The sequence below is a fragment of the Labrenzia sp. VG12 genome (assembly GCF_002237595.1).
In the GTDB taxonomy this organism is placed as follows: domain Bacteria; phylum Pseudomonadota; class Alphaproteobacteria; order Rhizobiales; family Stappiaceae; genus Roseibium.
This window is the reverse complement of sequence record NZ_CP022529.1, coordinates 4,370,001-4,600,686: the sequence shown is the minus strand read 5'-3', so window position 1 is coordinate 4,600,686 and position 230,686 is coordinate 4,370,001. Positions and strand designations below refer to the sequence as shown.

Here is a 230,686-nt window from a genome sequence, read left to right as displayed (position 1 = left end):
GAAATTGGTTTCCACGCTGTTTATCACGAGGAAAATGGAGAACTCCGGGAAAGCGGGATGGGGAATGCTGAAGTTGGCGCATTTCTAACGCATCTCGGCCTGCGAATTGAAGCTATTAGATATTTCACCCTAGCAGGACCCAAGGACTTGCTACTGTTGAGTCCTGATAAAGCTCGATCACTAGGAATAGACGTGTTCGAGCAAAGCGGTTCAGATTTCATTACACCTCAGCAGGCACCGACTGTTGATGAATATGCCAGTCGCTTCTCACTCTATCTTATTCTCGGTCAAAGATGCTCACGCTACTTTGGGACCAACTTAGAATTCGCAAAACGTCACGCAATCAGAGCAGCGGAAACTGCCGCAGGAATGGTCTCGAATGAAAGCTGGATTGAACTCTGGATGCGCGAGGGTGAAGTCAACAAAAGGCGACTGCAGGAAATGGGTTCGTTGGCCTTTTGCTTGGACCTGGAATCCCGTTTTAGATTGGCCGGCCTTGACACCGGAATTTATGGCCCCAGCTTTGACTGCCGAAAAGCGGCAACACAAACCGAAATTGCGATTTGTCGCACCCCTTCGCTTTGGGCGCCAGACAACGCTAATGCGGCAATTTATTTTTGGATGATGAACAACGTAGATGTTGCGACAAAAAAGAGAATTCGTGGGGTCCAACGTGACTGGCTGCAATATCGAAATACGTGTGGCGGCAATGATGCCTGCCTTATTGAGGTTTACGGCACCAGACTTAGAGAACTCGGAGAGATAGAGCTGCCTGGCTGAATTGCCAAATTGTGCTCCCCCACAAAAGCTTGCCCCCTCTCTGAGGGGAATTGTGGTTCGGTACTTCTAGGCCTAAGGAATCTCACTCGCTTACAACTACCCGAAATTTTGCCGTCGTTGTCTTGAAAAGATACAATTCGGTAGTTGCCAAAAGCTTCAACGCGTCTTCTGTGATTGTTTGAGCAGATGCTCCCGGCTGCACCAAGATCATCTCGAATTCGATTTTTGCTCGCCTGGCTTTTTCCTTAAAATAGGCTAGCTGCTTCATGTCTCCTTTGAGGAAGCGTGTGTAACCTTCGCGAGCCCAAGTCTCCTGTCTGCGCTTTAGGTCGTGGTACAGCGTTGGCAGACCGGCATGTTTAGCGGTAATGCTTTTTTGTGCCTGTCCGCAAACGGTATAAAAGTTGCGAATATCCTGCGAAACACGCCCTTTGTATGCTCCTTTGCAATGCACAAGACAAAGCTGGATAGTGCTCTCATCAACGTCTTTGAGGCAAACAAGGTCAGCAACCTCACCACTCCCGTCGTCATTGAAAATCACATCAAAGTCAGTCTCTAGGTTTTTGAAAGTCCGGAATTGGATTGTTGCCTTATCGCCGACTTTGTGCATGGATTCCTTATTGAGCGGAATGCCATTCCAATCCCATGTTTCAAGTTTCTCCCTTTCAAACAACCCAGCGTCTAATTTCAATGGGATATGATAACAATTGTACGAGAACGTACCGTCTGCATATCTGATGATGAAGGGATCTTTTTGTAGGTACTCCTCCATCAAAATCGCCTCATCCCGCCCCTTTCGAAACCTACAAACTGGCCCAGACAAGTGGTCATGCCGATAGCCACCAGGCAGATTTTCATCGATATTAAGAGCGTACTCTGACACCCCAAAATCGCTCGCGATGCGCACAATAATTGGGCCGCCTTCTTCATATTCGCCTAACTCAAGATCGATATTGAATAACGGCACTTCTTTTCCGTCGAAACGCACAAACTGATGATCGTTAAAGCGGATCTGAGCCTGCTCGCCCCACTGCACCGAGATTGGCCAGGAAGTGTGTGGCTTTGACATCTTGATAGGACTTAGGAAGTCGTCGACTATGTTAGTTCCTGTGCCAATTTCGGCAGTGACCTTACTCCATGTGGATGAGGTCCAAGCAATCCAATCCGAAACGGTTCCTGATTTCTGTTGCCAAATCTTTCCGCGCCGTTGAGTGCCTCCCCACAAAACGCGATCACCATTTTCGTAGCCCAAACAGGCAATGTTGTTTAATTCTGACTCTGCTTTTTCGATACTAGCCAGCCCCTCTGTTACGTTGGGGCCGAAGTAGGAAGTGAAGCTAATAGCGCCCATCCTTGACGAGCCCAAGCTCTTCACAAGCGGCAATTCAACATTGTTCAGGATCTTGAAGATAGGCGTACCAGACACGAGTTGAGCTTTGTCGCCCGTAATTGCTTGGGCCATCCGCTCAGAACGAAGTGCATTGTAATCGCTTGCATAAAGCGCAAGGTAATTCAGTTTCTTGTCCCAGCGAACAATCAAGAGGTCGTAGATCGTGTTCGCTACGTTCTGATAGTTACCCCAATTTACATCTGCAACCCTACATACAACGGCCACAAGGACATGCTCTTTGTCACTCAACGCGTGCCAAGTTTCTGCCCCATTCGGTAGGACCGATTGGTAAGCTAACGGAGTCCAACTGGAACAAGTTGTCCTGAAAAACTGACCTGACAAAGCTGGTCTCAGATTCCAAAGTGACAAGTTCTCATGAAGGTCGCCAGTCTCTTTTAGAGCAAAAACAATGTCCTGCAGGCGGAGCTCTTTTTCTATGCGGTCTTCACTTAAACGCTTTATCAGCCGGTCCCAATCGGCTCCTTCAGCGTAGAGGTCTGCAAGTTTCGTTTCGGCTTTTTGATCCGCAATATTTGTCACGACAGTTGCTTCGCCGATCTCTGACTCATTGCCCTTACGCGTGAATCGACCGACGAACTGGAGTGTAACTGCAAGCGATTTATGGGTGTCGTGCAATGCAGCGATTTTTAAATTTGGCAGATCGAAACCCTCACCGAGCATATCGACACAGACAACAATTCTGGTGCCACCATCAGTTCGATCGAGAAGTTTGCTTAGTGCTTCGGAATTTGCCTTAATCCTTCCGGGCCCCGAATAGACCAAGACTGGTTTTAGGTCGGCTGCCAACCGTTGATAGATTGAGAAAATTTCCTCCGCTCGTTCCTTGGTCCGGGTACGAGCCATTAAAAGATGGTCTAGCTTGCGTTCATCTCTATCGCGTCTCAAAGCTCGAATAGCTTCTTTAGCAATTGCCTCATCTCGGATTGATTGCTCACCATACTCTTCTATCGTCACGAGATTGATAGGGCGGTAATAGCCCGCGTCCTGCGCATCACCCAATCGATAGTTAAATATTATCTTGCCATCGATGCGTTTTGAATCGCGACGGAATGGCGTGGCAGTAAATTGCAATATTCGCTTTTTTTCAAAGTGCTTACGCACTTTTTGCCATGTGGAAGCCGTTATGTGGTGCGCCTCGTCAACCATCAAATCTGAGCAACTTGAAGCCAATTCGACCACAGCATTGGGATTGGAGCTCTCTAGCGAGTTAGGAAGTGCAACGATGACATTCGCCTGGCTTACAAGCTCCTTAGCTTCGTCAACGGACCTAATGCCTGTAGAAACTACCGCGACTTTTGGCCTTGCCAGTTCATGAGGAATGACCCCAGCTTGAGAAAGCACACCAAGTGAAATGAATTTCTTTGAAATCTGGCTTCGTAACGCGTCACTGGGCACAATTACCAAGGTGCGTTTGAGCTGCCTATAGACCTGTGTTGCAAGCATTGTTTCAGTTTTGCCGGTGCCTGTTGGCAAAACCACGGTGGCAGCCTCATGTTCATTGCCAACTGAAAAGTGTGCTGAAATCGCATGTAGCGCACCAATCTGCGGAGCTCTGAGCCCGGGCAATTTTTTCTCTTCGTTTTCCGTTCGAAAACTAAAATGGCCATCCCAACTGGCTATAACTTCATCAGGAGTATTTGCATACCGCTCAAGAATCCCGAAGCTGTCCCATTCTAACGACAGGGTGCGAGGTAAATTTTTAAGATCGATTTCTTCAGTCGAAATTAGAACCGGTAGGTCTGTATTGACCCGCCGTGCACCTTTCTTCCGCATTAGAAAATTGTTGAACGGAGCATTCAGTTCCGCCTCGATTAGTTCATGTCCCGGAAACTCTGCCGAGTACATTTTCGCCTTTGTGGTGGCGCCAAGAAAAACGCGTTGAAACACCGTGTTCCCGCCAACCTTGGCTCTCCTTTCAGGCAATTCTGGAACTGAAATTTCTCCAAACCAATGAGGAATCATGCCCGTGCAACATCCTGTGTTTATGGAAACTCTAAATACAAAAAGATCGACATTTGTCTCATCGAGTTTCAAACGCCAATGGAATCGATTCGTTAGAAGTTTAAAACATTACACCTATTAGATGTGAGAAGTAACCTCGATGGGTTTCTCAGACACTGGCCTTTTTGGTTTGGACAAGTTCTAGAAAAGCAAAAATACCTAGGGGTTATGTACAAAGCCCCCACCCCCAGGGGCATCAGCATCCTCCCCCCTTCGAGTTAACAGAGTAATCTTGTAAAAAGACGGGGGCGGAAGTCTGGGAAGCTGGTGTCTACACCGGCACACTCCTGGCACAACACGGGCACACCAAACGTCCATAACACCCGTTGCGAAGCGATTCAAAAGATCGTAGACTGCGTTCAAGCAGCTGTTTTCAAACAGTCTTTTGTGTCTAGGCCGCGAGGCCGGTTGGATAGAGCGCTGCCCTCCGAAGGCAGAGGCCAGAGGTTCGAATCCTCTCGGGTGCGCCATATTTTTCAAAGACTTAGCATCATTTGATCGAATGTGGTTTTTCGAAAAGTAACCACCGGTTACACTCCCAGCGCGTCCGCTCCAGAACGGCGTTCATTGTCGACTGGACACCGGCGACCAACACCTTATCCGATGCAGTCTTGCGCAGTGCTTCTGCGGTTTTGGCAATCGAAGCATGTAGTTCGGTGTCGCCTCTCTCACCAACCAGGTAGTCGCGAGTGTATTCCTCCAGCAAGCTGCTGAGCATCTGTACGCAGGCTTCGCGTTCCCGCTGGGTCAGTTCGGCCGGTCCGTCTTCCATCTCGACAGGTGACGCTTAAAATTTGCAGGAGCCAACCGGAACGTCCCGTCCTCGCCGGGCGGTGCGTTTCGGGCCTTGCGCCGCGCTTATGGCATGTGGCGGGGGCCCTTCGATCCGCCTCATCCGCGCTCTTCAGGACAAGATCGCGGCCGGCGGCGATAGCGACATGGCCGCCGGCCGCGACATCGGTGTTGGTTTGAAAGATCTCAGAAGGCTCTCAGGGCACTGCTGGCGGGCCGTGCGGTCCGCAGCACCAAACGGCAGCCGGACCACCTCTCCCGTTAGCGCTAGTTCGTGAACTGCACCGGCCGACCGATTTTCGCCAGCGCTTGCTGCGCCCTCGCCTTCGCCTCGGGGGTGGTCGCTTCACGGGTCACGATCACCCTGGCGTTTGAAAACAGCGTTTCCTTTTTGATCACGCTGATCCGCAACGTACCGATGTGGCGAACCTCTCCCTCCTTCACCGAGAAGGTCGGCGCCAGGGCCTTCTTCAGCTTGTCGGTTCCGACAAGGATGTCGGCCCAGTTGCCGCCAAGCTTCACCACCGACGTGCCGCACTTGACGGCGGTGATGCGATAGGTACCCGGCTTCACAACCGCCGTATCCTTCCACAGACCAAGACTGACAACTGCGCCGTTGGCAATCAGCTGATGCTCCTTGGTCGCAACATTCACCATCGAGATCGAGCTGCCACCACAATACCTGTCTTCGAAATAGACATCGCCAACGATAACGGTCTTGCCGCTTTGCAGCGTCTTTTCAAGCTTTTGCGCCGTGGTGTCGTCGACCGTTTTCAGCGTGTTTCCTGTGTCCGTCTGACAGGCGCCGACAATCAGACAAAGGGATGCAAATAGAAGCTTTTTCAAGGGATTTTCCTTTGGGAGTGGAGGATGAGGGCCGTCTCGGTGGAGGCCGGAAGGCGACTGGCAACGCGAGCATTTCCCTGCCGGCATGTAGCCAGGTGTCGACGTGAGCGTTCGTTTTCGAGACAGCGAAGAAAGGATTGCCGCCACCGGACAGGGCCGGAGGCGCATACCCGGTGCTCACTCCAATGCCGCTATGACGTTAGTCTGAGACGCGAATCAAAAGCAGATGGACCTCGGTCAAGGCAGTGTCATACCCTGCTTCCCAGAGCCGAAGAAAATGTTCGAAATCTACCGTTGTATCCATGAGTGGTGCGCCAAGGTACCACTGAAGGTCATAGGAATTTGCGGCGCCGTAAAAGGCTTCCAGCAAAGCATCCATGATCGGCCCATGGACTGACCATTTCTCATCAAAATAGTCGCCCAACACGACCTGTTTCTCGCGATTGGGCCAATCCGCCTGAGCTGCCTGTTCGAAGTCGGCGACCGAACCTGTAACAATCGGCGTAACCCGGTTGGTGAGTGCCATCAGATCTCGTTCGCCGAAAGCCTCGAAGGCAACGGACTTTTCGACAAGGTCTTTCATGGCGAGCGCACAGGCTTCGATTTCTGAAAGCAGTGTTTCCCGTTTACGCCTCCTATGCCAGGCTGCGCGGAAACGCGAAATTCGCTTTATCAGCTGATCTGAGCGATCGAAGAACCGGAGAAGCTGGGCCAGTGCCTCTTCATCATAGTCTTGATGAAAAAGAGCCAGAAAATGCGACTTATCGAATTCGGCAGTGCCTTCGCAGAAGTTCTTCCAGTTCGTCAGCAACGCAGGCATCGCCACCCCTTTTTCCAGACACCTGACTGTGCCTTGCTGGGTCGGGACCCCTTCCTTGAACTCATTCAAAATCGAATTTTTCAATTTCTATCGGACCAAGCAATTGAATCCCCTCGGCAGCTCTTTTCCGAACGCCAGAATTGACGACGTAAAACACCGATTTCACTTTGGAGAAGTCTATCATCGAGACCAGATTCTCTTCTGGATTGAAGGGCAGTAACTTGCGAAAAAACTTCGCATCAAAATCAAAAGTCTCGTATTCGCCAGGCGAATAAATCTCGAAGCTGCCCGGTTCCACATAGTCACAACCAAACACCTGTTCGAATTTCGAAAGCCGCTCCTCATGCTCCGGATCGATGTCAAAAAACGCCCTCATCTCCTCAGCTGACAGCACGTTTGAATAACCGAGATAGACTGTGTGCATACTTTGACTCAGCTTGACTTGACCGTGTTTGCAATGTCGGACCATCTACGAAAATCCGGGATTCGCGACAATTCTCCCAAGGAAATACCAAGTCGGTCTCGGCTCGGGCAAGCGATCTTCGTGGCCAAGGCCACAGGTTCAGTTGTTCATGCAACTGTGGCTTGATCACCGTTCACAGAGTCAAACACAGCACCCGTGACACCGGCATCTTCAAAACGCCTTTTAGCTTCCTCGCTCACGATAATGGAACCGAGGTGGTTCTTGAGGCGGAAAATGTGATGGTCGCCTGTTTTCGACGGGTCTATGACCAAATTGAAGAATCCGCGGTACTGTCCCGCCTTGTCCGGTCGAACAGGATCGTTTTCTTCATACTTCTGGAACTCGGATCGTTCTTCGTCCACGCAATCGATCTGCGTTTCGATGATCATCACAAAATGATCTTGATCCACCTGTTTGTTTTCGATCTTAACGGGTTCCAGAACCACGTGATAATAGGGCTCGTCAACTTCGGGCAATCCTATCAAAGAATTCTTCGCTTTGATGCTAAGCACTGGGACACCAAAAGCTGCACTCTCATTGCTATCTAATTCTTCACCGTCTTGAATGACATCTATTGTATATTCCCCCGGCTCCATAAAGTAAGGAGTGGGGTCGCAAAGAAGCCAGTTGTCCACATCATGCACATCACCCAGCGTCCGTTTACTGGCGCTGAACATATCTGAACGAAGTAAATATTATTTCATTCTCTATTTCGGGCGCTTCAATCAACCATACTTGCAATATGTCGCCAGTTTTCTGCTTGGCCGGAGGAGCCAATTTCTGAAGCCAATTCGAAAATCGTATTTGTGGGGTCACCGATTTCGTCGAGAACGATTTGATCCAGGGCGCTTGCCAAAACTACGAAACTTTCGAACGAATTCGCCAGAAACTTCACACTCGCATCAGGCGCTGTGGTGATATCAACAAAGTAAACTGAACCCCCTTCATGTTCGGAGGTTGCTTTTTCAACGCCAATAATATCGGCATCAAAGCCAGCCACATTGAGCAAATTGTTGGGAAGCAGCGGATTTTGAAATTCGCCGTTCAGCATTTTCAAGGAATTGCAAATGCTCTTGCTGTCACCCGGGCATAAATCAAAGAAACCCAGTGTAACACCCTCAACCGAATACCGATTCACAAAATCTACATAGCTTTTTGGAAGACTTAAATCGCTGGCGACTTGTTTCAGTCCCTCCACTGGTACCGCTCGCTTCTTCAGAACGGAAGCTCCAAAGGAACTGAACTTTTTCTCCTGCCCTGAATAGAAGTCTAATGCTTCATTTATTGTCTTGATCATAGCCGTTACCTTGGAGGGTGCCAATACGCGAACCCAGGCGAATTGTTGTGTGCCCCACGTGGAACAGGAATAGCGTATTTCCCGTAATCCATGTGATGGTGCACGAGTTGCTGGCCCCGAAAGTCCTTATGTTCAGGGAATACCTTTAACCAGTCATCGTCAACAATAGGCGCTCTCTTGCTGGCAACTGCGGCCTGGTTCGCAAGACTCAAGCCATTGTTCGGCATACTCAACCAAGCGGTCCAGAACTGGCGACTGTTTCGAATGCCACCGTTTGCTGTCGCTGACCCGCTAGTGAACGCCGACGTATCGACCGAAAACGACGGCGCCGGCCGGCCTGGGTGAGAAGGATCAAATCGAACTTGGTAAACTGATCCAGGATCGACCGTACCTTTGGGAGCGGAATAGGAGTTTGCAAACCTCTTTGCAACCGAAGGACCTACTCTGGAAGCAACATTTGAAATGGCCTTTGCAAGCGCTGTTCCTGCTACCGCCCCTGTCGCATTTCCGATCAGTTCCTCGGCCTGGACAACCGCAATGTACTGAGACCAGGACATGCCCGTGGTATCAAAGCCCAGCGAGCTTTCTGTCGGCGGTGTCAACTTCAGGAATGTTGCAACATGCAACTCTTCCTGGCCAATGGTGTTGTAGAGCTTGAGGACCGTCTGGTTTTTGGTGTCCTTGCAGCTTGCTGCCTCGCAGTGCAATGCGTCATTTGCAAGCTCGAGCATCAAGATCGTGTCATAGGACAGCCCTGAGACACTTTCGATGTCCCATTTTGATATCGATTTCAGTTGCGCGCGATCGGCAACCGGCAAGTCTGCAAAAATGCGCGCCGCCAATGCAGCCTTCGCGTAGGCTTCAACACCCGGATCAAGGTTTTCGCAGTACTCTACAAGTTCAGCCAGGGTCTCCCGCTTAACGCCGATCATGAGATCTTCAATCGCGGTCTGAGAGCAGTCAGCAGCGTATGCCGTAGAGACAAACCAGTTGAGCGGGTTGTATCGATTTTGGCCTTGCCTACCTCCACAGGCCGCCAAACGCCTCAGAATTTCACGTTGCTGTGGCGAAATATTCAGGTCTCCAATGGCATTGCCAACTTTTGAGAGAACCTTCCCAATTTCTCGCACCGACGTATCGCTGACGTAAAACTCAAAGCCCTCGTCCTTCTGCGACGTGACGACCACGACCGCGTCCGGATCGCGATTTATGTTGGCGAGCCGGGTTTCCGTTGTGGTGTTGTCTTCCGCGGCCTCCAGCTCTGCTTCTTCCCGCAGGGCTTCGGCGCGGGCGGTGTCGCCGTCGGCCTCGGCCTCGTCGGCCATGGCCTCCAGGTCGGCGGCCCTGACGCCGTCGCCGTCGCCGTCATGGACGATGACCGTGCCCTCGCCGATCGTGGCCCGGGCGACGCCCTCGGTCTCGGAGTTGGAATAGGCGCCTTCCACGGTGAGGCCCGGGGTGGTCTTGCCTTCCGGGTCCCGGCCGACATTGACGCCGACCGAGCCGGAGAGCTGGCGCCCCTTGCGGTGCAGGTCGAGATCTTCCGTCTCCAGGCGGTCGGTTTCGAGCGTCATGTCGCCGGAGCGCGAGGCCAGGACGCCGCCGGTGAGGGACGTGGTCTCGCCGACCCTGACGTCCAGCCCGTTCTCGGTGACAATGCCGGAAGGCGCGTCCACCCAGGCGGTGCTGCTGGAGCCTTGAGAGCCGTTGACACTGCCGGAGACACCAAAGGACGGGCCGGCGCCGTTCGGACCCAGTCCGATGCCCACGGAGACCCCCGCGCTGTAGCCGCTGCTCTGGTTGGAGCCCTCGGCGGTGTCGAGACGGCTCTCTATTTCCAGGTTGCGGCCGACATCCAGCGTGGCGCTGTCCGCCTCGACCCGCGCCCCCTTCAGGGCAAGATCGCGGCCGGTGGCAATGGCGACATGGCCGCCGGCGGTGACATTGGTGTTGGTGTGGAAGGTCTCGGCATGTTCATAGGAACTCTGCTGTCCGGACACGTCGAGCCCGACCCCGAGGGACGCCCCGCCGGCGCCCACCCCGAACGTCACCCCGAGACCGACCGAGGCGCTGGAGCTGTCGCCCTCGAAGGCCATCCGGTTTTCCGCCGATTCCAGGCGAATGTCCCGGCCGGCCGCCAGCGAGATGTCGTTGCCGGCATCGATCTGGGCGCCCTTCGCGGTGATGTCACGGCCGGCATCCAGGCTGAGATTGTTGCCGGCGGAGAGCGTCGCGGTGCGGGCGATGGCGCTTGACTCCGACGAACTGCTCCTCTCGCTGGACACGCCGATGCCGACACGCACGCCCGCCACCGTGCCGCCGCTGGCGATGGCATTCAGCTGGTTGAGCGCGTCGACGGCCTTCAGCCCCGCGGAAACCGCGGACAGCGCCTGGTAGCCGAGATTGCCCCGGCCCGAGGTGGCCATGCGCGGCACGTCGGCGAGGGTCTTGAGCGGACCGGAGACGTTCTCGAAGGCGCTGACGGAGAGTGCGAAGGTGTCGACCTTGTGGCTTTCCGAATGGGCGTAGAGATCGTGCACGGCCTCCAGCCGGATATCGCGGCCAGCATCCAGGCGCAGATCGCTGCCGGCAGCCACCGAGGCGGCCTCGGACACCACGTCGCGGCCGGCGGAGATGGTCACGTTCTCGCCGGAGACGGCCGACGTCACCTGGGTCACGCTGGCGGTGTCGTAGGTGTGGGCTTCCGAACGGTACCCCGCGGCAAAGCCCGCGCTTGTGGTTTCGGCAAAGAAGCCGCGCTTCTTCTCGACACGGTGATCCTCCGCCGTGTCCTCGGCCGCTTCCAGGCGCACGTCCCGGCCCGCGGACAGCGTCACGTCGGCCTGCGAGGTGACGGCCGATCCGCTGATGACGACGTCCTTGTTGTCCGCCGAGATCTCCAGGTCTCCCAGCGCGGTCACCATGGACCCGACATTGGTGGTGGAGGACGTTTCCCGCGTCTTGGAACTGGCCGACAGGAACCCGCTCTTCTTCCTGGAATCGAACGTCTGCGCCGTTTCCTCCAGGGTGCCGATGTCGACGCTCTCGCCGGCGTTCAGCCGGGCGGTGCCATCGCTGGCGATCAGCCCGCCCTTGACCTCAAGATCGCGCGCCGCCTCGAGATCGATCGCTTCGCCGGCCTGGATGGTCGCACCGGAGACACGGGTCTCGCTCTGGCTGGTTTCGTACCTGTTGCTGCCGGCCTGGCCCTTCGCCTCGAAATGCCGGTCCAGCTTCAGCCCCGAGACCACAAGGTCGCGGCCGGTCCTGATGGACAGGCTGCCGCCGCTGGACAGGTCGGCACCGGTCACGCGCGTGTCCTGACCGCTGAGGATGTCGAGGCTGTCCTCGGCAACCACCGCGCCGCGCTCAAAGGCCCAGGTGCCGGTGGCGGTGGTGCCGTTGCCGGTCTGCCGGGTCGCGGTCTCGATGGTCACCGTTTCCCCGGACAGGGTCACGTCGCGCCCGGCGATGGTGCCGGAGCGGTTCAGCAGCGCGCTGCCGGCCCCGGCGACCAGGGTCTCGTCCGCCATGAGCGTGCCGCGCACGTTCCTGATTTCGGCGGCATCGAGCGAGACGTTGCGCCCGGCGATGACCGCGCCGGTCCGGTTGCGCGCCGACGTGGAGGCCAGGTAAAGGCGGGGCGACAGGACCTCGACCCCGTTCACGACCTTGCGCTCGTACCAGACGATGTCGCTGGTCAGCAGAGCCACCTGGTCCGCGCTCAAGGAAACGCCGGCGGTCAGGTCGAGATCGGACGCCGCCACGGCGGCATTGTCGATCAGCTGTTTCATCTGGGCCGCGTCATTGGCCGTGTCCGAAGTCAGCCAGCGGCGCCCCGTTGCCATGCGCACCTGGTCGGCGATGTAGCGGCTTTCAAAGAAGGGATCGCCGAGCGAACGAATGTGGCTGCCGATGTCGGCAATGCCGACCGTGTCGAGGAAATACTGCGAGCCGTAGAAGGAGCCGTGATCGATGAACTCGAAGCGGGTTTCAAACAGGAACGGGCTCGTTTCCGGGGCGTCGCCGAACAGCTGCCTGTTGAAGCGGTAGGTGGTCGGGTCGAAGAACGGCACCGGGGCGCCGTCGGCATCGGAGGTCAGCGGAGAGGTGCCGTCCAGGCTGGTCGTGAAGGACGGTCCGTTGTCGCCAAAGGCCGCGGTGGCGCCGCCGTTGACCTGCACGATGGTGCTGTCCAGGTTCGACAGCTGCAGGGTTTCGGGCGTGGACGGCGAGCCGGCCTCGTTGGTGAGCGTTCCGGTCAGCGTGCCCGAGAGCGTGCCGCCGGCATGGATCGTGCCCGGCGCGGCGCCGATCGTCTCGGCGGAGAGGGTCCGGTGGCGGTTGCCGTTGTCGAGAAAGCGGTGATTGGGCGCGAAGCCGAGCGTGCGGCTCTCGTAGGAACTCCAGCTCTGCTCGACGGTGATGACACGGGTCAGCGTCTGGCCGGTGTTGACCAGATTGTCGCCGTCGATGGTCAGGTTGCCGGCGGCGACGATCTCGCTGGCCTCGTTCTGCAGCGTGCCGACCTCCAGGACCATGTTGCCACCGGAGGCCGCGATGCGGGCGACCGGGTCGAGATATTCCACCTGGTCTTCGGTCACGTGGATCGTCACGGTGCCGCCGGACGGCGCCGCCCCGTCCTCGTCGGGTGCCAGCATCAGCCAGTCGTCATAGGTGCCGTTGTCCGGGTCGAATTCGGCGATCCGGGTCGGCGCGTATTCCTTCCACCAGTTCTGGTCCCAGTCGTCGGCGGAGGCGTTCTTGTCTTCCAGGATCTCGGCGATCTTGTCCGGATGCGGGGCAAAGACATATCCGCCCGGGCCGCCGCCATAGTCCCAGAACTGGCCCCAGTCGCCGATCCCGCCGGCAGCCCAGTACTTGTCGAAGCCGCCTTTCAGCCAGTCGGGCGGGTAGGCGCCGGTGACCATTTCGTTGGCGAAAGAGGTGGTCGACGTGGTGAAGGTGACATCGGTGAGGTTCTGGAGTAGCTCCGCCCGGAGGACGACATCGCCGCCGAGCGCCTCGATCACGCCGCCCTTGTGGTTGACGATTTCCGTGGCCTTGGTCCCGGCCGTGCGGCCTTCCAGCGTCAGGCCGTTGGCGGCCAGCAGCAGGCCGCCGTCATTGTCGAGGGTTGACGTGCGCACGCTCAGGCTGTCGCCGGCATAGATGGCGCCCCGGTTGGTCAGGTCGTCCATGTCGTCGAAGAGCGCCGCCCCGTTGGCGATCACCCGGGCGCCGTCGGCGACGCTGGCCGTGCCGCCGCGCACGGTCAGCCCCCCGGCTGCCTCCAGGCCGCCGGTCACGCTCAGCGCCCCGGCGACGCTCAGCACACCGTTGCCGTTCACGAACAGGGTGCCGGCAATGTCGAGGTCATTGACGGAGAGATCGAGCGTGTTGGCGGCTTTCAACCCCTGCGAGGAGGCCGCGATGGTGGCCGTGCCCGAGATGTCGCCGGATATGTCGCCGGCCTCGACCAGGGCGTTGCCGCCGCTGATCGACAAGGTGTCGAGGTCGAGCGCCAGGGCGCCAACTTCCAGTTCGCCGTATTGGCGCCAGTCGCCCGCGCTGATCCGCGTCAGGTCGCCGGATTGAACCCGTGTGCCGCTGGAAATGTCGAGCCTGTCGGACGCGCTCAGGGTGATGGTGCCGAGACCGTCCAGGGCCGCGCCGTCGCCGGAGACACCGGCCAGAACTGCGTCCCCCGCCAGATCGATCACCGGTGCGCCAAGGCCAATGTGGCTGCCGGCATTGACCTCGGCCCCCGACGACACGGTGATTTGCGTGCCGCCCGACAGGTCAAGGTCGCCCCCGGAATAGAGCATGGCCCCGGAAGACACGGTGACCGCGCCGTCGCTGGAGGCCACATCGAGACTGTCGGCGACCGAGGCGTTGCCGAGGACGGCGTCCCCGGTGGTGCGGACGGTGTACTGCCCGGCAAAAATGTCGGCGGCCTGGTCCAGCGACCCGGCGGTCACCGAGAGAGCGTCGCCCGCGCGCACGCGGCTTGCCGCCGACAGGCTGGCCGCCGCGTCCACGGTGATGTCGATCGCGCCGGTGTCGGCGAGCAGCGTGCCGTCGGAGCGCATCCCGGCGAGGAGTTCGTCCGCCTGGTGGTCCAGCGACCCGGCGTTGAGGCTGATATCGCCGGCAGCGCCCAGCACGGCGCCGCTCTCGGTTTGCAGCGTTCCGGCCGCATCCAGCGCCATGTCGCCCGCCGCGTAGAGGACGGAGCTGCCGCCGACGGTGACATCACCGCCTTCGGAGGTCACGCTGAGACCGGTGTCCGAGGAGACGGTGCCGAGCGTGATGTCACTGTCAGCCGTCGCCGCGTAGGACCCGGCGACTGCCGCGCCGGACTGGTCGATAGCGCCGGCGGCGAGCGTCAGGGCGTCACCGGCGACGAGGCGGGTGTCTTCCGAAAAATCCGCAAGGCCCGTTGCCGTGACCTCAATCGCGCCGGTGCCTGCGGCAAGGCTGCCGTCGGACTGCAGGCCGGCGAGCAGGTCCGAACCGTCATAGTCGATGGAGCCAGCGGACAGCGCAAGGTCGCCGCCACTGCCGACCAGGGCCCCGGTGCCGGCGGTGAGAGCGCCCGCCGCCTCAAGCGTCAGGCCGCTGCCCGCGTAAAGGGTCGCATCGTCATTGATGGCGAGAGCCCCGCCGCTGGAGCGCACTTGTGCGCGCGTGCCGGCAGACACGTTCGAGATGACGATGTCACCGGTGGTCTCGACCTCGTAGACATCGGCAAAGGCCGTGCCGAGCTGCTGGAGAGACCCCGCCTGCAACGTCAGATCCGAGCCAGCCCGAAGGCTCGTTTCCTCCGAGAACTGCGCCAGGCCCGCGGTTTCGATCTCGAGCGCCCCGGCGCCGGCGATCAGGCTGTTGTCCGCCGACAGACCGGCCAGAAGTTTCGCCCCCTGGTAGTCGATCGTGCCGGCGGTCAGGGCAATGTCGCCACCGCTGGCGATCACGGCGTCCGTTTCGGTCTGAAGACTGCCGTCGACCTGAAGCGTCAGCCCGGAGGCGCCGTAAAGCGTCGCCCCGGTCGCGACGCCGAGGTCGCCGCCGGCGGCAAGCGTCAGGCTGGTGTCGGCACTGACATCGGCAAGGCGCATGTCGCCCGCGGCGTCGGCCGAATAGGTGTCCGCGTAGGCAGTGCCCAGCTGGGTCAGCGCGCCGACGGACAAGGCCATGGCGGCGCCGGCCCGCAGGCGGGTTGCGGCGGAGAAATCGGCAAGGCCCGTCGTGGAAACGGTCAGCGAGCCGACACCTGCAGCCAGCGTGCCGTCCGTGTTGAGGCCCGCGAGCAGTTCGGCGCCGTCAAAGTCAATGGTGCCGGCCTCGAGGGCCACATCACCGGCAGCACCCAGAACGGCATTTTCCGCCACCGCGATCCCGTCGCCGGCCCGGAAGATCAGGGTCTCCTCGCCATAGACGGACGCATCCTGCCCGACTTCGATGGAGCCATTGACCGATTGCGCCTGGAGGGTCTGGCGGGCGGAGAGCGTGCCGCCCAGAACCAGCCGGCCGTCCGCGGTGATCTGGAAATCGCCGGTGGCCGCGGTCGCCTGGTCGGGTGCGCGCACGCCGACGCCGTCTTCGGTGCCGATCAGCTTGATTCGCCCGGCATACATGCCACCGAGCGCACTGGAATCAATGGCGAACTCCGGCTTGTCGCTGGCGGACCCGGCGCTGGCCTCGACGGTGCGGTCGTCATAGTTGAAGCTGTTGCGCCCGGCGAATATTCCGAGTTCCTCGCCGCCATGGATCTGACCGTTGATCTCGACGGCGCGGGAGACGATGTCGAAATAGTCGGTGGTCTCGGCGGCGAGGCCGTCCGCGCCGATGGTGACCGTGCCGCGCTCGACGGTAAACCCCTGCAGCCTGCCGGCATCAACCACTGGCACACCGGTCGTCAGGGTGGCCCGCGGAATGTTGATGAAACCGCAGCCGTTGCAGGTGATGCCGTTCGGATTGGCGAGAATGTAGTCGGCCCGGCTGCCGTGAATTTCGGTCGCGCCCTCCAGCAGCGAGCGGTTGGAGGAGGTCACCTCGTTCAGGATCGTGGTCGCGGGACCAGAATTCTGAAGATTGGGGTTGCCGGCGATCAGGCCGCCCAGCCGGCTCTGGCCGACAGTTCTGGAATTGTTGATGACAAGGCCATCCGGCCCGACATTGAAATCGGTGAACTTGTTGTGGGAGAGGCCCTGCGCGTTGGGGGTGGCGATGTTCTCGATGGGCACGCCGTTCGGCGCGTCGATGATGGTTGGCCGGTTGCCGGCAGGTGCACTGACATCGGGTGTCAGCCCGCCGGCGACCGCGGGCAGGGAGGACTGGACCAGAAAAACCGCACAGAAAACACTGTTCAGAACCGACTTGATCATCGTGAAACGTGCCTAGAACCTATGGGAGATGCCGATGCGGAAACGCAGGAAACCGTCGTCCGCAGGCTTTAGAAAACTTGGATGGACGAGGGCTTTCTCATAGGCCACCTCGCCGCTCAGAATGCCGCCGCTCAGCCGCAGGCCGACCACGCCGCCCATCAGCTCGCCGCCTTCCAGGGGATCGTCCGCATCCTCGACGACCGCGCCGGCATCGAGCGCTGCGAAGACCTGCGGCGTGCCAATCACTCGTTGCAGACTTTCCGGTGTCTTCGCCGCAAAGGCTGGCACGAGGGAGAGCTCGAACTGGCCATAGCCGCCGGCGTCCCCGGACAGGCTGACATCCCGGAACCCGCGCACCGAATAGGGCCCGCCGATGTTGACGCGCTCGGAGGCAAACAGCGTATCCGGCGACCAGGACGCGTAACCGGTCGCCTGTACCGACAGGCGGCCGAGCCGGTTCTTCCAGACCCGCTGGTAGAACCCGGACAGGGTCGCCTGCGTGAATTGCGCCACCGGGGTTCCGCCGGACTGGTTGGTGTCGGACTGGGCGGCAAAGGCGTCGAGGCCGCGCTTGACGGCCACGCTGGCCTGGCCGAACCCGCCGGCAATGCGTCCGCTGATCCCTGTGGAGGCCTCCACCACCGCCAGCCTCTGGCTGGAGGCGTCGATGAAGATGTCTTCGATGTAGTTGGTGGCTTCCTTCAGGGTGAAGGCCGTGCCGGCACGCCAGGTGTAGCGTCCGGTGCGGTGCAGGATCCGGTCGAGTTCCACCCGGCCCTCCCAGCTCAGCCCGTCATAGCTGTAATCGCCCGAGGCGCTGTCGAGGCGGGAGTAGTATTCCAGGTAGGAGCCGCTCAGATTGAGCGTGAAATAGTGCCACGGGACGGACAGGTAGCCGTTGATCGAACGCGAATAGATCTGGTCGTCCAGACGGTCGAGCGAACTGCGGGCGGAAACGGTCAGCCGCTCGTGCAGGCCGAGCACGTCCTCGAAGCCGACAATGCCGTTCCATTGGTGCCGGCCCGTGCTGGTGGACCCGCCATTGTCCAGCGAGGCCGAGGCTTCGATCGCATAGCTGTCCTCGACCTCAATGGTGACGATGCTCTCGCCGACGCCCCTGCCGGGTTCGATGCGGATGGTCGCCTGTTTCGAGCCGAGCCGGTTGATCTGTTCCAGACCCTGCTCGAAATGGCGGATGTTCATGATCCGGCCGGTCCGCTCGCCAAAAAGCTGCCAGCCTCCCCGGCGCGCCTTGCCGTTCTCGAGCAGGCGAACGTCCGAAACCGCGCCTTCCACGATGAGGACACGCAGTTCGCCGGCGCCGATATCCTGCGGCTGCAGATAGGCGCGCGAGGTCACGTATCCCTTGTCGATGTAATAGTTTGTCGCCAGTCTGAGGACGTTCTGGATGTCGGCAAGGGTCAGACAACCGCCCTGCCGGCCCTCGACAAGCGTTTCCAGCCGGCGCGCAGGGATGCGTTTCGCGCCGTCAAAGACGATCCGGTTGACCTCGAGGCACGGCCCGTCACCGCCGGATGTTTCCGGCAACAGGTCGGGCTCGCGCAAGGACGGCTCCGACGAGCCGCCTAGGAATTCCCCGCGCTCGCGGCGGCGGCGCTGCTCCTCGCGCTCGATGATCTGACGCTGCTCGCGCACGATATCGTTGAGGCCAGCCGGTGCCTGGCCCTGGGCCGGCGCCACCGACACAATCGACGCGGCGCACAGAACCGGCAACACGCAAAGGCAAAGATGCCGGGCACCGCCGGCCAGAAAGGACATTACCCGCATGGTGTCACTCAGCCGGTTCGTCCACGGAGAGCGCCTGCAGGCGCGCCAGTGCCGCCGCCGAGCCCTTCAGCGAAAACTCGATCCGCACGGTCTTGCCATTCGCTGTGTTCACGCCTGTCGCCGAGAAGGTGTTGCCCGCCCGGATCTTTTCCAGCGCGGTGTCGTCCAGCGCCAGCGGCACCAGGCAGCCGGTGGGCAGGCAAGTCAGGAAGTTCGCCCTGGCAAGCTCGACGTCGTCGATGCCGATCCCGAGCCCTTCGGCAAACAACAGTCCGAAAGGTGTCATCACGGTCAGGCTCGCTGCACCGTCCTTTGCGGTTTCGACGACCAGCGCCGCCAGCCGCTGCCCGCTTTTCTGCTGGACCAGCTCCTGGTGCATCCGGCAGGTGCGCGTTGCCGCCTCCACGCAGCTCACCGTCCAGACCTTGAACCGTTCCGTCGTGGTTTTCCGGTCCGGGCTATCCTTGGAAAGGGCCGACACCGTGCCCGCACCTAGAACCAGAAACAGCATAGCTGCAATTTGCATTGCCCTCCGCAAGATGCAGGCGACAAAAGAACGTTGATTGGGAACATGTCGAAAAGTCATGGCTCAAATCTTTTCTGTTGCGGCAAGTAACCGCACACACGTGCCCGGTCGCTGCAGGGGTATTCCGCAACGGCACCGAGAATGTTACATATTCAAACAAAAGAGAGGCGGCCGGTTTCAGATCCCTGCCCGCGGCAATACACTGCCTTGTCTGTTTCACCCTTGTTATTTTTTTCAGCGCGTGACCATACGTAATTGAATCCTTGAATCAATATACTTTAACGTGCAATTTTCTGCTCTTGGGTTGTATTTTTGTGGCGAATTACCGAAATTCGGTTGTGGATATGACCTTACGACAGGTCCGTCGCGAGCCGAACTCTGCTGCAACATCGTTGGAAGGAGCGAGACCCCGCCTCCCCACAGCGTTTGTTCTCACATGAGGCTAAGCTTTCAATCGTCATTCGGACCGTCGCTGATGACCTAATACGCAATGAACAACTTCCAGCTCGAAAGAACCTCGCCTCTTCTCTGAAACTTAGTGAGCCCCAGTATCAATCGTTACACACAGCGCATTGATTTCATCTCAATTTCCAATCGCCCATCAAATGGCGCTGGCCCTGCCGCGGAGCAATCCAAGCGGGTTGGCGAGTGGCTATGCAGTTGACCTTTGGCGGGAGAAGCTGTTCGCAAGAAATTCCGCGAGATTGACGTTCTGCCGACCAAGGCGGCATGTGTATCTGCGGCCTTCCCAAAGCCTTTGTCTTGATCGAGCCGAATGTCGCCAATACGATCTGACCAGTGGCTTTTCAGGACCAGCACTGTCAGGCCACCAAGGCAAAGGGTCCAATCAACCCATCCACCTGTATGCCGGGCTCTCATGGGTTCGTCATTCGACCGGCAGGACTATTCGTGATGCGCTTTGGGGTCTGCGGGCGACAGTCGCAGGGAGGACGGGAGTACCAGGAGGATTCCTGGCTGGTATCGACACCGGACACCGGTGCGGTGCTGAACGACAACGCGGGGGCTCCGCGCAAGACAGGCGCACCGCTGCTGGTGGTACTGTCCGACGGGATCGGGTCAGGGGGACACGGCGACGTTGCCAGCCAGTTTATCGTGACCCGTTTCCGGAACCACCTGAAGGAGGCCGGCTGCGTTTCACCTGAGGCCCTTCGTGCTGCGATCACCAGAACGGACAAGGACCTCAGCCAGCTCAAAAAGGACAAGGGATATGGCCGCTCCATGGGCGGCACCCTTGTTGCCGGCTGTTTCGACGAAAGTTCCCTGACCTTTCTGTCTGTCGGCGATTCCCACCTGTTCCGGTTCAGGGACGATGAAATCCACTACATGAACGAAAAACACCGCTTTGGCAGCGAGCAGGACGAACTTGCCGGTCTCGGCCGGAAGGCCTGGCCGGAGGCCTTGCGGCAATACGGGCGCTCCAGCATCACCTCCGCCGTCATCGGGAGCGGTATCGAGGTCTGCCAGGTTGCAACGCGCGATGTGCGGCCCGGCGATCTCTATATCTTCGCCAGCGACGGTGTGGACACGATCGACGGAGAGTTGCTGCGGCGCCTGGTTTCGTGTTTTCAGGGCGCCAGGCAGCCGGAAGCGCTCGACACCATCCTCACGGCCGTCGACGAGACCGGCAAGGTCAACGAAGGTGGTGAACACGACAATACCACGCTGGTCATGGTTCGCTGTGAGGCCAGGCCGGCTGAAGCCCGCGACAGCAGCCGTCCCGGATCAGCCCCGAGCACGCGAGCGGACGCGTCACTATCCGGCAATCGCGCAGCCTGGACCTCTCGCCTGCCAGGTTTCGCGCTTCTTGCCGCGGTTCTGCTGTTTGCTCTGCTCAGTCTTTCTTTCTGGCCTTCAATTCCGATGTAACGCGACCTGAATAGGCAAGACACGCGCAGCCTGACATGCGGTCACTGGCAGTGCCAATCAGCCGGAATACATCCGCCTGGCCAGGCAACGAGTTGGGCAACCGGGTTGGGCAGTAAGTCAGAGCACCAGTAGCCTGAGCCTATTTGATGAGGGCTTCGCAATTCGCCTTGATCGTGGCGATGTCGCCGTTTTCATCCTGGACTTCGATCCGCAGGATCTTGCCTTCCGCGCTTGTCAGAATGGCGAGATTGCAGGTGTCGGTCTTTGGCCTGACGATCTTGGAATAGGTCTTCGTGTTGGTCGAGGACCAGTAGTAGACAAGCCGCTTGGGATCGGTCTGCTTGACGATCTTGCCGGTCGAATCCTTTTTCATCTTCTGCTCGAGGCCGATCACCTGTTCAGGAGGACCATAGGCTTCGAAAAAGGCCGCGGAGCTCTGGCCGATATACTGGCTGTTCAGCTTCGGATTCTGGCTGGATGACTGACAGGAAGCGGCAATGAGGGCCAGCGCAAACAACGGCATGTGCCGTCCGATGTTACGGCAAAATGAGGCAAGGCCACCTGTCCCGGACCCGTCCCACCTATCGCAAATGCCGCGCGTAGCCAGCCCTCCCAGACGTCAGGAAATGGTCAGTTCCAGCGCCGGATGCAGGCGCTGCAGGTTGCGGAGCGATTTCGACTGCCAGGGAATGGACTTGGAGCCCAGGACCCTGACGCCGACGTCCGGCTGCTTCCTGATTTCAATGGTGAATTTCGCAAGCAGGTTGATCCCCGAGCTGTTGAGAAATTCAAGACCGGTCAGATCCAGCGTGATGACTTCCGGCTTGGCTTCCAGAACCCCGTGCATGATTTCCAGGATCGGTGCATAGGCATCCGTCCCGGACAGCCGCATGGTTCCTTCGTAGTGGATGTTGGATCCTTCAGTCCAAACGCGGTAATCGTTCGTGCTGATTTCCATTTTGGTCTCTTCCTTCGGAATATGTCAGCGATCAGGACAGTCGCAAAGAAGCATAGGTCGTTAACTCAACGCCTTCACTTACACGCTCGGACGCGAAAGACCAGCCCAATTTGGCACCGTAGTCACTCATAAGTGTAAGCAGGCCTAGTCCGGAGCCTGAAGAATCCGGGTTAAGTGCGTTTTCCTCAATGCGTTCCAGCAACAGCTCTCCCGGCTCGCGGTCCAGCAAGTCTTTCAAGTGGGCCTGAAACCGTGTTGCCGTTTCCGGATCAACACGGTTCATGATCTGGATTTCGAACATGTCGGCATCCAGACTACTGTTGATCTCTATGTCGCCGCCGTAGCGGAACTTGATGGCGTTTTCCAGGATTTCATTGATCATGTAACTGATGCTGTGGCGCGCATCCACAGAGTCAATGTTCCGGCCGCAGGACCGGCTGAAATACTCTCCAATGAAATCGGACGTGACGCCGCAATGATGCCAGCTCAGCTCCAGTGGCTCCGCCATTAACGTGAGACAAAACCGCGTTGCATTGCCACCATTAGCGGCAGCCGTTTCCCCAAAATCCTCGACCATGCCCTACCTATGCTTCAAGACAACGAGCGTGATATCGTCAAATACTTTGTAGTCCCCGATATGGAACTTGACATCATTTATGACCGCTTCGGCAATCCCCTTGGCAGACTTCTCACGATTATCGTGCGCGCTCTGGCTCAACCGGTCGAGACCATACATCTCGCCCTTGTTGTTTTCCGCTTCCGTGATGCCGTCGGTGTGCAGGACGAGCACATCGTCCGGACCGAAGGCGAGATCCATCGTCGCGACGAAGGGAGAAATGTCGGCCTCCAGCCCGACCGGGAACCCAAGGTCCATCGTGTCGATCCGTTCGGTGTCGCCGTTTGCCCGGATGATCAGAACTTCCTCGTGCTGACCGGACAGGGTGACATTGCCGTCCTCGTAATCCACGAAGGCCAGAGTCAGGTGCTTGTCCGACTTGGTGCGGGTGATGTTCTTGTAGACCGCGCGGTTCAGAACATCGAGGAAGGCGATCGGGTCGCGGTCGCCTTTTTCCTGCAAGGCGCGGGCGACCGACTGCACCATCAGCATCAGGACGCCGCTCTCCAGGCCGTGGCCGGTCACGTCGCCGATCCCCACCTTGATGCGATCGCCGTCGAACAGGACGTCGTAATAGTCGCCGCCAACCTCGTCCGCCGGCTCCATGAAGGCAGCGATCTCGACCTGCGGAATGCCCTCCAGTTCGCTCCGCCGCGGCAGCACCATTTCCTGGATGCGCTTGGCGACGTCGAGCTCGGCGCCGAGGCGAAGGTTCTCCGACTTCAGACGCTTGTTGAGGGCAACGATTTCCCTGTTTGCCGTCTCCAGTTTGGAGGTCCGCTCCTCGACGAGGTTTTCCAGGTTTTCCGTATGGTAGCTGATTTCCTCGGCCATGTTGTTGAAGGCCAGCCCCACGGCTGCGACCTCGTCGCGGGTCGGGATGGCAACCCGGACCGAATAGTCCTTGCGCTGCAGCGCCCGGGCGGCACTTGCGAGTTCGGACAGGCCCTTGGTGATCCGTCCCGACACGGCATAGACCGCCAAGGTCACGATCACGAGACTGATAAGCAGGGCCGCGATCTGCCAGTAGACGATCCGTTCCGTTGCTTCAGACAGCTCCTGGCGAACCTCTTCGAGCGGAGCATAGATCTCGTCGGTCGCGACCATGAAGCCAAGCGTCAGGTTTTCCGCGACAATCGTCTCACCGTCCCAGAGATTGATCGGCGCCAGTTCCTTCAGGACGACAATATAGCCTTCGTTGGCCGCACCATCGCCGCCATGCTGTTCAGGCCCGAGTTCGATCGTGTCGACAACCGTTCCGGTGTCATGCGGCAGCTGCAGGTTGGCAACTGCGGGAAACCGGCTTTGGGCAAGGTACCTGTTGATCCCCGTCACGCCCTGGCCTTCGCCGCCAACGGACACGAGGCCGAGCGCCTGTGCACCTGCCTCACTGACCGCCAGCACGTTGCCGTTGGAGGAGGTCAGGAAGCCGAAACCCGTCTCGGCGATCTTGACGTTTTCAACGAGGCTGGACAGCTGATCGAGCGTGATGTCGACCGCAGTCATGCCGGCCACATCGGTCCGTTCCTCGTTCCAGAGCGGATAGAAGAAACTCACGATCTTCGCGCCGGTGATCGCGTCGATATAGGGCGCGGTCCCGACAATATCCCGGGGCACCGGACGATTGGCGGGATCAGCCAGCCAGCTCTGCCAGCCCTCGTAGACGCCCGGGAAAAAGAAATCCCAGAAATTGTCTTCGTTGTGGCCCGGATAGAGCTTGTCGAAGGTCTGCGCCTGATCCGTATAGGGTGTCGTGCGCATGATCGGCCGGTCTTTCGGGCCGACATAGTAGAGCTGCAGCTTCGGCGAGCCCGTCTTCATCATGCCGGGTGCGATCAGATTGAAGGCAGAGCTGTCCGCGATCTGGTCGGCCACTTCCGGCAGCGGATTGCCTTCATCATCCAGAAGATAGCCCCAGACACTGACAACAGACTCTCCGGGAGAGTTCTGCGACCATCCGGCTTCGGCATTGTAGACCAGCTTGTCGCCGAGCTTGGGATCGTCTTCCACCACCAGCCCAACCCGGTTGCCGGTGTCAGGGTTGTCAATCAGGGTCTGCATGGAGGAGCCGAGCGCCTCCACTTCCGAGAACACCTGGTCGAGCAACAACTCGGTCCGCAGGCCGGTGGTTTCGATATAGGTGCGCAGATATTCTTCCGTCGCATCCGTCAGACCGGTTTCCACCTTCTGTGTGGCATCCTTGGACAGGCGCTGCACGTTCCAGATGGCAACACCACCAGCCAGCATCAGGTCGAACAGCACGGCCGCACTGACGACCGCAATGAACTTGGCCCGGAAACTGTGCCTGGAAAACCGGCCGATCCGTTCGGGTGCCTGCTCCTGAGGCGGTTCTGAATTGACGTGCGTTACACTCATTTCGGTTTCCGTCCCGAGGCGACCCAAATCGGCCAGCCCGCATATCCCTTGGGATGCAGCGCTGCGAAAATGTGGTCCTGAAAGCCCTGGCGGAACTCACGGATCTGGTCTTCGCTGTCGCCGCGATCCACCGCCATTTTTCCTGCATAGACATCTTCCCAGGATTGGACGATGTCCGCGAAATCCTGGGGATTGCCGTCCAGGTTGGTCACCATGAAGGATTCCATCTGGATGTCTTCCAGGCCGGCCTCGATGAGATATCGGCGGCTTTTCGGCCCCAGTTCGATGTCCATGTTGAAATGCGCCCAGAGCCGGGCCACTTCCGTGTAGGTCTTCTGGATCGACTCAGACCTCGGCTCGCCCAGGCAATGCGAGTTCTTCTCGTTGGTGATGTAGATCCGGCCGCCCGGCTTACAGATCCGCATAAGCTCCTTCAGGATCAGCTCCGGCCGGTCGAATACCTGCAGCGAATGGCGGCAGGTGACAAAATCGAACTGATCGCTTTCCAGGAGCATGTCTGAAGCGTCGCCGAACACATAGTCGATGCCGCGCACACCGAAATCGGCCGCCACCTTGCGCGCGTAATCCAGGCTGGACCGGCTGTGATCAAGGGCGACAATGCGGTCGGGCTTGTATTCCTTTTGCATCAGAACCGCGAAATCGCCGATACCGCAGCAGATATCCGCAACCTGCATGCCTGGCTCCAGGCCGTGCCGCGCCAGGATCGTGCGCTCATGGCGCCAGGTCAGTTTTGTCTGCGTCCTGAGGATCGGAATGAACCCGCCTTCCTCCAGGAATGTCTGTCCGGGATAGAATTCACTGTCGTATTCACTGACCGTGACCTTGTCCGACATCGTCTCCAGAACGGCGAATTTCCGGGTGGCCCAGCCGACAACGCTCGACGTCGTCACATGGACCTTCAGATCGGGCCGGGTTCGCACGAGGTCGAGGATCTTGCAGCCGATCGCGTGGAAAGCAACGTTGTTCATGCGCACGAGACGGCGCACGTTGACATAGAACAGGCCACTGACGCTGGCGACGGATTGTTCAAGGGCCGCGATACAGTTGTGCAATTCATCGGCGCGCTGCGGCCTCAGGCTGCCATGCAACGAGAACTCCTGATCGTTCTCGTTGTAGGTCCACTGAAACGCCTGGGTCATGTTGTCCGCTATCATTCTTTTTCTTCCTCAAGCGCAAGATCCGCAACCAGACGCATCCGTCCGTCTTCGCATCTCTCGACAGCCAACCGTGCCCCATAATCAACGCACAGTTCCAGAAGGCCCAGGCTTGCATCCGGTTCTCCATCGGCAAACAAGGCTTCCAGATAGAGGGCTTCCGCGTTTTCGCCACCCGCCTTGTCAATTGCGTCGCGGTAAATGCCAAAGGTGGCATCATCCGCCGGAAACGTCAGCACGATCCGGTCGAGACGGCCCTTGCGCTGAACCGCGCATTCCAGCTTGCCGCTTTCACCGTGTGTCCGGTAGACGGCCTCCAGAAGCTCGTTCAGAGCCGAGGAATAAAGGTTGGAAAACAGCAGCGAATCCAGCCGGTTATGGCTCACCATGCGGGCAACGTACCCGGACATGAGATCGCAATGCGTCCAGTCGGAGCAGAAGTCCTTGATATCCAGGTCCAGGTGAATCATCTGAGGCAAATCGGAATTGGGTGACAAACCTTCAGCAGCTGCCTGCATTTCTATTCCCCCGTTGGCGTAATCCATCGCACCTTGGTTGCGGTGTCCCACAGTAATACAAAGAATACGGAGATTGCGGCCGATATCACTCGTGTCATCGATATTTCATGTATTTAACAATACGGTGTCGCTCATTAACAAGACTATATCAATAGCGATTGCCGCATTGTTTTGCGTTGCATTAAGTTGCACACCCATTCTTAATCTTGGGTTTCCTCCGCGCGCCCGTAAGGGCATCATGAGCACACCATGACCAATAACAACACAATAGACGTGGCAGCAGCCACGCAAAATCCCGACCAGGACCTTGCCACTGTGCGCAAGGAACTTGAGGACCTGCGCGCCGAACACGAGGATCTCAAGCTTCTCTACGAGGCCACGATCGAACACGGCGAAGCTGTGGAAGACCAGCTGGCGGAGTATAATATCCTGCTGCAGCGGACCCAGGAGCGGCTTGAATCAGAGCTGCGCGACGCCGGCAATTATGTGCATTCCATACTGCCCCGCAAGCGTCCGGCCGACCCGCAGGCCGACTGGCTTCTGGTGCCGTCGACCGAACTGGGCGGCGATTCCTTCGGCTACCACGACCTGGATGACGATCATTTCGTGATCTACCTGATCGATGTCTGCGGACACGGGGTCGGCGCTGCACTCCTGTCGGTTGCCATCATCAACGTGTTGCGCGCCAATGCCCTGGCCGGTGCGGATTTCCGCAATCCGTCGGATGTTCTGGCCAAGCTCAACAATGCCTTCCCGATGGAACGGCAGAACAACATGTTCTTCACGATCTGGTACGGCGTTTTCGAACGCTCCACCGGCATTCTGTCCTATGCCTCCGGCGGGCATCCCGCGGCCATTCACCTGCGCCCCGCGGGAGACCGTCTCGACGTGACCAGCCTTGGAACACCCGACGGCATGGTGATTGGCGCCATGGAGGAGGTGCCCTTCGACGGCGGCACGTACAAGATGCAACCCGGTGACAAGCTCCTCGTCATCAGTGACGGCACCTACGAAATCGAGGATGAGACCGGCGCCACCCTGACCTGGGCACAGCTTGCCGACAAGGCGCGCGCCTGCGAGGCCCCCATACCGCAGGCGGTCTATGACTGGCTTGCGGGTTTCCAGAAAGACGCACCGCTGCCCGACGACTTTTCAATGATGGAATTCACGTTCTAGGGGCCAGCCGAGCGAGAGGATGCGTCAGACTCAATCCGCTTCGCCATCACGGTCAAGCGCGATCAGGATGACCGTGCGATTGGTGTCGCCGTCGCGCTCATGACTGACCTTCTCGGCCAGCTGGTGTACCAGGAACAGGCCCAGACCGCCGATATCCCTTTCCTCCACCGTTCCCTCGACGTTCGGGTCTTCCGACAACGCTCCGCTGTCAAAGGGAATCGCCCTGTCGACCAGCATCAGCTCGACATGGCCCGGACCGAGCCTGACCGAAACCCCGATCTCGTCCTCGCTACCGTCCGGATATCCGTAGGACACAGTGTTGCTGAAGAGTTCCTCGACAATCAGCAAGAGCGTCCGGCGCACGGAATCCGGCAGGTCGGCCGCAGCAGCGAACGCTTCCAGCGTCGCATAGACCGCTGGAAGATCCGCCAGATCGTTCCGAACCGTTGCTGTTTCGACATGGGCCACGTTCAGATGCCTCGTGGGTCGAGTGTCGGCGGACAGGGCAAGGGACAGCTCAGCCCGCTTGTCCTGCGAATTCCTTTGCCGCATCAAGCGTGTCCTGCACGGTCAGGATTTTCAGGAAACCGGAGATCTTCAGCACATCCAGCACGGACGGGTTCACCTGAAACAGAACCAGCTTGTCCCCGGAAGGCGCCAGCAGCTTGGCGATGATGAGCAGGGACCTCAGTCCGAAGCTGGTGACGTAGTCGACTTTTTCCATATCGACCAGGAGCGTGCCGGCCTTCTGACCAACGAGGTCCTTCAGGTAGGCTTCAAAGGACTTTGCGCTCATCGTGTCGAGTTTTCCCACCGGTCGCACGATTGTAATGGTGCCGTCGGTTTCGTGGTCGATCGTGATGTCTGCAGCTTCTGCGGTCATGGCAAGGTCCCGTATAGGCACAGGTGCGTTGATGGCGGAAATACACCGTGCTCAGTATGAATTACGCGAATCGGCTTGTAGATGACTAAAATCGTTCTGAATCCTGTACATTTTATAAAGCTGTCACACCTGAAACGCTACGGGATTGCGAATCAGTTTAGATATCGGTTCACAGTGATCGGATACCGTCACACCCGTCCCCTCGATCCGGAGTGCCCTGATGGCCGACGAAGACCCATTGGCAACGCTCGACGACCCCAGAGCCGAGGTCGGCAAGGCCGCGCTGGAAAACCCTGACGCTCAGGAAGAGTTTCGCGATTCCCCTGAGTTTGAGGAACTGGAAGCCGAGTTCCGCAAACTGGAAACCGGCGGTCCGAACGCGGTCAACTGGAAACAGCTCAACGACGAGACGGTCAAGGTTCTGCAGACAACCTCCAAGGACCTCGTGCTGGCGACGCGCCTTGCATTCGGCCTGTTTGTCGAGGAAGGCTACGCTGGACTGGCGACCGGGCTGGTGATCTTGCGGGACCTGACCGAAACCCACTGGGAGACCATGGTTCCACCCTTGCGCCGCGAACGCGGCCGCGCAGGGGCCTATGACTGGCTTGCGGAAAAACTTGCCCCGATGGTCGAGGCGAAAAATCCAGAAGGCAGCTATAACGGCGAGATCTACATTGCCCACGACGCGCTTCTTGAGCTGGACAACGCTCTTGAACAGAAGATGACAAAGTCGCAGGTGGCCCTGGGCCCGCTGGTCAGGGCGCTGCGCCCCTATGCCAGGGATGCCAAGGCCGCCCTGGAAGAAGCCAGGAAAGCTGCCGAGGCTGCAGCTGCTGCCCCTGCCGAGGCAGAAGCGCCGGCCGCCGAGACCGCAGCGACCGAAGCTTCACCGGCCGCAGCCCCTGCCGAGCCGGCCACACCGGCCCCTGCACCACAAGCCGCCGCACCAGCTCCCAAGCCTGCGGCCGCTACCGCGGCACCGGTCGCGGAAATCGCGGTCGATACGACCAACACGACAGCCGCCATGCAGGCGGTCCTGAATGCAGCTTCCAAGGCGGCCACGGCCATCCGCCAGCAAGCCCCGACAGATGCACGGGGTTACTATGCCGCCCGGTTTGCCCTTTGGGGCCGGGTCCAGGAGCTGCCGCCGAGCAATGACGGCAAGACCGCACTGCCTCCCCCCCAGAAGGCCAAGGTCACGGAACTGGCCGCGCTCAAGGGGGCGGGCAACAATGAAGGCCTGATCAAGTCTGCCGAATCAGCCTTTGTGGCTTCGCCCTTCTGGCTGGATGCGCAATTTCATCTTGCTTCGGCCATGGAAGCTGCCGGAGAGAGCTATGATGCTGCCCGACGGCTCGTGATCGGCGAGTTGTCCTCCTTCACAAAACGGTTTCCGAATGTTTCTGACCTGTCTTTCAGCGACGGCACCCCTTTTGCCAGTGTCGAGACAAAAGACTGGATCAGCGCCGAGGTGAGCTCCGGCGGCTCCGGAGGCGGCGGCGGTGGCAGTTCGGAACTGGACCGGGCCTTTTCAGAGGCCGTGCAGCTGGCCCTAGCAGGCAAGACCATGGCCGGCCTCGCTTCTCTGAAAACCTTCCTTTCAGCGCGCGGGTCAGGGCGCGACTGGTTCCAGACACAGCTCAAAATCGGCGAGTTTTGCTTGCAATTTGAATTGATTCAGCCGCTTTTTGCACTGCTCAGTTCGCTGCGGACTATCGCAGCGGAACGTGATCTGGCACACTGGGACCCGGAGCTTGCGGTCGCGCTTGCGCGGCTCTCGTGGCAGAGCCTAGGGCATAAAAATGCGAAACAGTTCCTGCCGGACGCTGACGCTTTGCAGGTAAGGGCCAGCGTGATGGAGACGCTTTCGCTGCTGGACGTCGGTGCTGCAGCAGAGCTAACGGGTCGAAAGTAGTCTTAACGTATCCTTAAGTTGATGCACCAAAATTCTCAGCCATCTAAACAGAACTGACACAGAGTCAAAGTAGGAACTGAACGGGAATCAACTGATCTCGAGGCCATGAGCGCAAACAGGTTTCTACCCAGCGCTTTTTAGCCGGTCTGACCACGGGGGACATTATGTCAAAAGAAGCTACGGTCGCACCCAAGGAACGGGTGAACATCAAATACAAGCCGGCAACAGGTGATGCCAAAGAGGAAGTCGAACTGCCGCTGAAAATGGTCATGCTCGGCGACTACACCTTGCGCCCTGATGACACGCCGGTTGAAGACCGCACGCTCATCAACATCAACAAGGACAATTTCAACGAGGTCATGAAAAGCCATGATCTCAAGCTGGATCTGGCGACGGAAAACAAGCTGGTCGAGCCCGAGGAAGGCGAGGAGGCGAGCAACCTGTCGGTGTCGCTGAATTTCCAGAACCTGAGCGACTTCACTCCGGAATCGATCGTTCGTCAGACGCCGGAACTCAACAAGCTGCTGGAACTCCGCGAGGCGCTGGTCGCTCTCAAGGGCCCCTTGGGCAACGTTCCGGCGTTTCGGAAAGCCATTCAGGGCGTTCTGGGCGACGAAGCGGCGCGGGACAAGCTTCTGGCCGAGCTGACAAACGCGACCGGCGGCGAAGACAAGTCCGAGTGACGGTCCACAGGACCCTTGCCGCCTATTCCGATTTTCTAGCTGACGAGATTGAAACATGACAGACACAGACGCACAGCAAGGCGCGGCCCAGACCGAAGAGCTCGACGCGTCCCTTCTGGATCAGATCCTTCAGGAGACCAAGCTCACGCCCGCCGACGAAGGCTATGACGTTGCCCGCAAAGGCGTGGCGGCGTTCATTTCCGAGCTGCTCAAGCCGTCGGCCGATGGTCAGGTCAACGGTGCCGCCGTCGACATGATGATCGCCGAAATCGATCAGAAACTGTCCAAGCAGGTTGACCAGATCCTGCATCACGACGATTTCAAGAAACTGGAATCGGCGTGGCGCAGCCTGAAATTCGTGATCGACCGGACCGATTTCCGCCAGAACATCAAAGTCGAGATGATGAGCGTCTCGAAAGACGAGCTTCTGGAAGATTTCGAAGACAGCCCGGAAGTCGTCAAATCCGGTCTCTACAAGCACATCTACACCGCTGAATATGGCCAGTTCGGCGGTCAGCCGGTCGGTGCTGTTGTCACCAACTACGATTTCGGCCCGAATGCACCGGATATCAAACTGGCTCAGTATTGCGCCAGCGTTGGCTCCATGTCCCACGCCCCGTTCATCGCGGCCGCGGCACCGTCCATGTTCGGTGTGGACAGTTTCGAAGAGATTCCGAACCTGAAGGACATGGAATCCATCTTCGAAGGTCCGAAATACGCCAAGTGGAATTCCTTCCGCGAATCGGAAGACAGCCGCTATTTCGCCCTGGCCATGCCTCGCTTCATGCTGCGCACGCCCTACGGTCCGGAAACTGCTCCGGTCAAGGCCTTCAACTATGAAGAAGAAGCCGAGGGCAAGAGCGACAATTACCTGTGGGGCAACGCCTCCTTCGCTCTGGCAACCAAGCTGACAGACAGTTTCGCCAAGTACCGCTGGTGCCCGAACATCATCGGCCCGCAGTCCGGCGGCGCCGTCGAGGACCTGCCGGTTCACACGTTCGAATCCATGGGCCAGCTGCAGTCCAAGATCCCGACGGAAGTGCTGGTGTCCGACCGCAAGGAATACGAGCTGGCCGAACAGGGCTTCATCTCGCTGACCATGCGCAAGGGCAGTGACAATGCTGCGTTCTTCTCTGCCAACTCGGTGCAGAAGCCGAAATTCTTCGGCAACTCGCCGGAAGGCAAGGATGCGGAACTGAACTACAAGCTGGGCACCCAGCTGCCTTACATGATGATCATCAACCGCCTGGCGCATTACATTAAGGTGCTGCAGCGCGAGAACATCGGCAGCTGGAAGGACCGCGGCGAGCTCGAATCCGAGCTCAACAAGTGGATCCGGCAGTATGTCTCCGACCAGGACAACCCGTCCGCCGACGTGCGCTCGCGCCGGCCGCTCCGCAAGGCCGAAATCAACGTTTCGGATGTTGAGGGCGAACCGGGCTGGTACAGCGTTTCCATGGCCGTGCAGCCGCACTTCAAATATATGGGCGCGGACTTCACGCTGTCCCTGAAGGGCAAGCTGGACAAGTCCTGATCCTGACCGGATCACGGAAACGAAACTCTGACAGGTGCCGGCCGGGAATTTTCTCGGGACCGGCACTTGTTCTGCTCAGATGGGGAGCCTTGCCGGATGGCTGTGAGCCTGTTCCAGCGACTTGAGAACGACGTCACCGGCACGCATTACCGGAATGTCGACGAATTCGAAGCCGCGGTTCTGGAAAGCGTGCTGGAAGACCTGCGCATTCTGCTCAACAGCACCGCTGGCTGCTGCGAGACATGCCCCGACTTCGGGTTGACCGACTTCAACTCGATCTCCCGCTCACACCAGGACACGGCGACCGAGATCTGCCGCAACATCGAACGTCAGATCCGGGATTACGAACCCCGGCTGCGCAACCCGATCGTGCGTGCCGTCGAGGACCCCGAACGGCCGCTCGACTTCATCTTCAATGTGGAAGCGGAGCTCGATCTGGGCGGCAGCCGCAAACGGATCCGTTTCGATTCCATTCTCGACAACAGTGGACAGATCAGGGTCAGTGCGTGACCCGCGCTGACGGCACCAAGGGCACATAGCGGGCATGGCGATCAATTCCTATTATCGCGACGAACTGAACTACCTGAAGGAAATGGGCCGGGTCTTCGCCAAGGCCAACCCGCGCCTGTCGAAATTCCTGTCTGAAGACCCGCTGGACCCGGATGTCGAGCGGTTGATGGAGGGGTTTGCGTTTCTGGTCGGGCGCCTGCGGCAACGGCTTGACGCGGAAATGCCGGAGGTTGCGCTCAATCTCCTCAAGCTCGTCTGGCCGCACTATCTGCGTCCCGTTCCGCCGATCACCCATATAGCCTTCAAGCCGGTTGCCGAATCCTCGGAACTGTCGACCCTCGTGCCACGCGGAACCTTCGTTCAGACCAGTCCGCTGGACGGCACGGCCGTCAAGTTTCAGACCCGATGCGACTTGACCGTGCTGCCGATCGAACTGGCCTCTTCGGACCTGGAAAACAGGCGCGACAGTTCCAAGCTGACCCTCGGGTTCCGGAAGGTTGCCGGCAACAACCTGAAAGCCCTGGCCGAAGCCCCCCTGCAGATGTTCCTGGGGGCAAGCAACGACGTCAACATGGCCCGGCAGCTTTACCTGCAGCTGTGCGACCGGCTTGCATCGGTGGATTTCATACCGGCAAAGGGCCAACCCATACGCTCTGCCATCCGGGTCGAACCGATCGGTTTTGCCCGCGATCAGGCCACCTTGCCCTATCCGGACGGGTCGTTCGACGGCTTCCGCATCATGCAGGAGTATTTCGCCTGCCCGGACAAGTTCATGTATGTGCGCCTGCATGGATTGGAGGCTTTTGCGGACCTGGCCGTTGACGAATTTGAGCTGGTCTTCAATTTCCGGCAGAAGTTCGTCAACCAGGACCGCATCACCCGCGACGCCATTGCCCTCAACACCGTTCCCGCCATCAACCTGTTCGAAACCGAGGGTCAGGCGCTTCACGTTGCCCATGACCGGACGGAATATCCGGTGCGCGCCTCCGGCAACCGGTCGGTGTTCAGCGTACATCATGTCACCGGCGTCACCGGCTGGGTGCAGGGCTCGAACCGGAAGATCAATTATCAGGCCTTCGAGACCTTTTCCCACGACAGCGCCTCGCAGGAAGAGGACAAGCTCTATTACCGGACCGGGATCCGCCCTTCGGTTCTTGGAAATGGCGTCGATCACTATGTCTCCTTCGTCACCCGGCTGAACGAAACCGGTCTGCCACCCACAGAAACCGTTTCGCTGCAACTGCTGTGCTCCAACGGAGAGCATGCCTCCCGTTTCGGGCTTGGCACGGTCACGCAGCCAACCTCGTCGACGCCGGCCAAGCTGGAATTCCGCAACATCACGCCGATCCTGTCCGAAGTGCCGCCACCATTGGACAATCAGGTGATTTGGACCCTGATCGCCAACCTGTCGCGAAACTATGCCTCGCTGATCGACGTGGAGGCCCTGAAAACCGTCGTCGGCGCCTATGATTTCAGAGCCTATGTCGACAAGCAGGCTTCCCTGCAGCGGGAGTTGCTGCTGCAGAACTTCCAGAAGTTCGAGCGGCGCGCGGTCGATATCTTCCGGCATGGGCGGCCGACCAGAGCCTACGAGATCGTGTTGTCGCTTTCCGAGACCGCCCTTGGCGGCGAAGCCGAGATCTACCTTTTCGGCACGGTGCTCGACCGGTTCCTGAAGTCCTATGCCAGCATCAACAGCCTGCACCAGCTGACCGTGATCGGAACGGATGCCAATGTCATCCACCGGTGGAAGCCGTCCACGGGGGATGCGCATCTGGTATGAGCGACGAAGCCCACCCGACCCCGGACCAACTTTCCCCGGACGCAGCGCTTGTCGACAAGCTGGCGCGCACGCAGTTTTTTCAGTCGCTGTACCTGATCAGCCTGCTGCATCCCGAGATCCGCAAGATGGGGCCGGGCCACGACCCTGAGCAGGAGGTGCTGCGCTTCCGTGCCACCCGGTCGCTCAGCTTTGGTCCGAGTGACGTTTCCAGCATCGATTATGACGAAGCGACCGGCCGCTACGACGTCAGGGTCAATTTCTTCGGCCTATACGGGCCGGCGTCACCGCTGCCGCCCTATGTGACGGAACGCATCATCGAGCGCGACGAGACGCCGTCGTCGCTGGAAGACCTGCTTGACCTGTTCAATCACCGGTTCATCACACTGCTTTACAGCATGTGGCAGAAATCCCGGCATTTCGTGCGTTTCGAGGAACACGGGCTGGATGCCACGTCCCAGTGTTTCCTGGCACTGTGCGGCTTCCCGGTCGATGACCGCACGGAACTCGGCAAGGTGCCGCGCACGGCCATCCTGCCCCATGTCGGGCTGATGTCGCATTATTCGAATTCGCCGGATGCCATTGCCGCCATGCTGTCCAGCTATTTCGACCTGCCTTTCGTGATCATCGAATTTGTCTCGCGCACCGTCGACATCCCGCCCGAATCCCGGATGGAACTCGGCATCGAGAACACGCTACTGGGCGGCGACATGGTGCTGGGCGAACAGGTTGAGGACGATCTTGGCAAGTTTCGCCTGCGGATTGGCCCGGCGCCCTACGACACCTTGCAGAATTTCCTGCCGGGCGGCGCGAATCACGGCGTGCTGGTCGATCTGCTGGCCATGATCGTGCGCGATCCGATCGACTGGGACCTGGAATTCAGCTACCAGCAGGAGACGATTGAGGCCGGTCAGTTGGGTTCAGCAAGATTGGGAAACAATCTTTGGCTTTCAGATGGTGAAAACGCCAAACTTGAAAACAATGTCCACTTGGCGCCGGCGCAGCCAAGCGGTACCGTCGCTGATGAAAATCAGGTATTTGTAACACCGGTGGATTTGGGCGGCCTGGCCGGTGATTCTGTTGTTGAAGCGGCGGCGTCCTCAGGCAAGACATCAGTTTCGGCATGACGGCTTCGTTAATCCTAGTATGTGACACGATCGGGTCCCGGCACCAGTTCGGGCCAGGGGGTGGTGCGTTCGGCCGGTCGCGCAAATGCGACTGGGTTCTGCCGGACCAGGACCGGCATCTGTCCTCCGTTCATGCGCGCATCGTCTACCAGAACGACACGTTTGTCCTGATCGATGAAAGCACCAACGGCACCTTTCTGGAGGGACAATCCGCTGCGATCGGCCGCGGCAAGGCGGTCAGCCTGTCCGCCGGCATGACATTGCTGGCAGGCCCCTACCAGATCCGGGTGGAGAGCGCCGAAAGCAGCCCGGCCACCAGCACAAACCCCTTTTCCGGGACGCAAGGGACCGCCGCAAACCGCTCTACGGGAATGGCGACACCGCTGAGGATCGATACCTCCGGGGCAAGCCTGCCGCAGAACACCTCCCTGGACCCGCTCGATCACCTTGGCGGCGCGCCGGAAACGCTGACGCCGGTGGCAACGGTTCAGACACCGCAAAACGTCATTCCGGAACCCGTTGCCTTTTCCGCGCCGGCAGGTGCCGTGTCGGCACACGAGACGACCCGGTTCCAGGGCGGACCGGCAGCGTCCCAGCTGGCCAATTCGCAGCCGCAGATGCCGATGGGCACACCCTCGGTGATGCCCTCGCCCGCGCAAGGGGCTGCCGTCCCGCCGATTGAGACAAGCCAGGCCGTCTCGTCGCCTGTTCAGGCTGCCCCTCAAACACCTGCCGCTATGCCTCCTGCCGCAGCAGCGCCTGCGGGAGCAGCCGTTTCGCCACCTCCGGCCCAACCAACCGGTTCCGGCAACCTTATCCCGGAAGATTTCCTGGCCGGTCTGGGGGCAGCACCGACGGAAAGCCAACCGGCACCGTCCGCACCTCAATCATCCGGCTTGCCGGACCTGTCTGGGCTGATGCCAACGCCATCGGCAGGAGCCAGCCCGCCGCCCACGCAAGGGCAAGCACCCGCCTCGACCATTCCTGACAACATCGATTTTGGCCTTGGCGCTCCGGCTCCGGGAAGCAAACCGGCAACCGACACCTCTCAGTCCATGGCCTCACCCGTGTCGGCGGCGCCTGCGCCAGGTCCCGTTCAGCCTCCTCTGCCGACATCCGGCGCGGCGGTAGCGCCAACTGCGGCAGCGCCAGCAACACCAACACAATCTTCAGGAGCAGCGCTCAATCCGCTCGACGCCTTGAAGAAACGTCGGGCGCAGCGCGAGGCAGAGCTGGCACAAAAGGCAAAATCCCGCGCCGATTCATCTCTTGGCGGCAAAAGAGCCGGAGCAGTTCCGCCCGCCCTGAAATCCGCCACTCCAGTCGCGCCGGTCACCCCGCCCGTCGTGCTTCCGAACATGCCGGCCGCAACACCGATGTCCTCGCCGCAGGTGAGCTCCTCGACACCCGTGCAGCAACCGGCGGCAAAACAGGTATCCACCGCACCGACAACAGGCGTTCCTGCCGGCGCCGCCTCTCCCGCCACAACGCCTGCGCCGGGCGCGGGAAATGCACAGATCAGTCCGGAAGTCTTTGAAGCGCTTCTGTCAGGCCTTGGATTTGCCGATGCCGACGTGTCGCCGGAGGAACGGGCGGAGATTGCCAAGGCTTCAGGTGAAATGGTGCGGGAACTCGCCAACGGCCTGATCGCGCTGTTGAAGGCGAGGAAAACGCTCAAGACCGAATTCCGGATGTACGAAACCCGCATCCAGCCGGAAGAAAACAACCCCTTCAAGCATTTTAACGTTGGCGAGCTGGCCATCGACGAGATGCTGTTTGCCCGCAAGGGCGGTTTTCTGACGCCACCCGAGGCTACCCGGGAAGCATTCAAGGACCTGCAGAGCCACACCATGCTGACGGTTGCCGCAACACAGCGCGCCATGCGGCTCCTGTTCGAGAGCCTGGCGCCGGAAACCCTTGCGGGGGAAGAAGACGACGGCGGCCTGCGCTTGCGCGGCCTTGGCTCCAAACGCGGCAAGTTTGAAGCGGCCAAGGAGCGGCACGACAAGCTGCGGGCCGACTTCGACGCGGTGGTCCGGCAGACCATTGCGGAAGCTTTTGTCCAGGTCGAGGAAGAACAGGCGCGCCAGCAGTCCAAGTCATTCTGGGAGAACAGAAAAAAATGAGAATATCCCGGCGGCATTTTCTTGAAGTCTCGGGTCTGAGCCTGCTGGCAAGCCTCGCGGCTTGCTCAAGAACACCTCCGCCGACCCCGATCAAGGTTCAGCTGCAGGCAGACGAATACACCAACCCGAACGAAAACGGCGAGCCGTCACCTGTCGTCGTGCGTGTCTACCAGCTTAAAGAAGTGACCGCCTTTCAGAATGCCGAGTATTTCGACCTTGCCGACAATGACAAGAAGGTTCTGGGCGGGGACCTGATCGGCGTCCAGGAATACGAAATGACCCCCGGCAAGAGCCAGGACTACAATCGGGATGTCTCTTCCGAGGCAACCCATATCGGTGTCATTGCAAGTTTCAGGGACATTGAGTCCGCGCAGTGGCGTGACACGATCGAACTGCAGCAAGAAAAGAAGAACGAGTTTGTCATTTATCTGACAAGTCTTGCCGTACGAATACAGAAACTTCGCAACCGGCGGCTCGGTGTATTCTAGCGGCAATAACGTCACCACGGCTTGCAAGATTGAAAATTGTGCTACCAATTGCGATGCAATTGGCAGATTGCAGTGGATGCCGAATGATGATTCGTCAGTTTTCAGCGGAGATTGGCCTTGAATGAGAGCCTGAAACCACTCTGGCTTGAGGGAATGTTTCTCCGGCCACAGCATTTGCAACAGCACGACCGCTGGGTCGAAACCACGCTGGAACAGCGCGTCCAGGATCTGGAGCCCTATTCCTGGGGCCTGCGCAGCGTCGAGATCGACACAGACGCGCTCGCGGTCGGTCAGTTCCAGGTGACGGCCATCGAGGCGGTCCTGCCGGACGGCACGGTGTTTTCGACCGCCCGGAACGGCCTTGTCGCCAAGGCCCGGCAGATCACGGTCGACGACCAGGGCAAGAAAGTCTTTCTTGCCCTGCCCCTGCGTTCCGCCGGCCAGATCGAACTCGGCGACAGCGAGACCGACCTGCGCCGCTATTCCAGGCGCGCCACCAACGTGCGCAACACAAACGAAGCAGACAAGCCGGAAGCCAGCATCGGCGTCGGTGCCCTGACCGGCCGTCTGCTCCTGGAAGGTGAAAACCTGGATGAAACCGCCCATCTGCCAATTGCGGAAATCGACACCGTGTCGACCCAGGGCGAGATCAAGCTGTCGGACACGTTCATTCCGCCGCTGCTGACGGCCGGCGCCAATGCGCATCTGATTTCGCAGGTCGACCAGGTGCGCAGCCTCTTGCGCAAACGCGGCGAGATGCTGGCCTCCAACACGTCCGGGCAGGGCGAAAGCACCCGGTCGGGAATTGTCGACCTGATGGCGCTCAGCGTCACCAATCACTATGAAGTGCTGTTTGGCCACATCGCGGCTTCCGGGCGCCACGCGCCTGAACAGGTCTACCGGGATTTCATCGGCCTCATCGGCGCCTTTGCCGCCTTCGGCGCCGACAACCGCCGGCCGCCGGAATTGCCGGCCTATGACCATCTTGACCTGCGGCTGACTTTCCAGAAACTGGTCACCATTCTGGAAGGCCTCCTGAGCTTCGTTGTGGAACAGAACGCCATCAGCATTCCGCTGTCGAAGCGCGACTACGGCGTCTGGCTCGGCGAGACCACCAACAAGATGGTCTATTCCGAAGGCCGCAGCTTCGTCCTGATCGCCCATGCCAATGTCAGCCTGGAAGTGCTGCGCACGCAAATGCCGATCCAGATCAAGGTCGGCCCGGTCGAGAAAATCCGCGAACTCGTCAACCTGCAGCTGCCGGGTGTCGCTATCAAGCCGCTGTCGGTCGCACCCCGGCAAATCCCCTATGTTCAAAATGCCGTTTATTTTGAACTCGATGTTGAGAATGAACTCTGGCCGCAAATGCAGAGTTCGGCCGCCTTTGCGCTGCACCTAAGCGGGGATTATCCGGGTCTCGGCCTTGAATTGTGGGCCGTTCACAAAGGACAATAATCCGAATCATGACGGATGATGACCTTGACCAGCCGACCGTCGCTCAAAGATTGAGCCCCAGAGCCCGGACCTCCATGGCCGAGGCACAGGGTACGGCTGGCCTCGAGGAAGACGAACCAACGGTCGCCTTTGTCTCGCCGGCGAGCGGACCGGCCACCCCGGCAGCCGCCCCGAAACCGCAAAACGGTGCCAATCTTCAGTCGGCCTCCGGCATTGTCCGGAAGCTGGAAGTCGATCCTGAACGGGTCATTGTCCGGGCAGCAACACCGCTGCTTCTGATCATCTCTCAGCTGCGCAATTCCATCGAACAGGCCGACGTGCATGCCCTGCGACAGGAAGTTGTCGATGAAATCGACCGTTTCGAGCAACTGGCGCAGCGCAACGGCGTCCAGGCCGGCGACATCATTGCCGCGCGTTACATCCTCTGTTCAACCATCGACGAGACCGTGCTGATGACGCCCTGGGGCAGCCGCAGCGAATGGAGCTCGAACTCGCTTTTGAACCAGTTTCACAACGAGACCTGGGGCGGCGAGAAAGTCTTCAGCATCCTCGACCGCATTCGTGGCGACGCCATCAACAAGCTGCCGCTGCTGATCCTGGTGCATACCTGCCTGATGCTGGGCTTCGAAGGGCGCTACCGGGTGCTGGAGGGTGGCCGCAACCAGCTTGAGGACCTGCGCAACGAGCTGTCGCGCCTGATCCGCCGAAGCAGCCGCCTGCAGGCGGACGAACCCTTGTCCAGGAATGCCAAGGGTGCGGAGAAGGGCAAGAATGTCCGGACACTGCCGCCGTTCTGGCTGTGGATGCTGGTATTGTTCCTGCTGGCCTTTGTTGTCCGCGCCGGGCTCGACTTCTGGCTGAGCGGCGAACTTGAACCGGCGTTGATCGCCATTGAATCTCTCAACAGGTCCTAGGAGGCGGGATGTTTCGTACCTACTTCGCGTCTCTTCTGCGGTTCGCTCCCCTCTTCATTCTGTTTCTCCTGATCGTCTTCGCGATCTGTGTCGTGCTGTTCGGTTCTCTGCTGACCGTCAACGGGGTCAGCCCGCTGGACAGCCTGATGGTGCAGTTGCTTGTCGGTCTCACCCCGATCGCGCTGTTTTTTATCTTCACGTTCCTGCGACATCTGCTGACCCGGCGCGCCAATGCCAAGCTGATCAACTCCATGCTTGCCAATGACGAGCTGGTCTCCATGGGCGGCGACATGTCCGCGGATGAAGTCGAGCTGATCCGGGAACGGTTCGAGGACGCGCTGAAAACCCTGCGCGACAACCCGGTCGAGGGCGCCGGATCCAAGAATTACCTGTTCGAATTGCCCTGGTACATCATCATCGGGCCGCCGGGCACCGGCAAAACCACCATCCTGCGCAATTCCGGCCTCGACTTTCCGCTGGCCGAGGGCGGACATGAAGCCATTCAGGGCGTCGGCGGCACTCGCAATTGCGACTGGTGGATTTCCAATGAAGCCGTGATGATCGACACGGCCGGCCGCTACACCACACAGGATGTCAATCAGGGCATCGATTCCGCCGCCTGGAGCGGGTTCCTCGAACTGCTTCTGAAACACCGTCAGCGTCGGCCGATCAACGGTGTTCTTCTGGCGGTCAGCATCGAGGAAGTCGCGCTTGCCAGCGAGGCGGAACGCAAGCAGCAGGCGGAGATCCTGCGCCAGCGGCTGCGCGAGTTGCACCGCGCCTTCGGCCTGCGCCTGCCGGTCTATCTGATGTTCACCAAATGTGACCTGATTGCCGGCTTCGACGAGTATTTCGACATGCTACGCGAAGCCGAAAGGCAGCAGGTCTGGGGCGTGACCTTCCCGTATGATTCCCAGCAGGTCACCGTCGGTCCGACTTTCGAGACAGGGTTTGTCGATCTGGTCTCCCGGCTCGAGCGCCACCTGCCGGAGAAACTCGCCGAAGAACGCAACAACGGTCGCCGCTGCCGCATTTTCGGCTTTCCGCATGAATTCGGCAGTCTCGGCAATGTGCTGCGCGACTTCCTGACCGACGTGTTCCGCCCGACGCGCTATGAAGCCCAGCCGCTGTTGCGCGGGGTCTATTTCACCTCCGGCACGCAGGAAGGCACGCCGTTCGACCGACTGCTCGGCGCCATGGGACGCAGCTTCTCGCTTGCTGCCAGCCAGCAACCGGCGCTCAGTGGCCAGTCGAAGGCCTATTTCATCAAGAAGCTGCTGACGGATATCGTTTTTCCGGAACAGAATCTCGTCGGCAAGAACCGCCGTCTCGAACGCCGGCTGGCAGCCGTCTATGGCGGGGCTCTTGCTGCGCTGGTCGCCTTTGTGTTGTCGATGGCGCTCTATTGGGTGGCCGGTTACGACCACGCGGTCGACATGGCGGAGCAGACGACCACCAATGCGGACCAGGTGCGTTTGCTCAAGACTGAAGCCGACCGCAACCGGTCGCTGGTCAGCCTGCTGCCGACACTCGATGCCGCGGAGAAGATGCGCGACGACATCACCCAGGAAAGCAACTGGCTGTCCTCGCCGTTCCTGTTCGGGCTCGATGCACAATCCGTTCTCTACCCGCCGGCGAACCGGACCTACGACAATCTGCTGACCGAATATCTTCTGCCGTCGATCAGAGCCCAGCTGACGGCACAACTTCAACTGGTTCAATCTGCATCCGGCAGTGACAGCAGCCTCGTCAGAGAGCAGCTGGGACCGATGTTAATGCTGGCCACGGGAGACAATTACGACGCCAGCAAGGTGCGCAGCACGCTGACGGAAATGTCCAACATGGCCTTCATCACGGATCCGAGCGAAAGCCGGCAGATGCAGGGCCACATGAACAACCTGATGAAGCTGTTGCCCATCAAGGGCACGCTGTCGCCAACGGAACAGTCGATTGTACAAGGGGCCAGGAACAGTGTTCAAAAGGCACCGCAATCGACTGACATCTATACGCGCATGGTCCGCGACGCGGCGCAGCGTTACAGGTTGCCGCCGATCAACCTGGTGCGCACGCTCGGCTCGACGACGCTTTATGTCGACACGGCCACGTCGGGCGGCCGGTCGATCATTCCGGGCCTTTACACCAAGAACGGCTTCTACAATTTCTTCCTGGCCCGCCTGCCGGAATATGTTCGAGATTCCATGGGCAGCGACTGGGTGATGGGCAGCTCGGTCAACCGGACCACCTACAACCAGATCGCCAACAAGGTCGTCAAGCAATACACCGACGACTACATCAAGATCTGGAAGGAAGGCACCGCCCATATCAAGGTGGTTGAAATCGGCTCGCTTGGCCGGGCGCAAACAGTGCTGGAACAGCTGTCGGCACCCGATTCGCCGCTGACCAACATTCTCAACATCGTCAGCGAGAACACACAGCTGCCACTGCCCGGCGACGAACAGAGCCAGGCTGCCGCAGGCGCTGCCAATGCCGCAGCCGGAGCGGCGGCCAATGCTGCCGGTGCCTCTGGCGCTCAAGCCGCCGGACCGGTCGGCGGACTGGTCGCTTCCGCCCAGCAAGCTTCTGCGAAGGCTGCCGTCCAGGCCGCCTTCGGCGACAGCCCGTGGCCGGGTGTCGCCATCGGGGACGCCTTCAAGCCGCTCAACAGTCTTGTCGATCCCAACAGCCAGAATTCGATCGACCGGGTACTGCAGCTGTTCGGCGATCTTTACGGCAATGTTGCCGGGATCAATTCCGCGCCCGACCCCAACAAGGCGGCCTTCGACTATGTGAAAAAACGGGCACAGGATCCGCAGAGCGACAGTTTCTCGGCCCTGCAGGCGGAAGCGGCCACCAAGCCGGAACCGGTGCGCTCGCTGGTTCTGTCGACAGTCACGAACACACGCGACCTGCTGAACAAGTCCGCCTATGTCTATATCAACCGGACCTGGCAGAACGAAGTGGTGCCGGCCTGCACCAGCATCATGGCGCAGCGCTATCCGTTCTTCCAGGAATCCGAAGACGACATCTCCCTGCAGGACTTTACCGACCTGCTCGGCCCGGCCGGTGTCGTCGACGCCTTCTTCACGGAATATATTTCGACCTTCGTCAACAAGCGCGGCCGTCAACTGGTTGAAATCGACAACCAGGGCACCAATCTCGGCCTGTCGCAGGAAGGTCTTGCCCAACTGGCAACGGCGCAGACGATCCGCGATGCCTTCTTCCCCAAGGGCGCGTCGAGCCCGACGGCCAAGTTCACCATCCGGCCGAGCCTGCTTGACCCCGGCGCGCTCAAATCCACGCTGAAGATCGACGCCGACACCACCATCTACCGGCACGGTCCGGTGCGCGGAAAGGACTTCACCTGGCCCAGCCAGGCCGATGGCAGCAGCGCGGAACTTTCCATCACGCTGTTGGACAATTCCACCAGCACCGAAAAAACAAGCGGCACCTGGGCCATTTTCCGGCTTCTGACCAAATCCGGCCTGTCGGCGGTGCGCGGACGGGACCAGTTCGACTTCGGCATTTCCAAGGACAAGGTGAAGGCCCGGTACGCCCTGAACGCCGGCAGCATCACAAACCCGTTCAACCTAGGTCTTTACACGGCCTTCCGCTGTCCGCCGTCGCTCTAGGAAACAAAATGGAGCCTTGCGGATATTTCGGAAAAAGACCGCACGAGCGCGACTTTGTCTATGACGGTCTCGCCGCCGGCATGACGGATGCCTGGGCGGGACTGATGTCCGACTGGTTGCACAATGTGCGGACCGTCTTGCCGCAGTCGTGGCAACAGCTTTATTTCGAGGCTCCTGCCTGGCGATTTGCCATCTCCCCCGGCCTGCTCGGGCCGACCGGATGGTGCGGTCTTCTGTCTGCCTCGGCCGATGCCGTCGGCCGCTGCTTTCCGCTCGCGGTCCTGATCCCGCTGGAAGGTGCCGTCGATCACCTTGTGTTTCGGGCAGCGGTCGAAATCACGCTGGACACGATCGAAATCCAGACCATGGCCTTCATCGAAGGTCATCTGTCCCGCGAAGACTTCGTGAGCGCCATCACTGCGCAGAGCCACACGCTGACCCGCCTGGCAAAGGGTGCAAGCTCCCGGCCGGCGATGGAACTTGGCCCAGGGGACAAGGCCCTCAGGATCAGTTTTGCCCGCACCGACGGTGAAGCGATCATTCCCGATGACCCGCTCAGCTGCCCTGCGGCGCAAACCCCGGCACCGGAGATACCCTTGTCCTATTGGTGGCAGGATGGCGGTTCGACGCGTCCGCCCGAATTGTGCCTCTGGAGAGGCTTGCCAAAGGGGCTGGAAACTGGTGGATTCTTTTCCGGAGAATGGGACCGTTTCGGCTGGCAGGGCAGCCAGATCGACCCGAACCTGATATTGAGGCCCTGAGCGCGCCCGCTTGTGCGCGCATGACCCCAACGCCCTTCCAGGGAGACATGCTTGGACACGTTCACCGCTGCCACCGCCATACCGCTGTTGCGCTGCGAGGCTGTCACCCGGCAGGGGCCGAACCATCCTGTGAACCAGGACAGCTTTTTTGCCGATCCTGCCTGTGGCCTGTTCACGGTCGCAGATGGCATGGGCGGACACAGGGACGGAGACCAGGCCAGCAAGGCAACGGTTCAGGCGGTTGCTCAACTCGTCAACCAGCCCGCGGCCAGCCATGACAGCCAGCTTGTCGCGCTGGAAGCCGCCGTTGCCGGCGTGAACCGCGAGCTGTTTGCCGGATATCTGGCCGCTCCGGAAAACGACATCTCCGGCACGACCAGCCTAAGCCTTGTCATTAGCGGTCCTTACGCCAGCTGCGTCTGGGCCGGTGACTCCCGGCTTTACCTGCTGCGCCAGCATCATCTGTTCCTGATTTCCGAAGATCACGCGGACGAAGCCGGCCGGCTGACAGCAGCGGTCGGCATCGACGAGACCGTCGGTTTCGGGCGCAGAACGCTGGAACTGATCCCGGGCGATGTCTTCATCCTGTGCACCGACGGCCTCATGAAAGGCATGGACGAAACCGCGCTCGCCAACATGGCGGCCGAAGGCACATTCGGCCTGGCGGACCGGTTGATTGCCCGGGCCGTTGCCGGTGGCTCTTCCGACGACATCACCGTGATCACGGTCTGGGCTGAGGCACATGGACAAGGCGGCTGATATCCAGAGCGAGCAGCCGGCTGACGGCGGGCGAGAGACAAACGGCTCTGTCGAACTCAAGGCGGGGACGGTGCTCAAGGACCGATTTCTGCTCTTGAAGGAAATCGGCAAGGGTGGCCTGTCGACCGTTTACAAGGCTCGTGACCTCGTGGCCGCCAAGGCGGGCCTCGCCGACCCGAACGTCGCCATCAAGACCATTCGCGCCGCGCCGAATGTCGACGCGGACGTGATTGCCTTGATGCACCGCGAAGCAAGACGCCTGCGCGACCTGGTCCATCCCAACATCGTTCGTGTCTATGACATGGACCGTCAGGGTGACGTCCATTTCATGGTGATGGAGCTTCTGGAAGGGCAGACCCTGGCACAGCTGCTGCGCAAGGCTCCGGACCGCCGCCTGCCCGCAGCCCAGCTCTACCGCCTGATCACGGACCTTGCCGCGGCGCTCGGCCATGCCCATGCCAGCGGTATCATTCATGCCGATCTGAAACCCGGCAACGTGTTTGTCCAGAACAACGGCATTGCCAAGCTGATCGACTTCAACATCGCCTTCCCGATTGCACGGCCGATCAAGACCCGGGAAGAGGACACAGTCGTCATTCTTGCACGGTTTGGCGCGGTGACACCGGCTTACGCTTCGCCGCAACGCCTCACAGGTGCCGAACCCTGCGAAGGCGACGATGTCTTTTCACTCGCCATGATCGCCTACCTTGCCTCCTGCGGTGCACGTCCATTCGGCAAGATGAATGCCCTGGAAGCGCAAAGCGATGGCCAGAAGCCCAGCCGTCCGGAGGGGCTGTCCTTCCTGCGCTGGCAAGCGCTCAAGGCCGGTCTCACTCTGGATGACGTCGGGCGGACGGCATCGGTCCGGCGTTTTGCAGAAACGTTCTGCACGCCTGACCCGCTGTCCTTCGCCCGGCATCTGATCAGCGACTATCTGAACGCGCCGGAAGAGGCCCGCCCGCAGGTTTCAAATGCAGAGCCACCGCAGGAGACACCCGAACCGGCTCAAGCAGAGGTTTCACAGAACGAGGCGGGCGAAGACCTTCTGAAGGACGCCGCGCCGCCCGGGCAAAAACCGGAAACCCGGACTTCAGGCGATCAGCCGTCGGAGGCCGGTAAATAGAACGAATGCTGCTGTCCGGTTGCCCAGCCGGAGCGGATCACGGCCGTCACGCCAATCAGGTCCTGATCCTCCGCCGTTACGCGCCGAACTTCGAAGGCAACCTGGCCGGACAGCGCTGCGCTCAGCTCGTTCAGGTTTCGTGTCACGGCGGCCTCCCTGTCTTCCGCGCTCTGACCGCCCGTAACAGCGCCCCCCAGCGCTTCCTGGAAAAGGGAGAACAGGCGCGACACGAGCAGTGCCTGATCAAGAGAGCCGCGGCCCTCCTTGCCGGGCTTTACGGTCACACCGCGGCGGAACACCAGGTCGGTGCGGTTGGCAACACCTTCCAGGACATTGATGCCACATTGGGCGAGCGACGGGGCAAGACCATGCCCGGTGATGAACCGCGCAGCCGTCGCCACCACGCGCCCTTTTGACTGGCCTTCGGCGACTTCTAGAGCATCAAAATCAACCGGCGTGCCGACCGGAAGTTTCGGGAAGGCTTCGCTCTGGAGCTGCGTCAGGACCATGGCCAGGGCAACCCATGCACCGGCGGCATAAAGACCGGGATAGCCGTCGCCAGGTGCGCTGAGCCGGGCCTCGTTCCAGAACAGCGCCAGATGAGACGCCTGTTCGCTCTCCCGCAGGCCTTCAAAGCCTTCATAGCCGGGCGTGTCCAGGAACTGGTGCGCGGCATCCAGGCCGCCGAGCTCTTCACCTGGCATTCCGGAAAAATCCGGCGTCAGGTTGAGCAGGCCGACCGTGTCGCTGTCGGCGCAGGCGTTGGTCAGAACCTTGACCTTCGCGGCCTCCCTGCCGGCGATGCCAGTGGGATCGGCAAGGAGCACGATGTCATACAGCTCGGCCTGAAGGGCACCGGATGGGCCGTCCAGAAGATCGCCGAGGGTCTCGGCGTCCAGATCCTGATCGACCTGCAACAGGTGCAGTTCCAGCGGCAGATCGGTCTCAAGCTCGCTCAGAAGCAGTTTCAGACTGTGCCAGTTCTGCAGGACGGTGCTCAGTTTTGCGTCGGCAAAGAACAGGGCTGACTGGGCAAGCTGAAGGCCCACGGCCGGCGAGGTTTCGGTGGTGGCCGAAGAAGCTCGCTGAACACCGCCTTCTTCACGCAACGTATCCTGGATAAACGCATCGACCGCGGCCTTGGCCAGGCTGCTGCTGTCCTTCGGCTCATCCTTGCCGCCGGACATGTCGATCATGGAAAACAGGGAGTCCAGACCATCGGTTCCGGCTCCGGTCGGCTTTTGCTCTGCCGGGCCGTCGTCATAGCTCGGCAGAGGCGATGAGGGATCCTTTTCGGCAGGTGCATTGCCGCCAATTCGCAGGGCCTCCGCGGCCTTGTCGTAAAGCTGTCCGCTTGCAGCAAGACGGTCCGGATCGCCAGCCGCCGCTTCCAGGTCCCGGGTGAAGCGGAAGCCGCTCAGGATTTTCGCGGGGCGCAGATCCTTCAGGCTGGCAAACCGGATCTGTTCTTCCAGCTGCGCCGGAAGGGAGCCGAGCAGATTGTCCACGGTGACGGAGAAAGCCGGTGCGTTGGGTTCCAGGATCTCCGCAATGTCCAGACCGGTAATGTTGAGCGCAGAGCGGGACGCCTTCAGACCGAAATCTCCGGCAATCAGCACACGGAAGGGAGGAGCGGGCGCAATCGGCACCGCCTGGGGACCGCTGTTGCCAAGGCCAATGGAGAAACTTGCAATTCCACCCTTGTTGTCGTCCTGCCCGCTCATGACGCTTACCCCCTGTTGAGTACGGTTAGGTCTGCTTCGATCGACAGGAACGCCAGCGTGGCCCTGTCGATCACCACCTTGCCGTCCACTTCGTATCCGGTCTTTCGGTCAGCCGCGTGTCCGGAAACACCGAACACGAGCGCGCTGCGCGAATTGATGGTGGTCAGCCCGACCGGCGTCACCGTCAGGTCGATAGTCAGCGGTTCGCCATTGCACATGGTCTCCTGGGAACGCCCGAGACGCGTCGCCGTGTTGTTGCCCTCCGCATAGACCTGCGGCGACCGTGTCCTGAGATAGTCATAGACGCAGCTGCGCAGCGCATCGGGTTCCCGCTGTGCCGGTTTCCAGGTTGCCATTCCTGCCCTCTTCATTCCATGTACCGCGGCTCAGCCGACGGTTTTTGCCCCGTTGGGCAGCCGGGCCCGCCAGGCCCCGCCTGCCCTTGATGCTCTCTTGCGTTACGCTGATCCGTCGCTGATCTGGAACACGATCCCCGATGCGGTTTTCGTGCGATGGGCGACATTCTGGTTGCTCGATGTCACCGGATTCATCTGTTCCCCGTTGGACACCGCGCCCAGGACCACCGGGCGATCCGGATCGCCCTGCAGGAAGCCAATCAGCACTTCAGTGCCCTTCAGCAACGTGGAATGGGAGCCGTATCCGTCCCCGCCACCATAAGGCTCCATCTTGCGGACCTCGTGACTGGCCTTGCCGTTGAGCAGACCGCTTTCCTCATCGACGATCCTGACCTTGTACCGGCCGTAATCGTCGAGTTCGGCACGGCTGCCGTCCGACTCGCCGTCGATAAAGGCAACCATGTAGCCGGAGATGACCGGCTTTGGTGTCATCACCGGAGGACGATATCCCTTGTCGAAGGGCACGCAGACAAATCTGTTGGTGTAGGGCACCGGCTCCTTGTCGGAAGAACTGAAGCCGATCGGTGTCGACACGGTGCAGGCATGTTCCACGGCGATGATCGTGTAAAGCCCGTCGAGATCGGAGATCGGGTGATCCTTTAGTCGGAAAAACAGCCCGGGCCGGAGATTGGGAACGTTGCTCTCACCAACGAACTGGAGCCGCTGGCCTTCGACCTGATCGACCCGGCGCTTGGCGATGAATTGTCCGTCCGAGACCGTCGGATAGTTTTCGCCATAGAGCGTGGTGACACCCTGGCCAGTGAAAGAGGCGTTTTCGGAAACGGACAAGTCCACCTTGGGCGTGATCTCGTTGTATTCTCGCAGCGCGATGGTACCGCTCTGGGTCTCATACTGCGCGTTGAAGGACCAGACGCCGAAACTGTCGGAGCCAAGGATCTGGTTCTTGCTGCGATAGGGCAACTCGTCGGTGATCTGACTGCCACTGAGCTTGGTGAAATGCTCCTTCCGATCGCCGAAAATGATCTTTTCGCGGTCGCCTGAATGATCGAAGGCAAAGTAGATGCCGAACCGCTCGCACATGCGGCAGATGAAATTCAGGTCGGTTTCGCAGTACTGATAGACAAAATCCAGTTTCGGATAGTCCGAGGCGGAGACCAGAAGGTTGGAATCGATCTGACGCGCAACCCGGTCTGACGCCGTGTTGGAGCCCGACTTGTTGGCATCGGACAATTCGCCCTGGATGATGTCGACCACCGTCACGTCCTTGTCGGTGCCGTAGACCTGGTTCTGTGCGCTGTACCGAAGCATCGCCAGTTCCGGCTCCAGGACCAGCGAGTAGCTGAATTCCCGGTTCGGCGTCGGATCGCCGGTCCGCGCGCTGCCGACGACACCCGCGATCTCCAGTTTCTCACCGGCACGCTCCAGGGTGAGCTTGGCGGATTTGCCGAGCAGGTTTTCAAGGTCGATCGTCTTTTTGGAAAGGAGGGAAATGTCAAAGCGGTAGGTCTGACCGAGAGCCTCCTGACCGGTCATGCTCTCAACATATATCTCCTCACCCGGGTCTCCGGGCAGCTTGATCGTCATGTGGCCTTGCGATGTATCAGCACTCATTGAGAATTCCTCCTGGGCTGGCCTGACCGGACTGCTCAAGGCAGTTTAGCGAAGTTGCCGGAAAAATGTGACGCTTCGGCAAATTTAGCTGCGGGTCGTTCAAGTATCGTGAAATTGGGTGGCCCGACCGACCGGGTCAATTCTCCAGTTTCTTCACAGCAGCCCGTTAACGACCCGGATTTTGCGGAATTCTCCTTCGATTCGGACCAGTTTTGCGCGCACTTGCCAGCCAGGCGGATGTATTTGTGATGCAGATCACAAAATCGCTCGGCAGTCTTTTGCGCACTCACAGCTGAAGTGTGAAGTTTTCTGCACAATGTCACATTTCGTAGACTTTGGTCTTAACCAACCAAAATTCTGATTTCCTTGATATTTCAATGAAAACCGTTAATTGGCACGCGGTTTGCCATTGGAAGGGCAACCCGTCGCGGTCCGCGCCGGTGGGTCGGAAACCAGATTTTTTTATAGTGAGGTTCTCATGTCCAACATCGCTTACATCACCATCAAGGGCGCAACCCAGGGCGACATCACGTCCGACGCGACCACCGCCGACAGCATCGGCAATCTGTGGCAGGAAGGCCATGAGGGCGAATCTCTCGTCTATCACTTCGAGCAGAACGCCGTCGTGCCGCGCGACCCGCAGTCCGGCTCCATCATTGCCACCCGCCGCCACATGCCGACCACTTTCATGAAGCCGGTCGACAAGGCCACCCCGCTCCTGTGGCAGGCTCTGGCCACCGGTGAAGCTCTGGAAATCGAAGTCCAGTTCTGGCGCACGTCGACGACCGGCGTCCAGGAACACTACTTCACCATCGAGTTCACCGATGCCGTGCTGGTCGAAGGCAAGACGATCCTGCCGGATGTCAATGACGAAGCCAACGCCTCCCGCGGCGACACCGACAAGTGGTCCTTCACTTTCCGCAAGGCTGTCTGGACCCATGAAGTCGCGGGCACCAATGCATCCGACGACTATCGCAAGCCGGTCACCTGATCGCGATAACCTGTTGAAATCAGAACCGTTCCGGGCAACCGGGGCGGTTCGTTTCATTTTTATCAAGGTTTTTCAGGCAAACGAGAGACCTGAAGACCAAGCAGTCCAGCCATGTATTTGGCCACGCCAGATCATGCCGGACAAGCATAAGTCAAGCAGTGGGGTGGCCTCTTGATTGATCTCGATCTCCGTCGTCTGATCGGACGGTTGAACACGTATTCCCGGCGGTCTCTTGAAGGCGCCGCCGGTCTGGCAGTCACCCGGGGACATTTCGAGGTCACAATCGAGCATCTGCTGCATGTTTTCGCCGAAGACAGCCAGCATGACCTGCAAAGCGCCTGCCGCCATTTCGAGATCGACCCTGCCTCGCTCAAAAAAGCAATCGATTCGACGCTGGAAAGCCTGAAACGCGGCAACCAGGGGCGGCCGGCCTTCTCGCCGCTCCTGATCGAGTGGATTTCCGATGCCTGGCTGGTCAGTTCCGTCGAGCTGGATCTCGATCAGGTCCGGTCCGGCAGCCTGCTGGCAACGGTCTTTGCCAAGCCCAACCGTTTCGGCGACGAGCGCTGGCTCAGCCAGCTCGACGCCATGTCCTTCTCAGAGCTCAAGAAGAACTTCAAGGACATCGTCAGCCAGTCGGAAGAAACCACTGCGGGCGTCGCGTCGAGACCTGCTGCTGCAGGCGAAACGCCGGCCGAAGGCCGTTCGGTGGCACCCGGCATGGACCCGGACAGTGCGCTCGCCCGGTTCTGTACCAACTTCACCCAACTCGCCCGCGACGGCAAGATCGACCAGGTGTTCTGCCGGGACCGAGAAATCCAGCAGATGATCGACGTATTGGGCCGCCGCCGGAAGAACAACCCGATCTGTGTCGGCGAACCGGGTGTCGGCAAGACGGCCGTGGTCGAGGGCCTGGCGCGCAAGATCGCAGAAAACGACGTGCCGGACCTTCTGAAGAATGTCGAGCTGATCGGTCTCGATCTCGGCATGTTGCAGGCCGGCGCCGGCGTCAAGGGCGAGTTTGAAAACCGGCTCAAGGGCATCATCGACGAGGTCAAGGGATCGGCCAAGCCGATCATCCTGTTCATCGACGAAGCCCATATGCTGATCGGAGCCGGTGGCTCTGCCGGCGGCGCAGATGCTGCCAACCTCCTGAAGCCGGCGCTCGCCCGCGGCGAGCTGCGCACAATCGCAGCCACCACCTGGAGCGAATACAAGAAATACATCGAAAAGGATCCGGCCCTGGAGCGGCGCTTCCAGCTGATCAAGCTGGACGAACCGAGCCCGGACCAGGCGATCACCATCATGCGCGGCCTGCGCGGCGCCTATGAAAAGAACCACGGTGTTTACATTCGCGACAACGCCGTTGTCGCGGCCGCCAAGCTCTCGGCCCGCTACATCTCCGGCCGCCAGCTGCCGGACAAGGCGGTCGACGTGCTCGACACGGCCTGTGCCCGTGTGAAACTTTCCCTTTCCTCCAAGCCGTTTGTCATCGAGCTGAAAGAAAAACGCCTCGGCGAGCTGCAGCGGGCGCTTGAGTCGCTCAAGCGGGACCACAAGGCCGACTTTGCGTCCAGCGAACTGGAAGTTTCGGAAATCGAGGCGGAAGTCGCCTCCGAGGAAGCGGCCATTGCAGAGCTGACCGACCGCTGGAACCGTGAAAAGGAGCTGGTGGACCAGCTTCTGAAGATCCGGCACGACCTCGGTCTTAGCCTGGAGGACGACCGGGCGCCGGAAACGGACGAGGCTGCCCCTGACGCGACTGAGGGCGATGCCGCAGCAGCAGAAGATGCCTCCGAGGGTAGCGCAGCCGATGCCGATATCGCAGAGATCTCACCGGAGGACTACGCCAAGATCGCGGCCGATCTCAAAGCCGTCCAGGCGGGCGATCCGCTGATTTCCTTCGAGGTTACCGAAGAGGCCATCGGCCAGGTGATTTCCGACTGGACCGGCGTGCCGCTCGGCCGGATGGTGCAGGACGACGCGGAAAGCATTCTTGCCCTGGGCAACAACCTGAAAGGCCGGGTGATCGGCCAGGATCATGCCATTGATGCAGTCGACCAGGCACTCCGGACCGCCAAGGCCGGTGTCCAGAACCCGGATGCACCGATGGGTGTTTTCCTGTTTGTCGGCCCGAGCGGCGTCGGCAAGACCGAGCTGGCAACCGCAATCGCGGACCAGCTCTTCGGCGGCGAGCGCTTCCTGATCTCGATAAACATGTCGGAATTCCAGGAAAAGCACACGGTTTCCAAGCTGGTGGGATCGCCTCCGGGGTATGTCGGTTATGGCGAAGGCGGCGTTCTGACGGAAGCCGTGCGCCAGCGGCCCTATTCGGTGGTGCTTCTGGATGAGGTCGAGAAAGCCGATCTGGAAGTGATGAACCTGTTCTACCAGGTCTTCGACAAGGGCGTCCTGTCGGATGGTGAAGGCCGCCAGATCGATTTCAAGAACACCATCGTTGTTCTGACAAGCAACCTGGCGACGGATGTCATCACGGAGATGGGCAGCCTGCCGGAAAAACCCGGCACAGACGAAATGATTGCCGGCTGCCGGCCGATCCTGAGCGCGCATTTCAAGCCCGCCCTTTTGGCCCGCATGCAGATCGTGCCATTCTATCCGCTGATCGGTGACCCGCTTGAGAAGATCGTGCGCCTGAAACTGAACAAGATCGGCAAACGGCTGGTGGAGAACCAGAAACTGGAACTCGGTTACTCCGACGACGTGGTCACTTCGATCGCAGCACGCTGCACCGAAGTGGAAACCGGCGCGCGCAACATCGATCACATCATCAACCGGACGGTTCTGCCGGAACTGTCCACCGAACTGCTCACCCAGATGGGTGCGGAAGACACCGACTTCACACGGGTCGATATTGGGATGGGAGAAGGCGGTACATTCAGTTACGCTCTCTCCTGATCAGCGCAGGGCACAATCGCGGTTTGTCCGGCATACCAGCCGGCCGGCCTCCAAGTGACGTCCAACAAAGACGGGTGCGGACGCTATGATTTTGGGCGATTTGATAGAACTGGCAAAAGCCATGACGGCGGGTGCCAAGGTTGAGGCGGTGATGGACCAGGTCATTGAGGCTGCCCTCAATCTGACCGGCGCCGAGGAAGCGTCCATCTTCATGCTGGACACGTTCGGCCAGACGCTTCACCGCGCCTGTTCCCGTCACCGGGGCTACATCAAGGCGATGCCGGCCGGCAAACAGGTCGTGCTTTACGGCGCCGACATGTTACCCAACCTGAAAGAGCCCGCGGCGTTTGTGGTCTCGACCGGTACCACGCTCAATTTCGGCGATATCGACAAGGTGATCGGCTACGATTTCGAGCGGGTTCGGGAAGAAGACAAGTATGGCGGGCTGACCACACGGGCGCTGGTTATCCTGCCGCTGACGATCCAGTCCAATCGCACCATCGGCATCCTGCAGATCATCAATCCGGGCGCGTCGCAAAAAGCCATTGCCGCGCTTTCCGAGGAAACGGTTGTCGAATTGCAAACCCTCGCCGGACTGGTCGCTCAGTATATGTGGAACGCCCGTCTCTATGAGGACAATGTCCGCCTGAAGCGCCAGTTCGACCGGCATCTTGCGGAACTGCCAAAACAGATCCGCAAAAGCCAGCCGAAAAAGGAAGCCATTGCGCAGCGGCCGAAGGGGCTGATCGGCGAAAGTCCGCCGATCGAACACGCCATCAAGCTGGTCGGCAAGGCAGCCTGGTCGAATGTTCCGATTCTCGTGCGCGGCGAGACCGGAACCGGCAAGGAAATGATGGCGGCGTTCATTCACATGTCGAGCGATCGCGCCAACAAGCCCTTTGTGGTTCAGAACTGTGCGGCCCTGCCGGAAGCGCTTCTGGAGAGCGAACTTTTCGGCCATGTGAAAGGTGCCTTCACCGGTGCCAACACCACCAAGCTCGGCCTCGCGCATGAGGCCAATGGCGGCACACTGTTCCTGGACGAGATCGGCGACATGCCGTTGGCCTTGCAGGCCAAGGTTCTGCGCCTGCTGCAGGAAGGCGAGGTCCGGCGTGTCGGCTCGACCAAGACCGAGAAGGTCGACGTACGCATTGTAGGGGCGACCAACATCAACTTGGAAGAAAAGATCTCTGCCGGCGAGTTTCGCCAGGATCTGTTCTACCGGCTGAACGTTTTTCCGATCAACCTGCCCCCTCTGCGCGAACGTCCGTCCGACATTCCGCTTCTGATCGACTTTTTCCTGCGTGCGGCCGCTGAGAAGTCGGGGCAACAGGTGCCGGTGCTGGCATCCGACGCGCTCGACGCGCTGATGTGCTGGGGCTATCCGGGCAATGTCCGGGAACTCAAGAACATCCTGGATCGGGCGCGCCTGATGGCGGAAGACGGCTATCCGATCGAACTCGACCACCTGCCGCCGGAAATTGCCGGCGCGCAGCACGACCCGAGCAACCGGATGCCCTCGCTGATCCCGGAAGGCGACCTGAAGACCATTGTTGGTCTATATGAGGCGATGGTGATCGAAGCAAAAATGCGCGAAGCCAACTGGAACAAAACAAATGCAGCGCGCATACTGAATGTTAGTCGCCGGACCATTATAGATAAACTCAACCGGTACAATATCACACGGCCCGACGGCATGGACCGCCCCTGATCCGATCGAGGGCTGACAAGGCCGCCGGCTGAGGAACAAGGGCCCCGCAGACTTGCCGACCGAAATGTCCGCTGCCGCGCATGCACTGATCACCGACTTCGTGTCGGGACGGCTGTCCTATGACAAGTTGTCCAAGGATCTGCGCGCAGAGGCCCAGACGTCCGGCAATTCAGCGCTGGCTGCGCGCCAGACCATCCACGACTTCGTCGAGGCCGGCCGGCTGCCTCCGGATCTCGGCCAGATCCTGCTGGCTCAACTGCCTGACGCCAGGGACCTGCCGCAGGCTGACGACGCGGGCGAGGTGGATCCCGATCCGACAGAGCCCGGTCGCCTGAGTGCCGAAGCCGGGGAAGATACCGAAGAGTTCGAAGAACCGACGCTGCCGCATGCCCTCCAGCCTGCCTGGGCAGGTTCCGACGGCCAGGCACCGGACGCAGCGGTTGCTGTTGAAACGCCGCCGGATGCCATCTCCGCCCAATCTCCCAACCTGCCGCCGCTGCCTTTTCTCGAGCAGCCGGTGGCCGGACCCGTCGACGACACCCAGGGCAAGGTTGATGACGCAATCCTGACCTCGCTTGTCTCCGGCTATACCGATTATCGCAGCCGGCGGACGGACAATTCGGACACCCCCGGCCACGATGCCGAGAGCGGCAAGCTGGACAAGTTCCTGACCGATTTCAAAAGTGCACGGTTCCGGTCCGATGCCCGCAAGGTCTCCGGCGGCGGGCAGCGGGACGGGCTTGATCTCAACAAGCTGTCCTCGCCGCATACCAAGCGCGCAGGTGTCGGCTCCATCCTTCGGGACCGCTTCATTCTCGATGCGGAAATCGGGCGTGGCGGCATGGGTTATGTCTATTCCGCCGTCGACCGCCGTCGCCTGGAAGCCGGGCACGATCAGCCCTATGTGGCCGTGAAGCTGCTGAACGAGAGTTTCCAGAACGACTCCGAAGCCCTTCGGCTTCTGGAGGCGGAAGCGCGCAAGTCGCAGGCACTCGCCCATCCCAACATCACCACTGTCTATGATTTCGACCGGGACAAGGCCGATGTCTTCATCGTCATGGAGCTCTTGAAGGGGGTCGGCCTCGACCGGCGCCTCGGCCAGACAATGGGCCAGCCGCTTTCGCCCGGGGAATGTGCCCGCGTCCTGAAAGGCACCTGCGCCGGGCTCAGCTATGCGCACAGCCGGGGCGTGGTGCATTCGGATCTGAAACCGGGCAACATCTACCTTCTGTCGGACGGTACGATCAAGCTCCTGGATTTTGGTCTTGCGGCTGCCGCCAGCGCCAGTTCCGATCATCCGATCCAGGACAGTCTGACGGCCGCCTATGCCAGCCCGGAACAGTTTCAGCGCGCCGAACGCGACCCGCGCGACGACATCTTCGCCTTGGGCTGCATTGCCTATCAGGTGCTGACCGGCCGGCATCCGTTTCAGTCCCAGCCGATCGACCAGGCCGCACGCGACGGCCTCAAGCCCGAGCCCATCGAAGGACTGGAGCAGCAAGGCTGGGAGACGGTCAGGAAGGCGCTCGACTTCGAGCGTTCAAACCGTCTTGAGAGCGTCGACGCATTCCTGTCGGGCCTGTTCGAAGACGCGGGTTAGGGCGCGTTGCCTCAAGCGCCTTTTGAAGCAAATTCCGAACAAACGCACTTTTTCAATGCGTCATCCTCAGGAGGGCCGCCAGGTCCGCCTCAAAGGCTAGGCCTTGCACAGGCGCAAGTGGCGTATCCTTCGAGACAGCGCTGACGCGCTTCCTCAGGATGACGTCGAATGGGTGGCTGATTGAGAAGACATGGTGCGCACTGCGGCGCCGCCAAACTCACTCGATCGAATCGACAATCGATTCAATCGCCAGGGTGAAACTGTGCTCAGGCTGCAGCGTGCGGATCAGGCCGGTGCTGCCGATCTGGATGAGGTCCGTCGACAAGGGCAGGACAGCTGCCACAGGCGTCCGGTAGTTGGAGAAGATCCGCTGGGCCAGCTCGGTGAAGTCGAAGGTTTCCAGCGCCTTGTTGACCACCAGGAACAATTGCGGCACTTCCAGCTTGCGCGCCAGCTCCAAGGTCACCGCCGTGCCCTGGTAGTCCTGGATATCCGGTCTCAGGATCAGAAGCAGCGTGTCTGAAATGGCAATCGACAGCAGCGTCTCCTCGTTGACGCCCGGATGGGTGTCAATCAGAAGATAATCCAGTTCCAGTTCCTGGCACAGATCGATAAAGCCGCGGTTCAGGTCCTCGACATCGTATTTTTCCTTCAGGATCCGGGCAATTTCACCGGTCTTGATGGAAGACGGCACCAGGAAGACCTTGCCGTTTTCCGGCACCATCGACTGTCCCGATGCATCGACCACATTCGCGGTCACGTCGAGTGCCGTGTCGCCAACCTTGCAATGGCCCCAGAGATAATTGTTCAGGGTCTGGCTGACAGTGTTGAGGTCAACCTTGAACAGCGTGTGGATGCCGGGCGACTGGATATCGGTGTCGACAATGCCGACCCGGTGGCCGCGCAGCGCCAGCGCCGAAGCCAGATTCGCGGTGACATTGGATTTGCCGGTGCCGCCGCGATAGGAGTGGGTGGAGATGATTTTTGTCACGGAATATCTCGGCTCGTCAGGTCAGCGGGTCAGGACTTGTAGCGGGATCTGAGATCCTTGGCACGCGATTGCAGGGATCGGAAATAGTCCGTATCGCTGACCTCTTCAATCTCCTGGCGAGCCTGTTCCTCGTCATACGTGACTTCGAACTTGTCCAGCCGGGTTTTCAGCTCCGCGTTTTCCTTGCGCAGTTTGGCTTCGGCGGCCTCGAGCTGGCGCTTGGTTTCAGTCAGTTCGGCAATCAGCTGACTGGAGTGAAACTCCCTGGCTTCCACCTGCACCACCATCCCGGAGAAGGTCTCCGCCAGGGCCCGGATATCCTCTTCCACGGATGTATCCGTGATCACCTGGAAAAGATCTTCGACATCATCGAAACGGCCGTTGGCAATCGCTTCGCAGGTCCGCGCCAGACTGGCCAGGGCGGGCTTCATCGTGTCGGGTGAACTCATTTCCGGCCTCCCCATGCCATTAAACACGCCACTTTCCGGTCCCCAAGCAATTTGTGTCTGTAAGCCAAGGGAAATGCATCAGCTGTCAACTAAGATCCTTCAATTCGAGACGGTGGTTTGCAGTGGATTGGTCTGCGTCAGATATCTGCTGGAGATCCAGCCCATGCGGCCCGTGTCGACATCTCGGGCATGCACCCAGCCCCCTTCCACCTCGGTCTGCCGAACGGTTCTGCCGCGGTCGAACCGGTCGATCACGCTTTGCTGCAGATCTGGGCCCGTCCTGAACGCGACACGGTTGCCGCTGACATAGAGCAGCGGCCCCTGCGCTTGCTGAGGCGGTGGCAGAATGACCCGGGAGGGCGCGGGTGGCGGATTGGCGGCGCGCGCAAGATCGTCCAGATAGGACCGGTCGCGGAACTGGAGAAAAACCAGCGCAATCAGAAACACAGCGGTGATCACCACATAGGGAACGAATTTTTTCATCGTATGCGTTCCGGTTCGAAAGTCACTTCGTCTCCTGCCTGCGAATCACTGCCACCCTTATTCAACGGCAACCGGCGACAACACTGGCTGTTTGCCTTTCCGGGCACCCGTCTGACGTGCCGCGATTTCCTAACGGTACCACATGTTTGTTGATGGTCCGATAAGACAGCGGCGTGCGGTTTAGGGAATTTATCTGGCAGCGGTCGCCCGGGACGTTGCGTCACGCTCAGGCCGGCCAGGAAATCTCAGGCGGCCTGAACACCGGTCATTTCCGCAAGCTTGTTCGAAAGCCTCTGGGTGAAGTGCTCCATCGGTTCCGCCCAGGGCCGCTCAAGCACCTGCACGGAAGGATACCAGTGTGAGCGGCCTTCCGGTGCATACCAGTACCATTGCTTGTCAGGTGTGGCCAAAACGATGGTCGGGATACCAAGCGCGCCGGCTATATGGGTCACGAGACCGTCTGGCCCAACCACAAGATCAAGTTTACCGACAAGATCGACCAGCATCTCCAGCGATTTCAGATGCGCACCGGCATCAATGATTTTCCTGTTGCCCTCCAGCTCAGCCCGCTGGTCGTCCCACATCAGGCTGAGCACCGCACCTGGCCAGTCCGCCAGGCCGGCTTGCACATGGTGCAGCAGGGGCGCCGGAGCGTGTTTCCCCCAGGTGACACCAACCAGCGGTCCCTTCAATGGCGCCAGCGACCCTCGCCAGAAGTCATCGGCACGCGGATCCGTTTTCAGATAGGGCCTGAAACCGGCCGGATCATAATCCGCAACTTCCGGCCTTGCGGAAAAACTGGCCATGAAACAGGCGTTGCCGGTTTCCGCAATTTCAAAGAGGCTCTTGCCCTCAAGGGGCTCCAGACGGAAGCCGAGATCCATGCGTTGCAGCAGCGGAACAAGAGGTTCATGCGCATAGACAATCCGCTCGGCTGCGTCCCCGGTCTCACCAGCCCCGGACAGGAACCGCGCAAACAGGATGGCCTCCAGCGGCTTGGTTTCCAGCGGGATGATCACCTTTTCAAGCGCACCGGCCAGGCCACCGTTCAGACCGGCGGTGCCAAGCCCGACCTGAGCAGCCAACTCGCGTGCCTCGGCAAACTTGCCCTGATGAAACAGGCCCTGCCGGACCAGGGCCAGACCATTGGCGCCGGTTGTGATGTCCTTGAGCGCCGGCTGTGCCAGCGTCACGCTTTCGGCGTGTTTGCCGGCCCGCGACATCGCGGTGGCCAGCAAGAGGCAGAGATGCGGATTGTCCTTCTGCGTTTTCAGGAGCGCCGCCAGTTTGGCGAGCCCGCGGTCCGGGTCGCCGCGATAGGCCGACACCAGGGCGTATTCCTCGAGCGCATTGACCATGTCGGGGGCAATCTTGAGCGCGAGGTCCAGGAGATCCGCCGCCCGGTCCAGCTCCCCGACCAGCGCAAGAGAACGCGCAAAGGCCGACAGCACCATCGGTTCCCGGGGCCGTTTCAGGTAAAGTGCTTCCGTCAGCTCCAGAGCCCTTCCCGTATCGCCCTGTTCCTGGAGAATATGCGCCAGCTGAATGGCCACGGGGCCGTTTTCGGGCTGAAGCGCCAGCACCTGTTCGAAATATCTGCGGGCATCGTAGTAGGCGCCGATCTGCGCCAGTACGGACCCCAGATTGGACATCACGTTCGGGTCGTCCGGTTTCAGCTCCTGGGCGATCAGAAGATGGCGCAGGGAATCCTCGATCTCGCCCTTGAAGGCATGCACCGTTGCCATGGCCTCGTGAAAGGTCGGGTTTTCCGGGTCAAGGCTCAGCGCCCGTTCGAAGTTGACGCAGGCAAGGTCGAGATTGCCCTGCGCATTATGCGCCAGAGCGAGATTGTAACTGGCCGAGGCATCTTGCGGATCCATCTGCAGCACAAATTCGAAACTCTTGATCGCGGCCTCCAGATCGCCGGTCGCGATCTGGCATCTGCCATAGGTCTTGAGCGCGCGAATGGAGCTGGGCGCGCGGCTGAGGGCCTGCCGGCAAAGCTCTTCCGCGTCCTCGATCGACCCGTTTTCCAGATGCTGATTGGCCGCATCAAGCAGCGCGTTCAAATTCGACATGATGACCCGTTACCTACCGGTGAGCGTGAAACAACGCCTTGAGAACAATGGCGGCGATGTGTTGTTGGCCGATCCGGTCAGCCCACATTGATCCGTTCGGCATTCAGACGGATATCGGTTTTTGCCGTGACCACGGCCGCATGTGCGCTCTGGGTCATTGCGCTTTCAATGCTCTGGCTGAACACACCCGCCTTGTGCACATCCGCGCCTTCGATGATGGACACCCGTTGATGCGCGCTGACCGAAGAGGATTCCGCGATCATCTCGTCTGTTCCCGACACCCGCTTGGAAGTCCGGAACAGGCTGTTGAACGCGTTGCCGACCAGATTGGCGGCTTCCGTTACAAGATCAAAGACACCGGCCTTGATGGAGACCCGCCTCGCCGAGACAACCAGCTCACCCGGCGTTTCGATCGAGAGCGGTGCTTCGACGTTCTGCCGTTCCAGAACGGCAAGGACATAAAGGCGCCCTTCGACCTCCGCAGTCAAAACGCTGTCGCCGCTCACCGGCTCGATCAGGCAGCTGACGGCACGCCGGGCAGCGATCCGGGCACCGTCCGCACTGAACAGGAACAGTTTGCCCTCGTCGCAGGTGTCAACGGTCAGGACAAGGGACGGCGCCGCGAGACCCGGTTGCCTTTCGTCCGGCACATTGCTCTCTTCTGCTGCGCCGGAATTGCTGCTTGTCTTGTTCATGAAATCCGTCCGTTGTCGTGCGGGCACGAAAGCCGCGTCAGCATTGCACTTCCAGGCCGCCGTCGAGTGCGGCTGCCCTTGTTCTCGTGCCGATGACGGCGCCTTCGGAATCGACCACCTGCGCATCGGATGCCGCAAGCTTGGTGATGCGCTCATAGACCTTGAGTTCGTTCTTGTAATATTCGTATTCCTCGTGCAGCCAGACGATCTGCAGCGCGAAGATGGTGAAGCCGAACTTGATGCCGAGCACGTCCTTGTAGGTGTTGCCGTTCAAGGACAACGAAACGCCCGTGGCGCTGCAGGTGATTTCCTTGACGCCGACGGTGAAGGTCTTGAGGCTCAGTCCGATGTGGGAATAGGTGCCGATATTGGCGCCTGCATAGAGTTTGAAAACGATCCCGATATTGGTCTTGTGCGTGAACCCGTTGACCGTCGTCTCCTTGTAAGTGTCGACGAACTTGGCGTAGCCGGCTTGCTGGAAATAGAGATCGTGGTTCTTGGCCTGGATCAGGATGGAATCGCTGTCCGTATCGCCGTGAGAGGATTTCAGGCGGATCTTGCCCTCGGCCTCGATCACCACTTCGCCGTCCTTTTCCTCGATCGTGTAATTGCCTGTCGTGTTGGTATAGGCATAGCCGCCGGACTTGACCGTCCGCTCCACATGGGTGCCGATCTCCTCATAGGCATTGCCGGTATTTGCGGTTTTCAGCGTGTATTTGCCGTCGGTGTAGAAATAGATCCCTTGCGCATGGCCGCTTGGGTCCTGGATGTTGGCACTGCCCGGTTCCCATCGGCTTTCATATGTACCGAGGCGCAGGTAATGACCATCGGTGAAGGTGTTCGTGCCGCCCGCGGGGCTCCAGTAGTAGAGATAAGCCATGTCGCCCCCGCTATGCCGGCATCTTGGATTCAATGCCGATATGCGCCTCGACACTGCTGGTATATTGCGATTGGGCGAGAGCTGTCTTCATCTTGGCCGTGCTGAAGAAATCCGACCAGCCCTTCAGATCGTTCTTCTTCACGGCATATTCGAGCTGGATGCCGCGCTTTTTGTAGTAGAGGATCGAATAGCCCATATCGTGGGTGATGACGTTGTTGCTCAGATAAACGAACCCAAGCTTGATGCCTCCAGAGGAGATCTTCAGATCGGTCTCGCTCGCATCGAACACTTTCAGGTTCATCGAGCACATTTTCCAGCCGACCGCGCCTGACAGATAAACGGGCAGCACAAGCGCCAGGCTGACATTCGTGCTTTCTTTCTGGATGATCTTCTTCGTCGATCCGACGACCTGCTTCAGATAGGCTCCGAAGGTGTGGTTGTAGATCGCATCACCCTTGCTGGAGACCTTGCCGTCCGGCGCCTCAATGAAGATCCCGTCGACATGATGGGATGTGACATTGAATTTTGAATTGCCCCGAGCCGTCAGCGAAAAGCCCTTGGTGTCGGTCGTGATCGTGACGTCGCCGGCTCCAACGGTCGTGTTGCAATGGCCGTCCCTGTTCTTCTGGGTCAGGCTGCCGCCGATCTCGATATGGCCTTCCTTGCTCGCTTCAACGATGTAGGAACCGGCCGTGGTGATGAAAATGCCGTCGCTCGCCGCCAGGCCGCCGGAATAGACCGACGTCGGCAAGTGGCTGGCCTCGTCGACTTCCGCCGGATCGCTCACATAGGAGCCGAGGCGCATATAGACCCCGTTTTCAATGCCGAGCGTGTCGTCACTTGCCGGCGAGACACCCATGTAAAGGGTCGTCATGTGGCTATCCTCCCGCGCCGGCTAGAACTTGATCCGCTGGAAAACACCGCAACCGGCCATTTTCGAGCGCATCTCGGCGGCATAGGTTTCCGTCACACCGCCCTTGATCTTCGATTTGACGATGTCGTTCTGGCTCTTCAGCATTTCGACGTAGATCTGCAAAACGGTCATCTTGTTGTAGAGAACCATCGTCTTTCTGTAGTTCTGCGCCATCTTGAAAGACAGGACCTGCAGGATGTTGAAACAGGCGTAGTAGCCGGAATATTTCTGGAAAATGATCTTCAGGGAGGTGATCGACGCCTTGGCTTCCGCCAGTTTGAAATAGGCATCGCCTACCACGTTGAGACTGAACGAGAACGCCGATCGGTCCGTGATCGATGCGCCGAAGACGGACGAATACTCGAAAAGTTGCACGTAGGTGACCTTCTTGGACGAGCTTTCCTTGATGTCCCGGCTGTCCGACGTGGTGCACTTGCCCCAGACCGCATAAAGATGAAGATCGTGGCCTTCCGACTGCAGCGTGATGTTGGCGTCGGCTGTGGTGTTCCTGGCTTCAATGGTGATCGAGCCGTCTTTCGCCTTCAGTTTCCAGTCACCCTTGTCGACCGTCACCGTGTGATCGCCGCCCAGCACCTTTTCGGTCAGCGCCTTGCCGAAGGTTTCCACCTTCTTCTGATCCGCATTGAGAAGGAAGACGCCGTTGGCGGACATCGAAATGCCGGTCAGGCCACCCGCCGACACGGAAGAGGGCAGATGGCTGTCCTCATTGGTGCCGATATATTCTTCCATGCGCAAATACTGGCCGCTGAACTCGTCAGCGTTGCCGGTGAGCGGCACGGCAAAATAGATATGCGCCGAAGTCCGGTCGTCTGCTGATGGTTTGGTCGTGGCCATGATTGTGGACCCTTCCTAGCCGACCGGGTTGATCAGGGTGCATTGACCCGGCGAAGAAATGCCGACGGAATTGACGGTGAGACCGTTTTCGAGCGGCGGATCCATCAGCGCCCGACCGGCCGGCTGGCCCTGAATGAGCAGCCTGGCCGAGCCCTTGCCGGACTTGCTGGCGCTCATCGGCAGTCCCGAGATCACACCGGGGCCGGGGCCGGCGACGCAGGAGGCAATCATCGAGAGCATCGTGTGAAAGAAGAAACAGATGGAGAAAAAGGAGAACTGGCTGGGGATGGTCATCATCCGGAACCCGATCGCTGGCATGACCGCGGGAACCGGCGGCACGGACGGCATGATGAACGGATCGACGGGAGAGACGTCGAAACTGGGTATCGGTCCGGATGCATTCACTGTCGGCATCGTTTCTTCCTTTGTCGGCTCCTGAAAACTGAACTTTTCAGGTGCACACGGTGCATATTGTGATTGTCACAATCAACGATATTTCGGCTCAATTCCCCGAACGGAACGGGAAACTACAATTCTGTGTCGAGGATCACATTTTGTGGGTTATAGGCCTGCGCGATCAGCCGCCTGTCATCGGTCGGAACGGTCGATCCCGTCGAGCCGTCGAGCAGTGCGCCCTTCAGATTGGCGCCGTGGAACCTGGTGATGTTGAACCTGGCATTGGCGAAATTCCCGGCCTGGCAATTGGCGTTGGTGAAGTCACCATATTGAAGGTCGCAGCCCTCGAAACGGGCCGCCCCGCAATTGGCGTTGTCGAACACGGCCATCTGCATCTGCGATCCGGCAAAGGACACTGCTGAAACATCCGCATTCGCAAACACGCCGTTGGTCAGGGTCGTGCGCTCGAACTTCGATCCCGCCAGGATGGAACCGGCCAGCATCGCCTGCGGCATGTTCGCTTCGCAAAAATCGCTGAGACGCATGTTGCAATTGACGAAGGAGGTCTGGGTCAGTTCCGAACCGCGAAACGCCACTTTCTGGAGGTCCCCATCGACCATGGTGCATTCCCGGAACGTGTGACCGGAGAGGTCCCGGTTTGAGAGGTTGCCATCAACCAGCAACACCTGATGGAAGATCGCTCCGTCCAGGAAGGCCGTCCGCAGATCGGCCCTGGAGATCATCGTGCGGTAGATATGCGCCCTGGCGAAGTCGACACGGTCAAGCGTGTTTTCCAGCAGCCCGACTTTCTCGAAAGACGTTTCGCAGAACCGCGCCTCCGTCAGATCGTTGCAGAGCAGCCCGGTGTCGTAGAGGCGGGCGTGAGAGAAATCGGCTCCCTGCAGTTTGCCTTGCAGGAAACCCGTCGTCTCGAAGGCGCACCCCGGGAAGGCCGCGCCTTCGAAGCGCCCCATCATCAACTGGCTGCCGGCAAAAGTGCAGTCTTCGAACCGCGCACCGCGGAAATCGCACCGGATCAGCATGCTCTTGTCGAAATTGCACCGGACAAAACGTGCGCCGCCGAAATCGCACATGACGAAGTTGGCCGACCTGAAGGTCGCGTCCGAAAACGTGCGCCTGGAGAAATCCCGGTCGGAGATTGTCTGGCTGTATTCTATTGCGTGATAGATTTCCTCAAGCGTCATTGGACGGCAGCTCCAGGATGGTCTGGCCGAGATTGGCCCGGCTGAAATCCGTCCACTTCACGTCGGCATCCATGAAATTGGCGGCGTAAAGATTGGCGTCCCTGAAACTGGTGTAACGGGCATCGCACTGGCTGAGATGCGCTTCCATCAGATCGGCGGCAAAGAAGTCGGAATGGACGAGACTCGACTCGTTGAAGACGGCCTTGCGAGCGCGGGCGGCCCGAAAATCAACAGCCGTCATCTCGCAATTCAAAAACAGGCATTCGCGAACTTGCGCCCGCATGAAGCAGGTCTCGTCGAGATTGGCCTCCAGGAAACTGGAATAGTGGCCGCGCACGCCATCGAAATAGCTGCCCTTCAGGTCGGACTTCCCGACGAAGGTGGACTTGCTGAAACTGGCATTGCTCCAGCGACTGTCCTGCGCAACGACCTTGGTCATCAATTGGCGATCGAATTGCGCGCCGGACCAGTCGGAATAGGACAGGTCGCCCTCGACCACCATGGTCTTTTCAAACCGTGCCTTGCGGAGTGCGGCTCCCCGAAAGTCGCACTTCAGGAACAGGCAGTTGGTGAATTGCGCGGCTTCGAAGTTCGTTCCGGAAAAATCGCATTCCAGAAAGGTCATCGTATCGAAGACCGCCCCGCGAAAGGTCGAGCCGCTGAAATGCGACTTCGACCAGGTGCGTTCGGAAAACCGGGTCTGGTCCAGGATGGCCCGTTCGGCAATCACGCCGGAGAGCGTGGCGCGGGAAAAGTCAGTTCCGGTGGCATCTGCGCCCGTCAGCACGGCCTCCGCCATGCCCGCCGCCGAGAAATCTGCGTTCCGGAGCCTCGCGCCGGTCAGGTTGGCCTTTTCCAGGAACACGCCATTCATGTCGAGATGAGACAGGTCGGCGCCGGCGAGATACGCATCGGCAATGTCCCTGCGGGCAAAGCTCTCCCCCCTTGCAACCTCGTCAACGACCAGTTCGCCGAGCTTGCGCCGGATGCCTGGCGTATAGGTTTCGATCGGATGGACAGCTTCCAGTGCCGCCGAACGGGCATGCTCCTTGTCCAGCATGAATTCCCGGGCCTCTTCGTCCAGGTTGCTGAAGAACGTGTCGGCGTCCATCGACGTTGCCTCTTCGGCCTTCGCGATGATGTCATCGATGGATTTCACATCCAGTTCGGGAACGGGGATCTTCTCCACTTCCCGCGCCAGCGCCAGGCTCGGCGGCAGGTCCTGGCCCGCCGTTTTCGGAAGCCTTTCCGCCAGCATGGCTTCCATCTTGTCGAGATTGGCCCTGTTCTTGTCCGGCATGGTGGCGAGCTCGGCGAGCACTGCGTCGAAGTCGGTTGGCTTCGGGTCTTTCAGATGAGCGCCGCTTAGCGCGTCTTCGATGGTGACCATCTCGCCGGATTTGGGACGGCCGCTGGTCTCCTTCAGATCCCTGGCCATGGCTTCCAGGTTCTGTTTCATCTCGTAGAATGGATCGGCTTCGGGGAGCGCAAGGGCACGCGCCCGCACCAGCGCCCAAAGCTCTTCCTCACCGCCTGCGCCAGCGCCATCCAGTTTGCCGACAATTGCGTCGATCTTTGCAAGTGCCGCGTCAAGTTCTCCAGGCATGACGTCTTCAACCGGCGGTGTCAGTCCATCCGTTGACCTATTGCCGAGGTCCACGGTGGCCTTGGCAAACTTGGAAAAATCATCGGTTACCGACTTGGTCTTTGCCACGTCTTTCAAGGCATTGGCCGCGCCGGGATCTCCCGCCTTGATCGCCGCTTTCATTGTGTCATGCAGCGCAAACAGATCGTCCGGCAATGGCATTCCCGCCGCCTTGTGCCGGGCGACGGCCGCCGCAGGCCCCTTCATCAGGTCGGCTTCCAGCTGGTCGCCGGCCGAGGCCAGATTCCTGAACATGCCGGCGATGTCGACATTGCCGGCAACGATGTCTTCCGGGGCCGGCAGGGGCAGGCGCGGGATCGGCGGAAGGCTTGTATCCGGCCGCATCATGGCGGGCATGTTCGCCTTCCTGAGCATGTCGGCATGTTCGAACTGGATTTTCTTCTCGAATTTCTGCGCGATTTCCTCGCTATAGGCCTGTGAGCGCGCCTCCATCGCCTCGACCTCGGCATCCGGCAGGTCCGGCATCAACTGGCTGTCGTTCAGCGTATGCATGGCGCCTTCGGTCGGGTGCGTTCGCAGCCGGTAGATTTCCGCGTAATAGGAGGCCGGACGCGGCGCATCGGTCATGCGCTCGGCGCCGAAGATAAGCGCCACCACGTCGGACGCCTTTTCATCTGCCAGTTTCAGAATACCGCGATGATAGATGCCGCCGATCTCGGAGGAGCCAAAGACCCAGACGGTCTCGATCCGTGTGGTGATCTCGGTCAGGCGCTCGGCCTTGTGATCATGGATGGCAAACAGCCGGACGCGCAAACCCGGCAGGTGCGACCGGATCACGGGGTGGCGCGCCGACATGCCCCAGACGGAGATCGCCTCGTTGCCTTCCGGAGCCGAGGCAAATCGCTGATCCGCCGGGGCCACATTGAAAAAGGCGCTGTCGAACCCCGGAGGGGGCTCCGGAAACGTCGTCCTGATCCAGTCCCAGCTCGGCTGGCCAACCTTTGTCTTGCGCGACGGGTGATCGTGGCTCAAGGGACCGAACAGGATCGGATCCGGCTGATCGGTCAGGGTCTTGATCAATGCGTCCGGGTTTTCGACATTCGGCAGCTGCGCGTAACCGAAATGCTCCAGGACATGGTGCGGATTGCAGCCCCTGCCTTCTGGATTGACCGGATGGGTCTCGTTGCCAAAAGCCTGGTCGGGCGTCAGCGGCATGGTCTCGTAGGGAACGGCATGGGAAAGCCGGATGTCGTTGTTGCTGTCCTTGACCCAGTGGCGGTCGCCGAAAACCACGGCCCGCTTCGTCACCGGTCCGACGGCAACACCCACCTCCTGCGCCTGAACGCTGCCGCCTTCCGGCGCGCGGGCTTCACCGGCAATCAGCACTTCCGCCTGCGCCTTTGGAAATCCCATGTCGAGAAACCCGCCCATCGGCAGGTTCGACATGGCCGTCTCCGTATAGACCGCTTCACTCAGGATCACTTCCGGGTCGGTCAGGTCAAAGCCATAGAACACGGTTGCGTAGAGGTAATTCTGACCGCCAATGGCCTGAATATTTTGAATGCAGGATAATTTGTGCGGTTTATACAGGTCAGGCATGACGGTCCCCGAAGTTCCGCCAATATAGATGTCGACTATGTTTCAGCAGGATGACATCTTGCGAACGCTACACCGCAAATGTGCGTGCGCTCTGTTTCTGCACATGTCTCTGTTTGTCTCAGCCCCGTCGTCCGGTCTCAGCCACTCGTCCCGGTTCGAAGGGATCAAAGTCTTTTTCTGATTTCGCGACCGAGGTCTAAATTCAGCTAATGGTTCAATAACTTGACGGTCTGGTGCAGCCGCCTGGCACGAAAGGTCGTGGTCTTTCCGGCCTTCGCGCCTCGCCCGCGGCCAGCCGGTGAAAGACCGCGCCGTCGTGTGACGGGCCGGCACATAGTGGCCGCCCCGTCCCTTCCCGTTTCGTTTCGCCGCCTCAGCGCTTCGGGATGATGTTGTGCTCCGGACCGAAGGGGAAACCGGTGATGTTGTCGGCACCGTTTTCCGTCACGATCAGGATGTCGTGCTCGCGGTAGCCGCCCGCTCCCGCTTCGCCTTCCGGGATCATGATCATCGGTTCCATCGACACCACCATGCCAGGTTCCAGCACCGTTTCGACATCCTCGCGCAGTTCGACCGAGGCTTCGCGGCCGTAATAATGGCTGAGCACGCCGAAGGAGTGGCCGTAGCCGAAGCTGCGATACTTGAGCAGGTCGTGGCTGCGATAGATGTCGTTGAGTTCGGTGGCAATGTCGCAGCAGCGCGCGCCCGGCTTGATCAGCTTCAGGCCTTCGCGGTGGACATGGCAGTTGATCTCCCACAGGCGCAGATGCTCATCGGACGCATGTTCGCAAAAGAGCGTGCGCTCCAGGGCGGTGTAATAGCCGAAGATCATCGGAAAACAATTGAGGCTGAGGATGTCGCCGGCCTCGACGACCTTGTTGGTGACCGGATTATGCGCACCATCGGTGTTGATGCCGGACTGGAACCAGGTCCAGGTGTCCATCAGCTCCACAAACGGGAAGGATTTGGCAATCTCCCGGATCATGGCATTGGTTGAAGCGATGGCAACTTCGTGTTCCGTGACACCTGCCTGGACAGCGTCCACCAGCGCCGCACCGCCGACATCACAGATCCGGGCACCTTCCCGGATCAGCACATGCTCTTCCGCACTCTTGATGGTCCGCTGCGCCATCGCGTCGGCCGCAATGTCGACCAGCTCGACACCCGGCAGCGCCTCCTCCAGCTGTTTCTTCAGATCGAGCGACACATGGTCGAACTCGATGCCGATCCGCTTGATGGCCGGGTTCGGCATGCCCAAAAGGGACTGGATGGCGTGGAAGTAGTTGTCCCGGCGCCAGTCGGTATAGATGACCGTGTCGCCATGGGTGCGGCGCCAGGGCTGGCCGCCATCGATGCCGGCCGCAATCGTCGTTGCCTTGTCCTTGGTGACCAGAAAGCCGTATTTGCGGCCGAAGTAGCAATAGAGGAAGCCGGAGTAGTAGCAGATGTTGTGATAGGAGGTGAACAGCGCCGCGTCGATGCCGCGATCCGCCATCAGCTTGCGCAACCTGTTCTGCCGGCTGCCCATTTCCCCGGCCGAGAAGGGTGAAAACGCCTTTTCACCATTGTTCATTTCGTAAATGCGGATCATGTCGCTGCTCATGTCATGGTCTCCTTTCAGATCCAGATGTTTCAAAGTCCGGGGCCTGAAACGCAAAACGGGCCGGCTTCCTGAAAGAAGCCGGCCCGCCAGGCCCAATGTCTGATTGTCTTGCTACCGGGAGATCCGGATCCGGTCTCCACCCGGCGACTGGCGTTCCGCCACCGGTTCACATCGAAAGCAGCTCTGGCCGGATCAGCCCGGCGTCATACCTCTCAAGCGTTCCGACCGGCGGCGCAGCAGCTCCAGAACCGTCAGGAGGCAGATCGAGATTGCCACCATCAGCGAAGCCACCGCCAAGATGGTCGGTGAAATCTGTTCGCGCAGGCCGGTGAACATCTGCCACGGCAGGGTCTTCTGACCTGCAGAGCCCAAGAATAGCACCACCACGACCTCGTCGAAAGACGTGATAAAGGCAAACAATGCTCCGGAAACGACGCCCGGAATGATCAGAGGCATCTGCACCTTGAAGAAGGTCGTTACCGGATTAGCGCCGAGGCTTGCCGCCGCACGTACCAGCGAACGGTCAAAGCCGACCAGGGTCGCCGTCACCGTGATGATCACGAAAGGCGTGCCGAGCGCGGCATGGGCCAGTACCACACCCCAGTAGGTGCCCTGCAGGCCGATGCGCGAATAGAAGAAATACATGCCGGCGGCCGAGATGATCAGCGGCACGATCATCGGCGAGATCAGGACCGCCATGATCGCGGACTTGTAAGGCACGTGAGACTGGGACAGGCCGATGGCAGCAAGCGTGCCAAAGCCTGTTGCCAGGATGGTGGCCACGGGGGCAATCAGCACCGAGTTGGTCAGTGCCTGCTGCCAATCCGGATTGGTGAAGAAGTCGTTGTAGTGCTTGAAGGAATAGCCGGCCGGATCCAGCGCCAGCATTTCCTTGGTGAAGGTGAAAAAGTCCTGTGCGTTGAAGCTCAGCGGCAGGATCACAAGGATCGGAAAGATCAGGAAGAAGAAGATCAGTCCGCAAATGATCCGGAAGGAGTAGAACCAGGTCCGCTGCAAGGGGGACGCATATGGGGGAAGTGCGCTCATATCGTCCTCCTATCCGAGCTTCACGTTATCGATGCCGACAATCTTGTCATAGACCACGAAGAGCATCAGGACGGCGACCAGGAGCAGGGTCCCGAGGGCAGCCGCAAGGCCCCAGTTGAGCGACGACGAGATGTGATAGGCGATCCGGTTGGAAATGAAGATGCCCGACGTGCCGCCAACCAGTTCCGGCGTGATGTAGTAGCCGATCGATAGGATGAAGACGAGCACCGCGCCCGCGCCGATGCCCGGCACCGATTGCGGGAAATAGACCCGCCAGAACGCGATCCAGTCATTGGCCCCGAGGCTCTTGGCGGCGCGCACGTAAGAAGGCGAAATGGTCTTCATCACCGAATAGAGCGGCAGGATCATGAAGGGCAGCAGAATATGCGTCATGGCGATGATCGTGCCGGTCTGGTTGTTGATCATCACGAGGCGCCCTGCCTCGCTGACAATGCCCGTCCAGACAAGGAAATCGTTGATCACCCCCTGTTGCTGGAGCAGCACCTTCCAGGCGGACGTGCGCACCAGAAGCGACGTCCAGAAGGGCAGAAGCACGAGGATCATCAAGAGGTTCGATGTGCGCAACGGCAAGGCCGCCAGCAGGAAGGCGATCGGGTACCCGAGCAACAGACACGACACGGTGATCACGATCGACAGGAACAGGGTTCGGCCGAACAGGAACATGTAGATCCGTTCGTCTGCCGGTTTCATTTCAATGCCATCTGAGGTGCGATGGGCATCGAAGGAATTCAGGAAGTATCCGTCCGTGATGGTCGGAGAGAAGCGCTTCAGCACCTGCCAGGTTTCGACCTGGCCCCATTTCTTGTCCGCGTCGAGGAACTGATCCTTGAAGGGACCGCCCTCCTCCATGCGCTTGATGCGCCGGCCGGTTTTGCGGAACAGGCTGGAGATACCGCTCTGTTCGTAATTGAGACGCGAACCGAGGCGGGTGTGGGTCTTTGCGTCGACCGCGACGACCATGTCGTCATAAAGTGCGGCGAAGACGACCTCATCCGGCACTGCGCCGGAATTGGGATCCCAGGTTTCCAGAGCGACCACGGTCTTGGGCAGGGTTTCCGAAACGATGCCGTTTTCCACGGACCGGAACAGCATGTCCACGATCGGGGCGACGAAGGTGATCAGCACAAAGATCAGCAGCGGCGCGATCAGCATCAGGGCGCGCAGCTTTTCCCGGCGCAGGGCCTTTGCCAGCGCAGCCTTCAGCGGCTTGCCGTCCTGCGTCGTCAGGACCTGACCGTCTTGGGTGGTGTCGCTCATAAATGTCTTCCGAGAATCAGAGAGAAGGTCCGGGTGAGGCGATGCCCCACCCGGTCCAAAGCGTGCCGTTAAGGCTTACTGCGCGAGCCAGGCCTGGAACTTGGCGTCGATGTCGTCGCGGTAATCCGCCCACCACTCGTAGTTATAGAGGAAGGTGTTCTTGGCGTTGTTCGGATCGGTCGGCATGTGCGGAGCCATGTCGATGCCGAGGGTCGCGTGCTGACCGACCAGCGGAGCAGACGACTTACGGGCCGGACCGTAGGAGATGAACTTGGCCTGATCCGCCAGACGCTGGGTGTCGGTGGCGTATTTGACCAGTTTCTTCACTTCAGCCAGACGATCTTCCGGCAGACCTGCCGGGATGATCCAGCCGTCCAGATCGAACACCTGGGCGTCCCAGAGCATTTTCACCGGCTGCTTCTGCTCTTCGATCAGAGCGAACAGGCGACCGTTATAGGTGGAGCCGATCACGACTTCGCTGTCGGCAAGAAGCTGCGGGGTTTCCGCACCGGCCGACCACCAGATCACGTTGTCCTTGATGGTGTCGAGCTTGGCAAATGCACGGTTCTGACCTTCTTCGGTTTCCAGAACGTCATAGACGTCTTCCTTGGCAACGCCGTCGCACAGAAGAGCCCATTCCATGTTGTTGATCGGACGCTTTTCCAGCGAGCGCTTGCCCGGGAAGGTTTCCAGATCGAAGACATCACAGATGTCGTCCGGCTCCTTGCCACCCCAGTCGGCAACGTCGGTGCGGTAGCCGAAGGTGGTGGAATAGACGATCTGCGGAATGAAGCACTCGGAAACGAGCAGGTCACCGAAGTCTTCAGACGCCGGCGTTCCGTCCGGAGCAGCTGCCAGGTCGGCGTCCGCGTCGATTTCCATCGCCAGACCTTCGTCGCACAGACGGATGGCGTCGGAGGCCACCACGTCAACCAGGTCCCAGGTGATGTTACCGGCTTCGTTCATGGCGCGCAGCTTGGCCACGGCTTCAGCGGAGGACTCATCCCAGATCACGTTGATGCCCGGGTTCTCGGCCATATACGGATCGGTATAGGCATTCTTCTGGGACGCCTGGTAGGCGCCGCCCCAGGAGACGAGCGTCAGGTCTGTTGCAAGTGCCGTGCTGCCGGCAAAAGCCAGAGCGGTGCCTGCAAGAATAACAGTCTTGAGCTTCATGTGAGTTAGCTCCCTCTTTTAGGATGTAACGGATTGCTTCCGTTGTTGTCGCTGGCGGCCGCGACCCGGCCGCCGGGCGATTTCAGACAACAGCGTCGAGCGCTTTGCAGTCATTCAGTGCCCAGCCCACAGGGACCGTTTCACCGACATGCAGCTTGCGCTTCTCTCCGCGGTTGCGAACCTTGACGATGAACTCGTCATTGCCGGCCACATTCATGCGCACACGAATGTGGTCGCCAAGATAGATGAGTTCCTCAATCCGGCCATCGACCAGATTGTCCATCGCATCATGGGTGTCGAATTCGACACGTTCCGGCCGAAGCGACAGGGTGGTCCTGTCGCCGACGGCGGCGACATTGACCTTGTCGGCCTTCAGCTTGGTGCCATCGTCGAGTTCAACCAGGCACTCCTCGCCCTGGATGTCCACGACCTTGCCGCTCAGCTTGTTGTTCTCGCCGATAAACTGGGCCACGAAGGAATTCTGCGGATCTTCATAGAGGTCATCGGGTGTCGACAGCTGCTGGATGACGCCGTCGTTGAACACGGCCACCCGGTCCGACATGGTCAGAGCCTCGGTCTGGTCGTGGGTCACGTAGACCACCGTGACGCCCAGATTTTCATGGATGTGCTTGATTTCATACTGCATCTGCTCGCGCAGCTGCTTGTCGAGCGCACCAAGCGGCTCATCCATCAGAACGAGTTCCGGGTCGAACACGAGGGCGCGGGCAACGGCGACGCGCTGCTGTTGGCCGCCGGAGAGCTGTGCCGGGCGGCGATTGCCGAAGCTGCCGAGTTCGACCATCTCCAGTGCCCGCTGCACCTTTGCCTGCTGGTCCGCCTTGTTCACATTGCGGACCTGAAGCGGAAACGCGAGGTTCTCCGCGACCGTCATGTGCGGGAACAGGGCGTAGTTCTGGAACACCATGCCGATGCCACGCTTGTGCGGCGGCACATTGTTGATCGGGCGATCATTAAGATAGATCTCGCCGTGGGTGGCGGGCTCAAACCCCGCCAGCATCATCAGGCAGGTTGTCTTGCCGGATCCGGACGGCCCCAACATGGTCAGGAATTCGCCCGGCGGGATATCGAGATTGAGGTTCTTTACGACCAGGCTTTCGCCGTCATAGCTCTTTTGAACGCTGTCATACTTAACAGCAGCGCCCCGTGTGTTCGCCATTTTGTCCCCAAATCTGGTTCATTATTATTAAGCGTCCAACCAGTTACCGCCCAGGAAGCCTTCGCCTCGTCGAGCAGTCGGTCAGCGCAGTTGCCGATAGAAAAACAAAATTGCCTGCACATGGAAAGGGGGCAATGCAAAAAAATGTATATTTTTTAGTCAGCTACCGGCTTAATATTTTGCAATGCGGTATGACAAGGAAATTTTTACTCAACACAAACGCCTCGGGGAAAAGATTATCTTCCCCAAGGCGCAGTAGTTTTCGTGCACAGTTTCGTTCACATTTGCCTAGACCAAAAAGAGTGTCGCAGTTTAACAGCGCGTTGTTGCGCCGTTGCGTCACATACTTGAGTCGTTACGTCACCTACGGATCGCCTTGTCCCCGGACCGTGCAGCATTGATCTTGTCCTGAAGCGCGCACCTCCGCTAAGTTCACGCCAAACGGCAGGACACATGTTGAAGCACTCAGATCCCAACCAGCCCAAGTTCCTGACCACCAAGGAGGTGGCCGACCTGCTCCGGGTCAAGGAGCGCAAGGTCTATGACCTGGCGGCGGCCGACGAAATTCCCCATCGGCGCATCACGGGCAAGCTGCTGTTTCCTTCCGACGAGATCGAAGCCTGGCTGGAAGGCACGCCACTGCCCGCGCAGGACACCCTGCCGGACGTTCTGGTCGGCTCTCACGATCCGCTGCTGGACTGGGCGATCCACGCATCGGGCTGCGGGCTCGCCGTCCTGTGCAATGGCAGTGGCGATGGATTGGCACGGTTTCAGGAGGCGACCGCGGCACTCGCAGGGTTGCACCTTCCAGAAGACGATGGCTGGAACGTCGACACCGTTCAAAAGACGGGCGTGCAAAATGCCGTTCTGCTCGCCTTTGCGACGCGCAAGCGCGGTCTGCTGATCTCGGACGACGCTGCCGGTGAGATCGGGTCCGTTGCCGATCTGAAGGGCAAACGTGTTGCCCTGCGCCAGCCCGGTGCCGGCGCCGCGCTCCTGTTTTCCAGGTTGCTTGACGACGCCGGCCTGACGGAGACAGACCTTGTCTGTGCCCAGGGCCCAGCCCATAGCGAGAACGATGCCGCTGTTGCAGTCGCGGCCGGCGAAGCGGATGCCGCGCTTGGGATCGAGGCCATGGCAAAACCCTTCAAGCTCACCTTTCTGCCGCTGGCCGACGAACGTTTCGATCTGCTGGTCAACCGGCGCGCCTATTTCACCGAACCGTTGCAGACGCTTTTTGCATTTGCGCGCTCTTCCGCCTTCAAGGACAAGGCCGCTGCCCTCGGTGGCTACGATCTCAGCGATCACGGCACCGTTCGCTGGCTGTCTGCCTGACAATCACCTCCGCAGGATCAAACGCAGGACCAAGATGAGCGATATTCGTCCGCACGAAGTTCAGATTTCCGTTCCGGACCCGGAGGATGCCCGGCTCTATTTCATCGGCCGCATCCGCACGCCGTGGACCGATCGCAAAGCCTGTCCGCGCCAGGGCAAAGAGGACGGACCGGACTGCCAGGTCGAGATCTTCGAGCCCTGGGTCCCGGCGCTCCAGGGCATCGAGGACTATGCCCGGATCGAACTGCTTTACTGGCTGAATCAGGCCCGGCGCGACCTGGTGATCCAGAATCCGGGGCATAATGACGGCACGTTCGGCACGTTTGCGCTGCGCTCGCCGGTGCGTCCCAACCTGATCGGAACATCCCTTGTCAAACTTGTCTCTGTCGACGGACCTGTTCTGACGGTGCGCGGGCTCGACTGTCTGGACGGCACGCCGCTTGTCGATGTGAAACCGGATCGCTGTTCGTTTACGCCGAAGGCACCGCCAAAGGACTGACGAACGCAACTTGCGCTTTTGGGACAGCTTGACAAGCCCTCCTTACAATTGACAATCCGGGCACGAATCCGCTCATCCGAAGCGGCCTGGGAGGAACTCAATGCACTCTGGAATGCCGACGGGCACGTCCGCCATCAACGATGTCGTTTCCATCGAGATCATCGGCAACACCGGCCTGATCGCCCTTGACAATCCGCCGGTCAACGCGGCGTCGCACGCGGTCCGCACGGGATTGTGGCAAGCGCTCGAAACCCTGCAGCAGGATGACGGCGTTCAGGTAATCGCGCTTTACGGCAAGGGCCGGACCTTCATTGCCGGTGCGGACATTCGGGAATTCGGCAAGCCGCCGCAGGATCCGTGGCTACCGGACCTGTGCAATTTCATCGAGGACACAGAAAAGCCCATTGTCTGCCTCCTGCACGGCACGACATTGGGCGGCGGGCTGGAAGTTGCCATGTCCTGCCACGCCCGCGTCGCACTCCCGGGCACCAGGGTGGGCCTGCCTGAAGTCACGCTCGGCATTCTGCCCGGCGCCGGCGGCACCCAGCGTGCACCGCGCCTTGCCGGTGTCGCCTTTGCCCTCGACATGATCACCTCCGGCAAGCCGGTTTCCGCAGAGGTTGCGCTCGAACACGGCCTGGTTGACCGGATAGGAGAAGGCGAACCGCGCGAGGTTGCCTTGCAGGCAGCGCAGGATCTTGTGTCCGGAGCCTTGCCCCGCCGCAAGACCGGCGAACTTGCCGCCACACCCGATCAGGCCGCAATCGATGCCATGCGGACGAAACTTGCCAAGACCCAGGCACAATTGTTCTCGCCCCACAAATGCGTCGACGCGGTCGAGGCCTGCCATCTGCCGATCAGGGACGGCATGGCGGAGGAACGCCGGCTTTACAACGCCTGCATGGAAAGCCCGCAACGCGCCGGCCTGATCCATGCCTTCTTCTCCGAACGGGCGGTCACAAAGGTTCCCGAGGCTGCGGCGGAGCCACGCGAGATCCGGTCTGTCGGCGTCATCGGCGGCGGCACCATGGGCTCCGGCATTGCGACTGCGGTGCTGCTTGCGGGCCTGCCGGTGACCCTGACCGAGCGCGATCAGGCAGGACTTGAGCGAGGCACCGACACGATCGCCGGGAACCTGGATGGCGCGGTCAAACGCGGCAAATTGAGCGCAGAGGGGCGCGAGAAGATCCTGAGTGACCGACTGAGCACCTCAACGGACCTGAAGGCCCTGGCCGATGTCGACCTGGTCATCGAGGCGGTGTTCGAGGAGATGAGCGTCAAACGCGAGATCTTCGGCACCCTCGACACGGTCTGCAAGCCGGGTGCCGTGCTGGCTTCCAACACGTCCTATCTCGACATCAACGACATCGCCGCGACCACCGGGCGGCCGGAAGACGTGATCGGTCTGCACTTCTTTTCCCCTGCCCATGTGATGCGGCTTCTGGAAGTGGTGGTCGCCGACAAGACCTCCCCCGAGGTGGTTGCCACCGGCTTTGCACTGGCCAAGAAGCTGAAAAAGATCGCCGTGCGCTCCGGCGTCTGCGACGGCTTTATCGGCAACCGCATCATGACCTTCTACAAGAAGGCCGCCGATTACATGATGATGGACGGTGCGTCGCCAGAGGAGATCGACACGGCGATGCGCGGCTTCGGCTTTGCCATGGGCCCCTACCAGGTTGCCGATCTGGCCGGTCTCGACATCAGCTGGGCCGCCAACAAGCGCCGGGCGGCAACAAGGCCCAAAGAAGAGCGATACATCCCGATTGCCGACCGGATCTGCGAGAACAGCTGGTTCGGCCGCAAGACCGGTCAGGGTTTCTACATCTATGACGACAACGGTCCCCGCCCCAATCCGGAAGCCCTTTCCATCATTGACGCGGAACGGGAAAACGCCGGAGTGACACCGCGCAGTTTTACATCTGAAGAGATTGTCGAGCGCTTCATGACGGCAATGATCTTGGAAGGTGTCCGTGTGCTGGAGGAAGGCATCGCCCTCAGGCCCATCGACATCGACGCCGTCTTCCTGAACGGCTACGGCTTCCCGCGGTTCCGCGGCGGCCCGATGCACACGGCAGATGTGATTGGCGCAGGCGAGCTGGTCCGGCGGATCGAGGCATACGCGCAGGAAGACAGCTATTACTGGCAGGTTCCCGAGCTCCTGCGGAAGATGGCTGAAAGCGGCGAGACCTTCGCGGAGATGAATACGCGGGGGTGAAGGACAAACCTGAGTGTTTGACAAGTTGCTTGAGGATATTGAACTCTTGGACTCCCACCTCCTGGGCTGGGAAACCTCAGCCTCCGAGGTCATTTTCTATTTCGAGTTCTTGCTGGCCAAGAACCATCCTGCCTATGTAGAATCGGGCAAGTCCGAAGTCGGTTGTTTCCGGGTGGGCAGGATGGTCGCCTCGGAACCGCAGACGATCTCCGGATTGCCGCAGGAGCAACTTCCCCCGAAATGGAGCGCGGAATTGCCGGAGTACGTGGATGTTGCCGAGCTCGAGGATATTACAATAGATCCGGACGGCGGTCTTCTGATTGTGGCGGAGACATACCGGGTTCACGTTCGAGCCAAACGGATTGATATTTATTTCGATTGACCAGTCGGCGCCGAAACGGTGGCTCCGCCAATGCATGTCCCCTCAATAGCGTTGAAACCAGCTTCCACTTGTCATCCCGGTTTGGCGCATCGCGCCAAGACCGGGATCCAGTACGCCGCAGTGTCAGGGCGTGTTTTTCGAGCGCCAGTGATTACTGGGTCCCGGGTCTGCGCTGCGCTTCGCCCGGGATGACAAACGGGATAGTTGTCCGGGCTGCTGCGTTTTCGGGCAAAGCACCTTGGATGGTGTCACCCCGGACGGAGCAAAGCGACGATCCGGGGCCCACTCGTTTCCAGAGCCTTCGAGTTGGTCCGAAGTAACGTGAGAGTTTGCCCCCAACTTCAGGGGCTGACTGCAAACAGGCAGGCGAGTAGGCCCCGGATCGCGCTGCGCTTGTCCGGGGTGACACCTAGAACGTGTCGCGTTTAACAAGATCCAACGATCCTCGGTTAAACGCGATTTGCCCTAAGACCAACTGTTACCCCTTTTTTCGCCGCCGCCAGCCCGCCGGCGGCATAGTCCGGCACGCTGGCGCCCAGCTTCAGTCCGAGCTCCGGGTTGGAGGCATTGCCGTTAAGGGCGCGCTTTTTGACGCCCTGCAGGATTGCGCCCATCCGGAAGAAGGCAAAGGCGAGGTAGAAGCCGAAGCCCGGAATGCCGGCAAGGCCCATTCGGCTGCAATAGGCGTCAATGAAAGCCTGATCCTCCGGAATGCCAAGCGTCTTCCGGTCGACACCGGCAAGCCCCCGGCCCTCGGTACCGGGCGGCCGCTGCCACTGCATGACGAGTGCGGCGAGATCGGCAAAAGGATGGCCGATGGTGGAAAGCTCCCAGTCGAGCACGGCAACGCAGGCCGGCCCGTCCTCCGCGAAGAGCAGGTTGTCGATACGGTAGTCGCCATGGACCAGCGTGCGCCGGCCGTCCTCTTCCGGCACATTGCCGTCGAGCCAGTCCATCAGCTCGTCCATGGCCGGAATGGTCCCGGTTTCGCTGGCCCGGTACTGCCTGGTCCAGCGGTCAATCTGGCGGCGGTAGTAGTTCCCTGACGGTCCGAAGTCCGCGAGACCGCGCGCGTCCAGGTCTATGGCATGGATCGCTGCAAGCACCCGGTTCATCTCGTCATAAAGACCGCGTCTCGTGTCGGTATCGACACCCGGCACGCGCGGGTCGTCAAAGTTGCGCCCCCGGACAAGCTGCATGATGTAGAAGGCCGAGCCGATGACGCTGTCATCCTCGCACAGCACATGCATCTGCGCGACCGGCACCTCTGACCCTGCGAGCGCCTGTTGGACCCGGAATTCCCGGTCGACGGCATGGGCGGATTTCAGAAGCACGCCCGGCGGCTTGCGCCTGAGCACATAGTCGCCGGAGGCAGCTTTCAGCCGGAAGGTCGGGTTGGACTGGCCGCGGGTGAATTTTTCTGCATCAAGCGGGCCTTCAAAGCCGGGCAGGTGTGTTTCCAGCCAGGTGGCGAGCGATCTGAGGTCAAGATCCTGTTGAGGGGTGGTCATGGGCGCAGACCTTCGTTGCCGGCCCCACGATCACACGCCGTCTGGACGCAACCCCACCCACAGCCCTCATCCTGAGGAGCGAGCTTGCTCGCGTCTCGAAGGATCGGCCTCTTGCTCTTCAATATGCCGCCGGTCCTTCGAGACAGCGCTCTGCGCTTCCTCAGGATGAGGTCTATGGGTAGGGATAGCGTGCTCATGGCTGCCCTCCGCCAAGCAAATAAGGGGCGAACGCCACCTTCAAAGCTTCCCGTTGGAGTATTTCCGCAGCTCCGTGCGCGCCACCTGGCGCCGATGCACGGCATCCGGACCGTCGGCGAACCGCAGTGTCCTCAAATGCGTCCACATGGCAGCCAATGGAAAATCCTGGCTGATGCCGGCCGCGCCGTGGACCTGCATGGCCTCGTCGACGACCTTCAATGCCATCAAAGGCGCCACCACCTTGATCTGACTGATCCAGGCCTGGGCGGCGCGCGTGCCTTGCGTGTCCATGACCCAGGCGGCCTTCAGGCAGAGCAGCCGGGCCATCTCGATTTCCATGCGCGCATTGGCGATGATGTCGTAATTGGCACCGAGGTCCATCAGCTTCCTGCCGAAGGCTTCGCGCGACATGGCGCGCTGGCAGAGCATCTCCAGCGCCTTTTCCGCCTGGCCGATGGCGCGCATGCAGTGGTGGATTCGGCCCGGGCCCAGCCGTCCCTGGGCAACCTCGAACCCACGCCCTTCTCCCAGGACAAGATCTTCCTGCGGCACACGCACATCCGTGAAGCGGATATGCATGTGGCCGTGGGGCGCATCGTCGGCGCCGAAGACATGCATCGGCCGAAGCACCTCGATGCCCGGCGCATCGACCGGGATCAGGAACATGGAATGGCGGCTGTGCTTGTGTGCCTCCGGGTCCGTTGCGGCCATGACGATGTAAAGCGCGCAGCGCGGGTCACCGGCGCCTGTCGCCCACCACTTGTCGCCGTTGAGGACCCAGTCGGTGCCATCCTTTCGGGCCGTGAGCGCAATGTTGGTCGCATCGGACGAGGCCACATCCGGTTCGGTCATCAGATAGGCGGACCGGATGTCTCCGTTCAAAAGCGGTTTCAGCCAGCGTTGCTTGTGGGCCTCGGTGCCATAGCGCTCCAGAACTTCCATGTTGCCGGTGTCGGGCGCATTGCAGTTGAAAACCTCGGCGGCAATGCCGACCTTGCCCATTTCCTCCGCCAGATAGGCGTATTCGACCGTTGTCAGGCCGAACCCTTTCTCGCTGTCCGTCAGCCAGAAATTCCAGAGACCTCGTTCCTTTGCCCTGGCTTTCAGACTGTCCAGGATCTCAAGCTGGCGGGCCGTCATCTGAAACCGGTCACCGGAAGGATGCCGCCCGACCTCTTCGTGATATTCCCTGTCGAGCGGCGCGATCTCCGTTTCCACCATCTGGCGCACCTCGGCGATCAACGGTGCAACCTTTTCGGAAATTCCAAGATCCATAAGTTCCCCCTAGCAGATGTCGTCGCGCAGGCGCTTTATGGCGGCGCGGTATTCCGTTTCCAGGCGATCGACCACATGGGCCGCCGGGCCAACGGATTTGATCGCACCAATGCCTTGCCCGGCGCCCCAGATCTCGCGCCAGGCTTTGGGCTTCGGGCTGTCGTCCGGCATGACGCTGACATCCCAGTCCGTTGGCAGGTCATTGGGATCCAGTCCAACCTTGGCAATCGAACCTTTCAGGTAGTTGGCCGGGTGCCCAGTAAAGAGCGACGAGGTCAGAACATCTTCCGCGCCACCGGCCACCATCATGTCCTTGTAGGCGCGATCCGCATTCGCCTCTTCGGTGGCCACGAAGGGCGAACCGACATAACCGAAATCGGCACCGAGCACCCGTGCGGCCAGCAGCGCTTCGCCGGTAGAGACCGCCCCGCCGAGAAGCAGGGGCCCGTCGAACCATTCGCGGATCTCGCGCACCAGGGCAAAGGGTGATTGCGGGCCACCATGACCGCCGGCACCTGCCGCGACCGCAATCAGCCCGTCGGCGCCTTTTTCGACTGCCTTCCTGGCATAGGTGTTGTTGATGACATCATGCAGCGCGATGCCGCCGCAGGCATGAGCGGCCTCGTTCACCTCCACCCGGGCGCCCATGGAGGTGATCCAGATCGGCACCTTCCAACGCGCACAGATCTCGATGTCGCGTTCCAGGCGCTCGTTGGAACGATGCACGATCTGGTTGACCGCAAAGGGCGCGGCCGGGCTGTCGGGATTCGCCTGATTGTGCCGGTCGAGCGCTTCGGTGATCTGCTGCAGCCAGGCTTCCAGCTGCACTGGTCCATCTGGCTCGTCCCGGGCGTTGAGCGCCGGAAAGCTGCCGATGATGCCGGCCTTGCACTGGGCAATCACCAGATCCGGACAGGAGACGATGAAAAGCGGGGCGGCAACCGCCGGCAGTCTCAGGCCCTGCAGCGCCTTTGGCAATGGGCGTGCCTTGAGCATCAGGTTTGCTCCCCTTCGTTCAGATAAAAGCGGTTCAGCCAGTCGGCAGCGAGCGCGGGCCGCTTGCCACCGTCGATCTCGATGGTCGAGGCCCAGGTGATGTCGACCTCCTTCGGTCCGGGTTGCGACAGGGCCGCCAGACTGAACCGGCCGCGTACCCTGTCCCCGGCCTTGACCGGTGCCAGGAAGCGCACCTTGTCGAAACCGTAATTGATGCCCATTTCGGCCCCGGCAATTTTCGGCTGGGCCTCCAGCGCCAATGCCGACAGCAGTGACAGGGTCAGAAACCCGTGCGCAATGGTGCCGCCAAAAGGCGTTTGTGCGGCCCGGACCGGGTCAACATGGATGAACTGGTGATCACCGGTGACATCGGCAAAGGCGTCGATCCGGGCCTGGTCCACCAGGACCCAGGACGACACACCGACCTCGGTGCCAATCATCGCTTTCAACGTGTCGACGGTGACCGGTCCGGGCGAAGCCTCAACAGACACTCAGTAAGCCTCCTGGAAGAGATCCGGCCCGGTCTCGACATTGATGCCGCCACTGATCGGCAGAATCGCGCCCGTGACATAGGCGCCGCCATAGCCGCACAGGAACTGCATTGCAGCTGCAATGTCTTCCGGGCGGCCGACGCGGCCGAGCGGCACCTGGGCCCCGACACGAGAGCGGATATCTTCATCCGCCGTGGCGAAGGCCGTCATGTTGCTGACGAAGGGGCCGGGCGCCAGCGCGTTCACGGTGATCCGTTTTTCGGCCAGTTCCTTGGCGAGGATCCGGGTCAGGTGATGGACTGCCGCCTTGGACGCGGCATAACTGTAGGCGCGGTCCCCATGGGCGGTTTCGCCCATCACCGAGCCGACATTGACCACCCGTGCCGGGTCGCCATCACTGGCTGCCGCTTCCAGACGCGGCAGAAGGGACTGGGTCAGCTGGAAAAGGCCGGTGACGTTGACGCGCATGACCCGCTCCCAGGCATGATAGGGAAAGGACCCCAGCGGCATGCCCCAGCTGGTGCCGGCGTTGTTCATCAGGATGGCGAGCTTTTCCGTACGCCGGCCGACCTCCTCGGCAAGGGCATCGACACCCTCTTCGGTGGAAACGTCGCCGGCAAAGCCGTCAGCCTTGCCGGGGAACCCTAAGCCATTGAGTTCCTCTGCCGCCGCCTTGCAGGCGTCCGCCTTCCGGCTGGCGATCAGGACATGGGCCCCTGCCGCGATGAGCCCCTCAGCGGCCATGCGGCCGACACCGGTGGCGCCGCCTGTCACAAGGGCGGTTTTTCCGGCAAGACCGAACAGGTGTTCCGGCGTCATTCGGCGCCCTCCGAATAGTTTTTTCTGAGCGTGAGTTTCGAAACCTTGCCGGTTGCCGTCAGCGGCAGGGCATCCACGAAGACAACGTCATCCGGTACCTGCCACTTGGCAACGCGCTCGGCCAGAAGCCCAAGGAGCTCTTCCTTTTGCGGCTGGGCATCGTCGCGTGCCTGCACGATCAGCAGTGGGCGCTCGTCCCATTTTTCATCGGGCACCGCGATCACGGCACACGCTGCGACGCCCGGATGCGACATGACGATGTTTTCCAGATCGAGTGAGCTGATCCATTCGCCGCCCGACTTGATCAGATCCTTCGACCTGTCGGTGATCGTCAGGAACCCGTCGGCGCTGATGGTGGCGATGTCGCCGGTGCAGAACCAGCCCTCGGCATCAAACACCGGTTTTGAAGCCTCCTTATCCTCGAAATAGCCGGCGGTGATCGCATTGCCGCGCACATAAAGATGCCCCGGGGTCTTGCCGTCGTGAGGCAGACGCTGCCCGGCGTCGTTCACCACTTTCATGTCAACACCGAAGACACGGCGCCCCTGGGACTGCTTGCGGTCGATACGGTCCTCGAACGGCAGATCCGCCATATCGGGGGGCAGATTGCACTGGGTTCCGAGCGGGCTCATTTCTGTCATGCCCCAGGCGTGACAGACATTGACCCCTTCCTTTTCAAAACCTTCGATGAGCGAACGGGAGGCCGCCGAACCGCCGACGACAATGTCGCCAAAGCCGTCCGGCAGTCGGCCGCGCTGCCGGATTTCATTCATCAGCCCCATCCACACCGTCGGCACACCCCAGGCGGAAAAAACCTTCTCGCGGTCCATCAGGTCGAACAGGCTGGCGCCGTCCAGCGCACCGCCCGGGAAGATCAGGCTCGATCCGGACAGCGGTGCGGCATAGGGCAAACCCCAGGCATTGACATGAAACAGCGGCACCACCGGCAGGATGCGGGAGCCTTCCTGAAGGACCTTCGGAATGGTCACACACAGGCTGTAGGCATGGAGCACCGTGGAGCGGTGCGAATAGAGCGTGCCCTTGGGATTGCCCGTGGTGCCAGACGTGTAGCAAAGCCCGGCGGCGGTCTCCTCGGGAAAGTCTGGCCAGTCCATCTCTTCGGATTGCCCTTCGAGGATCTCCTCGTAGCAAAGAGCGCCTTCAAGTGCCGTTTCGGGCATGTGCGCCCGGTCGGTCATGATGACGACCCGAAGACCCTCCGGAAAATGCGGTCTCAGTTTTTCCAGGATCGGAACGAAGGTGACGTCGGTGAAAAGGAGCCGGTCCTGGGCGTGATTGACGATGTAGATCATCTGCTCGGCAGACAGGCGCGGATTGATCGTATGGCAGACAGCCCCAATCCCGGAAATGGCGTAATAAAGCTCGAAATGGCGGTAGCCGTTCCAAGCAAGGGTCGCGATGCGATCTCCTTCCTGAACGCCGAGCCGACGCAGTCCGTGAGCGAGCTGGGCGATCCGTCCGGCTGTTTCCCGGTAGGTCGCCCGATGGACATCGCCTTCGGTGCGGACAGAAACGAGTTCGCTTGTGGGATAGGTGTCGCGCGCAAACGTGATGAGGTCCGCGATTTTCAGCGGACGGTGCATCATCAATCCCTTCATGTGGTTCCTCCCAGAACACGGCCGTTGTTACGGTCCTTTTTGAGGGTCGAACCAAAAACCTAACGCGCGCGTCACACGCTGGAAAGGTTAATCTGCTCAATCTGTTCTTGCAGGTTGTTCCCGGCGAGGCAGGAAACCCTTTGACAGCGGCGGGCTCTTGCGCCAAACCCTGCCCAGCCGAATGGAAGGATTGAGATCCCCGCATGACCCAGAAACTGGTCATCGCCGTCTGCACCGCGCAGCGGCCGAAGATGCTGCAGGCTTGCCTGGAAAGCCTCGACAACCTGATCGAACCCGACAATATGGAAATGTCGATCGTGGTTGTGGAAAATGATCCGGAGCCGCATTTCACCGGCGAGGCGGCTGCAGCCGTCAACGATCGCCTGTCCCTGCCCGTCTTCTTCCATCATGAAAAGCGCCGCGGCATTCCCTTTGCCCGCAACACCGCCCTGGAAGCTGCCCTTGAACACAAGCCGGACTGGATCGCGCTGATCGACGACGATGAACGCGCTGAACCGGACTGGATCGAAAAGCTGATTTCGGCCTGCCGCGACCACAAGGCCGAGGTCGGCAACGGTCCCGTGCGCCGGATCTACGAAAAACCGGCACCGCATTGGTGGAAGTCGCAGCTATTGAAACCCCGCCCGACGGGAACGGTGATCACCGAAGCGCCAACCAACAATGTGATCCTGAGCGGCCGGATCGTCGCAAGGGACGGCCTTGGCCTGCGCTTCGACGAGCGGCTGACCTTCGGCAGTGAAGACATCGACTTCTTCCGCCGCACCCATGCAGCAGGCGTCAAAATGATCTGGGTCGATGATGCCATTGTCGAGGAAGACATCCCGGCGACGCGCGTGACCACGGGCCGCCTGCTCAGCCGCATGCACATGGCGGCAACCTCCGGCGCCTTCAACATCGTGTTGCGTGAGGGCCGGCTCAAGGCAGCGCTGCATTTCATTCCCAAGAGCTTCCGGCGCATGTTTTTCGGCGCGCTGGCAACGATCATCGGCTTTGTGCTGAAACCATTCGTCCGCAAACGCGGTGAGAAGCTCTACTACTACGGCCTGATCCGCCTGATGAAGGGCTCCGGCAACCTGCGCGGCCTGATGGGACGCGCCCATAATTACTACGACGTGATCGATGGCAACTGATCAGCCGATGCAGCTGAAAAAGCTGGCGCATATTCACCTGGGCGTGGATGGCGGCGCGGAGAAGTTCTTCGTGCGCCTTGCCGGCGCGCTCGCCCGCAAGGGCGTGGACCAGATCGCCTTCATCCGTCCGGACCGGCCCTGGCGGGACGAATTGGCCAAACACTGCGACGTGCGGGAGTTGCGCTTCAGCCGCTCCCACTTGAAACGTCATTTCGTGCGCTGGGGCATTTCCCGGGAGATCCGCAAATTCGGCGCCACCGCGACCATGGGCTGGATGAGCCCGGCCAGCAAGTGGCTGCCGGCACCGGGACCGGACATGCGCACGTTCCTGCGTCTTGGCGACTGGCCGGACGGGTTTCACACCTATGGCAATGTTCAGGACCTGATCGGCAACACCCCGGACATCATCCACCAGGCCGTCGAAATGGGCTGGCCCGAAGCCAGGGCCCATGTCATCAGCAACTTCGTCGATCCGTTGCCTGCGGATCTGACCCCGGTCAACCGGGCCGATTTCGACACCCCGGAAGACGCCACCGTGCTGATTCATCTCGGACGCTTCGTCAGGCGCAAGCGCTTCGACCTGGCCGTTCAGGCCATTGCCGGCCTTCCGACGCATGTTCATGCCTGGCTGATCGGCGACGGAGAGCTGATGAACGACACCCGGGCTCTCGCCCAGTCGCTTGGTGTTTCAGACCGGGTCCACTTTCTGGGCTGGCAGCGCGACCCATCGCCGTTCCTGAAAGCAGCCGACATCCTGTTCTGCCCGACTGACGAAGAACCGCTCGGCAATATCGTGCTGGAAGGCTGGAACGCGGGGCTGCCCGTGGTGGCAACGGCGTCGCCGGGCCCAAGCTGGCTCATCGATGACGGCGTCAACGGCCTGTTGTCGCCGTGCGGTGATGTGGGCGCGTTGACCAATTCTGTCTCCCGGATCCTCGCAAGTCCGGATTTAAAACAGGCACTGGTACAAGGTGGTACGGCAAAGCTGGCGGACCAATATTCGGAGGCCGGTGTGGTGAAAGCCTATGACCGCCTTCTCTCAAGCCCGACAGCGCGTTAGGGCCCTGGCAGAGACCTAAGATTTGGCGTTCCTGCGCCAGGTTTTCAGCAACTGGCTTTCACGCATCAGGCCACACGCCAGCAGGGACTGCTCCCCTTCAAATCGCTGACTTTCCTCAAAGGACAGTCCCTGCGCCTGAAGCGTTTCGAGTTGCTTGTGGTAGTCTAGGTAATGGCCCGAATTGTCCGTGTGCTGTTTTCGCTCCAGCGCTTCGGCAACCTTCAATGCGTAGTCGTTCAGGTATTTGAAGTGCAACAGGGCCGCCCAGTCGGGTGCCAATGCAAGTTTCTGGCGCACATTGTGAACGCTTCCGGAAAACTTCAGCCCCTTTTTCCATTTGAGGAACTGGACCTTGCTCTGAACCGCGGCAGGATCCGGGAGTGAATTCTTGACCAGCTTGAGTACCAGCCGGTCCAGTTTGCGCCGAAGGCCGGTTTCCGGCGCCTTTGAGCGAATGGAGAAGAAGAGGCGAATGATCAGGTTGTCCAGCGCGGTCCTGCTGCGCTTGGCTTCGGTGTGAAAGATGCGTTCGCGCGTCCCGCCGAAGACATGGCGCACCGGCGTCTCGAACCTCTTGCCGTGACTGCCCTTCAGCGGGTTAAAGCGATATCCGTTCGGATCAAAATTGGGACAGGCCTCGATCAGGTCATCCCCTGAAGCATAGTTCATTTCCGAGAGGCCACCTTCGGCATACATGTCCACCATCGTGGTGAACAGAGCCTCGAACCCGTGCCCCTGGAGATACTCAACCAGTTCCGGCACACTCAGGTCCGGCCACCCGGGATAGACCAGCAGCTCGTCCGCATCCGGAAACATGACCCAATGTCCCGCAAGATAGGTGTCGGCGATGAGCTCTCGTCCCGTCGACTTGTAGCTTTTGAAAGGCTTCTGTGTGGATATCACGACCACATCCGGCTGGGCTTCCAGGTATCCCGCGGTGCCATCCACCGATGCGTTGTCGACAAAAATGAATTTTTCAATCCCGATGCTTCGATAGTGTTTCAAAAACGCCGGGAGCCGCAGCATCTCGTTGTAGACCAGCACCACGACGACGACCTGATCTGGCTCAACCTGGACGACGGGAGGGCTGGACAAACCAAACGTGGACAAAAAATCGGCTTCACCTGTCGTCATCAGTAGACCTTGAGTGCACTTGCATTGATGAGGTTCGTTTTGGCGGAACGCCCCGGTTCGGCGCTCTTATATCACTCGACTTTTCGGGACAATAGCGTCTAAAAGAGCGCTGAATTCTGAACCGGCAGAAACGTGAGCGGGCCGCAAGACGTCAGGACAATGCGCGGCAGAGCAGTTCGTTTTCTCCAACTATCTCAAGGTGTCCCTGTGCAAAGAGCAAAAGTTGCCGTGGTATTTCCGATCTACAACGGCGCGAAAACCATGAGGGAAAGCCTGGACTGCATCGCCAGACAGGACCTTGCCGATTTCAAGGCCATCATCGTGGACAACAAGTCCACGGATGAAACCAAAGCGATCGCGCAGGACTATTGCGCCAAGGACAGCCGCTTTGAGTTGTTCAGCAACGAAAAGCATCTGTCTGCTGTCGAGAATTTTCTGCATTGCATGGAAATCGGAAAGACCAGAGCAGAGTATTTTTGCCTCCGCGCCTGTGACGATTTCTCCAGCGAGAATTTCCTGTCCGCGCTGTCTGCTGCTCTGGACGCCCACCCCGACAAACTGCTCGCGGGACCGACCGTTCGCCGTGTGAAAGGTGAAAACAGCAGGGTTCTGCACCCTGATCCGGTTATCTTCGGATATTCAAAGAGCCTGTCTGATGGCGTTGTCCCCAGAAGCCTGGCTTACCCCGCCGAGTGGTGCTATGGGCTGATCAGATCGGACGGCGGCGCGGACGTCATCATGCAGCGCTGGAATGAATATCCCTTTGCCTGGTGCGTTGCTTCCTACGCCGTTGCCGAACTGGTCATGCGGGACAAGGCGGTCTGGGCCGAAAACGCCGAATACATCTTCATTGAAGGGTCCGGTTCTTTCGAAAAATACGGCGCCAAGAGCTTGTACAACAAGTTCCGCCAGAGATTCAGCTATACCTATGGCTGCTACAAGGTCGTCAGAAAGATCCCCGGCGTTTCGCTCTCTACAAAAATCAAGCTGTTTCGCAGGCTCTGGCGGGATTCCCGCGTCAAGACGCGTTACGATCTGGAAGATCATATCTTGCGGCGCCTCAGAATTCGCAAATGACCGCAGGTTCTTCAGCCAGCCTCCGCGCCGAACAGCGTGTTTCGTGTCGCCATCGTGTCGAAATCGAATCCGAAGGTGGCAACATCCGCTTCGTACCAGTCCGCGACAACCTGGATTGTGCTGTCGGTGTAGAAGTCCCTGTAATTCATTCTCGGACCCTTGGTGACATTTACCTTTTCGAGCTCGTCCCTGAGATCGAAAAACCGCTTCACGTCCTCTGACAACGCCTCCTGGCGCAGTATGTTGGGAATGATGCCACCGTCGTCAGTCCGTAAATAATCCACTTGCTGGTGCCAGCCTCTGACTGCCCTGTGCCAGGCGAAGTCCATGTCGCCCCAGGTGTGGCGTTCCTCCAGAAACGCCTCGAAGCCTGCCTTGTTGCAGGTCTCTTCGAAGTCCCAATTCCGTGTCTGGATGGCAAACATGAAGCGCGAAAAAACACGAGACCAAGGATTTCTGACGATCGCGAACGGAATGTGCGACCGAAGCACCCAGGAGTTGATATCTCTCAGTCGCGCATGCTCAAACCCGGGATGGGCCCTGGCTTCAGACATGGTCTTTCTTAGCGTGGTGGCATATCTTTTCGATTTCAGGCGATGTCGGTTCGCAATCGTTATCCGGTTCTTCAGCTGCGCCGCGTGGCGAATGGACATGCCGCCGTTCTTTGGAATGTGGACAAAGAGGTATTTCTTCGGGCGTATCCCGATGAGCTGCGGGAAATACTTCAGGCAATTGCGCAGGTCGTATTCATCCATGTTATTTCAAACGCCAACTTGAACCCGGTTTTGCCTGATACGATCAACGATCGCCGTTTCAATCCCGGCGCAACGTATCAAGACCATTGTCTGGGTCACCCACATATCTTCCGCCTTTGACCCAGGCAACAATTTGTTCTGCCCAAACGCCGTGCCGTCCGGTCGAATTACCTCCTTGCAGCAAACTTTCGCACGCCCCTCACCGCCCCCGTCTACTGGACCTGTTCAAGACAGCTTCAGGGCATCTTTCTTCGGCTCAGGCAGCAGATCCAAAATGAATTCTGTTTGCAGACTGGTCACCCTTTGCTAGATAGACGCCGAAACAACAAGACATGGCGACAAACGTGTGTGCCGGGCAACGGCGTCTCAATCGCCATAACAGCTTGACGCGGTCGTTTCTGTTCAAGGAAGTCGGCAACCGCCGCCCAGATCCGATCCAGTCGAGCCATTCAGGTGTGTGGTATGAAAGCAGTCATTCTGGCAGGCGGGCTCGGGACCCGGATCAGCGAAGAGTCCCACCTGAAACCCAAGCCGATGATCGAGATTGGCGGCCGGCCTATTCTCTGGCACATCATGAAGATCTATGCCGCGAACGGGATTACCGATTTTGTCATTTGCTGCGGCTACAAGGGCTACGTGATCAAGGAGTATTTCGCCAACTATTTCCTGCACATGTCCGACGTCACCTTCCACATGGACGAAAACCGGATGGAAGTGCACCGCCAGCAGGCCGAGCCCTGGAAAGTGACCCTGGTGGATACCGGCGAAGCCACCATGACCGGCGGTCGCATCAAGCGCGTGGCAGACCATATCGACAGCACCTTCTGCCTGACCTACGGCGACGGTGTCGCCAATGTGCGGATCGAAGAGCTGGTGAAACAGCACAGGGCCAGCGGACTGGAGGCCACGGTCACGGCCATTCAGCCCCCGGGGCGATACGGTGCGCTGGCGATTAAGGACGGCCAGGTGACCCGTTTCCTGGAAAAACCCCAGGGCGACGGCCAGTGGATCAACGGCGGCTACTTTGTCTGCGAACCGTCGGTTCTTTCACGCATTGATGGGGACGACATGCCCTGGGAATCCGCCCCGCTGGAGAGCCTGGCCAGGGATGGCCAGCTTGGTGTCTATCAGCATGACGGCTTCTGGGCAGCCATGGATACGCTCAGGGACAAGAACCAGCTGGAAAAGCTCTGGCAAGCCGGCACGGCTCCCTGGAAGATCTGGTAGCGCGCGATGGGGTTCTGGCAAGGCAAAAGGGTCCTGATCACGGGACACACGGGTTTCAAGGGTGCCTGGCTCAGCGAGCTGTTGATGGCCCGCGGCGCAGAGATCTTCGGAATTGCCCTCCCGCCGGAGGGCGGCCAAAACCTGTTCCAGGTATTGAACCTCGATCAGCGCATGCAAGGCGCTTTTGTCGACATTCGCGATCCTGAAGCCCTGGCCACTGAAATCAGATCCTTTGCCCCGGATATCGTGCTTCACCTTGCCGCCCAGGCGCTGGTGCGCCGGTCCTATCGCGATCCGGTCGGCAACTGGTCAACCAATGTCATGGGCACCGTGCATCTGCTTGACGCCTTGCGGCAGCTGGACAGGCCGGTCACGGCCGTGGTCGTGACCACCGACAAGGTCTATGAGAACAACGAATGGGATTTTGCCTATCGCGAGACCGATCCTCTCGGTGGTCATGATCCCTATTCCGCTTCTAAGGCAGCCTGCGAGCTTGTCTCGGCCAGCTGGCGGCGGTCCTTCGGCAGTGACCGCCTGAAGATCGCCACGGCGCGCGCGGGTAATGTCATTGGTGGTGGCGACTGGGCAGAGGACCGTCTGGTGCCGGATATCATCCGGGCACTCAGAACCGGCAAGGCCATCGAGATTCGCAACCCGGCGTCGATCCGTCCCTGGCAACATGTGCTGGATCCGCTTGAAGGGTACCTGCTCCTGGCCGAAAAGGTTCATCTCGCCTCGGATGGCGCTTACCAGGACGGCTACAATTTCGGCCCGGAACCGGCAGACGTTCACCCGGTAGGCGATCTGGCGGATGCCATGATCCACCATTGGCCGGGACACTGGATCGATGCGTCCGATCCTGATGCTGTACATGAGGCAGGGCGCCTGAGTCTGTCCATCGACAGGGCCCGCAACGAACTCGGCTGGGCCCCTGTCTGGCGCTTTGAGGACGCGATCGAAAAGACGGTCCACTGGTATCACCAGGTAGAATTCGGCGCCAACCCGGTTGACATGACACAAGCCCAGATCGCCGCCTTCGAGGCTGCAAAATGATCTTCACACCGCTTGCACTCAACGGCGCCTACCGCATCGACCTGGAACGCCGTGGCGATCATCGCGGGTCGTTCGCCCGCTTGTTTTGCCAGGAAGAGTTCCGCCAGCACGGGCTGACCGACGTCTGGTCCCAATGTAATGTCTCCCACAGCGTTCAAAAGGGTACATTGCGGGGCATGCATTTTCAGCGCCCGCCCAAAGCCGATGCCAAACTGGTCAAATGCATGGCCGGGTCCGTCTTCGACGTCATTGTCGATCTGCGGCGAAGCTCCGAGACGTATGGCCGATGGGTGTCCGTCACGCTTACCTCCGAAGGCGGCGAGATGATTTATGTGCCTCAAGGCTTCGCTCACGGTTTCCAGACGCTGACAGAGAATGCACAGCTGCTGTATTTTCACTCCGACAGCTACAGCCCGGAACATGAAGGCGGATTCCATCACGCTGATGTCGAAGTCGGCATCACCTGGCCGCTGGAAATCGCGAGCCTGTCCGACCGCGACAAGACCCTGCCGCCTCTTTCCAAGGTAGAGCCCGTTTCATGACCCAGACCTGCCGCCATTGCGGAACCAAGCTGACCCGGCAATTTCTCGATCTCGGCTACGCCCCGCCGTCAAACGCCTATCTGGCAGCTGAAGACCTGACAGCACCTGAAGTGACCTATCCGCTGCGCCTGATGGTGTGCGACCGCTGCTTTCTGGTTCAGACGCAGGACTACACGGCAGCCGACAGCCTGTTCGACAAGGACTACGCCTATTTCTCCTCCACCTCGCAGGGTTGGCTGGCGCATGCGGCTGCCTATGTGGAGATGATCCGGCAGCGGCTGGATCTCTCAAGCGACAGTTTCGTCGTCGAAGTGGCGTCCAATGACGGCTATCTCCTGAAGAATTTTGTCGAAGCCGGCATACCGTGCCTCGGGATTGAACCGACGGCTTCCACCGCCGCGGCGGCTGAAGCCCACGGCGTGCCGGTCCTGCAGGAATTCTTCGGCGAAACCCTGGCCAAAAAACTTGCCGGGAGCGGACAGTCTGCCGATCTGATCATCGGCAACAATGTCTATGCGCATGTGCCCGATATCAACGATTTCACGTGTGGTCTCGCCCGGCAGCTGAAGCCGGAGGGCGTGGTCACGCTGGAGTTTCCGCATCTGATGCGGCTGGTCGAATTCTGCCAGTTCGATACGGTTTACCATGAGCATTTTTCCTATCTGTCGCTTGGCACGGTGAAGCGCATTTTCGAAGCGGCCGGTCTCAGGATCTTCGATGTCGAGGAATTGCCGACCCATGGCGGCAGCCTCCGTGTCTATGGCTGTCGGGTGGACAGCGGTCACACGGAGCGGGCATCCGTCGCCACTTTGCTTGACGTAGAAAACCGCCGCGGTATGGAAACGCAGGAGTTTTACGCCGATTTCCAGCAACGCGCCGAAGACATCAAGAACGAGTTTCTGAGATTTCTTCTTGACGCCAGACGCGATGGAAAAACAGTTGCCGGCTATGGGGCGGCAGCAAAGGGCAACACGTTGTTGAATTTCGCCGGCGTGCGGCCAGACCTTCTGCCCTTCGTCTGCGATGCAGCCAAGGCCAAGCAGGACAAGTTTCTGCCTGGAAGCCATATTCCAGTCCTCTCGCCGGAAGTTCTAGGCAATGCGAGGCCGGATTACCTGATCATCCTGCCATGGAACATCGCGGAAGAAGTCAGGAAGCAGAACGCATCGCTCGCGGCACAGGGAACCGAGTTCGTGACGTTTGTTCCGGAAACCCGTATCGTTGGCGGCTAACCTTGACGTTGAAATCTGCCGCAGAGACTTTCCGAAAGCCGCGACTGACCCCTCATGACCCTTCAGATCGACCCAACCGCACGCATTTCCACGCTGGCCGATATCGAGGACAGCGTGCGCGGCACCGTGATCCGTATTGGTGCGCGCTCGGTCATCGACAGTTTTGTCAAGATCAAGCCGGCCGGCGGCGCGGGCGATGTAACCATCGGTGAGAATGTCACCCTAAATTCCGGCTGCGTGATCTACACCGGCCACGGGCTTTCCATCGGCAACAATGTAGCCGTCGCAGCAAATTGCACCTTTGCGCCGGTCAATCATGCCTTCGGAGACCGAAACCGGCTGATTGTCGACCAGGGTTTCCAGCCAAGCCGGGGTGGCATCACCATCGGCGATGACGTCTGGGTCGGCGCCAACTGCGTCTTTCTGGACGGTGCCGTCGTCAACAGTGGATGCGTGATCGCCGCCGGTACGGTCGTCAAGGACGAGGTTCCAGCCTTTGCGGTGATTGCCGGCAATCCCTGGCGCCAGATCGGAGAGCGAACATGAAGGCGACGGTGTTGGGCGCCCAAGGCTTCATTGGGCGCAATCTCGTCCGTTCTCTTCGGGACACAGGCTACGAGGTCGCGGAGCCGGATCGCAGCGAGCTCGCCGGTCTCAGTGGTCCGCTTGGCCGTGTTTTCTATGGCATTGGGATGACCGGAAATTTCCGGGCCCATCCGCTGGCGACCGTCGAAGCTCATGCCGGCCTTCTCGCCAGGCTTCTGGAGCAGGCCGACTTCGAGTCTTTCGTCTATTTTTCCAGCACGCGGATCTACGCTTTGGCCGGAGGCCTTGAAGAGACCAGCGAGGATGCACCGGTCCAGGTCCTGCCGTCCGCCGACACCACTTACGACCTCTCCAAGATGCTCGGAGAGGCGCTTTGCCTGTCGCTAAATCAACCTTCAGTCAAGGTTATCCGTTTGTCCAACGTCTATGGTCCAGACCAGAGCAAGGCGACGTTTCTCGGGTCACTGCTTGAAGATCTGGTCACAACCGGCCAGGCGAATATCCTGGAGAGCCCGGAATCCGCCAAGGACTATGTTGCCATTTCCGATGTTGTCAACCTGGCGGAAAAGATCGCACGTTGTGGCCTTCACCGGACATACAACGTTGCCAGCGGCCAGCCCGTCAGCCACTTCGAGATTGCAAAAGCTGTTGAGAAAAACGGTTTGACTTGCACCTTCTCACCCGGTGGTGCGCGCCGTGCCTTTCCAAAAATAAATATCACCAGGCTACAAGACGAATTTGACTTTACCCCGCGTTCCCTGCTTGAGGACCTGCCGCAGCTGATAGAAACAGCCGGCATCAGAAGCGGGACCCAAACAGGAGCTCAGCAGTGACGACCACCAACGACCCTATCCGGCAATTCGAGATCGAGCGCGAGGCCCGGATTTCCACCTATCCCGGTCAGGAGGCCTGGCAGGCGCTGTCCAGAGACTGGATGAAAACCGCCTTTGACCAGAAGTACATGTATAATTTCGCCTGGGGCGGCCGACCGATCATTCAGCTGCCCACTGACATGACCGTGTTTCAGGAAGTGGTTTGGGAAACCAAGCCCGATCTGATTATCGAAACCGGAATTGCTCATGGTGGCTCTCTGATCATGAGCGCGTCCCTGCTGGCCATGCTTGATTATTGCGAGGCCGTGGAAAACGGTGGTGTTGTGGACCCGAAGACGGCTCGACGCCGTGTGCTCGGCATTGATATCGACATTCGCGCGCATAACCGTGACGCCCTGACCGCCCATCCCATGTCGGCCAAGATCGACATGTTCGAAGGCTCCTCGATCGAGGACGAGATGATCCAGCGCGTACACAACTATGCCAGAGACTATGACCGAATCCTGGTTTGCCTGGACAGCAATCATACCCATGACCATGTCATCGCCGAACTCAACGCATATGCGTCGCTGGCGACAAAAGACAGCTATTGCCTTGTGTTCGACACCGTGATCGAGGATCTGCCTGAGGATACCTTCCCGGACCGCCCTTGGGCGCCCGGCAACAACGCCAAGACCGCCGTGCATGAATTCCTGAAATCGCATCCGGAGTTTGAAATCGATCAGGAGATAAACAACAAGCTCCTGATTTCGGCAGCCCCCGACGGCTGGTTGAAACGTATCGGCTGACGGTTTTCAAGCCTCACCGCTTCATGTCGATCTGATGCTGGCGGATGCCGATCTGCCAGGAGGTTCCGGTCATCGGCTCGCCGTCGAGATTGAACTGCACCGGGTCTGCCGTCTCGATTGTCAGATTGCGGACCTTGCGCTGGATGATGTGATCGTTGAGGCCATCAACGCCGCTGTCGAGCAAGGTCGACAGCAGGTCGATCGCCTTGCCCTTTTCGGGTGAGGGAACGATCGTCAGGTCGAGGAAACCGTCGTCGAGCTTCGCCCGCGGGCAAAGCCTGATGCCGCCGCCGGCCCGTCGGCCATTGCCGACGGCGAGGGCCAGGAACTGCCCCTGCCAGGAAAACCCTTCTGCCTCTACGCGTGCTTCACAGGCCGCGAGTTCCGAAAACCGGTGCAGGCCTGTGAACAGATAGGCGGCACCCCCCAGAACCTTCTTCAGGTTGGGATCGGTCTGGGCGGTGACCTGCGTGCCGAAGCCACCGGTCGCCATATTGACGAAAATGCAGCCATTGACCTCGCCAACATCCATCGGCTTGGCCGTCGCCCTTGCGGCAAAGCGCAGGCAGCCCGGAATGTCATTCGGATCCAGACGAATGTGCCGGGCAAAATCGTTGGCGGTACCGAGTGGCAGGACGGCGAAGGAAAAGGGGGGCCGGTCTCCTGCGGGCACGTGCTGAAGTACCGCGTCGACCACTTCATGCAAGGTTCCGTCGCCACCCGCGCTGACCAATGTGTCGATCCGACATTCGGCCTGATCTGCCAGGGCATCGGCGACAAGCCGGGCAACATCTCCGGCTTCGTAGGTGACGCGAACGGATACGTCATGTCCCATGCCGCGAACCGCATCGACGGCGGCACGGACGTCCCGTCGGGAGGCGGATTTGCCATTCAGGATCAGGCGCAGATGCTGCTTGTCCAAAGTCATGTCCTCAATTCTCTCAACCGGGCAACATTGTCTCTCGGTCGGCACGGGCCGTGCGGGCCTCTTCCATCAACCACTGACGAAAGGCTGCCACGACCGGCCGCATGGTCCGGCCTTCCGGATAAACGAAGTAATAGGCGGTCTGCTGCGCCAGAGACAGGTCGAACAGGCGCACCAGCCGTCCCGACGCAAGTTCCGCCTCGATGAAGAGCCGTGGGATCAGGGCTGCACCCGCATGATGGATGGCGGCTTCCGAGATCATCACGAACTGCTCGAACCGCGCCCCCTGAAAAGCCGAATCCGTTTCCACGCCGGCAGCATCAAACCATTGCCGCCAGGCCAGAGGCCGGGTGGCGAGCTGCAGGCGCGGCACCCGGGCGAGATCGGCAGGTGCGCGGATCTCGTGGCGGTCCCGAAAAACGCGCGAAGCGACCGGAATGACCTCCTCGTCAAAAAGCTGCTCGGCGATCGCGCCCGCCCACACAGGGTCGCCGTGGTGGATGGCCCCGTCAAAGGGCTCCTCGTCGAAGTCAAAGGGTTGCAGCCGCACACTCAGGTTCAGGCCGGCGTCCGGATACCGGCGGCCGAACTCCGCCAGCCGCGGCGCCAGCCAGCGCGTGCCGAAGGTGGGCAACACTGCGAGGTTCAGAACATCGGCGCTGCCGGCATAGGACATGACCTGGCGGGTCGCCGCCGTCATCTGTTCCAGGGCGCCCCGAATGTCATGCAGGTAAAGACGTCCCGCGTCGGTGAGCACGATGCGCTGCCGGACACGGCGAAACAGCTCCACGCCCAGCCGGTCCTCCAGATGGCGCACCTGTTTGGAAACGGCCCCTTGTGTCAGATGCAGTTCTTCGGCGGCCCGTGTGAAGGACAGGTGCCGGGCAGCACATTCAAAGGCGATCAGCGTGTCGGCCGGCGGGACAAAGGCGCGTCTCATCGATTTTCTTTCAGTTCATTCCATTTCGTCATGAATGATGGAAGAGGTTTCGCTTTTCTGCAAACGAAATTACGGCAACATTGGAGGAAACAGAATGACCTGCGGCCATTTGGGCTGCAATCCAAGAGCCTGGATCGGATAAGGCTTCGGGAGACAAGATCATGAATGCACCCGCCAATATCAAGTCCGCGCCTGCCGGCGGCGGCACATTCGACTGGCAGGATCCGTTTCACCTGCGCGACCAGCTTGGCGAAGACGAGCAGCTGATTCAGGACACCGCCCGCGCCTATGCCCAGGACAAGTTGCTGCCACGCATTATCGAAGCCTACCGGGAAGAAAAGACCGAACGCTCGATCTTCAACGAGATGGGCGAACTCGGCCTTCTGGGCGTCACGCTGCCGGAAGAGTATGGCTGTGCCGGGGCTTCTTATGTGTCCTACGGTGTGGTCGCGCGCGAAATCGAGCGTGTCGACAGTGGCTATCGCTCCATGATGAGCGTCCAGTCCTCCCTGGTCATGTATCCGATCTATGCCTATGGCTCGGAAGAACAGCGCCAGAAATACCTGCCGAAGCTTGCCAGCGGCGAATTTGTTGGCTGCTTCGGCCTGACCGAACCCGATGCAGGCTCCGACCCGGCCGGCATGCGCACCCGCGCAGAAAAGATCGACGGCGGCTACCGGCTGACCGGCTCGAAAATGTGGATCTCCAACTCGCCGATCGCCGATGTCTTCGTTGTCTGGGCAAAGTCCGAAGCGCATGATGGCGCCATTCGCGGCTTCGTGCTCGACAAGGGCACCAAGGGTCTTACCGCCCCCAAGGTCGGCGGCAAGCTGTCACTGCGCGCTTCCATCACCGGTGAAATCGTCATGGACGGCGTGGAAGTCGGCGAAGAGGCTCTGCTGCCCAACGTCTCCGGTCTGAAGGGCCCGTTCGGCTGCCTCAACCGCGCCCGCTACGGCATTGCCTGGGGCTCGATGGGTGCTGCCGAGGACTGCTGGACCCGCGCGCGCCAATATGGCCTCGACCGGGAACAGTTCGGCCGGCCGCTGGCCCAGACCCAGCTGTTCCAGAAGAAACTGGCCGACATGCAGACCGAAATCACCCTTGGCCTCCAGGCCGCTCTCCGGGTTGGTCAGCTGTTCGATGCCGGCAAGGTGGCGCCGGAAATGATCTCGCTGATCAAGCGCAACAATTGCGGCAAGGCCCTGGACATTGCCCGCCAGGCCCGCGACATGCATGGCGGCAACGGCATCCAGGAGGAATACCACGTGATGCGGCACGCCCAGAACCTGGAAACGGTCAACACCTACGAGGGCACGCATGACGTTCACGCGCTGATCCTCGGCCGCGCCCAGACCGGGCTGCAGGCGTTTTTCTGAGACGACGGCACATGAGATTCGTTGCGGGCGGCTTGACCGCCCGCACTTGATTCAGAGCGCGATTTCAACACCTGGGAGGTGGCATGTCGGACCGGACTGCGGATGTTGTCATTATCGGAGGCGCCGTCATGGGCTCCGCCGTTGCCTGCCACCTGGCCATGCGCGACGACTTTGACGGCCGTATCGTTGTCATCGAGGCCGACCCCGCCTATGAAACCTGCGCCTCCGCCCGGTCTGCAGCCTCGATCCGGCAGCAGTTCTCCAGCGCGATCAATATCGAGATTTCGCTCTACGGCATCCGCTTCCTGAGAGACATCGGCGCAACGCTTGCCGTCGATACCGACCGTCCGGTGATCGACCTTCACGAAGGCGGCTACCTGTTTCTGGCAACGCCGGACAAGGTCGAGATCCTTCAGGAGAACCACCGGCTCCAGCAGGAACTCGGGGCGGATATCGGTTACCTGGATGCAAGCGGCCTGAAAGCCAAGTTTCCATGGCTGGACGTCACGGACCTTGCCGCCGGTTGCCATGGTCTGACCGGTGAAGGCTGGTTCGACGGCTATGGCCTGATGCAGGCCTTCCGCAAGAAGGCCCGTTCCCTTGGGGTCGACTATCTGGCCGACCGGGCCTCGGTGCGCCGCACCGGTGAGGACTGGCAGGTGCAGCTTTCAACCGGAGACACGCTCAGCACACCCGTTGTCGTCAACTGCGCCGGCGCGTCCGGCGGGGCCGAACTCTGCCGCCAGGCAGGCCTCGACGTGCCGGTCGTCTCCAGAAAGCGCTGCGTCTTTACCTTCGAGTGCCGGGACCAACTGGCGCGCTTCCCCCTGCTGATCGACCCGACCGGGACTTATGCGCGTCCGGAAGGGACGGGCTATATCTGCGGTTCGGCTCCCCCAGCGGACAGGGACCCGGACTGCTCTGATTTCGATGTCGACTACAGCCTCTTTGAAGACCACATCTGGCCGACCCTGGCTGCCCGGGTTCCGGCCTTCGAGGCGATCAAGCCGGGCGCGGCCTGGGCGGGCAGTTACGACATGAACCTTTTTGATCACAACGCTTTCATCGGGCCGGTGCCGGACCTTCCCGGGTTCCATCTTGCACTTGGTTTTTCCGGTCATGGATTGCAGCAGTCCCCGGCGGTCGGCAGGGGCCTTGCCGAAATGATCGCGACCGGCCGTTACCAGACCCTGGACCTGTCGCCCTTGTCCATCGAACGACTGTCGACAGACCGGCCAATCATCGAAAAGAATGTCGTTTGATGAAGCCGGGGGCCGCGGCTTTGCAAAGCCTTGGAATTATTCGGCAACAAGCAGCGGCGTCACAGGGCCATCTTCGACCTTACCCGCCTGAGACTGGCTGACCCTGGTCAGCGTCATCGGATCAACCGGAATAATATCCGTCTTTTCGACGTCGTCGGCGGTCGCGGAAGTGGTATCCAGCTGCTCAGGAGGTGAGGCCTCCTCCCCCTGAGAAGTCTCCTCAACATGTTCGGCCGATGGCGCTGCTTTTCCCGACGCATCCGGCTCAACCGGACCGGCGCCGCCCATGCCCGTCCAGTCCACCAGACGGGTCATGGCCTCCGCCAGCACGGCGCGCAGCCGCGTGAGGCGGGTCTTGTCCGGCTCGAAGGGGGGCGATTCATGGCGCAGGTAGGACCGCTGCGCCAGCAACACCGAGACCGCATGCAGGCCGCGGTCCGGCCGGCCGAAGCTCTGACTGATGAAACCGCCCTGCATCTGCTCATCGACGCTGACGGTATAGCCCTGCTGTCCCTTGAACGATCCAACCAGGGTGTTGCGCAGGTCCGGATCGCACGAACTGCCGCCCAGGGTGCCGATGCTGACAAGCGGCAGACCATTTTCCGTCACGCCCTTGATGTGGGAGCGCATGGACTGGCAGTCGAGAATGATGACATTGCGATGCTGTCGCTGCAGACGGTCGACCTGGCGCTGCAACGCCTTGTGAAACGGTGCATGAAACAGCAGCGTGCGCTGCTCGATCTCCGTCGGCCCGGGCTCTTCGCCGTCCTGGTAGATGCGCTTGCCGTCGAGCGTTGTCGCCGGACACAGCGCTTCCGCCGGGTTCATCGCCCTGTCGACCGGTGTCTCCGGGTCGCGGTCCAGATCAATCACATAGCGCGAAACAGACGAACGCAGCACCGTCACATCGAGCTCTTTGTGAAAGTCAAAGACACGCTCGAGACGCCAGGCGAGATCCGCCTGCAGGCGGCCGGTCGCATTCAGGCGCTTTTCGACAGCGTTCGGCAGGTCCGCGCCACTGTGAGGCAGGCACAGAACTATCGGGCTTTGACCTTCTTCAACCAGGATCATGCAGCAACGCCTAAACGACGAGATCTGATTTCTAACTTGGAGAATTTACTTAACGGAAACAAGACATTTTCTTTGCAGCTGTGAGACAGGGCAGACCGCCGCAACCCATATGCAATCGCAAATTTCAGAGTTTCCAACGACTTGGCCAACCTTACCGTCGCGCGCAAATGCCTGGCAATTGCCGTGGCGCGCCAAGTTCGAGAAATCACCAGTTATTCGAGATTGCAATCTCCCGCGCCCCCGGGGCTCACAGTAAGTCAACTGCCGTTGCGGCGGCTTGACGAACGTGGAATTGCAGGCAATTTTCGATCTGACCCTGGCCTGGGTCGCCCTCTTCCGGCCTCCGGCCCTTCACGCACCGCCCCTTCAAACGAGGACCCGCCATGACGCTCCGCAATGGCAAAGAATTTCTGATGATCCCCGGCCCGACCAACGTTCCGGAAGAGGTTCTGCGAGCCATGCACAAGCCGGCCATCGACATCTATGACGGGCCGCTGCTGGAAACGACGGACTATTGCCTGACGCGGCTGAAACACCTCTTCCGCACAGAGGGCAAAACCTACATCTACGCCGCCAACGGCCATGGCGCCTGGGATGCCGCGCTTTCAAACACCCTGAAACGGGGCGACAAGATCCTTGTGCTTGAATCAGGCCTGTTCGCCACCGGATGGGGGGAAGCGGCCGGTGTCATGGGACTTGAAGCTGAAATTCTGCCGGGCGGCTATGACAGGGCGGTCGATCCGACCGCTCTCGAAGCCCGGCTGAGGGCGGACACGGCGCACGAGATTGCCGCCATCCTGGTGGTGCAGATCGACACGGCCTCGGGCGTCTGGAACGACATTGCCGCGCTCCGCAAGGCCATCGACGCGGCCGGCCATCCGGCCCTCTTCATGGTCGACACCATTGCCTCTCTCGGCTGTGTGCCGTTCGAAATGGATGCCTGGGGCGTCGATGTCTCTCTGACCGGCTCCCAAAAGGGCCTGATGTGTCCGCCAGGTCTTTCCTTCATCGCTGCGGGCCCGAAGGCCGACAAGGCTCATGAAAGCGCCAACCTGAAGACCCATTATACCGACTGGACCTTCCGCCAGGGCGAAGTGCATTACCAGAAATATTGCGGCACGCCGCCTGAACATATGCTGTTCGCCTTTAAAAAGGCGATGGAACTGCTGTTCGACGAAGGCCTCGAAAAGGCCTGGCATCGGCACGCCCTGCTGGCCGAAGCCACGCGGCGCGCCGTCGCCGTCTGGGCCGAGGGCGGCGCGCTCCGCTTCAACATCACCGACCCGCATGCCCGCTCCAACAGTGTCACCGTGGCGCTGTTTGACGGGGACGAAGCAGAAGCCTTGCGCGCCTTCACCAAGGAAACCTGCGGCGTCACCATCGGCGGTACCATTGGAGGCCTTTCCGGCAAGGGCATCCGCATTGCCCATATGGGCCATGTCAACGCGGTGATGCTGCTCGGGACGCTGTCATCGATCGAGCTGGGTCTCACGAAGCTTGGCATTCCGCATGGCAAGGGCGGAGTTCAGGCGGCGATGGACTATCTGGCGGAGGTGGTTTGAGGGGGGTGTCGATATCCAGAAAACAAGCTCAGCAAAAAGCTGGTTTAGAGGTATCTCGAAGCGCGCGGCCATCGTCATCTGAAGAAGGCAAAACTGTATTCAACGCTCACTAAATCCATATTCATTACTTGGCCTACAGCTCGCAGATTCAAAATTCATTTAACTGTTTCTCTGCCGATTTCACGCATCAACGTGCGAAAGGTGTCATCGCATTTGAGAGCATAATATTTTTCAGTCGGCGGCATCTGAAGTTCTGCGCAGTCGTTTGGATAACGCAACAAAAATTCCTTATAGGATTTTATCATTATCTTCAGATATTTTTCTTCATCGAAACGAATATAAGATAAAAACGATTTTGCTTCTTCTAAATAATTATCGCACTTAACACTATATTTCTCTTGCCCCCCACAGGCTGAAACATTTTTTAAAATCTTTATCTCTGCTGTAATGCTGAATGAAATACGCGGCCACTGCGTGCTTTGGCGGGATGTAAGGGCCGGGGGCTATTTCTGCTTGAGTAGCACTTGAAAAAACAGCACACACCAAAACAAAAAGAGCAATTCTAACCATCGGACTGGACCTCAATCCCAAATTGTTCGAAGCTTTATTCAATCGTTTCAGCCAGAAAACCATCGCGAAACTGCGCAAGAACGCGTGCGGTCGCTTTATCTAGGACATTGCGATTGTACAATACCAATTTCAGGACATGATTGTTTCCCCGCCCTCCGATGGCGGCCGCGGTTTTTTGGGTGGCGTTTTCCCCTTCATCTTCTGGATTTGGGCCGCTCACGCTTGGCTGCAGCCGATAAAACAGGGCATTCCGCATGGCAAGGGCGGATTCAGGCGGCAATGGACTATCTGGCGGGGGGAGGTGAGGGAGCCATTTTTACTAGATGAATGCATCCTGCCAAACTCGATGCTTAACCTATTGCAGATGAGCCGGTAACGTGACGTTGAAGGATCAAACCACCTTCCAAGACAGCAGTACGTGAGAATTTTGTGGAACAATATTGCAACTTTTGATAGTCAAGTTGGCACAATGATAAACTTACTTAAGAGCTGGGGTGGTATAGGCGCGTTCTTAATTGCGTTGCTTGTTCTCGTTGAATTCAACAATGCGCTCAAGGATCTATTCGGCCTAGAAACTTCTCCTTTGCGACTGATTTGGGAACATAGATTTGGCACCGAAGAGGCTACAAATGAGGATAGTCAACGAGTTAACATCTACTTATGTGCAACAGATAAGCTCTACAGGGCGCGGAATAATTGCGACGGGATTGCTGAGCTTTCTAACTAGCCTCACATTTTCAAATGCGTCTCTCGCACAGACGACGACCGGTAACGATGCCGCAATTCGCCTTCTAATAAACAACGTTGAAGCTTTAACATCCAAGCAGGCAGAACTTGAGTTAGAGATTGAATCCGTGAGGAAGTCAGCGATACCCCGCGGTTCAATTGTCTTTTTCCGTGATACAGAGTGTCCTAACGACGCTTGGCGCCCCTACGACAATGCGCGCGGTAGATATGTCGTGGCCTTGAACCAGGGCGGCGTATTGGGTGCGACTGTCGGTAACCCTCTGGAAGACAAGGAACAACGCGCCGTTGGCCAGCACAGTCATGTCGCGTCTGGAGTAAGTGAACATACCCATGTCGCTGCGGTAGCAGGCAACCACACACACACTTATCGATCGACTGACAACGGCACACTTAACGACAACAGAAGCAACTTTGCCGGCGGGGCTATGAGATTTGGTCGTGTGGACACAAAAACATCAGGTGGCGGAGGAAATCATACCCACCAACTTGACGCCGCTGGTGCACATAATCACAACATCAGCAATGCGGGAGAGAAAGAAGGCACCAACGCGCCATATATTCAACTGCTCGCGTGCGAGAAAATTCGATAGTATGAGAACATCGAATTCTGGCGAAAAATCAATGAATTGGCGACACGTTGTTTGAAGGTACTGCAAGTTTCTCTTCAGAAATTGCAATACGCTCTTTCACTTGCTAGGCCTACCAAGAATGTTTCGGAGATTGTCTCTTGAAGCAGAGATATCCCGAAGCACATTGGTTCCTATATGGGTTGGCGCCAAGGCCCAAGCCCCCTAAAGCACCTCCTCCAACCGCTCACAAATCGTCTTCAGCACCTTCACCCGCGCATGGCGCTTGTCCTCTGACGACACCAGGGTCCAGGGGGCGTAGTGGGTGGACGTCCGGTCGACCATGTCGCCGGCGGCGATGGCGTATTGGTCCCATTTGAGGCGGTTGCGCCAGTCCTCGTCGGTGATCTTGTGCTGCTTGTAGGCCGTGTCCTCGCGGGCCTTGAACCGGCGCAGCTGTTCCTCTTCGGAAATCGCCAGCCAGAACTTGCAGACGATGAAGCCGAAATCCGTCAGTTCCTGTTCGAACTCGTTGATCTCGTTGTAGGCGCGCAGCCAGTCCTCGTGGCCGGCAAAGCCTTCGACCCGTTCGACCAGCACCCGCTCGTACCAGGAGCGGTCGAAGATGGCGAAATGGCCCTTGCGTGGCAGCCGGCGCCAGAAGCGCCACAGATAGGGGCGGGCCTTTTCTTCGTCGGTCGGCGCCGAGATCGGGTGCACCTTGTAGATGCGCGGATCGAGCGGGCGGATCACCCGGCGGATCGCGCCGCCCTTGCCGGCTGCATCATTGCCCTGGAACACCAGCACCACGCCGGTTTTGGTGAGGGCCTTGCGGTCGGAGAGTTCGGACAGCTGATGCTGATACTGGTCCCGGAGCGCGTGATATTCTTCCTTTTCCAGCGTCTCGGTGAGGTCGATGGCATCGACCGCGGTTTCCCGTTTGAGGCCCCCAACGACAGGCGGGGCGGCAATCGATTGCGGCTCGCCATCCTCCAGCTTGAGTTTCATGGCACTGGCAACCGTCTGTGCAAGGGCTGAATCCCGGTACTCCGGGTCCTGGGACGGGATCACGAACCAGGGCGCGTGGCCCTTGCTGGTTTCCAGGATGATCTTTTCACCGGCCTCGCTGGCCTTCTTGTGGTGTTTCAGCGCCGCCCAGTCGGCCAGGACGTGCCGGGCCGCGTCTTTCTTGGAAATGTGTTCCAGGCGCTTTTCCTGTTCCTTCTTGGGCAGATAGAACCAGAATTTCAGGATCAGGACATCCTCGTTGGCCAGCATCTCCTCAAACCGGCGAATGCGCGTCAGCGCCTTTTCAAAGGCGTCGTCGTCGATCTTCTTGTAGATCCAGTCCCGGAGCACGAACTGGTACCAGCTGCCGAAGACAATCGCCGTTTCGCCCTTGGCCGGAAGATCCCGCCAGTAGCGCCAGAGCGGAGGGCGCAGGCGGGCCTCGTCCATCGGCTCTCCATAGGCGTTACAGACCAGATGGCGCGCGTCCATCCAGCCATAAAGCCGGGCCACGGCCTCGCCCTTGCCGGCGCCATCCAGACCATCGACCAGAATGAGAGTTGAAAAGGGCTGCTTCTCGACCACGGGCAACTGCGCCTCCAGCAGCGCTTCCCGCAACTTGGGCTCCAGTTTCTTGAAGTCTTTCTTGGTCATTTTCTGCGGCAGGCGGGCGGATTCGAACACGAAAGATCTCCTCGGAAAAGGCGCGCTGGGTGCATCTTGAAACAGCTCAATCGAAAAAGCCATCGTTACGGTTTGTTCGCGGCTGGCAGGAGAAAGTACAATTTGGCTGTTGGATGAAAGACGACACGCTTATATGAAGCGGTAACCGACTCATCCGGATGGCCGTGCCAACCGGGGACGAGGGCTTGATTAGCGCCTTTTCAGAAACGACCAGACGACGTTCGTGACAGACTTTCTTGACCCCGTCCTGACCTTCATTGCCGAAAACCCGTCCCTTGCCGGGCTGATCTGTTTTCTTGCCGCCATGGGCGAGGCTCTGTTCATCATCGGCCTGTTCGTGCCGACCACGGTGGTGCTTGTGGGCGCGGGCACGCTGGTCGGGCTCGGCAAACTGGATCCGGTGCCGCTGTTCATCTGGACCACGCTCGGGGCGACGGCCGGCGACGCCATCTCCTACTGGATCGGCTGGCGCTTCAAGGACAAGATCAAGACCATGTGGCCGCTCAACAAATATGCCCACCTGGTGGAGGCCGGCGAGCAGTTCTTCCAGAAACACGGCGGCAAAAGCGTCTTCATCGGCCGGTTCGTGCCCGGTGTGAAATCGGTCGTTCCGGGCATTGCCGGCATGGCCGGCATGAATTTCACCCGCTTTTCGGTGGTCAACGTCACCTCCGCCTTCGCCTGGACCATCGTCCATATCGCTCCCGGCATCATTGCGGGATCCGCACTTGGAGCCATTGGCCAGATCAGCGGCCGGCTGGCGCTTGTGCTGGGGGCACTGCTCTTCGTGGTGTTCCTGATTGTCATGCTCGGCCGCTGGCTGATCCTGATCGTTCTGCCCCTCTTCCCGAACACCCACGCAGCCATCGTGCGCGGCTTTGCCAGGCGCGAGGACCGGGTGTCACAATGGATCGCGCGCAATTTCGATCCGGCCCATCCCCGGTCCACGGGCATGCTGGCCTCCGCGCTGCTGCTCCTGATCACCATGCCGCTGTTCTTCTGGATCGTCGGCGAGGTGGCCCCGGGCGAGCCGATGGTGCGGGCAGATCTGGCCATCCTGAACCTCTTTGACAGTCTGCGCACACCTGTCGGCGACAAGATCATGGTGTTCATGACGTCGCTCGGCGATGGCGTCGTCGTCACGGCCGTCACGGTGGCCGTCGCGGCTTACCTGTTTGGCCGCAAGGCCTGGCGGCGCGGCACCGGGTTCATCATCGCCATGGCCGGCACGGCCCTGTTCGTACCGCTGTTCAAACTGATGCTGCACCGCTCGCGGCCAATCGAGCTCTATGCCGGCGCCGACGCCTACAGCTTCCCCAGTGGCCATGCCACGCTGACGGCGGTTCTGTTCGGGATCTGCGCCGTTCTGATCGCCCATGATCTCAATCGCTGGGCCAAGGCCAGTATCTTCACCATTGCCGCCAGTTTCGTCATCACCATCGGCTTCTCGCGTGTCTATCTCGGCGCCCACTGGATGTCGGACGTTCTGGCCGGGCTTCTCTTCGGCACGGCCATGGTGTCCGCCTTCGCCTTCGTCTTCGGGCCGATTCACAATGAGAAGATCGGACGTGCAACCGTAGCCGGCATCGTTGTGGCGACCCTTGCCGTGTTCGGCGGCTGGCACATTTCGAGCACATTCGACAAGGCGCTTCTGACCTATGAACCGCGCTCGAACACCGAAGTGCTGACGGCGTCCGGCTGGCGCCAGAGTGGCTGGCAAAGCCTGCCGGCGCGGCGGATCGAACTGAATGGCGACCGCGAGGAACCCTTGGTCATCCAGTATTCCGGGTCACTTGAACACTTTGCCCATACGGCCGAAAAAGCCGGCTGGCAGCTGCCACCAAAATGGTCGCTGACGACAGCGGGCGGTTTTGTGGAAGGCAAGACCCCGTCCGATTCCCTGCCGATCCTGCCGCGCAGCCAGAATGGCCGCCAACCCGATCTGGTGCTGATCCGCAAGGACACCGACGAAGCCGGTGGCCGCTGGGTGCTGAGGCTCTGGCCAAGCCGCTACGAGATCCTGGAGGGCGGCAGCCTGCAGGCGCTCTATCTCGGCAGCGTCGTTCATGAAGATATTCTCAGACCCATGGGCGAATTCTCGGGCCCGCGGACAGACGTCCATGTACCCGACCCGGCCGACAACCCGGCCCTGTTGCTGCCCGGGGCGCAAACCCGCCAGCGCGCCGACGGCATAAAGGTGGTGCTTGCCACCGGGCCGGAAGCACAGGTCCAGACCGGCGGCGCTGACAAGCTTAATAGGACTGGTAGATAAGAGGCCACTCCTTGGGGGCCATTTCGATCCCGTCACAGTCGGTTTTTTCCCGGTATTCGAGGAGTTCCAGCTCCAGAACCTCGCCGGGTCCGTCGATCAGCCGGTGAACCCGGTAGCGGCCACAATCTCCGACACCGCGGCTGAGCGCGGTGGTGCGGACCAGTCCCTTGGGACCGAGTATATCGGCATTCATGGCCTGGTAGTCTTCACCGGAAATGCCGGGTGGGTTCGGCAGGGTGAGAAGGTTGCCCCAGCCCCGCGGCGGGTTCTCGGTCACGGCCAGGACGCTGGCCGCCTGATAGGCCGCCGAGATGCAGGGCACTTCCCACAGCAGATAATAGTCGTTGATGACATACCGCGCGCCGCCCCAGGCATGGTAGCCGTCGACATCGCATTCATCGCCGGTCTGTTCGCGCATCAGCTGAACCAGAACGGGCGGCAGTTCGGACATGTCGTTCAGAAGGGTTTGCCGCCCGATCGGAATGCCGTTGGGCAGGCCGGGGGCTCGCGCATCAGGCTGATAGGCCGGTGCCGCTGACGCCGTTTGCTGCCCTCCACAGCCCAGAACACCCTTGGCAATGGCAACAAACGGAACTTTGCCTTTCTGGATCACGGTCATCACGGCATCGCTGATCCGATTGTCTTCTCCACTCTGGTCAGCGCTCCGGATTTCAATGTGAACCCGCACCTCCCGGTTATCGCTGGCATAGAGATAATGGCCAGCGACTTCGTTCGAGGCCGCCCCGCCGGCGGCAAGTTCAAAGAGCTGATGCACCGTGTCGCCAATCTTCACCCGCGCCGGACCGGCATAGCCCCGATCGCCGGAATTGACGTGAAACAGATAGGCGTAGCGGTCCGTTTCGGGGTCGCGGTCATCCTGCCAGAGAGAGAACCGGCAGGTACCGAGGTCGCTTTCAATGTCCTGTTTGCCGAACAGTTTCAGGGCTATTTTCGTGTCATCCTCCGCGGCACGTGCGGCCGGGTTGCCGCCGAGCAACAGAGCCATGGCCCCGATCAGCCCGGCAAGTGCAGTCAATGCTTTCATATGTCCCCCCAACATCCGGGCGCAAATGACGGCCGCCCTGTCTCCCAGAAAGTGCCGCAAAAAAGGCCCTGGTGCCAGCCTGTCGTTTTTGACCAAACCTGTCGCCAGTTGATCTCGAGGCTCTTGATCTTTTGGCATTATATTCATATATTCGAATATATCAAAAACATGAGCATGACATGACTGACTTCACACCCTTTCTCAGCTTCCTTGGCGGAACGATGATCGGCCTCGCCGCCGTGGCCCTGATGGCGGTTCAAGGACGTATCGCAGGCATCAACGGCATCGTCAGCGGTTTCCTGACGACCGAGCTCAGCCCGGACTGGGCCTGGCGCGCGGCCTTTCTGGCCGGCATGGTCGTCAGCCCGCTTGTCCTGCTAGGGTTCACCGGCCAGCTGCCGGAAATCACCGTACCGTCTTCCCCCTTGCTTCTGGTGGCGGGCGGCTTTCTGACCGGGGTCGGAACCACCTTCGGGTCCGGCTGCACCAGCGGTCATGGCGTGTGCGGCATGTCCCGCCTGTCCGCGCGGTCAATCGTCGCGACCATGACCTTCATGGCCACTGCAGTGCTGACCGTGTTCCTGACCCGGCACGTGTTTGGAGGTTAAGATCATGAGACTTCTGACAGCTTTCGGCTTTGGCCTCCTCTTTGGTTGCGGTATTCTGATTTCCGGCATGGGCAACCCGGCCAAGGTTCTGAACTTCTTCGACTTTGCCGGAACCTGGGATCCGAGCCTGGCCTTCGTGATGGGCGGCGCGCTCCTGGTTACAGCCATCGGCTACCGGCTGGCCTTCCGGATGCAGAAGCCGCTGCTTGGCCAGGCTTTCAGCCTGCCGACCAAAACCGACCTCGACAGGAAACTGATCGGCGGCTCGGCGGTTTTTGGAATAGGCTGGGGCCTTAGCGGATTCTGTCCGGGTGGATTGATTCCGGTGATCGGCCTTGGCATCGAACCCGTGATAACGGCCCTTGCCATTGCGGCTGGCATCGTGACCGCCCGCTGGATGAACACACAGGGCCACCGTCACAAACCGGCAAAAGCCTGACGGTGCCGGCAGGAATTGGGAGAATGAGATGAGCAACTCGAACTATCCGGTCGACATGGCCGTTGCTCCTGAGGTCACGGGCTTTTTCGATCCGGCGACCAATACGATCAGCTACGTCGTCAAGGACCCGGCCTCGAAGGCCTGCGCGGTCGTCGACAGCGTGATGGACATCGATTATGCGGCCGGCCGGATCACCTATGATCATGCCGACGAGATCATTGCCCATATCCGGGACAACGACCTGGACCTGGAATGGCTGATCGAGACCCATGTTCACGCCGACCATCTGTCGGCCGCGCCCTATATCCAGCAGCAGCTTGGCGGCAAACTCGGCATTGGCGACAAGATCACCGTGATCCAGGAGACCTTCGGCAAGATCTTCAATGAAGGCACGGAGTTCCAGCGGGACGGCAGCCAGTTCGACAAGCTGTTCCAGGATGGTGATACCTACCAGATCGGCGAAATGACTGCCTTTGCGATGTACACGCCCGGTCATACGCCGGCCTGCATGGTGCATGTCATGGGCAATTCGGCTTTCGCAGGCGACACCCTGTTCATGCCGGATGGCGGCTCTGCCCGCGCGGACTTTCCGGGCGGCGACGCGGCAACCCTTTACGACAGTATCCAGAAGGTGCTCGCGCTGCCCGACGACATGCGCCTGTTCATGTGCCACGACTATGGCCCGAACGGCCGCAACATCGAATGGGAAACCACGGTCGGCGCTGAAAAGGAACACAATATCCATGTCGGCGGCGGCAAGACCAAGGCGGAGTTCGTCAAGTTCCGCACCGAACGCGACGCCCAGCTGGACATGCCGAAGCTGATCATACCCTCACTGCAGGTCAACATGCGTGCGGGCAAGCTGCCGCCGGCAGACGATGACGGCAAGACCTTCCTGAAAGTGCCGGTCAACGCTCTTTGACGATTGAGGAAAAAGTCAGTCTTCAGTTGCAATTTGACGGCTCGGGCGCCAGCCTGAAACCGTTTCTATTTGCTCAGACCAGTTGCGAGTTGCCATGAAAGCAGTCAATCCAGACCTGTCGGTTGCCCCACAGATTCAGCCGGAAGATGTCACCGTGATTGCCCAGCAGGGCTTCAAATCCGTGATCTGTAACCGCCCGGACGGCGAGGCCCCGGACCAACCTGAGTTCGAAGCCATAAAGACGGCAGCGGCAGAGCAGGGCCTGGAAGTTCGCTACCTGCCGATTGTGGGCAGCAACTTCGGCGCTGATGACATTGAGACGTTTACAAAAATGATGGCCGACCTGCCGAAACCGGTGCTCGCCTATTGCCGGAGCGGGACCCGTTCGATCGCGCTCTGGGCCCTTTCTGAAGCGCGAAGCCGGCCTGTCGCAGACGTCCTGGCCGATACCAGCGCCGCCGGATACAACATCGCCGGCCTGTTTCCGCCGCAACCCGGTTCCTGAGACCACCGAACTCACTCGGCCACTCGAACGCCTTTAACGAACCGCAGCACTGCCTGGTGCAGCGGAAACCATGACCTTGTCCCGCTTGCAGCCTGCGGCGCGCGGTGACGCAAGCCGGATAGAACACGATGAAGCGGCTGCAGCGCTACCTGCCCATCCTCGACTGGGGCAAACGCTATGACACGGAAACGGCCACCAGCGACCTTGTGGCCGCGGTGATCGTCACCATCATGCTGATCCCGCAGTCGCTGGCCTATGCGCTGCTTGCCGGCCTGCCGCCCGAAGTCGGACTTTATGCCTCGATCCTGCCGCTGGTCGCCTATGCGCTGTTCGGCACCAGCCGGGCGCTGGCCGTCGGCCCGGTGGCTGTCGTCTCGTTGATGACGGCTTCGGCCGTCGGCGAACTGGCCCAGCAGGGAACACCGGAATATCTGGGGGCCGCAATCGTGCTGGCCCTGCTGTCCGGACTGATGCTGATCATCATGGGCCTCTTTCGGCTCGGGTTCCTGGCCAACCTGCTCAGCCATCCGGTGATTTCGGGTTTCATCACCGCCTCCGGCCTGTTGATCGCCTCCAGCCAGCTGAAACACATTCTCGGCGTGCCGGCCCAGGGTCACACGCTCTACGACATTCTCCTGTCCATTGCCGGCCACCTTGGCGACATCAACTGGATCACGTTGACAATCGGCGTTGCCGCGACCGGGTTTTTATTCTGGACACGCATGGGCCTGAAAAAGCTGCTGCTCGGGCTGGGACTGAAACCGTTTCTGGCCGATATCCTGACCAAGGCGGGTCCGGTGGCAGCCGTTGCGGTCACCACGCTCCTTGCTGCAGCGTTCAACCTTGGTGACAGGGGTGTCCGGCTCGTCGGCGACATCCCCTCCGGTCTGCCGATGCCGCACCTGCCCGCCTTCGACAGCGAGCTCTGGCTGGCCCTGGCCGGCCCGGCGCTGCTGATCTCGGTGATCGGTTTCGTGGAGTCCGTTTCCGTCGCCCAGACGCTGGCAGCCAAGAAACGGCAGCGGATCGAGCCGGACCAGGAACTGATCGGGCTTGGTGCCTCGAACGTCGCCTCCGCGATTTCCGGCGGCTATCCGGTGACCGGAGGCTTTGCCCGGTCCGTCGTGAATTTTGATGCCGGCGCGGCGACGCCCGCGGCCGGGGCCTTTACTGCCGTCGGCATCGCCCTCGCCACCTTGTTCCTGACGCCGCTTCTGACATTTCTGCCCCAGGCAACGCTGGCTGCGACCATCATTGTTGCGGTTCTCTCCCTGGTGGATCTTGGCGCGATCAAACGCACCTTCAACTACTCCAGGAGCGATTTCGCCGCCATGGCGGCCACGATCCTGGTTACCCTGTTTTTCGGGGTCGAGCCGGGTGTCGTGACCGGTGTTGCCTTGTCCATCGCGCTCTATCTTTATCGCAGCAGCCGCCCGCATACGGCCATTGTCGGCATCGTTCCGGGAACGGAGCATTTCCGGAACATCGACCGCCACAAGGTGGTGACCGGTGACCGGGTGCTGACCCTCAGGATCGACGAAAGTCTGTTCTTCGCCAATTCCCGTTTCCTGGAAGACAGGATCTACGCTTTGGTCGCAGACAAGACTGACATCGAGCATGTGGTCCTGATGTGCCCGGCGGTCAACGAGATCGATGCCAGCGCTCTGGAGAGCCTCGAAGAAATCAACCACCGCCTGAAAGACAGCGGTGTCCTGTTTCACCTGTCGGAGGTAAAGGGACCGGTGATGGATCGGTTGAAGAGGACCGATTTCCCGGAGCATCTGACCGGGCAGATCTTTCTCAGCCAGTATGACGCCCTGTGCACGCTCGATCCGCTGACGGCCCATATTTCGGAAAGCCGGACGCCGAAAAAGGCCGCGCGCTCCGATGTCTGGTCAGGGCCGGAGATCTAGGGTCAGGTCTCAATAACGACTGGCAGCGCTGTCTCTATTGCAGGATCGGCGTGATCTTCTCGCAAAAGCGGAAGTGAACCGGCGGTTTTTCGCCCTCCTGGACAACAAGTCCCTGCGTGCCGCGAGGCATGACAGTGACCAGTTCGATCGCTTCACCGCCGTCCGTCAGCAGGCAGTTGAGCGCCGCCCGCTGCGTTTGCTTGCCCGCCTTTTCCGCCCCATAGACCTGGCAGATCCGGCCTGGCGTCTCGAAGAGACCCCGGTAAATGGCCAGCGTCGACCCCGGGCTGCTGCGGTCGATCCGGGCTGCCGGACACTGGTTCAGGTCCTTTACCCAGATCCCTTGTGCGAATTCGGCAAATCTCAGATCGAGCATCTTGCCCTGAAGCAGGGGAGCGGATTTGGGAACCTCGAACATCAGGTCGCCCTTGCCGGCACCAGCGGTGCTGCATGCAACTGCCAGCATTGCTGCTGCCAGAGCTGTTTGACTGAAAATGCGCAACCGTTCCCCCTTGCCGATTGACATGATGCTCCCCGGATTATGCAATCTGCGGCGAAAAAGGCAATTCAGCAAGTTTTTACAACCTTCACGATTCGGCTGCTTGCATTTTTCGAACAAAGATGGAACAAAACTGGAATGAATAACGATAGTCAGCAATCGTCGGGACGTATTCAGCTGGATGACCCGCTGAAAGACGGCCGCCAGTCGGATACGGCGCTGAAAGTCTGGCGCGGAACGGCGCGGCTCTTGCGCCAGTTCGACTTTGCCTGCCTGTCGGAAGTCACGCTTGCATCAGCGCGGCGGGCCGATCTTCTGGCCATCGGCCCCAAGCACGAACTCTGGATCGTCGAAGTGAAGTCTTCGGTGGCCGACTTTCGCGCTGACAACAAGTGGCCGGACTATCGTCAGCACTGCGACCGGCTCTATTTCGCCACCCACCCGGATGTACCGCTGGATATCTTTCCCGAAGAAGCCGGCCTGATTGTCTCGGACGGGTTCGGCGCGGAAATCCTGCGCAATGCGCCGGAACACAAGCTGAGCGCGGCCACCCGCAAGGCGGTCACCCTGCGCTTTGCCCGCCACGCCGCCCACCGGCTGCACAATCTGGCAGACCCGGACGGTATGCAGCTGTTCGATCAGTTCTGACCGGTCCCACTCCCGGCCCTCTTTCCGAGTTTCAATTGCTTGTCTTCCCGGCGAAGCGGTGCGTGAGCCGGGACCAAGGGCACGGTTTGGATGCTCGGGAACTCCTGCGCATTCATGAGATTTCCGGCACAAGGTATCCGGGTCTCTGCTTTCGCGAGTATGGCAACTGAGAGGCCGTTGTCCCTCTTTGCTCTCATCCTTGCCCAAACGCGATGCTGCGACGCCTGCTGAAGCAATCCAAATCCGTCCCTGGACGTACAAAAAGCCGTCGCCCACAGGAAGGAGCTAGGCCCGGGTGCAAGACCCCTTACACATCGTCTGGTTCAAGAAAGACTTGCGGGTCCAGGATCATGCACCGCTGAAACGCGCTTCTTTGCATGGCCCGGTTTTACCGCTCTATGTGGTCGAACCGGAGCTTTGGCAGCAGCCGGACATGTCGGGCAGGCACTTCGAGTTTCTCACCGAGTGCCTGGCCTCCTTGCGACAGGACCTGACGGTGCTTGGCCAACCCCTGATCGTCCGGACCGGCCGGGTTACGGAAATTCTGGCCGAGCTCGCCGACCGTTTTGTGATCGGCGGTCTGTGGTCGCACGAGGAAACCGGCAATGACTGGACCTACCAGCGAGACCGTGCCGTTACCGCCTGGTGCCGCGAGAGGGGCATTGCCTGGACCGAGTGCCGTCAGACCGGCGTGATCCGCCGGCTGAAATCCAGGGACGGCTGGGCCGGGCAATGGGACAGCTTCATGGCAAAGCCAGGAATAGATGCGCCGCGTTTGCCCCCACTTGGCGGATTGGAGAATGGCGCTATTCCGACGGTGAAGGATCTCGCGCTTGCGCCCGATCCCTGCCCCGACCGGCAGCGCGGCGGCCGGAAGGCAGCAATGGAGACGCTTGAGAGTTTCCTGTTCCGGCGTGGCAAACCGTATCGGGCGGCGATGGCAACGCCGGTCAGGGCCTTCGATGCCTGCTCACGGCTGTCGCCCCATCTTGCCTTCGGCGCGTTGTCCATGCGCGAGGTGGCCCAGGCCACCTGGGCCCGCCAGCGCGAACTCAGGGACCAGGACTTTCAGGGCCGAACCACCTGGCAGGGGGCAATGCGTTCCTTTTCCGGACGTCTTCACTGGCACTGCCATTTCATGCAGAAGCTGGAGGATGAACCAAGGCTGGAGTTTGAAAACCTGCACCGGGCCTATGACGGGCTCAGACCGAAAGACCCTGACAAAATGCGGCTTCAGGCCTGGCAGAACGGCGAAACCGGCCTTCCCTTCGTCGATGCCTGCATGCGGGCGCTCAAGGCCACGGGCTGGATGAATTTCCGGATGCGCGCCATGCTGATGGCCGTCGCCAGCTATCATTTCTGGCTGGACTGGCGGGCTCCCGGCCTGCATCTCGCCCGGCAGTTCACCGATTATGAGCCGGGCATTCACTGGCCGCAGGTCCAGATGCAATCGGGCACCACAGGGATCAACACGGTCCGGATCTACAATCCGGTCAAACAGGGCCTTGATCAGGACCCTGACGGAGCGTTCGTGCGCCGCTGGGTGCCGGAGCTGAAGGTGATTGACGACGCGCATCTCCATGAGCCCTGGAAAGCGGACAATGCCGGCAAGGTGCTCGGCAAGGCCTATCCCTTTCCCATCGTCGACCACCTGGGTGCCGCAAAAGAGGCCCGGGAAAAGGTCTGGGCAGTGCGCAAGGGGCAAGCCTTTCGCGGCACGGCCGCCGACATCCAGTCGAAACACGGCAGCCGCAAGAGCGGCCTTCCGTTGCGTGGGCGGGAGAACCGCCGGCGGCGAAGCGACAAGCCGGCCGATCCGGACCAGGCAGATCTCTTCGGCGGTGCTTCATGAAAATGCGCAAGAAAGCCGACTTGCCGCAAAAGACCTGCAAAGGCTGCGGGCGGCCCTTCACCTGGCGCAGGAAGTGGGAGAGAGACTGGGACCAGGTCCGCTATTGCTCGGAAAGGTGCAGGCGGCAGCGTGACGGGGCTAAAGCCGTAACAACCTGAGAACCTTGCCCAGATCTCACCTTGTCATCCCGGCCGCAGCGCAGCGGAGAGTCGGCAACTGTGTCATTGAAGTTTGTATTCGGTTTTGTCCCTGAGTACAGCGTTCAGGCGAACGAGGAGTTCTCGAACTGTTGCAACGAGCGCAGTTTTCGAGCCTTCACACTTCGAGTGATGCGATCGGCGAATGCCTTGAGGTCCGGACAGGGGCTCCTTTCCTCCACTGTCGTCATTGCAGGGCTCGACCCTGCAATCCATGCCGTTCCGTCGCCTCAAGCACAGCTCTGTTCGCGGAAAGCCCATGGTATGGATCCCATGGTCAAGCCATGGGATGACGAAGACAGGTGTGGGCGAGCATCATTCTTGCGCCCTGACATTCAGCGCCTTCTGTTTGTCATCCCGGCCGCAGCGCAGCGGAGAGCCGGGACCCCTGTCTCCCTGTGGCTGGAGTGGGAACACCCGCCGTTGTCAGATGGGCACTGGGTGCCGCCTATGCGGGGAAGACAAATGAGAGATTGGTACCTCTCGTTGGGCGAACACCTGAATTCGCGAAAAAGCCGGCCCGGCATCACCGGGCCGGCACGTCAGTTTGCGAGACCCTCTCACACAAACAGGTTGACCAGGCTTTCCAGGTATTCCTGCTTGCCGGATTTCGGCTGCGGCTCCAGGTTTGTGCCATGGACACGCTCGGCCAGTTCCTCCAGTGACGACCCACCCTGCAGGATCGCGGCGTTTTCCGGTTTCTGCCATCCGGCATACCGATCGTCGACAAACCCCTTCAGGCGGCCGTCCTCGATCATGGCAGCCGCGGCCTTCAAGCCCCGGGCGATCGCGTCGGCGGAGCCGACATGCGCCTGGATCAGGTCGACCGGATCCAGCGACTGGCGGCGGAGCTTGGCATCGAAATTGGTGCCGCCGGTGGTGAAACCACCATCCATCAGGATCTCGTAGTAGGCCAGGGCCAGTTCCGGCACGTTCATGCCGAAATGGTCGGTGTCCCAGCCGCACTGATAGTCGTTGCGGTTCATGTCGACCGAACCGAGGATGCCGAAGGACCGGGCCATGTGCAGTTCGTGCTCGAACGAATGGCCGGCCAGGATCGCGTGGCCCTGCTCGATGTTCATCTTGACGTCGTTCTCAAGACCATAGGCCTTCAGGAACCCGTAAACGGTGCCGACGTCGTAGTCATACTGGTGCTTGGACGGTTCCTGCGGCTTCGGCTCGATCAGGATCGTGCCCGGGAAACCGATCTTGTGCTTGTATTCGACCACCATGTTGAGGAAGCGCCCGAGCTGGTCGAGTTCCTGTTTGACGTTGGTGTTGAGCAGGGTCTCATAGCCTTCGCGGCCGCCCCAGAGCACATAGTTGGCCCCACCGAGGCGATGGGTGGCATCCATGGCGTTTTTCACCTGGGCCGCGGCATAGGCAAAGACCTCCGGGTCCGGATTGGTGGCCGCGCCCGACATGAAGCGCCGGTTGGAGAACATGTTGGCCGTGCCCCAGAGCAACTTGATGCCGGTGTCGGCCATCTTCTTCTCGAAGATATCGGCGATGGCGTTCACATTGGCGTTGCTCTCCGCCAGTGTCTTGCCCTCCGGGGCGATGTCCCGGTCGTGGAAGGTGAAAAAGGGCATGCCCAGGATCTGGAACATCTCGAAGGCAACGTCGGCCTTCAACCGGGCCTGGTCCATCGGGTCGCCGCCTGCGGCCATCCAGGAGCGCATGAAGGTCTCGCCGCCGAACGGGTCGGACCCCGGCCAGCAGAAATTGTGCCAGTAGCAGACAGCAAGTCGCAGATGGTCTTCCATCCGCTTGCCCAGCACCACTTCGTCCTTGTTGTAATGGCGATAGGTGAGCGGATCGGTGCTGTCGGGCCCTGCGAACGGGATCGGCTGCAGCTCGCCAAAAAAGCCTGTGCTCATGAATTTGTCTCCTTAAGGAAAATCAGAAACCGGCCTGCTTCAGCGCCGGATAGAGGTTGCGCCAGCGGCCATAGGCCTCGGCATAGGGTGCGATGAGTTGGGGAACGGGATCGATGCTGGTCTTCAGCGCGGGTCTGGTGAAGATGCCTTCGGTGGAGCCCTGGGCTGCCGCCTGGCCGAGACGCGCGGCGCCGAGCGATGCACCGAAATCGCCGTCGACAGGAACATCGACGGTGACGTTCAGAAGGCTGGCAATGATCTCAAGCCAGGTCGTGGAGCGCGATCCGCCTCCGACCGCAAGCACCCGGTCGATGCGCGTGCCGGCAACACCAAGTGCTTCAAGGCAGTCCTTCAGGGCAAAGGCCACTCCATCAAGCACGGCATGTGTGAGCACACGGTCGTCGGTTTCGTGGGAGATGCCGGCGAAGGCCGCGCGGATTTCGACATCATTGTGCGGTGTGCGTTCACCGCCGAGATAAGGCAGGAACGAGACAGGGGACGGGCCGTCGACGCGCCCGAGTGCCGCCGTCAGATCGCCGGGGGAGGCCTTCAAGGTGCGGCCGAGCCAGTTGAGACAGTCCGTGGCCGAAAGCATCACACCCATCTGGTGCCAGGTGTCCGGCACGGCATGGCAGAAAGCGTGCACGGCACTGTCGACATTGGGCGAAAATCGGTCATTGGTCACAAACAACACGCCCGACGTGCCAAGCGAGACAAAGGCGGAGCCCGGATCCACCGCGCCGACGCCACAGGCTGACGCCGCATTGTCACCGCCACCGCCGGCAACGACCGGCGCCGTGTCAAAGCCCCAGCGGGTACAGAGGTCGGATTTCAAAAACCCGGAGGCCGCAGAGCCTTCGACAAGGCGTGGCATGTGCTCACGGGTAAGGCCTGTCGCCGCCAGGAGGTCGTCGCTCCAGTCCCGTTTTGCCACATCCAGCCAGAGCGTGCCCGCGCTGTCGGACATGTCGCCGACATAGTCACCGGTCAGGCAGAAGCGGACGTAGTCCTTCGGCAGCAGAACCATCCTGGTTCTTGCAAAGATCTCGGGCTCGTTTTCGCGCACCCATTGCAGTTTGGGGGCCGTGAAACCCGGCATGACCCGGTTGCCGCCCAGCTTCAGAAACCTTGGCTCGGCTGCTTCCAGGTTCCGGCACTGTTTGCCCGAGCGCCCGTCGTTCCAGAGGATACAGGGCCGCAGCGGCCGTCCGGCATCATCCAGCAAGGTGGCGCCGTGCATATGACCGGAGAGGCCGATGCCCTTGACGGCCGCAAGCTCAGCCGGGGCCTTCTCCTTCAACGCATCCAGCACGGTCTCGCAGGCCGTCCACCAGCTGTCCGGATCCTGCTCCGACCAGCCCGGATGCGGGCGTTCGACGCTCAGCTCCGCCGAGGCTGATGCGATCAGGGACTGGTCGTCCCCCAACAATATGGCTTTGACCGAACTTGTGCCGATATCGAGACCGATATACATGAGGTGCGTTCCTCAAAAAAATCCAAAAAGAATGCCGACGCCCCGTTTTCAAGGTCCGGCAAAACACTCATGACCAGAACGCAGCGGTGACTGTCCGTTCAAATCATGAAGCGCGTCCGCGGACAAGGGCCCGCGGACGCGAATGGGTCAGCCGACGACGGTATCGTCGACCAGCGCGCCCGGTCCGGGCGTTGCACCTTCCGGGCACTTGCCCAGAATGATCATGCCGAGCACATCGTCATCCGTGACGTCGGTGGTCTTGGCCGTGCCGACCAGCTGGCCGTTCTTCATCACGGCAATCCGGTCACACAGCTGGAAGACATCATGAATGTCGTGGCTGATCAGGAAGATGCCGAGGCCCTGTTTCTTCAACTCCTGGATCAGCTCCGCCACCATCTGGGTCTCGTGGACCCCGAGCGCGGCGGTGGGCTCATCCATGATCAGGATCTTGGCGTTGAAATAGACCGCCCGTGCAATGGCGACCGACTGGCGCTGACCACCCGACAGGGCTTTCACCGGCGCGTGGAACTTCTTGAAGTTCGGGTTGAGCCGGCCCATGATCTTGCGGGTTTCCGCCTCCATGGCGTCGTCATCGACAAAGCCGAGCGGCGTGGTCAGTTCCCTGCCGAGAAACAGGTTGGAGGCTGCATCGAGATTATCGGCCAGCGCGAGTGTCTGGTAGATGGTCTCGATGTTATAGGCCCGGGCATCGCGCGGCGAGTGAATGTGGACTTCCTCACCATTGATGCGGATTTCACCGCTGTCGGACTTGTAGGCACCCGACAGGATCTTGATCAGGGTCGACTTGCCGGCCCCGTTGTGGCCCAGAAGACCAACCACTTCACCTGGGTAGAGATCGACAGTGACGTGATCCACGGCCTGCACCCCGCCAAAGGAGATGCACATGTCTTTCATTTCTACGAGAGGCGCGTCCATCACTCAGTCTCCCGTGCGCTTGCGATAGATGATGTCCACCAGAACGGCGAGTACGAGAACCGTACCGACGACGATGTTCTGGAGCGGCGCGTCCACGCCAACCATGGCCATGCCGGACTGCAGCGACTGCATGATCAGGGCCCCCAGGATGGCGCCGTAGATCGTGCCGACACCACCGGCCAGTGCCGTTCCGCCGATGACGGCAGCCGCAATAACCCGAAGTTCGTCGAGCGTGCCGATGTCGTTGGTGGAAAAGCCGAGACGGGCCGCAGCGACGGCGGCGGCGAGCGCGGACAGGCCCCCCATGATCGCGAACACCTTGACCGTCAGGAAGCGGGTGTTGATGCCGGAGAGCTCCGCCGCATCCGGATTGCCGCCGGTTGCGAAGATGTAGCGGCCAAGGCGTGTCCGCTGGGCCACCAGCGTCATGATGACGGCAACGACGATCAAGAGCAGCACGGAATAGGGAATGCCGTAGCCCATGGTCAGGCCTTCCGGCAGCGTCTCACCGCTGGCTTCGAAGATCCGCTTAAGCCGCGCCTTCGGAATGTCATAGGAGTTCAGGATCCAGACAAAACCAAGGATCGCAACCGTGGTGATGGCAGCCATCGTGGCTTCTGCCCAGGCCGGTTTCACGGGGAAACCATGGGACGACTTGCGCCTGCGGGAGGCAATCTGCATCCAGAGCGCCGCGGCGACGGCCAGGACGCCGAAGACCCACGAGCCGGTTTCGCCCATCGTGCCGCCGATACCGCCGATTTTCGTGAAGGTTTCGTCAAGCGGACCAATGGTCTGACCGCTGGTGATGAACCAGGCGACGTTTCGCCAGACCAGCAGACCGCCGAGGGTCACGATGAAAGCCGGAATGCCGAGATAACCGATCATCCAGCCCTGAAAGGCGCCGATGGTCACGCCAACAACAACGCCGGCGAGAATCGCAATGAGCCAGATGCCGGGATGCCCGAGGCCCATGAATTGCGGCAGGATGTCGGTTTGAACCACCGCCATGACGGCGGCAACCGTTGCCAGAACGGACCCCACCGACAGATCGATATGGCGGGTGACGATGACGAAGACCATGCCGGTTGCCATGATCGCGACGGACACGGTCTGGATCGTCAGGTTGAAGATGTTGCGCGGTGTCAGGAACCGGCCATCGGTGAACACATTGAAGATCAGGCACAGAACGACAAACGCCCCGATCATGCCCAAAAGCCGCGTATCGAGCTGCAATGCGGCAAAGAGATTTCGTGCTGTCGGGTTTTTCGACCCTGACAGTGCCGTGTCGGACATAGAGGTTACTCCTGCTTGGAGACCAGCATGCTTTCGCATCGGGTGGCCCATCCCGGGGAACGGCTTTGGCAAGCGGTCCCTGTTTTAAGGCCCCGGTTAACAGTAACCGGGGCCGCGCTTATCGCGTATTGGTATTAGTTACAGGGAGCCGGGCCGTTTTCGACGCCCTGGCACAGGTCTTCCTTGGAGATCCAGCCTGCGTCAACAACGGCAGACAGGTTGTCCTTGGTGACCGGGAGCGGTGCCAGGAACTTGGCGGTCAGCTCGGTGCCGCCCGGAGACGTCCAGGCTGCTGCGCCGTCAACAGCGGACATCTCGTCGCCATTGGCCAGGGCAACGGCGATTTCACCGGCTGCCTTGCCGAGCTCACGAGCGTCCTTCCAGACGGACACGGTCTGGGTGCCCTTGGCAACGCGGTTCAGAGCGGCGTGATCACCGTCCTGACCGGAAACCGGGATGCCGTCCATGCCCTGGGCGGTCAGAGCCGCGACAACACCGCCGGCGGTGCCGTCGTTGGACGCCACAACGGCGTCAACCTTGTTGTCGTTGGCCGTCAGGATCTGTTCCATGTTGCGCTGTGCGTTCGCCGGCAGCCAGCCATCGGTGTAGGCTTCGCCAACGATCTTGATCGCGCCGCTGTCGAGCGCTTCCTGCAGGACTTCCTGCTGACCGCCGCGCAGGAAGTCTGCATTCGGGTCGGTCGGGGAGCCCTTGATCATCACGTAGTTGCCGGTCGGCTGGGCAGCCAGCACGGCAGCAGCCTGCATGCGGCCGACTTCGACGTTGTCGAAGGTCAGGTAGAAGGCGCGCGGATCGTCAATCAGACGGTCGTAGCCGACAACCGGGATGCCTTCGTCAGCGGCAGCCTGCACAGCCGGACCGATGGCCTGGGCGTCCTGAGCCAGGATGATCAGGGCTGTTGCGCCTTGCGCGATCAGCGCTTCCACATCGGAAAGCTGCTTGGCGGACGAGCTCTGCGCGTCAGCGGAGATGTATTTTGCACCGGCAGCTTCGAGAGCGCCCTTGATGGCGGCTTCGTCGGTTTTCCAGCGCTCTTCCTGGAAGTTGGACCAGCTGACACCGACAACGATGTCTTCCGCCTGAGCGGCGGTGATGGCAGTTGCGGACAGCAGGGCGCCGGCCAGCAAAGTGGTGATCTTACGCATTGCGATGTTTCCTCCAGTTGGCACAACCCACGTCGAACGGCGGTGCCTAAAATGCGTCTATGGTGAAGCGTCTTCTTGAGGCGCTTTCAGAAAGGACAGCCTTGTTGTTATTTTTTTTGGTGTCCGAAAAAAAGTTGCAGGAAAGCGCTGCTCCTGTCAACATGGTTTTGCAAAACTCTGCTCCGACGGGTTCAAAAATCCGGAACGAGGGCGGAAAAACCGGGAGAAACCCGGGACAGAGGAAACACCTTGGGAAGAGCTGAGCGAGCATGACACGCAAGGCGGACCGGGATCAGATCCGGCGGCAAAACAGAAGTATTGTTCTACAGGCCCTGCGCCGGAGCGGTCCGATGGCACGGATCGATCTCGGCCAGATCACCCGGCTCAGTCCGGCAACCGTGACGGCAATCACGTCCGACCTGCTCGACCAGGGGTTGATCGTCAGCCTGGAAAGCGAAGAGCCCAAGGCGCCTCAGGCGCGCGGGCGTCCACGCACCCTCCTGAAGCTCAATCCGGAGGCAGTCTACACCATCGGCGTGCGCCTCGCGGTGAATGCGATCGACCTGTCGCTGGTGAACTTCGCAGGCGAGGTCATCAAGGAAGCGCGCAGCCGCTTCGATACCGCAACCGCGGATGCAACAAGTTTTCCGGCCGCTCTGATCAGCGCGATCCGGGAGTTTCTCCAGGAGGCGGGTGTCAGCGTCAGCCGCGTGCGCGAGATCGGTGTCGCTGCACAGGGTGTTGTCGAGACGGAAACCGGCATGGTTGCCTGGAGCCCGGCCTTTGCGGGGCGCAAGATCCCGATCGTCGGGCCGCTGCACGATGCCTTCGGGGCCGAATGCTACATCTCCAACGACACCAACATGATCACCGAGGCCCTGCACTGGTCGGACCCGAACCGCTACAGCGGCACCTTCGCGGTGATCATGCTCGACTATGGTGTCGGCATGGGGCTCTATCTTAACAACCAGCTGTTTTCCGGCGCCAGCGGCACGGCAGCCGAGTTCGGTCACGCCAATCACCTGCCGGGCGGAGCGCTCTGCCGGTGCGGCAAGAAGGGGTGCCTGGAAGCCTATCTTTCCGATTACGCCCTGGTTCGCGCGGCCTCGCATCTGCCGGAAGACACCGACCCGATCACGATCCGGGCCGGCGTCAGCGGCCTTGCCCGGTTGATCGAGCTTGCCGGATCCGGGGACGAGGCCGCCTGCAAGGCCTTTCACGATGCCGGACGGGTGCTCGGCTACGGTCTTGCCCGTGTCATTGCCATGATCGACCCGAAGCGTGTTGTCCTGACGGGTGCTGCCATGCGTGCCTTTGCCTTCATGGAAAAGGGCATGTGGGAAGGCCTCGAAGAGGCACTCGTCGCCGATCTCAGAAACAATTTCTCGCTCGACGTGATGCCCTGGAACGAGAACTTTATCCGAAGCGGCCTGATCGCCCAGTCCATGGAACGGCTGGACAAGGACTTTCTCGGGGCAGCCTCCGAGGCGTCGCCAAAGCCCGGGCCAGAAAAGGAGACGGTATGACCAGGCAAATTTTTTTGCGGCCCTCTCTCCTCCTGGCCCTGTTGCTGTTTCCCGGCGCGGCCGTGGCCGATCCGGATCTTCCGCCCTGGAGCGAACGTGCTCTGACGGAAGATGTTGATCTTGAAGCCCTTGCCGCCTCCAGCGACGATCTGATTGCCAGACTTCAGCCGCTCGGCAAAGAGCTGTTCAAGGCAAAATTCACCACGTTGGACGGCGCGGGCCGCCCCGACGCGACCGGGGCCATCGTGCCGACCAAGGTACGCCGGAAATCTCATCTGACGTTTCAGCGGCTGGCCGGCCTCGACGCCAATGCCTGCGCGTCCTGCCACAACGAACCGGTGACCGGTGGTGCAGGATCCTTCACCGCGAACGTGTTCGTCTCCGAGGGTTTTGAAAGCGCGGATTTCGACACGATCGATCCGCAGTTTTCCAACGAACGCAACACCAATGCCCTTCAAGGCGCCGGCCTGATCGAACTGCTTGCCCGTGAAATGACCGCGGACTTGCGCGCGCAGCGGCAGGCGCTTCTGAAAAAAGCCCGTGCCAGCGGCCAGCCCGAAACGGCAACCCTTGAAAGCAAGGGGGTCTCCTTCGGGTCGCTTTCGGCAGCTCCCGACGGCACGCTCGATGTCTCCAAGCTCGACGGCATCGACGATGACCTGACGCTTCGGCCCTTCAGCCAGAAGGGTGTCTTCGCCTCGCTGCGCCAGTTCACGGTCAACGCCATGAACGCCCATCACGGTATCCAGCCAACTGAACGGTTTGGTGCCATGTGGAGCGGCAGTGACGATTTTGATGGCGATGGACATGTCGATGAAATGAGCCCCGGGCAGATTTCCGCCCTCGTTGCCTTCCAGGCGACGCTGCCGGCACCGACACGCAAACAGGACCTGCCAGAGGTCTGGCAGGCGGCCGCCGAGGCGGGCGAAACCCTGTTTTCGGAAATCGGCTGCAGTACCTGCCATGTTCCGGCTCTGCCGCTTGAAAGCCTCCTGTTCCAGGATCCGGGGCCGTTCGACACGGCCGGCACGTTGCGCCAGAGCGATGTGGACACGCCGCTGGTCTATGACCTTGGCACACTCGACTGGGTGAAGGCCTTGCCGCGCGATGACCAGGGCCGGGTGCTGGTGCCGCTCTTTGGTGACCTCAAACGCCACAAGATCGCCGACGCACAGAACGACACGTTCGGCAATGAACTGCTGGCACAACGCTTTGTGGCCAGGGATGTCTTCATCACCTCGGAACTCTGGGGCATCGGCAGCACGGCGCCTTACGGTCATCGCGGCGATCTGACCACGCTGAACGAGGTCATCCTGGCCCATGGCGGCGAGGCCGCGGACAGCCGCAAGGCCTATGCAGGGCTTCCCGAGACCGAGCGCCAGTCCATCATTGCCTTCCTGCGCAGCCTGGAGATCGCGGAATGATGCGTTCTAGTCAAAGAAACGCCGCACTTGGCAGGAAAGCCATAGCTGGCAACGGTGTCACCCCAGTCGACCGCAGGGAGAACCGGAGCCCACTCGCTTCCAGAGGGCCGGTTTCTTTTTCCCAGACCGAAGTCGAGACAAACGCCACGTCAGCAAGTGCCCCTTCAAGTAGGCCCCGGATCTTCGCTGCGCTTGTCCGGGGTGACACCGCGTGGGGCGCACACCGGAGAGAGCTGAGAACAGAACCTGCACAGCTTCCTGGAGGCGGCGCAACTTCTCGGAAAAAAGTCTGGAGCCTGCTTTGTGCAGCGGTCTTGAGCCTTTTCACGCCGGCTTTGGCAACTGCGCAGGACGAAGCACCAGTCTCTTTCGCACCAGTGCCCTCGTTTGCCGAGGAAGCGCAGGCAGCCGGGCTCGACCACAGCTATGACGGAGCCTGGGAGTTTTTTGTTGGTGGTGGCGCGGCCATTTTGGATTGCAATGGCGACAGGCGGCCCGATCTTTTCCTGGCGGGAGGCAAGAACCCCGCGCAGCTCTATCGCAACATCAGTCCGACCGGCGGCGCCCTGGCATTTCAGCCGGTCGATACTGGCCTCACCGCCAAGCAGGCAACACGCGTTCTGGGCGCCTATCCGCTCGACTTCGACAACGACGATGTGCTGGATCTGGTGATCCTGCGTCTGGGCGAGAACCTGCTTCTAAAGGGAAAGGGCGACTGTACCTTCGACGTCGCCAACCGGACGCTCGGATTTGATGGCGGCCGCGAATGGACCACCGCCTTTTCGGCAACTTTCGAACCTGACCTTGACTATCCCACGCTGGCCTTCGGCAACTATGTCGATCGCTCCGCGCCCGGCTCTCCCTGGGGCACCTGCCACGACAATTTCCTGTTCCGGCCTGAAAAAACCGACAGCGGCGTGACCTACCCCGAAGCCAGCCGGCTGTCGCCCGGCTATTGCGCGCTGTCGATCCTGTTCACCGACTGGAACCGGTCGGGCGAGGCTGCGCTGCGGGTCTCCAACGACCGCCACTACTACCGGGGGGCCAGGAGCAGCTTTGGGCCGTTCCGCCCGGACGCCCACCCCGGCCCTATCGCAAGTCCGACGGCTGGCAACATCTGAAGATCTGGGGCATGGGCATCGCGTCGATCGATCTCGATGTCGATGGTTTTCCCGAATATGCGCTGACCTCGATGGGCGACACCAAGCTGCAGAAGCTGGATGTCGAAACGGATGAAACCGTGCCGGTCTATCAGGACATTGCCTTCGACCTTGGCGTGACGGCCCACCGTCCCTACCAGGGCGAGGACCTGAAACCGTCCACCGGTTGGCATTCGGAGTTTCAGGACGTCAACAATGACGGTCTCTGGGATCTCTACATCGCCAAGGGTAACGTCGAAGCCATGCCGGATTTTGCGGCATTCGATCCGGACAACCTTCTGATCGGGCAATGGAACGGCAGCTTTTCCGAAGCCGGCGGCACGGCCGGGATCGGTCTTGACCGCCGTGGCCGGGGCGCAGGGCTGGCCGACTTCAATTCGGATGGCCTTCTGGACCTGGTGGTCGTCAATCGCGCGGCCCCGGTCAGCCTGTTTCGCAACCTGGGGCAGGGCAGCGCCGACATTCCAAAGCCGCTCGGCAACTGGATTGCAGTTGATATCCGTCAGCCGGGCCAGCCGAACAGCCGCGCCGTCGGTGCAAAGATCAGCGTCAAGACCGGCAACCACACCAGGGTCAAGGACATCCAGATCGGAGCAGGACATGCTTCCGGCCAGATGGGTTTTGTCCATTTCGGTCTTGGCGTTGCCGAACGGGCCAATATCCGCATCAAGTGGCCGGATGGCGACTGGAGCCACTCCTACAGGGTCTTCGCCAACAGCCACGTCATCATCGAGCGCGGGTCTGAAAAAGCGCGACTCTGGTACCCGGAATAGCGCCTGGATGCGGCAGGCAAAAACCGGCCGGTTTCAAGCCCTGCCGCGAGTTTTGTCAAGATATCCCCTGTCCCTCCACAGATGAAAACCGGCCGCCACCTTTAGCTACCTGAAATCGCACTGGCCTTATTTACACCAAAAACATGACCTGAGATGGTGTCGGTAGGTCATCGCGGTTGGGCTCGGGATGCGATGTCGGGTAGTCAAAGGTGGGCAAGCAGCATGGTTATTGCGTTCTTCGTCGGGGTCGTGCTTTACGGCGCCGTTACGCTTGTGTTTCTGATCGTCTCTTCGGCTGAGCTTCTGGACAGTGGCCTCAGCACCGCGTCGGGCCTTGCCAGCGTCTTGCTGACTTCCGTCTTCTGGCCTGTGACGCTGATTGCTCTCAGCCTGCTGGTCCTGTTCCGAAGCCGGTTGTTCACCTTGACGCGCGAGCGTCGTGTACCTGCTCCCAGACTGGTTTATCGCTCCAACTGATCCGGCAGCCCAGCGTCTGCTCGGCACGTCAATTCCGGTCGCGCCGGCCCGGTTGCACCATTGTTGCGCCGCTCGAAACCGGATTTTGAGCCGGAATCAGCGCCATGCAAAAAATTTCATCACATGCGAATTTTCGAGCTAAATTGCTGGAATATCGGCAATTTAATTTCTGATATTTTGCCTCAAGTTTATAATCGTTCCAAAAAAAATTTGACTAACTGTTCAAATTTTCTTCCAATGTCATGGTGAGCTTCCTCGCCGAATGAAGGAAGCCGCGTTTGAAAACGATCGCCAACCTTCCGGAGATCTCCATGACCCAGACGAAAGCCGGCCCGGATATTGCCGCCGGGCGCTTGCCTGAGGACGTATACGCCGAGAATTTCAGCGACCTGCATCCGCTGCTGGAACCGCATGAGGCGCAGGTCGAAGCCGACCGCTGCTACTTCTGCTACGACGCGCCCTGCATGCAGGCCTGCCCGACCAGCATCGACATCCCGCAGTTCATCCGCCAGATCTCGACCGGCAACCCGACCGGATCTGCCAAGACCATCTTCGAGCAGAACATCCTGGGGGGCATGTGCGCCCGTGTCTGCCCGACCGAGACCTTGTGCGAGCAGGTCTGCGTGCGTGAAGTCGCTGAAGGCAAGCCGGTGAAGATCGGCCAGCTGCAACGCTATGCGACCGACCACTACATGTCGGAAAATGACACGACACCGTTCACGCGGGCCGCTTCCACCGGCAAGAAGATTGCCGTTGTCGGCGCCGGCCCGGCCGGTCTGTCTTGCGCCCACCGGCTCGCCGTCCATGGCCACGGCGTGACGCTGTTCGATGCCAAGGAAAAGGCCGGCGGCCTCAACGAGTTCGGCATTGCCTCCTACAAGTCGGTCGACAATTTTGCGGCCCGCGAGGTCGAGTTCATCCTGTCGATTGGCGGCATCGAGCTGAAGACCGGCATGCGTCTGGGTGACAATCTGGACCTGTCCTCCCTGCGGGCGGATTTCGACGCGGTCTTCCTGAGCATTGGCCTTGGCGGCGTCAACGCCCTTGGGCTTGACGGCGAAGACAAGAGCGGCTCGCTCGACGCGGTCGACTACATTGCCGATCTGCGCCAGGCACAGGACCTGTCCAAACTGCCGGTCGGCCGCCGGGTCGTGGTGATTGGCGGCGGCATGACCGCTGTCGATATCGCCGTCCAGACCAAACTTCTGGGCGCTGAAGATGTCACCATCGCCTATCGCCGCGGCCAGGAGCGGATGAACGCTTCGGAATACGAGCAGCACCTGGCACAGACCTCCGGGGTAAAGATCATGACCTGGGCCCAGCCCAAGTCCCTGGTCGGTGCCAATGGCGCGATCACCGGCATCGAGCTGGAACGCACCGAAGACAGCAACGGGTCCCTGACCGGCACGGGTGAAACCGTCACCTTGCCTGCCGACATGGTGTTCAAGGCCGTTGGCCAGACACTGGTGCAGGCCGACCTTGGGGATGGCCTCAGCCTGGAGAAGGGCCGGATCGTGGTCGACGCGGATCGCAAGACCAGCCTTGCCGATGTCTGGGCCGGCGGCGACTGCGTGCTTGGCGGCGAGGACCTGACGGTCACTGCCGTGGAAGACGGCAAGATCGCCGCTGAAAGCATCAACGCCGCCCTGAGCGCCTGACGGCGCCCGGCGTCACCAATTTGAGGGAGAGGTCCCATGGCTGACTTGCGTACAGATTTCATCGGCATCAAATCGCCGAACCCGTTCTGGCTGGCCTCCGCGCCGCCAACCGACAAGGAATACAACGTCGTCCGCGCCTTCAAGGCCGGCTGGGGCGGCGTTGTCTGGAAGACGCTCGGGGAAGACCCGGCCGTCGTCAATGTCAACGGCCCGCGCTACGGCGCGATCCATGGCAAGGACCGGCAGCTGATCGGTCTCAACAATATCGAACTGATCACCGACCGGCCGCTGGAAGTGAACCTGCGTGAAATCAAGCAGGTCAAGCGCGACTGGCCCGACCGGGCTCTCGTCGTTTCGCTGATGGTGCCCTGCGAAGAGCAGAACTGGATCGACATCCTCCGCCGCGTCGAAGAGACCGAAGCCGATGGTGTCGAACTCAATTTCGGCTGCCCGCATGGCATGAGCGAACGCGGCATGGGCTCCGCCGTCGGTCAGGTGCCGGAATATATCGAGATGGTCACCCGTTGGGTGAAACAGCATTCGCGCATGCCCTGCATCGTCAAGCTGACGCCGAACATCACCGACGTGCGCAAGCCGGCCCAGGCCGCCAAGGCTGGCGGTGCGGATGCGGTCTCGCTGATCAACACGATCAACTCGATCATGGGCGTCGATCTCGACATCATGTCGCCATCGCCTTCGGTGGACGGCAAGGGGGCCCATGGCGGCTATTGCGGCCCGGCGGTGAAGCCGATCGCGCTGAACATGGTCGCCGAAATCGCCCGCGATCCGGCAACCCATGGCCTGCCGATCTCCGGCATCGGCGGCGTGACCACCTGGCGCGACGCGGCCGAGTTCATGGCGCTCGGCGCCGGCTCGGTGCAGGTCTGCACTGCCGCCATGACCTATGGCTTCAAGGTGGTCGAGGACATGATCGACGGTCTCAGCGACTGGATGGACCAGAAGGGTTACACCTCTGTCGACCAGTTCGTCGGCAGCGCCGTGCCGAACGTGTCTGACTGGCAATATCTGAACCTCAACTACATCGCCAAGGCCAAGATCGACCAGGATCTCTGCATCCAGTGCGGCCGCTGCCACATTGCCTGCGAGGACACCTCCCACCAGGCGATCACCAACATGGTCAATGGCGAGCGCAAGTTCGAGGTGATCGACGAGGAATGCGTCGGCTGCAACCTGTGCGTCAATGTCTGCCCGGTGGAGAACTGTATCACCATGGAGGCCATGGAGCCCGGCAGCACCGACCCGCGCACCAAGAAGCCGGTCGAAAAGGACTACGCCAACTGGACGACGCACCCGAACAATCCGATGGCCGTCAAGGAAGCCGCTGAATAAGCAACTTCCTGAAGGCAAAAAAGACGCAGGCAAGATCCTCCCTTGCCTGCGTTTTTTCTTTTTTGGGACCCGGTTAGCCCTACCCGGTGCCCGACCTTTTCGATTGCGCGCTTAGCGCAGATTCCAGGGGCTCCGGTTTGCCATACAGGAACCCTTGCAGGTGACCGCAGCCGGCCCGAACCAGAAAATCTCTCTGTTCCTTTGTCTCGACCCCTTCAGCGACGGTCTCCATCCCCATCACCTTGGCAAGACCGATCAGGGAACGCACAAGAACATCAGCTTCTGCATCCTGGCCGATGCGCCAGATGAAACTCCGGTCGATCTTCATCTTGTCGAAGCGGAACTTGTGCAGGTAACTCAGACTGGAATAGCCGGTGCCGAAATCATCAATGGCCAGCTCGATCCCGAGCCCGCGCAACTGATCAAAAACCTCCTGCGTTGCCGGATTGGCATCCAGCATCAGATCTTCGGTAATCTCCAGGATCAGACGATGCGGCGGATAATTGTACTTTCGCAGAAGCGCCTCGACTTGCTGGGCAAAACCCGGCTTTTCGATCTGGCTCGTGCAGACGTTGACCGAGACACCGGCGGTCTCCCAGTTGCTGGCATCCCGCAAGGATCGCTCGAGGACCCAATGCCCGATTTGCGGCATCAGGCCCGCGTCCTGGGCGACAGGCAGAAACAGGCCGGGGGAAACGAGACCGCGTGTCGGATGGCGCCAGCGCACAAGCGCCTCGTAGAAGGCAATTTTCTGAGAACGCGCTTCGATGACCGGCTGGTAGAAGACCTCTAGTTCCTCATCCTGCAGCGCCTGGTCAAGCTCGATGCGTATCTCCCGTTTTTCGCGCAGGCTCTGGTCCATTTGTTCATCGTACAGACGAAACACCGCCTTGCGCTCGCGCTTGCTTTGCTGCAAGGCAATGTCCGCTGCCCGAACAAGTTCCGTCAGTGACCGGCCGTGTTCCGGAAAATGAGCGATTCCGGCGCTGACGGACGTGTCAAGCCACTTGCCGTCATACTCGAAGGGTTGCAGTACTCCTTCACGGAGACGGTCTACCTGATGGTGCAACTCGTCAGCCGTCTGCCAGTCTTCGGTCAGGATCAGGAATTCGTCGCCACCGATCCGCCCGATCAGGTCGAACCGCCCCAGGAGCTCCCGGATCCGGCCGGCCTGGCAGCCGATCAGGCTGTCTCCGACCGTGTGCCCGTGGATGTCGTTGACCTGCTTCAGATTGTCCAGATCGAGATAGATCAACCATGCCCGTTTGTTCTGTGCCGCCAGGATCTTCAGACGCTCGGTCGCGACTGCATGAAAGTAGCCCCGCGTGACGCATCCTGTGAGGGAATCATGGCTTGCAGCAAAGCGGGCTTCCTGCTCCTGACGAGCGAGGTCACGCTTCACTTTTGCATTCTGGCGTAGCGCAATCAGCGCGACGACAAGGATGATCATCAATGCGATCGACAGGATCGGCAGGGAAGACAAGATGATCGACGACGCGCGGCTCATCGGATGCCATGTCAGGTAGCCCAGAACGGCTCCTGTTTCGGTCTTCAGCGGCACACCGATCATGCCGTCCGGCACCTTGCCTGCGAAGGTCAGATTGTCCAGCGACAGACTGGCCAGCAAGCCACGAAGGTGATTGTCGTCAACGGCAAATGTGGTGACGAGAATACTGGGCGGTGCATTCACCATGTCGATGCCGCCGGGATCGGGGACGATAGCCATCGCGGCCGCGATGTGCGGATTGCCGGCCAGATTAACAACTTCCACGCCGGACACGTCGTCAATCCGGCCGGCAAAGCGAATGGCGCCAGTGTCCGTTAACGTCAGGGCGTTGATGTAATTCCGGCGTATCCTCTGAAGGGTACCGGCAATCTGCAGCTCTATTTCCTCTGCAAACTGGCTGTCGGCATGTTTTGCGCCTATGTCCAGGGCCAGCAGCAGATCCTGGTTTCGGTCGATCAGGGCGGTGAAATCATGTTCAAAATTCAGCGCCATATCAACGCCGAAGCGGCGCCGGATCCAGTCGTCCGACCTGTCTGTCTCAATATTCTGATACGCGGCGTTTGACGCAGCGTAGCGCTCCATCTCCTTGAGCAGGAAGAGCTTGTGATTGTCGAACACGCGGGTCACGGAGCCGATTTCGCGCTGCGCTGCCTGGCGTTCCGCAATCAGGATCTTCGACAGCACAGCGCCGAAGGCAAAGATGACGGCGCAGAACATCAGCAGGATGAGGATACCGGACGGGACACCCAGGATCGTTGACCTGGTGGGACGCAGATCCGTTGCGCCCGGTTCGCTGGACGTCTTCACAGTCTCGGGTTCGCTGCGGATATCTGACAGATCGCGCATGTGCCGGCCATTCAATCGGTTTCTCAGTCAGCAATCCTGAAGTGAAACGCTTAATATTTTCTGCAAGAGCAGCCAGAAGTCGTCACACCGGTTCGGCCTCGGCAGAATCGACTGTCAATGTCTTCGGGAAGCGGTCTATGCTCCGGATCAGGATTGACCGTGGAGGGTTTGATTTCATGCAGGGTTCGAAGGTGTTGCTGGCGACCTCGATCGGCCTTTGTGCCGTGATCGGCATCTGGGGTGTCGCCGACCCGGCCGGACTTCAGGCCTTCGCCAGCGCCATTGTCGATCAGTATTTCATCAGCCGTGGCTGGGCTGTCATGCTGTCGGTCACGATCATGCTTCTGTTCTGTCTCGGTCTCACCCTCACGAGGTTCGGCGATATTCGGCTCGGGGCCGATACCGACAGGCCCGAATATTCCACACCGACCTGGATCGCGATGTTGTTTGCAGCCGGCATGGGGGTCGGACTGCTGTTCTGGGCCGTCGCAGAACCGCTGACGCACTATCATTTTGCGAGCCAGTTCCTGCCGGCCCCGATTGCAGCAGAGCAGGCCCTTCTGGGCGCCAATTTCAACTGGGGCATTCACGCCTGGGCGATCTATGGCACCACGGCGCTGGCAATTGCCTATTTCAGCTATCGGCGCGGCACGCCGATGCTGGTCAGCGCGCCCTTGAAGAACCTGTTTCCGGGCGAAACCTGGGCCAGTGTCATCGGCTGGTTCTCCGATTTCATGGCGATTGCCGCCATCGCCATAGGGGTGGCCGGGTCCGTGGCCATGGGCGTCTTCCAGGTGGCCGACGGGGTCACGGTGTTGCTGGGCAACGAGGAAACCTCCTCCTTGCTGATTGCCATTGTCTTTGCCCTGATGATTGCCGCCTATATTCCGCCGTTGCTCGTCGACCTCGGCGCCGGCATGGCAAAACTCTCCAATCTTGCAATGGCTCTGGCGATCGGGCTGGTCGTCTACACGATCATCCTTGGACCGTCGGAATATCTGCTCAATTCCATCGTCAGCGGCATCGGCAGCTACATCGCCGTCGTTATCCCAAGGGGGCTTGAAACCTTCACCTTCTATGGCGACGAGGCGACAAAATGGTTCCGCGACTGGACCCTGACCTACATGGTCTGGTGGATCGCCTGGGGCCCGTTTGTCGGTGTTTTCGTCGCCCGCATCTCGAAAGGCCGGACGATCCGGGAGTTCGTGCTCGGTGTCCTGATCGGTCCGACGCTGTTTTCCACCATCTGGTTCGGGGCCTTTGGCGGCATCGGCATATTCGACGCCCTCAACGGCAATGGCGACCTTCTCGCCCTGACCCAGACCAATGTCGAGCGCATGACCTTTGCGCTTCTTGACCGGCTGCCGCTGTCGACACTGACCACCCTGGCAACCGTGCTGGCGGCGTTCCTCTTCATCGTCACCAGCGTGGTCAGCGCCGCCTTTGTGCTCGGCACTTTCTCCACCGGTGGCAACCCTAATCCAAGCGCAAAGATCCGCGTCGTCTGGGGCGGCCTTTTGGGCGTGCTCGGCGCGGCGATGATCCTGTCAGGCTCGATGTCAGCCGTCAGAACGCTGATCGCACTCGGGGCACTGCCCTTTGTCTTCATCACCGTGATCCTGCTGGCCTGTCTCATCCGGGCCTTGTTGCAGGATGCCAGAAAGGAGCTGCGCCATGCTGATCGGTGATCCCGTCGACACACTCATGAATATCGGCACCTTCGCCTTTATCGGCTTTGTGGTCTGGATCGTGATGCGCAAGGAACCGAACGGGTCCGATGACTGAAATAAGGCCCTAGAGCGGCAGGTCGGGTTTGGTCAGCATCAGCCAGATGATGGCCAGAACCGCAAAAAATGCCGGGAACCCAAAGGCGAACCAGACCCAGTAGAGCCGGTGATAAGCCTCAGGCAGTGCCGTGCCGGCCTCTGCGGCCGCAAGCGCCAACCGGCGCATTCGGATCTGGATCCAGACCACCGGCAGCCAGAACAGACCGACAAAGACATAAAGACAAAGCGAAACCAGAACCCAGCCTTCCAGCAGCGGCCAGCCGACCTCCCGCGTCAGGAGGTAGCCCGTCGCCGGCTGGGCAATGGCGGCGGTTGCCGTGAACACCGTGTCGGCGAGCACAACGATGCCGGCGACATGGGCGATCAGACGCGGGTCCCTGGAGCGGTTCGAGATCACCATGAAAAAGGCGATCCCGGCGCCGGTGCCGAGCAACACACAGGCACCGATCACATGAGCAAAGCGCAGAAACTCGTACCACATCAGCGCTTCTCCAGAAGCAGGGCAACCAGAAGCGCCAGAACGATCGCCGGCAGAACCTTGACGAACGGCCCGAGCGGATCTGCCCAAAGGTCTGCCGCCAGCAAGGTTCCGAAAAAGAGATAGGCGGCAGAGACGGCGATCATGCCGAGACAGGCTAGACGCGTCCAGCGCCGCACCAGCACTCCAGCTCCGAGAACCATATCGACAACCGCTCCGCCAACTACCGCCACCGATGCAAAGGCTGCAGAGCCGCCGCGGTCGGTCAGCACCGCTTTGGCCTCGGAGAAGGACAGGAGACCGATTACCCCGGACAGGAACCAGAACAGCGACAGGGAGGCAATGGCGAGCGGCAGGAGCAGGTAGAGGCGGGCAAAGGCCCGCTCCTGGGCCGTTGCGGGCATCGCGGCAAGCGTTGCCTTAAGGCCCTTGATCGCAATGCCGCCGCGCTCCCGCCACGGGGTGGGATCGCCCTTGATGCCGTTTTCGAGCGACACCAACGCATTGGTACGCAAGGGAGACCGCCACCCAAGCCAACCGAGCAGGTCCGCGCCCCTGCCGACGGTTTTCAGCAGCCAGCCAGGAAGCGGGATTTCGAAGGTCCAGTCGGGATAACCCAGCCAGGTTCTCAGGTGACGGGTCAGGGCGTGGAAGGAATGGCTGTTGTCTTCTGTCAGATCAGCAACAAACTGCAGGCCGACCTCGCCTCCGGCGGCCTGCACGACTGCCTGAGCCAGATCCTCGACATGGATGGTCTGGATCTGTGCTTGCGGAAAGGCGCGTGCGCCGATCCAGGGCGTGGCCGCTGCCGCGCGCAGCAGGGCCGATCCGCCATTAGCGTCCGACCCCAGAACCAGCGCCGGGCGCAGCACGACCCAGTCGATGGAAGACGCCGTGACCAGCGCATCGCCTCTGGCCTTGGTGCGGAAGAAGGCCGTTGGCGCGTCTTCCGAGACACCAGCCGCCGATATCTGAATGAATTTCGTACGGGTGACGCTGAGCGCGATGAGCATCTGCTCGATCGCCGTTTCATGGATCGCCGTCAGATTGTCCCGGGCCCCGTCTTGCAGCGCACCGGAGGCGTTCACCACCACATCCGCGTCCGCAAAGATATCTTGCCAGTCGTCTGCCGGTGTCGCCGCGATATCCCGGATGATCCAGACGAGATTGGGGAAGGTCCTTTGCGCCGTCTCGCGGGAGCGGCCGACGCCAAGAACGGCAAAGCCACCTGCTTGCAGCGCCCGCACGCAGGCCGCACCGATAAATCCGTATGCGCCGAGGACGACCGCCTTCTTCATGCCAATGCCTTTTCAATCCTGCTGCGCGTTTTAGGCCCTGGGGCAGGGCTCGCACAACCGAAAAGCGGCGGTCTGTTCAGCGCTTGCCGTAATAAAGACCGACAACATGTTCGGCCTCGGCAAAAAACAGCCAGCGGGAGGCAAAGGTTCCAGCCAGATAGACAAGGGCGGCGAGGCCAATCGTCACGATGCCGGCCGGCAATACTGCGAGGATCAGGATTGGAAACAGGCAGTTCATGAGAAAGGCGATCACACGCAGTTTTTGCGCGTGTTTGCGGCCGACGACATAGACCATTTCCTTCAGGAGGTAGTTGGTGCCCGTGTGCGGCGGTTCGAAGAGACGCACGCTGCCCCTGTCCCCGAGACCCGTTGCCGTTTCGATCGTGTGGCCGCGTTCGCCGAACCGCCGGTCGCCAAGGACCCAGTAGAGAACCTGCAATCCACCGGCCACGGCCAGCAGCACCAAGGCGGCGATCACCTGTCCGGCAAGGACGGCGCCGCCGGCCAGCGCCAGCGACAGCAAATGGGCCGGTGTCAGCCAGTGGTTCCAGCGCGGCACGGTCGCCAGCTGGGCATAGATCATGCTGGTGGCAAAGACGGTTGCCACGCTGAGCACGGTGCCGAGATAGCCGACCGGCACCAGTAACGTGTCGAAGAAAACGGCGGCAAAGCCGTAAACCGCCATCACGCAGAGCGCCAGAACGGACAGCCAGCCTTCGCGTGACAGCCAGCTCGTTCGCCATTGCGTAAAGGCCTTCAGGGCCCGTTGCGGATTGCCGAGGTGAAATGTCGACGCGAGCAATCCGCCGACAGCAAGGGCGAATGCCACCAGAAACGCAAAAAACGCTGACCAGCCGGTGACGGAAGGCAAGCCGATGCCGAGCCAGGCGAGATAACCGAAGCCGAGGCCGGACAGAACGGTGAAGACGATGACGGAAGGCGCCGGATGCATCAGAGCGCCTCCAGGGTCTTGTCGAGCCAGGCCAGGAAGCCCTTGGGCGTTTCGGCAACGGGTTTCATGTGTGCATCGGTTTCCGCCCTGTCCACCAGCCGGTCCTTGGGCCGGGGTGGCAGATACTTGTTGACCGGCTGCGTGCCCTGTTCCGGCATCAGGTCAATTCCGCCACGTTCGGCCACCAGCCTGGAGACATTGCTGTTAGGATCGGCAAAGTCGCCGAAATGGCGTGCGCCGGCCGGGCAGGTCCGGACGCAGGCCGGCACCCGGTCCACCTCTTCCAGGTTCTCGTTGTAGATCCGGTCGATGCACAGCGTACATTTCTTCATGACACCGGCGGCCTGGTCCAGCTCCCTGGCCCCATAGGGACAGGCCCAGGCGCACAGGCCGCAACCGATGCATGCGTCCTCGTTGACCAGGACAATGCCGTCTTCGGAGCGTTTGTAGCTGGCTCCTGTCGGACAGACCGTAACGCAGGGCGCGTTGTCGCAATGCAGGCAGGATTTCGGGAAATGGACCGTCTGGGCCGCGCCACTGGCGGGCTGAACCTCGTAGGAATGAACCCGGTTGAGAAACGTTCCGACCGGGTCGCCGCCATAGGCGTCGATGTCGCTGAGCGGCGCACCATAATTCTCGGTGTTCCAGCCCTTGCAGGAAATGACACAGGCGTGGCAGCCGACACAGGTGTCGAGATCGATTGCAAGGCCAAGCTTCTTTTCGGTGCGATCAGGCAACTGGGTCATGGACGCACCTTCTGAAGCACGCTGTCCGGCCCCTGGCCGACCGGGGATTTCTGCGGGTCAAAGGAGGGCTGGGCTTCATCCGGTGGCGGGCTTTTTTCAATGCGCACACGCAGGTCGAACCAGGCAGCTTGCCCGGTGACCGGGTCGGAATTCGACCAGCGCAGGCCGTCCCCCTTGGGAGGCAGCAACTCGTGGATGAGATGGTTCAGCAGGAAGCCTTTGGTGGCTTCCGGCGCGTCTTCCTCAAGCGCCCAGGCCCCTTGCGCTTGCCGATGGCGTTCCAGGTCCAGACTGTGTTTTCGTTCAAACCCGCCATATGCGCCACAGGCACAACGATCTCGCCGTGCGGCGACGTCACCCTGGCCCAGTCCCCTTCCGCAAAACCATGCGCCTGCCAGATCCGTGTCGGCAGATAGAGCGGATTGCGGCCATGGATCTGGCGCAGCCAGGCATTCTGGCTGCCCCAGGAATGATACATGGCCATCGGCCGTTGGGTCAGCGCCCGAACGGGATACGTTTTTGTGTCGACCTCCGTTTCTTCCAGCGGCGGATACCAGATCGGCAGGGGATCGAAGGTCTCCCTGATGCGGTCCCTCAAGTAGTCCGGCGGTTGCCGTTCCCCCTGTCCCTCAGCCGCCAGCTGAAACCGGCGCAAGGGTTCTGAATAGAGCTCGAAGAGATAGGGCTGGGGCTTGTCGTAAAAGCCGAGATCGACCGCCCAATCCTGATAGGCCGTGTTCCAGGGTTTGTAGAAGGCGGCTTCTTCCGGCACATGTTCGACGAAGAAACCGCCGTTTTCGATATAGCGGCCAAGCTGATCGGGATTGGGCGCGCCACGGCCTGTTTCCGTGCCATTGCCCCTGAACCCGGCCAGTGGACCGATACCGGGCCGGCGCTCGTGGCGAACCATGTAGTCCGCATAATCCTTGTATTTTGCGCTGCCATCCTCGTTGATGAAACCGGGCAGTTGAAGACGCGCGCCGAGATCCACCAGCACGGATTGAAAACCGCGCACGTCGCGATCCGGCTCGATCACCGGCCAGCGAATGGCGTCGGCAGCCGCATCGGCCTCGCAGATCGGCCTGTCGAGCAGGCTGATACAGTCATGACGCTCCAGATAGGTGGCGTCCGGAAGGATCAGATCGGCATAGGCGACCATCTCGGAAGAATAGGCATCGGAATAGATGATCCGCGGGATGACATAGTCACCGTTCTCATCCCTGTCCGTCAGCATCTCCATGACACCGCGTGTGTTCATGGAGGAGTTCCAGGACATATTGGCCATGTAGAGAAACAGCGTGTCGATCCGATAGGGATCGCCGGCATGAGCGTTCGAAATCACCATGTGCATCAGCCCGTGGGCCGACATCGGATTTTCCCAGGAAAAGGCCTTGTCGATGCGTGCCGGCGTGCCGTCCTCCTTGAGCGCCAGATCCTGCGGGCCACGCACAAAGCCGAGATGCGGTCCGTCCAACGGGCAGTCCGGCTTGGAGTGACAATGTGGCGTCGGGTGCGCTGAAACAGGCTTCGGATAGGGCGGTTTGAAACGAAAGCCCCCCGGAACCTCCACCGTGCCCAGCAGGATCTGCAAAAGATGCAGGGACCGGCAGGTCTGGAAACCGTTGGAATGAGCCGAAATGCCGCGCATGGCATGAAAGCTCACCGGGCGGCCGGGCATCTTGTCGTGCCGGTCTCCCCGGAAATCGGTCCAGGGCTGGTCCAGTTCGAAGGCTTCGTCAAAGGCCACACGGGCGATTTCCGCAGCAACCGCCCGAATGCGACCGGCTGTAACGCCGCATTTTTCGGCAACAGCCTCCGGGCTGTAGCTTTCCTCCAGGTAGCGTTCAGCCAGGACCTGGAACACAGTGCGATGGGTGTAGCCGTTCTGGTCGAAGCGGGCCGCAAGATCCGGCTGAACGCCCTTCTGGTCGAAAGGCACCGGTTTGCCGCTGGTCCGGTCGATCACCAGCTGCTTGCCGTCAGCGTCTCGCAGCAACAGACCGAAGTCGGCCGAAGTCGGATCATTGTTGACCAGGCAGGGTGCATTGGTGAAGCGGGCAAGGTAATTGAGATCGATCTTGCCGGCCTTCAAAAGCACATGCACCAAGGCCAGGATGAACAGGCCATCGGTCCCCGGCGTGATGCCGACCCATTCATCCGCAATGGCGTTGTAGCCGGAGCGGATGGGATTGATGCCGATGACCTTGCCGCCCCGAGCCTTCAGCTTGCCCAATCCCATCTTGATCGGATTGGAATCGTGGTCTTCCGCCACGCCGAAGAGCAGGAACAGCCTGGTACGATCCCAATCCGGCTGACCGAATTCCCAGAAGGCGCCCCCCATCGTGTAGATGCCGCCGGCTGCCATGTTGACGGAGCAGAAACCACCGTGCGCAGCGTAGTTCGGAGTGCCGAAATTCTGCGCCCAGAAGCTTGTGAAGCTTTGCGACTGGTCGCGGCCGGTGAAGAAGGCAAGCTTTTCGGGCGCGGATTTGCGGATCGGCGCCAGCCAACCGGTAGCAATCTCCAGCGCCTCGTCCCAGCTGATTTCCTGAAACTCACCGGACCCGCGCGGCCCGACCCGTTTCAGGGGTGCGCGGAGCCTTGAGGGCGCATTCACCTGCATGATGCCGGCCGATCCCTTGGCGCAAAGCACGCCCTTGTTGACCGGGTGGTCGCGATTGCCCTCGATATAGGCGACCTTGCCGTCTTTCAGATGCACGTTGATGCCACAGCGGCAGGCGCACATGTAACAGGTCGTCCGGCGTATTTCGTCAGAGACAGGCGGAGACGTCTCCACGTCCGGCTGCTGGTGTTTGCCCACGTCCCCTCCTCGCATTGTTAGAAATTGATTCCACAATTTCCACAATCTCAGCAAACATTGTTCTTCTGAATTTGTATTTATAGGATCAGTTGTCGTCAATACACGATGCCGGTACGGCAGTTCGTGAGCGAATTTCGGCGTCAAACAGGAGTTGGTCGGAGATTGAGCGCTTGCCACCCACCCTCCTGGCAAGCAACCAACCTCATCCTCGGAGAGGGGCGCGGGGGCTAAGGCGCAGCCAATGTGGTGCTTGGGCACAAAAGAAAAGGGCCGCCCGGCGGGCGGCCCTTCGCAACTGGCTGTGCGATTGCTTTTTTCAGAGCTTGTCGGTTACCGCCGTGGAAGTTGCCCCTTCCGGGAACTTGGTGATGACCGGTGTGGAACCGCCGCTCAGAAGAGACTTCACCGTCCGCTCATAAGCGTCCATGTCCAGCTTGCCGTCGGAGCCGTCGACCAGCTTGACGATTTCACCGACCATGCGGATCTGGTGCTTTTCGGTCTGGGCGCCAGTGGCGTCGTTTTCCAGAACGATCTCGGCAGCTTCTTCCGGGTTCTCGGCTGCATAGGCCCAGCCCTTCATGGAAGCCCTGACGAAACGCGCCAGCTTGTCGACCATCGCCGGGTCTTCCAGGCTGGACTCCAGCACGTAAAGACCATCCTCGAGCGTCGCGACGCCCTGGTCTTCATATTTGAAGACGACCAGGTCCTCTTCCGGAATACCGGCATCGATGACCTGCCAGTATTCGTTATAGGTCATGGTGGAGATGCAGTCGGCCTGTTTCTGCAGCAGCGGGTCGACGTTGAAGCCCTGCTTCAGAACCGTGACGCCATCAGCGCCGCCGTCGGTCGGAATACCGAGCTGGCTCATCCAGGACAGGAACGGGTACTCGTTGCCGAAGAACCAGACGCCGAGCGTCTTGCCCTTGAGATCCGGCGGAATGGAAATGCCGGTTTCCTTGCGGCAGGTCAGCATCATGCCGGACTTCTTGAACGGCTGGGCAATGTTGACCAGCGGCACGCCCTTTTCGCGGGAGGCAAGGGCGGACGGCATCCAGTCGATGATCACGTCTGCGCCGCCACCGGCGATCACCTGCGGCGGAGCAATGTCCGGACCGCCCGGCTTGATGGTGACGTCCAGGTCTTCTTCTTCGTAAAAGCCCTTGTCCTTGGCCACGTAATAGCCAGCGAACTGGCCCTGGGTGACCCATTTCAACTGAAGTGTCAGCTCGTCGGCGGCCTGAGCCGCGCCGGAGGCAAGGCCTGCACCCAAAAAGGATGCGAGCGCCAGACGTTTCAATGCCTTCATTGCCATTCCCCTACTGGTTATGGATCTTGCGCCACTGGCAAAACCCGTCTCTGGAACTTTGTTACCCGTTGCCAGGGTGGCCGAACCCGGACGGCTCCCACACGTCCACAGCACCTTGGCAATTTGGCCACAGCAGGGCACCGGGGCATGTTTGCCTTCCTGACGCACCGCACTGACCAATTGGTCAAGAAAATCTAGAAAGCTGCCGTGTCACTGGTCAAGGTTATTTTTTCAGCAAGCCGAAATGAAGCTGTTGCAGCAGCTTATGCGACCGCCCTGAGGTTGCAAACTCTCTATTCTAGATTTTTGGTTGCTTACCGCACCGTTATTCGGCGCATACTTGATCGACCTGGGAGGAGGACAGTCGGAGATACAGAATCAGCTCCGGCCCGTCAGAGAAGAAGGGAAACCAGATGATTTCGAAATCAGCCCTGACCTATCAACCGCTGCCGCTTCCTGACCGGCGCGACTTCAACACGAAGGAAATGCTGGCACGGGCGGAAGAGTTCTATGAAGACGTGCGCACACGCCACACCGTGCGCCAGTTCTCGGATCAACCGGTGGACCGGTCCGTCATCGAGGCCTGCATCCGTGCGGCCGGCACCGCCCCGAGCGGGGCCAACCAGCAGCCCTGGCATTTTGTTGCCATTTCCGATCCCAGGCTCAAACACCGGATCCGGCTGGCGGCGGAAGAAGAAGAACAGCGTTTTTATGATGGCGGCGCCGGCGACGAATGGATCAAGGCGCTCGAACCGATCGGAACGGATGCCGACAAGCCGCATCTCGACATCGCACCCTGGTTGATCGTGATCTTCGCACAGCGCTGGGGCACCTATGACGACGGCAGCCGCTACAAGCACTATTACGTGCCTGAAAGCGTCGGCATCGCCACCGGTCTTTTGATCACCGCGCTGCATCATGCGGGCCTGTCGACGCTGACCCACACGCCGAACCCGATGAAGTTCCTGAACGAGATTTTGGGGCGGCCCGAAGCGGAAAAACCGATCATGATCCTGGCGGTGGGGCACCCGGCCGAAGACGCAACGGTTCCGGCAGTGGCCAAGAAGAAGAAGCCTCTGGAAGAGATCCTGAGCGTGTTTGAGGGATGAGTCAGGCGGGCCATTCTTGCAGACCAGCCTTACAAACTCCGACCTCATCCTGAGGAGGACCGTCAGGTCCGTCTCGAAGGATCGGCTCCCTGTGCCGGCGCATGCAGCCGATCCTTCGAGACGCGCGCAAGCGCGCTCCTCAGAATGAGGCTGGAGTCTGGAGACAGGCTGTCTCGACGAGGCCTAGAGTTGTGGCTTGGCCCCTGACCGAGACGCCTCAGCCCGTCACATGCGTCGGAGCGGCGCCGACATTGGCGGAAATCTTCGCCAGGAGGTCCTTGCGGTCCTGGCTGCCATCAGCGGAATAATTGAGGTTCTTGAAGAGCGAGGTCTGCTCGGTGAAGAACTTCCGCACTGCGTCCTTGTCCTCGAAGGCGAAATCCGTGTTGGCGATCTTGTAGACAAGATCGAAGGTCTCCTGCTGGCGGGCAAGTGGCGCCGACACGTCAACATCGTCAAAGGCGTCCTGCTGCAGATAGACCATGTCGAGAAAGAGCGCCTTTTGCTGGAGCACGAAATCCTCGGTCGACACCCCTTCCTCGCCGGTGACCTGCATCATGCGCGTGATCTCGTCGCCCTTGGCGAGCAGATCAATCATCTCCTCGACGCGCGGCACCCAGTTGGGACCGATATTGTCCGCGTACCAGTCACCGAGCTGGGTGTGATAACGCGACCAGGACAGTAGCGGATCAACCGCCGGGTAAAAACGCTTGTAGGCCCGCTCGGAGGAGAGACCGAGGAAGGTCTTGACCGTGCCGAGAGTGGACTGGGTGACAGGTTCCTCGAAATTGCCGCCGGCAGGAGACACGGTGCCAATCATGGTGAGACTGCCGGTGTCGCCGGTGGCGGTTCGAAGCACGCCGGCCCGCTCGTAAACGCCCTTGATGGCCGAATCCAGATAGGCCGGAAAGGCTTCTTCGCCCGGAATTTCCTCAAGACGTCCGGAGGTTTCCCGCATGGCCTGGGCCCAGCGGGACGTACTGTCCGCGATCAGCAGCACGTCATAGCCCATCTGGCGGTAATATTCGCCAAGCGTGATGCCGGTATAGATCGAGGCCTCGCGGGCCGCGACCGGCATCGACGAGGTGTTGCAGATGATCACCGTGCGGTCCATCAGCGTGCCGTCACCGGAGGGGTCCGGCTGGTGCGGGAATTCGGTGATGGTCTCCACCACCTCGCCGGCGCGTTCGCCGCAGGCGACCACGATCACGATGTTGACCGCCGAAAAGCGCGAGATCAGCGACTGCAGGACCGTCTTGCCGGCACCGAAGGGACCTGGAATGCACCCCATGCCACCGCGGGCAATCGGAAAAAACGTGTCGATCAGGCGGAGCGTCGTGATCAGCGGCTCGCTCGGATAGAGCCGCTCGCTCTGACCGGTCTTGACCAGGCCCTCGGGGATTGCCCGGCGCACGGGCCAGTGCTGCACCATGGTGAGATCGCGCGTTTCGCCGCGCTCGTTTTTCAGCGTCGCAACGACTTCGTTGATGGTGAAGGTGCCTTCGCGGATCCGGTCGACCGTCCAGGTACCGGTCATTGAGAACGGCGCCATGATCTTGTGTTCGAACCGGCCTTCCGGAACGGTGCCGAGGGTCTCACCCGCTTTCAGCGTATCCCCGGATTTGACCCTGGGTTCAAAGGACCATTTCCGGTTCTGGTCGAGCGCGTTGGTCAGAACGCCGCGGGGCAGGAAAAAGCCGTGCTCGGCGGCAATATCGGCGAGCGGGTTCTGCAGCCCGTCAAACACCGTGCTCAGCAATCCGGGGCCAAGCGCGACGGACAGCATCTCGCCGCTCTGGATCACCTTGTCACCGACCCGAACACCATGGGTACTCTCAAACACCTGGGCTTCGGCGGATGTGCCACGCACACGCAGAACCTCTGCTTTCAGATATTCCCGCGGCTTGCCTTCCCGCTCCGGCCCATGCGGAATGATATAGACCACCTCGTTCTTGATCAGTGGAGCGGTCCCGAGAGGAGACAGTGTGACTAGATCGTCCTGAACGGCAATGATTTCAGCCGTCGGTTCCGGAAGCTGGACATGGCTCGTCATGAAAGGGCTCCCTCAAGAGCAGAATTGGTATCGGTGAGTATGTCCCCGGGCACGGATTCAGGATCAACGTCCTGCGTCTGTCCCAGGGCCGAGGCGACCAGACGTTCCAGCCGCGCCGCGGCATCATCCGCGTTGTAGCGCGACCAGCGTTCGACGATCACCCAGCGCAGCACATAGATGGCGACGGCTTCGAAATCGAACTCGTGCAAGGCGTTGTAGTGATCCAGCTGCTGAAACACCTGGGTCAGGGCCAGCCGCTCCATGGCGATCTCATCGCCGGTCTGCATCAGTCTGTGAGCGTCGGCGATCCAGGGCATGAAATGGCCTAGCCCGAAGGCAGGGTCACTCCAGTTCGCCTGGATCTGGCCGCACCAGCGGCCAAATCCCCAGGTCTGGATATCGCCGGCTGTTTCCTGACCAGCACGGCGTCGACGCAATGCGGCGATCAGTGTGCGCGTTTCCATGCGCACGCCGACCAGATGCTGCAGGTCCGGATAGTCTTTCAGATCCGCAATCACCTGGTTGGCCCTGCGGATCACATCCTTGTCGTTGCTGTATTTGGCCACACCTGCCCAGGCGGTGATTTCGACGATCTCCTTGAGCACGTTGCGATGTTCCGGTTCCAGCATCGACAGGCGCTGCTTCAACCGGTACTCGGAAATCGGCACCTCCTTGCGCGTGAACAGCTTGCCCAGATGGGGCAGGCTGGTCACCAGGGCGATATATTGGTGCGGCCGGCTCATGATCAGCGCAGGACCCCTTCCATCACGGCCCGCAGACGCGGCTGCAGGTGACGTTTCAGGAGCGTTGCAATCGCTTCTTCGGTGAGGTCGATGGAGACATTCCGTTCGGTCAGCTTGATCTTGATACCGTCAAACCCCGGTGCCGTGGAGAAGGTCACGCCGTCCCGCAAGGCCTGTCCCGCCAGCGCAATGACAAAATGGGTCAACGTGCCCGGCTCAACTGCTTCCGGAGACTGTTTCAGCTCTTCGAAAGTGACGACCTTTTCCGGCAGCACGACTTCCATCGGCTCTGCGTCATTGACGGAAGCGTTGTCCTTGGCATTGGCGGCCATGGCCAGGATCAGCTTCTGCAGGAAAGCCTCGTCGGCCAGAGTGGTCGCCACCAGACGCCCTGCCTCCTGCTGGATCCGGTCGCCCAGTTCGTTGCGCATGCTGAGAACCAGGTCCCGCGCGGCGACCTTGAGCCCGTCCTCGGTTGCCGCCTTTTCCCTGGCAGCTTCCGCGCGGGCGTTTGCCAGCAACGCATCCGCCTTCTTTTGAGCTTCGTCCAGAATCTCGTCCGCCCTGACCCTGGCTTTTGCGAGAATTTCGTCGCCTTCCGACTGGCCGGCGGCAACGCCTTCGGACTTCAGCCGCTCGATCAGTGCCTGAACACCTGCACCGGCAGCGTTTTCGAGCTCGTTCGAGGAATCACGCTTTGACATGTCTGCCTCCTAGCTCGGAATGGAGCCGGCCAGGACCAGCGCGAAGACAAGCGCGAACACCGAGAAACCTTCAAGCACGGCCGCTGGAGCCAGCGAGATACCGAAGATTTCAGGCTTGGCCTTGGAGGCGTGAATGGCCGAGGCCAGCACCTCGCCCTGGCGGATGCCGGTGAAAAGCATGGTGAAGCCGGACAGGACACCAATGCCGAACAGGGCTGCACCATTGGCTGCATCGACCTGGGCCTGCTGCAGCGAGAACATGATCACGATGCCGTAGATCACCTGGGAAGACGGCATCAGCGACACGCCGATGAAACGGCCATAGCCGCCGTCACTGTCCAGCATGGCACCAATGGCGGCGCTGCCGCCCAGCGCACAGCCCCAGGCGCTGCCGATGGCACCGAGCGCAACCGGCGCGTAAAGTCCAAACCAACCGAGAGCCACAACGAATTCGTTCACAGGCGTGTCTCCTCTTTCTTGAACGGACGGAAGGGCGTGCCCTCGTCTTTCAAACCCCAATTAAAAAATTCAATGACATTCAGACGCAGGCCATGCACGCAGCCCGCAATCAGGCCGAGGCCGATATTGATGGCATGGCCGATGACCAGAACGGTGATCGCGATCAGGAGCCCGACCCCCGGCACGGCATGGTTGAGCTGACCGGAGAGCGAGTTGATGGTTTCCGCCAGCGAAGCGGCCGCAAGGCCCAGTGCAAACAGCCGCATGTAGCTGAGCACATCTGAGAAGATGTTGACGATGCGGGCCAGCGCGGCAAGTCCGTCAAAGATGCGCATGCCGCCGGACGTGACGCTGTCGACCTTGCGGTCGCTGCCGAAGAAACCGACGGTCAGCAGCCCGAGCACGACGCTGACGGGTCCCGCCGAGCCGAACAGGGTTCCCTGACCGAGGAAAGTCGCCAGACCGCCCAGCGCCACCAGACACCAGCCGATGGGCTGAAACCGTCCGCTTGGGGTCTTCTCGTGCCAGGCCCGCATCAGGTTGGCGAGCACGATATGGATAACGCCAATCGTCAGCGTGATCTTCATCATGGTGTCGACATCCTTCAGATGCAGCACCTTGAGATGTCCAAGGAAACTGCCTTCCGGCGGCGCCACGCCAAAGTAACTGCCGGTGGCGACGCCGAAAGCCGTGGTCGACACCATCAGCCAGACCGACATGCGGAACATCCGGCGGCCCAGCGCCGACCCTGCAAACCGCTTGCGGAACAGGAACAGAAGCAGCAGCAGCAAGAGCCCGTAGCCCGCATCGGTCATGATCATGCCGAAGAAGATCACGAAGGACACATAGACGATGACCGACGGGTCCCAGTCGCGATAGCCGGGCGTCTGGTAGAATTCGACCAGATCTTCTCCCGCTTCCATCGCCTTCCGGTTTTCCAAAAGCGTCGGAGGCCGGTCCTTGTCGGATACCTCATCAAACAGGGTTGCAACACCAAGACCTGCCGCCAGTTCCTCTATCTCGGCTACCTGGTCAGTTCTCGCCCAGGCCTGCAGGACAAAAACGCGATCGGCGTCCGCGGTTTCAAGGGACGCGCGATGGCGGGCGGAGAGGTCGCGCGCGGCCGCCAGGTTCTGCGCCAGCACGAAACGCCACTTGGTCAGGACCTGGCGTTGCAGCTCAAGCTCCTCAAGTTCGATCGCGGCAAGCTCGTATTGATGTTTCAGCTTTGACAGCGCCTCGGTCCCGACATGGGTCCGCGGCACCGGCATGGCATCGGCAGGCGGCTCGTCCGGCGACAGAAGCACGATGTAGCTGCGGTACTTGTCCCGATGCACCACTTCCAGGATCTTGCCATCCGGGTTGACCTGAGACAGCTTTCCCGCCGGAACCACATAGAACCAGAGGCGGTAATCGCCGATCTCGGCCAGGTCCGAAAAGTTGAACTCGCCCCAGGGCTCGACATCGCGGATCCGCCTGTCCAGCCGGGCAAGGCGGTCTTCGCATTCCTTCAAGGCTTTCTTATTTTCCAGCGCGCCGGCCACAACCTGATCCAGCTGAAAGCCGTCCGGGTGGGTCATGGGCCGGCGCTGCGCTGCACTGTTGACCAGCCAGCGCAGGGCTTCCGTTGCTTCGCGGCCGCGCCCGGCCGGAACCGCTTCCAGTTCCTTTTGCGCCGAGGTCAGGGGAATCAGGTGAAGGGCTCCGAATTCCTGGGTTGCCTCCAGAACCTTGTCCTTGTCGTCCAGAATGCCGACCAGGTTGACCTTGACGAGTGGTACGATGCTCATATCTCGGCCACCCTTGTCTCGGCGCTGCGGGCGGCCGTCTTGCGCTTGGAGATCTTGGCCCGGACTACGGCATCGCGCTCCGCGTCGGCCAAAGCCATGCGGATTTTCTTGATGTTGCGTTCCGCCTGCGGAATCAGAACCTTCTCGAAGAGATTGACCCGGCGCGAGATCACGGCTTCGGCCTGGACAAGGCGATCGATGCGTTCATGGGCAACGTCGCGCTCCAGATTGAGCCGCAACAGTTTCTGCATGCCCTCAACATAGGCATCCACCCAGTGCGGGCGTGCCAGCAACGAATATGGTTCCGTCTCGACCTCGATGTCTTCCAGGGTCGGCAGCCTGGTGCCTGAGAGGTTCTGTTCACCCCGGACGACATCCTTCAGACTGACCAGTCCGTCCAGCGGCACCTGCTTGTTGGCCAGCATCGGCAAGGCATGCGCCAGGCCCCTGAACTCTTCCGCATATTCGCGGTCCAGGCGCGAGGCGGTCTCTCTGGCCTTGGCGCGCTCTGCCATGATCTGCAGGCGCTTCAGCTCCAGTGAAGGCAGAAAGCGCTTGTATTCGGCCAGCTGCGCGCTCTCCTTCGCCAATGAAGACTTGTTGAGGGCCAGCTTGGCAGCCATCAGGCGGCCTCCTCGTCAGAGGATTTGGCGGGCTGTTTCCGTTTCGGGAAATACTTGTCGATCAGCCCCTGTTTCATCAGCAGCTGCTCCGGTTCGAAACATTCTGCCAGGGTCTGCCAACACAGGTCGAGTGCCTCCTCCAGGGGTTTCGACACCTCGATGTCCATGAACCGTTCCCGGAACAGGGCGCCGAATTTCAGGAGCTGACGGTCATAGTCCGACAGCTCGAACGCCATGGACTGTTTCTGTTCGGCGTCGCGCGCGCCGGAATAGAACCGGATCATGGTGTTCATGATCTGGTTGTGATCCTCGCGTGTCACCTTGCCGATGACATGCTGTTTCAGGCGTGACAGCGAACCAAACGGGTCCAGAACACCGGAATGCAGGTAGAACTGCCCCTCCGTGATGTAGCCGGTGTTGTCCGGCACCGGGTGGGTCACGTCATTACCGGGCATGGTGGTGACCGTCAGAATGGTGACCGAGCCGGAGCCTTTGAAATCGCAGGCCTTTTCATAGCGGCGCGCCAGCTGCGAATAGAGATCCCCCGGATAGCCGCGATTGGCCGGCACCCGCTCCATGGCAATGGAGACTTCCTTCATGGCATCGGCGAAAGCGGTCATGTCGGTGAGGAGAACGAGCACGCGCTTGCCTTCCTCGACGGCGAATTTTTCGGCAACCGCCAGGGCCATGTCCGGCACCTGCAGCCGTTCGACCACCGGGTCCGAGGCCTGGTTGATGAACATCACCGTGCGCGGGAAGACGCCGGCATCCTCGAACTGCTTCCTGAAGAACGCATAATCGTCGAAAATCAGGCCAAGCCCGCCGAAAACCACGATGTCGGCATCCGCCTGAATGCCGATACGGGCGAGGAACGGATTGTAGGGTTCACCCGAAACCGAAAAGATCGGGATCTTCTGGCTCTCCACCAGGCAATTGAAGATGTCGATCATCGGCACGTCGGTGCGGATCATGCGTGAAGCCAGAACCCGTTTCATGGGGTTGGCCGATGGCCCGCCGATCGGCACGTCCGGGTCGCTGGACAGGTCCGGCCCCTGGTCGATCGGGTGGCCGGCGCCGTCAAAGACGCGGCCGAGAATATTGTCGGAATAGGTCACTTTGGCCGGTTCTCCGAGGAACCGGACCGATGCGTTATTCGCCAGGCCCTTGGTCCCGGAATTCACCTGCAGCGATACCATGTCATGGTCAATATTGATGACCTGCGCCAGCGAAGTCATGCCGTCGCCGGCCTCGACCAGAGCCAGGTCCCCCAGACACGGGCGCCCTTCGGATTCCGATTTCGTCGAAGACACCTGAATGCGGATGATATCTCCGACGATGTCGACAATTCTTGTGTGGGAGACCAGCATCAACGCCCCCTAGGCAATGGACCAAATCGCTTCAATGCGCTTTCCAAGCTCGACAAAACCGGGTCGAGCGAAAGCGCCGGAAAATCATCTTAGGCGGGTTTTACGGCTGCGCACAACTGCTCAGACAGTCGCGTGGAACCCCTCAAGACTGAACTGGAAAGAAGTTAAGAGAGAAACTATTACGCGCGTATGACCTGGATCAAGGGACCAGTTTCAATCGCTCCTTGGCAAGCAAAGCCTGCAGAGCTAGGGTGCATTGCACAAGCCTTCAATTCTTTCGGTTGCCATGACTTTTTCATCCAAGTTTCGCGCCCTTTTGCTGGGCGCTGCCACCTGCCTTGCCGTGTTCCCCGCCGGAGCGAGCATCTCGTTGGCCGCATCCGGCGACAGCAACCGCGCCGCGGCCACCGACCGGCTGGTCGATGCAATTTCCGAAAAACTCGAGGCCTCTGGCCTTTCGGTTATCGTCGGCCTCGGGCGGATCGGCGAGACACGACATTTTCGCGAGTTCGGCACCTTCAGGGACGACGGCCTCGCGCCTGAAGAGACGCTGGTCGATCTGGGATCGAACACCAAGGCGGTGACTGCTGCAGTGGTTCTCAAACATGTCGAAAGCGGCACGCTCAAGCTGGATGACACACTTGACATTCTGCTGGAGGACGTTCCGGAGGACAAGAAGTCCATCACACTGCGCCAGCTGCTGACCCACAGGGCCGGATTGCCGGACGCCGTTGGTTCGGACGAGGAAAGGATCGGGCGTGAAGACTATCTGGCCCGCGTGTTTCGAACACCCCTGTTGAGCCAGCCCGGCACGTCCTATGCCTATTCAAATGTCGGCTATGCCCTGCTGGCGGCGATCCTGGAAAGAAAAACCGGCGAGGCGTTCGAGCCGCTGATGGCAAAGACACTCTTCCCGAACGCAGAAATTCCAGCAATCGGCTATGAGACGACCTATCGGGAAGACGCCTCGGCCATCAGTGGCCGGATCTGGCTGACACTCTATCGCAAACTGCCCATCCACCGGGCCAGCTGGGGCGGTTCAACGGTTGGATGGAATCTTCTGGGCAATGGCGGCGCTGTCGCCACACCGCCCGACGCGATGACCTTTTACGAAGATCTGGTTGGCGGCCGCATCGTTGACCCCGCCCTGTGGCAGGAGGGCTTTACCCATGGTGGTGAGATCCCAACACCCAAATCTTACGGCTTTGGCATTGTCCGGCTTCAGTCTTCCGACGGAACGATTGTCTACACCCATTCCGGGGCGAACATCGTCTTTTCGGTCGATTGGCGGTACGTTCCGAATTCGGGATTGAACATCTTCATTGCCGGCCTGGAAGACGAAGCAGGCGATGCCATGGATATCGTGATGAAACAGGTCAGCACCGCCCAACTCCGCTGAACCCGGGGACGCACCATTTCCGAAGATCCATGCTGGCAGCAAGTCAAGTTATTCCATCCTGCCGCAAAGGTTTTCGTCAGGCCCCGGGCCGTTTGCGAAGCCTGGACAGTTTCTCCTGCCAAATCGGCAGTTGATTGCCTTCGATTGCCGCTCGCGCGCCTCCCGAATCGCTGCCAACTGAAATATCTTTTCCAATTCTACTTTTATACTTACGCTACGTAATGCATTAATGCATGCATTATTACGCAAGGATAGGTTTAAACTAAGTTGTATTGCTTAAATTTGCTTCACATTTGATGAAAAATGGGTTTTTTTAGCCTCGCCTTTTCGCGTTATATTAACTTCTGGTTGCAACGCCCGTTGCGCAAACCTGTTCGCGAATCCTGATCCTGGAGGGGAAGTTGACGGACCAAGTGACTGAGCACGCACTCGAGCTGACGCCTGCTCCCAAATCCGCCGACGGTTCTGCGAATCGGCAACCAGACAAGCAAACACGGGCTTCGGCGCGAAGGCCGGATGACAAGGCCCCGCCGGTTCGCAGCGATATCGGAACGATCCTGCTGCACTGGACACTCGTTGTTGCCATTGTCGCCAGCCTGGTGACCGGCCTCAGACTGTCGACCGACGCCGAACATGCCTGGTTCTCCAAGCTGTTTGAACCGATCCTGCCACAGGGCGAAATCTGGACCTGGCACTATCTCTCCGCGATCTTCGTCCTGGCGCTGATCTTTGCCTATGGGGCCTATATGTCCCTGGCCCGCCTGAAACGGCGGATTTCCTCCAAGAAAATGGTGGTTCTGACCCTGCCGGCCAGCACCAAGCTGCGCCTGTCGGCCGTCAATGTGATTGCCTACTGGATCCTGTTTGCAGCCGTGCTGACACTAACCGCCACCGGGATCTGGCTCTATCTCGGCCATGGCGGCATCTGGGTGACGGTTCACTATACCTCTGCCCTGGTCGTGCTGGGCTACATCGTTGCCCATGTGATCCTGCATTATGCCTATGGCGATGTCGCACAGCTGCTGCGGTTGTTCCGGCCGCAGAAATTGCGCCGGTTTCCCGGCATGGCGGCGCACCCGCTCGCCATTTCCCTTGGCATCGGCGCGGTTGTTCTTGCCGGCGCGGTAGCCCTCGATACCGTCACTCGGGAAGATCTGGTGGTATCCCAGGCGACCGACTTGCCCGTTCTGGACGGCGAACTGACGGATGCAGCGTGGCAGACAGCGCGGCCGGTCTTCGTGGAAACACAACAGGGAACCGGCCTCGATGGCACCGGCGCCTCGACCGTGGAGGTGCGCGCGGCCCAGATCGGCGACAAGATCGCGTTTGCCTTTCGCTGGGAAGATCCCAACCGGTCGCTCAAGCGCCACCCGCTGATCAAGCGGGAAGACGGCTGGTACATGCTCAACAACCGGGCCGATCTCTCCGATGAAACCGCCTATTACGAAGACAAGTTTTCCGTGGCGTTTTCGGCAACGGATGCCTTCGGCGGCGGCGACTCGACCCATATGGGCCCGAAGCCTCTTGGCGACAAGCCGGCAGCCTTTCACGGGCGCGGCCTGCATTACACCACCGATGGCAGCCTGATCGACGTCTGGCAGTGGAAAGCCTCGCGCGGCGGAATGCTCGGCCGAGTGGACGACATGTATTTCAGCACACCCAAGGCACCGAATGAGGCCCAGGCCGCCGGCAAGGGGCGCTACAGCGCCGGCTATGCCGCCGATAAGGGCACGTCATTCTACGTCTACAACTACAAGAAAAAGGCGGGGTCCGACTATCAGGGTACCGTCGATGTCCGGCGCCTACCCGTCGACTACAATGACATCTCCTCCAAAATGGGTGCGATCGATCTTGCCATCGAGGCGACAGACGATCCTGGCTCCCAGTGGTGGTTGTTTGAAGCTGAAAGCGTTCCCTATTCATCCGAGAAGGATGCAGAAATTCCGGTCGGTGCGATCATTCCCGGCGTTCTGATCCAGGGCGAATACACCGGCAGCCGCGCCGATCTTCTGGGTGGATCCAAGTGGAAGGACGGTTACTGGACGCTGGAAATCATCCGCGACATGGACACAGGCCATGACCAGGACCTGGCCATGACCGACGGTCTTTTTGTCTGGGTATCCGTGTTCGATCACAACCAGACCCGGCACACGCGCCATTCGCGGCCCGTGCGTCTGACCTTCAACTGATCCTTCAAGCGTTTCCAAGAAAACGGACCCGGCCATGTCGAAAAGCAGCTGCACCGTCACCATCAACGGCAAGAAGATCAAGGCGAATGTCGGCGACACCCTGATCGATGCGGGCCTTGAGGGCCGTCTCGTCATTCCGCATGACTGCTGTTCCGGCCAGTGCGAAACCTGCCGCGTCAGGGTTCTCAGCGGCGCGGTCGACGATCTGGGAACGCGGGAAAAGGACACGGTGCTGGGCTGCCTTGCCGTTCTGGAGGGCGATGCCGAGATTTCCTATGATCCGGTGCCGATCGTGAAGACGATCAAGGGAACCGTTGAAAGCATCCGGACCATCAAGGAAGACTATCTTGAAGTCCGCGTCCGGACCGTGCGCCCGGTGATCTGGCTCGCGGGCCAATATCTGAGAGCGACTTTTGCCGGCTATCCGCCGCGAGACTACAGCCCGACGACGCCGCTCAATCTTGATGCCGAGGAGGGCGTCATCGTCTTCCACATCAAGGTCTATGAAAACAGCGTCGTCTCGTCGAAACTCGGCAAGGAAATCTCCGTCGGCCATGCGGTGAAGCTGCGCGGCCCGTTCGGCAATGCCTTCCTGCGCCGTCAACCCGAACCCATCCTGCTGACCTCGACCGGAACGGGGTTTGCGCCAATCTGGTCGATCGCCGTTGCCGCGAGCATGGGCCAGCCGGGTCGCGAGATCCGCGTGATTGCCGGCGCCCGGACCCGGGACGGCCTTTACATGCGAGATGCCGTGCGCTGGCTACAGAACCATGGCGTTCCGATCACGCTGACAGCGAGCGATGGCGACAATGAAACCGTTCTGCGCGACCGCCCCCAGGACCTGGTCGGCCCGCTGACAGCAGATCATGTGGTGTATTCCGCCGGCGCCCCGGCCCATGTCGAAGCCATGCGGGAGATCGCGCTCAGCTCGGGCGCAACCTTTTACGCCGATCCGTTTTATGTCGCAGAAGAAGACAAGGGCCTGACGGCCTTTGCCGGCAATCTTCTGCGAAAGGCGGCCGCGCCGTTCGCAACGGCATCGGCCGGCCGCTGACGGGGATCTATTGAGCCGCCGTGGTGATGGCTTCCTGGCCGGGCAGGATCAGTTCTGCCGCGCCATCAACCGGCATCGGGCGACCCAGATAATATCCTTGGGCGTCGGTGCAGCCGATATCGGCGAGCATGTCGAGCAGCTCCCGCGTCTCGACGCCCTCTGCCGTGGTGGTCATCTTCAGGTTCTTCGCCAGCTCGATCACGGCCTTCACGATTGAAACCGACTCTTCGGAATAGGCCATGGACCGCACGAAGGACTGATCGATCTTGATCTTGTCGAACGGGAAGCGGCGCAGATAGCTGAGCGAGGAATATCCCGTGCCGAAGTCGTCCATGGAGACCTTCACACCCAGGGTCTTTGCCTGGTGAAGCGCGTCGAGAACTTCTTCTGAATCGGTCAGAAGCACCGTTTCCGTCACTTCCAGCTCCAGCCGGTCCGCGCGGAGGCCCGAACTCGTCAGCGCATTGATCAGGACCGGTCCAAAGGCGTGCCCGCGCAACTGGCGGGGTGACAGGTTGACCGCGATGCGCAGATCGTCCGGCCAGCCCGCGGCAATCCGGCAGGCCTCGTTCAAGACCCACTCGCCCACCTGCAGGATCAGGCCGGTGTCCTCGGCGATCGGAATGAAGTCGCCCGGCGGCACCATGCCACGCTTGGGATGCTTCCAGCGCACCAGGGCCTCGAACCCGGAAATCTGCAGGTCCTTCATCGCATATTGTGGCTGGAAATAGAGCTCCAACTCGCCATTTGCGACCGCGCTGCGCAGGTCAGTGATCAGCTCCCTGCGGTCATTGACGGCAATGCCCATGTCCGTCTGGAAGAACCGGTGCGTGTTTCGCCCTTCCTCCTTGGCCCGGTAGAGGGCGAGGTCGGCCTGCTTGAACAATTCGTCTCCGGCGATGTCGTCGCCTTTTGCGACCGCAATACCGATACTCACACCAATGACGATCTCGTGGTCTGCGATCAGGAACGGCTGTGACAGTTTCCAGATCACCAGCTCGGCCAGCTCTTCAACCTGCGTCATTCGTACGGGCATGCGCGTCAAGATGGCAAATTCATCACCGCCGAGCCGCACGACCAGATCGTCTTCATCACACAGGTCGCGGAGACGATCGGCGACCTGGCGCAGCAACTCGTCACCGATCGGGTGGCCCAGGGAATCGTTGACCGTCTTGAACTCGTCCAGATCGAGACAAAGGATGGCGAACTCGCCCCCCTCTTCGCGCTGGCGGCGCAGGCGATTGTCCATCTTGTCGCGAAATTCGATCCTGTTGGGCAATTGAGTCAGAATGTCGTGGCGCGCGAGGAAGGCCAGTCGGTCACGCGCTTCCTGGCGTTCGGTAATATCTTCGGCGATGGCAACATAACCGCCATCGGCCAGTGGTTGCCGCGTGGTCAGGACAATACGGCCCGTGCCGGTCTTCTCCATTTTCGTGCTTTGGACCGGTCCCCCGGTCCGTTGACCGACGGCGCGCCCATCGGCACGTGTCAAACTGTCGGATTCGAGCAACTCGGCGTTCAATAGCGCAGAAAGCTGCTCCTCCCTCAGACCGGACCCGATCGTTTCCGCCTGCAGTCCGAAGAGTTCTGCAAACCTCTGGTTGGACACGATCAGGCAACCGTTGCGGTCGAACATGCAAAGCCCGTGGGACATGTTGTTGAGCGCGGCATCGAACAGGATGTTCTGTTCGCGCAGCTGCGCTTCCTGGGAGCGCAGGATCGTATTCTTTTCATGGACCCGCGTGCGCAGGGCATCGCGTTCCTTGACCGAGCGCTGCAGGGAAACAACCGAACGGGCAATATCGCCAACCTCGTCGAGCCGCTCGGTGCCCGCCACCTGGCTTTCAAAGTCGCCGGCGGCAATTCCGCTCAGAACGCGAGTGATCTTGGTTAGCGGCCGGGTGATCTGCCTGGACAGGAGATAGGCGACGGCGGCAAAGGCAACCAGCGCCAGCAATCCGAACAGGAACAGCCACTTGAGCAGCTTGGTTTCTTCTTCGGTACCGATCCTGGTCAGCTTTGCCTGGATCGAGGTGAGCTCCTCGATCGGGAGCATGGCGCAGATGGTCATGGGCGAGACCGGCCCGCCGCACGCAATCACCCTGGCGCCGTTGTAGCTGATGTTCGGTTGTGTCGGCGAGATTTCGAGATCCGCGAGACCGCCTGCGAAATTGGCCCTGGAGATCACCTTGTTGTCGACGAGGATCGCCAGTTCGAAGGAATTGATTTCGGCAAGATCCGCCAGCAGCGGTTCTTCAGAGCGCAACCAGCGCTGTGCCAGAAGCCCACCGATCACATATCCGAAATCGTCGAAAACCGGGACAAAGATAACCTGCGAGACGGAATTCACGTTGTCGCCGGGAACGAAAATGCTGGTCTCCCTGAGCGGAAGAAGGCTCGAGTAGGTCAGCCGTTGCCCCGGATAGCTGGCCTTCAGCGACTGATCGATGTCCTCAAAGAAGCTGAAACGGCGGATGGTGTTGTTGAGCCCGACAAGATCTGCCGAATAGGAAGACGCGCCAATGACACGACCCTTGTCGTCAAGCACCACGAGACTGTCGACATCTGCCTGCTTGGCAGCTGGCCCAAGGAGTTCCGACATGGCGACATTGTTGCGCGATTCAATGGCTTTTACCGTGTCGACACGCTCCGATATGGCGCTGACCCGCCGCAGCCTGTCCTCAAGCAGGTAGTCCAGCCGGGTTCCGGCCAGTTCGACATCCGCCGTGAGCGTTTCAAGCAGGCGGGCATGGGAGAGTTGCAACAACTCTGCTTCCTGCCGCGTCATGCTGTTTTCAAGCTGATACGCCACCAGGCCGATCAGGCCGGCAAAGGCACATACGGCGGTGAAGACCGCGCCGTATGTGTAATGCCAAAGAAGGGAGGAATGACGTATCATGGGCCGAGAACGCTAGTTGCCGACGGGAACACCGCCGAAGTTTCGGATCAAATCCCGCGCCTGGTCCGATTGGCTGAAGGAAATGAACGCCTGCATGTCCTCCTCCAGCGTCCCGTCCTTGTAGATCAGGGCCAGCGTCACGGCGCTCGGATAGCTGTCATCCGTCGGGTGGTGGCCGTCGATTTCCAGAACGGACAGACCGTTTTCCAGCGGGCTGGAGTATGGACCGAAGGCGATCGCGCCCTCGACGCCCCGTGCCGTCTCGATCGCTTCCTGTGTCGTCAGAGCGGTCTTGGATCTTGGCGAGAACGTCAGTTCATCCCAACCCGGCATCGTCGCTTTCAGAACCTGCAGCGTACTGTCGGCATCTTCCCTCCGGACCAGCCGCACCCGCAGGTCGGCGCCGCCCAGGTCCGCCCAGTTTGTGATCTCACCGGAATAGAGTTTGACAAGGTCTTCACTGGTCAGACCGTCAACACCGGTCGATGGATGCGTGAAAACCGCGCTCGGGATCTTGGCGAAGGGCAGATAAACAAGTCCGTATTCCACTTCGCTGTCGGTGAGCGGACGGGCAACCCTGCCCAGGCGTTCCGCCCCCGTTCCAACGGCGGCAATGCCACCTCCTGACCCGATGCTCGGCGGAATATCCAGCGCTATGTCCGGATGCGCCTTGGAGAATCCGGCGCCGATCTCGCGTAGCATTTCCAGACCATCGCCGGTCCCGACGACCTTGAGGCCGGTCTGTGCCGACAGGTGAGCGTTTTGAACAAAGAGAGAGCAGACGAACAATGCCAAGCCAAAGGCCAAAACACGCATTTTTACCACCAATGTTTGACTGTATGATCTAGACTGGCATATTCAAGTTAACTAAACACTAATGTACTGGAACAAATTACAATAAATATGTATTCAAGATTTTTCTTTGAAATAAAAAGAAACAATTCCTCAAATTTTCTGGAAAAATATAGATAGGCAATATTTACCTGTAGGGCAAATTTTGCCGCCCATTGGTTGAGTGCAGGTTGTATAATTCGATTTATTTCTGTATTTGTCGACGCGCTTCGTAAATATACATTTGAATATGAGTTATTGTGAGAGCCAGCCTGCCTCCCTCTAAGATTAGCTGCACTTTACCTTATGGGAAGATCAAAACGTGTAGATCTCAGGTAAGTGTCCGACCGAACTACACTTGTCAGCACGCCGGCGGACCGGCACTGGCCCGCACCACGAGTTCAACATCAACCATCACCGGCTCAGGCACACTTCCCTGCAGCAGCCCTCCGGACTGCATGCATTCCAGCAGCAAAGACGAGGCATTTGTTCCCAGGGCGTGCCGGTCCTGGCGAATGGTTGTCAGCGCAGGTACATAGAATTCGGAAAGCTCGATGTCGTCAAAACCGATGACCGACATGTCCTCCGGCACGCGGACGCCATGTGCCGTGAGAGTGGACATCAGGCCAAAGGCGACCTGATCCGATGCACAGAAAACCGCTGTCGGCCGGTCTTCCATTTCCAGAATGCGCAGCCCCGCTGCACGGCCGGACTCCAGCGAGAAATCACCCCGGACGATCCATTCGTCGCGGACAGGCAGGCCAAGCGCCGCACGCTCCGCGACCATGCCTTCACGCCGGACATGGGTCAGGACATTGTCCTGCGGCCCGGTCACATGGGCAATCTTGCGATGCCCCAGGTCGTAAAGGTGACGGATGGCCAGACGCGCGCCCTGGCCGTTGTCGCTGCGCACGGATGGCAGTCTGTTCCCCTGTTTCCATTCACACGCAAACACCAACCGCCCTGCGACATCGTTTTCCTCCAGCAGTCGCAACTCGTCATCGGGCAGGGCACCGTCGAGACAGATCAGGCCATCAATCTGCGAATCCAGGAAATAGTCGACCAGCCGCTTGCCGGACAGGCGATTGTCCCTGGTGTCGGCTATCAGAACAGATGTGTCCTGATCACCAAAGGTCTCGCTGATGCCGGCCAGAATCTTGGAGAAGAACGGGTTGCCGAGATTTGGCACCAGGACGAGCACAGCACCAGCCTTGCGCGTTCTCAAGCTTCGGGCGGCACGGTTGACCCGGTAACCTGTTGCCCGGATCGCCGCAAAGACCTGTTCCCGGGTGCTCTCCGACAGCAGCTCCGGATTGCTCAGCGCGCGGCTCACAGTTGCCGTTGATACGCCCGCCTCCCTGGCGACATCCCGGATACGTGCGTTTTTTTGAGCCAATGTCGTCTCCGAAGGTCCTGATCGGTATCGTGTTTTTGGTGTGGCACCAGCTGTGAACTGCACTGCACCAACATTCCGGGTTGACACAAGTGCGTTTCACGAGAATGATGATCAATGTAATCGATTACACGCAGATTACAACAAGATGTAATCGATTACAGCTAATGCGGTGGAGGCCGCATCGTGAGGACACCCGAACATTCCGTTCGATGGGAGGACAGAATGAAATCACTACGCGCAGTATTCGTGGCAACCACTGCTCTTTGTGCAGCCGGCGCTGCCAACGCAACCGATCTTGAAGTGACGCATTGGTGGACATCCGGCGGCGAAGCCGCTGCCGTTGCAGAGTTTGCCAAGGCCTTTGACGCGACCGGCAACAAGTGGGTCGATGGTGCCATTGCAGGCTCCGGCGGCACAGCCCGCCCGATCATGATCAGCCGGATCACCGGCGGTGACCCGATGGGCGCCACACAGTTCAACCACGGCCGCCAGGCAGAGGAACTGGTCGAGGCCGGCCTGATGCGGGACCTCACCGACATCGCCGAGGAAGGAAACTGGGCCGAAGTCGTATTCCCGCCGTCCCTGCTCGAAAGCTGCACGCTCGATGGCAAGATCTACTGCGTTCCGGTGAACATCCACTCTCCGCAATGGCTGTGGCTCAACAATGCCGTCTTCACCGACAACGGCCTTGCCGTACCGACCAACTGGGAGGAGTTCGTTGCCGCCGCTCCGAAGCTCCAGGAAGCCGGCATCGTGCCGCTCGCCATGGGCCAGCAGCCCTGGCAGACGACGCTCGCCTTCCAGACCCTGCTGACCGCGCTGGCCGGTCCTGAGACCTATACCAAGGTGTTTGGCGACAAGGATGGCGATCTCGCCGCCGGTCCGGAACTGGCCAAGGTCTTCGAGGCTGCTGCGGTTGCTCGCGACATGGCCAAGGACTCCAACGTTCAGAACTGGAACGACGCCACCAACATGGTCATCACCGGCAAGGCCGGCGGCCAGATCATGGGCGACTGGGCCCAGGGAGAATTCCAGGTCGCCAACCAGGTGGCCGGCGAAGACTACACCTGCCTGCCGGGTCTTGGCGTCAATGAAGTCATCCAGACCGGCGGTGATGCCTTCTATTTCCCGAAGGTCGACGATGAGGCGATCACCGCGGCGCAGGGTGAACTGGCCAAGGTCATGATGGCACCTGCAACCCAGGTGGCCTTCAACCTGAAGAAAGGCTCTCTGCCGGTGCGCGGCGATGTCGATCTGTCGGCCGCCAATGACTGCATGAAGAAGGGTCTGGCGATCCTTGCCAAGGGCAACATCATCCCGGGCACCGACCAGCTGATGTCCGCAGACAGCAACCAGCAGGTCAACGACCTCTTTGTCGAGTTCTTCAACAACCCGTCAATGTCGGCCGAAGACGCCCAGAAGCTGTTTGCCTCGATCATCGCGAACGCCGACTGATCCGGCCACTGAGCTCCGCCGCCCTTCGTCAAGGGAGCATGCCTGAAGGGCGGCGTCCTCCAGCCCTGCGCGCGGCACTGCGCGCAGGGTCCTTTGATCCTTTCCGGACCCCTGACTGCGATGAGGAAGACTGGCATGGCCGCAACGCGCCCGGCTCTCTGGCACCGCAACCTGAATGCAAAGGTGGCCGCGATTCCGATGATCGTCACCGCGCTGGTGGTGTTTATCGGCGGCACCGCCTGGACGGTGGTGTACTCCTTCACCAATTCCAAGCTGCTGCCGCGTGAAAAATTCGTCGGCTTCGACCAGTACGAGCGGCTCTGGAACAGCAACAAGTGGCTGATCTCGATTGAGAACCTCGCCATTTATGGCGGATTCTCGCTGGTTTTCTCCCTGCTCATCGGATTTGTTCTGGCGGCATTGCTCGATCAGAAAATCCGTTTCGAGGACACGTTCCGGACCATTCTGCTCTATCCGTTCGCGCTCAGTTTCATCGTGACCGGTCTTGCCTGGCAATGGATCCTCAACCCGGATTTCGGCGTCCAGCAGGTGGTGCGCAATCTCGGCTGGGAAAGCTTCACCTTCGACCCGCTCTACAACCCGGACATCGTGATCTACGGCATCCTGATCGCCGGCCTCTGGCAAGGTACAGGGCTGATCATGTGTCTGATGCTTGCCGGTCTGCGCGGGATCGACGAAGACATCTGGAAGGCGGCGCGGGTCGACGGCATCCCGATGTGGAAGACCTATCTCTTCATCGTCATTCCGATGATGCGCGGTATCTTCATCACCGCAATCGTCCTGATCGCCTCCGGCATCATCAAGGTCTATGACCTTGTGGTTGCCCAGACCGGCGGCGGTCCCGGGATCGCTTCCGAAGTTCCCGCCAAATACGTCTATGACGCGATGTTCCTGTCGCAGAACCTTGGCCAGGGCTTTGCCGCCTCCACCATGATGCTGCTGACCGTTGCAATTATCGTCGTGCCCTGGGCCTATCTCGAATTCGGAGGCAAGCGCCGTGGCTGACCTTTCTGCCAACTCCACCGCCATGCCGGCCGGCAACCGGATTGTTGAAGGCCCTGCCGGCCGCAAGCCGCGCAAGATGCTCTCGCGCCGGAACATCATGATCTACGGCACGCTGATCGTCGTCTGTCTCTACTATCTGCTGCCGCTCTACGTGATGATCGTGACGTCGCTCAAAGGCATGCCGGAAATCCGGCTTGGCAACATCTTTTCGCCGCCGGTCGAGGTCACGTTCCAGCCCTGGGTCAAGGCCTGGGCCGAGGCCTGTACCGGTCTCAATTGCGACGGTCTCTCCCGCGGCTTCTTCAACTCGGTGAAGATCCTCGTTCCCTCAGTGATCCTCTCGATCATCATCGCGTCGATCAACGGCTACGCGCTGGCGAACTGGCGTTTCAAGGGATCGGAAACCTTCTTCACCATCCTGATCGTCGGGGCTTTCATTCCCTACCAGGTGATGATCTACCCGATCGTGATCATGCTGCGGGAAGTCGGTCTTTACGGCAGCCTGACGGGCCTTGTCATCGTGCACACGATCTTCGGCATGCCGATCCTGACGCTGCTCTTCCGCAACTATTTCGCCTCCGTGCCGCAAGAGCTGTTCAAGGCGGCCCGGGTCGATGGTGCCGGTTTCTGGGGCATCTATTTCCAGATCATGGTGCCGATGAGCCTGCCGATCTTCGTTGTTGCGATGATCCTGCAGGTGACCGGCATCTGGAACGACTTCCTGTTCGGCGTGATCTACACCAAGCCTGACCTTTATCCGATGACGGTCCAGCTGAACAACATCGTCAACTCCACGCAAGGAGTGAAGGAATACAACGTCAACATGGCCGCCACCATCCTGACCGGCCTCGTTCCTCTGACCATCTACTTCATTTCCGGAAAACTCTTCGTCCGCGGCATCGCCGCCGGTGCGGTGAAAGGCTGAGAACAACAATGGAAAAAAGCATCTCAATCAACAACCTTTCCCTGAGCTTCGGAAACCTGGAAGTCCTGAAGGACCTCAATCTGGATGTGGGCAAGGGCGAGTTCCTGGTCCTGCTCGGCTCTTCGGGCTGCGGCAAGTCCACGCTGCTCAACTGCATTGCCGGGCTTCTCGATGTCACGGGCGGCCAGATCTTCATCGGCGGCAACAACGTGACCTGGGAAGAGCCGTCCAAACGCGGCATCGGCATGGTTTTCCAGTCCTATGCGCTCTATCCGCAGATGACCGTTGCCGGGAACCTCAGCTTCGGCCTGAAAAATGCCGGACTGCCGAAGGCGGAGATCGAGGAGCGGGTCAACCGGGCGGCCAAGATCCTGCAGATTGAACCGCTTCTGAAACGCAAGCCTGCGGCCCTGTCCGGAGGCCAGCGCCAGCGCGCCGCCATCGGGCGCGCCCTGGTGCGGGATGCGGATGTCTTCCTGTTCGACGAGCCGCTCTCCAATCTGGACGCCAAGCTCCGGGCCGACCTCAGGGTCGAGATCAAGCAGCTTCACCAGAAGCTGCACAACACGATGATCTACGTGACCCACGACCAGATCGAGGCAATGACGCTCGCCGACCGGATCGCGATCATGCGCGGCGGCCGGATCCTGCAGCTCGCCTCACCGCACGAGATCTACAATCGCCCGGCCAGCAAATACGTGGCGGAATTCATTGGCTCTCCAACGATGAATTTCTTCGAAGGCGAGGTGGTCGAGGCCGGTGGCAGCTACAGCTTCAAGACCGGCGAGACCGCCTTTCCGCTCGATGGTTACGCCTTTCAGGACGGTCCCCCGGCAGGGGGCGCGGCCTGGTTCGGCATCCGGCCGGAACATATGGTCAGCGGGACGGACACCGCCTCTGCGCCAGTGCAGCTTGAAGGCCATGTGGAACTGGTGGAACCGCTTGGCTCAGACACGCTTGCCCGCATTTCGATTTCGGACCGCACCTTGTGGGTGCGCCTCGACGGCCAGGCGGCAATCGCTCACGGCGACGCCATCAAGGTCGGTTTCGACCCCGCGCGCGCCAATCTTTTCGACAAATCAACCGAAAACCGGATCTGATCCGGCCTCTCATATTCAGGACGATGATGATGGATGTTTCTTTCCAGCTCTATTCCGCGCGCGAATTCACACCTTTTGACGGTGTGCTGAAGCGCCTTGCCGAACTCGGTTACACCCAAGTCGAAGGTTTCGGTGGCAACTACGACGACCCGGCCGCTTTCCGCGCCCTGCTCGACGCCAACGGCCTTGCCATGCCCTCCGGGCATTTCTTTCCGATGGAACAGTTCGAGACCGATCTCGGCAAGGTCATCGAGACCGCGCACACGCTTGGCATGAAGCGGCTGTTCGTGCCGGCCCCGCCGCCGGAACAGCGTGGACCCGATGCTGCACACTGGCAGTCGGTCGGCGCCCGCCTGGAAACCATCGGCGAAGGCATCCGCGACGCAGGCCTGCGCTTCGGCTGGCACAACCACGATTTCGAGTTCGTTCCCTGCGCCGATGGCCGGCTGCCGATGGACATCCTGCTGGAAGCCGCTCCCTCCATCGAATGGGAAGCGGACATCGCCTGGATCGTGCGGGGTGGACAGGATCCGCTGGCCTGGATCGAGAAATACGCGGATCGCATCACGACGGCCCATGTCAAGGACATCGCTCCGGATGGCGAGTGTGAGGATGAGGATGGCTGGGCCGATGTCGGTCAGGGCACCATGGACTGGAAAGGCATCATGGCCGCCTTGCGCGGCGTCGGTGTCGACCTCTTCGTGATGGAACACGACAAGCCCTCCGACTTCGACCGCTTTGCCAGCCGTTCCATCGACGCCTTCCGCACTTTTTGAGGACCTGATATGAGCAACACACTTGGAATCGGCATCCTCGGATGCGGAAACATTTCGGCCGCCTATATGCGCCTCGCCCCGCTTTTCAAGGGCATCGAGGTTCGGGCTTGCGCAGATCTCAACGAAGCGGCAGCGAAAGCCCGGGCAGAGGAATTCGGCCTGCGCGCAGAAAGCATTGACGGATTGCTCGGTGCCGATGACATCGACATCATCGTCAACCTGACTGTGCCGGCCGCCCATTTCGAAGTGTCCAGGAAGGTTCTGGAAGCCGGCAAACATGTCTATTCGGAAAAGCCCTTTGTGCTCAGCGTCGAAGAGGGCAAGACCCTCGCGGACATCGCCGCGTCAAAAGGCCTCCGCGTCGGTTCCGCACCGGACACGTTCATGGGCGGAGCTCATCAGCTTGCCAGGCACCTGGTCGATGAAGGCGCCGTCGGCAAGGTGACGTCCGGCACCTGCTTCGTGCAGAGCCCGGGCATGGAAATGTGGCATCCGAACCCGGACTTCTTCTTCCAGCCGGGGGGTGGTCCGATCCTCGATCTCGGCCCCTACTACATTTCCAACCTGGTCCAGTTGCTCGGCCCGGTGAAGCGGGTCTGCGCCATGAGCTCGTCCGGCTCCGAATATCGCACCATCACCTCGCAGCCGCGCCATGGCGACAAGATCAAGGTCGAGACCCCGACCACGATCCATGCCGTGATGCAGTTCCACTCAGGCGCCCAGATCACCTATTGCGCCAGCTGGGATGTCTGGCAGCACGGCCATTCCAACATGGAACTCTATGGCCAGGGCGGTACGTTGCATGTGCCGGATCCGAACTTCTTCGGTGGTGAAGTCCGCATGACCGACAAGGGCAGCTTCGCCAGCCTGTCGGAAGCCTGGGACCACCCGTTCTCCAGGGCCAATGACGGCGGCAATGCAAATTACCGCACCGCGGGCCTTGCCGATATGGCACAGGCGATCCTGGAAAACCGTCCGCACCGTTGCTCTTTGGAATTCTCTCTGCATGCTGTCGACGTGATGACATCGATTCTCGCCTCCGGCGAGACCGGTCAATTCATCGATATCGGTACGACCTGCGAGCGACCGGCCGCCCTGGATCCGCAAGCTGCGCAGGCGCTCTTGACCTGATTTGGAGACAGAATGACCTGGACGGCAGCGGCAACGCGCTACGACACCATGGAATACCGCCGCTGCGGGAGATCCGGCCTGAAACTGCCGGTGATCTCGCTCGGCCTCTGGCATAATTTCGGCGAGGACACGCCACATCAGTTGAAACGGGACATCGCCCGGACCGCCTTCGATCTCGGCATCACCCATTTCGATCTCGCCAACAATTACGGCCCGAGGCCGGGCGCGGCGGAAGAAGCCTTTGGCGACCTGCTGCGGACGGATTTCGCGCCTTACCGGGACGAGATGATCATCTCGTCCAAGGCGGGCTATGAAATGTGGCCGGGCCCTTACGGCGAATGGGGCAGCCGGAAATACCTGATCGCGTCCTGTGACCAGTCATTGAAGCGGATGGGGCTCGACTATGTCGATATCTTCTATTCCCATCGCTTCGACCCGGACACGCCGCTTGAAGAGACCATGATGGCGCTCGATCATATCGTGCGATCCGGACGGGCGCTCTATGTCGGCATCTCGTCCTACAACTCAAAAAGGACACGGGAAGCGGCCGCCATCCTAAAGGATCTCGGCACGCCGTGCCTGATCCACCAGCCGAGCTATTCCATGATCAACCGCTGGGTCGAGGAAGATGGTCTGCTCGACACGCTGGACGATCTTGGCATCGGTTCCATCGCCTTTTCGCCGCTTGCGCAGGGCATGCTGACAAACAAATACCTGAAGGGCATTCCGGAAGGCAGCCGGGCCACCCAGGGCAAGTCGCTTCAGGACCAGTTCCTGAGCGAGGACAACCTGGCAACGATCCGAGCGCTCAATGCCATCGCCGAACGGCGCGGACAGAGCCTCGCCCAGATGGCGCTTGCCTGGGTGCTCCGCAAGGGACGTGTCACCACCGCGCTGATCGGTGCAAGCCGTCCCGGTCAGGTGGAGGACTGCGTCGGTGCTGTGGCCAATCTGGAGTTCACAGACGCGGAGCTGCGCGAGATCGAGGACACCACGCGGGAAGCAGATATCAATCTCTGGGCCGCCTCGGCGGAACGCAAAGGGCCGGCCCGCAAGAAGAAATAGCGCGCACCCGGCGCTGACACAGAAGGAGGAAGCCATGGCCGGACTGATCAAGGGACCTGCAATTTTCCTGGCGCAATTCGGCGGGGACGACGCCCCGTTCAACTCGTTGCCAGCCATTGCAAACTGGGCTGCCGGCCTTGGCTACAAGGGTATCCAGATCCCGACCTTTGACGGCCGTCTGTTCGACCTGAACAAGGCAGCTGAAAGCCAGACCTATTGCGACGAGGTCAAGGGCATCTGTTCCGATGCCGGTGTCGAGATCACGGAGCTCTCCACCCACTTGCAAGGTCAGCTTGTGGCCGTGCATCCGGCCTATGATCTTGCCTTTGACGGATTTGCGCCACCGGAAGTGCATGGCAACCCGCAGGCCCGGCAGGACTGGGCGGTCGATCAGATGAAAAAGGCCGCCATCGCCAGCCGCAATCTCGGCCTGACGGCTTCCGTGAGCTTCACCGGCTCTCTGGCTTTCCCCTATCTTTATCCCTGGCCGCAACGCCCGGCAGGCCTGATCGACGAAGCCTTCAAGGAGCTCGCCAAACGCTGGAAACCGATCCTCGACGTCTATGAGGACAATGGCGTCGATGTCGGCTACGAAATCCACCCGGGCGAAGATGTCTTTGACGGTGCGACCTTCGAGATGTTCCTGGAGGCCCTTGGCGGGCACAAGCGCTGCCAGATCAACTACGACCCGTCGCATTTCCTGCTGCAGCAGCTCGACTATCTCAGCTTCATCGACATCTATCACGAGCGCATCTGCGCCTATCACGTGAAGGATGCCGAGTTCAATCCGGACGGCCGCCAGGGCGTCTATTCCGGATATCAGGGCTGGGTCAACCGGGCCGGGCGCTTCCGCTCACTCGGCGACGGGCAGGTCGATTTTTCCGGCATCTTTTCCAAGCTCGCCCAATATGGCTATGACAGCTGGGCGGTGCTGGAATGGGAATGCTGCCTGAAGTCTCCGGAACAGGGCGCGGCAGAAGGTGCTCCCTTCATCGAAAGCCACATCATCGAAGTCACCGACAAGGCCTTTGACGACTTCGCCGGCGGTGACACCGACCAGGACCAGATCCGGAAGATGCTGGGACTGTAGCAGCCTGGTCTGGACGCAGGTTGAAACCGCTTTCGGAAGGTCCGCCCTCTGAGATGAGCAGAAAAGGCTAGGGGATGGCGAAACTCCCCCATTCCCTCGCCTGTAAAGAAATCATCTATCAGCGCATCTGAGCGGTGCGCTCGAAGCGGGGGCGCTATCGCGCCGCCATCAACCGGGCCATGTCGATCATGCGGGCGGAAAAGCCCCATTCATTGTCGTACCAGCCGAAGAGACGCACCTGGCGGGCATTTGCCTCCAGCGTTTCAGGCAGATGCAGGACCAGCGATTCAGGACGCGTGCGCATGTCGGTCGAGACCACGCGGTCTCGGACGAAGCCGATCACCGGACTGTCTTTGAATATTTCCAGAAGCCTGTTGTTGAACGGCGCCTCGACTGGTTCCGCCAGCGTCACCGTCAGGTCGACGGCGGAGACGCTGATGGTCGGCACACGCACGGCTGCGCCACTGACCTTGCCGGCAAGCTGGGGCAGCACGGTGCCCACCAGCTTGGTCGCACTGGTGGTGGTCGGGACCATGGAGACCCCGCCGGCCCGGCTGCGTTCCAGTGGCCCGCGCGGGGCGTCCACCATGGGCTGACTGCCGGTGTAACAGTGGATCGTGGTCATGTGGCCACTCTGGATGCCGATTGCATCGTCGAGCCCGCGCAGCAGCGGGGCAAGCGCGTTGGTCGTGCAAGAACCGTTGGAGACAATCCTGAAGTCGCCGAGGTTTTCCTCGTTGGCACCCAGCACCAGCGTGATGTCGGCAGCCTTGGACGGGCCGGAGATCAGCACATTCCTGGCCCCGGCCTTCAGGCCGCGTTCGGCGACCTCCCGCGTGTCCGCGCGCCCCGTACATTCCATGACGACGTCGACATTGCCGAGATCAAGCTGCGAGAGATCGGCTTCGGCGGAAAAGGGGATCCGTTGCCCATCGATCGTCAGTGAGGTTTCGTCAGCGCTCACCTCGCCGGGCCAGGGGCCGAAGACGCTGTCATATTTGAAGAGGTAAGAGCAGGTTTCGAGTGGCGCGATGTCGTTGATGCGCACCACTTCAATCGCCTCCGACGCCGGGAGGGCCAGCACCTGGCGCAGGACGGTCCGGCCGATGCGGCCGAACCCGTTGATCACTATCCGCATTCCTCAAGGTCCGGGTTTAGAAGTCCACCTGAACGGCGACACCCTTCTGAACTGCAAGCTCAACGGCAGCGGAGGCCACCGCGAGATCCTGAAGGCCGACGCCCGTCCCATCGAACAGCGTGATGTCGTCGTCCGAGGTCCGGCCTTGATGCGTAGCATTAATCACGGCACCGATCTCAATTATATTGTCCTCAGAGACAATTCCGGCAGCAACCGCGTGCTGGCATTCACCGATCGTTGCGGACTGGGCAACCTCGTCGGTAAACAGCCTGGCCTTGCCGACCAGGTCCGTGTCGACCTCCTGCTTGCCCTTGGTGTCGGTGCCCATGCAGGCAATATGTGTGCCGGGTGTAACCTGAGCGGCCTTGAGGATCGGTTCGAAACTGGAGGTGATCGAGATGATCACATCGGCTTCGGCCCCGAGCCGGTCGAGATCGAGGGATTCGTAAGGAAGACCGAGCTCGTTGGCGGTTTCTTCCAGCCGCACCAGCATGTCCGGATGCAGGTTCCAGCCGATCACTTTTTCAAAGTCACGCTGTTCGACAGCGGCGCGCATCTGGAAGGCGGATTGATGGCCGGCACCGATCATGCCGAGCACCTTGGCGTCCTTGCGGGCGAGATGCTTGATCGAAACGGCAGATGCAGCGGCGGTGCGAAGCGCCGTCAGGAGATTGCCGCCGACAACCGCTCTCGCCTGGCCGGTATCGGCATCGAACAGGAACACGGTCGACTGGTGATTGGTGAGGCCCTTGTCCATGTTGCCGGGCCAGTAACCGCCGGATTTCAGGCCGAGCGCCAGGGAAGAACGGTCGAAGCCGGACTTGAAGCCATAAAGCGCATCTGCATGACCGATGGCTTCCCGGATGACCGGAAAATTATAGGCGGCCCCGCTCGCCATGGCAGCGAAGGTCTTTTCAACCGCGTCAAAGGCGTCCTTGCGGCCGATCAGGTCGGCAATTTCCCTTTCAGGAACAATGATCATGAGGGTCTCCTGAGAAGTTGTCTCAATTTCAGACCTCATCCTGAAGAGGGCCAATGGCCCGTCTCGAAAGATCGACTGCGCACTTTGAAGCGGATGCCGATCCTAAATATCGGCGCGGGCGCGCCTCCTAAGGATGATGTGAGTGGAATACGGTGTGACACAGCTCTACCGTCGTCATGCCATGGCTTGACCATGGCATCCATGCCGTTCCCCATCAGCGCGGAAGAGATCCGAACAGAGAGGTCGCGGCATGGATTGCCGGGACAAGCCCGGCAATGACGAACAGCAGGGAGCTGCGTATCAATAAGCCTTGCCGCGGGCAGAGACTGGCCAGACGGTTTCGACCTTGCCGCCCCGCACACCGACATACCAGTCGTGAACATTGGCGGTCGGGTCGCAGTGGCCCGGAACCAGTCTGAGTTTCTCACCTACGTTGAGGACGCCCTTCGGGTCGGAGATGACACCGTGCTCGTCGGAACATTTGACATATTCGACATCGTCACGGCCGTAGATGAACGGCAGGCCGCTGTCGACCGACTGAGCCTTCAGGCCTGCATCGCAAATCGCCTTGTCAGCCTTGGCGTGGCTCATCACCTGGGTGAGGATGAAAAACGCGTTTTCCCACTCGCCCTGGTCGATCCGTTTGCCGTCCTGATCAAGAATCCGGCCGTAGTCGGCGTCCATGAAGGCGTAGGAACCGCATTGCAGTTCGTTGTAGACGCCGGAATTGGATTCAAAATAATAGGAGCCCGTACCACCGCCGGAGACGAGCTCCGGTTCCAGGCCGGCTGCTTTCAGGGCCTCGACCGCGTCCTGGACCATGGCAATGGCAATGTCGAGCTTCTCCTTGCGGGCCTCAAAGCTGTCGAGATGCTGCATGGCGCCCTGATAGGCCTGGATGCCAGTGAATTTCAGGTTAGCTGCCGCATCGACTGCCTGTGCGATGGCAACAACGTCTTCGCTGGTGGTGACCCCGCAGCGCCCGGCGCCGCAGTCGATTTCAACAAAGACTTCCAGCTCGGTGCCATGCTTGACCGCCGCCGCCGACAGATCAGCGACATTCTCAATGTCGTCGACGCAGACAAGGGTGCGCGCGCCGAATTTCGGCAGCCGCGCCAGCCGGTCGATCTTTTGCGGATCGCGGACCTGGTTGGAGACCAGAACATCCTTGATGCCGCCTCTTGCGAAGACCTCTGCCTCGGACACTTTCTGGCAGCAGACACCGACGGCGCCGCCGAGGCGTTCCTGCAACTTGGCGACATCAACCGACTTGTGCATCTTGCCATGCACCCGGTGGCGCATGCCGTGGGCCTTGGCATAATCGCCCATCTTCTTGATGTTGCGCTCCAGTGCATCGAGATCGAGCACCAGACACGGGGTCTGGATATCGGCCTCGTCCATGCCGGGAAGGGCCGGGACATCGTAGCCGACTTCGAGTTTTTCAAATCCGGTTTGTGCGTTCATTGTTGGTCTCCAAGTGGCTCTTTAACTGTTGTTCCAGGGCAGTTTGCCGAGATCGACATTGCCGCCGGTGATGATCACGCCGACGCGTTTGCCCGCGAAGACGTCCCTGTTCTTCAAGATGGTCGCCAGAGGCACGGCCGAGGACGGCTCCATCACGATCTTCAGCCGCGCCCAGATCAGGCGCATGGCGTCAACGATTTCCTGTTCCGACGCGGTCAGGATGTCGGTGACGTGGTTGGAGACGAAATGCCAGGTCAGTTCCTTGAGCGGCACTTTCAGCCCATCGGCCACGGTCACCGGCGCATCGTCTGCAATGATGTGGCCGGCCCGGAAGCTGCGCGCCGCATCGTCTGCCTGCTCCGGCTCGGCCGCGTAGATCCTGACATCCGGCGCCAGACTGCTGAGCGTCAGGCAGGTGCCGGAGACCATGCCGCCGCCGCCGATCGGCGCAATGACGGCATCGAGCCCGTCCGTCTGTTCCATCAGTTCCTTAGAGCAGGTGCCCTGGCCGGCTATGACGCGCGGATCGTTGTAAGGATGCACGAATTCCGCACCTGTCTTCTGCTGGACCTCTGCAAAAACAGCTTCGCGGCTGGAGGTTGACGGTTCGCACTCGGTGATGATCCCGCCATAACCGCGCACCGCGTCCTTCTTCGCCTGCGGCGCCGTTTTCGGCATCACCACGTGGCAGGGGATGCCCCTTCGGCCGGCCGCATAGGAGAGGCTCAGCGCGTGGTTGCCGGAGGAGTGCGTCGCGACACCCGCCCTGGCAGTCTCCTCGTCGAGACCGAAGACGGCGTTGGACGCCCCGCGCACCTTGAAGGCACCGGCCTTCTGGAAGTTCTCGCATTTGAAGAACAGCTCCGCACCGGTCAACTCGTTGAGAAACGAGGAGGTCAGCACCGGCGTGCGGTGAATATGAGGCTTGATGCGCTCATGCGCGACCAGCATGTCTTCCAGCGTCGGGATATACTGGGTCAGGGCGTCGGTTTTCATGCGGCTTCCTTTGCAGCGACGGCGGTTTCACGGCGGTAGTGCTCCTGCGCGGCGGCGACGCCGGAGCCGAGCTGGATGGGAAGGCCAAGATCGGCCATGACCATTTCGGCGGTCGCAAGCCCCGACAGGGCCATGATGTCCGTGAGGCTGCCCAGATGACCGATGCGGAACACCTTGCCCGCAACCTCCCCGAGGCCAACACCAAACGCGACGCCGTATTTCCCGGCTGCATGGGTGACGATGTCGGTGGCGTTGAAACCCTCGGGGTGCGGATCGCGCTGACGCTGTCCGAATAGACATCCGGCGTCTCGGCGCAGAGCTCCAGGCCCCAGGCACGGACGGCGGCACGGACACCTTCGGCGATGCGGTGGTGACGGGCAAAAACGTTCTCAAGCCCTTCGGCAAGCAGCATGTCGCAGCTCTGCTTGAGCCCGTTCAGAAGACCGACGGCCGGCGTATAGGGATAGGCGTTGCCGGCATAGGCCTTCATCATGTCGCGCACGTCGAAGAAGGTGCGCGGCAGTTTCGCCGTCTCCATGGCAGCCTGTGCCTTCGGTGACAGGGCAACGATGGCAAGACCCGGCGGCAGCATGAAGCCCTTCTGGGAACCGGTGACGGCCGCGTCAACGCCCCATTCTTCCATGCGGAAATCCATGGAGGCGATCGAGCTGACTCCGTCGACAAACAGCATCGCCGGGTGATTGGCGGCATTGAGCGCGCGGCGAACCGCGGCAATATCGGATTTCACACCGGTCGCCGTCTCGTTGTGGGTCGCCAGAACCGCCTTGATCTCGTGAGCGGTGTCTTTCGCCAGGATTTCCTCGTAGCGATCCGCCGGCAGACCGGTGCCCCAGGCTGCCTCGACAACCTCGACCTTCAGGCCGTGGCGCTGGCACATGTCGATCCAGCGATGGCTGAACATGCCGTTGCGGGCCGCCAGGATGCGGTCGCCCGGGCTCAGCGTGTTGGTGATGGTCGTTTCCCAGCCGCCCGTGCCGGTGGACGGAAAGACAAAGACGTCCGCCGTTTCGGATTTCAGGACCTTCTTCACGCCTGTAAGGGCCGGCTTCAGGATCTCGCCGAAGAGCGGCGAACGGTGGTCCAGCGTCGGCATGTCACACGCCCGGCGCAGGTACTCCGGCATGTTGGTGGGGCCCGGAATGAAAACAGGGTTCTGGAAGCTCATGGCCGTTTCCTCTTATCGATTTGAGGAAACCGTACCGGAGGGGCATCAAGACTCGCAATTTTTTTAAAAAATTTTTTCAAAAACTAAAATTGGTAAAAAGTGCTTACTTGTCAGTGTCTTGTATTTTTCATATGATGAACTCGTTTTTCAAAAAAGCAGAAAAGAAATTCATGGCAGCGCCAAAAACCGATCCCGTCCCCTCCCGTCGCGCCCGTGGACGTCCCCGTGCCTGGGACGACAAGAGCGAACAGAACACCATCAAGTCGCTCGATCGGGCGATGGCCGTGTTCGAACACCTGAGCACCCAGTCGGGCGTCTCGCTGTCTGCGCTCTCCGAGCAGCTGGGCGAATCGACCGCGACGCTTTACCGGATCCTGTTCACGCTGGAAACACGGGGGCTGGTGGAATTCGACCAGGCACAACAGCTCTGGCATATCGGGCCGGGCGCGTTCATCATCGGGGCGCGGTTCTTGAGGCGCACGAGCCTGGTAGAACGGGCGCGGCCGATCCTCCGGTCGCTGATGGAAGAGACCGGAGAAACCGCGAACCTGGGTGTTGCCCGGGCGGACCAGGTGCTGTTTGTCAGTCAGGTGGAAACCCATGAAAGCATCCGGGCGTTCTTTCCTCCCGGCACACTGTCCCCGCTGCATGCTTCCGGCATTGGCAAGGCCCTGCTCGCCTTCATGGACCCCGCCCAGTGCGTGCGCATTCTGGCTCAGACGGGCCGGGAGCGGTTCACGGAGCACACGCTTTGCGATGCAGGTCTTTTGAAAGAGAACCTGGATCTGATCCGTGCGCGCGGCTTTTCGATTGACGGGGAAGAAAAGAACCTCGGCATGCGCTGTATCGCGGCGCCGGTTTTCGACCATTACGGCGAGGCGGTTGCCGGCGTGTCGGTTTCGGGGCCGACCAGCCGGGTCAGTCCGGACAAGGTGGAGGCACTTGCGCAAGCAGTGAAGGTGGCAGCCGCCAATCTGACGGCGGCGTTGGGGGGAGAGACGGCCATGTCAAAAGGCTCGTCTTCTTCCTGACAAGCCACATTTCCAAACCTCATCCTGAGGAGGACCGCCAGGTCAGTCTCGAAGGATGGGCCACACACATTGGAGCAAGTAGCCGATCCTTCGAGACGCGCGCTAGCGCGCTCCTCAGTGTCTGGCCCGAAAGTGATCTCGGACGCAGCTTTCATCGTTCCCGGCACGAACTCGCCCCCTCTCGGTTGTCTTCCCGGCGAAAGCGGGGACCCAGTAACCTCATGAATCGGCGCTATAAGTTAAATCTAATCTCACGGAGTCCTGGTTTCCCGCTTTCGCGGGAATGACAAATGTGACTGAAGCATTCGCCCCGGCCATCACTTTCGAGCCAGACTCTCAGGATGAGGCATCGGTTTGGAGCCCTGTCAGTAGAGATTGGGGCCTCACCGAAGTCACTCGGCCGCGCGTTTGAAACCCTGCTGGATCCCTGCTTCGAACCGGCCCGCCGGCTGCAGTTTCATGTGCCGGTTGACGTCCTTGTAGAGCAGATAGCGGAACGGACTGGGGCCTCCGGCATAACAGGCCTGCGGGCAAAAGGCGCGCAGCCACATGTAGTCGCCGGCTTCCACCTCCACCCAGTCCTGGTTGAGGCGGTAGACTGCCTTGCCCTCCAGCACATAAAGACCGTGTTCCATGACATGGGTTTCGGCAAAGGGAATGACCGCGCCTGGCTGGAAGGTGACGATGTTGACATGCATGTCATGGCGCACGTCTTCCGGATCGACAAAGCGGGTGGTCGCCCATTTGCCGTCCGTGCCCGGCATCGGCCTCGGATCGATCTCGTCTTCATGGGTAACGAACAGCTCGGGCCAGTCGAGGCCGTCGACCGGCTCATAGGCCTTGCGCACCCAGTGAAACCGCACCGGTGCGCTGCTTGTGTTCCTGAACGTCCAGTCGGTCTGCGGCGGCAGAAACGCATAGCTGCCGGGGCGCAGGTCATGGCTTTCACCGTTGGCGATTAGCGTCGCCTCGCCTTCGACCACAAAAAGCACGCCTTCGGCCATCGGGTCGGTCTCCGGCCGCTCAGACCCGCCGCCGGGTTGCACTTCCATGATGTATTGCGAAAAGGTCTCGGCAAATCCGGAAAGCGGCCTGGACAGCACCCAGAGCCGGGTTTTCTCCCAGAACGGCAGGAAACTGGTGACGATATCCCGCACCGTGCCCTTCGGAATGACCGCATAGGCCTCGGTGAAGACAGCGCGGTCGGTCAAAAGCGTTTCCTGGCCCGGGTGGCCTCCGGTCGGCGCGTAATAGGAGCGGGGTCCGTTGGGTTTGCTCACGGGAAACCTTTCTCGATCAAGACACGTTTCCCAAGACTATGCCCCGGCTTCCGGTTTTGTACCAGCCGACTGTTAGAAGAGCACCTTTTGGAAAAACAAGATAATCACCCCTTGATTTTCAGGCATCTCGAGGCAATCAGCACCCGCACAAGTCGGCTCAGATGGCCAGCCCTACCGCCGAGGACGCCGTGCAAAGATCTGTTTTGACATCTCGCTGGCGGGCGCAATCGCGCTCTGGAGGCTGAGTTCCTGATCCCAGTCAACGTCGAGATCCAAGGCGGATTTCAAACTCTCCAGGAAAGGGCTGGATCCTGTTGCAGCATCGCCTACCAGTTTTTTGGCCTCGGCCCGCGGTACGCCGTGTCTGGCGAGAACGAAACTGGCCGTTTCCGCCATCAGTTCCGGATGAGCGTCCAGCGTCCCGTCGAGACCCGTTTCGTTGGCAACAAGTGTCTCTGCCAGCATTTGCGCATGGGTCAGCGCCGTTCCGACCGCAATCATCATTTGCGGCAGGAAGTGCCACTCCAGCGGCCAGACCGATCCGTCGCGCTCTTCCAGCGGACTTCCGGCCGAGGCCAGGCCAGCCTGTGCCGCAATAACAATCCTGTTGAGCGCCAGGATGGTCTCGGACTGCACGGGATTGGCCTTTTGCGGCATGGTCGAGGAGCCGCCGCCCGTGCCGCTGGAGAGTTCCGCGATCTCGGACCGGCCGAGCAGGATCAGGTCCCCGGCCATCTTGGCAAGCCCGGCGGAGACCTGCTGCAGCCAAGCCGCAACCGCCAACACCGGCGTCCGATTGACGTGCCAGGACGGCCCTGCCGCGAGATCCAGTTCCCTGGCAAGCGCCTCTGCGACGGCTGGTCCGGCCGGTGCAATCGCCGCGTTAACTCCGGAAGCCCCGCCGAACTGGACGCGCAACACCGTGCGCCGCAGCTCGGGGAGAGCGGCCTCCGCATCGATCAGCGGGTGGGCCCATTGCGCAATCCGGTAGCCGAGTGTGATCGGGGTGGAGACCTGGCTGCGGGTGCGTCCGGCCATCAGGCGCGTCGCAAACCGTTCGCTTTGCCGTTCCAGCGTGTCGATCAGTTTTTCAAGTCTTGCCGACTGGAGACCAAGGGCCACCTTCACCTGCAGGATCATCGCCGTGTCGATGATGTCCTGGCTGGTCGCGCCCCAATGAATCCAGTTCGCGGCCGCGCCGCCAACCTGCTTGCGCAGCTCAGAAACAAGTGCCGGCACCGGAACCCCTGCGGATCGGGTACCTTCTGCCAGATCGGCCGGCTCGATCCGCAGGTTCTGAAGCGTCTCGGCAATCGCATGTGCTGCGTCAGCCGGGATGATTTCCAGGCTCCCTTCAGCAATCGCCAGGGCGCGCTCGACCTGGACCATATGCGCGACGTCGCTGGCGTCGTCAAACAGACGGGCAAGGTCGTCGTCGGCAAAAAGCGGAGAGTGGATCGAGCTGGAAAAAAGGGAAACGGGCATGGGTCTCAACGTACTGGCAGGAACTTGCCATTGAGGGGCAGGATCCTGCCGGGGTCAAGCGGCCTTCACCGGAAGGTCCAGGATCTCGCGGGCCTCTTGCCAGGTGGCGACGGGACGCTCGTATTTTTCACAAAGCTCAGCGGCCCGCCGGACCAGCGCGGCATTGGAGGGCGCCAGCGTGTCGCGGTCGAGCCGGATGTTGTCCTCCAGGCCGGTGCGGGTGTGACCGCCTGAAGAAATGCACCACTCGTTCAGCGTCAGCTGATGGCGGCCTATGCCGGCGGCACACCATTCAGCCTCCGGCGCCAGACGCTCAACGGTCCGGATGTAGTAGTCGAAGACATCCCGGTCGACGGGCATGGCGTTTTTCACGCCCATGACGAACTGGACATAGAGTTTGCCGGGGATGCGGCCGTCCCTGTTCATGGCCACGGCCTGATGGATGTGGCTGAGATCGAACGCCTCGATCTCCGGCTTGATCTGGTGGGTCCGCATCTCGCCCGCCAGCCAGTCGACCAGATCCGGCGGGTTCTCGTAGACCCGTGTCGGGAAATTGTTCGAACCGACGGACAGCGACGCCATGTCCGGCTGAAGCGGCAGCATGCCGCCGCGCTCCTGACCGGCGCCAGACCGGCCACCGGTCGAGAACTGGATGATCATGCCGGGGCAGTGTTTCTCCAGGCCCTCCTTGAGCCTTGCGAATTTTTCCGGATCAGAGGACGGGGACTGGTCGTCATTGCGCACATGGGCATGACAGATGGTGGCGCCGGCCTCGAAGGCTTCCTGCGTGCTTTCCACCTGCTCGGCCACCGTCACAGGGACCGCCGGATTGTTTTCCTTTTTCGGCAACGATCCGGTGATCGCGACACAGATGATGCAGGGTTTTGTCATGGGTTTTTCGTTCCTGGTTTACTGGCCGATTTTCACGTTGTTCCAACCACATTCGCCGACTTCATCCTGAGGAGCCGCAATGGCGGCGTCTCGAAGGATTGGCTGCGCGCTCACGGTGTGATGCATCCTTCGAGACGGGCCTATTGGCCCTCCTCAGGATGAGGCCGAGGGGGGAACGAAGACCTCAAACATCAAAAAAGACCGTTTCATCCTGCCCCTGAAGCTTGATGTCGAACCGGTAGACCGTCTGGCCGTCGCGTTCTGTCCGTTTCGCGATCAGGGTTGCACGGCGGCGTTCCCATTCGATCAGGTTCAGCACCGGATCCTTGGCATTGGCCTCGCTTTCGTCCTCGAAATACATGCGTGTGTTGAGGCCGATATTGATGCCGCGCGCGACGATCCAGAGGTTGAGATGAGGCGCCTGCGGACCGACATTACGGCCCGGGCAGGACCCCGGTTTGACGGTGTCGAACCCCCACTCGCCGGTCTCGAAATCGGTGATCACACGGCCCCAGCCGCGAAAGCCGTCCTCGACAGGGCCGCCACCTTCCGGATGGGCGTAGTGACCGTCTGCATTGGCCTGCCAGACTTCCAGGAGAACATCCTTGATCGGAGATCCGGTGCCATCCATGACAATGCCTTCAACTCGGATGCGTTCTCCTCCAGCGTTCGGGCCTGCAATGTCCCAGCCGAGTTCCTGCTTGTAGATGTCGAACCCCGCCGCGCCGGGCGCCAGGCCGATATGGACGTAAGGGCCGGCTGTCTGGGACGCTGTTTCCTGCAGATAGTCGAGTTTCTGCGGCATGGCTCAGTTTCCTTCCAGACGGTTTTCGAACAGGGTCGAGCGGCGTCCGCGCAGAACAATGTCGAACTTGTAGGCGATCGTGTCGAGCGGGATCGTTGCATTGAGATCCAGCGCCGCGACCAGCTGCTGGATGGCCTCCGGATCCGGAATGGTGTTGACGATCGGGCATTTCGGGATCAGCGGATCGCCTTCGAAATAGCACTGCGTGATCAGGCGCTGGCAAAAGGCGGAGCCGAAGACCGACATGTGGATATGAGCCGGCCGCCAGTTGTTGACCCAGTTGCGCCAGGGATAGGCCCCGGGTTTCACGGTGCGGAAATAGTAGTAGCCATTCTCGTCAGTCAGCGTGCGGCCACAGCCGCCGAAATTCGGATCGATCGGCGCAAGGTAGGTGTCTTTCTTGTGCCGGTAGCGGCCTCCTGCATTGGCCTGCCAGATCTCCACCAGCGTGTTGGGCACCGGCCTGGCATTTTCATCCAGCACCCGGCCATGCAGGATGATGCGTTCGCCGATCGCGCTTTCACCCGGCTTGGCGTAGTTGTGCAGAAGGTCACGGTCGAGCGGGTCGATATCGTTTTGGCCGAAGACCGGCCCGGTGACTTCGGACACCGAGTTCTGCAGGCTGATCAGCGAATATTGCGGCGAGCGCGAGACGCTGGTCTTGTAGTCGCGGGACAAGGCAGGCGGCTGGCGCTCCCGGTCGCGCTGATAATATTCACCCTGTTTGAGCATGTTTCCTCTCCTCCCCGGCACAAATGGGGGTTAAGCGCCGTCAGACCTTGCCGGTCTCCATTTCCGCATAGGTCTGCTTGGCCAGCTTCAGCGCCTGGTTGGCGCGCGGCACGCCGGCATAGATGGCCACGTGCTGAAACGCTTCCAGCACATCCTGCTTGCTGGCGCCCGTATTGGCCGTCGCCCGGATATGCATCGGAATTTCCTCGAAATTGCCGAGGGCGGCCAGCAGTGCAAGCGTCAGCATCGAGCGCTCCCGGTCGCTGATGCCGTCCGAGGCCCAGACATTGCCCCAGGCGGTCTCGGTGATCAGGGTCTGGAACGGTTCGTCCAGAGGCGTCTTGGCGTCTTCGGCGCGGTCGACATGGGCATCGCCCAGCACCGCCCGGCGAACCTTCATGCCAGTCTCAAACCGGTCAGACATGGAGATGCTCCTTTAAAAACGGGACCAGATGACCGGCAAAGACATCCGGCTGTTCGACACAGGGGAGATGACCAGCCTGGTTTATGTCGACAAACCGGCTCCCGCCCACAAGATCCGTGGTCGCCCGGACAAGGTCCGACGGGCTGGCCAGGTCGTACGAGCCACCGATCCCGAGCACCGGCAGCTCCAGCTGCGAGGTTGAGGCCGTCAGGTCGGCGGCAGCAATGGCTTCACAGCAACCGATATAACCCTCCGCCGGCGTTCGGGTCAGCATGTGCCGCCAGCCCAGGCTTTCCGGACTTTGCCGAAAATCTTCCGCAAACCAGCGCTCCAGAACGGCGTCGGCGATACTGTCCATGCCACTTGCGCGGATCTTGGAGATCCGGCTTTGCCACATGGCAGGCTCTCCCATCTTGACCGCTGTATTGGCCAGAACGAGGGCTTTGACCCGTTCCGGCTGCCGGTCGGCCAGAAGCTGGCCGATCATGCCGCCGATAGAGAGGCCGACAAAGGCAAAGGTCTGGATCTCAAGCCGGTCCAGCAGTTGCTCCGTGTCCTGGACCAGGGCTTCCAGCGAATACGGAGCCGGTGGACAGGAGGAGAGGCCATGGCCGCGCTTGTCGAAGCGGACCAGATGGAGCCCCAGTCCCGAGACCCGATTGACCACCTTGTCCCAGAGGCGCAGATCGGTGCCGAGGGAGTTGGCGAAAACAACGGCCGGACCAGTCGGATCGCCATCCGCGCGCCAGTGAATATCCGCACCATCAAGACGAGCGATGTTCATCAGTAAGGCAACCCGACATAGTTCTGCGCGAACCATTTCTGCGCGATGTCATTGTAGTGCAGGGACTCGATCTCCGCGCGCTGCATCTTCAGGTCAAAGTCGGTCTGGTCCGGGAACCGGTGCAGCATGTTGGTGGTCGCCCAGCTGAAGCGTTCGGCTTTCCAGATCCGGGCCAGTGCCTTCTCCGAATAGCGGTCGATGCCTTCGCTGTCCTTGTCCTGGTAGAACTGCACAAGGCCTTCAAAGAGGTAATGGACATCCGAAGCCGCCGTATTGAGCCCCTTGGCGCCGGTGGGCGGGACGATGTGAGCAGCGTCACCGCACAGAAACAGCCGTCCCCAGCGCATCGGTTCGCAGACAAAGGACCGCAAGGGCGCGATGGACTTCTCGATGGAAGCGCCGGTCACCAGCCGGTCCGCGACCGCCTCCGGCAGACGCCGTTTCAACTCGTCCCAGAACCGGTCATCCGTCCATTCGTGGATGTCGTCGTCGAGATTGCACTGGACGTAGTAGCGCGACAGATTTTCGTTGCGCATCGAACAAAGCGCAAATCCGCGCGAGGAATTGGCATAGATCAGCTCCTCGTGGACAGGCGGTGTTTCGGAAAGGACGCCGAGCCAGCCAAAAGGATAGACCTTTTCATATTCCTTCAGAACCGTGTCCGGGATCGTCTTCCGGCTGACGCCGTGAAATCCGTCGCAGCCGGCCACGAAATCGCAGTCGATCCGCTTGGCGCTGCCGTCTTCCAGGAACGTCACATAAGGCGCATCCGTGTCGGCATCGCGGATCTCCACGCCCTCGACCTCAAATATGGTCCGGGCACCGGTCGCATCGCGGGCGTCATAGAGATCTCGTGTGACCTCGGTCTGGCCGTAGACGATGACATTTTCGCCGATCAGCTTCTGGAAATTGATGTCGAACATCTCGTTTTCATAGGAGATGCAGGTGCCGTGGTGGACAAAGCACTCCTTGTCCATGCGCTCCGCCACACCGGCCTCGCGCATCATGTTGACCAGTCCGGTCTCCAGGATGCCGGCGCGAATGCGGCCAAGCACGTAGTCGCGCGTCTTGCGCTCCAGAATGATCGTTTCGATGCCTTTCAAGTGCAGCAGCTGGCCGAGCAACAACCCCGACGGCCCGCCGCCGACAATGACAACCTGAGTGCGCATCCTGTCCTCCCTGATTGATTTGATATTGAATGATCAAAATCGGGAAGTAAAATGAGATATGAGGCCTCTTTCTTTCCAAAAAGAATAAGTAAATGATCGACCGGCGTATCAAGTTCAGGCATATCCAGTGTTTCGTGGAGATTGCCAGGGAGCGCAGCCTGAAACTGGCGGCAGACAAGCTGCACCTGACCCAGCCTGCCATTTCAAAGACCCTGAAGGAACTGGAGGAGATCATCGGCGCCAGCCTGATGAGCCGGAACCGTGCGGGTATTCAGCTCACCCGTCAGGGCAAGGTGTTCCTGCATTTCGCGCAGATCTCGCTGGCCAGCCTGCAGCAGGGCCTTGACGGAGTGGAGCGCGAAGGTGGCAGTGCCCGGGAGACGCTGAAGGTCGGTGCGCTGCCTACGGTCGCAGCCAGTTTCATGCCGCCCGTTGTCCGGGAATTCGCCGCCATGGCGCCCTATGTGATGCTGCAGATCATGGACGGGCCGCATGGTTACCTGATCGAACGGCTGAAACTCGGCGAGCTTGATCTCGTCATCGGCCGTCTCGGGCGCCCGGAAGCGATGGAAGGCGTTTCCTTCACCCAGCTCTATTCCGAACAGGTCGACCTGATCGTGCGCGCCGGTCACCCGCTTCTGGACCAACCGGACATCAAGACGATCATCGACTGGCCGGTGATCTATCCCCCCGAAGGCGCCGCGATCCGGCCCCTCGTCGAACGGTTGATGATTGCAAACGGCGTCGGCCAGATTCCCAACAAGATCGAGACGGTCTCCGGCGCTTTCGGGCGGATCTATACGCGCAATACGGACGCTGTCTGGATCATCTCCTCTGGTGTGGTCCAGAACGAAACGGCCGACGGTCATCTGGTGAGACTGCCCTTTGAGACTGACATCACGAAGGGGCCAGTGGGCCTGATGACGCGCCCGGACACGCAGCCCGGTGCGGCCGAGCAACTGTTCCGCCTAGCCGTCCAGTCGGTGATTGAAGACCAGGGGCTGACATCCTGATCCCTAGGCTGACATTCGCGCCGCACAGCCGTTGAGGGCCGCAAAATCATCGTCGAGCAATTGCACCGGAATGCCGGACACAAGCTGTTGCTGGCGCCCCTTGGCACAGAAAGCACCCAGGAACTCAGGTTCCTGCAGGAATTTCGCCAGGCTCCGGGTCACGCCGCCGGTCAAAACGATGCCGCCCAGCGACAGGAAGACGAGGGCGAGGTCGCCGATGACCCGGCCGAGAAACGTCACCCATTGCCGCGCGGCGTTCTCACAGCACCGGTCACCGCCGGAATTGGCCAGCGACGCGATCTCGGCCGGCGCCAGCGTGTCCGGAGCCCGCCCATCCTCCAGACAGGTCCATTCGTAGATTTCCCGCAGACCGTTGCCGGACAGCGCGCGCTCGATGGAGGCCCGACCCCGGTTTCGCGCAAGGTAGGACCAGAGCCGCAGTTCCGATTCGGTTTCCACGGCCAGGGTGCTGTGACCGCATTCCCCTGTACCGACCTGAAGGCCGTGCAGGTTCTGATAAAGGGCAGCCGCGTTGAAACCTGTACCGGCCCCGACAACAAGTCGCGTTGCTTGCTCACGGATCGGGCGGCCGGGATCGTAAATACTTGTCAGCCGTTGCGGTGAAACACGGTCAAGGGAATAGCCCAGCGCCTCGAAATCATTGAGAAACGTGACCGGAGCTCCCCCCAGCACCTTGCCGATGCCTTCGGCGTCAAACATCCAGGGATGATTGGTCATGCGAATGGCCTTGCCCTCGATGGGGGCCGCAATTGCAATGACGGCCGACTTGCATCTGGGGCGGCCGCTATCGGCAAGATAGCTGTCGATCGCTTCTTCCGGGCTGCCGAATTCGCGGTTTCGATAGCGCGCGATGGTGTCCTCGCGTACCTGGCCGTTTTCCACCAGCGCAAGACGCGTGTTCGTGCCGCCGATATCCGCCGCAAGGCCTTGAGAAAAAGTCATAAACGGGTTCCTGAGGCAATGTCGAAATAGGAGATCCTGGAGAGGTCGAAGGCAATCCGGGTGATGTCGCCGGCCGTCACCTTTGCATCGGCGGAGAGCCGGGCGACAGCTTCTGTGCCGCCCAGGTTGATCACTGCATAGGTGTCGGCTCCGGCCGGTTCGACCACGTCGAGCAGGCAATCGGCGGTCTGAATGGCGCGATCGTTGAGCGCTCCGTTCATGTGGGCGGCATCCTTCATCGCCTCCGGGCGCAATCCGACCAGCACATCGCCGGGATTGGCGGGCAAACGGTCCGGCGCCGTGCCATAGTCGAACAGCTCCAGGGGCGCGCCATTGGCGACCGGGATCTCGATGCGGATGCGCTCCCCGTCCCGCGCCGCCCGTGCGGTCATCAGGTTCATGGCAGGAGATCCCATGAAATCGGCGACAAAGGCGTTGACCGGCGCGTTGTAGATTTCCTGCGGCGTGCCGATCTGCTGTACCACGCCGTCCTTCATGACGACGATCCGGCTTGCGAGCGTCATGGCCTCGATCTGGTCATGGGTGACGTAGACGATGGAAGCACCCGTGGTCTGGTGGATGCGCTTGATCTCGGTGCGCATGGTAACGCGGAGCTTGGCGTCCAGATTGGACAGCGGTTCGTCGAACAGGAACAGTTTCGGATCACGCACGAGCGCCCGTCCCATGGCGACGCGCTGACGCTGGCCACCGGACAGTTCAGCCGGTCTCCGGTCAAGCAGGTGACTGATCTTCAGGAGCTCTGCAACTTCGGCCACCTTCCGGGTCTTCTCCGCCTCTGCGACCTTGCGCACTTCCAGGCCGAACCCGATGTTGCGGCCAACGCTCATGTTCGGAAACAGCGCGTAGGACTGGAACACCATGGCGATGTCCCGGTCGGCCGGCTCGTCATGGGTGCGATCCTTGCCGGCGATGTGAATGGCGCCGGAGGAGACTTCTGTGAGGCCGGAGATACAGCTCAGAAGCGTCGATTTTCCGCAGCCGGACGGACCGACAAGCACCAGGAACTCGCCGGGGTCCATGGCAAGGTCAATGTCTTTGAGGACATGAACGTCGCCATAGCGTTTCTGAAGGCTGCTGACTGTCAGGATGGGGTCTTGCGACATGAAGCGGGATCCTTGTTCTCTCCGGCAGGTTCAGCCCTTGACCGAACCGGCAACCAGTCCGGAGACGATGAATTTCTGAAAAGCAATGGCGAGAATTGCCGGCGGCAGGGTCGCCAGCACACCGACCGAGGCAATGACGCCGTAGTCGGTGACACGGCCTGCGGAGAAGTCGGCAATGGCGACGGGCAGGGTCTTCGAGCTGAGATCATTGGTGAAGATCAGCGCATAGAAGAATTCGTCCCAGGCAACGAGGAAGGACAGCATGGCGGTTGCCGCAATCGCCGGCAGGGCAAGAGGCAGGACCACCTCACGGATGGTGTAGGCTGTTCCGGCGCCCTCCATGAAGGCGGCCTGTTCCACTTCCAGCGGCAGAACGTCGATATTGGCCTTCATCAGCCAGGTCGCAAACGGCAGCAGCATGGCGGTATAGACGATCACCAGCGTCACGGTGTGATTGAGCAGACCAAAGGCGCTGAAGGTGGAATAAAGCGGCAGGATATAAGTGATCGGCGGCATCATGATGGTCGCCAGAAAGGCAAAGAGCAGCACCATGGAGGCGCGCCGCCTGGAAAAGGCGTAGGCCGCGGGAATGGCCAGGAGAAGCGCGGCTGTCGTAGCGCCGCCTGCCGTCAGGATGGAGTTCCGGAGCGCGCTCAGGAAACGCTCGCCGTTGCCACCCTCCAGGCTGAGCAGACTGGCATAGCGGCTGAAATCGAGCTCCGACGGGATCCAGCGCAGGGGCACTTCGGTCAGGTCGGTCGGGGCGCTGATGCTCATCACCACCAGCCACAGCAGCGGACCCGCCGTAAAGGCGGCCAGCAGCAGGGCGCAGCCATAAACAATCAGGCTATGTGAAAAAGACCGCCTCATGCGACCGCTCCCTGCGCCTGCCGCCTGGAAGCGGAGTAATAGACCAGGATCAGGACCGCGCTGATGCCGGCAACAAGCACGGCATAAGACGCACCGCTGCCGCTTCTCAGGTAGTTGAAATACTCCTGGTAGACATAGAAACTTGCGGTCTTTGTGCTGTCGGCGGGACCGCCGCCAGTCATCACGTAGACGATGTCGAAAACCCGGAAGGCCTCGATAGTCCGCAGCACCATGACCACCATCAGCGGGCCGGCGATCCAGGGCAGCGTGATGGAGACAAAGCGTTTCCAGGGCCCGGCGCCCTCGACGGCCGCCGCCTTGGTGAGGTCACCGGGAACGGTCTGCAGTGCGGCCAGGGCCACATAGGCAACCAGCGGGAAGTTCTTCCAGACATCGGCGAGGATGACCATGTTCATGGCCGTTGCCGGATCGCCGATCCAGCTGCGGTAGTCGGAGATCAGCCCGAGTTGGAAGAGAAGCGAATTCAGCGCCCCGTAGTCCGGGTGATAGATCAGCCGCCACGCGACCGCATTGACGATGGTCGGCACGGCCCAGGGCAGGATGATCAGCGCCCGCAGCACAAGCCGCCCCTTGAATTCCTGGTTCAGGAGAACGGCGACCGCGACCCCCAGAATGCCTTCAAGCCCCACCGAGACGATCGTGAAATAGAGCGTGCGATAGAGCGCTGCCTGAAAATCCGGATCGGTCAGCGCATAGATGTAATTCTCAAGGCCGATGAAATTGACCGGCACGGGCAGGGCCGAGATCCTGGTGTCGGTGAAACTCAGCCACAGTGTATTGGCCAGCGGGATCAGGGTGATCAGCGCAAGCACGAGCATGGCCGGCGCCAGGAGGGTCCATTTTTCTCTTGTCTGGCGTCGGCCATGCATAAGTCTGTCTCCTTCAGGTCAGGCCGGATCAGCGGATCCGCTTGACGCGGTCAGCGGCCGCCTGAAGGCCTTCTTCCACCCCGACCTGGTCGAGCAGGACCTGGTGGATGTTTTTCTGAAGGATGTCGGAGACTTCCGTGTAGGACGGCACCAGCGGACGCGGATACATGACGGCGATCGACTGCTTGGCCGCCGCGATCAGGTCCTCCTGGCCTTCGGCCACTTTCGGGCTGTCATAGGACGCTTTCCAGATCGGCAGGCTGAGCTTGGCGTAATCTTCCTGAATGTCCTTCTGGGTCAGGAAGGAGATATAGGCCCAGGCTTCGTCCGCATGCGGGCTGTTGGCGGGAATGCCGAGACCCATGGAACCATTGACGCTGGAGGCCGCGGTCTTGCCGGCAACACCCGGAGCCGGGGCAACCTTCACCTTGCCGGCAACCTTGCTTTCGGCCGGATCATTGGCGAGTGCGTTCATGTAGGTCCAGTTGAGGGCAAAAGCCGCTTCGCCATTGGAGAACACCCGGCGGACATCTTCTTCAAAATATTCCCTCGAAGACGGGTTGGTCAGACCGTCGTCGAGGCTTGCCTTCATGAAGGTCACGGCATCCTTGGCACCGCCAACTGTAAAGGCCGGTTGCCCTTCCTCGAAGAAGGCGCCGTTATTGGCAGCCGTCAGCGTGGTGAAGTCGCAGATCATGGCCTCGGACTGTGACCAGCTCCAGACCAGCGGGTATTCGACGATGCCCTTGTCCTTGATCTGCTTGGCCTGGGCAACCAGCTCGCCCCAGGTCTTGGGCGGCTCCGAAATACCGGCTTCTTCGAGCATTTCCGCGTTGTAGAACAGATACTTGGTGTCGAGAATCCAGGGCATGCCGTAGCGCTTGCCGCCATATTCGACCGTCGTCCAGGCACCGTCAAAGACCTGATCGGTGTAGTCGGCCGGGATGCGGTCAGAAACGTCGGTCAGAAAGCCGCGTGTTGCGAATTCCGCCGGCCAGATGACGTCGAAGAGCACGACGTCATAGCCGTCGTCGCCTGCGCCGGCGGCCGCGACGATCTTGTCATGCAAAGCTTCGTAGGGGACGAATTCCAGGTCGACCGTAACGCCTGGATTGGCCGCTTCGAACTTGGCGGTCATCGACTTGATGTCGTCTTCGCTATAGGCCGCCTGGCTCATGAAAAGTGCATTGAGTGTGGTATCGGCCAGTGCGGTGGACGCCATGGCCAGGGTCGCAATGGCGGACCCCATAATCAGTTTTCCAAACGTGTTCATTCTGCCCTCCGGTTCTTGTGTGAGCGGGCACATCCTAAGCGTGATTTTTTTATTTTGTCAAATTGATAGAAAAAATAAAATCTGCTGTATTCGACGCATGAACGATAGCTCACCGATCCCCACGTCCTTCCGAACCAGCGGAACGAACCTGACGCGCGCCAAGACCCACAATCACCGGGTCGTGCTCGAGGTCATTCGAACCAGAGGGCCGATCGGCCGCACGGAAATATCTGAAATCACGTCTCTTTCCAGGCAAACGGTTCAGAATATCGTTGGCGAGTTGCAAAGCCGCGGCGTCGTGGAAATGAAGGCCCAGAAGGCACGCGGCCGGGGCCATCCGGGCATGACGGTGCAGCTCAAGGCGGACCACGCTTTCAGCCTCGGCTTTCATGTCGACCGATTGTCTGTAACGGCCACCGCCTGTGATCTGCTGGGTCAGATCGTGTGGCAATCAACCGGCACTCTTGAGGCGGCGACACCGGCCTCCGCGAATGCCAGGATCATCACCATGGCCGATGACTTCCGGGCAGCGGAGCCCGCTCTTTCGGCGCGCCTGTTCGGCGTCGGCCTCGCAGCACCCGGCCCCTTTGACAGCACCGATGCGCCAGACGCCCGCGCCGATGCCACGACCTTCTCCGAATTCGGGTCACCGGCCAATCTGGAGGCATTGCAACGGGCGCTCGGGCTTCCGGTCGTCCTGCAGAACGACGCGTCTGCCGCGGCACTTGGGGAACATGTCTATGGCATTGGACGCAGTTTCAACAATTTTGCCTTTGTCCAGTTCGGCATGGGACTTGGCGCCGGCTTTGTCCTGAACGGGGCACTCTATCCGGGTGCTTCCAAAAACGCGGGCGAAATCGGTCACGTGATCATCAACCCCGACGGCCCGCGCTGCAGCTGCGGCAACCCGGGCTGCCTGGAGCGCTATCTTTCGCTCCATGCTCTGTGCGAGCGTCTGGAGCTTGAGCCGACCGCACATGCTTCGGTAAGCCGGATCGAATCCCTGTTCGAGGCGGGTGACCGAGATGTCCTGGGATGGATGGAAGAGGTCGCGCCCTACATGCGCCAGATGATCAATCTGGTCGACATGATGCTGGACCCGGAGGCAATCGTGCTGGGTGGTATCATCCGGCCGGACTTTCTGTCGGCACTGCTCGAACGGGCAGCTCCCCTGCCTTGCCGCCTCGACGGCGCGTCGCTGACGGAGCGGATCCACATCGGTACGTCGGGCGCCACCACAGTTGCCCTCGGCGCAACAGCCGCCGCCGTGGATGCGCTCTATGCGCCCTCTGTGTCGCATTTGTTGCTGTAGCCGGTCCCAATGATCGGACGCCCCTGCTCGGGCCGGCAAGCACCCGCAATCAAAAAACTAACGGACAAATTACAAAAGGGCCGCTCGCGCGGCCCTTCCGTCTCGTTCTGCCCGGAAGTGATCAGGCCGTCTCTTCCCTGGGCAGCGAACCGTGGCCATGTCCTGACAATCCGCCAGACACTTCCTCGGTGGATTCCTCGGTGAGCTCTTCCGGCAAAACCAGGTTCAGCACGATCGCGATTGCTGCTGCCGGCAAGAGGCCGCTGGTCAGCAGGATCCGCGCCGTGTCGCCCAGATGCTGCAGGGCGTCCGGCACCTGTTGCAGGCCGAGGCCGATGGACAGCGAGACGGCGAAGATCACCATGTTGCGCCGGTTCCAGTTGACGTCGGACAACATGGAAATGCCTGCGGCAACCACCATGCCGAACATCACGATCACACCGCCGCCGAGCACTTCAATCGGAACCGTACGGATGATGGCACCGACTTTCGGGATCAGGCCGCAGACGATCAGGAAAATCGCACCGATGGTCACGACATGGCGGCTCATGACCCCGGTCATGGCAATCAGCCCGACATTCTGGCTGAAGGAGGTGTTGGGGAAGCCTCCAAAGAAGCCGGCAATCGCAGACCCGACACCGTCGGCATAGGTGGCTCCGGCGATTTCCTTGTCGGTCGCCTCACGACCCGCACCGCCCTTGGCGATCCCGGACACGTCACCAACGGTTTCAACCGCAGAAACGAAGGCCATGAGACAGAAGCCGATCACGGCCGCAAGGGAGAACTCGAACCCGTATTTGAACGGCTGCGGCAGCGCGAAAGCGGCTGCCTTGTCCCAGGACCCGGCAATCGCACCAAAGGACAGCATGCCGGTGGCCAGCGCGAAAATGTAACCTGCGATCAGTCCCAGGAGCACCGCCGAGACGGAAAGCATGCCGCGTGCGAAGAATTTGAGCCCGAGGGTCACGACAATCACGACGAGCGCAGCCGACCAATTCAGGAGCGAGCCGAATTCCTCTGTGCCGATGGCCGGCACGCCGCCGGCGGCATATTGAATGCCGACCTTGACCAGCAAAAGGCCGATCAGGGTGACGACGAGGCCGGTGACCAGAGGTGGCAGGGCAAAGCGGATCTTGCCGATGAAAAGTCCCAGAACGGCATGGAACAGGCCGCCGATAATGACGCCGCCAAAGAGCGCGGCAAGTCCGTCGACACCCTTGCCCGCAACAAGCGGGATCATGATCGGCAGGAAGGCAAAGGATGTGCCCTGAACGATTGGCAGGCCCGCGCCAACCGGACCAAGCGTCATGGTCTGCAAGAGGGTCGCAACACCTGCAAACACCATTGACATCTGGATGAGATAGAGAAGTTCGGGAAAGTCCGGCGAATTGGACCCGAAGCCGAAGCCGGCAGCGCCGGCCACGATGATGGCCGGGGTCACGTTGGAGACGAACATCGCCAGAACGTGCTGGATGCCCAGGGGGATCGCCTTCATCAAAGGCGGCGTGTAGTTGGGATCGCGGAGCTGCTCCGGCGATCCGATCGATGCGTTAGACATTTTTGCTCCTCTGAAGGTCGAGGGACGCCGCCGCCTCATTTCGCGGGCAGCGATCGTCCGAAACGGGAGGCTCAGTCCGTTGCGGGAGCCTCCACAGTCCAGGGGTCGGAAAACCAATGTTCCTCAAGATTGGAACCGTCCCCGATGCGGTCCACGACCGCATAGCGGCCCGCTTTGCCAAGCGGGGCCAAAACACCGTGCCAGGTGCCACGGTGAAGATTGATCGACTGGCCGGGCTGGCTGATGAACGCCGCCAGATTGACCGGTGCGCCGTCCTGATCGTCCGCGACAACCACGATCATCGGCACGCCATCAAGCGGAATGAAGGCCTGGCTTCCCTCCGGATGGCGCTCGACCATGTCGACCACATAGGGAAACGCCCGTGCCTTGGCATCAAACAGGCTGATACCGGCCCGGCCGGTGCCGAATTCAAGTTTGGCAAGGTCATGATGCCGGCCGCACATGCCCTGATTGATGATCTTGTCCGGGCTTCCGGCAATCTCGAGCACATCGCCGTAAGCCGCGAAGGCCTCTGTTGTCAGCGGCACCGGGGTCAGGACCCGGCTCACGGCAGGAGATCCTTCAGCCGGAACTGGGCGATCCGCTCCACCTGACGGCAGGCCTCATCAAATTCGGTGGCCCGGTCATTGTCGATCCGGCGATGAAACGCCTCCATGATCGATGCCTTGTTATGGTCGCGCACGGCGATGATGAAGGGAAAACCGTGCTTTTCGACATAGGCCGTGTTGAGCTGAGTGAAGCTGTCCCGCTCCTCGTCGGTCAGCATGTCGAGCCCGGCACTGGCCTGTTCGCTGGTGCTTTCGGCCGTCAGACGACCGGCGGCCGCCAGTTTTCCGGCGAGGTCCGGGTGCGCCGTCAGAACGCCGAGACGTTCTTCCTCGCTGGCGGACCGGAACATGCGGCACAGCGCATTATGGACACCGGCGGCACAGTCATGGGCCGGGCCGAGTTCCAGCTCGAAAGCCCGCTCGGCAATCCAGGGCGAGTGTTCGAAAATACCGCCAAAGGTCTCGACGAATTCCGCCTTGTCCATCCGGCTTGGCCGCATGCCCTTCTGTGGCGGATGGGTCTTCGCCCAATGCTCCGCGATCTCGATCCGGCGCGGGCACCAGACACCCTCATGTTTCTGGATATGCTCGATGAATTTCTTCAACGCCGCGATCTTGCCGGGCCGTCCGACGAGACGGCAGTGCAGGCCGATGGACATCATTTTCGGCGTGTCCGTCGAGCCTTCCTCGTAAAGGGCGTCAAAGGCGTTGCGCAGGTAATTGTAAAAATCCTCGCCGTCGCTCCAACCGGGCGCCACCGCGAAACGCATGTCATTGGCTTCAAGCGTATAGGGAATGATCAGCTGGTCGCGGTCACCCACTTCCAGCCAATAGGGCAGGTCGTCGTCATAGGTGTCTGAAATATAGGCAAATCCGCCTTCTTCTGCGACGAGCCGCACCGTGTTTTCCGAGCAGCGCCCCGTGTACCAGCCACGCGGACGTTCTCCGACCACTTCGGTGTGCAGGCGGATGGTCTCGGCGATGACTGCACGTTCTTCTGCTTCCGGCATGTCCTTGTGTTCGACCCATTTCAGGCCGTGGCTAGCGATTTCCCAGCCAGCGTCCTTCATGGCCTGGACCTGTTCCGGGCTGCGCGCCAGGGAGGTTGCAACGCCGTAGATCGTCAGCGGAATGTTTGCCCGGGTGAACAGGCGATGCAGACGCCAGAAACCGGCCCTTGCGCCATATTCATAGATCGATTCCATGTTCCAGTGCCGTTGGCCCTGCCACTGGGCGGCGCCTGGAATGTCTGACAGAAAGGCCTCGGAGGCGGCATCCCCATGGAGCACGCAATTCTCGCCACCTTCTTCGTAGTTGAGCACAAACTGAACCGCGACCTTCGCCCCGTCCGGCCATTGCGGATCCGGTGGGGTCTGGCCATAGCCACGCATGTTACGGGAATAACGATTCAAGACGGGACCTCCTCGTGATACCAATGATTTGAAACAGGCAAAGACTATGCCCTATTCAACGATTGGTATGCTGTCTTCTTATAAATCAGAACAATCCCGATGACTTTCTTGTCTTTTTAGAAAGTGCTTTCGGAGAACCACGGGTGTCCTGGCCCAGCAGCTGGGCTCATCATGTGCCAAACAAATTTTCTGGAAGGAGGCCCCTATGGCCGGATTTCTGACGACCCACGTCCTCGACACGGCCCAGGGCTGTCCTGGCAAGGGCATCAAGATCGATCTCTATGCAATTTCGGGCGACACCCGCACCTATCTGCGCAGCCTGGTCACAAATGGCGACGGCCGCACCGACAGCCACATCCTGCCGCAGGACGAGTTCAAGACCGGCACCTATGAGCTGGTCTTCCACGTCGGCGCCTATTTTGATGCCGCGGGCATCGACCTGCCGGAGCCGAAGTTCCTCGACACGGTGCCCTTGCGCTTCGGCATGTCGGAAGAGGCGCATTACCACGTGCCGCTGCTGGTTTCGCCCTACAGCTTCTCGACCTATCGGGGGAGCTGAGGGAAAAGGCTTTAGCCATTTCCGGGTAGTTCAAGGCGCACGAGGCAGCCACCGGATGCGCCCTGTTCCAGGCTGACCTTGCCCCGGTAAAGGTCCACAAGGTCGGCCACTATGGAAAGCCCTAGCCCCTGGCCTGGCGCCGTTTCGTCCAGCCTGCGCCCGCGTACAAAGACGGCCCCCCGCTCCGTTTCCGGAATGCCCGGGCCATCATCCTCGATGAGGAGCTGAAGGCTGGAGCCGTCGGTTCCGGCCTCGACCGTGATGGCTGACCGGGCCCATTTGACCGCATTGTCCAAGAGGCTGCCGACCAGCTCGTAGAGATCCACCTCGTCGCCGCGAAACATCGCCGTTGCCGGCACATTTGTCTTGATGTTCAGGCAGCGCCGCTCGGTTTCCGGCGCCAGGGCCGCCAGGATATCTTCTACCGTTGTCTTCACCGAGACGAGCCGCGTACCCGTTCCGGCGGCACGGGACTGGCTGAGGTACCGGTTCAGGTAATCGTCGATCCGGGCGAGCTGATTTGCAAATCGCTGCCGGTCCCTGGTGTCAACACCGGCCATGAGATGCTTGAGCGTTGCCAGCGGTGTCTTGACTGCATGCGCGAGGTCAGCTGCCGAAGTTCTCGCTCGGCTTACCAACCGGTCTATATCAGACTCCAGATCATCCAGTTCGGAGGCAACGGGAGCCAGTTCGGCCGGCCAGACGGGCGTATCCGGCGCTTTTTGACCGGTGCGCATGGCCTGGACTTTTGAGCGCAGGTCCCCAAGGGGACTGAGGCCGATCCGCATCAACAGAAAAACCGTTGCGATCAGGCCGAGCGCCAGCACAGAAAGAACAAGGGCAACCACCTGTCGGAAGTCCCTGAGCGCATTCACCAGCGTATCCGCAGGGCGGGCGATCGCAAACAGAAGCGGCCTGGACGTGCCCTTCAAACGCACCTCCCGCGACAGGCCGCGAGACGGAATGTTCCCGGGGGCGGAGAACTGGCCGACTTCGCCAATCGGAGGCGTCAGCACTTCGGCGAAACCGGCGACCGCCGGTCCGAGTGAACCGGACTGGGCAAGCACGACCTGACCGTCCCTTACCTGCCAGGCCCAACCGGAGAAGGGCTGTTCGTACCGGCTTTGAAAAGCACCCCGCAACACTGCAATTCGGCCATCCTGCAACGCAGTGTTGGCAACCAGATGCACCAGATCGTTCTCAAGCGAACTGTCGAATTCGTGCTCAATATGGCGGGCAAAGAGCTGCACCAGCACAACGCCAGTCACCAGGACGGCCAGGACGCACCAGAATGTAGCCCCCAGAATGAGCCTCGCACTGATCGACAGATGCCTAGGAAACATAGTAGCCGTGCCCGCGCTTCGTGCGCACGACATCCATCCCGATCTTCTTGCGCAGTCGCGCCATTGTCGCCTCGATCACATTGGAATCGCGGTCGAAATCCTGATCGTAAAGATGCTGGGTCAGTTCGGTCTTGGAAACGACCTTGCCCCTGTTCAGCGCAAGGTAGGCGAATGCGCGGTATTCGTTCCTGGTGAGGTTTACCGGCTGCCCGGCCTTGCGCACTGTCTTGAGTGACAGATCCAGTTCGAGGTCGTGCAGGGTCAATTGGGAACTGCCATGTCCGTGGGAGCGCCGGATCAGTGCCTCGAGACGCGCCATAAGTTCCTCAGTCTCAAAGGGCTTGGTCAGGTAATCGTCCGCGCCGCCCCTCAACCCGTCAACCTTGTCTCGCCAGGTTCCGCGAGCCGTGAGCACCAGCACCGGTGTCTGCAATCCGGCGGTCCGCCATCGTTTCAGAACGGACAGACCATCCAGCATGGGCAGCCCGAGGTCCAGTATGATGACGTCATGTTCGCCCGCTTCGCCCAGATGCTCTCCCTCCTCGCCGTCCAGGGCAACATCAACCAGAAATCCGGCCGCTTCGAGCGAAGGCTGGAGCACATCAAGCAGGTCCCGGTCATCCTCGACGATCAGCACGCGCATGCATCAGTCCTCAGCCTCACGGTTTTCAGGCTCGTCATCTCCTGCGTTTTCGCGATCCACCTGTTCCAGCCGCTTCGAAGCCTCATCAAACAGCGCATCAGCATCGACCGGTTTCCAGTAGTCAAAGCCAAAGAATACCGGATCGAGGGTTTGTGCCTCGAAGAGGGCCACATCCACCCGTCCCTTCTTGTCGATGAATTCCACTTCGAACGCGAAACGACAGTCTTCCTCCGTGTGTTTCATCAGCTCAATGCCGAGCAGGTCAGCTTCCAGCAACTCCTCGATTTCCTTCAGCTCGAAGCCGAGACGCGTATAGGCCGCCAGGGCCACATTCTGGCAAGCGATCTCGGCCCGTGCGGGCAGAGCGGAGAGAATGACCAGCAAGAAGCATAAAATTCGCATGTTTGATCCCAGTCTGGCCTCCATGTTCGGAGGAAGGCTTCCATTTGGCCTGTTTTTGAGGAGAGCCGCAAGCAGTCAGGCTGCAGGAACATCTAGCTCTTGAGAATGCGCAGGTGTTGCTGTTCGAAACCGTCATAGGCGCCAGCTTCGAGACCCCATAAATCCCGCAAGAGAGCGTGGTAGACCTCACGATAGTCAGTGGTAAACACCAGATCGTCGTCCACGAGGCTGTCAAGCGACGGGCGCCGGCCACCAAGCCCCCCCGCAACGGAACCTCCCAGTACGATTACCGGCGCCGCTGTGCCGTGATCGGTTCCCGCAGACCCGTTCTCGCGCGCCCTGCGGCCAAATTCGGAGTAGGTGACAATTGTGGTCCTGTGCCAGAGACCGATCTGCCGGAGTGCCTCGGCAAAGACATGCAGGGATGTCGACAGGTCATCCAGCAGGGCCGCATGGGTGCCGGATTGGCCCTCATGGGTATCGTAACCGTCCTGAACGACCTTGATCACCGGCACTTCAACGCCAGCATCCAGCAGCCGGGCCGCCACATGAAGCTGATCCCCAAGCCCTGTTTCCGGAAAGGCCCAGCGGCGGCCTCGATACCGGTCGAGCTTTTTCCGGATCTGCTCACCGGTGACCTGAGCACTTTCGTAAGCGTCGAGAACGTGCTGCATCGGGCTGTGGGTCGACGCCGGACGCACCGGATGTCGCCGATCGCCGACGAGGTCGAGCGCACCGAGATAGGCATCGACGTCCCGAATGGCTGAAAACCGACCGGGTCCTGCAAGTGGTCCCATCTCCCCTCCCAACACAAGGCCGTCGGCATCTGCTCTTGAAGACCGATCTGCTATCGACAATGCCGACGAAATCCAGCCCGACGACGACAGACTGTCCGGACCACCTCCGGAGTTCCAGATCTCGATCGACCGGAAATGGGAGCGGTTGGGGTTGGGGTAGCCGACACCTTCCACGATCTGAAGCTCCCCCCGTTCCCAGTGAGCGCCAAGGGGTTTTAGCGACGGATGCAACCCAGTTTCGCCGTCCAGCATGATCAACTGCGCGGTATCGAGACCAATCTCCGGCCTGAGGTGCCGGTATTGAGGGTCCTTGTGCGGGACATGCGTGTTGAGGCCGTCATTTCCGCCGGCCAGTTCCACCAGCACGAGCAAATGATCCGGCGTTGGCGCTGCTTCTGCCGCACGCAGGAAACCAGGCAGGCCGAGACTGGGCAAAGCGCTTGTGACGCCCACGCCGAGAGCCTGCAGGAAACGGCGTCGGGACGGGGACAGCAGTCGGGACATGGTGCGACCTTTCTTCAATTCACTTGGTATTGCGGAGAGAGCACAATCCGGCGGATCAACGCCTCCGGGTCGGACGCAATCATTTCGCGCCGCTTGCCGTCAACCGGAAGCGGAAGGGCCAGCAGGGCTTGTTCAGCTGCCACATCCGCCGTTTCAGCCGGCGCCAGCGCGTTCATCCAGGCAGAGGCGGACACAAAGGCCGTCTTTGGCTGAAGCGCACCAAGAGCTTCGAATGTGCCGGCCTCCCTGGCCTCAAGAACGTCCTCCAGATCTGCACCGTCCCGGTAACCGTTCTCCAGCCCGGACAGGCCAAGGACACCTGCAGCGCCTTCCTCTATCCGGAAACCCGCGGACCGGATGCCGTTAAAGACAGGGACACTTCTGTCTGCAAGGTCGCGGGCGATGGCCTGTATCCGTTCGAGTGGAGCGGGCTGAAAACCTTCTTCCTCCGCCATTTCCCGGGCATAGGTATCGGACCAGACAATCGAGGGCCGCGTCTGTTCAACAATTTCCGGCAGATACCGGATCAGCGTTGCAGCAAACTGCAAATCCGCCGGATCGAAGTCACCGAAGCTCTCCCGCAAGTCGGGCTCCGGCGCGTAGCCGATCCAATCCCTTTCGTCCTGATCGCGCGGGAGGCTGGGAAAACACAAGGGTGTGCAATCTCCCGTGAAGATGTCGAGATAGGGCAGCTCCTCACCGACGACCTGTTCAAGATTGAGCGTAAGGGAACGCCAGCGCCGGCCACCGTAGCGAACGTCATACAGTGTCAGCAGGGCACGGGAACCGCGCTCTTCACCATCCTCATAGGTCTCCGCCTCGGTCGCAAAAACAGCTCCAATCTGCAAGGTCCGGGTGGCGGGCGCCTTGCTTGCAACACTTGGCATGTGCCCGTCATCACCAGGCTGATCCGGTGCGGGAGGCTTCGTGCGTTTGGTCGATCCCGAGGCCTGCCAGCTGAGCAGGCTGGACAATTCTGCCGTCCGCGCCACGGCGGACGCATCCGTAATCCAGGCGGTTCCCCCCGGCCAGCCAGCCACGTTCGGCGGTTCAAACAGCAGCTGGCCGAGGTCTTCCAGCGCCCAGAGCGCTTCTTCGGGCTGCGCCACCGTCAGTCCAAGCGAGCGGACCGTGCCGACATAAAGTTCCACCGGACTTTTTATCAGGCGGCCACGGTTGGCCGGGTCCCAAAACGCATCCGACAGCAAAAGGGCGCGGTAGAGCGGTTTCAGGGCGAAATCCCGGGAGCGCCACACAGCTGCCAACCGCTTGATTTCCTCCGGATCAGGCTGATCCGAAACAAATTCAAGCCAGAGTTTTTCAACGATATAGGGTCCGAATTCAGGGTGATCGAACACCAGTGCCAAAAGGTCTTCGGCCTTGAACGGACCGGTTTTGCCAAACACCGTCTTGGAGCCTGCGTCATGCTCTTCCGGGAAAAGTGCAAAGCCCGGTTCGCCCAAGGCTGTGATCCCATGTCCCGTCAAGGCACGCGCAGCCTCCTTGACGTCGGCTTCGGTATAGCCGCGTCCTTCGCCAAGCGTGAACAGCTCGAAGAATTCTCGTGCCAGATTCTCGTTGGGCTTGTCCCTGGTGTTCTCCGTATTGGTGAGAAATGCCAGCAACATCGGGTCTTTCAACATGCCTGCCGCAAGATCCCAGAAATTGCCCGCAGCGTGCCGTCTCAGATGAGCGTTTTGCCGGGCAAGCCAGTGCGAGTTCTCGACATCGGAGAATTTGACCGCGAAATGATCGTGCCAGAAGAGCGTCAGGCGCTCCGTCTGGGGAGACGCGGTCGTGACCATTTCACGCAACCACCAGAGGCGGAGTTCGTCCGCCTCAAGGTCGCGCGACACATAGAAGAATTCCTCAATGGTCGGGCCAAGTGTCCAGATCTGGTCGGCCGGATAGATCCAGTCCCGTGTCCAGGACGGCATGGGCGTTTCTGCCATCTCGCCCAGTCCTGCGAGAATTCGGTCGACGGCCTGTTCACGCGTCAACAGGCGGAACGTCTCGATCTCGGCCGGCGACGCCCCGAATCCGGTCCGGCTGACAAGATGACGCGCACCCGAAACACCGATCCCGCTGTCCGTGTCGGCACTGCGGGCTCCGAGCGTGGCAGCCCCCGCCAGCCCAGCGCTCAGCAGCAGGGCGGCGATTGGGGCCAGTTTTCCGGCACCGAAGAGGCTGCGGCGGCGAGTTTTCATGTCCGGTCCTTTCGACATGGGTTTGTCCCAATGCCGCAACCATAGAAAATCACCGCTGATGGTTCCCTGACCCGCCTTGTCAGCCAATTGTCAGGTTGGATCGTTTGAGGCCACCGGTTTTTTGGTCCGCCTTATTGTCCTAGCAGAGTTCGTTCCGAAACCGAGCGGTCCACTCCGCACTCACGGCGTCCGCCAGTTTGGCGACACCCGGCATCACCCCCTCGGCCTTCTGCGCATCAAGGCCGAGCCTCGTCAGAATCCTCGCCAACTCCCTTAGCGGATCTGTCGAAAGATCCTCATAGGTGATCCGAAGCGGTTGAATGCGCTGGTGTTCGAACCAGGTCAGCCAGTCCCGGTCAAACCCGGTAAAGCGATCAAATTCGGCCTTGATTGCCTCAAAATCATATTCCGGCTCTTTTGGCTCGGAGAGACGTTCCAGCTCGGTGCCATCCGGCGCCTTGTGCCAGAGACCGGATTGCTCCGCCTTCACATAGGACACCGCCTGTTCCACCTTGTCCTGCCGGGTCAGATGGATGAACAGGGTTTCGCCGAAGTCCTTGTTCAGACGCTCAAGGTCGGTCGCCAAACCTGCATGAAGAACGGCCAGCTTCTTCATGAAGAAATCAAAGCTGTGCCGCTGCAGCCGCAGACCATAGACGTCCGTCCCGCCGCGCCCCTTGTCAATCGCTGCGGCAAAAACGCGTTGCAGAGTGGCCAGGCCCGCTTCCCCGGCAACAACCGGCAGCCCGAAATATGCCAGCCAGGCCTCCAGAGACGGTTCGTGGAAATGGGATCCCGGATGTCCGGCGACACCGGTCGCCGACAGCAGCTTGCAAAGCAGCGTGCTGCCGCTGCGGGGAGATGTGCAGAGGATGTAGGAACGGTATGCGGGCATGGTCGGCAAAACGGCTTACGCAAATAGGAATGAGAAGGACTACAAGCGTTCGCTTGCAGGAGTTTGACGCTTTACCGCCCCGGCATCTCCGACAAGGCCCTTTGAATCTGGGCAACCATGAAATCCAGAAACAGGCGCACCTTCGGGTCCTGACGGCGGCGGTGGGTGTAAAGACACGCCATCTGGACAGGGATCGGCGGTTCGTTTTCAAGAACCGACACCAACCGGCCGTTGGCGAGATGGTCGGCGACTTCGAACACCGGCTTCAAGACAATCCCGTGGCCCTCCAGCGCCCAGCCGGTCAGTACATCGCCGTGGTCGGATTCAAACGGCCCCGATACCGCGACGCGCTTGACACCGGCTTCGGTCTGCAGCGGCCACTGGAATTCCGGCGCGCCGGGATAGCGCATGTTGAGACAGTCATGGCGGCCGGAGGCCAGATCCTCGCTGGTTTGCGGCATGCCCTTGCGCGTCAGGTAGTCCGGCGAGGCACACAGGATCCGGCTGCAATCGGCGATCTTGCGGATCTTCAGGTTGGAGTCTTCCGGCGTCCCCAGAAAGAAGGCGGCATCCAGGCCTTCCCCGGTCAGATCCACCTTGCGGTCAGAAAGGCGCAGGCGGATATCGATCAGCGGATTGGCTTTCTTGAAGGTCGGAATTGCCGGCGCGATCAGGCGCTGGCCCATGCCGATCGGCGCGGCCACGAACAGCGTGCCGCGCGGCGAGCGGGTCACATTGCTGATCTCCGCCTCGGCTTCTTCCACGGCCTCGATGATTTTTGTTGCACCGCGATAGAACAAATTGCCATGTTCGGTCGGGCTGAGCGCACGCGTGGTGCGCTGGAACAGGCGCACATTCAGGTGTTCTTCCAGCTGCGACACACGGGATGAGGCCACAGCCGATGAGATCCGCAAGTCACGGGCGGCGGCCGACATGTTGCCGAGTTCATAGACGCGCAGAAAGGTGCGAATGTTTTCTAAGTAAGCCATGCGAGGGCCACTCTAGCCGGTTTATTGTTCTGTTTTTTTTGAAACTGCTCGGAATTATCCCGAGATACCAGATAATCCGGTCCTGCGCTAGGTTGGGCGAAACGTTTTTGGAGGAGTTGCAATGCTGGACATTGCCATCATTTGGGACTGGATCGCCTTTGCCGTGCGCTGGCTGCACGTGATCACGGCGATGGCCTGGATCGGGTCGTCCTTTTATTTTGTCGCGCTGGACCTTGGCCTGAAGAAGGCCCCCGACCTGCCCAAGGGCGCCCATGGCGAGGAATGGCAGGTGCATGGCGGCGGCTTCTATCACATCCGCAAGTTCCTGGTGGCACCGGAAAACATGCCGGAGCACCTGGTCTGGTTCAAATGGGAGAGCTACACGACCTGGCTCTCCGGCGCGGCGCTGCTGATGATCGTCTACTGGGTGGGCGGCGAACTCTACCTGATCGATCCGGCCAAGGCCGATCTCTCCCTGTGGCAGGGCATCCTGATTTCCGGCGGTTCGCTTGCCATCGGCTGGCTCATCTATGACCGGCTGTGCAAGTCCAAGCTCGGCGAAAGCCCGACCGTTCTGATGGTGCTGCTCTTCGTTCTGCTGGTGGCCATGGGCTACGGCTACAACGAGATCTTCACCGGCCGGGCGACGATGCTGCATCTGGGCGCCTTCACCGCCACGATCATGACCGCGAATGTGTTTTTCATCATCATTCCGAACCAGAAGATCGTCGTTGCTGACTTGAAGGCCGGGCGCACGCCGGACGCCAAATATGGCAAGATCGCCAAGCTGCGCTCCACACACAACAACTACCTGACCCTGCCGGTCGTCTTCCTGATGCTGAGCAACCACTATCCGCTCGCCTTTGCGTCCGAATACAACTGGCTGATTGCAGCGCTGGTGTTCCTGATGGGTGTCACCATCCGGCACTATTTCAACACCAAGCACACCGGCGCACCGGCCCCGACCTGGACCTGGCTGGCCACGGCGATCCTGTTCGTCGCGATCATCCAGCTTTCCATGGCGCCGCTGCAGCAAAGCAGCTGGGAAGCTTCCGAGGCACGGGAGCTGACGCCGACCGAACAGGTCTTTGCCAAGGCCGACGGGTTCGAGGACGTGATGGCAATTGTCCCGGGCCGCTGCGGCATGTGCCATGCCCGCGAACCCTTCTACGAGGGCATTCGCTGGGCACCGAAGAACGTTCTTCTGGAAACAGAAGCCGACGTGGTGCGGGCTGCCAAGGAGATCTATCTCCAGTCCGGCGTCACCAACGCCATGCCGCCGGCCAATGTCTCCTACATGGAGGAGGAGGAGCGGCAGAAGATCATCCAGTGGTACAAGAATGCGCAGGCACAGCTGCCGTTCGGAGTGGCCGTCTCGCAGTGAACACGGCAGCAATGTGATTGGAAACGCTCCTCCTTGCGGGGAGCGTTTCTTATTTTTGGCAACCTCTCGCTTGTCATCCCGGTTTGGCGCAAAGCGACAAGACCGGGATCCAGTACGCCGCAACCTATGAGATTTTCACGCTGGCGACAGTGGTTACTGGGTCCCGGGTCTTCGCTGCGCTGCGCCCGGGATGACAAGCGAGAGGTAGTGCTCGAAACCTTGGTTCGGCAAACTGGGGCGCGACCCGGATCTCTCTCCGTTCGCCCGGGGCGACATAGAGTTTTTGGCTGTCAGCATTAGTCCGTTACCCGGGACTGTGTCCCGCTTCGCCTCATTCGCCCAGAAAAACCAGCACCTATCAACGTCATCCCATGGCTCGACCATGGGATCCACACCGTTTCGCAGCAATTTGGATACGTCTCTCTTTGGGCAAGGTCACGGCATGGATTGCAGGGGCGAGCCCTGCAATGACGACTACGGCTGGTTCTGCAACTTCGCCTACCCACCCACATCCGCGTTCTCGATCACGAAATCGACGAAATGACGGATCTTCGGGTCCTGCAGACGGCGGTGGGGATAGAGGCAGCCGAAGATGGTTGGCGGGGGCGGCGTGTCGGCCAGGATCTCGACGAGGCGGCCGCTCTCCAGATGGGCGGCCACATCGAAGCGCGGCTTGTTGACGATGCCGTGGCCCGCAAGCGCCCAGTCGGTCAGGACATCGCCGTGGTCGGCATCCATGTTGCCGGAGACCTGCAGCTTGCGCGGTCCATCAGGTGTGTCCAGAACCCAGAAATATTCCGGCGAGCGCGGATAGCGCAGCAAAAGACAATTGTGGTCGTCGGACAGAAGGTCGTCCGGTGTTTTCGGCGTGCCGTGCCGTTTCAGATAGTCCGGTGCCGCGCAAAGTACCCTCGGGCAATCGGAAATCTTGCGCAGTTTCAGGTTGGAATCCTGCGGCGTGCCGATGAAGAAGGCGACGTCCAGCCCGTCGGAGAGAATATCCACCTTGCGGTCCGAAAGCCGCATGTGGACTTCCGTTGCCGGAAACTTCTCGACAAAGCGCGGCACCAAAGGCGCAATGATGCGGCGCCCCGCGCCAAGCGGGGCCGTGACCCTGATAACCCCGCGCGGGGTATCCGAAAAGCTGGCAACGGCCGCCTCCGCATCCTCGATCGATTCCAGTGCCTTGACCGCATAGTCATAGAACACCTTGCCGACCTCGGTCGGCGTCAGCGAGCGCGTGGTGCGGTTGAAGAGACGCACGCCCAGATGCTTTTCCAGCTCCTTGATACGTTTGCTGGCGACCGCCGGCGTCAGGCGCAGGTCACGTCCGCCTGAGGTGATGCTGCCCAACTCGACAACGCGCGTGAACACGCGCAAGGATTCCAGATAGGACATGAACCGGCTCCCTCTTTTGAATTCCTGTGCCTTTGCAGCAGCTTGCCTGGACCTCCGACTTTCGTCGCATTCCCCGTTGGACAGTATCACACAGCGATTTTCAATGATCTGTTGAAAGTATTTCCGGAATCACCGGATTTTTCGCAAGGGTCTCGCAGCGTAGCGTTCCGGGCTGAGAGAGAAAACTTTCCCGAGGACGCAATGACCTACCGCCCGGACATCCGGTTTCTGCTGAATGGTGCCGACATTTCCGTCAGCAACGTTGAAGCTGACAAGACGCTGCTCGACTATCTGCGCCTGGAGCGCCGCCTGACCGGCTCCAAGGAAGGCTGCGCCGAAGGGGATTGCGGCGCCTGCACCGTGATGGTCGGCCGTCTGGCCAATGGCGTTCTCAAATACGAAACCGTCAATGCCTGCATCCGGTTTCTGGCATCGCTCGACGGTTGCCACGTTGTCACCATCGAACATCTCAGAGGTGAAAACGGCAGCCTGCATCCGATCCAGCAGGCGATGGTCGATTATCACGGCAGCCAATGCGGTTTCTGCACACCGGGCTTCGTCATGTCGCTCTATGCGCTGTGGATGGAAAATCCGGAGCCGAGCGAAACCGAAGTCGAGACCGCGATCCAGGGCAATCTCTGCCGCTGCACCGGCTACCAGCCGATTGTTGCAGCTGCCATGGCGGCCAACCGGTATGGCTCACCGGCACGCGACTTCCTGGAACTGGAACGTACCGACATTGCCGAGCGCCTGACTGCGCTTCAGGACGGCAAGCGGGTGGTTACAGGCCCGGCTGACAATCAGGCGATCCTGCCGGCGAGCGTGGCAGACTTTGCAACCGTTCTGGAAGAACAGCCAAACGCGACGATCGTCGCCGGATCGACCGATGTCGGTCTCTGGGTCACCAAATTCATGCGCCCCATCGGCCCGGCCGTCTTCATCAGCCACCTGGAAGAGCTGAAATCGGTCACCCTCACCGACACCGCCCTCGAAATCGGCGCCGGTGTCACCTATTCGGAAGCCCAAGACGCCCTGTGCGAGGCCTTCCCGCACCTGAGAGCCTATTGGGACCGGATCGCCGGTCAGCAGGTGCGCAACATGGGCACCATCGGCGGCAACATTGCCAACGGCTCACCCATCGGCGATACGCCCCCCATCCTGATCGCGCTTGGCGCGCAGATCGTCCTGCGCAAGGGCACAGCCCAGCGCAGCCTGCCGCTTGAAGACTTCTTCATCGAGTATGGCAAACAGGATCGGGCTCCGGGTGAATTCGTGGAAAGCATTTTGATCCCGCTGTCGCGCAAGGGCCGGATGCATGCCGCCTACAAGATCTCCAAGCGCCGCGACGAAGACATTTCCTCCGTGGCCGCAGGGTTTTCGGTCTCGGTGTCCGATGGCCGCATCACCGACTGCCGGCTGGCCTTCGGCGGCATGGCCGGAACGCCGAAACGCGCCGAAAAGGCAGAAGCTGCTCTGCGTGGCCAACCCTGGAGCCAGGCATCCTTCCAGGCTGCCGCCCAGGCCCTCGGCGCCGACTTCACGCCGCTCAGCGACTGGCGCGCCTCGGCCGATTACCGGCTGACCGTCGCCCGTAACCTGCTGCAGCGGTTTTTCCTGACCCATGACGACCAGACCGCCGAGCCGGTCGATCTTCTGTCCGCGTAACTGGAGCACACACGATGAAACACGACGTCATCCAGCACGCGAAGAAGACCATCAGCGGCGGCGTCCACACCGACAGGCGCCATGACAGCGCCGAAAAACACGTCACCGGCCGGGCCGATTATTGCGACGACATTGCCGAACCGCAGGGCACGCTGCACGCCTATCTCGGCGTGTCCAGCGTCGCACATGGCCTGATCACCTCGATGGACCTTGCCGACGTTCTGGCCGCGCCCGGCGTTGTTGGCGTCCTGACGGCCGACGACATACCAGGCCACAACGACATCAGCCCGACCGGCAAACAGGACGAGCCGGTCTTTCCGACCGAAAAAACCGAATTTCATGGCCAGCCGCTGTTTGCCGTTGTCGCCGAAAGCCGCGATGCCGCACGGCGTGCCGCCGAATTGGCAAAGATCGGCTATGACGTGCTTCCGCACGCGCTGGATCCGGTTGCCGCACAGGAGGCGGGATACCCGCTGATCACCGATCCACTCAAACTGGAACGCGGCGACATCGCGCCCGCATTCGAGACGGCAGACAACCGGATCAAGGGCCGGATCGCCATTGGCGGTCAGGATCACATGTATCTGGAAGGCCAGATCGCCTTCGCCATACCGGGCGAGGACGATGATGTTGCCGTTCATTGCTCCACCCAGCATCCAAGCGAAGCTCAGCACATGGTGGCCCATGTTCTGGGCGTGCCGTCGAATGCGGTGACCGTCAATGTGCGCCGCATGGGCGGAGGCTTCGGCGGCAAGGAAAGCCAGATGAACCTCTTCTGCGCCGTGGCCGCCCTGGCCGCGAAGAAGTGGAACCGCCCGGTGAAGATCCGCCCGGACCGCGACCAGGACATGACCGCCACCGGTAAACGCCACGATTTCGTGGTCGACTATGACGTCGCCTTTGACGGCGAAGGCCGTATCCAGGCCGTCGACAGCGTTTTTGCGGCGCGTTGCGGCTATTCCTCGGACCTCTCCGGCCCGGTCACAGACCGTGCGCTGTTTCACGCCGACAATGCCTATTTCTACCCGAATGTCCGCCTTAGAAGCCGGCCGATGAAGACCAACACGGTCTCCAACACCGCCTTTCGCGGCTTCGGCGGACCGCAGGGCGTGGTTGCGGCGGAGCGCATGATCGAGGAGATCGCCTATGCGCTCGGCAAGGATCCTCTGGAGATCCGCAAGGCCAATTTTTATGGCGACCGCACTGACGGCCGCTGCCTCACCCCCTATCACCAGGAGGTCGAGGACAACATCTTGCCGCGCCTGATCGGTGAGCTCGAAAGCTCCTCCGACTACATGGCCCGCCGCGAGGCGATCCTTCAGTTCAATGCCCGTTCCTCAATTCTCAAGCGGGGCATTGCGCTGACACCGGTCAAGTTCGGCATTTCTTTTACAGCCACCTGGTACAATCAGGCCGGCGCACTGATCCACATCTACAATGACGGCTCGATCCACCTGAACCACGGTGGCACCGAAATGGGCCAGGGGCTCAACACCAAGGTGGCGCAGGTTGTCGCCGACGCGTTTCAGGTCGATTTCGAGCGCATCAAGATCACGAAGACCACAACGGAAAAAGTGCCGAACACATCGGCCACCGCGGCCTCTTCCGGGACGGATCTCAATGGCATGGCCGCGCTCAATGCTGCCGAGCAGCTGAAAGAGCGTCTGACCGCTTTTGCCGCGGAGACCTATGGCGTTGCTCCGGACTACGTCCGGTTTGCAAACAACATGGTTCAGGCCGGCCAGGAGCTGATCCCGTTCAACGACCTGGTGCGCCAGGCCTATATGGCGCGGGTGCACCTGTCGGCCGCCGGCTTCTACAAGACGCCGAAGATCCATTGGGACCGCGCCGCCGGCAAGGGTCGGCCCTTCTATTATTATTCCTATGGCGCTGCCTGCTCGGAAGTCGTCGTCGATACGCTCACCGGGGAATACCGGATCGAACGCACGGACATCCTGCATGACGTCGGCAAGTCACTGAACCCGATCCTCGACAAGGGTCAGGTGGAAGGCGCCTTCATCCAGGGCATGGGCTGGCTGACCACCGAGGAACTCTGGTGGGACAGTGCCGGACGGCTCCGGACCCATGCCCCGTCCACCTACAAGATCCCGCTTGCCTCCGATCGGCCGCGGCAGTTCAACGTCAACCTCGCGGACTGGTCGGAAAACAAGGAACGCACGATCAAGCGGTCCAAGGCCGTCGGCGAACCACCCTTCATGCTCGGCATTTCGGTCTTCGAGGCCCTCTCCATGGCTGTCGCCAGCGTGGCCGACTACAGCGAATGCCCGCGTCTCGACGCGCCGGCGACGCCGGAACGGGTTCTGATGGCGATCGAACGCCTGCGGGCCGGAGACTGAGCCATGTCCTTTAGCGTCCACCAGGCCGAAACCTTCTTCGGCGCTTCAAAGCCGCTGATCCGGATCGAGCTGACCCGCGTTTGGGGCTCGTCCCCCCGGGAAGCCGGCACCGAGATGTTTGTCGGTCTTGAGACGCTTTTCGGAACGATTGGCGGCGGTCAGCTGGAGCATATCGCCATTACCCAGGCGCGCACCATGCTGGTGGAAGGCACGCTCGCCAGCCAGCTCGATCTGCCGCTTGGACCGGAAATCGGACAATGCTGCGGTGGGCGCGTGGAACTGCAGCTGACACGGATGCGCCGTGCCGATCGGCAGGATGCGCTTTACCGCCTCCGGTGCGAGGAAAAGACCCTGCCGCATGTCTATGTGCTGGGAGCAGGCCATGTCGGCCGGGCTATTGCCAATGTGCTTCAGCACGCCCCGGTCAATTGCATCCTGGTCGACATGCGCAAGGAAGAACTGGCCCAGTGTTCGGCAGAAGTCGACATGCGCCTGCGCGCCATTCCTGAAGTCGAAATCTACAATGCCCCCGAAGGCAGCGCCTTCGTGGTGCTGACCCATGATCACGGTCTCGATTTCCTGCTGACCTCAGCGGCGCTCGAGCTCGGTCATGCGGCCTATGTCGGCATGATCGGTTCGGCCACCAAACGCGCCAAGCTGCGCTCCTGGTGCGACAGCCATTGCAATGGCCTGTCGATCGACCAGCTCACCTGTCCGATCGGCGCAACAGGCAGCCCCGACAAACGCCCCGAAATCATTGCCGCCTTTGTGGCGTCCGAAGTGCTTACCGCCCTGACGGCGGGGGTCCGGGCGGTCGGCGGCAGGGAGGAGACTGCGCCGCTTCAAGCCGCGCAGTAAACACCGGCCGGTCCCGCCTGCGGGAGAGGGTGCGACCTGGCCTTTTTACCTGAAAGGAGACCCGACATGCGGGTTGGGAGGTACGACTACAAACTGTTCTCGAGAGGGGATTTCAGCGCTTTCTGGGCTCTGTTCACCGACAATCTCGTGAACCTCATGGTGCTCTCGGGCATCTGTCAATTCGTGTTCCAGATGCCGGCGGAGATCGTCTATGGCCGGATCGTTCCAGGCGCCGCCATTGCCATCCTGGCCGGTGTCGCGATCTATGTTCTCCTGGCAAAGCGGGCTGCCGCGCAACATGGCCGGGACGTCACCGCGCTGCCCTATGGCATATCCACGCCGGTGATGTTCGTCTATCTCTTCGGCGTGATCGGTCCGATCTACTGGGCAACCAACGATCCGGTGCTCGCCTGGCAGGTCGGCATCGGCGCCGGTTTCATGGGCGGCATCGTTGCCGGGCTTGGCGCCATTGTCGGCCCCTGGCTGAAGAAGGTGACCCCGCGTGCCGGCATGCTCGGCACGCTTTGCGGCATTGCCCTGGTTTTCATCGGCACCGTGCCTCTGGCCACCGTCTTTGAAAACCCGTTCATCGGCTTTGCCTCGATGATCATCATCCTGTGGGGTCTGGTCGGCCGGTTCCGGCTGCCGTTCAATATCCCGGCCGGTCTTCTGGCGCTTGCCGTCGGCACCGTGGTGGCGCTTGCCATCGGCCAGTCCAAGATCAGCTTCGACGGGGTCGGTTTCTATCCGCCGGTGCCCTATTTCGGCGACCTGATCGCGGGCATCCAGCACCTTTTCGCCAATCCGGAACTGTTCCTGGTTCTGGTGCCGGTACAGATCTACAACTTCATCGAAACGATGAACAACGTGGAGAGCGCGGAAGCCGCCGGCGACCATTATCCGGTTGCGACCTGCCAGATCACGGACGGGGCAGGCACCATGATCGGTGCACTGTTCGGCTCGCCCTTCCCGACCACCGCCTATATCGGACACCCGGCCTACAAGCGCATGGGCGCCCATTCCGGCTACGTGATCGGCGTCGGTCTGGTCATTCCGCTGGCCGCGTTTCTGGGGCTTCTGGCCTTCCTCAACAACCTGATCCCCGTGGCGGCGGCCGCGCCGGTGCTGGTTTTCGTGGCGCTCAGCCTGATCACCAACACGGCGCATGCGGTCAAGACGGATCACATGGCAGCTGTCACCATCGCCATGATGCCGCATGTCTCCAGCTTCCTGATCATCAAGTGGGGCTCGCTGATCGGTGCGCTTGGGGCAACCGGGGCCGCCGGCATGCTTGCCCTCGGCGACCCGAAGCTGACGGCGGCCATGCTGCAGCAGGGCGCGCATTACGAGGGCCACCTTGCGCTCAGCCAGGGCGCCATCCTGACCGGTCTGATCTGGGGGGCGATCGTTGCCAGCGTCATCGACGGCAAGTTCCGGATCGCAGGCGGGTTTGCAGCCGCCGCCTTCCTGATGGCCTCCGTAGGCATCATCCATTCGGCAACGCTGCACTGGCCGGACTTCTCGACCGTCAGCCTCGGCTACCTGATCGCGGCCGCGTTCCTCTTCATCTATCCGGTGTTCCACCGGGAAGAGGCGATCGTGCCGGAAGCCGAACACATTGAAAACGCGCACCCGACACCGGGCGAATAACCGACACTTGAAACACATTCGGGGCGGGCCTTCCGCCCCGAAACTCTGACCAACTGGAGTTTTTCCGATGCAATCCGACCGCCTGCTCCTGCGCGGACGCCTGTTGACCTTCAAGGCCGAGCCGCAAACGGCGGATGATACGGCCGCCTTTGACTATATCGAAGACGGTGCGCTCCTGATCGAGAACGGATTGATCCTGCGCCGTGGCACTTACACCGACGTGGTGACTGATGCCGGATCTGCGGACATCATCGACCATCGGCCGCATCTGCTGACAGCCGGTTTCATCGACACCCATGTCCATTTCCCGCAAGTGCAGATCGTGGCCTCCTGGGGGGCGCAGCTGCTCGACTGGCTCAACACCTACACGTTTCCCGAAGAAACCCGGTTTGCCGAGGAAGACCACGCGGCCGCGATGGCCTGCCGCTTCTTCGATCTCCTGACCAATCACGGCACGACGACGGCCGTCGCCTATTGCTCGGTTCACAAGGAATCGGCCGAGGCCTATTTCGAGGAAGCCGAACAGCGCAACATGCGCATGATCGGCGGCAAGGTGCTGATGGACCGCAATGCACCGGATGGTCTGCGCGACACGCCGCAATCCGGTTATGACGACACCAGGGCCCTGATTGAAAAATGGCATGGCCGCGGCCGCGCGCACTATGCGATCACACCGCGTTTCGCGATCACTTCAACGCCTGCTCAGATGGAAATGGCCGGTGCGCTGGTCACTGAGCATCCCGATTGTTTCGTCCAGACCCATCTGTCTGAAAACAGGAACGAAATCGCCTACACGCTGGAACTCTATCCGGAGGCCCGCGACTATCTCGATGTCTACCAGGGCTACGGCCTCTTGTCGGACAAGATGCTGCTCGGCCATTCGATCCACCTGGAACAGCGCGAGATCGATGCCCTCGCCGAAACCGGCGCCCGGCCGGTCTTCTGCCCGACCTCCAATCTCTTCCTGGGCAGCGGCCTGTTCGATGATGCCGGTCTGAAATCCAGAGGCATCGTCAACGCGATTGCCACCGACATTGGCGCGGGCACCAGCTATTCCATGCTGCAAACCCTGAACGAGGGCTACAAGATCCTGCAGCTGCAGGACCAGAAGCTGCACCCGTTCCGCGCCTTCCACTGGATCACCCGCGGCAACGCGGTCGCACTGGGTCTTCAAGACAGGATCGGCACGCTCGACGAAGGCACGGAAGCCGATATCGTGGTGCTGAACGCGCGCGCCACCGAAGCCATGGCCTTGCGCATGGAACGGGCGGAAACGCTGGCGGAAGAACTGTTCGTCCTGCAGATGCTTGGCGACGACCGCTCGATTGACGAGGTCTACGTGGCCGGCAAGGCACAGAAGGGCAAGGCACCTGTGATGGCAGGGCGGCCAGCAAGTCGCAGGGTTTCTGCAGGCCGCGAAAGAGAGCTGGTTCTGTCCTGAACCCTTCCCTTTGCGACCCCTCATTTGTCACCCAGGGCGAAGCGCAGCGCAGACCCGGGGCCCAGTAACCACCACCGTCTGCGATGATGACAAAGCGCTGCGGCGTACTGGGTCCCGGTCTTGCCGCTTCGCGCCAAACCGGGATGACAAAGGTGAGGTGATTTGCTGGGCGCACCTGTCGCCACCTGGTTTCTCCAACCTTCCGGCATTCAACAGAGTCATCCCGGGCGAGCAATGCGAGACCCGGGCCCCACTCGTTTGCAGAGTGCCGGTCGCACTCAGCTGCGGTTCGGCAAATTCCTCACCGCTTCAGCAAACAGTCCTGCGCCTAGGCCCCGGATCTGCGCTGCGCTTGTCCGGGGTGGCACTGTGGGAATGAGCGGCTTCATTCGCCTCTTTTCTTGTGGGCGTGCCGTTTCGCTCCCAAAACATCACAGCCCCTTGCCAATTCGGGGCCGAATAGGTGTATCTATGCGCATTGCGTGTCCGGGAGGGTTTGATGGCAAAAGACATTGTTTTTTATGATTACTGGCGGTCTTCCGCGAGCTATAGGGTGCGCATCGCGCTCAACCTGCTTGGCCTTGAAGCCGATTACCGTCCGGTCAACCTGCTGACGCGCGCGCATCTGGAAGACGACTATCTGAAGCTCAATCCGCAAGGGCTGCTGCCAGCCGTGATCATCGACGGCAAGACACTGACCCAGTCGCTGGCCATCATCGAATATCTGGACGCCATCGTCCCGGAATCAGATCTGCTGCCGGATGACATTGACGGCCAGTACCGGGTTCGACAACTGTCCTATGCCATCGCCATGGAAATCCACCCGGTCTGCAACCTCAGCGTGGTCAAGCATGTCAGCGACCTGACAGGCGGCGGTGACGAGACCAAGGTGGCCTGGATGCGGCATTTCATCGGCAAAGGGCTCGCTGCCTTTGAAGATCTTCTGGATGAAAACGGGCCCTTCTGCCATGGAAACAGCCCGACCATGGCCGACTGCTGCCTGATCCCGCAGCTCTACAATGCCGAGCGCTGGGGTGTGGACCTTTCAGATTTCACGAAAATCCGCCGCGTGGCCGAGGCCTGTCAGGCGCTCGAAGCCTTCAGGGACGCGCATCCGGATGCCGTTGGCGCGCCTCCGGCCTGACGCCCGGTCCTGGCTCTAAGGCATCATGGATGCGGCGGCGACGGCTGCCTGTCCGAGGCAAAGGCCGCCGTCATTGACAGGCAGTTGCCGCGGCTGCAGGACCTTCATCCCTGCCGCCCCCAGCTGCATGGCCAGCCCCTCAGCCAGGATCGCGTTCTGCATGACACCGCCGGACAGGATGATCCGATTCAGGCCTCTGCGTCTGGCAATATCCAGGCTTGTTTCAGTCAGTGTTTCGATGAGAGCCAGATGAAACCGCGCCGCGATCCGTTCCGGCTCGACACCCCGGCTCGAATCGGCAAGCAGGGCGCTCCAGAGCGGGGCCCAGGAGAAGACAAGGGCGTCCTCCTCAAGGACATGAACCGGATAACCGCTTTCGGATTTGAGACAGGGTCGGGCAAGCGCCTCGAGCCTTGCACCGGTTTCCCCCTCATAGCTCTGTTTTCCCGAACAGATACCAAGCGCAGCCGCAACCGCGTCAAACAACCGGCCTGCAGATGAAGACAAAGGCGCATTCACCCCCTTGCGGATCATCTGGTCCATAACGCCAAGGTTTTTGTCTTCAAAGCCCGGGATCGACCTTGCTAGCCGCTTAGCTTCTTCGGGGCCAAAGGCAGCATGCAGATGCGCAAACAGGTTGCGCCAGGGTTCGCGGATCGCCGCTGTTCCCCCGGCAGGGCTACCGGAAGGAAATAGCCAACCCGTTCGAATTCAAGGTAACCGCCGACAAGCAGTTCACCGCCCCAGATCGTGCCATCGCTTCCAAGGCCCGATCCGTCGAGCACGATTGCAAGGCAGTCTTCATCGTCCCGTTCAACGCCGTGTTCTGCAAGGCATGCGGCCAGATGGGCATGGTGATGCTGCACCTCGACGAGATCCGCGTCCAACGCGCTGGCCAATTGCCGCCCCAGCTGTGTCGACAGGTAGTCCGGATGGCTATCGACAGCGATCACTTCAGGTTCAAAACCATGGCTCTGCCGGTAAAGGTCCAGGTTTTTCTTCAGGTCTTCCAGGGCCAGCCTGTTTTCAAGGTCGCCCATGTGCTGTGAGACAACGGCCTCTCCTGCGCGCAGCAGACAGAAGGTCGATTTCAACGCGCCTCCCATCGCCAGGACACGTGGGGCCGTCTCTAGGAAGGCCGGAAGGCGCAGCGGCATAGGCGCATATCCCCTGGCCCGGCGAAGGACCGCCGCACCCGCGCGAGACAACCGCACAACACTGTCGTCGAGCCGGTTCACAATAGCCCGGTCATGCATCAGAAAGCCGTCGGCAATCGGCTTGAGTTTCCGTCGCGCCTCCTCGTTGTCGATCACCTGCGGCTCTTCGGAAAGATTGCCGGACGTCAGCACGACCGGTCCGTCCAGCCTGGCCACCAGGAGATGATGCAGAGGTGAATAGGGCAGCATCACGCCCAGTCGGTCCATGCCGGGTGCCAGGAGCTCCGGCAGGCCGGCCGCCGAAATCTTCTCCAGAAGCACAATGGGGGCCGCGCGATCTGCCAGAAGGACGGCTTCCTCATCGCTGACACGACAGAACTCCCGGATCTGAGCGATGTCCCGCGCCATCAGGGCAAGCGGTTTGGACGGCCTGGCCTTGCGTGCGCGCAACGTTTCGATGGCCGCCGCATTGCCCGCGTCAACGGCCAGATGAAAGCCACCAATGCCCTTGATTGCCAGGATCGCGCCATCCGTCAGTTGCTGCGCGGCCCACTCGATCGGATCGGTGGTTTCGAAACGCCTGCCCTGCTGCTCGGCCCAGACCGCCGGGCCGCACTCGGGGCAGGCATTCGGCTGGGCATGGAACCTGCGATCGGCGGGATTGTCGTATTCGCCCTGACAGGCCTCGCACATGGCAAAGGCGGCCATTGACGTTGTAGCACGATCATAGGGAATGGCGTTGACAATCGAGAGCCGCGGTCCGCAATGGGTACAGTTGGTGAATGCGTAGCCAAAGCGCCGGTCGGTCGGGTCAAGGATCTCCCGCAGGCAGTCCGGGCAGGTCGCCGCATCCGGTACGATGCCGGTTGTTATCGCGCCGGGTACACTGGCAATGATGTGAAACCCCGCAGGCAGTTCCTCTAAAGGCCGGGCAATCATCCGCTGGGTAAGTGTATCGATGCGGGCCAGCGGTGGCTGTTCACCGCGCAGACGGTCCACAAACCGGTCGATCGCTGTGGCAGTCCCCCGGACCTCGATCAGCACGCCTTCCGCGTCGTTGAGAACATGACCGTCAAGCCGTTCTTCCTGCGCCAGGCGCCAGACAAAGGGCCGGAATCCGACCCCCTGGACCTGTCCCCTGACCCGAACCTGCAATGCGCCTTGCTCCAAAGGCATTGGCGCGATCATGAGACGACGCCCGTCCGTTGCCGAACAGCACTACGGCCGGAACGGTGAGTTGCAAGTGTCAGCGGCGTGCGCGATTTCGCAACCTTGCGGACAAAATTGTACCGCGCAACATGATAACTCGGATCAAAGCCGAAGAAATTCCGGCGCATGCGGGCAAGCTCGGCCTCGCGGTAATCCGCAAGCGGTTTTAGACGCTCGTCCCGCTCACGCTGCACCGCCTTTGCGATCAGTCGTGCGGTCAGGTCCTGGTCTGCCAGTCCGGATGCCGCCTCCCGGACCTCATCGGCAAATGACGCCTGGTCGGCCTCAAAGACCCGGTTGGCCAGACCCAGTTCGAGTGCTTCTGCCGCTCCCATCGGCCAGCGGGCCCTGGCAATCCGGTCTGCATTTTCCGGACCGGCATGTTTCGGCAGGAGATAGGTCCAGTATTCGGAGCCATAGAGATTGCCCATGTCCTTGTAATGCGGATTGAGCACGGTGGCGGACCGGATCCAGACCTCATCCGCGGCTCTGGCGAGAAAGACCCCGCCTGCACCGGCGTTGCCGCCCATGGCGGAAATGACCCATTTGCCGGTGGTTCGGATGATCGCCTCGGCAAGGTCGTCGATCGCCTGAATGTTGTTCCAGCTTTCTTCCGCCGGACTGTCCGCTGCCTCGATCAGGTTGAGATTGAGGCCGTTCGACCAGTGATCAACTCCACCGGTCAGCACAAGGATCTGCGCGGAACTTTGCGCGGCCGCCTCAAACGCGGCAAGCATCCGGCGGCATGCGTCCGTGCCCATCGCGCCGTTATAGAAATCGAAATGCAGGTATCCGACGCCGGCAATCTCTTCAAAGGCAATCTCCCGATAGGCGCCGGGAACGTCCTGAAGCTCGTCAGTTTCTGCCGCGAAAACCGCAGTCGCCGGCAGCTTGATCGCCTTGTCGGCTTTCCGCCTTACGTGACCGATCCAGACCGCGCCATCCACGGTCCTGACCGCCAGCGCCGTGCCGGACCGGCCAATGACGGTGCCCGGTTCTGCCTCCGGTCTGAACGAAGTTTTGCAGGGACGGGCGTCATAGAGGTAGGTGTCTGTTCCGAAAAGCTCGCTCAGGAGCCCCGGCATGCCGTCTGCGGAGCGGATCTTTTGCAGGATGGTCTCACTTCGGTCCCGGGCCCAGTCGAGGGCCCGGTCTGCCTGCCGCGGCGCGGACCGCCAAAGGGACGCTTCCCTTTCGACCGGCCCCGGGCTTTCTCCCGCGACATATTTGTCCAGCGCCTCGAACACCGCAGAGACCGCCGCCTCGGTCACTTCATGCCGGTACAGGCTGGACTTGCTTGCCTGCCGGAGTTCAAAAGACCGGCTCGCCCAGACCGGCCCGGCGTCCAGCTCTGCAACCGCCTGCAGAACGGTGACACCCCATGTCTTTTTGCCTTCCAGTATGGCCCAATCGAGCGCTGCCGGTCCCCGGTCTCCGGGAGGCCCCGGGTGAACGACAAGGCAGGGAAGGGCCTCGAACACGGATGCCGGAATGGCACGTTTCAGAAAGGGCGCAATCAGGACGTCAGGCTGGAAAAGATCGACTGCTTCCCCTGTCACCGCATCGTTGATGTCGAATTCCACCGACACTTCGTGCCCCTTTGAACGGAGCTCGCAATGCAATCGCTGCGTCAGTGCGTTGAATGCGTGGCAGAGAAGCAGGATCCTCACGCTCAGCAGATCCTCGGCAACTGTTCACCGGACAGCCAGTCGACAACACGCAGACCGCCAATGTCCGTTTCCATCTCGACTAGGCCGGCAGCGTCTTCCGTCACCTCACCGATGATTGCGGCCTCCTTGCCGAGCGGGTGCGCCTTCATGACGGCAAGCAGACGTTCCGCATCATCCGCGCCGCACAGGCAGATCAGCTTGCCTTCATTGGCGACATAGAGCGGATCAAGCCCAAGCAACTCACAGGCCGCAGCGACATCCCGCTTCACGGGAATGGCGCTCTCGTGAAGATGCATGCCAACACCTGCAGCGTGGGTGATCTCGTTCAGCGTTGCCGCCAGACCGCAGCGCGTCGGGTCGCGAAGCACGGCGATCCCGGGCACTTCGGCGATCATGTCGGCCACGAGCGTGTGCAGTGCGGCGCTGTCGGAGAGAAGTTCCGTCTCGAATTCAAGGTTTTCCCGCCTGGACAGGATGGCGACGCCATGGTCGCCGATCGAACCGGAGAGAAGGATGGCCTGGCCCGGACGGGCATTTCCCGCAGACACATGAACCCCGTCAGGCACGACACCGAGGCCGGTCGTCGTGATGAAGACCCCGTCTCCCTTTCCCTTTTCGACCACCTTGGTGTCTCCGGTGACGACGGGAACACCCGCTTCCCGGGCCGCAAGTGCCATGGAGACAACAATGCGTTCCAGATCGGCCAGCGGAAATCCTTCTTCCAGGATGAAGCCTGCCGTCAGATAGAGCGGCCTCGCGCCGGCCATCGCCACATCATTCAAGGTGCCGTGAACCGACAGGGAACCGATGTCGCCGCCCGGGAAAAACAGCGGCGAGATGACATGGCCATCGGTAGACATGACAAGCCGGCCCGAAGGCGCGGCCAACAGGGCGGCATCATTGCCCTGATCCAGGATCGGATTGCCCAGATGCCGCTGAAACAGGTCCTGGATCAGGTCCGCCATGGCGCGGCCGCCGCCGCCATGGGCCATGTCGACGGCGCCTTTGCGCTTGCCGATTTCCGGTGTCACCGCATTCATGCCGCAGTCTCCTTCCGGCGCGTGCGGGCTGTCTGCCGGTGGCGGCCATAGGTCCAGTAAGCGGCGCAGGCCCCTTCGGAGGACACCATGCAGGATCCCATCGGCGTGTCCGGCGTGCAGACGGTGCCAAAGAGCTTGCAATCTGTCGGTTTCTTGACGCCGCGCAGGATGGCTGGGCACTCGCAGGACTTGACTTCGCGTGACTGCTTTTCGGTCACGGCAAAGCATTTTTCCGCGTCAAACGCAGCAAAACGCGCCCGGATCTTCAGGGCGCTATAGGGAACCGTTCCAAGCCCGCGCCACTCGAAACTCCGACGCAGTTCAAAGATCTCCGAGACAAGCGCCTGGGCTTTCAGGTTGCCGGCGCGGGTCACCACGCGCGTGTATTCATTTTCCACTTCATGCCGGCCCTCGTTGATCTGCCGGACCAGCATCAGGGTGGACTGCATCACATCCAGGGGTTCAAAGCCGGCAATGACAACCGGCTTGCCGAATTCCTCGGCAAAGAACTCGTATGGCTCGGATCCGATGACCGAACTGACATGTGAGGGGCCCAGAAATCCGTCGATCCGCACCGTGCCGAGGTCTCGCACTTCAGGCGATTCCAGAATATGGCCAATGGCAGACGGCGTCAGAACGTGGTTGCAGAAGACGGAAAAGTTCCGGAGGCCTTCCTTCTCGGCCTGCCGGATGGCAACCGCCGTCGGCGGTGTCGTCGTTTCAAAACCGATGGCAAAGAACACTACCTGACGATCGGGATTGGACCGCGCAATGTGGAGTGCATCCAGGGTCGAATAGACCATGCGGATATCCGCGCCGTCCGCCTTGGCCCTGATCAGGCTGCGCTGCCTGGTGCCCGGCACGCGCATCATGTCCCCATAGGTGCACAGGATCACGTCGTGGCGTTCGGCAATCTCCACAGCGTCATCCAGGCGCCTCACGGGCAACACGCAGACGGGACACCCGGGGCCATGAACGAAATGAACGTTTTCCGGCATCAAGTCCTTGACGCCATAGCGGAAAATGGCGTGGGTATGCCCGCCGCAAAACTCCATCAGGTTGTAGCTGCGAGCGGGATCGGCCTCCTGTCGGATCGCCTCTGCGATCGTTTTCGCAAGGTTCCGGTCGCGAAACTCGTCGACATATTTCATCGGGACGTCTCCGCGATTTCCTGAAGCTCTTCCTGCAACACGCCGGCCTCGGCCATGAGCGACAGGGTCCGGCTTGCCTCTTCCGGACTGACCTTGTGGAGCGCGTAGCCCACGTGAACGAGCACATAGTCGCCGACCGAGAGGTCCTCCACCAGGGCGGTCGAGATCTTCTTCTTGATCCCTTCCAGGGCAACAACGGCCATGGCGTCGTCAAGTAGCTCGGTGACTTTCGCCGGGATAGCCAGACACATGGACCGCTCCTATTCCGCTGCGCCGAGAACCGGATGCCCGGCCAGTCGCATGGCGCGAGCCGCCTCGATCCAGCCAAGCCACTGATCGAGGCCCTCGCCTGTTTTGGCCGAGACCGTCAGGATGGTGATGTTCGGATTGACCCGCAGGGCATTTTCCCTGGCCACTTCCACGTCGAAATCGAGATGCGGCAGTAGGTCGGACTTGTTCAGCAACATGAGATCGGCCGCAGCGAACATATCCGGGTATTTGAGCGGCTTGTCCTCGCCTTCCGTGACCGAGAGGATCGCGACCTTGTGGGCTTCGCCCAGGTCGAAAGCCGCCGGGCACACGAGGTTGCCGACGTTTTCAATGAAGATCAGACTTCCGTCTCGCGGCGCCAGATCGTCTACCGCATGTCCGATCATGTGACCATCGAGATGACAGCCCTTGCCGGTGTTGATCTGGATTGCACTGACACCCGTCTCGCGGATCCGGTCGGCGTCATTGCTGGTCTGCTGGTCGCCCTCAATGACATAGCAGTCACCGGTCGTCTTCAATCTCTTCAGCGTTTCCACCAGCAGGGCTGTCTTGCCGGAGCCCGGACTGGACACAAGATTGAGCGCGAAGATCGACCGCTCGGCAAAAAAACGGCGGTTGGCATCGGCATAGGAATTGTTCTTGGACAATATGTCCTGTTCCAGCTGGATCATCCGGGTTTGGCTCATGCCGGGAACAGAAGCGCCGGCGTCGCCGGTTCCGTAATGATGATGGTGGGCGCCGCCATGCACCGACGCATGGTGATGATGACCGGCTTCATGCGCCGGCACCGGCTTCTCGGACCCTTCCAGCCTGGCTTCGCCGGCGCCGCATCCGCAGACAGTACACATCAGGACACCTCCATTTCCTTGATCCGCAATTCACCGCCGCTGGTGATCTGCAGGTTGACCGCTCCGCAAGCGGGGCAGGGATCGTATCGTTCGATGATGGAAACCGTTTTGTTGCACGACGCACACCAGGCGGCGGCTTCCGGGCAGATGATGTCAAGCCTGGCCTTTTCCGCAACACTGCCGCGCATGACAACGTCAAACCCGAAACGAAGCGCTTCAACCTCAACGCCGGACAGGGGGCCTACCTCAAGACGTACCAGATCCACTTTGGAAAAGGCCTGCTGATCCGCCTGGGCGTTTATGATTTCAAGGATGTTTTCGCATAATGACATTTCATGCATGAAGCGGTCCCTGGACTAGCTCTTAAACCGTTTCAATCACGATAGGACAGAAGCTGAGAGGCACGCTTTGAGATTTATCATTGGGATGAAACACCAGGTGCACGGAGCCTGATGACTTTTGGTCCGCGCAAAGATTACCTGGCGTGTTTTCAGCGATTTTCCCCGTTTTACGTCTAGAAGTCCGATTTTCTGCACCGAGCGGGCCTTGTTGTCGCGCTGCGTCCGGTTTTGCGCTGCTTGCGAAGGTCTGTTAGATCAAACTCTGTATGCGTTCCCGACAAAAACACGGCACTTGGCCGGGTTATTTGTTGGTTTCGGGAGCAGGCCTTGCACTGTACGGGCTACGATTGCTCCGTTAGCTCTTGAGCCGGCCGACCGGTCTGCCCCTTGTATGGCCGCGCGGTTCGGTTTGTCCTTGAACATCAAAGAGCCCGCCGGCATGAACCGAGCGGGCTTTTTTGATTTGGTTTTGTGAGCAGGCTTTGATTGTTTTCTGCCCGGTTGCGTCGGGCTTTGCCCTCCTTGTGGGGCCCCGGTCATGTTAAAATCTGTATCCGTTACCAACAAAAAAGCCCGGCTTGTGGCCGGGTTATTTGTTGGTTGCGGGAGCAGGATTTGAACCTGCGACCTTCAGGTTATGAGCCTGACGAGCTACCGGGCTGCTCCATCCCGCGTTATTTTTTGGTTCCGGGTTACCGAAGTATCCAGGAGGGGCTTTTTTTGTGCCCGGACATTTTTGCTTTGTTTGTCCTCGGCTTTCGCCTTCGGGCAAACGGGTCTGCTCCATGGTGCCAGCACCCTGGTGCGTTGAGCTATGAGGTGCTGGGATCCGGATTGACCGGCAAGAGGTTTCATCGTTGAGCAACAAACTGCGATTTGCAGGCCTGGCGGCGACCTACTCTCCCACACCTTAAGATGCAGTACCATTGGCGCTGGGGAGTTTCACGGCCGAGTTCGGGATGGGATCGGGTGGGGGCTCCCCGCAGTGGCCACCAGGCCGGCGAAGCGCAGTTTGCTATTCCCTCACGGCCGCACCGCGCTTTTCAAGCGCTGGCCTGCGGGAGCGCGTCCTGACCGGACGACGGCCGCTTGGCCTTGCGAAGCTTTCGCTTCGAACTGTGTTTCCATGAGGGGTAAAACTGGTCTTGTTTTTGATCATTTCAGGCGCGCTCAAGTAGTCCAAAGGACGATAGCGCACTTAAGATGATCTTTTAGATGCGCGGAGCGCATCTAAAAGATGAACATTGATTAATGAGAGCGATCAAGCCGAACGAGCTATTAGTAAAGCTAAGCTTCATGTGTTGCCACACTTCCACACGCTTCCTATCGACGTGGTGGTCTTCCACGGCTCTTCAGGGAGAACTGGTTTTGAGGTGGGTTTCCCGCTTAGATGCTTTCAGCGGTTATCCCTTCCGTACATAGCTACCCTGCAATGCGGCTGGCGCCACAACAGGTCCACCAGAGGTACGTCCATCCCGGTCCTCTCGTACTAGGGACAGATCCTCTCAATTCTCCTACACCCACGGCAGATAGGGACCGAACTGTCTCGCGACGTTCTGAACCCAACTCACGTACCACTTTAATTGGCGAACAGCCAAACCCTTGGGACCTGCTCCAGCCCCAGGATGTGATGAGTCGACATCGAGGTGCCAAACAATGCCGTCGATATGGACTCTTGGGCATCATCAGCCTGTTATCCCCGGCGTACCTTTTATCCGTTGAGCGATGGCCCTTCCACGAGGGACCACCGGATCACTATGGCCGTCTTTCGACTCTGCTCGACTTGTCAGTCTCGCAGTCAGGCAGGCTTATGCCATTGCACTCAACGAGCGATTTCCGACCGCTCTGAGCCCACCTTCGCGCGCCTCCGTTACCATTTGGGAGGCGACCGCCCCAGTCAAACTACCCGCCACACACGGTCCCGGATATTGTTGTACCGCGGTTAGATATCCATGACGACAAGGGTGGTATTTCAAGGATGACTCCACAAGAGCTGGCGCCCTTGCTTCGACGTCTACCACCTATCCTACACATGTCGTGACGAATACCAGTGTGAAGCTGTAGTAAAGGTGCACGGGGTCTTTCCGTCTGACCGCAGGAACCCCGCATCTTCACGGGGAATTCAATTTCACTGAGTCTATGCTGGAGACA

The 230,686-nt window shown here is 60.4% G+C and carries 186 protein-coding genes, 2 tRNA genes, 2 rRNA genes and 3 pseudogenes (2 of these 193 only partly in view); 80 read left to right on the top strand and 113 right to left on the bottom strand.

Annotated elements, in window-relative coordinates:
* A protein-coding gene (locus tag CHH27_RS21315; RefSeq protein ID WP_094073380.1) for a hypothetical protein crosses the window boundary here: on the top strand, positions 1-780 show its 3' portion. The gene continues 366 nt to the left of window position 1, outside the view; only the last 780 of its 1,146 coding nucleotides appear in the window; the start codon falls outside the window, past its left edge; its stop codon occupies positions 778-780.
* 82 nt (positions 781-862) lie between these two features.
* Here the strand turns inward: CHH27_RS21315 and CHH27_RS21310 are convergent, their stop codons facing one another.
* Positions 863-4,153 carry a DEAD/DEAH box helicase gene (locus CHH27_RS21310; protein WP_094073379.1) on the bottom strand — a complete coding sequence of 1,097 codons (3,291 nt, stop codon included), beginning with the start codon at positions 4,151-4,153 and terminating at the stop codon, positions 863-865.
* Positions 4,154-4,590: 437 nt separating this feature from the next.
* Between CHH27_RS21310 and CHH27_RS27765 the strand changes: the two genes are divergently transcribed.
* Positions 4,591-4,662, top strand: a tRNA-Arg gene (locus CHH27_RS27765).
* Positions 4,663-4,682: 20 nt separating this feature from the next.
* Here the strand turns inward: CHH27_RS27765 and CHH27_RS21305 are convergent.
* From CHH27_RS21305 to CHH27_RS21265, 9 genes are all read right to left on the bottom strand, one after another.
* Entirely contained in the window at positions 4,683-4,964 is a 282-nt protein-coding gene (locus tag CHH27_RS21305; protein ID WP_094073378.1) for a hypothetical protein, read from the bottom strand.
* 287 nt (positions 4,965-5,251) lie between these two features.
* Positions 5,252-5,830 (bottom strand): hypothetical protein, encoded by a 579-nt coding sequence (locus CHH27_RS21300; protein WP_094073377.1) that lies wholly within the window; start codon positions 5,828-5,830, stop codon positions 5,252-5,254.
* A 199-nt stretch (positions 5,831-6,029) separates the two neighbouring features.
* A complete protein-coding gene (locus tag CHH27_RS21295; protein WP_157739027.1) occupies positions 6,030-6,734 on the bottom strand; it encodes a hypothetical protein in 705 nt (234 codons plus the stop codon).
* Positions 6,712-7,074 carry a hypothetical protein gene (locus CHH27_RS21290; RefSeq protein WP_094073375.1) on the bottom strand — a complete coding sequence of 121 codons (363 nt, stop codon included), beginning with the start codon at positions 7,072-7,074 and terminating at the stop codon, positions 6,712-6,714. Before CHH27_RS21290 ends, CHH27_RS21295 begins: the two co-directional genes overlap by 23 nt.
* 146 nt (positions 7,075-7,220) lie before the next feature.
* Positions 7,221-7,757 (bottom strand): imm11 family protein, encoded by a 537-nt coding sequence (locus CHH27_RS21285; protein WP_198338266.1) that lies wholly within the window; start codon positions 7,755-7,757, stop codon positions 7,221-7,223.
* Between the two features lie 77 nt (positions 7,758-7,834).
* Positions 7,835-8,410 carry a hypothetical protein gene (locus CHH27_RS27760; RefSeq protein WP_157739026.1) on the bottom strand — a complete coding sequence of 192 codons (576 nt, stop codon included), beginning with the start codon at positions 8,408-8,410 and terminating at the stop codon, positions 7,835-7,837.
* Positions 8,411-8,415: 5 nt separating this feature from the next.
* A complete protein-coding gene (locus CHH27_RS21275) occupies positions 8,416-16,800 on the bottom strand; it encodes a hemagglutinin repeat-containing protein (protein WP_094073372.1) in 8,385 nt (2,794 codons plus the stop codon).
* 12 nt (positions 16,801-16,812) lie between these two features.
* Positions 16,813-18,588: a ShlB/FhaC/HecB family hemolysin secretion/activation protein gene (locus CHH27_RS21270; RefSeq protein WP_094073371.1), complete on the bottom strand. Its 1,776-nt coding sequence runs from the start codon at positions 18,586-18,588 to the stop codon at positions 16,813-16,815.
* Between the two features lie 4 nt (positions 18,589-18,592).
* Positions 18,593-19,114, bottom strand: coding sequence for an invasion associated locus B family protein (locus CHH27_RS21265; protein WP_157739025.1), 522 nt, complete (start codon positions 19,112-19,114; stop codon positions 18,593-18,595).
* Between the two features lie 912 nt (positions 19,115-20,026).
* On the opposite strand from CHH27_RS21265, the gene CHH27_RS21260 reads away from it, so the two are divergent.
* Positions 20,027-21,001 carry a PP2C family serine/threonine-protein phosphatase gene (locus CHH27_RS21260; protein ID WP_247646317.1) on the top strand — a complete coding sequence of 325 codons (975 nt, stop codon included), beginning with the start codon at positions 20,027-20,029 and terminating at the stop codon, positions 20,999-21,001.
* A gap of 139 nt (positions 21,002-21,140) precedes the next feature.
* On the opposite strand, the gene CHH27_RS21255 is transcribed toward CHH27_RS21260, so the two are convergent.
* From CHH27_RS21255 to CHH27_RS21230, 6 genes are all read right to left on the bottom strand, one after another.
* A complete protein-coding gene (locus tag CHH27_RS21255) occupies positions 21,141-21,524 on the bottom strand; it encodes a hypothetical protein (RefSeq protein WP_094073368.1) in 384 nt (127 codons plus the stop codon).
* Between the two features lie 96 nt (positions 21,525-21,620).
* Positions 21,621-21,959, bottom strand: coding sequence for a hypothetical protein (locus tag CHH27_RS21250; protein ID WP_094073367.1), 339 nt, complete (start codon positions 21,957-21,959; stop codon positions 21,621-21,623).
* A gap of 31 nt (positions 21,960-21,990) precedes the next feature.
* On the bottom strand, positions 21,991-22,536 hold the full coding sequence (locus tag CHH27_RS21245) for an ATP-binding protein (protein WP_094073366.1): 546 nt from the start codon (positions 22,534-22,536) through the stop codon (positions 21,991-21,993).
* Between the two features lie 3 nt (positions 22,537-22,539).
* The gene (locus CHH27_RS21240) at positions 22,540-24,951 is read right to left on the bottom strand and encodes a SpoIIE family protein phosphatase (protein ID WP_094073365.1); all 2,412 of its coding nucleotides are present in this window, start codon (positions 24,949-24,951) and stop codon (positions 22,540-22,542) included.
* Positions 24,948-26,126, bottom strand: a complete 1,179-nt coding sequence (locus CHH27_RS21235; protein ID WP_094073364.1) for a class I SAM-dependent methyltransferase — start codon at positions 26,124-26,126, stop codon at positions 24,948-24,950. The genes CHH27_RS21240 and CHH27_RS21235 overlap by 4 nt, the downstream gene beginning before the upstream one ends.
* Complete coding sequence (locus CHH27_RS21230) at positions 26,123-26,644, bottom strand: ubiquinone biosynthesis methyltransferase UbiE (protein WP_157739023.1); 522 nt, start codon at positions 26,642-26,644, stop codon at positions 26,123-26,125. The genes CHH27_RS21235 and CHH27_RS21230 overlap by 4 nt, the downstream gene beginning before the upstream one ends.
* Before the next feature lie 249 nt (positions 26,645-26,893).
* On the opposite strand from CHH27_RS21230, the gene CHH27_RS21225 reads away from it, so the two are divergent.
* Entirely contained in the window at positions 26,894-27,820 is a 927-nt protein-coding gene (locus CHH27_RS21225) for a PP2C family protein-serine/threonine phosphatase (protein ID WP_094073362.1), read from the top strand.
* 30 nt (positions 27,821-27,850) lie between these two features.
* Here CHH27_RS21225 and CHH27_RS21220 read toward each other — a convergent pair whose 3' ends face one another.
* The gene (locus tag CHH27_RS21220) at positions 27,851-28,372 is read right to left on the bottom strand and encodes an ATP-binding protein (RefSeq protein WP_094073361.1); all 522 of its coding nucleotides are present in this window, start codon (positions 28,370-28,372) and stop codon (positions 27,851-27,853) included.
* Complete coding sequence (locus CHH27_RS21215) at positions 28,338-28,703, bottom strand: STAS domain-containing protein (protein WP_094073360.1); 366 nt, start codon at positions 28,701-28,703, stop codon at positions 28,338-28,340. The genes CHH27_RS21220 and CHH27_RS21215 overlap by 35 nt, the downstream gene beginning before the upstream one ends.
* Before the next feature lie 220 nt (positions 28,704-28,923).
* Between CHH27_RS21215 and tssA the strand changes: the two genes are divergently transcribed.
* The 14 genes from tssA (at position 28,924) to CHH27_RS21145 (ending at position 47,507) form a co-directional block, all read left to right on the top strand.
* Positions 28,924-30,618 carry a type VI secretion system protein TssA gene (tssA, locus tag CHH27_RS21210; protein WP_094073359.1) on the top strand — a complete coding sequence of 565 codons (1,695 nt, stop codon included), beginning with the start codon at positions 28,924-28,926 and terminating at the stop codon, positions 30,616-30,618.
* Between the two features lie 164 nt (positions 30,619-30,782).
* Entirely contained in the window at positions 30,783-31,301 is a 519-nt protein-coding gene (gene tssB, locus CHH27_RS21205; RefSeq protein ID WP_094073358.1) for a type VI secretion system contractile sheath small subunit, read from the top strand.
* Positions 31,302-31,356: 55 nt separating this feature from the next.
* Positions 31,357-32,835 carry a type VI secretion system contractile sheath large subunit gene (gene tssC / locus CHH27_RS21200; protein WP_094073357.1) on the top strand — a complete coding sequence of 493 codons (1,479 nt, stop codon included), beginning with the start codon at positions 31,357-31,359 and terminating at the stop codon, positions 32,833-32,835.
* 96 nt (positions 32,836-32,931) lie between these two features.
* Entirely contained in the window at positions 32,932-33,345 is a 414-nt protein-coding gene (gene tssE / locus CHH27_RS21195) for a type VI secretion system baseplate subunit TssE (protein WP_094073356.1), read from the top strand.
* 34 nt (positions 33,346-33,379) lie between these two features.
* On the top strand, positions 33,380-35,128 hold the full coding sequence (gene tssF / locus CHH27_RS21190; RefSeq protein WP_094073355.1) for a type VI secretion system baseplate subunit TssF: 1,749 nt from the start codon (positions 33,380-33,382) through the stop codon (positions 35,126-35,128).
* A complete protein-coding gene (gene tssG, locus CHH27_RS21185; protein WP_094073354.1) occupies positions 35,125-36,252 on the top strand; it encodes a type VI secretion system baseplate subunit TssG in 1,128 nt (375 codons plus the stop codon). The genes tssF and tssG overlap by 4 nt, the downstream gene beginning before the upstream one ends.
* Positions 36,249-38,378, top strand: coding sequence for a type VI secretion system-associated FHA domain protein (locus tag CHH27_RS21180; protein WP_094073353.1), 2,130 nt, complete (start codon positions 36,249-36,251; stop codon positions 38,376-38,378). The genes tssG and CHH27_RS21180 overlap by 4 nt, the downstream gene beginning before the upstream one ends.
* Positions 38,375-38,866 carry a type VI secretion system lipoprotein TssJ gene (tssJ, locus tag CHH27_RS21175; RefSeq protein WP_094073352.1) on the top strand — a complete coding sequence of 164 codons (492 nt, stop codon included), beginning with the start codon at positions 38,375-38,377 and terminating at the stop codon, positions 38,864-38,866. Before CHH27_RS21180 ends, tssJ begins: the two co-directional genes overlap by 4 nt.
* A gap of 117 nt (positions 38,867-38,983) precedes the next feature.
* Positions 38,984-40,321, top strand: coding sequence for a type VI secretion system baseplate subunit TssK (tssK, locus tag CHH27_RS21170; protein ID WP_157739022.1), 1,338 nt, complete (start codon positions 38,984-38,986; stop codon positions 40,319-40,321).
* An 8-nt stretch (positions 40,322-40,329) separates the two neighbouring features.
* Positions 40,330-41,235, top strand: coding sequence for a type IVB secretion system protein IcmH/DotU (gene icmH / locus CHH27_RS21165; RefSeq protein WP_094073350.1), 906 nt, complete (start codon positions 40,330-40,332; stop codon positions 41,233-41,235).
* Positions 41,236-41,243: 8 nt separating this feature from the next.
* On the top strand, positions 41,244-44,864 hold the full coding sequence (gene tssM, locus CHH27_RS21160; RefSeq protein ID WP_094073349.1) for a type VI secretion system membrane subunit TssM: 3,621 nt from the start codon (positions 41,244-41,246) through the stop codon (positions 44,862-44,864).
* An 8-nt stretch (positions 44,865-44,872) separates the two neighbouring features.
* Positions 44,873-45,625: a type VI secretion system-associated protein TagF gene (gene tagF / locus CHH27_RS21155; protein ID WP_094073348.1), complete on the top strand. Its 753-nt coding sequence runs from the start codon at positions 44,873-44,875 to the stop codon at positions 45,623-45,625.
* 51 nt (positions 45,626-45,676) lie between these two features.
* The gene (locus tag CHH27_RS21150; protein WP_094073347.1) at positions 45,677-46,384 is read left to right on the top strand and encodes a PP2C family serine/threonine-protein phosphatase; all 708 of its coding nucleotides are present in this window, start codon (positions 45,677-45,679) and stop codon (positions 46,382-46,384) included.
* Entirely contained in the window at positions 46,368-47,507 is a 1,140-nt protein-coding gene (locus CHH27_RS21145; protein WP_094073346.1) for a serine/threonine-protein kinase, read from the top strand. Before CHH27_RS21150 ends, CHH27_RS21145 begins: the two co-directional genes overlap by 17 nt.
* Here CHH27_RS21145 and CHH27_RS21140 read toward each other — a convergent pair.
* The 3 genes from CHH27_RS21140 to CHH27_RS21130 all read right to left on the bottom strand — a co-directional run bounded on the left by CHH27_RS21140 (position 47,483) and on the right by CHH27_RS21130 (position 51,219).
* A complete protein-coding gene (locus CHH27_RS21140) occupies positions 47,483-49,231 on the bottom strand; it encodes a type VI secretion system contractile sheath small subunit (RefSeq protein ID WP_094073345.1) in 1,749 nt (582 codons plus the stop codon). The genes CHH27_RS21145 and CHH27_RS21140 overlap by 25 nt on opposite strands.
* Positions 49,232-49,236: 5 nt before the next feature.
* Positions 49,237-49,587, bottom strand: coding sequence for a hypothetical protein (locus CHH27_RS21135; protein WP_094073344.1), 351 nt, complete (start codon positions 49,585-49,587; stop codon positions 49,237-49,239).
* 102 nt (positions 49,588-49,689) lie between these two features.
* On the bottom strand, positions 49,690-51,219 hold the full coding sequence (locus CHH27_RS21130) for a type VI secretion system Vgr family protein (RefSeq protein WP_094073343.1): 1,530 nt from the start codon (positions 51,217-51,219) through the stop codon (positions 49,690-49,692).
* 478 nt (positions 51,220-51,697) lie between these two features.
* Between CHH27_RS21130 and CHH27_RS21125 the strand changes: the two genes are divergently transcribed.
* The 4 genes from CHH27_RS21125 (at position 51,698) to CHH27_RS21110 (ending at position 58,437) form a co-directional block, all read left to right on the top strand.
* Positions 51,698-52,210: an Hcp family type VI secretion system effector gene (locus tag CHH27_RS21125; RefSeq protein ID WP_094074914.1), complete on the top strand. Its 513-nt coding sequence runs from the start codon at positions 51,698-51,700 to the stop codon at positions 52,208-52,210.
* Positions 52,211-52,381: 171 nt separating this feature from the next.
* Positions 52,382-55,126 (top strand): type VI secretion system ATPase TssH, encoded by a 2,745-nt coding sequence (gene tssH, locus CHH27_RS21120; RefSeq protein WP_094073342.1) that lies wholly within the window; start codon positions 52,382-52,384, stop codon positions 55,124-55,126.
* A gap of 85 nt (positions 55,127-55,211) precedes the next feature.
* The gene (locus CHH27_RS21115) at positions 55,212-56,837 is read left to right on the top strand and encodes a sigma 54-interacting transcriptional regulator (protein ID WP_094073341.1); all 1,626 of its coding nucleotides are present in this window, start codon (positions 55,212-55,214) and stop codon (positions 56,835-56,837) included.
* 64 nt (positions 56,838-56,901) lie between these two features.
* The gene (locus CHH27_RS21110; protein WP_094073340.1) at positions 56,902-58,437 is read left to right on the top strand and encodes a serine/threonine-protein kinase; all 1,536 of its coding nucleotides are present in this window, start codon (positions 56,902-56,904) and stop codon (positions 58,435-58,437) included.
* A 217-nt stretch (positions 58,438-58,654) separates the two neighbouring features.
* Here the strand turns inward: CHH27_RS21110 and CHH27_RS21105 are convergent, their stop codons facing one another.
* The 16 genes from CHH27_RS21105 to CHH27_RS21035 form a co-directional block, all read right to left on the bottom strand.
* A complete protein-coding gene (locus CHH27_RS21105; protein WP_094073339.1) occupies positions 58,655-59,428 on the bottom strand; it encodes a MinD/ParA family protein in 774 nt (257 codons plus the stop codon).
* Positions 59,429-59,457: 29 nt separating this feature from the next.
* Positions 59,458-59,877 carry a hypothetical protein gene (locus tag CHH27_RS21100; protein ID WP_094073338.1) on the bottom strand — a complete coding sequence of 140 codons (420 nt, stop codon included), beginning with the start codon at positions 59,875-59,877 and terminating at the stop codon, positions 59,458-59,460.
* Positions 59,878-59,976: 99 nt separating this feature from the next.
* Positions 59,977-60,360, bottom strand: coding sequence for an SH3 domain-containing protein (locus tag CHH27_RS21095; protein ID WP_094073337.1), 384 nt, complete (start codon positions 60,358-60,360; stop codon positions 59,977-59,979).
* A gap of 245 nt (positions 60,361-60,605) precedes the next feature.
* A complete protein-coding gene (locus CHH27_RS21090; protein WP_094073336.1) occupies positions 60,606-62,438 on the bottom strand; it encodes a tetratricopeptide repeat protein in 1,833 nt (610 codons plus the stop codon).
* A 77-nt stretch (positions 62,439-62,515) separates the two neighbouring features.
* On the bottom strand, positions 62,516-63,133 hold the full coding sequence (locus CHH27_RS21085; protein ID WP_157739021.1) for a DUF3540 domain-containing protein: 618 nt from the start codon (positions 63,131-63,133) through the stop codon (positions 62,516-62,518).
* Positions 63,134-63,170: 37 nt separating this feature from the next.
* The gene (locus tag CHH27_RS27755) at positions 63,171-64,013 is read right to left on the bottom strand and encodes a hypothetical protein (RefSeq protein ID WP_157739020.1); all 843 of its coding nucleotides are present in this window, start codon (positions 64,011-64,013) and stop codon (positions 63,171-63,173) included.
* Positions 64,014-64,023: 10 nt separating this feature from the next.
* Positions 64,024-64,887, bottom strand: a complete 864-nt coding sequence (locus tag CHH27_RS21080) for a hypothetical protein (RefSeq protein ID WP_157739019.1) — start codon at positions 64,885-64,887, stop codon at positions 64,024-64,026.
* Between the two features lie 21 nt (positions 64,888-64,908).
* Positions 64,909-65,781: a hypothetical protein gene (locus tag CHH27_RS21075; protein WP_094073333.1), complete on the bottom strand. Its 873-nt coding sequence runs from the start codon at positions 65,779-65,781 to the stop codon at positions 64,909-64,911.
* Between the two features lie 15 nt (positions 65,782-65,796).
* Positions 65,797-66,195 carry a hypothetical protein gene (locus tag CHH27_RS21070; protein WP_094073332.1) on the bottom strand — a complete coding sequence of 133 codons (399 nt, stop codon included), beginning with the start codon at positions 66,193-66,195 and terminating at the stop codon, positions 65,797-65,799.
* A gap of 113 nt (positions 66,196-66,308) precedes the next feature.
* Complete coding sequence (locus CHH27_RS21065; RefSeq protein WP_094073331.1) at positions 66,309-67,382, bottom strand: pentapeptide repeat-containing protein; 1,074 nt, start codon at positions 67,380-67,382, stop codon at positions 66,309-66,311.
* Positions 67,372-70,587: a DUF2169 domain-containing protein gene (locus CHH27_RS21060; protein WP_094073330.1), complete on the bottom strand. Its 3,216-nt coding sequence runs from the start codon at positions 70,585-70,587 to the stop codon at positions 67,372-67,374. The genes CHH27_RS21065 and CHH27_RS21060 overlap by 11 nt, the downstream gene beginning before the upstream one ends.
* A gap of 373 nt (positions 70,588-70,960) precedes the next feature.
* Positions 70,961-72,190 carry a M24 family metallopeptidase gene (locus tag CHH27_RS21055; protein WP_094074913.1) on the bottom strand — a complete coding sequence of 410 codons (1,230 nt, stop codon included), beginning with the start codon at positions 72,188-72,190 and terminating at the stop codon, positions 70,961-70,963.
* A 192-nt stretch (positions 72,191-72,382) separates the two neighbouring features.
* Complete coding sequence (locus CHH27_RS21050; protein WP_094073329.1) at positions 72,383-73,237, bottom strand: ABC transporter permease; 855 nt, start codon at positions 73,235-73,237, stop codon at positions 72,383-72,385.
* Positions 73,238-73,246: 9 nt separating this feature from the next.
* Positions 73,247-74,515: an ABC transporter permease gene (locus tag CHH27_RS21045; RefSeq protein WP_094073328.1), complete on the bottom strand. Its 1,269-nt coding sequence runs from the start codon at positions 74,513-74,515 to the stop codon at positions 73,247-73,249.
* 75 nt (positions 74,516-74,590) lie between these two features.
* Complete coding sequence (locus tag CHH27_RS21040; RefSeq protein ID WP_094073327.1) at positions 74,591-75,691, bottom strand: extracellular solute-binding protein; 1,101 nt, start codon at positions 75,689-75,691, stop codon at positions 74,591-74,593.
* A gap of 82 nt (positions 75,692-75,773) precedes the next feature.
* Entirely contained in the window at positions 75,774-76,868 is a 1,095-nt protein-coding gene (locus tag CHH27_RS21035) for an ABC transporter ATP-binding protein (protein WP_094073326.1), read from the bottom strand.
* 453 nt (positions 76,869-77,321) lie between these two features.
* Between CHH27_RS21035 and CHH27_RS21030 the strand changes: the two genes are divergently transcribed.
* The 4 genes from CHH27_RS21030 to CHH27_RS21015 all read left to right on the top strand — a co-directional run bounded on the left by CHH27_RS21030 (position 77,322) and on the right by CHH27_RS21015 (position 81,299).
* Entirely contained in the window at positions 77,322-78,203 is an 882-nt protein-coding gene (locus CHH27_RS21030; RefSeq protein ID WP_094073325.1) for a helix-turn-helix transcriptional regulator, read from the top strand.
* A 34-nt stretch (positions 78,204-78,237) separates the two neighbouring features.
* Positions 78,238-78,702, top strand: coding sequence for a tRNA (N6-threonylcarbamoyladenosine(37)-N6)-methyltransferase TrmO (gene tsaA, locus CHH27_RS21025; RefSeq protein WP_094073324.1), 465 nt, complete (start codon positions 78,238-78,240; stop codon positions 78,700-78,702).
* 100 nt (positions 78,703-78,802) lie between these two features.
* On the top strand, positions 78,803-80,917 hold the full coding sequence (locus CHH27_RS21020) for a 3-hydroxyacyl-CoA dehydrogenase NAD-binding domain-containing protein (RefSeq protein ID WP_247646141.1): 2,115 nt from the start codon (positions 78,803-78,805) through the stop codon (positions 80,915-80,917).
* Between the two features lie 13 nt (positions 80,918-80,930).
* The gene (locus CHH27_RS21015) at positions 80,931-81,299 is read left to right on the top strand and encodes a hypothetical protein (protein WP_157739018.1); all 369 of its coding nucleotides are present in this window, start codon (positions 80,931-80,933) and stop codon (positions 81,297-81,299) included.
* A 449-nt stretch (positions 81,300-81,748) separates the two neighbouring features.
* Here the strand turns inward: CHH27_RS21015 and CHH27_RS21010 are convergent, their stop codons facing one another.
* The 6 genes from CHH27_RS21010 to CHH27_RS20980 form a co-directional block, all read right to left on the bottom strand.
* Complete coding sequence (locus CHH27_RS21010) at positions 81,749-82,810, bottom strand: phosphotransferase family protein (RefSeq protein WP_094073321.1); 1,062 nt, start codon at positions 82,808-82,810, stop codon at positions 81,749-81,751.
* A gap of 237 nt (positions 82,811-83,047) precedes the next feature.
* Entirely contained in the window at positions 83,048-84,283 is a 1,236-nt protein-coding gene (locus CHH27_RS21000) for an acyl-CoA dehydrogenase family protein (RefSeq protein ID WP_094073319.1), read from the bottom strand.
* Positions 84,284-84,292: 9 nt separating this feature from the next.
* On the bottom strand, positions 84,293-85,279 hold the full coding sequence (locus CHH27_RS20995; protein WP_094073318.1) for a nitronate monooxygenase family protein: 987 nt from the start codon (positions 85,277-85,279) through the stop codon (positions 84,293-84,295).
* Positions 85,279-85,719 carry a MaoC family dehydratase gene (locus CHH27_RS20990; protein WP_094074912.1) on the bottom strand — a complete coding sequence of 147 codons (441 nt, stop codon included), beginning with the start codon at positions 85,717-85,719 and terminating at the stop codon, positions 85,279-85,281. Before CHH27_RS20990 ends, CHH27_RS20995 begins: the two co-directional genes overlap by 1 nt.
* A gap of 51 nt (positions 85,720-85,770) precedes the next feature.
* On the bottom strand, positions 85,771-86,589 hold the full coding sequence (locus tag CHH27_RS20985) for an SDR family NAD(P)-dependent oxidoreductase (RefSeq protein ID WP_094073317.1): 819 nt from the start codon (positions 86,587-86,589) through the stop codon (positions 85,771-85,773).
* A complete protein-coding gene (locus CHH27_RS20980; protein WP_094073316.1) occupies positions 86,586-88,208 on the bottom strand; it encodes a long-chain fatty acid--CoA ligase in 1,623 nt (540 codons plus the stop codon). Before CHH27_RS20980 ends, CHH27_RS20985 begins: the two co-directional genes overlap by 4 nt.
* A gap of 203 nt (positions 88,209-88,411) precedes the next feature.
* Here CHH27_RS20980 and CHH27_RS20975 point away from each other — a divergent pair, with 203 nt between their 5' ends.
* Positions 88,412-89,359 (top strand): glycosyltransferase family 2 protein, encoded by a 948-nt coding sequence (locus tag CHH27_RS20975; protein WP_094073315.1) that lies wholly within the window; start codon positions 88,412-88,414, stop codon positions 89,357-89,359.
* Complete coding sequence (locus CHH27_RS20970; protein WP_094073314.1) at positions 89,349-90,419, top strand: glycosyltransferase; 1,071 nt, start codon at positions 89,349-89,351, stop codon at positions 90,417-90,419. The genes CHH27_RS20975 and CHH27_RS20970 overlap by 11 nt, the downstream gene beginning before the upstream one ends.
* 15 nt (positions 90,420-90,434) lie before the next feature.
* Here the strand turns inward: CHH27_RS20970 and CHH27_RS20965 are convergent, their stop codons facing one another.
* Entirely contained in the window at positions 90,435-91,553 is a 1,119-nt protein-coding gene (locus tag CHH27_RS20965; protein WP_094073313.1) for a glycosyltransferase family 2 protein, read from the bottom strand.
* A 159-nt stretch (positions 91,554-91,712) separates the two neighbouring features.
* Between CHH27_RS20965 and CHH27_RS20960 the strand changes: the two genes are divergently transcribed.
* Positions 91,713-92,630 (top strand): glycosyltransferase family 2 protein, encoded by a 918-nt coding sequence (locus CHH27_RS20960; RefSeq protein WP_094073312.1) that lies wholly within the window; start codon positions 91,713-91,715, stop codon positions 92,628-92,630.
* An 11-nt stretch (positions 92,631-92,641) separates the two neighbouring features.
* Here CHH27_RS20960 and CHH27_RS20955 read toward each other — a convergent pair whose 3' ends face one another.
* Complete coding sequence (locus CHH27_RS20955; protein WP_094073311.1) at positions 92,642-93,385, bottom strand: sulfotransferase family 2 domain-containing protein; 744 nt, start codon at positions 93,383-93,385, stop codon at positions 92,642-92,644.
* A 462-nt stretch (positions 93,386-93,847) separates the two neighbouring features.
* Here CHH27_RS20955 and rfbF point away from each other — a divergent pair, with 462 nt between their 5' ends.
* The 7 genes from rfbF to CHH27_RS20920 are packed head-to-tail and all read left to right on the top strand — an operon-like array spanning position 93,848 to position 99,606.
* Positions 93,848-94,612 carry a glucose-1-phosphate cytidylyltransferase gene (gene rfbF, locus CHH27_RS20950; RefSeq protein ID WP_094073310.1) on the top strand — a complete coding sequence of 255 codons (765 nt, stop codon included), beginning with the start codon at positions 93,848-93,850 and terminating at the stop codon, positions 94,610-94,612.
* Positions 94,613-94,618: 6 nt separating this feature from the next.
* The gene (rfbG, locus tag CHH27_RS20945; protein WP_094073309.1) at positions 94,619-95,665 is read left to right on the top strand and encodes a CDP-glucose 4,6-dehydratase; all 1,047 of its coding nucleotides are present in this window, start codon (positions 94,619-94,621) and stop codon (positions 95,663-95,665) included.
* Positions 95,662-96,207, top strand: a complete 546-nt coding sequence (gene rfbC, locus CHH27_RS20940; protein WP_094073308.1) for a dTDP-4-dehydrorhamnose 3,5-epimerase — start codon at positions 95,662-95,664, stop codon at positions 96,205-96,207. Before rfbG ends, rfbC begins: the two co-directional genes overlap by 4 nt.
* A complete protein-coding gene (locus tag CHH27_RS20935) occupies positions 96,204-97,439 on the top strand; it encodes a class I SAM-dependent methyltransferase (protein ID WP_094073307.1) in 1,236 nt (411 codons plus the stop codon). The genes rfbC and CHH27_RS20935 overlap by 4 nt, the downstream gene beginning before the upstream one ends.
* A gap of 54 nt (positions 97,440-97,493) precedes the next feature.
* Positions 97,494-97,985: a DapH/DapD/GlmU-related protein gene (locus CHH27_RS20930; protein ID WP_094073306.1), complete on the top strand. Its 492-nt coding sequence runs from the start codon at positions 97,494-97,496 to the stop codon at positions 97,983-97,985.
* The gene (locus tag CHH27_RS20925) at positions 97,982-98,818 is read left to right on the top strand and encodes an NAD(P)-dependent oxidoreductase (RefSeq protein WP_157739016.1); all 837 of its coding nucleotides are present in this window, start codon (positions 97,982-97,984) and stop codon (positions 98,816-98,818) included. Before CHH27_RS20930 ends, CHH27_RS20925 begins: the two co-directional genes overlap by 4 nt.
* Positions 98,815-99,606 (top strand): cephalosporin hydroxylase family protein, encoded by a 792-nt coding sequence (locus CHH27_RS20920; RefSeq protein WP_198338265.1) that lies wholly within the window; start codon positions 98,815-98,817, stop codon positions 99,604-99,606. Before CHH27_RS20925 ends, CHH27_RS20920 begins: the two co-directional genes overlap by 4 nt.
* A 13-nt stretch (positions 99,607-99,619) precedes the next feature.
* Here CHH27_RS20920 and yegS read toward each other — a convergent pair whose 3' ends face one another.
* Positions 99,620-100,534, bottom strand: a complete 915-nt coding sequence (gene yegS, locus CHH27_RS20915) for a lipid kinase YegS (RefSeq protein ID WP_094073304.1) — start codon at positions 100,532-100,534, stop codon at positions 99,620-99,622.
* A gap of 13 nt (positions 100,535-100,547) precedes the next feature.
* Positions 100,548-101,471 (bottom strand): transcriptional regulator GcvA, encoded by a 924-nt coding sequence (gcvA, locus tag CHH27_RS20910; protein WP_094073303.1) that lies wholly within the window; start codon positions 101,469-101,471, stop codon positions 100,548-100,550.
* A 161-nt stretch (positions 101,472-101,632) separates the two neighbouring features.
* On the opposite strand from gcvA, the gene CHH27_RS20905 reads away from it, so the two are divergent.
* Positions 101,633-102,850, top strand: a complete 1,218-nt coding sequence (locus tag CHH27_RS20905) for an acyl-CoA dehydrogenase (RefSeq protein WP_198338264.1) — start codon at positions 101,633-101,635, stop codon at positions 102,848-102,850.
* Between the two features lie 83 nt (positions 102,851-102,933).
* On the top strand, positions 102,934-104,112 hold the full coding sequence (locus CHH27_RS20900) for an FAD-binding oxidoreductase (protein ID WP_094073302.1): 1,179 nt from the start codon (positions 102,934-102,936) through the stop codon (positions 104,110-104,112).
* A gap of 36 nt (positions 104,113-104,148) precedes the next feature.
* On the opposite strand, the gene CHH27_RS20895 is transcribed toward CHH27_RS20900, so the two are convergent.
* On the bottom strand, positions 104,149-105,183 hold the full coding sequence (locus CHH27_RS20895; RefSeq protein WP_094073301.1) for an N-formylglutamate amidohydrolase: 1,035 nt from the start codon (positions 105,181-105,183) through the stop codon (positions 104,149-104,151).
* A 383-nt stretch (positions 105,184-105,566) separates the two neighbouring features.
* Here CHH27_RS20895 and CHH27_RS20890 point away from each other — a divergent pair, with 383 nt between their 5' ends.
* Positions 105,567-106,745: an alanine--glyoxylate aminotransferase family protein gene (locus CHH27_RS20890; protein ID WP_094073300.1), complete on the top strand. Its 1,179-nt coding sequence runs from the start codon at positions 105,567-105,569 to the stop codon at positions 106,743-106,745.
* A gap of 604 nt (positions 106,746-107,349) precedes the next feature.
* Here CHH27_RS20890 and CHH27_RS20885 read toward each other — a convergent pair.
* Entirely contained in the window at positions 107,350-107,595 is a 246-nt protein-coding gene (locus CHH27_RS20885) for a hypothetical protein (RefSeq protein WP_157739015.1), read from the bottom strand.
* Between the two features lie 349 nt (positions 107,596-107,944).
* Here CHH27_RS20885 and CHH27_RS27750 point away from each other — a divergent pair, with 349 nt between their 5' ends.
* Complete coding sequence (locus tag CHH27_RS27750) at positions 107,945-108,652, top strand: hypothetical protein (protein WP_157739014.1); 708 nt, start codon at positions 107,945-107,947, stop codon at positions 108,650-108,652.
* A 201-nt stretch (positions 108,653-108,853) separates the two neighbouring features.
* On the opposite strand, the gene pap is transcribed toward CHH27_RS27750, so the two are convergent.
* Positions 108,854-110,320: a polyphosphate:AMP phosphotransferase gene (gene pap / locus CHH27_RS20865; RefSeq protein WP_198338263.1), complete on the bottom strand. Its 1,467-nt coding sequence runs from the start codon at positions 110,318-110,320 to the stop codon at positions 108,854-108,856.
* 223 nt (positions 110,321-110,543) lie between these two features.
* Between pap and CHH27_RS20860 the strand changes: the two genes are divergently transcribed.
* Positions 110,544-112,592 carry a bifunctional DedA family/phosphatase PAP2 family protein gene (locus tag CHH27_RS20860; protein WP_094073295.1) on the top strand — a complete coding sequence of 683 codons (2,049 nt, stop codon included), beginning with the start codon at positions 110,544-110,546 and terminating at the stop codon, positions 112,590-112,592.
* Here CHH27_RS20860 and CHH27_RS20855 read toward each other — a convergent pair.
* Positions 112,573-113,637, bottom strand: coding sequence for a DUF1176 domain-containing protein (locus CHH27_RS20855; protein ID WP_094073294.1), 1,065 nt, complete (start codon positions 113,635-113,637; stop codon positions 112,573-112,575). The two genes, CHH27_RS20860 and CHH27_RS20855, sit on opposite strands and share 20 nt — an antisense overlap.
* A gap of 179 nt (positions 113,638-113,816) precedes the next feature.
* Here CHH27_RS20855 and CHH27_RS20845 point away from each other — a divergent pair, with 179 nt between their 5' ends.
* The 5 genes from CHH27_RS20845 (at position 113,817) to CHH27_RS20825 (ending at position 118,024) form a co-directional block, all read left to right on the top strand.
* Complete coding sequence (locus tag CHH27_RS20845) at positions 113,817-114,245, top strand: YeeE/YedE family protein (RefSeq protein WP_094073292.1); 429 nt, start codon at positions 113,817-113,819, stop codon at positions 114,243-114,245.
* A gap of 4 nt (positions 114,246-114,249) precedes the next feature.
* Positions 114,250-114,684: a YeeE/YedE family protein gene (locus tag CHH27_RS20840; protein WP_094073291.1), complete on the top strand. Its 435-nt coding sequence runs from the start codon at positions 114,250-114,252 to the stop codon at positions 114,682-114,684.
* A gap of 28 nt (positions 114,685-114,712) precedes the next feature.
* Positions 114,713-115,606 carry an MBL fold metallo-hydrolase gene (locus tag CHH27_RS20835; protein WP_094073290.1) on the top strand — a complete coding sequence of 298 codons (894 nt, stop codon included), beginning with the start codon at positions 114,713-114,715 and terminating at the stop codon, positions 115,604-115,606.
* Positions 115,607-115,700: 94 nt separating this feature from the next.
* Positions 115,701-116,111 (top strand): TIGR01244 family sulfur transferase, encoded by a 411-nt coding sequence (locus CHH27_RS20830; protein WP_094073289.1) that lies wholly within the window; start codon positions 115,701-115,703, stop codon positions 116,109-116,111.
* 128 nt (positions 116,112-116,239) lie between these two features.
* Complete coding sequence (locus tag CHH27_RS20825) at positions 116,240-118,024, top strand: SulP family inorganic anion transporter (RefSeq protein WP_094073288.1); 1,785 nt, start codon at positions 116,240-116,242, stop codon at positions 118,022-118,024.
* Positions 118,025-118,058: 34 nt separating this feature from the next.
* Here CHH27_RS20825 and CHH27_RS20820 read toward each other — a convergent pair whose 3' ends face one another.
* On the bottom strand, positions 118,059-118,550 hold the full coding sequence (locus CHH27_RS20820) for a hypothetical protein (protein ID WP_208988314.1): 492 nt from the start codon (positions 118,548-118,550) through the stop codon (positions 118,059-118,061).
* A gap of 111 nt (positions 118,551-118,661) precedes the next feature.
* On the opposite strand from CHH27_RS20820, the gene CHH27_RS20815 reads away from it, so the two are divergent.
* The 3 genes from CHH27_RS20815 (at position 118,662) to CHH27_RS20800 (ending at position 121,181) form a co-directional block, all read left to right on the top strand.
* Entirely contained in the window at positions 118,662-119,171 is a 510-nt protein-coding gene (locus tag CHH27_RS20815; protein ID WP_094074907.1) for an MmcB family DNA repair protein, read from the top strand.
* Between the two features lie 295 nt (positions 119,172-119,466).
* Positions 119,467-121,023 carry a deoxyribodipyrimidine photo-lyase gene (locus CHH27_RS20805; RefSeq protein ID WP_094073286.1) on the top strand — a complete coding sequence of 519 codons (1,557 nt, stop codon included), beginning with the start codon at positions 119,467-119,469 and terminating at the stop codon, positions 121,021-121,023.
* Between the two features lie 2 nt (positions 121,024-121,025).
* Positions 121,026-121,181 (top strand): DUF2256 domain-containing protein, encoded by a 156-nt coding sequence (locus tag CHH27_RS20800; RefSeq protein WP_208988995.1) that lies wholly within the window; start codon positions 121,026-121,028, stop codon positions 121,179-121,181.
* Between the two features lie 599 nt (positions 121,182-121,780).
* Here CHH27_RS20800 and xylA read toward each other — a convergent pair.
* The 5 genes from xylA to xylF form a co-directional block, all read right to left on the bottom strand.
* Positions 121,781-123,100, bottom strand: coding sequence for a xylose isomerase (gene xylA, locus CHH27_RS20795; protein ID WP_094073284.1), 1,320 nt, complete (start codon positions 123,098-123,100; stop codon positions 121,781-121,783).
* A gap of 22 nt (positions 123,101-123,122) precedes the next feature.
* Complete coding sequence (gene xylB, locus CHH27_RS20790) at positions 123,123-124,574, bottom strand: xylulokinase (RefSeq protein WP_094073283.1); 1,452 nt, start codon at positions 124,572-124,574, stop codon at positions 123,123-123,125.
* Between the two features lie 147 nt (positions 124,575-124,721).
* Positions 124,722-125,489, bottom strand: a complete 768-nt coding sequence (locus tag CHH27_RS20785; RefSeq protein ID WP_094073282.1) for an ATP-binding cassette domain-containing protein — start codon at positions 125,487-125,489, stop codon at positions 124,722-124,724.
* Positions 125,490-125,513: 24 nt separating this feature from the next.
* Positions 125,514-126,803, bottom strand: a complete 1,290-nt coding sequence (locus CHH27_RS20780; protein WP_094073281.1) for a sugar ABC transporter permease — start codon at positions 126,801-126,803, stop codon at positions 125,514-125,516.
* Between the two features lie 134 nt (positions 126,804-126,937).
* Positions 126,938-127,969, bottom strand: coding sequence for a D-xylose ABC transporter substrate-binding protein (xylF, locus tag CHH27_RS20775; RefSeq protein WP_094073280.1), 1,032 nt, complete (start codon positions 127,967-127,969; stop codon positions 126,938-126,940).
* A 350-nt stretch (positions 127,970-128,319) separates the two neighbouring features.
* Here xylF and CHH27_RS20770 point away from each other — a divergent pair, with 350 nt between their 5' ends.
* From CHH27_RS20770 to preA, 7 genes are all read left to right on the top strand, one after another.
* Positions 128,320-129,495, top strand: coding sequence for an ROK family protein (locus CHH27_RS20770; protein ID WP_208988312.1), 1,176 nt, complete (start codon positions 128,320-128,322; stop codon positions 129,493-129,495).
* Positions 129,492-130,919 (top strand): di-heme oxidoredictase family protein, encoded by a 1,428-nt coding sequence (locus CHH27_RS20765; RefSeq protein WP_094073278.1) that lies wholly within the window; start codon positions 129,492-129,494, stop codon positions 130,917-130,919. Before CHH27_RS20770 ends, CHH27_RS20765 begins: the two co-directional genes overlap by 4 nt.
* A gap of 314 nt (positions 130,920-131,233) precedes the next feature.
* Complete coding sequence (locus CHH27_RS28370; protein ID WP_247646140.1) at positions 131,234-132,040, top strand: VCBS repeat-containing protein; 807 nt, start codon at positions 131,234-131,236, stop codon at positions 132,038-132,040.
* Positions 132,041-132,051: 11 nt separating this feature from the next.
* Positions 132,052-132,852, top strand: a complete 801-nt coding sequence (locus tag CHH27_RS28365; RefSeq protein ID WP_247646139.1) for a CRTAC1 family protein — start codon at positions 132,052-132,054, stop codon at positions 132,850-132,852.
* A gap of 222 nt (positions 132,853-133,074) precedes the next feature.
* Positions 133,075-133,329, top strand: coding sequence for a hypothetical protein (locus CHH27_RS20755; RefSeq protein ID WP_094073277.1), 255 nt, complete (start codon positions 133,075-133,077; stop codon positions 133,327-133,329).
* Positions 133,330-133,640: 311 nt separating this feature from the next.
* The gene (locus CHH27_RS20750; RefSeq protein ID WP_094074906.1) at positions 133,641-134,987 is read left to right on the top strand and encodes an NAD(P)-dependent oxidoreductase; all 1,347 of its coding nucleotides are present in this window, start codon (positions 133,641-133,643) and stop codon (positions 134,985-134,987) included.
* Between the two features lie 36 nt (positions 134,988-135,023).
* Positions 135,024-136,337 carry an NAD-dependent dihydropyrimidine dehydrogenase subunit PreA gene (gene preA, locus CHH27_RS20745; protein WP_094073276.1) on the top strand — a complete coding sequence of 438 codons (1,314 nt, stop codon included), beginning with the start codon at positions 135,024-135,026 and terminating at the stop codon, positions 136,335-136,337.
* A gap of 79 nt (positions 136,338-136,416) precedes the next feature.
* Here preA and CHH27_RS20740 read toward each other — a convergent pair whose 3' ends face one another.
* Positions 136,417-138,690, bottom strand: coding sequence for a bifunctional diguanylate cyclase/phosphodiesterase (locus CHH27_RS20740; protein ID WP_208988311.1), 2,274 nt, complete (start codon positions 138,688-138,690; stop codon positions 136,417-136,419).
* Positions 138,691-138,866: 176 nt separating this feature from the next.
* On the opposite strand from CHH27_RS20740, the gene CHH27_RS20735 reads away from it, so the two are divergent.
* Entirely contained in the window at positions 138,867-140,378 is a 1,512-nt protein-coding gene (locus tag CHH27_RS20735; protein ID WP_094074904.1) for a BCCT family transporter, read from the top strand.
* 106 nt (positions 140,379-140,484) lie between these two features.
* On the opposite strand, the gene CHH27_RS20730 is transcribed toward CHH27_RS20735, so the two are convergent.
* The 6 genes and pseudogenes from CHH27_RS20730 to CHH27_RS20705 form a co-directional block, all read right to left on the bottom strand.
* Positions 140,485-140,958 (bottom strand): DUF2269 domain-containing protein, encoded by a 474-nt coding sequence (locus CHH27_RS20730; RefSeq protein WP_094073275.1) that lies wholly within the window; start codon positions 140,956-140,958, stop codon positions 140,485-140,487.
* On the bottom strand, positions 140,958-142,253 hold the full coding sequence (locus CHH27_RS20725) for an SDR family oxidoreductase (RefSeq protein WP_094073274.1): 1,296 nt from the start codon (positions 142,251-142,253) through the stop codon (positions 140,958-140,960). The genes CHH27_RS20730 and CHH27_RS20725 overlap by 1 nt, the downstream gene beginning before the upstream one ends.
* A gap of 76 nt (positions 142,254-142,329) precedes the next feature.
* The gene (locus CHH27_RS20720; RefSeq protein ID WP_094073273.1) at positions 142,330-143,205 is read right to left on the bottom strand and encodes a DmsC/YnfH family molybdoenzyme membrane anchor subunit; all 876 of its coding nucleotides are present in this window, start codon (positions 143,203-143,205) and stop codon (positions 142,330-142,332) included.
* On the bottom strand, positions 143,205-143,951 hold the full coding sequence (locus CHH27_RS20715; protein ID WP_094073272.1) for a 4Fe-4S dicluster domain-containing protein: 747 nt from the start codon (positions 143,949-143,951) through the stop codon (positions 143,205-143,207). Before CHH27_RS20715 ends, CHH27_RS20720 begins: the two co-directional genes overlap by 1 nt.
* A pseudogene (locus CHH27_RS20710) lies at positions 143,948-146,787 on the bottom strand (molybdopterin oxidoreductase family protein). The gene CHH27_RS20715 and the pseudogene CHH27_RS20710 overlap by 4 nt, the downstream one beginning before the upstream one ends.
* Positions 146,788-147,088: 301 nt before the next feature.
* The gene (locus CHH27_RS20705) at positions 147,089-148,084 is read right to left on the bottom strand and encodes an ABC transporter substrate-binding protein (protein WP_094073271.1); all 996 of its coding nucleotides are present in this window, start codon (positions 148,082-148,084) and stop codon (positions 147,089-147,091) included.
* A 407-nt stretch (positions 148,085-148,491) separates the two neighbouring features.
* Here CHH27_RS20705 and CHH27_RS20700 point away from each other — a divergent pair, with 407 nt between their 5' ends.
* Positions 148,492-149,187, top strand: coding sequence for a nitroreductase family protein (locus tag CHH27_RS20700; RefSeq protein WP_094073270.1), 696 nt, complete (start codon positions 148,492-148,494; stop codon positions 149,185-149,187).
* 217 nt (positions 149,188-149,404) lie between these two features.
* Here CHH27_RS20700 and CHH27_RS20695 read toward each other — a convergent pair whose 3' ends face one another.
* From CHH27_RS20695 to CHH27_RS20665, 7 genes are read right to left on the bottom strand one after another with little or no spacing between them, the layout of a single operon-like run.
* Entirely contained in the window at positions 149,405-151,240 is a 1,836-nt protein-coding gene (locus CHH27_RS20695; protein WP_094073269.1) for a V-type ATP synthase subunit A, read from the bottom strand.
* Entirely contained in the window at positions 151,237-151,983 is a 747-nt protein-coding gene (locus tag CHH27_RS20690; protein ID WP_094073268.1) for a hypothetical protein, read from the bottom strand. Before CHH27_RS20690 ends, CHH27_RS20695 begins: the two co-directional genes overlap by 4 nt.
* Positions 151,984-151,985: 2 nt before the next feature.
* Positions 151,986-152,687: a hypothetical protein gene (locus CHH27_RS20685; protein WP_094073267.1), complete on the bottom strand. Its 702-nt coding sequence runs from the start codon at positions 152,685-152,687 to the stop codon at positions 151,986-151,988.
* 9 nt (positions 152,688-152,696) lie between these two features.
* The gene (locus CHH27_RS20680; protein ID WP_094073266.1) at positions 152,697-153,146 is read right to left on the bottom strand and encodes an ATP synthase subunit C; all 450 of its coding nucleotides are present in this window, start codon (positions 153,144-153,146) and stop codon (positions 152,697-152,699) included.
* Positions 153,143-154,936 (bottom strand): V-type ATP synthase subunit I, encoded by a 1,794-nt coding sequence (locus CHH27_RS20675; RefSeq protein WP_094073265.1) that lies wholly within the window; start codon positions 154,934-154,936, stop codon positions 153,143-153,145. Before CHH27_RS20675 ends, CHH27_RS20680 begins: the two co-directional genes overlap by 4 nt.
* Positions 154,933-155,559 carry a V-type ATP synthase subunit D gene (locus CHH27_RS20670; protein ID WP_094073264.1) on the bottom strand — a complete coding sequence of 209 codons (627 nt, stop codon included), beginning with the start codon at positions 155,557-155,559 and terminating at the stop codon, positions 154,933-154,935. The genes CHH27_RS20675 and CHH27_RS20670 overlap by 4 nt, the downstream gene beginning before the upstream one ends.
* On the bottom strand, positions 155,559-156,926 hold the full coding sequence (locus CHH27_RS20665; protein WP_094073263.1) for a V-type ATP synthase subunit B: 1,368 nt from the start codon (positions 156,924-156,926) through the stop codon (positions 155,559-155,561). The genes CHH27_RS20670 and CHH27_RS20665 overlap by 1 nt, the downstream gene beginning before the upstream one ends.
* A gap of 286 nt (positions 156,927-157,212) precedes the next feature.
* Between CHH27_RS20665 and CHH27_RS20660 the strand changes: the two genes are divergently transcribed.
* The 3 genes from CHH27_RS20660 to CHH27_RS20650 all read left to right on the top strand — a co-directional run bounded on the left by CHH27_RS20660 (position 157,213) and on the right by CHH27_RS20650 (position 161,568).
* Positions 157,213-158,325, top strand: coding sequence for a serine hydrolase (locus tag CHH27_RS20660; protein WP_094073262.1), 1,113 nt, complete (start codon positions 157,213-157,215; stop codon positions 158,323-158,325).
* A gap of 401 nt (positions 158,326-158,726) precedes the next feature.
* The gene (locus tag CHH27_RS20655) at positions 158,727-160,514 is read left to right on the top strand and encodes an ethylbenzene dehydrogenase-related protein (RefSeq protein ID WP_208988309.1); all 1,788 of its coding nucleotides are present in this window, start codon (positions 158,727-158,729) and stop codon (positions 160,512-160,514) included.
* Positions 160,515-160,548: 34 nt separating this feature from the next.
* Positions 160,549-161,568: a 2Fe-2S iron-sulfur cluster-binding protein gene (locus tag CHH27_RS20650; RefSeq protein WP_094073260.1), complete on the top strand. Its 1,020-nt coding sequence runs from the start codon at positions 160,549-160,551 to the stop codon at positions 161,566-161,568.
* Positions 161,569-161,575: 7 nt separating this feature from the next.
* Here the strand turns inward: CHH27_RS20650 and CHH27_RS20645 are convergent, their stop codons facing one another.
* The 3 genes from CHH27_RS20645 to CHH27_RS20635 all read right to left on the bottom strand — a co-directional run bounded on the left by CHH27_RS20645 (position 161,576) and on the right by CHH27_RS20635 (position 166,694).
* A complete protein-coding gene (locus tag CHH27_RS20645) occupies positions 161,576-164,467 on the bottom strand; it encodes an EAL domain-containing protein (RefSeq protein ID WP_094073259.1) in 2,892 nt (963 codons plus the stop codon).
* 12 nt (positions 164,468-164,479) lie between these two features.
* On the bottom strand, positions 164,480-165,283 hold the full coding sequence (locus tag CHH27_RS20640; protein WP_094073258.1) for a PstS family phosphate ABC transporter substrate-binding protein: 804 nt from the start codon (positions 165,281-165,283) through the stop codon (positions 164,480-164,482).
* Between the two features lie 376 nt (positions 165,284-165,659).
* Positions 165,660-166,694, bottom strand: coding sequence for a LacI family DNA-binding transcriptional regulator (locus CHH27_RS20635; RefSeq protein ID WP_094073257.1), 1,035 nt, complete (start codon positions 166,692-166,694; stop codon positions 165,660-165,662).
* 222 nt (positions 166,695-166,916) lie between these two features.
* On the opposite strand from CHH27_RS20635, the gene CHH27_RS20630 reads away from it, so the two are divergent.
* The 8 genes from CHH27_RS20630 (at position 166,917) to CHH27_RS20595 (ending at position 175,262) form a co-directional block, all read left to right on the top strand.
* Positions 166,917-168,149 (top strand): ABC transporter substrate-binding protein, encoded by a 1,233-nt coding sequence (locus tag CHH27_RS20630; RefSeq protein WP_094073256.1) that lies wholly within the window; start codon positions 166,917-166,919, stop codon positions 168,147-168,149.
* Between the two features lie 135 nt (positions 168,150-168,284).
* Positions 168,285-169,175, top strand: coding sequence for a carbohydrate ABC transporter permease (locus CHH27_RS20625; protein ID WP_094073255.1), 891 nt, complete (start codon positions 168,285-168,287; stop codon positions 169,173-169,175).
* 22 nt (positions 169,176-169,197) lie between these two features.
* Positions 169,198-170,100: a carbohydrate ABC transporter permease gene (locus CHH27_RS20620; RefSeq protein WP_094073254.1), complete on the top strand. Its 903-nt coding sequence runs from the start codon at positions 169,198-169,200 to the stop codon at positions 170,098-170,100.
* 8 nt (positions 170,101-170,108) lie between these two features.
* Complete coding sequence (locus CHH27_RS20615; RefSeq protein ID WP_094073253.1) at positions 170,109-171,200, top strand: ABC transporter ATP-binding protein; 1,092 nt, start codon at positions 170,109-170,111, stop codon at positions 171,198-171,200.
* Positions 171,201-171,226: 26 nt separating this feature from the next.
* On the top strand, positions 171,227-171,976 hold the full coding sequence (locus CHH27_RS20610; RefSeq protein ID WP_208988308.1) for a sugar phosphate isomerase/epimerase: 750 nt from the start codon (positions 171,227-171,229) through the stop codon (positions 171,974-171,976).
* Between the two features lie 9 nt (positions 171,977-171,985).
* A complete protein-coding gene (locus tag CHH27_RS20605) occupies positions 171,986-173,107 on the top strand; it encodes a Gfo/Idh/MocA family protein (RefSeq protein WP_094073252.1) in 1,122 nt (373 codons plus the stop codon).
* A 12-nt stretch (positions 173,108-173,119) separates the two neighbouring features.
* Entirely contained in the window at positions 173,120-174,172 is a 1,053-nt protein-coding gene (mgrA, locus tag CHH27_RS20600; RefSeq protein ID WP_094073251.1) for an L-glyceraldehyde 3-phosphate reductase, read from the top strand.
* Between the two features lie 34 nt (positions 174,173-174,206).
* Positions 174,207-175,262 (top strand): sugar phosphate isomerase/epimerase, encoded by a 1,056-nt coding sequence (locus tag CHH27_RS20595; protein WP_094073250.1) that lies wholly within the window; start codon positions 174,207-174,209, stop codon positions 175,260-175,262.
* Between the two features lie 154 nt (positions 175,263-175,416).
* Here the strand turns inward: CHH27_RS20595 and CHH27_RS20590 are convergent, their stop codons facing one another.
* The 5 genes and pseudogenes from CHH27_RS20590 to bhcA all read right to left on the bottom strand — a co-directional run bounded on the left by CHH27_RS20590 (position 175,417) and on the right by bhcA (position 181,028).
* Positions 175,417-176,400 (bottom strand): type I glyceraldehyde-3-phosphate dehydrogenase, encoded by a 984-nt coding sequence (locus CHH27_RS20590; protein WP_094073249.1) that lies wholly within the window; start codon positions 176,398-176,400, stop codon positions 175,417-175,419.
* 16 nt (positions 176,401-176,416) lie between these two features.
* Entirely contained in the window at positions 176,417-177,382 is a 966-nt protein-coding gene (gene bhcD / locus CHH27_RS20585; RefSeq protein ID WP_094073248.1) for an iminosuccinate reductase BhcD, read from the bottom strand.
* 300 nt (positions 177,383-177,682) lie between these two features.
* Entirely contained in the window at positions 177,683-178,846 is a 1,164-nt protein-coding gene (bhcC, locus tag CHH27_RS20580; RefSeq protein WP_094073247.1) for a 3-hydroxy-D-aspartate aldolase BhcC, read from the bottom strand.
* Positions 178,847-178,867: 21 nt separating this feature from the next.
* Positions 178,868-179,842, bottom strand: a complete 975-nt coding sequence (bhcB, locus tag CHH27_RS20575) for a beta-hydroxyaspartate dehydratase BhcB (protein WP_198338262.1) — start codon at positions 179,840-179,842, stop codon at positions 178,868-178,870.
* Positions 179,839-181,028 (bottom strand): annotated as a pseudogene (gene bhcA, locus CHH27_RS20570) (L-aspartate--glyoxylate aminotransferase BhcA). The gene bhcB and the pseudogene bhcA overlap by 4 nt, the downstream one beginning before the upstream one ends.
* A 170-nt stretch (positions 181,029-181,198) precedes the next feature.
* Between bhcA and bhcR the strand changes: the two are divergent.
* Positions 181,199-182,059 carry an HTH-type transcriptional regulator BhcR gene (bhcR, locus tag CHH27_RS20565; protein ID WP_094074901.1) on the top strand — a complete coding sequence of 287 codons (861 nt, stop codon included), beginning with the start codon at positions 181,199-181,201 and terminating at the stop codon, positions 182,057-182,059.
* Between the two features lie 392 nt (positions 182,060-182,451).
* On the opposite strand, the gene CHH27_RS20560 is transcribed toward bhcR, so the two are convergent.
* The 8 genes from CHH27_RS20560 to pobA all read right to left on the bottom strand — a co-directional run bounded on the left by CHH27_RS20560 (position 182,452) and on the right by pobA (position 189,629).
* Positions 182,452-183,339, bottom strand: coding sequence for a bifunctional allantoicase/(S)-ureidoglycine aminohydrolase (locus CHH27_RS20560; RefSeq protein ID WP_094073246.1), 888 nt, complete (start codon positions 183,337-183,339; stop codon positions 182,452-182,454).
* 171 nt (positions 183,340-183,510) lie between these two features.
* Positions 183,511-184,824, bottom strand: coding sequence for a lyase family protein (locus CHH27_RS20555; RefSeq protein ID WP_094073245.1), 1,314 nt, complete (start codon positions 184,822-184,824; stop codon positions 183,511-183,513).
* 54 nt (positions 184,825-184,878) lie between these two features.
* Entirely contained in the window at positions 184,879-185,715 is an 837-nt protein-coding gene (locus CHH27_RS20550) for a 3-keto-5-aminohexanoate cleavage protein (RefSeq protein WP_094073244.1), read from the bottom strand.
* Between the two features lie 184 nt (positions 185,716-185,899).
* Positions 185,900-186,520 (bottom strand): protocatechuate 3,4-dioxygenase subunit alpha, encoded by a 621-nt coding sequence (pcaG, locus tag CHH27_RS20545; RefSeq protein ID WP_094073243.1) that lies wholly within the window; start codon positions 186,518-186,520, stop codon positions 185,900-185,902.
* Between the two features lie 3 nt (positions 186,521-186,523).
* The gene (gene pcaH, locus CHH27_RS20540) at positions 186,524-187,252 is read right to left on the bottom strand and encodes a protocatechuate 3,4-dioxygenase subunit beta (RefSeq protein WP_094073242.1); all 729 of its coding nucleotides are present in this window, start codon (positions 187,250-187,252) and stop codon (positions 186,524-186,526) included.
* A gap of 40 nt (positions 187,253-187,292) precedes the next feature.
* Positions 187,293-187,676 (bottom strand): 4-carboxymuconolactone decarboxylase, encoded by a 384-nt coding sequence (gene pcaC, locus CHH27_RS20535; protein ID WP_094073241.1) that lies wholly within the window; start codon positions 187,674-187,676, stop codon positions 187,293-187,295.
* Positions 187,669-188,460: a 3-oxoadipate enol-lactonase gene (pcaD, locus tag CHH27_RS20530; protein ID WP_094073240.1), complete on the bottom strand. Its 792-nt coding sequence runs from the start codon at positions 188,458-188,460 to the stop codon at positions 187,669-187,671. Before pcaD ends, pcaC begins: the two co-directional genes overlap by 8 nt.
* Complete coding sequence (gene pobA / locus CHH27_RS20525) at positions 188,460-189,629, bottom strand: 4-hydroxybenzoate 3-monooxygenase (protein WP_094073239.1); 1,170 nt, start codon at positions 189,627-189,629, stop codon at positions 188,460-188,462. Before pobA ends, pcaD begins: the two co-directional genes overlap by 1 nt.
* A gap of 92 nt (positions 189,630-189,721) precedes the next feature.
* On the opposite strand from pobA, the gene pcaQ reads away from it, so the two are divergent.
* Positions 189,722-190,642, top strand: coding sequence for a pca operon transcription factor PcaQ (gene pcaQ, locus CHH27_RS20520; RefSeq protein WP_094073238.1), 921 nt, complete (start codon positions 189,722-189,724; stop codon positions 190,640-190,642).
* A 3-nt stretch (positions 190,643-190,645) separates the two neighbouring features.
* On the opposite strand, the gene CHH27_RS20515 is transcribed toward pcaQ, so the two are convergent.
* The 5 genes from CHH27_RS20515 to CHH27_RS20495 are packed head-to-tail and all read right to left on the bottom strand — an operon-like array spanning position 190,646 to position 195,762.
* Positions 190,646-191,605 carry an ROK family protein gene (locus CHH27_RS20515; protein WP_094073237.1) on the bottom strand — a complete coding sequence of 320 codons (960 nt, stop codon included), beginning with the start codon at positions 191,603-191,605 and terminating at the stop codon, positions 190,646-190,648.
* A complete protein-coding gene (locus tag CHH27_RS20510) occupies positions 191,602-192,729 on the bottom strand; it encodes an ABC transporter ATP-binding protein (RefSeq protein ID WP_094073236.1) in 1,128 nt (375 codons plus the stop codon). The genes CHH27_RS20515 and CHH27_RS20510 overlap by 4 nt, the downstream gene beginning before the upstream one ends.
* Positions 192,730-192,759: 30 nt before the next feature.
* A complete protein-coding gene (locus CHH27_RS20505; protein WP_094073235.1) occupies positions 192,760-193,599 on the bottom strand; it encodes a carbohydrate ABC transporter permease in 840 nt (279 codons plus the stop codon).
* Positions 193,596-194,489, bottom strand: coding sequence for a carbohydrate ABC transporter permease (locus tag CHH27_RS20500; protein WP_094073234.1), 894 nt, complete (start codon positions 194,487-194,489; stop codon positions 193,596-193,598). Before CHH27_RS20500 ends, CHH27_RS20505 begins: the two co-directional genes overlap by 4 nt.
* Before the next feature lie 28 nt (positions 194,490-194,517).
* A complete protein-coding gene (locus tag CHH27_RS20495) occupies positions 194,518-195,762 on the bottom strand; it encodes an extracellular solute-binding protein (protein WP_094074900.1) in 1,245 nt (414 codons plus the stop codon).
* Between the two features lie 97 nt (positions 195,763-195,859).
* On the opposite strand from CHH27_RS20495, the gene CHH27_RS20490 reads away from it, so the two are divergent.
* Positions 195,860-197,074 (top strand): ROK family transcriptional regulator, encoded by a 1,215-nt coding sequence (locus CHH27_RS20490; RefSeq protein WP_157739013.1) that lies wholly within the window; start codon positions 195,860-195,862, stop codon positions 197,072-197,074.
* A gap of 121 nt (positions 197,075-197,195) precedes the next feature.
* On the opposite strand, the gene CHH27_RS20485 is transcribed toward CHH27_RS20490, so the two are convergent.
* The 3 genes from CHH27_RS20485 to puuE form a co-directional block, all read right to left on the bottom strand.
* Positions 197,196-198,632 carry a uracil-xanthine permease family protein gene (locus CHH27_RS20485; RefSeq protein WP_094073233.1) on the bottom strand — a complete coding sequence of 479 codons (1,437 nt, stop codon included), beginning with the start codon at positions 198,630-198,632 and terminating at the stop codon, positions 197,196-197,198.
* A 71-nt stretch (positions 198,633-198,703) separates the two neighbouring features.
* Entirely contained in the window at positions 198,704-199,201 is a 498-nt protein-coding gene (locus CHH27_RS20480; protein ID WP_094073232.1) for an ureidoglycolate lyase, read from the bottom strand.
* Positions 199,198-200,592, bottom strand: a complete 1,395-nt coding sequence (gene puuE, locus CHH27_RS20475) for an allantoinase PuuE (RefSeq protein WP_208988994.1) — start codon at positions 200,590-200,592, stop codon at positions 199,198-199,200. The genes CHH27_RS20480 and puuE overlap by 4 nt, the downstream gene beginning before the upstream one ends.
* Positions 200,593-200,818: 226 nt before the next feature.
* Between puuE and uraH the strand changes: the two genes are divergently transcribed.
* Positions 200,819-201,172 carry a hydroxyisourate hydrolase gene (gene uraH, locus CHH27_RS20470; RefSeq protein ID WP_094073230.1) on the top strand — a complete coding sequence of 118 codons (354 nt, stop codon included), beginning with the start codon at positions 200,819-200,821 and terminating at the stop codon, positions 201,170-201,172.
* 11 nt (positions 201,173-201,183) lie between these two features.
* Here uraH and CHH27_RS20465 read toward each other — a convergent pair whose 3' ends face one another.
* The 7 genes from CHH27_RS20465 to CHH27_RS20435 all read right to left on the bottom strand — a co-directional run bounded on the left by CHH27_RS20465 (position 201,184) and on the right by CHH27_RS20435 (position 208,952).
* Entirely contained in the window at positions 201,184-202,515 is a 1,332-nt protein-coding gene (locus tag CHH27_RS20465) for a HAMP domain-containing sensor histidine kinase (RefSeq protein WP_157739011.1), read from the bottom strand.
* Positions 202,505-203,158, bottom strand: coding sequence for a response regulator transcription factor (locus tag CHH27_RS20460; protein ID WP_094073228.1), 654 nt, complete (start codon positions 203,156-203,158; stop codon positions 202,505-202,507). The genes CHH27_RS20465 and CHH27_RS20460 overlap by 11 nt, the downstream gene beginning before the upstream one ends.
* 3 nt (positions 203,159-203,161) lie before the next feature.
* Positions 203,162-203,560 carry a hypothetical protein gene (locus CHH27_RS20455; protein WP_157739010.1) on the bottom strand — a complete coding sequence of 133 codons (399 nt, stop codon included), beginning with the start codon at positions 203,558-203,560 and terminating at the stop codon, positions 203,162-203,164.
* Between the two features lie 92 nt (positions 203,561-203,652).
* A complete protein-coding gene (locus CHH27_RS20450) occupies positions 203,653-204,861 on the bottom strand; it encodes a DUF1501 domain-containing protein (RefSeq protein WP_094073226.1) in 1,209 nt (402 codons plus the stop codon).
* Positions 204,862-204,875: 14 nt separating this feature from the next.
* The gene (locus tag CHH27_RS20445; protein WP_157739009.1) at positions 204,876-207,068 is read right to left on the bottom strand and encodes a DUF1800 family protein; all 2,193 of its coding nucleotides are present in this window, start codon (positions 207,066-207,068) and stop codon (positions 204,876-204,878) included.
* 139 nt (positions 207,069-207,207) lie between these two features.
* Complete coding sequence (locus CHH27_RS20440; RefSeq protein WP_094073224.1) at positions 207,208-207,963, bottom strand: Stf0 family sulfotransferase; 756 nt, start codon at positions 207,961-207,963, stop codon at positions 207,208-207,210.
* Positions 207,964-208,034: 71 nt separating this feature from the next.
* On the bottom strand, positions 208,035-208,952 hold the full coding sequence (locus tag CHH27_RS20435; protein ID WP_094073223.1) for a LysR family transcriptional regulator: 918 nt from the start codon (positions 208,950-208,952) through the stop codon (positions 208,035-208,037).
* 121 nt (positions 208,953-209,073) lie between these two features.
* Between CHH27_RS20435 and CHH27_RS20430 the strand changes: the two genes are divergently transcribed.
* The gene (locus CHH27_RS20430; protein WP_094073222.1) at positions 209,074-210,336 is read left to right on the top strand and encodes a urate hydroxylase PuuD; all 1,263 of its coding nucleotides are present in this window, start codon (positions 209,074-209,076) and stop codon (positions 210,334-210,336) included.
* A gap of 498 nt (positions 210,337-210,834) precedes the next feature.
* Here the strand turns inward: CHH27_RS20430 and CHH27_RS20420 are convergent, their stop codons facing one another.
* On the bottom strand, positions 210,835-211,734 hold the full coding sequence (locus tag CHH27_RS20420) for a LysR family transcriptional regulator (RefSeq protein WP_094073220.1): 900 nt from the start codon (positions 211,732-211,734) through the stop codon (positions 210,835-210,837).
* 201 nt (positions 211,735-211,935) lie between these two features.
* Between CHH27_RS20420 and xdhA the strand changes: the two genes are divergently transcribed.
* The 6 genes from xdhA (at position 211,936) to maiA (ending at position 220,849) form a co-directional block, all read left to right on the top strand.
* On the top strand, positions 211,936-213,399 hold the full coding sequence (gene xdhA / locus CHH27_RS20415) for a xanthine dehydrogenase small subunit (protein ID WP_094073219.1): 1,464 nt from the start codon (positions 211,936-211,938) through the stop codon (positions 213,397-213,399).
* A 14-nt stretch (positions 213,400-213,413) separates the two neighbouring features.
* Entirely contained in the window at positions 213,414-215,756 is a 2,343-nt protein-coding gene (gene xdhB / locus CHH27_RS20410) for a xanthine dehydrogenase molybdopterin binding subunit (RefSeq protein WP_094073218.1), read from the top strand.
* A 3-nt stretch (positions 215,757-215,759) separates the two neighbouring features.
* Positions 215,760-216,614 (top strand): xanthine dehydrogenase accessory protein XdhC, encoded by an 855-nt coding sequence (gene xdhC / locus CHH27_RS20405; protein WP_094073217.1) that lies wholly within the window; start codon positions 215,760-215,762, stop codon positions 216,612-216,614.
* A 66-nt stretch (positions 216,615-216,680) separates the two neighbouring features.
* Positions 216,681-218,264, top strand: a complete 1,584-nt coding sequence (locus CHH27_RS20400; protein ID WP_094073216.1) for a xanthine/uracil/vitamin C permease — start codon at positions 216,681-216,683, stop codon at positions 218,262-218,264.
* 67 nt (positions 218,265-218,331) lie between these two features.
* Positions 218,332-219,705: a guanine deaminase gene (gene guaD, locus CHH27_RS20395; RefSeq protein ID WP_094073215.1), complete on the top strand. Its 1,374-nt coding sequence runs from the start codon at positions 218,332-218,334 to the stop codon at positions 219,703-219,705.
* A 499-nt stretch (positions 219,706-220,204) separates the two neighbouring features.
* A complete protein-coding gene (maiA, locus tag CHH27_RS20390; RefSeq protein WP_094073214.1) occupies positions 220,205-220,849 on the top strand; it encodes a maleylacetoacetate isomerase in 645 nt (214 codons plus the stop codon).
* A gap of 15 nt (positions 220,850-220,864) precedes the next feature.
* Here the strand turns inward: maiA and hypF are convergent.
* From hypF to CHH27_RS20340, 10 genes and pseudogenes are all read right to left on the bottom strand, one after another.
* A pseudogene (gene hypF / locus CHH27_RS20385) lies at positions 220,865-223,182 on the bottom strand (carbamoyltransferase HypF).
* A gap of 8 nt (positions 223,183-223,190) precedes the next feature.
* Positions 223,191-224,885: a hydrogenase maturation protein gene (locus tag CHH27_RS20380; protein WP_094073213.1), complete on the bottom strand. Its 1,695-nt coding sequence runs from the start codon at positions 224,883-224,885 to the stop codon at positions 223,191-223,193.
* Between the two features lie 2 nt (positions 224,886-224,887).
* Positions 224,888-225,925 (bottom strand): hydrogenase expression/formation protein HypE, encoded by a 1,038-nt coding sequence (hypE, locus tag CHH27_RS20375; protein WP_094073212.1) that lies wholly within the window; start codon positions 225,923-225,925, stop codon positions 224,888-224,890.
* Positions 225,922-227,076 carry a hydrogenase formation protein HypD gene (hypD, locus tag CHH27_RS20370; RefSeq protein WP_094073211.1) on the bottom strand — a complete coding sequence of 385 codons (1,155 nt, stop codon included), beginning with the start codon at positions 227,074-227,076 and terminating at the stop codon, positions 225,922-225,924. Before hypD ends, hypE begins: the two co-directional genes overlap by 4 nt.
* Positions 227,073-227,327 (bottom strand): HypC/HybG/HupF family hydrogenase formation chaperone, encoded by a 255-nt coding sequence (locus CHH27_RS20365; protein ID WP_094073210.1) that lies wholly within the window; start codon positions 227,325-227,327, stop codon positions 227,073-227,075. Before CHH27_RS20365 ends, hypD begins: the two co-directional genes overlap by 4 nt.
* Positions 227,328-227,336: 9 nt before the next feature.
* Entirely contained in the window at positions 227,337-228,194 is an 858-nt protein-coding gene (gene hypB / locus CHH27_RS20360) for a hydrogenase nickel incorporation protein HypB (protein WP_094073209.1), read from the bottom strand.
* A complete protein-coding gene (gene hypA / locus CHH27_RS20355; RefSeq protein ID WP_094073208.1) occupies positions 228,194-228,535 on the bottom strand; it encodes a hydrogenase maturation nickel metallochaperone HypA in 342 nt (113 codons plus the stop codon). The genes hypB and hypA overlap by 1 nt, the downstream gene beginning before the upstream one ends.
* A 597-nt stretch (positions 228,536-229,132) precedes the next feature.
* Positions 229,133-229,209: transfer RNA gene (locus CHH27_RS20350), tRNA-Met, on the bottom strand.
* A 208-nt stretch (positions 229,210-229,417) separates the two neighbouring features.
* A 5S ribosomal RNA gene (gene rrf, locus CHH27_RS20345) occupies positions 229,418-229,532 on the bottom strand.
* 260 nt (positions 229,533-229,792) lie between these two features.
* Positions 229,793-230,686: ribosomal RNA gene (locus tag CHH27_RS20340) — 23S ribosomal RNA — on the bottom strand; it runs 1,826 nt beyond the window's last position.

Bases quoted from the DNA above. Each gene is read 5' to 3' on its own strand.
- CHH27_RS21225 (WP_094073362.1), top strand. From the start codon at position 26,894: ATGACCAATAACAACACAATAGACGTGGCAGCAGCCACGCAAAATCCC.
- CHH27_RS20625 (WP_094073255.1), top strand. From the start codon at position 168,285: ATGGCCGCAACGCGCCCGGCTCTCTGGCACCGCAACCTGAATGCAAAG.
- CHH27_RS21030 (WP_094073325.1), top strand. From the start codon at position 77,322: ATGTTGAAGCACTCAGATCCCAACCAGCCCAAGTTCCTGACCACCAAG.
- CHH27_RS20495 (WP_094074900.1), bottom strand. From the start codon at position 195,762: ATGAACACGTTTGGAAAACTGATTATGGGGTCCGCCATTGCGACCCTG.
- CHH27_RS20835 (WP_094073290.1), top strand. From the start codon at position 114,713: ATGAGCAACTCGAACTATCCGGTCGACATGGCCGTTGCTCCTGAGGTC.
- CHH27_RS21265 (WP_157739025.1), bottom strand. From the start codon at position 19,114: ATGCAAATTGCAGCTATGCTGTTTCTGGTTCTAGGTGCGGGCACGGTG.
- CHH27_RS27750 (WP_157739014.1), top strand. From the start codon at position 107,945: ATGAGGATAGTCAACGAGTTAACATCTACTTATGTGCAACAGATAAGC.
- CHH27_RS20550 (WP_094073244.1), bottom strand. From the start codon at position 185,715: ATGACAAAACCCTGCATCATCTGTGTCGCGATCACCGGATCGTTGCCG.
- CHH27_RS20800 (WP_208988995.1), top strand. From the start codon at position 121,026: ATGCGCAAGAAAGCCGACTTGCCGCAAAAGACCTGCAAAGGCTGCGGG.
- xylB (WP_094073283.1), bottom strand. From the start codon at position 124,574: ATGTATATCGGTCTCGATATCGGCACAAGTTCGGTCAAAGCCATATTG.
- xdhA (WP_094073219.1), top strand. From the start codon at position 211,936: ATGACCTACCGCCCGGACATCCGGTTTCTGCTGAATGGTGCCGACATT.
- xdhB (WP_094073218.1), top strand. From the start codon at position 213,414: ATGAAACACGACGTCATCCAGCACGCGAAGAAGACCATCAGCGGCGGC.
- CHH27_RS20590 (WP_094073249.1), bottom strand. From the start codon at position 176,400: ATGCGGATAGTGATCAACGGGTTCGGCCGCATCGGCCGGACCGTCCTG.
- rfbG (WP_094073309.1), top strand. From the start codon at position 94,619: ATGGGGTTCTGGCAAGGCAAAAGGGTCCTGATCACGGGACACACGGGT.
- CHH27_RS20610 (WP_208988308.1), top strand. From the start codon at position 171,227: ATGATGGATGTTTCTTTCCAGCTCTATTCCGCGCGCGAATTCACACCT.
- tssM (WP_094073349.1), top strand. From the start codon at position 41,244: ATGTTTCGTACCTACTTCGCGTCTCTTCTGCGGTTCGCTCCCCTCTTC.
- mgrA (WP_094073251.1), top strand. From the start codon at position 173,120: ATGACCTGGACGGCAGCGGCAACGCGCTACGACACCATGGAATACCGC.
- CHH27_RS20955 (WP_094073311.1), bottom strand. From the start codon at position 93,385: ATGGATGAATACGACCTGCGCAATTGCCTGAAGTATTTCCCGCAGCTC.
- CHH27_RS20645 (WP_094073259.1), bottom strand. From the start codon at position 164,467: ATGATACGTCATTCCTCCCTTCTTTGGCATTACACATACGGCGCGGTC.
- CHH27_RS20515 (WP_094073237.1), bottom strand. From the start codon at position 191,605: ATGACTTTTTCTCAAGGCCTTGCGGCGGATATCGGCGGCACGAACACG.
- CHH27_RS20695 (WP_094073269.1), bottom strand. From the start codon at position 151,240: ATGACGAGCCATGTCCAGCTTCCGGAACCGACGGCTGAAATCATTGCC.
- CHH27_RS21220 (WP_094073361.1), bottom strand. From the start codon at position 28,372: ATGCGGCAAAGGAATTCGCAGGACAAGCGGGCTGAGCTGTCCCTTGCC.
- CHH27_RS21045 (WP_094073328.1), bottom strand. From the start codon at position 74,515: ATGAGCGACACCACCCAAGACGGTCAGGTCCTGACGACGCAGGACGGC.
- CHH27_RS21095 (WP_094073337.1), bottom strand. From the start codon at position 60,360: ATGAAAAAATTCGTTCCCTATGTGGTGATCACCGCTGTGTTTCTGATT.
- CHH27_RS20510 (WP_094073236.1), bottom strand. From the start codon at position 192,729: ATGTCGCAAGACCCCATCCTGACAGTCAGCAGCCTTCAGAAACGCTAT.
- CHH27_RS20935 (WP_094073307.1), top strand. From the start codon at position 96,204: ATGACCCAGACCTGCCGCCATTGCGGAACCAAGCTGACCCGGCAATTT.
- hypB (WP_094073209.1), bottom strand. From the start codon at position 228,194: ATGTGTACTGTCTGCGGATGCGGCGCCGGCGAAGCCAGGCTGGAAGGG.
- tssC (WP_094073357.1), top strand. From the start codon at position 31,357: ATGACAGACACAGACGCACAGCAAGGCGCGGCCCAGACCGAAGAGCTC.
- CHH27_RS21115 (WP_094073341.1), top strand. From the start codon at position 55,212: ATGATTTTGGGCGATTTGATAGAACTGGCAAAAGCCATGACGGCGGGT.
- CHH27_RS20840 (WP_094073291.1), top strand. From the start codon at position 114,250: ATGAGACTTCTGACAGCTTTCGGCTTTGGCCTCCTCTTTGGTTGCGGT.
- tssJ (WP_094073352.1), top strand. From the start codon at position 38,375: ATGAGAATATCCCGGCGGCATTTTCTTGAAGTCTCGGGTCTGAGCCTG.
- hypD (WP_094073211.1), bottom strand. From the start codon at position 227,076: ATGAAATATGTCGACGAGTTTCGCGACCGGAACCTTGCGAAAACGATC.
- guaD (WP_094073215.1), top strand. From the start codon at position 218,332: ATGCAATCCGACCGCCTGCTCCTGCGCGGACGCCTGTTGACCTTCAAG.
- CHH27_RS27760 (WP_157739026.1), bottom strand. From the start codon at position 8,410: ATGATCAAGACAATAAATGAAGCATTAGACTTCTATTCAGGGCAGGAG.
- CHH27_RS20725 (WP_094073274.1), bottom strand. From the start codon at position 142,253: ATGAAGAAGGCGGTCGTCCTCGGCGCATACGGATTTATCGGTGCGGCC.
- CHH27_RS21065 (WP_094073331.1), bottom strand. From the start codon at position 67,382: ATGACGCTTGAGGAAATCTATCACGCAATAGAATACAGCCAGACAATC.
- CHH27_RS27755 (WP_157739020.1), bottom strand. From the start codon at position 64,013: ATGGCTTATCTCTACTACTGGAGCCCCGCGGGCGGCACGAACACCTTC.
- CHH27_RS20595 (WP_094073250.1), top strand. From the start codon at position 174,207: ATGGCCGGACTGATCAAGGGACCTGCAATTTTCCTGGCGCAATTCGGC.
- CHH27_RS20740 (WP_208988311.1), bottom strand. From the start codon at position 138,690: ATGCGCGATCTGTCAGATATCCGCAGCGAACCCGAGACTGTGAAGACG.
- CHH27_RS20770 (WP_208988312.1), top strand. From the start codon at position 128,320: ATGGCACGGATCGATCTCGGCCAGATCACCCGGCTCAGTCCGGCAACC.
- tssB (WP_094073358.1), top strand. From the start codon at position 30,783: ATGTCAAAAGAAGCTACGGTCGCACCCAAGGAACGGGTGAACATCAAA.
- CHH27_RS20890 (WP_094073300.1), top strand. From the start codon at position 105,567: ATGACGCTCCGCAATGGCAAAGAATTTCTGATGATCCCCGGCCCGACC.
- CHH27_RS21240 (WP_094073365.1), bottom strand. From the start codon at position 24,951: ATGAGTGTAACGCACGTCAATTCAGAACCGCCTCAGGAGCAGGCACCC.
- CHH27_RS20925 (WP_157739016.1), top strand. From the start codon at position 97,982: ATGAAGGCGACGGTGTTGGGCGCCCAAGGCTTCATTGGGCGCAATCTC.
- CHH27_RS20845 (WP_094073292.1), top strand. From the start codon at position 113,817: ATGACTGACTTCACACCCTTTCTCAGCTTCCTTGGCGGAACGATGATC.
- bhcC (WP_094073247.1), bottom strand. From the start codon at position 178,846: ATGAACGCACAAACCGGATTTGAAAAACTCGAAGTCGGCTACGATGTC.
- CHH27_RS20975 (WP_094073315.1), top strand. From the start codon at position 88,412: ATGACCCAGAAACTGGTCATCGCCGTCTGCACCGCGCAGCGGCCGAAG.
- CHH27_RS21125 (WP_094074914.1), top strand. From the start codon at position 51,698: ATGTCCAACATCGCTTACATCACCATCAAGGGCGCAACCCAGGGCGAC.
- CHH27_RS20620 (WP_094073254.1), top strand. From the start codon at position 169,198: ATGCCGGCCGGCAACCGGATTGTTGAAGGCCCTGCCGGCCGCAAGCCG.
- bhcR (WP_094074901.1), top strand. From the start codon at position 181,199: ATGGCAGCGCCAAAAACCGATCCCGTCCCCTCCCGTCGCGCCCGTGGA.
- CHH27_RS20960 (WP_094073312.1), top strand. From the start codon at position 91,713: ATGCGCGGCAGAGCAGTTCGTTTTCTCCAACTATCTCAAGGTGTCCCT.
- CHH27_RS21040 (WP_094073327.1), bottom strand. From the start codon at position 75,691: ATGAAGCTCAAGACTGTTATTCTTGCAGGCACCGCTCTGGCTTTTGCC.
- puuE (WP_208988994.1), bottom strand. From the start codon at position 200,592: ATGCGTGGCTATGGCCAGACCCCACCGGATCCGCAATGGCCGGACGGG.
- CHH27_RS20685 (WP_094073267.1), bottom strand. From the start codon at position 152,687: ATGTCAAAGCGTGATTCCTCGAACGAGCTCGAAAACGCTGCCGGTGCA.
- hypE (WP_094073212.1), bottom strand. From the start codon at position 225,925: ATGAATGCGGTGACACCGGAAATCGGCAAGCGCAAAGGCGCCGTCGAC.
- CHH27_RS20460 (WP_094073228.1), bottom strand. From the start codon at position 203,158: ATGCGCGTGCTGATCGTCGAGGATGACCGGGACCTGCTTGATGTGCTC.
- CHH27_RS20735 (WP_094074904.1), top strand. From the start codon at position 138,867: ATGCAGGGTTCGAAGGTGTTGCTGGCGACCTCGATCGGCCTTTGTGCC.
- maiA (WP_094073214.1), top strand. From the start codon at position 220,205: ATGGCAAAAGACATTGTTTTTTATGATTACTGGCGGTCTTCCGCGAGC.
- CHH27_RS20435 (WP_094073223.1), bottom strand. From the start codon at position 208,952: ATGGCTTACTTAGAAAACATTCGCACCTTTCTGCGCGTCTATGAACTC.
- CHH27_RS20450 (WP_094073226.1), bottom strand. From the start codon at position 204,861: ATGTCCCGACTGCTGTCCCCGTCCCGACGCCGTTTCCTGCAGGCTCTC.
- rfbC (WP_094073308.1), top strand. From the start codon at position 95,662: ATGATCTTCACACCGCTTGCACTCAACGGCGCCTACCGCATCGACCTG.
- bhcB (WP_198338262.1), bottom strand. From the start codon at position 179,842: ATGAAAACCGACGCCCTGACCCAGTATATCCCGACGCTGGAAGACATG.
- CHH27_RS21245 (WP_094073366.1), bottom strand. From the start codon at position 22,536: ATGGTCGAGGATTTTGGGGAAACGGCTGCCGCTAATGGTGGCAATGCA.
- CHH27_RS21130 (WP_094073343.1), bottom strand. From the start codon at position 51,219: ATGAGTGCTGATACATCGCAAGGCCACATGACGATCAAGCTGCCCGGA.
- xdhC (WP_094073217.1), top strand. From the start codon at position 215,760: ATGTCCTTTAGCGTCCACCAGGCCGAAACCTTCTTCGGCGCTTCAAAG.
- CHH27_RS21085 (WP_157739021.1), bottom strand. From the start codon at position 63,133: ATGAACAAGACAAGCAGCAATTCCGGCGCAGCAGAAGAGAGCAATGTG.
- CHH27_RS21260 (WP_247646317.1), top strand. From the start codon at position 20,027: ATGCGCTTTGGGGTCTGCGGGCGACAGTCGCAGGGAGGACGGGAGTAC.
- CHH27_RS21230 (WP_157739023.1), bottom strand. From the start codon at position 26,644: ATGCAGGCAGCTGCTGAAGGTTTGTCACCCAATTCCGATTTGCCTCAG.
- CHH27_RS20990 (WP_094074912.1), bottom strand. From the start codon at position 85,719: ATGATTGGCACCGAGGTCGGTGTGTCGTCCTGGGTCCTGGTGGACCAG.
- CHH27_RS28365 (WP_247646139.1), top strand. From the start codon at position 132,052: ATGGGCATCGCGTCGATCGATCTCGATGTCGATGGTTTTCCCGAATAT.
- CHH27_RS21090 (WP_094073336.1), bottom strand. From the start codon at position 62,438: ATGTCGAATTTGAACGCGCTGCTTGATGCGGCCAATCAGCATCTGGAA.
- CHH27_RS20715 (WP_094073272.1), bottom strand. From the start codon at position 143,951: ATGACCCAGTTGCCTGATCGCACCGAAAAGAAGCTTGGCCTTGCAATC.
- CHH27_RS20965 (WP_094073313.1), bottom strand. From the start codon at position 91,553: ATGACGACAGGTGAAGCCGATTTTTTGTCCACGTTTGGTTTGTCCAGC.
- gcvA (WP_094073303.1), bottom strand. From the start codon at position 101,471: ATGAGACGCGCCTTTGTCCCGCCGGCCGACACGCTGATCGCCTTTGAA.
- CHH27_RS21310 (WP_094073379.1), bottom strand. From the start codon at position 4,153: ATGATTCCTCATTGGTTTGGAGAAATTTCAGTTCCAGAATTGCCTGAA.
- CHH27_RS20750 (WP_094074906.1), top strand. From the start codon at position 133,641: ATGACCCAGACGAAAGCCGGCCCGGATATTGCCGCCGGGCGCTTGCCT.
- CHH27_RS20820 (WP_208988314.1), bottom strand. From the start codon at position 118,550: ATGTCAATCGGCAAGGGGGAACGGTTGCGCATTTTCAGTCAAACAGCT.
- CHH27_RS20665 (WP_094073263.1), bottom strand. From the start codon at position 156,926: ATGCTGGTCTCCCACACAAGAATTGTCGACATCGTCGGAGATATCATC.
- CHH27_RS20855 (WP_094073294.1), bottom strand. From the start codon at position 113,637: ATGAAAGCATTGACTGCACTTGCCGGGCTGATCGGGGCCATGGCTCTG.
- CHH27_RS20440 (WP_094073224.1), bottom strand. From the start codon at position 207,963: ATGCCCGCATACCGTTCCTACATCCTCTGCACATCTCCCCGCAGCGGC.
- CHH27_RS20465 (WP_157739011.1), bottom strand. From the start codon at position 202,515: ATGTTTCCTAGGCATCTGTCGATCAGTGCGAGGCTCATTCTGGGGGCT.
- pcaC (WP_094073241.1), bottom strand. From the start codon at position 187,676: ATGTCTGACCGGTTTGAGACTGGCATGAAGGTTCGCCGGGCGGTGCTG.
- CHH27_RS20720 (WP_094073273.1), bottom strand. From the start codon at position 143,205: ATGCATCCGGCGCCTTCCGTCATCGTCTTCACCGTTCTGTCCGGCCTC.
- CHH27_RS21100 (WP_094073338.1), bottom strand. From the start codon at position 59,877: ATGAGTTCACCCGACACGATGAAGCCCGCCCTGGCCAGTCTGGCGCGG.
- CHH27_RS20490 (WP_157739013.1), top strand. From the start codon at position 195,860: ATGAACGATAGCTCACCGATCCCCACGTCCTTCCGAACCAGCGGAACG.
- CHH27_RS20365 (WP_094073210.1), bottom strand. From the start codon at position 227,327: ATGTGTCTGGCTATCCCGGCGAAAGTCACCGAGCTACTTGACGACGCC.
- icmH (WP_094073350.1), top strand. From the start codon at position 40,330: ATGACGGATGATGACCTTGACCAGCCGACCGTCGCTCAAAGATTGAGC.
- CHH27_RS21290 (WP_094073375.1), bottom strand. From the start codon at position 7,074: ATGCACACAGTCTATCTCGGTTATTCAAACGTGCTGTCAGCTGAGGAG.
- CHH27_RS21000 (WP_094073319.1), bottom strand. From the start codon at position 84,283: ATGGATCTTGGAATTTCCGAAAAGGTTGCACCGTTGATCGCCGAGGTG.
- CHH27_RS21070 (WP_094073332.1), bottom strand. From the start codon at position 66,195: ATGCCGACAGTGAATGCATCCGGACCGATACCCAGTTTCGACGTCTCT.
- CHH27_RS20675 (WP_094073265.1), bottom strand. From the start codon at position 154,936: ATGAGCATCGTACCACTCGTCAAGGTCAACCTGGTCGGCATTCTGGAC.
- pcaG (WP_094073243.1), bottom strand. From the start codon at position 186,520: ATGCCGCAGAAACTCGACTATCTGCAGGAAACAGCGTCCCAGACAGCC.
- CHH27_RS20830 (WP_094073289.1), top strand. From the start codon at position 115,701: ATGAAAGCAGTCAATCCAGACCTGTCGGTTGCCCCACAGATTCAGCCG.
- CHH27_RS20660 (WP_094073262.1), top strand. From the start codon at position 157,213: ATGACTTTTTCATCCAAGTTTCGCGCCCTTTTGCTGGGCGCTGCCACC.
- CHH27_RS21250 (WP_094073367.1), bottom strand. From the start codon at position 21,959: ATGGAAATCAGCACGAACGATTACCGCGTTTGGACTGAAGGATCCAAC.
- CHH27_RS20605 (WP_094073252.1), top strand. From the start codon at position 171,986: ATGAGCAACACACTTGGAATCGGCATCCTCGGATGCGGAAACATTTCG.
- CHH27_RS20640 (WP_094073258.1), bottom strand. From the start codon at position 165,283: ATGCGTGTTTTGGCCTTTGGCTTGGCATTGTTCGTCTGCTCTCTCTTT.
- CHH27_RS20505 (WP_094073235.1), bottom strand. From the start codon at position 193,599: ATGAGGCGGTCTTTTTCACATAGCCTGATTGTTTATGGCTGCGCCCTG.
- CHH27_RS20815 (WP_094074907.1), top strand. From the start codon at position 118,662: ATGAATAACGATAGTCAGCAATCGTCGGGACGTATTCAGCTGGATGAC.
- CHH27_RS20905 (WP_198338264.1), top strand. From the start codon at position 101,633: ATGAATGCACCCGCCAATATCAAGTCCGCGCCTGCCGGCGGCGGCACA.
- CHH27_RS20980 (WP_094073316.1), bottom strand. From the start codon at position 88,208: ATGAAGGGATTGATGATGCACCGTCCGCTGAAAATCGCGGACCTCATC.
- CHH27_RS21275 (WP_094073372.1), bottom strand. From the start codon at position 16,800: ATGATCAAGTCGGTTCTGAACAGTGTTTTCTGTGCGGTTTTTCTGGTC.
- CHH27_RS21215 (WP_094073360.1), bottom strand. From the start codon at position 28,703: ATGACCGCAGAAGCTGCAGACATCACGATCGACCACGAAACCGACGGC.
- tssG (WP_094073354.1), top strand. From the start codon at position 35,125: ATGAGCGACGAAGCCCACCCGACCCCGGACCAACTTTCCCCGGACGCA.
- CHH27_RS20630 (WP_094073256.1), top strand. From the start codon at position 166,917: ATGAAATCACTACGCGCAGTATTCGTGGCAACCACTGCTCTTTGTGCA.
- CHH27_RS20485 (WP_094073233.1), bottom strand. From the start codon at position 198,632: ATGTCTAACGCATCGATCGGATCGCCGGAGCAGCTCCGCGATCCCAAC.
- CHH27_RS21270 (WP_094073371.1), bottom strand. From the start codon at position 18,588: ATGCGGGTAATGTCCTTTCTGGCCGGCGGTGCCCGGCATCTTTGCCTT.
- CHH27_RS20615 (WP_094073253.1), top strand. From the start codon at position 170,109: ATGGAAAAAAGCATCTCAATCAACAACCTTTCCCTGAGCTTCGGAAAC.
- CHH27_RS20895 (WP_094073301.1), bottom strand. From the start codon at position 105,183: ATGATCCTGGTTGAAGAAGGTCAAAGCCCGATAGTTCTGTGCCTGCCT.
- CHH27_RS21235 (WP_094073364.1), bottom strand. From the start codon at position 26,126: ATGATAGCGGACAACATGACCCAGGCGTTTCAGTGGACCTACAACGAG.
- CHH27_RS20650 (WP_094073260.1), top strand. From the start codon at position 160,549: ATGTCGAAAAGCAGCTGCACCGTCACCATCAACGGCAAGAAGATCAAG.
- CHH27_RS20400 (WP_094073216.1), top strand. From the start codon at position 216,681: ATGCGGGTTGGGAGGTACGACTACAAACTGTTCTCGAGAGGGGATTTC.
- CHH27_RS20765 (WP_094073278.1), top strand. From the start codon at position 129,492: ATGACCAGGCAAATTTTTTTGCGGCCCTCTCTCCTCCTGGCCCTGTTG.
- xylA (WP_094073284.1), bottom strand. From the start codon at position 123,100: ATGAGCACAGGCTTTTTTGGCGAGCTGCAGCCGATCCCGTTCGCAGGG.
- CHH27_RS20690 (WP_094073268.1), bottom strand. From the start codon at position 151,983: ATGAGCCGGCCGCACCAATATATCGCCCTGGTGACCAGCCTGCCCCAT.
- hypA (WP_094073208.1), bottom strand. From the start codon at position 228,535: ATGCATGAAATGTCATTATGCGAAAACATCCTTGAAATCATAAACGCC.
- CHH27_RS20930 (WP_094073306.1), top strand. From the start codon at position 97,494: ATGACCCTTCAGATCGACCCAACCGCACGCATTTCCACGCTGGCCGAT.
- CHH27_RS20420 (WP_094073220.1), bottom strand. From the start codon at position 211,734: ATGTCCTATCTGGAATCCTTGCGCGTGTTCACGCGCGTTGTCGAGTTG.
- CHH27_RS20995 (WP_094073318.1), bottom strand. From the start codon at position 85,279: ATGCTCAAGGCACGCCCATTGCCAAAGGCGCTGCAGGGCCTGAGACTG.
- pcaH (WP_094073242.1), bottom strand. From the start codon at position 187,252: ATGCTCAAACAGGGTGAATATTATCAGCGCGACCGGGAGCGCCAGCCG.
- rfbF (WP_094073310.1), top strand. From the start codon at position 93,848: ATGAAAGCAGTCATTCTGGCAGGCGGGCTCGGGACCCGGATCAGCGAA.
- tssA (WP_094073359.1), top strand. From the start codon at position 28,924: ATGGCCGACGAAGACCCATTGGCAACGCTCGACGACCCCAGAGCCGAG.
- pcaD (WP_094073240.1), bottom strand. From the start codon at position 188,460: ATGAACATCGCTCGTCTTGATGGTGCGGATATTCACTGGCGCGCGGAT.
- CHH27_RS20555 (WP_094073245.1), bottom strand. From the start codon at position 184,824: ATGCCCGTTTCCCTTTTTTCCAGCTCGATCCACTCTCCGCTTTTTGCC.
- CHH27_RS21135 (WP_094073344.1), bottom strand. From the start codon at position 49,587: ATGGCAACCTGGAAACCGGCACAGCGGGAACCCGATGCGCTGCGCAGC.
- CHH27_RS21055 (WP_094074913.1), bottom strand. From the start codon at position 72,190: ATGAGCAGCGACATGATCCGCATTTACGAAATGAACAATGGTGAAAAG.
- CHH27_RS20900 (WP_094073302.1), top strand. From the start codon at position 102,934: ATGTCGGACCGGACTGCGGATGTTGTCATTATCGGAGGCGCCGTCATG.
- CHH27_RS21060 (WP_094073330.1), bottom strand. From the start codon at position 70,587: ATGCCTGACCTGTATAAACCGCACAAATTATCCTGCATTCAAAATATT.
- CHH27_RS20985 (WP_094073317.1), bottom strand. From the start codon at position 86,589: ATGACGCCGGAACACCTGTTCGGTCTTGCCGGAAAAACCGCCCTTGTG.
- CHH27_RS21305 (WP_094073378.1), bottom strand. From the start codon at position 4,964: ATGGAAGACGGACCGGCCGAACTGACCCAGCGGGAACGCGAAGCCTGC.
- xylF (WP_094073280.1), bottom strand. From the start codon at position 127,969: ATGCGTAAGATCACCACTTTGCTGGCCGGCGCCCTGCTGTCCGCAACT.
- tssF (WP_094073355.1), top strand. From the start codon at position 33,380: ATGGCGATCAATTCCTATTATCGCGACGAACTGAACTACCTGAAGGAA.
- CHH27_RS21110 (WP_094073340.1), top strand. From the start codon at position 56,902: ATGTCCGCTGCCGCGCATGCACTGATCACCGACTTCGTGTCGGGACGG.
- CHH27_RS21020 (WP_247646141.1), top strand. From the start codon at position 78,803: ATGCACTCTGGAATGCCGACGGGCACGTCCGCCATCAACGATGTCGTT.
- CHH27_RS20500 (WP_094073234.1), bottom strand. From the start codon at position 194,489: ATGCATGGCCGACGCCAGACAAGAGAAAAATGGACCCTCCTGGCGCCG.
- CHH27_RS21075 (WP_094073333.1), bottom strand. From the start codon at position 65,781: ATGGCCACGACCAAACCATCAGCAGACGACCGGACTTCGGCGCATATC.
- CHH27_RS20755 (WP_094073277.1), top strand. From the start codon at position 133,075: ATGGTTATTGCGTTCTTCGTCGGGGTCGTGCTTTACGGCGCCGTTACG.
- bhcD (WP_094073248.1), bottom strand. From the start codon at position 177,382: ATGATCATTGTTCCTGAAAGGGAAATTGCCGACCTGATCGGCCGCAAG.
- CHH27_RS21080 (WP_157739019.1), bottom strand. From the start codon at position 64,887: ATGACGACCCTTTACATGGGTGTCTCGCCGGCAAGTGACGACACGCTC.
- CHH27_RS21145 (WP_094073346.1), top strand. From the start codon at position 46,368: ATGGACAAGGCGGCTGATATCCAGAGCGAGCAGCCGGCTGACGGCGGG.
- CHH27_RS20730 (WP_094073275.1), bottom strand. From the start codon at position 140,958: ATGTGGTACGAGTTTCTGCGCTTTGCTCATGTGATCGGTGCCTGTGTG.
- CHH27_RS21050 (WP_094073329.1), bottom strand. From the start codon at position 73,237: ATGAGCGCACTTCCCCCATATGCGTCCCCCTTGCAGCGGACCTGGTTC.
- CHH27_RS21180 (WP_094073353.1), top strand. From the start codon at position 36,249: ATGACGGCTTCGTTAATCCTAGTATGTGACACGATCGGGTCCCGGCAC.
- CHH27_RS20780 (WP_094073281.1), bottom strand. From the start codon at position 126,803: ATGTCCGACACGGCACTGTCAGGGTCGAAAAACCCGACAGCACGAAAT.
- tsaA (WP_094073324.1), top strand. From the start codon at position 78,238: ATGAGCGATATTCGTCCGCACGAAGTTCAGATTTCCGTTCCGGACCCG.
- CHH27_RS20670 (WP_094073264.1), bottom strand. From the start codon at position 155,559: ATGGCTGCCAAGCTGGCCCTCAACAAGTCTTCATTGGCGAAGGAGAGC.
- tssE (WP_094073356.1), top strand. From the start codon at position 32,932: ATGGCTGTGAGCCTGTTCCAGCGACTTGAGAACGACGTCACCGGCACG.
- tagF (WP_094073348.1), top strand. From the start codon at position 44,873: ATGGAGCCTTGCGGATATTTCGGAAAAAGACCGCACGAGCGCGACTTT.
- CHH27_RS20785 (WP_094073282.1), bottom strand. From the start codon at position 125,489: ATGAAAGACATGTGCATCTCCTTTGGCGGGGTGCAGGCCGTGGATCAC.
- CHH27_RS20970 (WP_094073314.1), top strand. From the start codon at position 89,349: ATGGCAACTGATCAGCCGATGCAGCTGAAAAAGCTGGCGCATATTCAC.
- pobA (WP_094073239.1), bottom strand. From the start codon at position 189,629: ATGCGCACTCAGGTTGTCATTGTCGGCGGCGGGCCGTCGGGGTTGTTG.
- uraH (WP_094073230.1), top strand. From the start codon at position 200,819: ATGGCCGGATTTCTGACGACCCACGTCCTCGACACGGCCCAGGGCTGT.
- CHH27_RS20700 (WP_094073270.1), top strand. From the start codon at position 148,492: ATGATTTCGAAATCAGCCCTGACCTATCAACCGCTGCCGCTTCCTGAC.
- CHH27_RS20705 (WP_094073271.1), bottom strand. From the start codon at position 148,084: ATGGCAATGAAGGCATTGAAACGTCTGGCGCTCGCATCCTTTTTGGGT.
- CHH27_RS21010 (WP_094073321.1), bottom strand. From the start codon at position 82,810: ATGACCACCCCTCAACAGGATCTTGACCTCAGATCGCTCGCCACCTGG.
- CHH27_RS21035 (WP_094073326.1), bottom strand. From the start codon at position 76,868: ATGGCGAACACACGGGGCGCTGCTGTTAAGTATGACAGCGTTCAAAAG.
- CHH27_RS20825 (WP_094073288.1), top strand. From the start codon at position 116,240: ATGAAGCGGCTGCAGCGCTACCTGCCCATCCTCGACTGGGGCAAACGC.
- preA (WP_094073276.1), top strand. From the start codon at position 135,024: ATGGCTGACTTGCGTACAGATTTCATCGGCATCAAATCGCCGAACCCG.
- CHH27_RS20455 (WP_157739010.1), bottom strand. From the start codon at position 203,560: ATGCGAATTTTATGCTTCTTGCTGGTCATTCTCTCCGCTCTGCCCGCA.
- pcaQ (WP_094073238.1), top strand. From the start codon at position 189,722: ATGATCGACCGGCGTATCAAGTTCAGGCATATCCAGTGTTTCGTGGAG.
- CHH27_RS20430 (WP_094073222.1), top strand. From the start codon at position 209,074: ATGCTGGACATTGCCATCATTTGGGACTGGATCGCCTTTGCCGTGCGC.
- yegS (WP_094073304.1), bottom strand. From the start codon at position 100,534: ATGACTTTGGACAAGCAGCATCTGCGCCTGATCCTGAATGGCAAATCC.
- CHH27_RS20445 (WP_157739009.1), bottom strand. From the start codon at position 207,068: ATGAAAACTCGCCGCCGCAGCCTCTTCGGTGCCGGAAAACTGGCCCCA.
- CHH27_RS21255 (WP_094073368.1), bottom strand. From the start codon at position 21,524: ATGCCGTTGTTTGCGCTGGCCCTCATTGCCGCTTCCTGTCAGTCATCC.
- CHH27_RS21140 (WP_094073345.1), bottom strand. From the start codon at position 49,231: ATGAGCGGGCAGGACGACAACAAGGGTGGAATTGCAAGTTTCTCCATT.